199 protein-coding genes, 5 tRNA genes, 1 pseudogene and 1 riboswitch (1 of these 206 cut by a window edge) are annotated in these 229613 nt (G+C 71.5%); of the genes and pseudogenes, 144 read left to right on the top strand and 61 right to left on the bottom strand.

Annotated elements, in window-relative coordinates; genetic code table 11:
• From RIU97_RS12540 to RIU97_RS12520, 5 genes are all read left to right on the top strand, one after another.
• Positions 1-1743, top strand: the 3' portion of a protein-coding gene (locus tag RIU97_RS12540; protein WP_404956202.1) for an MMPL family transporter. The gene continues 507 nt to the left of window position 1, outside the view; 1743 of the gene's 2250 nt are visible here — the last part of the coding sequence; its start codon lies off the left edge, out of view; it ends in the stop codon at positions 1741-1743.
• A gap of 39 nt (positions 1744-1782) precedes the next feature.
• Positions 1783-2337 carry a GNAT family N-acetyltransferase gene (locus RIU97_RS12535; RefSeq protein WP_404956199.1) on the top strand — a complete coding sequence of 185 codons (555 nt, stop codon included), beginning with the start codon at positions 1783-1785 and terminating at the stop codon, positions 2335-2337.
• Positions 2338-2446: 109 nt separating this feature from the next.
• Positions 2447-3028, top strand: coding sequence for a hypothetical protein (locus tag RIU97_RS12530; protein WP_404956197.1), 582 nt, complete (start codon positions 2447-2449; stop codon positions 3026-3028).
• Between the two features lie 167 nt (positions 3029-3195).
• Positions 3196-3387: a hypothetical protein gene (locus RIU97_RS12525; protein WP_404956195.1), complete on the top strand. Its 192-nt coding sequence runs from the start codon at positions 3196-3198 to the stop codon at positions 3385-3387.
• 59 nt (positions 3388-3446) lie between these two features.
• Positions 3447-6515, top strand: a complete 3069-nt coding sequence (locus tag RIU97_RS12520) for an AAA family ATPase (RefSeq protein ID WP_404962822.1) — start codon at positions 3447-3449, stop codon at positions 6513-6515.
• Here RIU97_RS12520 and RIU97_RS12515 read toward each other — a convergent pair.
• The 3 genes from RIU97_RS12515 to RIU97_RS12505 form a co-directional block, all read right to left on the bottom strand.
• Positions 6478-6648 (bottom strand): DUF6191 domain-containing protein, encoded by a 171-nt coding sequence (locus RIU97_RS12515; protein ID WP_361763709.1) that lies wholly within the window; start codon positions 6646-6648, stop codon positions 6478-6480. The two genes, RIU97_RS12520 and RIU97_RS12515, sit on opposite strands and share 38 nt — an antisense overlap.
• Before the next feature lie 51 nt (positions 6649-6699).
• Positions 6700-7935, bottom strand: a complete 1236-nt coding sequence (locus tag RIU97_RS12510) for a PQQ-dependent sugar dehydrogenase (RefSeq protein ID WP_404956193.1) — start codon at positions 7933-7935, stop codon at positions 6700-6702.
• Between the two features lie 105 nt (positions 7936-8040).
• Positions 8041-9048 (bottom strand): aldo/keto reductase, encoded by a 1008-nt coding sequence (locus RIU97_RS12505; protein ID WP_404956191.1) that lies wholly within the window; start codon positions 9046-9048, stop codon positions 8041-8043.
• 73 nt (positions 9049-9121) lie between these two features.
• On the opposite strand from RIU97_RS12505, the gene RIU97_RS12500 reads away from it, so the two are divergent.
• The 6 genes from RIU97_RS12500 to serA all read left to right on the top strand — a co-directional run bounded on the left by RIU97_RS12500 (position 9122) and on the right by serA (position 18849).
• Complete coding sequence (locus RIU97_RS12500) at positions 9122-10069, top strand: 2-hydroxyacid dehydrogenase (protein WP_404956189.1); 948 nt, start codon at positions 9122-9124, stop codon at positions 10067-10069.
• Between the two features lie 282 nt (positions 10070-10351).
• Positions 10352-13240 (top strand): putative bifunctional diguanylate cyclase/phosphodiesterase, encoded by a 2889-nt coding sequence (locus RIU97_RS12495; RefSeq protein WP_404956187.1) that lies wholly within the window; start codon positions 10352-10354, stop codon positions 13238-13240.
• A 204-nt stretch (positions 13241-13444) separates the two neighbouring features.
• Positions 13445-15331 carry an acetolactate synthase large subunit gene (locus tag RIU97_RS12490; RefSeq protein WP_404956185.1) on the top strand — a complete coding sequence of 629 codons (1887 nt, stop codon included), beginning with the start codon at positions 13445-13447 and terminating at the stop codon, positions 15329-15331.
• Between the two features lie 32 nt (positions 15332-15363).
• On the top strand, positions 15364-15888 hold the full coding sequence (gene ilvN / locus RIU97_RS12485; RefSeq protein ID WP_030010002.1) for an acetolactate synthase small subunit: 525 nt from the start codon (positions 15364-15366) through the stop codon (positions 15886-15888).
• A gap of 128 nt (positions 15889-16016) precedes the next feature.
• A complete protein-coding gene (gene ilvC / locus RIU97_RS12480) occupies positions 16017-17018 on the top strand; it encodes a ketol-acid reductoisomerase (RefSeq protein ID WP_404956182.1) in 1002 nt (333 codons plus the stop codon).
• A gap of 241 nt (positions 17019-17259) precedes the next feature.
• Complete coding sequence (serA, locus tag RIU97_RS12475; protein WP_404956180.1) at positions 17260-18849, top strand: phosphoglycerate dehydrogenase; 1590 nt, start codon at positions 17260-17262, stop codon at positions 18847-18849.
• A gap of 69 nt (positions 18850-18918) precedes the next feature.
• Here serA and RIU97_RS12470 read toward each other — a convergent pair whose 3' ends face one another.
• A complete protein-coding gene (locus tag RIU97_RS12470) occupies positions 18919-20475 on the bottom strand; it encodes an MFS transporter (RefSeq protein ID WP_404956178.1) in 1557 nt (518 codons plus the stop codon).
• 89 nt (positions 20476-20564) lie between these two features.
• Between RIU97_RS12470 and RIU97_RS12465 the strand changes: the two genes are divergently transcribed.
• Positions 20565-21158, top strand: coding sequence for a TetR/AcrR family transcriptional regulator (locus tag RIU97_RS12465; protein WP_404956175.1), 594 nt, complete (start codon positions 20565-20567; stop codon positions 21156-21158).
• 350 nt (positions 21159-21508) lie between these two features.
• Complete coding sequence (locus tag RIU97_RS12460) at positions 21509-21751, top strand: hypothetical protein (protein WP_404956173.1); 243 nt, start codon at positions 21509-21511, stop codon at positions 21749-21751.
• A gap of 436 nt (positions 21752-22187) precedes the next feature.
• On the opposite strand, the gene RIU97_RS12455 is transcribed toward RIU97_RS12460, so the two are convergent.
• The gene (locus tag RIU97_RS12455; RefSeq protein WP_404956171.1) at positions 22188-23525 is read right to left on the bottom strand and encodes a PucR family transcriptional regulator; all 1338 of its coding nucleotides are present in this window, start codon (positions 23523-23525) and stop codon (positions 22188-22190) included.
• Positions 23526-23685: 160 nt separating this feature from the next.
• On the opposite strand from RIU97_RS12455, the gene RIU97_RS12450 reads away from it, so the two are divergent.
• The 4 genes from RIU97_RS12450 to RIU97_RS12435 all read left to right on the top strand — a co-directional run bounded on the left by RIU97_RS12450 (position 23686) and on the right by RIU97_RS12435 (position 27647).
• Positions 23686-24612 carry a proline dehydrogenase family protein gene (locus RIU97_RS12450; RefSeq protein WP_383563467.1) on the top strand — a complete coding sequence of 309 codons (927 nt, stop codon included), beginning with the start codon at positions 23686-23688 and terminating at the stop codon, positions 24610-24612.
• A 31-nt stretch (positions 24613-24643) separates the two neighbouring features.
• Complete coding sequence (pruA, locus tag RIU97_RS12445; RefSeq protein WP_404956168.1) at positions 24644-26275, top strand: L-glutamate gamma-semialdehyde dehydrogenase; 1632 nt, start codon at positions 24644-24646, stop codon at positions 26273-26275.
• 254 nt (positions 26276-26529) lie between these two features.
• The gene (locus RIU97_RS12440) at positions 26530-27423 is read left to right on the top strand and encodes a hypothetical protein (protein ID WP_404956166.1); all 894 of its coding nucleotides are present in this window, start codon (positions 26530-26532) and stop codon (positions 27421-27423) included.
• Positions 27423-27647, top strand: coding sequence for a hypothetical protein (locus RIU97_RS12435; protein ID WP_404956163.1), 225 nt, complete (start codon positions 27423-27425; stop codon positions 27645-27647). Before RIU97_RS12440 ends, RIU97_RS12435 begins: the two co-directional genes overlap by 1 nt.
• Here the strand turns inward: RIU97_RS12435 and RIU97_RS12430 are convergent.
• Positions 27631-28332, bottom strand: coding sequence for a nitroreductase family protein (locus tag RIU97_RS12430; protein WP_404956161.1), 702 nt, complete (start codon positions 28330-28332; stop codon positions 27631-27633). The two genes, RIU97_RS12435 and RIU97_RS12430, sit on opposite strands and share 17 nt — an antisense overlap.
• 109 nt (positions 28333-28441) lie before the next feature.
• Here RIU97_RS12430 and RIU97_RS12425 point away from each other — a divergent pair, with 109 nt between their 5' ends.
• Together RIU97_RS12425 and RIU97_RS12420 are read left to right on the top strand one after the other, a co-directional pair.
• Positions 28442-28960: an SMI1/KNR4 family protein gene (locus tag RIU97_RS12425; RefSeq protein ID WP_404956159.1), complete on the top strand. Its 519-nt coding sequence runs from the start codon at positions 28442-28444 to the stop codon at positions 28958-28960.
• Complete coding sequence (locus RIU97_RS12420) at positions 28957-29499, top strand: GNAT family N-acetyltransferase (RefSeq protein ID WP_404956157.1); 543 nt, start codon at positions 28957-28959, stop codon at positions 29497-29499. The genes RIU97_RS12425 and RIU97_RS12420 overlap by 4 nt, the downstream gene beginning before the upstream one ends.
• Before the next feature lie 10 nt (positions 29500-29509).
• Here RIU97_RS12420 and RIU97_RS12415 read toward each other — a convergent pair whose 3' ends face one another.
• Positions 29510-31540, bottom strand: a complete 2031-nt coding sequence (locus tag RIU97_RS12415; protein WP_404956155.1) for a phosphocholine-specific phospholipase C — start codon at positions 31538-31540, stop codon at positions 29510-29512.
• Positions 31541-32259: 719 nt separating this feature from the next.
• Here RIU97_RS12415 and RIU97_RS12410 point away from each other — a divergent pair.
• The 3 genes from RIU97_RS12410 to RIU97_RS12400 all read left to right on the top strand — a co-directional run bounded on the left by RIU97_RS12410 (position 32260) and on the right by RIU97_RS12400 (position 34823).
• A complete protein-coding gene (locus RIU97_RS12410) occupies positions 32260-32388 on the top strand; it encodes a hypothetical protein (RefSeq protein ID WP_327416609.1) in 129 nt (42 codons plus the stop codon).
• Between the two features lie 79 nt (positions 32389-32467).
• Entirely contained in the window at positions 32468-33508 is a 1041-nt protein-coding gene (locus RIU97_RS12405; RefSeq protein WP_319722205.1) for a 3-isopropylmalate dehydrogenase, read from the top strand.
• 229 nt (positions 33509-33737) lie between these two features.
• Positions 33738-34823, top strand: coding sequence for a branched-chain amino acid aminotransferase (locus RIU97_RS12400; RefSeq protein ID WP_404956151.1), 1086 nt, complete (start codon positions 33738-33740; stop codon positions 34821-34823).
• A gap of 90 nt (positions 34824-34913) precedes the next feature.
• Here RIU97_RS12400 and RIU97_RS12395 read toward each other — a convergent pair whose 3' ends face one another.
• Positions 34914-35066, bottom strand: a complete 153-nt coding sequence (locus RIU97_RS12395) for a hypothetical protein (protein WP_404956150.1) — start codon at positions 35064-35066, stop codon at positions 34914-34916.
• A gap of 34 nt (positions 35067-35100) precedes the next feature.
• Entirely contained in the window at positions 35101-36528 is a 1428-nt protein-coding gene (locus RIU97_RS12390; protein WP_404956148.1) for a cytosine permease, read from the bottom strand.
• Positions 36529-36684: 156 nt separating this feature from the next.
• On the opposite strand from RIU97_RS12390, the gene ureA reads away from it, so the two are divergent.
• The 6 genes from ureA to RIU97_RS12360 all read left to right on the top strand — a co-directional run bounded on the left by ureA (position 36685) and on the right by RIU97_RS12360 (position 44386).
• Entirely contained in the window at positions 36685-37467 is a 783-nt protein-coding gene (ureA, locus tag RIU97_RS12385) for an urease subunit gamma (protein WP_404956145.1), read from the top strand.
• A 56-nt stretch (positions 37468-37523) separates the two neighbouring features.
• Positions 37524-39206 carry an urease subunit alpha gene (locus RIU97_RS12380; protein ID WP_404962821.1) on the top strand — a complete coding sequence of 561 codons (1683 nt, stop codon included), beginning with the start codon at positions 37524-37526 and terminating at the stop codon, positions 39204-39206.
• Between the two features lie 34 nt (positions 39207-39240).
• Positions 39241-40287: an agmatine/peptidylarginine deiminase gene (locus RIU97_RS12375; protein WP_404956143.1), complete on the top strand. Its 1047-nt coding sequence runs from the start codon at positions 39241-39243 to the stop codon at positions 40285-40287.
• Between the two features lie 27 nt (positions 40288-40314).
• Complete coding sequence (locus RIU97_RS12370; RefSeq protein ID WP_327416617.1) at positions 40315-40935, top strand: TetR/AcrR family transcriptional regulator; 621 nt, start codon at positions 40315-40317, stop codon at positions 40933-40935.
• 404 nt (positions 40936-41339) lie between these two features.
• Positions 41340-42968 carry a citramalate synthase gene (gene cimA / locus RIU97_RS12365; protein WP_404956141.1) on the top strand — a complete coding sequence of 543 codons (1629 nt, stop codon included), beginning with the start codon at positions 41340-41342 and terminating at the stop codon, positions 42966-42968.
• A 59-nt stretch (positions 42969-43027) separates the two neighbouring features.
• Positions 43028-44386: a hypothetical protein gene (locus RIU97_RS12360; protein WP_404956138.1), complete on the top strand. Its 1359-nt coding sequence runs from the start codon at positions 43028-43030 to the stop codon at positions 44384-44386.
• 32 nt (positions 44387-44418) lie between these two features.
• Here the strand turns inward: RIU97_RS12360 and RIU97_RS12355 are convergent, their stop codons facing one another.
• Entirely contained in the window at positions 44419-45042 is a 624-nt protein-coding gene (locus RIU97_RS12355) for a YceI family protein (protein WP_404956136.1), read from the bottom strand.
• 279 nt (positions 45043-45321) lie between these two features.
• On the opposite strand from RIU97_RS12355, the gene RIU97_RS12350 reads away from it, so the two are divergent.
• Positions 45322-46905, top strand: a complete 1584-nt coding sequence (locus RIU97_RS12350) for an acyl-CoA carboxylase subunit beta (protein WP_319722195.1) — start codon at positions 45322-45324, stop codon at positions 46903-46905.
• A gap of 23 nt (positions 46906-46928) precedes the next feature.
• Positions 46929-47129: an acyl-CoA carboxylase subunit epsilon gene (locus RIU97_RS12345; protein WP_030708431.1), complete on the top strand. Its 201-nt coding sequence runs from the start codon at positions 46929-46931 to the stop codon at positions 47127-47129.
• A gap of 165 nt (positions 47130-47294) precedes the next feature.
• Here RIU97_RS12345 and RIU97_RS12340 read toward each other — a convergent pair whose 3' ends face one another.
• The 8 genes from RIU97_RS12340 to RIU97_RS12305 all read right to left on the bottom strand — a co-directional run bounded on the left by RIU97_RS12340 (position 47295) and on the right by RIU97_RS12305 (position 57646).
• A complete protein-coding gene (locus RIU97_RS12340) occupies positions 47295-47882 on the bottom strand; it encodes an ATP/GTP-binding protein (RefSeq protein WP_073911148.1) in 588 nt (195 codons plus the stop codon).
• Positions 47863-48414 carry a DUF742 domain-containing protein gene (locus RIU97_RS12335; RefSeq protein ID WP_404956133.1) on the bottom strand — a complete coding sequence of 184 codons (552 nt, stop codon included), beginning with the start codon at positions 48412-48414 and terminating at the stop codon, positions 47863-47865. Before RIU97_RS12335 ends, RIU97_RS12340 begins: the two co-directional genes overlap by 20 nt.
• Positions 48415-48507: 93 nt before the next feature.
• Positions 48508-48921 carry a roadblock/LC7 domain-containing protein gene (locus tag RIU97_RS12330; protein ID WP_030037347.1) on the bottom strand — a complete coding sequence of 138 codons (414 nt, stop codon included), beginning with the start codon at positions 48919-48921 and terminating at the stop codon, positions 48508-48510.
• Positions 48922-48931: 10 nt separating this feature from the next.
• A complete protein-coding gene (locus RIU97_RS12325) occupies positions 48932-52114 on the bottom strand; it encodes a nitrate- and nitrite sensing domain-containing protein (protein ID WP_404956130.1) in 3183 nt (1060 codons plus the stop codon).
• A 333-nt stretch (positions 52115-52447) separates the two neighbouring features.
• Entirely contained in the window at positions 52448-53032 is a 585-nt protein-coding gene (locus RIU97_RS12320) for an ATP/GTP-binding protein (protein ID WP_326587834.1), read from the bottom strand.
• Positions 53013-53405: a DUF742 domain-containing protein gene (locus tag RIU97_RS12315; RefSeq protein ID WP_030037344.1), complete on the bottom strand. Its 393-nt coding sequence runs from the start codon at positions 53403-53405 to the stop codon at positions 53013-53015. The genes RIU97_RS12320 and RIU97_RS12315 overlap by 20 nt, the downstream gene beginning before the upstream one ends.
• 152 nt (positions 53406-53557) lie before the next feature.
• On the bottom strand, positions 53558-53971 hold the full coding sequence (locus RIU97_RS12310; protein ID WP_030708442.1) for a roadblock/LC7 domain-containing protein: 414 nt from the start codon (positions 53969-53971) through the stop codon (positions 53558-53560).
• A 9-nt stretch (positions 53972-53980) separates the two neighbouring features.
• Entirely contained in the window at positions 53981-57646 is a 3666-nt protein-coding gene (locus RIU97_RS12305) for a nitrate- and nitrite sensing domain-containing protein (RefSeq protein WP_404956127.1), read from the bottom strand.
• A gap of 578 nt (positions 57647-58224) precedes the next feature.
• Here RIU97_RS12305 and RIU97_RS12300 point away from each other — a divergent pair.
• The 12 genes from RIU97_RS12300 (at position 58225) to RIU97_RS12245 (ending at position 66079) form a co-directional block, all read left to right on the top strand.
• Positions 58225-58413, top strand: a complete 189-nt coding sequence (locus RIU97_RS12300) for a hypothetical protein (protein WP_319722191.1) — start codon at positions 58225-58227, stop codon at positions 58411-58413.
• Positions 58414-58509: 96 nt separating this feature from the next.
• A complete protein-coding gene (locus RIU97_RS12295; protein WP_361768359.1) occupies positions 58510-59316 on the top strand; it encodes a fumarylacetoacetate hydrolase family protein in 807 nt (268 codons plus the stop codon).
• Positions 59309-60784 (top strand): glutamate--tRNA ligase, encoded by a 1476-nt coding sequence (gene gltX / locus RIU97_RS12290; RefSeq protein ID WP_404956124.1) that lies wholly within the window; start codon positions 59309-59311, stop codon positions 60782-60784. The genes RIU97_RS12295 and gltX overlap by 8 nt, the downstream gene beginning before the upstream one ends.
• A 130-nt stretch (positions 60785-60914) precedes the next feature.
• Complete coding sequence (locus RIU97_RS12285) at positions 60915-61586, top strand: DUF4241 domain-containing protein (protein WP_404956122.1); 672 nt, start codon at positions 60915-60917, stop codon at positions 61584-61586.
• 10 nt (positions 61587-61596) lie between these two features.
• On the top strand, positions 61597-62325 hold the full coding sequence (locus RIU97_RS12280; protein ID WP_404956119.1) for an HAD family hydrolase: 729 nt from the start codon (positions 61597-61599) through the stop codon (positions 62323-62325).
• An 86-nt stretch (positions 62326-62411) separates the two neighbouring features.
• Positions 62412-62483, top strand: a tRNA-Gln gene (locus tag RIU97_RS12275).
• A 27-nt stretch (positions 62484-62510) separates the two neighbouring features.
• Positions 62511-62583: transfer RNA gene (locus RIU97_RS12270), tRNA-Glu, on the top strand.
• Positions 62584-62644: 61 nt separating this feature from the next.
• A tRNA-Glu gene (locus RIU97_RS12265) sits at positions 62645-62717 on the top strand.
• 24 nt (positions 62718-62741) lie between these two features.
• A tRNA-Gln gene (locus tag RIU97_RS12260) sits at positions 62742-62813 on the top strand.
• 23 nt (positions 62814-62836) lie between these two features.
• Positions 62837-62909 (top strand) — tRNA-Glu (locus RIU97_RS12255).
• Between the two features lie 90 nt (positions 62910-62999).
• Positions 63000-63437, top strand: coding sequence for a hypothetical protein (locus tag RIU97_RS12250; RefSeq protein WP_404956117.1), 438 nt, complete (start codon positions 63000-63002; stop codon positions 63435-63437).
• A complete protein-coding gene (locus tag RIU97_RS12245; protein ID WP_404956115.1) occupies positions 63434-66079 on the top strand; it encodes a tyrosine-protein kinase family protein in 2646 nt (881 codons plus the stop codon). Before RIU97_RS12250 ends, RIU97_RS12245 begins: the two co-directional genes overlap by 4 nt.
• Positions 66080-66299: 220 nt before the next feature.
• On the opposite strand, the gene ndgR is transcribed toward RIU97_RS12245, so the two are convergent.
• Positions 66300-67016 (bottom strand): IclR family transcriptional regulator NdgR, encoded by a 717-nt coding sequence (gene ndgR / locus RIU97_RS12240; RefSeq protein WP_007266782.1) that lies wholly within the window; start codon positions 67014-67016, stop codon positions 66300-66302.
• 184 nt (positions 67017-67200) lie between these two features.
• Between ndgR and leuC the strand changes: the two genes are divergently transcribed.
• From leuC to RIU97_RS12220, 4 genes are all read left to right on the top strand, one after another.
• A complete protein-coding gene (gene leuC / locus RIU97_RS12235) occupies positions 67201-68625 on the top strand; it encodes a 3-isopropylmalate dehydratase large subunit (protein ID WP_404956112.1) in 1425 nt (474 codons plus the stop codon).
• 3 nt (positions 68626-68628) lie between these two features.
• A complete protein-coding gene (gene leuD / locus RIU97_RS12230) occupies positions 68629-69222 on the top strand; it encodes a 3-isopropylmalate dehydratase small subunit (protein ID WP_404956110.1) in 594 nt (197 codons plus the stop codon).
• A 137-nt stretch (positions 69223-69359) separates the two neighbouring features.
• The gene (locus RIU97_RS12225) at positions 69360-69587 is read left to right on the top strand and encodes a hypothetical protein (RefSeq protein WP_030009267.1); all 228 of its coding nucleotides are present in this window, start codon (positions 69360-69362) and stop codon (positions 69585-69587) included.
• Positions 69588-69731: 144 nt separating this feature from the next.
• Positions 69732-70412, top strand: coding sequence for an HU family DNA-binding protein (locus RIU97_RS12220; RefSeq protein WP_404956107.1), 681 nt, complete (start codon positions 69732-69734; stop codon positions 70410-70412).
• A 296-nt stretch (positions 70413-70708) separates the two neighbouring features.
• Here RIU97_RS12220 and cofC read toward each other — a convergent pair.
• Positions 70709-71314: pseudogene (cofC, locus tag RIU97_RS12215) on the bottom strand (2-phospho-L-lactate guanylyltransferase); the annotation flags it as partial.
• Positions 71315-71606: 292 nt separating this feature from the next.
• Here cofC and RIU97_RS12210 point away from each other — a divergent pair.
• Genes RIU97_RS12210 through RIU97_RS12200 form a run of 3 tightly spaced genes read left to right on the top strand, consistent with a single transcriptional unit; the run spans position 71607 to position 74563 of the window.
• Positions 71607-72359 carry a lysophospholipid acyltransferase family protein gene (locus RIU97_RS12210; protein WP_404956105.1) on the top strand — a complete coding sequence of 251 codons (753 nt, stop codon included), beginning with the start codon at positions 71607-71609 and terminating at the stop codon, positions 72357-72359.
• On the top strand, positions 72356-73366 hold the full coding sequence (locus RIU97_RS12205; protein ID WP_401258513.1) for an NAD(P)H-dependent glycerol-3-phosphate dehydrogenase: 1011 nt from the start codon (positions 72356-72358) through the stop codon (positions 73364-73366). The genes RIU97_RS12210 and RIU97_RS12205 overlap by 4 nt, the downstream gene beginning before the upstream one ends.
• A 39-nt stretch (positions 73367-73405) precedes the next feature.
• On the top strand, positions 73406-74563 hold the full coding sequence (locus RIU97_RS12200; RefSeq protein ID WP_404956103.1) for a D-alanine--D-alanine ligase family protein: 1158 nt from the start codon (positions 73406-73408) through the stop codon (positions 74561-74563).
• 95 nt (positions 74564-74658) lie between these two features.
• Here RIU97_RS12200 and RIU97_RS12195 read toward each other — a convergent pair whose 3' ends face one another.
• Together RIU97_RS12195 and RIU97_RS12190 are read right to left on the bottom strand one after the other, a co-directional pair.
• Positions 74659-75150, bottom strand: coding sequence for a DUF3515 domain-containing protein (locus RIU97_RS12195; protein WP_404956101.1), 492 nt, complete (start codon positions 75148-75150; stop codon positions 74659-74661).
• A 24-nt stretch (positions 75151-75174) separates the two neighbouring features.
• The gene (locus RIU97_RS12190) at positions 75175-75408 is read right to left on the bottom strand and encodes an Lrp/AsnC family transcriptional regulator (protein ID WP_030011290.1); all 234 of its coding nucleotides are present in this window, start codon (positions 75406-75408) and stop codon (positions 75175-75177) included.
• Positions 75409-75653: 245 nt separating this feature from the next.
• Between RIU97_RS12190 and RIU97_RS12185 the strand changes: the two genes are divergently transcribed.
• Positions 75654-76637: a thiamine-phosphate kinase gene (locus RIU97_RS12185; protein WP_404956098.1), complete on the top strand. Its 984-nt coding sequence runs from the start codon at positions 75654-75656 to the stop codon at positions 76635-76637.
• Positions 76634-77434: a bifunctional hydroxymethylpyrimidine kinase/phosphomethylpyrimidine kinase gene (thiD, locus tag RIU97_RS12180; RefSeq protein ID WP_404956096.1), complete on the top strand. Its 801-nt coding sequence runs from the start codon at positions 76634-76636 to the stop codon at positions 77432-77434. The genes RIU97_RS12185 and thiD overlap by 4 nt, the downstream gene beginning before the upstream one ends.
• Positions 77435-77522: 88 nt before the next feature.
• Here thiD and rpmB read toward each other — a convergent pair whose 3' ends face one another.
• Positions 77523-77708 (bottom strand): 50S ribosomal protein L28, encoded by a 186-nt coding sequence (rpmB, locus tag RIU97_RS12175; RefSeq protein ID WP_007266795.1) that lies wholly within the window; start codon positions 77706-77708, stop codon positions 77523-77525.
• A 240-nt stretch (positions 77709-77948) separates the two neighbouring features.
• On the opposite strand from rpmB, the gene RIU97_RS12170 reads away from it, so the two are divergent.
• The 9 genes from RIU97_RS12170 (at position 77949) to mutM (ending at position 86963) form a co-directional block, all read left to right on the top strand.
• Positions 77949-79649, top strand: a complete 1701-nt coding sequence (locus tag RIU97_RS12170; protein ID WP_404956093.1) for a DAK2 domain-containing protein — start codon at positions 77949-77951, stop codon at positions 79647-79649.
• 26 nt (positions 79650-79675) lie between these two features.
• Positions 79676-81871: an ATP-dependent DNA helicase RecG gene (gene recG / locus RIU97_RS12165; protein ID WP_404956091.1), complete on the top strand. Its 2196-nt coding sequence runs from the start codon at positions 79676-79678 to the stop codon at positions 81869-81871.
• A gap of 75 nt (positions 81872-81946) precedes the next feature.
• On the top strand, positions 81947-82525 hold the full coding sequence (rsmD, locus tag RIU97_RS12160) for a 16S rRNA (guanine(966)-N(2))-methyltransferase RsmD (protein WP_404956089.1): 579 nt from the start codon (positions 81947-81949) through the stop codon (positions 82523-82525).
• A 14-nt stretch (positions 82526-82539) separates the two neighbouring features.
• Positions 82540-83019: a pantetheine-phosphate adenylyltransferase gene (gene coaD, locus RIU97_RS12155; RefSeq protein ID WP_404962820.1), complete on the top strand. Its 480-nt coding sequence runs from the start codon at positions 82540-82542 to the stop codon at positions 83017-83019.
• Positions 83020-83122: 103 nt separating this feature from the next.
• A complete protein-coding gene (locus RIU97_RS12150) occupies positions 83123-84142 on the top strand; it encodes a DivIVA domain-containing protein (protein ID WP_404956087.1) in 1020 nt (339 codons plus the stop codon).
• Between the two features lie 129 nt (positions 84143-84271).
• Complete coding sequence (locus tag RIU97_RS12145; protein ID WP_393850813.1) at positions 84272-84922, top strand: YceD family protein; 651 nt, start codon at positions 84272-84274, stop codon at positions 84920-84922.
• A gap of 2 nt (positions 84923-84924) precedes the next feature.
• Positions 84925-85098 (top strand): 50S ribosomal protein L32, encoded by a 174-nt coding sequence (rpmF, locus tag RIU97_RS12140; protein WP_003965982.1) that lies wholly within the window; start codon positions 84925-84927, stop codon positions 85096-85098.
• Positions 85099-85117: 19 nt separating this feature from the next.
• On the top strand, positions 85118-85963 hold the full coding sequence (rnc, locus tag RIU97_RS12135) for a ribonuclease III (RefSeq protein WP_327416644.1): 846 nt from the start codon (positions 85118-85120) through the stop codon (positions 85961-85963).
• 115 nt (positions 85964-86078) lie between these two features.
• Positions 86079-86963: a bifunctional DNA-formamidopyrimidine glycosylase/DNA-(apurinic or apyrimidinic site) lyase gene (gene mutM / locus RIU97_RS12130; protein ID WP_404956084.1), complete on the top strand. Its 885-nt coding sequence runs from the start codon at positions 86079-86081 to the stop codon at positions 86961-86963.
• Here mutM and RIU97_RS12125 read toward each other — a convergent pair.
• Complete coding sequence (locus tag RIU97_RS12125) at positions 86936-87340, bottom strand: winged helix-turn-helix transcriptional regulator (protein WP_404956082.1); 405 nt, start codon at positions 87338-87340, stop codon at positions 86936-86938. The two genes, mutM and RIU97_RS12125, sit on opposite strands and share 28 nt — an antisense overlap.
• Before the next feature lie 140 nt (positions 87341-87480).
• Between RIU97_RS12125 and RIU97_RS12120 the strand changes: the two genes are divergently transcribed.
• Positions 87481-88092 (top strand): flavodoxin family protein, encoded by a 612-nt coding sequence (locus RIU97_RS12120; protein WP_404956080.1) that lies wholly within the window; start codon positions 87481-87483, stop codon positions 88090-88092.
• 30 nt (positions 88093-88122) lie between these two features.
• On the opposite strand, the gene RIU97_RS12115 is transcribed toward RIU97_RS12120, so the two are convergent.
• On the bottom strand, positions 88123-89052 hold the full coding sequence (locus tag RIU97_RS12115; protein ID WP_404956078.1) for a CAP domain-containing protein: 930 nt from the start codon (positions 89050-89052) through the stop codon (positions 88123-88125).
• A gap of 137 nt (positions 89053-89189) precedes the next feature.
• Here RIU97_RS12115 and RIU97_RS12110 point away from each other — a divergent pair, with 137 nt between their 5' ends.
• From RIU97_RS12110 to RIU97_RS12095, 4 genes are all read left to right on the top strand, one after another.
• Entirely contained in the window at positions 89190-89471 is a 282-nt protein-coding gene (locus RIU97_RS12110) for an acylphosphatase (RefSeq protein ID WP_030708499.1), read from the top strand.
• A gap of 348 nt (positions 89472-89819) precedes the next feature.
• Entirely contained in the window at positions 89820-90038 is a 219-nt protein-coding gene (locus RIU97_RS12105; RefSeq protein WP_030708500.1) for a hypothetical protein, read from the top strand.
• A gap of 229 nt (positions 90039-90267) precedes the next feature.
• The gene (locus RIU97_RS12100; RefSeq protein ID WP_404956075.1) at positions 90268-94272 is read left to right on the top strand and encodes an AAA family ATPase; all 4005 of its coding nucleotides are present in this window, start codon (positions 90268-90270) and stop codon (positions 94270-94272) included.
• Positions 94273-94489: 217 nt separating this feature from the next.
• Entirely contained in the window at positions 94490-95920 is a 1431-nt protein-coding gene (locus RIU97_RS12095) for a sugar porter family MFS transporter (RefSeq protein WP_404956073.1), read from the top strand.
• Positions 95921-95960: 40 nt separating this feature from the next.
• Here the strand turns inward: RIU97_RS12095 and RIU97_RS12090 are convergent, their stop codons facing one another.
• Positions 95961-96947, bottom strand: a complete 987-nt coding sequence (locus RIU97_RS12090) for an LLM class flavin-dependent oxidoreductase (RefSeq protein ID WP_404956070.1) — start codon at positions 96945-96947, stop codon at positions 95961-95963.
• 63 nt (positions 96948-97010) lie between these two features.
• Positions 97011-98471, bottom strand: a complete 1461-nt coding sequence (locus RIU97_RS12085; RefSeq protein ID WP_404956068.1) for a cytosine permease — start codon at positions 98469-98471, stop codon at positions 97011-97013.
• A 142-nt stretch (positions 98472-98613) separates the two neighbouring features.
• Between RIU97_RS12085 and ftsY the strand changes: the two genes are divergently transcribed.
• Entirely contained in the window at positions 98614-99837 is a 1224-nt protein-coding gene (gene ftsY / locus RIU97_RS12080; protein ID WP_404956065.1) for a signal recognition particle-docking protein FtsY, read from the top strand.
• 75 nt (positions 99838-99912) lie between these two features.
• Here ftsY and RIU97_RS12075 read toward each other — a convergent pair whose 3' ends face one another.
• A complete protein-coding gene (locus RIU97_RS12075) occupies positions 99913-100581 on the bottom strand; it encodes a bifunctional DNA primase/polymerase (protein WP_404956063.1) in 669 nt (222 codons plus the stop codon).
• Between the two features lie 422 nt (positions 100582-101003).
• Here RIU97_RS12075 and RIU97_RS12070 point away from each other — a divergent pair, with 422 nt between their 5' ends.
• The 6 genes from RIU97_RS12070 (at position 101004) to ftsH (ending at position 110775) form a co-directional block, all read left to right on the top strand.
• Positions 101004-102494, top strand: a complete 1491-nt coding sequence (locus RIU97_RS12070; protein WP_404956061.1) for a hypothetical protein — start codon at positions 101004-101006, stop codon at positions 102492-102494.
• A gap of 292 nt (positions 102495-102786) precedes the next feature.
• Positions 102787-104130, top strand: a complete 1344-nt coding sequence (locus tag RIU97_RS12065; protein ID WP_404956059.1) for an ammonium transporter — start codon at positions 102787-102789, stop codon at positions 104128-104130.
• The gene (locus RIU97_RS12060; protein WP_030708521.1) at positions 104127-104465 is read left to right on the top strand and encodes a P-II family nitrogen regulator; all 339 of its coding nucleotides are present in this window, start codon (positions 104127-104129) and stop codon (positions 104463-104465) included. Before RIU97_RS12065 ends, RIU97_RS12060 begins: the two co-directional genes overlap by 4 nt.
• A 17-nt stretch (positions 104466-104482) precedes the next feature.
• Complete coding sequence (locus RIU97_RS12055) at positions 104483-106909, top strand: [protein-PII] uridylyltransferase (RefSeq protein WP_404956057.1); 2427 nt, start codon at positions 104483-104485, stop codon at positions 106907-106909.
• A 225-nt stretch (positions 106910-107134) separates the two neighbouring features.
• Positions 107135-108709 (top strand): signal recognition particle protein, encoded by a 1575-nt coding sequence (gene ffh, locus RIU97_RS12050; RefSeq protein WP_404956054.1) that lies wholly within the window; start codon positions 107135-107137, stop codon positions 108707-108709.
• 128 nt (positions 108710-108837) lie between these two features.
• Positions 108838-110775, top strand: a complete 1938-nt coding sequence (gene ftsH, locus RIU97_RS12045) for an ATP-dependent zinc metalloprotease FtsH (protein WP_404956052.1) — start codon at positions 108838-108840, stop codon at positions 110773-110775.
• A 28-nt stretch (positions 110776-110803) separates the two neighbouring features.
• On the opposite strand, the gene RIU97_RS12040 is transcribed toward ftsH, so the two are convergent.
• Positions 110804-111481, bottom strand: coding sequence for a methyltransferase type 11 (locus RIU97_RS12040; RefSeq protein WP_404956050.1), 678 nt, complete (start codon positions 111479-111481; stop codon positions 110804-110806).
• Positions 111482-111612: 131 nt separating this feature from the next.
• Between RIU97_RS12040 and proS the strand changes: the two genes are divergently transcribed.
• From proS to RIU97_RS11950, 18 genes are all read left to right on the top strand, one after another.
• Positions 111613-113025 carry a proline--tRNA ligase gene (proS, locus tag RIU97_RS12035; RefSeq protein WP_404956048.1) on the top strand — a complete coding sequence of 471 codons (1413 nt, stop codon included), beginning with the start codon at positions 111613-111615 and terminating at the stop codon, positions 113023-113025.
• A gap of 209 nt (positions 113026-113234) precedes the next feature.
• Positions 113235-113831, top strand: a complete 597-nt coding sequence (locus RIU97_RS12030; RefSeq protein WP_404956046.1) for a hypothetical protein — start codon at positions 113235-113237, stop codon at positions 113829-113831.
• 380 nt (positions 113832-114211) lie between these two features.
• Positions 114212-114658, top strand: a complete 447-nt coding sequence (gene rpsP / locus RIU97_RS12025; protein WP_404956044.1) for a 30S ribosomal protein S16 — start codon at positions 114212-114214, stop codon at positions 114656-114658.
• A gap of 2 nt (positions 114659-114660) precedes the next feature.
• Positions 114661-114900: an RNA-binding protein gene (locus RIU97_RS12020; protein WP_030011889.1), complete on the top strand. Its 240-nt coding sequence runs from the start codon at positions 114661-114663 to the stop codon at positions 114898-114900.
• An 81-nt stretch (positions 114901-114981) separates the two neighbouring features.
• Positions 114982-115560 (top strand): ribosome maturation factor RimM, encoded by a 579-nt coding sequence (gene rimM / locus RIU97_RS12015; RefSeq protein WP_404956041.1) that lies wholly within the window; start codon positions 114982-114984, stop codon positions 115558-115560.
• Positions 115560-116381, top strand: a complete 822-nt coding sequence (gene trmD, locus RIU97_RS12010; RefSeq protein WP_404956039.1) for a tRNA (guanosine(37)-N1)-methyltransferase TrmD — start codon at positions 115560-115562, stop codon at positions 116379-116381. Before rimM ends, trmD begins: the two co-directional genes overlap by 1 nt.
• Before the next feature lie 133 nt (positions 116382-116514).
• Entirely contained in the window at positions 116515-116865 is a 351-nt protein-coding gene (gene rplS / locus RIU97_RS12005; protein WP_030823745.1) for a 50S ribosomal protein L19, read from the top strand.
• 44 nt (positions 116866-116909) lie between these two features.
• Entirely contained in the window at positions 116910-117692 is a 783-nt protein-coding gene (gene lepB / locus RIU97_RS12000) for a signal peptidase I (protein WP_404956036.1), read from the top strand.
• Positions 117685-118542, top strand: coding sequence for a signal peptidase I (lepB, locus tag RIU97_RS11995; RefSeq protein WP_404956034.1), 858 nt, complete (start codon positions 117685-117687; stop codon positions 118540-118542). The genes lepB (RIU97_RS12000) and lepB (RIU97_RS11995) overlap by 8 nt, the downstream gene beginning before the upstream one ends.
• Positions 118543-118653: 111 nt before the next feature.
• A complete protein-coding gene (gene lepB / locus RIU97_RS11990) occupies positions 118654-119550 on the top strand; it encodes a signal peptidase I (RefSeq protein ID WP_404962819.1) in 897 nt (298 codons plus the stop codon).
• Between the two features lie 43 nt (positions 119551-119593).
• On the top strand, positions 119594-120376 hold the full coding sequence (gene lepB / locus RIU97_RS11985; protein WP_404956032.1) for a signal peptidase I: 783 nt from the start codon (positions 119594-119596) through the stop codon (positions 120374-120376).
• Entirely contained in the window at positions 120366-120869 is a 504-nt protein-coding gene (locus RIU97_RS11980) for an NUDIX hydrolase (RefSeq protein ID WP_404956030.1), read from the top strand. The genes lepB (RIU97_RS11985) and RIU97_RS11980 overlap by 11 nt, the downstream gene beginning before the upstream one ends.
• A 55-nt stretch (positions 120870-120924) precedes the next feature.
• Positions 120925-121233, top strand: coding sequence for a DUF2469 domain-containing protein (locus RIU97_RS11975; protein WP_005311352.1), 309 nt, complete (start codon positions 120925-120927; stop codon positions 121231-121233).
• 109 nt (positions 121234-121342) lie between these two features.
• Entirely contained in the window at positions 121343-121714 is a 372-nt protein-coding gene (locus RIU97_RS11970) for a YraN family protein (protein ID WP_404956025.1), read from the top strand.
• Entirely contained in the window at positions 121714-123348 is a 1635-nt protein-coding gene (locus RIU97_RS11965; protein WP_404956023.1) for a YifB family Mg chelatase-like AAA ATPase, read from the top strand. Before RIU97_RS11970 ends, RIU97_RS11965 begins: the two co-directional genes overlap by 1 nt.
• The gene (gene dprA, locus RIU97_RS11960) at positions 123345-124520 is read left to right on the top strand and encodes a DNA-processing protein DprA (protein ID WP_404956021.1); all 1176 of its coding nucleotides are present in this window, start codon (positions 123345-123347) and stop codon (positions 124518-124520) included. Before RIU97_RS11965 ends, dprA begins: the two co-directional genes overlap by 4 nt.
• A gap of 209 nt (positions 124521-124729) precedes the next feature.
• Positions 124730-125566, top strand: coding sequence for an RNA polymerase sigma factor WhiG (gene whiG / locus RIU97_RS11955; RefSeq protein ID WP_404956019.1), 837 nt, complete (start codon positions 124730-124732; stop codon positions 125564-125566).
• Positions 125567-125618: 52 nt separating this feature from the next.
• Entirely contained in the window at positions 125619-126176 is a 558-nt protein-coding gene (locus RIU97_RS11950; protein WP_404962818.1) for a TetR/AcrR family transcriptional regulator, read from the top strand.
• Positions 126177-126185: 9 nt separating this feature from the next.
• On the opposite strand, the gene RIU97_RS11945 is transcribed toward RIU97_RS11950, so the two are convergent.
• On the bottom strand, positions 126186-126692 hold the full coding sequence (locus tag RIU97_RS11945) for a M23 family metallopeptidase (protein WP_404956017.1): 507 nt from the start codon (positions 126690-126692) through the stop codon (positions 126186-126188).
• Between the two features lie 250 nt (positions 126693-126942).
• On the opposite strand from RIU97_RS11945, the gene rpsB reads away from it, so the two are divergent.
• The 9 genes from rpsB (at position 126943) to RIU97_RS11900 (ending at position 136787) form a co-directional block, all read left to right on the top strand.
• Positions 126943-127866, top strand: coding sequence for a 30S ribosomal protein S2 (gene rpsB, locus RIU97_RS11940; RefSeq protein ID WP_404956015.1), 924 nt, complete (start codon positions 126943-126945; stop codon positions 127864-127866).
• A 135-nt stretch (positions 127867-128001) separates the two neighbouring features.
• The gene (gene tsf, locus RIU97_RS11935; RefSeq protein ID WP_030767128.1) at positions 128002-128838 is read left to right on the top strand and encodes a translation elongation factor Ts; all 837 of its coding nucleotides are present in this window, start codon (positions 128002-128004) and stop codon (positions 128836-128838) included.
• A 162-nt stretch (positions 128839-129000) separates the two neighbouring features.
• Positions 129001-129780, top strand: a complete 780-nt coding sequence (gene pyrH / locus RIU97_RS11930) for a UMP kinase (RefSeq protein ID WP_404956012.1) — start codon at positions 129001-129003, stop codon at positions 129778-129780.
• A gap of 85 nt (positions 129781-129865) precedes the next feature.
• A complete protein-coding gene (gene frr, locus RIU97_RS11925; RefSeq protein WP_031144133.1) occupies positions 129866-130423 on the top strand; it encodes a ribosome recycling factor in 558 nt (185 codons plus the stop codon).
• Complete coding sequence (locus RIU97_RS11920) at positions 130423-131499, top strand: phosphatidate cytidylyltransferase (RefSeq protein WP_404956009.1); 1077 nt, start codon at positions 130423-130425, stop codon at positions 131497-131499. The genes frr and RIU97_RS11920 overlap by 1 nt, the downstream gene beginning before the upstream one ends.
• 93 nt (positions 131500-131592) lie before the next feature.
• Positions 131593-132705, top strand: coding sequence for a 23S rRNA (adenine(2503)-C(2))-methyltransferase RlmN (gene rlmN / locus RIU97_RS11915; protein ID WP_073911009.1), 1113 nt, complete (start codon positions 131593-131595; stop codon positions 132703-132705).
• Positions 132706-132763: 58 nt separating this feature from the next.
• Positions 132764-132873, top strand: a riboswitch (TPP riboswitch).
• Between the two features lie 85 nt (positions 132874-132958).
• Complete coding sequence (locus tag RIU97_RS11910; RefSeq protein ID WP_404956006.1) at positions 132959-134041, top strand: thiamine ABC transporter substrate binding subunit; 1083 nt, start codon at positions 132959-132961, stop codon at positions 134039-134041.
• 95 nt (positions 134042-134136) lie between these two features.
• Positions 134137-135753, top strand: a complete 1617-nt coding sequence (locus tag RIU97_RS11905) for an ABC transporter permease (RefSeq protein WP_404962817.1) — start codon at positions 134137-134139, stop codon at positions 135751-135753.
• Positions 135753-136787, top strand: coding sequence for an ABC transporter ATP-binding protein (locus tag RIU97_RS11900; RefSeq protein WP_404956004.1), 1035 nt, complete (start codon positions 135753-135755; stop codon positions 136785-136787). The genes RIU97_RS11905 and RIU97_RS11900 overlap by 1 nt, the downstream gene beginning before the upstream one ends.
• Here the strand turns inward: RIU97_RS11900 and RIU97_RS11895 are convergent.
• The 10 genes from RIU97_RS11895 to RIU97_RS11850 all read right to left on the bottom strand — a co-directional run bounded on the left by RIU97_RS11895 (position 136784) and on the right by RIU97_RS11850 (position 146610).
• On the bottom strand, positions 136784-138034 hold the full coding sequence (locus tag RIU97_RS11895) for a cytochrome P450 (protein ID WP_404956002.1): 1251 nt from the start codon (positions 138032-138034) through the stop codon (positions 136784-136786). The genes RIU97_RS11900 and RIU97_RS11895 overlap by 4 nt on opposite strands.
• 60 nt (positions 138035-138094) lie before the next feature.
• Entirely contained in the window at positions 138095-139501 is a 1407-nt protein-coding gene (locus tag RIU97_RS11890; protein WP_404956000.1) for an NAD(P)/FAD-dependent oxidoreductase, read from the bottom strand.
• The gene (locus tag RIU97_RS11885) at positions 139498-139761 is read right to left on the bottom strand and encodes a ferredoxin (protein ID WP_404955998.1); all 264 of its coding nucleotides are present in this window, start codon (positions 139759-139761) and stop codon (positions 139498-139500) included. Before RIU97_RS11885 ends, RIU97_RS11890 begins: the two co-directional genes overlap by 4 nt.
• A 130-nt stretch (positions 139762-139891) precedes the next feature.
• Entirely contained in the window at positions 139892-140524 is a 633-nt protein-coding gene (locus tag RIU97_RS11880; RefSeq protein WP_404955996.1) for a hypothetical protein, read from the bottom strand.
• A 97-nt stretch (positions 140525-140621) separates the two neighbouring features.
• Positions 140622-141527: a hypothetical protein gene (locus tag RIU97_RS11875; RefSeq protein WP_404955994.1), complete on the bottom strand. Its 906-nt coding sequence runs from the start codon at positions 141525-141527 to the stop codon at positions 140622-140624.
• A gap of 80 nt (positions 141528-141607) precedes the next feature.
• Complete coding sequence (locus RIU97_RS11870; RefSeq protein WP_404955992.1) at positions 141608-142699, bottom strand: LOG family protein; 1092 nt, start codon at positions 142697-142699, stop codon at positions 141608-141610.
• Between the two features lie 26 nt (positions 142700-142725).
• On the bottom strand, positions 142726-143799 hold the full coding sequence (locus RIU97_RS11865; RefSeq protein WP_404955990.1) for a hypothetical protein: 1074 nt from the start codon (positions 143797-143799) through the stop codon (positions 142726-142728).
• On the bottom strand, positions 143781-144539 hold the full coding sequence (locus tag RIU97_RS11860; RefSeq protein WP_404955988.1) for an ABC transporter ATP-binding protein: 759 nt from the start codon (positions 144537-144539) through the stop codon (positions 143781-143783). The genes RIU97_RS11865 and RIU97_RS11860 overlap by 19 nt, the downstream gene beginning before the upstream one ends.
• Positions 144540-144742: 203 nt before the next feature.
• Positions 144743-146122, bottom strand: coding sequence for an aspartate aminotransferase family protein (locus RIU97_RS11855; protein WP_351292904.1), 1380 nt, complete (start codon positions 146120-146122; stop codon positions 144743-144745).
• Positions 146107-146610 carry an Lrp/AsnC family transcriptional regulator gene (locus RIU97_RS11850; protein WP_007266859.1) on the bottom strand — a complete coding sequence of 168 codons (504 nt, stop codon included), beginning with the start codon at positions 146608-146610 and terminating at the stop codon, positions 146107-146109. Before RIU97_RS11850 ends, RIU97_RS11855 begins: the two co-directional genes overlap by 16 nt.
• A gap of 168 nt (positions 146611-146778) precedes the next feature.
• On the opposite strand from RIU97_RS11850, the gene RIU97_RS11845 reads away from it, so the two are divergent.
• From RIU97_RS11845 to RIU97_RS11835, 3 genes are all read left to right on the top strand, one after another.
• A complete protein-coding gene (locus RIU97_RS11845; protein ID WP_404955985.1) occupies positions 146779-148218 on the top strand; it encodes a gamma-aminobutyraldehyde dehydrogenase in 1440 nt (479 codons plus the stop codon).
• Positions 148219-148310: 92 nt separating this feature from the next.
• Positions 148311-149489: a spermidine/putrescine ABC transporter substrate-binding protein gene (locus RIU97_RS11840; protein ID WP_404955983.1), complete on the top strand. Its 1179-nt coding sequence runs from the start codon at positions 148311-148313 to the stop codon at positions 149487-149489.
• A 79-nt stretch (positions 149490-149568) separates the two neighbouring features.
• Complete coding sequence (locus RIU97_RS11835) at positions 149569-150033, top strand: hypothetical protein (protein WP_404955981.1); 465 nt, start codon at positions 149569-149571, stop codon at positions 150031-150033.
• Positions 150034-150036: 3 nt separating this feature from the next.
• On the opposite strand, the gene RIU97_RS11830 is transcribed toward RIU97_RS11835, so the two are convergent.
• The 5 genes from RIU97_RS11830 to RIU97_RS11810 all read right to left on the bottom strand — a co-directional run bounded on the left by RIU97_RS11830 (position 150037) and on the right by RIU97_RS11810 (position 154998).
• Positions 150037-151236 (bottom strand): serine hydrolase, encoded by a 1200-nt coding sequence (locus RIU97_RS11830; protein WP_404955979.1) that lies wholly within the window; start codon positions 151234-151236, stop codon positions 150037-150039.
• Positions 151237-151385: 149 nt separating this feature from the next.
• Positions 151386-152054: a response regulator gene (locus RIU97_RS11825; protein ID WP_404955977.1), complete on the bottom strand. Its 669-nt coding sequence runs from the start codon at positions 152052-152054 to the stop codon at positions 151386-151388.
• On the bottom strand, positions 152051-153193 hold the full coding sequence (locus tag RIU97_RS11820; RefSeq protein ID WP_404955974.1) for a sensor histidine kinase: 1143 nt from the start codon (positions 153191-153193) through the stop codon (positions 152051-152053). The genes RIU97_RS11825 and RIU97_RS11820 overlap by 4 nt, the downstream gene beginning before the upstream one ends.
• Before the next feature lie 53 nt (positions 153194-153246).
• Positions 153247-153936, bottom strand: coding sequence for a glycerophosphodiester phosphodiesterase (locus RIU97_RS11815; protein WP_404955972.1), 690 nt, complete (start codon positions 153934-153936; stop codon positions 153247-153249).
• Between the two features lie 36 nt (positions 153937-153972).
• Entirely contained in the window at positions 153973-154998 is a 1026-nt protein-coding gene (locus RIU97_RS11810) for an adenosine deaminase (RefSeq protein ID WP_404955970.1), read from the bottom strand.
• A 110-nt stretch (positions 154999-155108) separates the two neighbouring features.
• Between RIU97_RS11810 and RIU97_RS11805 the strand changes: the two genes are divergently transcribed.
• The gene (locus tag RIU97_RS11805; protein WP_404955968.1) at positions 155109-155804 is read left to right on the top strand and encodes a DUF4190 domain-containing protein; all 696 of its coding nucleotides are present in this window, start codon (positions 155109-155111) and stop codon (positions 155802-155804) included.
• Positions 155805-155924: 120 nt separating this feature from the next.
• Here RIU97_RS11805 and RIU97_RS11800 read toward each other — a convergent pair whose 3' ends face one another.
• The 3 genes from RIU97_RS11800 to RIU97_RS11790 form a co-directional block, all read right to left on the bottom strand.
• Positions 155925-157514, bottom strand: a complete 1590-nt coding sequence (locus RIU97_RS11800; protein ID WP_404955966.1) for a TROVE domain-containing protein — start codon at positions 157512-157514, stop codon at positions 155925-155927.
• Between the two features lie 443 nt (positions 157515-157957).
• On the bottom strand, positions 157958-158389 hold the full coding sequence (locus RIU97_RS11795; RefSeq protein WP_404955964.1) for an NUDIX domain-containing protein: 432 nt from the start codon (positions 158387-158389) through the stop codon (positions 157958-157960).
• Positions 158386-158940, bottom strand: coding sequence for an NADAR family protein (locus RIU97_RS11790; RefSeq protein ID WP_404955961.1), 555 nt, complete (start codon positions 158938-158940; stop codon positions 158386-158388). The genes RIU97_RS11795 and RIU97_RS11790 overlap by 4 nt, the downstream gene beginning before the upstream one ends.
• A gap of 194 nt (positions 158941-159134) precedes the next feature.
• Here RIU97_RS11790 and RIU97_RS11785 point away from each other — a divergent pair, with 194 nt between their 5' ends.
• From RIU97_RS11785 to RIU97_RS11750, 8 genes are all read left to right on the top strand, one after another.
• Positions 159135-160652 carry a gamma-aminobutyraldehyde dehydrogenase gene (locus RIU97_RS11785; protein WP_404962816.1) on the top strand — a complete coding sequence of 506 codons (1518 nt, stop codon included), beginning with the start codon at positions 159135-159137 and terminating at the stop codon, positions 160650-160652.
• Positions 160653-160722: 70 nt separating this feature from the next.
• On the top strand, positions 160723-161973 hold the full coding sequence (locus tag RIU97_RS11780; protein WP_404955959.1) for a spermidine/putrescine ABC transporter substrate-binding protein: 1251 nt from the start codon (positions 160723-160725) through the stop codon (positions 161971-161973).
• Between the two features lie 63 nt (positions 161974-162036).
• Positions 162037-163185, top strand: coding sequence for an ABC transporter ATP-binding protein (locus tag RIU97_RS11775; protein WP_404955957.1), 1149 nt, complete (start codon positions 162037-162039; stop codon positions 163183-163185).
• Complete coding sequence (locus RIU97_RS11770) at positions 163182-164120, top strand: ABC transporter permease (RefSeq protein ID WP_404955954.1); 939 nt, start codon at positions 163182-163184, stop codon at positions 164118-164120. The genes RIU97_RS11775 and RIU97_RS11770 overlap by 4 nt, the downstream gene beginning before the upstream one ends.
• Positions 164120-164926: an ABC transporter permease gene (locus RIU97_RS11765; RefSeq protein ID WP_327416703.1), complete on the top strand. Its 807-nt coding sequence runs from the start codon at positions 164120-164122 to the stop codon at positions 164924-164926. Before RIU97_RS11770 ends, RIU97_RS11765 begins: the two co-directional genes overlap by 1 nt.
• Positions 164927-164949: 23 nt before the next feature.
• Positions 164950-166368 carry an NAD(P)/FAD-dependent oxidoreductase gene (locus RIU97_RS11760; protein ID WP_404955951.1) on the top strand — a complete coding sequence of 473 codons (1419 nt, stop codon included), beginning with the start codon at positions 164950-164952 and terminating at the stop codon, positions 166366-166368.
• A 148-nt stretch (positions 166369-166516) separates the two neighbouring features.
• Complete coding sequence (locus RIU97_RS11755; protein ID WP_404955949.1) at positions 166517-166981, top strand: hypothetical protein; 465 nt, start codon at positions 166517-166519, stop codon at positions 166979-166981.
• Positions 166982-167069: 88 nt separating this feature from the next.
• Positions 167070-168854, top strand: coding sequence for a chitinase (locus RIU97_RS11750; RefSeq protein WP_404962815.1), 1785 nt, complete (start codon positions 167070-167072; stop codon positions 168852-168854).
• Here RIU97_RS11750 and RIU97_RS11745 read toward each other — a convergent pair.
• Positions 168820-169599 carry a phosphatase PAP2 family protein gene (locus RIU97_RS11745; RefSeq protein ID WP_404955947.1) on the bottom strand — a complete coding sequence of 260 codons (780 nt, stop codon included), beginning with the start codon at positions 169597-169599 and terminating at the stop codon, positions 168820-168822. The genes RIU97_RS11750 and RIU97_RS11745 overlap by 35 nt on opposite strands.
• A gap of 142 nt (positions 169600-169741) precedes the next feature.
• Complete coding sequence (gene gabT, locus RIU97_RS11740; RefSeq protein WP_404955944.1) at positions 169742-171088, bottom strand: 4-aminobutyrate--2-oxoglutarate transaminase; 1347 nt, start codon at positions 171086-171088, stop codon at positions 169742-169744.
• 828 nt (positions 171089-171916) lie between these two features.
• On the opposite strand from gabT, the gene RIU97_RS11735 reads away from it, so the two are divergent.
• From RIU97_RS11735 to RIU97_RS11685, 11 genes are all read left to right on the top strand, one after another.
• Positions 171917-174040 (top strand): ATP-binding protein, encoded by a 2124-nt coding sequence (locus RIU97_RS11735; RefSeq protein WP_404955942.1) that lies wholly within the window; start codon positions 171917-171919, stop codon positions 174038-174040.
• A gap of 179 nt (positions 174041-174219) precedes the next feature.
• A complete protein-coding gene (locus tag RIU97_RS11730) occupies positions 174220-175803 on the top strand; it encodes a PucR family transcriptional regulator (RefSeq protein WP_404955940.1) in 1584 nt (527 codons plus the stop codon).
• A gap of 324 nt (positions 175804-176127) precedes the next feature.
• A complete protein-coding gene (locus RIU97_RS11725) occupies positions 176128-177573 on the top strand; it encodes an aldehyde dehydrogenase family protein (protein ID WP_404955938.1) in 1446 nt (481 codons plus the stop codon).
• Between the two features lie 155 nt (positions 177574-177728).
• Positions 177729-179705 carry an acyl-CoA dehydrogenase family protein gene (locus RIU97_RS11720; RefSeq protein WP_404955936.1) on the top strand — a complete coding sequence of 659 codons (1977 nt, stop codon included), beginning with the start codon at positions 177729-177731 and terminating at the stop codon, positions 179703-179705.
• Between the two features lie 91 nt (positions 179706-179796).
• Entirely contained in the window at positions 179797-181119 is a 1323-nt protein-coding gene (locus RIU97_RS11715; protein ID WP_404955935.1) for a hypothetical protein, read from the top strand.
• A 20-nt stretch (positions 181120-181139) separates the two neighbouring features.
• A complete protein-coding gene (gene dxr, locus RIU97_RS11710; RefSeq protein ID WP_404955933.1) occupies positions 181140-182393 on the top strand; it encodes a 1-deoxy-D-xylulose-5-phosphate reductoisomerase in 1254 nt (417 codons plus the stop codon).
• On the top strand, positions 182390-183691 hold the full coding sequence (locus RIU97_RS11705) for a M50 family metallopeptidase (RefSeq protein ID WP_404955931.1): 1302 nt from the start codon (positions 182390-182392) through the stop codon (positions 183689-183691). The genes dxr and RIU97_RS11705 overlap by 4 nt, the downstream gene beginning before the upstream one ends.
• Before the next feature lie 176 nt (positions 183692-183867).
• Complete coding sequence (gene ispG / locus RIU97_RS11700; protein WP_319726709.1) at positions 183868-185025, top strand: flavodoxin-dependent (E)-4-hydroxy-3-methylbut-2-enyl-diphosphate synthase; 1158 nt, start codon at positions 183868-183870, stop codon at positions 185023-185025.
• A 139-nt stretch (positions 185026-185164) separates the two neighbouring features.
• Entirely contained in the window at positions 185165-186010 is an 846-nt protein-coding gene (locus RIU97_RS11695; RefSeq protein WP_404955928.1) for a GNAT family N-acetyltransferase, read from the top strand.
• A 114-nt stretch (positions 186011-186124) separates the two neighbouring features.
• Positions 186125-186667, top strand: coding sequence for a GNAT family N-acetyltransferase (locus tag RIU97_RS11690; protein ID WP_404955926.1), 543 nt, complete (start codon positions 186125-186127; stop codon positions 186665-186667).
• Between the two features lie 42 nt (positions 186668-186709).
• Complete coding sequence (locus tag RIU97_RS11685) at positions 186710-188407, top strand: proline--tRNA ligase (RefSeq protein ID WP_404955924.1); 1698 nt, start codon at positions 186710-186712, stop codon at positions 188405-188407.
• Between the two features lie 149 nt (positions 188408-188556).
• On the opposite strand, the gene RIU97_RS11680 is transcribed toward RIU97_RS11685, so the two are convergent.
• The 4 genes from RIU97_RS11680 to RIU97_RS11665 are packed head-to-tail and all read right to left on the bottom strand — an operon-like array spanning position 188557 to position 191513.
• Positions 188557-189504, bottom strand: coding sequence for a slipin family protein (locus RIU97_RS11680; RefSeq protein WP_404955922.1), 948 nt, complete (start codon positions 189502-189504; stop codon positions 188557-188559).
• 41 nt (positions 189505-189545) lie between these two features.
• On the bottom strand, positions 189546-190448 hold the full coding sequence (locus tag RIU97_RS11675; protein WP_404955920.1) for an aminoglycoside phosphotransferase family protein: 903 nt from the start codon (positions 190446-190448) through the stop codon (positions 189546-189548).
• A 16-nt stretch (positions 190449-190464) separates the two neighbouring features.
• Entirely contained in the window at positions 190465-190932 is a 468-nt protein-coding gene (locus RIU97_RS11670; RefSeq protein WP_404955917.1) for a ferritin-like domain-containing protein, read from the bottom strand.
• The gene (locus tag RIU97_RS11665) at positions 190929-191513 is read right to left on the bottom strand and encodes a hypothetical protein (RefSeq protein WP_404955915.1); all 585 of its coding nucleotides are present in this window, start codon (positions 191511-191513) and stop codon (positions 190929-190931) included. The genes RIU97_RS11670 and RIU97_RS11665 overlap by 4 nt, the downstream gene beginning before the upstream one ends.
• 114 nt (positions 191514-191627) lie before the next feature.
• Here RIU97_RS11665 and rimP point away from each other — a divergent pair, with 114 nt between their 5' ends.
• The 9 genes from rimP to RIU97_RS11620 all read left to right on the top strand — a co-directional run bounded on the left by rimP (position 191628) and on the right by RIU97_RS11620 (position 203901).
• Positions 191628-192140, top strand: coding sequence for a ribosome maturation factor RimP (gene rimP, locus RIU97_RS11660; RefSeq protein WP_404955913.1), 513 nt, complete (start codon positions 191628-191630; stop codon positions 192138-192140).
• Between the two features lie 2 nt (positions 192141-192142).
• Positions 192143-193153 carry a transcription termination factor NusA gene (gene nusA, locus RIU97_RS11655; protein WP_327737706.1) on the top strand — a complete coding sequence of 337 codons (1011 nt, stop codon included), beginning with the start codon at positions 192143-192145 and terminating at the stop codon, positions 193151-193153.
• Between the two features lie 168 nt (positions 193154-193321).
• Positions 193322-193609, top strand: coding sequence for a YlxR family protein (locus tag RIU97_RS11650; RefSeq protein ID WP_361766190.1), 288 nt, complete (start codon positions 193322-193324; stop codon positions 193607-193609).
• Between the two features lie 148 nt (positions 193610-193757).
• Complete coding sequence (gene infB / locus RIU97_RS11645) at positions 193758-196895, top strand: translation initiation factor IF-2 (protein WP_404955910.1); 3138 nt, start codon at positions 193758-193760, stop codon at positions 196893-196895.
• A gap of 185 nt (positions 196896-197080) precedes the next feature.
• Entirely contained in the window at positions 197081-197374 is a 294-nt protein-coding gene (locus RIU97_RS11640; RefSeq protein ID WP_030030358.1) for a DUF503 domain-containing protein, read from the top strand.
• A gap of 28 nt (positions 197375-197402) precedes the next feature.
• A complete protein-coding gene (gene rbfA / locus RIU97_RS11635) occupies positions 197403-197864 on the top strand; it encodes a 30S ribosome-binding factor RbfA (RefSeq protein WP_404955907.1) in 462 nt (153 codons plus the stop codon).
• Complete coding sequence (truB, locus tag RIU97_RS11630) at positions 197861-198769, top strand: tRNA pseudouridine(55) synthase TruB (RefSeq protein ID WP_404955905.1); 909 nt, start codon at positions 197861-197863, stop codon at positions 198767-198769. Before rbfA ends, truB begins: the two co-directional genes overlap by 4 nt.
• Before the next feature lie 224 nt (positions 198770-198993).
• Positions 198994-202815, top strand: coding sequence for a hypothetical protein (locus RIU97_RS11625; protein ID WP_404955903.1), 3822 nt, complete (start codon positions 198994-198996; stop codon positions 202813-202815).
• 129 nt (positions 202816-202944) lie between these two features.
• Entirely contained in the window at positions 202945-203901 is a 957-nt protein-coding gene (locus RIU97_RS11620) for a bifunctional riboflavin kinase/FAD synthetase (RefSeq protein ID WP_404955901.1), read from the top strand.
• 91 nt (positions 203902-203992) lie between these two features.
• On the opposite strand, the gene RIU97_RS11615 is transcribed toward RIU97_RS11620, so the two are convergent.
• From RIU97_RS11615 to eccE, 3 genes are all read right to left on the bottom strand, one after another.
• Positions 203993-206533, bottom strand: coding sequence for an SCO5717 family growth-regulating ATPase (locus RIU97_RS11615; RefSeq protein WP_404955898.1), 2541 nt, complete (start codon positions 206531-206533; stop codon positions 203993-203995).
• Positions 206534-206641: 108 nt separating this feature from the next.
• A complete protein-coding gene (locus RIU97_RS11610) occupies positions 206642-207340 on the bottom strand; it encodes a hypothetical protein (RefSeq protein WP_351288767.1) in 699 nt (232 codons plus the stop codon).
• The gene (eccE, locus tag RIU97_RS11605) at positions 207337-208617 is read right to left on the bottom strand and encodes a type VII secretion protein EccE (RefSeq protein ID WP_404955896.1); all 1281 of its coding nucleotides are present in this window, start codon (positions 208615-208617) and stop codon (positions 207337-207339) included. Before eccE ends, RIU97_RS11610 begins: the two co-directional genes overlap by 4 nt.
• Before the next feature lie 285 nt (positions 208618-208902).
• Here eccE and eccB point away from each other — a divergent pair, with 285 nt between their 5' ends.
• From eccB to RIU97_RS11585, 4 genes are all read left to right on the top strand, one after another.
• Positions 208903-210486, top strand: coding sequence for a type VII secretion protein EccB (gene eccB / locus RIU97_RS11600; protein ID WP_404955894.1), 1584 nt, complete (start codon positions 208903-208905; stop codon positions 210484-210486).
• Between the two features lie 11 nt (positions 210487-210497).
• Entirely contained in the window at positions 210498-211754 is a 1257-nt protein-coding gene (mycP, locus tag RIU97_RS11595) for a type VII secretion-associated serine protease mycosin (RefSeq protein WP_404955891.1), read from the top strand.
• Between the two features lie 216 nt (positions 211755-211970).
• The gene (locus tag RIU97_RS11590) at positions 211971-212312 is read left to right on the top strand and encodes a WXG100 family type VII secretion target (protein ID WP_404955889.1); all 342 of its coding nucleotides are present in this window, start codon (positions 211971-211973) and stop codon (positions 212310-212312) included.
• Between the two features lie 45 nt (positions 212313-212357).
• On the top strand, positions 212358-212666 hold the full coding sequence (locus tag RIU97_RS11585; protein ID WP_327416739.1) for a WXG100 family type VII secretion target: 309 nt from the start codon (positions 212358-212360) through the stop codon (positions 212664-212666).
• Positions 212667-212748: 82 nt separating this feature from the next.
• On the opposite strand, the gene RIU97_RS11580 is transcribed toward RIU97_RS11585, so the two are convergent.
• Positions 212749-212994, bottom strand: coding sequence for a DUF397 domain-containing protein (locus RIU97_RS11580; protein WP_030708695.1), 246 nt, complete (start codon positions 212992-212994; stop codon positions 212749-212751).
• Between the two features lie 131 nt (positions 212995-213125).
• A complete protein-coding gene (eccCa, locus tag RIU97_RS11575) occupies positions 213126-217082 on the bottom strand; it encodes a type VII secretion protein EccCa (protein WP_404955886.1) in 3957 nt (1318 codons plus the stop codon).
• 195 nt (positions 217083-217277) lie between these two features.
• On the opposite strand from eccCa, the gene eccD reads away from it, so the two are divergent.
• From eccD to RIU97_RS11545, 6 genes are all read left to right on the top strand, one after another.
• Positions 217278-218786, top strand: coding sequence for a type VII secretion integral membrane protein EccD (gene eccD / locus RIU97_RS11570; protein WP_404955883.1), 1509 nt, complete (start codon positions 217278-217280; stop codon positions 218784-218786).
• A gap of 183 nt (positions 218787-218969) precedes the next feature.
• On the top strand, positions 218970-219257 hold the full coding sequence (gene rpsO / locus RIU97_RS11565) for a 30S ribosomal protein S15 (RefSeq protein ID WP_030011220.1): 288 nt from the start codon (positions 218970-218972) through the stop codon (positions 219255-219257).
• A gap of 305 nt (positions 219258-219562) precedes the next feature.
• Complete coding sequence (locus RIU97_RS11560; protein WP_383563917.1) at positions 219563-221794, top strand: polyribonucleotide nucleotidyltransferase; 2232 nt, start codon at positions 219563-219565, stop codon at positions 221792-221794.
• The gene (locus RIU97_RS11555) at positions 221791-223170 is read left to right on the top strand and encodes a M16 family metallopeptidase (protein ID WP_404955880.1); all 1380 of its coding nucleotides are present in this window, start codon (positions 221791-221793) and stop codon (positions 223168-223170) included. The genes RIU97_RS11560 and RIU97_RS11555 overlap by 4 nt, the downstream gene beginning before the upstream one ends.
• 25 nt (positions 223171-223195) lie before the next feature.
• Complete coding sequence (gene dapB, locus RIU97_RS11550; RefSeq protein WP_361766140.1) at positions 223196-223948, top strand: 4-hydroxy-tetrahydrodipicolinate reductase; 753 nt, start codon at positions 223196-223198, stop codon at positions 223946-223948.
• A gap of 16 nt (positions 223949-223964) precedes the next feature.
• Positions 223965-224417 carry a hypothetical protein gene (locus tag RIU97_RS11545; RefSeq protein WP_327416744.1) on the top strand — a complete coding sequence of 151 codons (453 nt, stop codon included), beginning with the start codon at positions 223965-223967 and terminating at the stop codon, positions 224415-224417.
• A 35-nt stretch (positions 224418-224452) separates the two neighbouring features.
• On the opposite strand, the gene RIU97_RS11540 is transcribed toward RIU97_RS11545, so the two are convergent.
• Entirely contained in the window at positions 224453-225016 is a 564-nt protein-coding gene (locus tag RIU97_RS11540; RefSeq protein WP_404955877.1) for a hypothetical protein, read from the bottom strand.
• Between the two features lie 48 nt (positions 225017-225064).
• Positions 225065-225304, bottom strand: coding sequence for a hypothetical protein (locus RIU97_RS11535; RefSeq protein WP_404955875.1), 240 nt, complete (start codon positions 225302-225304; stop codon positions 225065-225067).
• Between the two features lie 213 nt (positions 225305-225517).
• Here RIU97_RS11535 and thyX point away from each other — a divergent pair, with 213 nt between their 5' ends.
• The 3 genes from thyX to RIU97_RS11520 all read left to right on the top strand — a co-directional run bounded on the left by thyX (position 225518) and on the right by RIU97_RS11520 (position 229196).
• Positions 225518-226258 (top strand): FAD-dependent thymidylate synthase, encoded by a 741-nt coding sequence (thyX, locus tag RIU97_RS11530; protein ID WP_362804169.1) that lies wholly within the window; start codon positions 225518-225520, stop codon positions 226256-226258.
• 229 nt (positions 226259-226487) lie between these two features.
• Positions 226488-227387 (top strand): 4-hydroxy-tetrahydrodipicolinate synthase, encoded by a 900-nt coding sequence (dapA, locus tag RIU97_RS11525; protein ID WP_383563832.1) that lies wholly within the window; start codon positions 226488-226490, stop codon positions 227385-227387.
• Positions 227388-227510: 123 nt separating this feature from the next.
• Entirely contained in the window at positions 227511-229196 is a 1686-nt protein-coding gene (locus tag RIU97_RS11520) for a ribonuclease J (RefSeq protein WP_404955872.1), read from the top strand.
• Positions 229197-229613: the final 417 nt, after the last annotated feature.

Here is a 229613-nt window from a genome sequence, read left to right as displayed (position 1 = left end):
CAGCTCACCGAGGCCCCCACCGCACACCTCGCCGAGGTCATCGGCGTGGCCGTCGCGGCCCTGGTCCTCTTCCTGGCCTTCGGCTCGCTCGCCGCGAGCCTGCTGCCCATCGCGACCGCCCTGGTCAGCGTGGGCACCGCCTATTTCGGCATCACCCTCCTCGGGCACGCCATGCCCGTCGCCGACTTCGCACCGATGCTCGGCACCCTCATCGGCCTCGGCGTCGGCATCGACTACGCCCTCTTCATCGTCACCCGGCACCGGAAGGGCCTCGCGCGCGCCCTCCCCGTCGAGGAGGCGGCCGAGAACGCCGTCGCCACCACCGGCCGGGCCGTCGTCTTCGCCGGTGCCACGGTCTGCATCGCCCTGCTCGGCATGCTCGTGCTGAGGCTGAACTTCCTCAACGGCGTCGCGATAGCGGCCTCCGTGACGGTCGTCCTGACGGTCGCCGCCTCGGTCACCCTGCTGCCCGCCCTCCTCTCGTACATAGGCACGCGCGCCCTCTCGGGCCGAGAGCGCCGCCGACTCGCCGCCGAGGGCCCGCGGCCCGCGCAGACCTCCGGCTTCGCGGCCCGCTGGTCCGTCTTCGTGGAGCGCCACCCCAAGCTGCTCGGCCTCCTCGCCACCGCGGTCATGCTGGTGCTGGCCCTGCCCACCCTCTCCCTCCACCTGGGCACCTCCGACCAGGGCAACAACCCGGCCACCTCCACCACCCGCAAGGCCTACGACCTGCTGGCGGACGGGTTCGGGCCCGGCACGAACGGCCCGCTCACCGTCGTCGCCCGGCTGGACGGCGCGGGCGACCGGCTCGCCGTCGACCACCTGGCGCAGGCGCTCCGTACGACGAAGGGCGTCGCCTCCACCGGCCCCGCCGTCCTCAACCGCAGCGGGGACACCGCCGTCCTGACCGTCGTACCGGACTCCGCCCCCCAGTCCCGGGCCACGAGCGACCTCGTCGACACCCTCCGCCAGGACGTCATCCCGCGCGCCGGACACGGCAACTCCATGGAGGTCCACGTCGGCGGAGTGACCGCCGCCTACGACGACTTCGCCGAGGTCATCATCGGCAAGCTGCCGCTCTTCGTCGGCGTGGTCATCGCCCTCGGCTGCGTGCTCCTGCTGCTCGCCTTCCGCTCCATCGGCATCCCGGTGAAGGCGGCGGCCATGAACGTCGCCGCCGTCGCCTCCTCCTTCGGCGTCGTGGTCGCGATCTTCCAGTGGGGCTGGGGGAGCGAACTGCTGGGCCTGGGCAGCGCCGGTCCCATCGAACCCTTCCTCCCCGTGATCATGGTGTCCGTCCTCTTCGGACTGTCGATGGACTACCAGGTCTTCCTCGTCAGCCGGATGTACGAGGAGTGGCTGGAGACCGGCGACAACCGGCGGGCCGTGCGCGTGGGCCTCGCCGAGACCAGCCGGGTCATCAACTCGGCGGCCGTGATCATGATCTCCGTCTTCCTCGCCTTCGTCCTCAGCGGCGACCGGATCATCGCGATGTTCGGCATCGCGCTCGCCGCGGCCGTGGCCCTCGACGCCTTCGTGCTGCGCACCCTCCTCGTCCCGGCCCTCATGCACATGCTCGGCGGCGCCAACTGGTGGCTGCCCGCCTGGCTCGACCGGCGGCTGCCCAGGATCAGCATCGAGCCCCCCGAATGCGGCCCGCGTGCGAAACTTCCGGCACGGCGGACCGCCGCGGTCCCCGCCACGAGCGAGGACGGCGCCGAGCCCGCCACCACCTCCAGGTGATCCGGCCACCCGCCGCCCGAGACCCAAGGAAGACCGAGCATGTTCTCGATAGACCTCGCCGACGACGCCCAGCTGTTCCCGCTGGAGGCCCGGCACGCCGAGGAGTTCTTCGCCCACATCGAACGCGGCCGCGAGTTCATCGGCCAGTACGTCGGCCTCCCGGACCGGTCGCCCGACCTCGACTCCGCCCGGGCCTTCCTGGCCAAGTACGCGGTGAAGGCGGGGGAGGACGGCGCCCGGTTCTTCGGCATCCGGCTCGACGGCACCCTCGTGGGCGGGGTCCTCTTCCCGGCCTTCGACGCGGACGGCGGCAACTGTGAGATCGGCTGCTGGCTGGAGCCCGCCGCGGCCGGCCGGGGCCTGGTGACCAAGGCCTGCCAGGTCCTCATCGACTACGCCTTCGGCGAGCGCGGCATGCACCGCGTCGAGTGGCACGCCGCCACCGGCAACAAGAAGAGCCTCGCCGTGGCCGAGCGCCTCGGCATGACCCGTGAGGGCGTCATGCGGCAGAACTACCTGCACCGCGGCGTCCGCCAGGACACCGAGGTCTGGTCGCTCCTCGCCCACGAGTGGTCCGCGGCCCGCCCGGCCTAGACCGGATCGACCCGGTTTCGCCCCGGGCCCCGCAGACCGCGGGGCCCGTAGCGGCCACAACCAGCGGATTCTCAGAAAACTCTCAGACGGGGCGCCTACGGTGCCCCGCATGGACACCACGAAGACCCCCGCCGCGAACGCCACCGAGGCGGACGCCGCCCCGGTCGACCTCGAAAAGACCGAGGTCACCCAGCCCGCCGAGGCCGAAGCCGACGCCGTACCCACCGACGCGGCCCCGGAGGACGAGACCTTCGCCGACGACGGGGACGACGACGAGGCCGAGGCCGGGCAGCCGGGCCACGTCGGGTCCGCGGCCTTCGCGATCGTCGCAGCGGGGCTCGGCGTCGTCGCCCTCAGCGGCAGCTGGGTCGCCGGCATCGTGTCCGAGCGCGCGAGCATCGCGGCCCGGCTCGAGCTGAGCCAGGCCGCCGACGCCAACGCGCAGATCGCCGCCCAGTTCGTCGACCCGTGGCACACCACCGCGATGGTGAACGGCGTCTTCTCCGCCCTCGCCCTGATCATCGCCACCTTCGTGCTGGCCCTCCCGGCCTTCAGCACCCCCGAGCGCATCCTCCCCACCTGGGTGCGGTCCGTCTCCTGGGCGGGCATCGGACTGGGCGCCCTCGGCGTACTCCTCTTCGTCCTCATGTACTTCGACCTCCTCCTCGCCATCCCGAAGGCGGCGGGCTAGGTACTGCCTTAGGCGAACTCGGCCTGGTCCGGGCAGCTCCGCGCCCGGACTAAGGCCCCCTGCCCCCGGCAGATGCGGCATGCGACCGATGTGCCGGTACCCCCTGGGACGCGAATCTTGGATCACACCGAACGAGGTGCCCGAGAAACGCCACCAAGGAGTACGAGATGTTCGAGTACGAGATCGCCGCCACCGCCCGCACCGCCGACCTCCTCCGCGAGGCCGCCGCGTACCGCACCGTCCGGGACGCCGGGAAGGCGCGCCGCGCCTCCTTGCGAAGCCTTGAACCGCGAGGGTCGGTGAGAGCACTCCGCAGCCGCCTCACCCGCACCGCGGGCCACGCGCCCCGCACCGTGTGAACCGATGCGTGATGAGGAGCGCACCGATATCGAGTGCCGCCGGCCCGGACAGCTGTGCGATGCTCGGCGACGTGGAGACCAGATCTGTCAGCCCGGTGTTCGTCGGCCGCGCCGACGAACTGGCCGTACTCACCGGCGCACTGACCCGCGCCGCCGGCCAGGAGCCGCAGGCGATGCTCATCGGCGGTGAGGCGGGGGTCGGAAAGACCCGCCTCACCGAGGAGTTCATCTGCGCGGCAGAACGCCGCGGCGCCGTCGTCGCCGTCGGAGGCTGTGTGGAGATCGGGGCGGAGGGACTTCCCTTCGCCCCCTTCTCGACGGCCCTGCGTGCACTGCACCGCATGCTCCCCGAGGAACTGGCCGCCGCCACCGCCGGCCAGGAGGACGAACTCGCCCGGATCCTCCCCGAACTCGGCGACACCCCGCGCGGCCCGCACGACGAGGAGAGCACCGCCCGGCTCTTCGAGCTGACCGCCCGGATGCTGGAGCGGCTCGCCGCCGAGCGCACCGTCGTCCTCGTCCTGGAGGACCTGCACTGGGCGGACGCCTCCACCCGGCACCTGCTCTCCTACCTCTTCCGCACCCTCGGCAGCGGCCGGCTCGTCGTCGTCGCCACCTACCGCGCGGACGACGTCCACCGCCGCCACCCGCTGCGCCCCCTCCTCGCCGAACTCGACCGGCTCCGCACCGTCCACCGCATCGAACTGGCCCGCTTCAACCGCGCGGAAGTGCGCCGCCAGCTTGCCGGCATCCTCGCTGCGCAGCCCGACGAGGACTTCGTCGACTCCGTCTTCGACCGGTCCGACGGCAACGCCTTCTTCGTCGAGGAACTCGTCGCCTCCCGGGAGAGCGGCTGCGTCACCGGACTCACCGAATCCCTGCGCGACCTGCTCCTCGTCCGCGTCGAGGTCCTGCCCGACGAGACCCAGCGCCTGGTGCGGATCGTCGCCGAAGGCGGCTCCACCGTGGAGTACCCGCTGCTGCGCGCCGTCGCCGGGCTCACCGAGGACGAGCTGATCGAAGCGCTGAGGGCCGCGGTCGGGGCCAACATCCTGCTCGCCACCCCCGACGGCGACGGCTACCGGTTCCGGCACTCGCTGGTCCGCGAGGCCGTCAGCGACGACCTGCTGCCCGGCGAACGGGCCCGGGTCAACCGCCGCTACGCCGAGGCCATGGAGGCCGACGAGTCCCTGATCCGCTCCGGCGAGCGGGTCATCCGGCTGGCCAGCTACTGGTACCAGGCGAACGACCCCGCCAAGGCACTGCCCGCCGTACTGGCCGCTTCCGTGGCGGCACGCCGCCGGCACGCCTACTCCGAGCAGCTGCGCCTGCTGGAGCGGGCCATGGACCTGTGGGACAGCGCTCCGGAGGAGGTCCGCGAGGCGCTCCGCCCGGCGGACTACACCGAGGTGTACCCGCCGTGCGGCTGCGACGACTCGGCCGCCACCCCGCTCCGGCGGATCGACCTGCTGGCCGAGGCCACCGTCGCGGCACGCTACGGCGGAGAGCGCGAACGCGCCCTGAAGATCACGAAGACGGCGCTGCGCCTGCTGGAGGAGGAGCGCGACTCGCTGCGGGCCGCGTGGTTCTGGACCGAGCGCTCCCGGCTGGTCGCCAGCCTCGGCCGCGGCGACGGCTGGGAGGAGATAGCCAAGGCGCAGGACCTCGTCCGGGGGCTGCCCCCGTCCCAGGTGCACGCCGAGGTCCTGGTCCGGGCCGCGACCTGGGGGATGCTCCACCAGCCGGGCCCCGACAACCTCGCCGCCGCCGAACGCGCCGTCGAGTACGCGCGCATGCTCGGCGCCGAGGACACCGAGCTCAACGCCCGGATCACCGTCGGCTGCCTGCTCACCGACTCCGGCGACGGCTCGGCCGGACTCGCCGAGCTGCACGCGGTCAAGGAACGGGCCGCCAAGCTCGGTCTCGCCAAGCTGGCAGGGCGCGCGCATGTCAATCTCACCTCTCAGTTGGAAAGCATGGGCCGGTCCCGCGAAGCCGTGGAACTGGCCGAACAAGGGGCCGAACTGGTAAAGAAGTCCAGGCTGTTGGACAGCGAGGCCTGGGTCTGCGGAAACATGGCCGAGAGCCTCTGCAGCCTCGGCCGCTGGGACGAGGCCACCGAGGCGGCCCGGCGCGCCCTGCTAGTCGGCCAGAGCGCGGCCCCGCGCGGCTCCGGCTCCGCACGCCTGGCCTACCTGGCCCTGGCCCGTGACGAGTTGGCCGAGGCGGCCCACCAGCTCGCCGCCGCCCACGCCCACTTCGGCACCCACGACGTCCAGCCCCAGCACCGGATACCGCTCTACCGCCTCGCGATCGGGCTCGCCGCGGGGGAGGGCCGGATCACCGACGTGCGCGCCGAGACGGCCGCCGCCATCGCCTACGGGTTCCCGCTCGGCCACCACCGCTACGCCTGGCCGCTGCTGCTCGCCTCCGCCTCCGCCGAGGCGGACGCCCGCGGCCTCCCGGCCGCCGACGCCGGCCGGGACTGCGCCCTGGGCGTACTGCGCGCCGCCGCCCGCTCCCTCGCCACCCCGGTCCCGCTGTGGACCGCCCACGCCGAGTACGTGCGGGCCGAGCTGCTCCGGGCCGAGGCCAGGGACACCCCCGCCGACTGGACCGCCGTCGAGGAGGCCGTCCGTCCGCTGGAGCGCCCGTACCTGCTGGCCCGGGCCCGCCACCGGCTCGCCGAGGCGCTGCTGGCCGCCGGCGGCGAACGGGAGCCCGCGGCCGCCCTGCTCCGCGAGGCCTACGCCACCGCCGAGCGGATCGGTTCACGCCGACTGCGCGAGGACCTGGCCCTGCTCGCCCAGCGCGCCCGGCTCCCGCTGACCGACGCCGACGAGCCCGCCGCTGCGCCCGCACCGCAGACCGATCCGGCCGAGGCCCTCGGCCTGACCAGCCGCGAGCGGGACGTACTGCGCCTGGTGGCGGCCGGCAGCACCAACCGCAAGATCGCCGAGGAGCTCTTCATCTCCCCGAAGACGGCGAGCGTGCACGTCTCGAACATCCTGGCGAAGCTGGGTGTCGCCGGCCGCGGGGAAGCGGCCGCCCTCGCCCACCGGCTGCGGCTCTTCGCCCCGCCGGTCCCGGTCAGCTTCCGTCCGGAGGCTGCTCGGCAGGACGTATGAGCACTCTGCCGGAGTCGAGGTCTATCGGCCCCCGTCCCGGATCGTTGTCATTCACATCGGTCCGGGACAGCTCCAGCCGCTTCTTCTCCTCGTTCGTGTGCTTGCGCCCCGGGTTGAACAGCTCCTCGATCATGTTGAACACCGCGCCCACCGTCCCTGTGGTCCCCTTCCGGGGACGTGCTGGTCACCGCACCGTCAGAGTCAGGATCCTGTCGTCGCCCGCCTCCGGCGATCCACGGCCGTCCGTTTCGCTCGTGACGAGCAGCAACCGGTCCCCGCCGAGTGCCACCACCGTCCGCAACCGGCCGTACTGGCCCTCCAGGAAGGCCTCGGGTTCCGCCACCGGCTCCGTGCCGGCCAGCGGTATGCGCCACAGCCGGTTGCCCTTCAGCCCGGCCATCCACACCGAACCCTGCGCCCAGGCGATCCCGCTCGGCGACGCCTCGTCGGTCTTCCACACGGCCACCGGATCCCGGAAGCCGGGCTTGCCCGCCTTCCCCTCGGCCTCGGGCCAGCCGTAATTCGCTCCGGGCTCGATCAGATTCAGCTCGTCCCAGGTGTTCTGGCCGAACTCGGCCGCCCACAGCCGTTTGTCCTTGTCCCAGGCGAGGCCCTGCACATTGCGGTGCCCGTAGGAGTAGACGACCGAATCCGCCTCCGGGTTGCCGTGCACCGGATCCCCGTCGGGGGTCATCCGCAGGATCTTGCCGCCCAGGGACTTCTTGTCCTGCGCGAGCCCCTTGTCACCGGTCTCGCCCGTCCCCGCGTAGAGCATCTTGTCCGGGCCGAAAGCGATCCGGCCGCCGTTGTGCACGAGGCCCTTGGGGATGCCCCGGAACACGGTGTCCGGTGCGCCCAGTTGCTGTCCGGCGGCTCTGTGCTCGTCGTACCGCAGCCGGGCGATGCGGTTGTCGGACTCGGTCGTGAAGTAGACGTACACCAGCCGGTCCGAAGCGAAGGACGGCGACAGCGCGAGGCCCATCAGCCCGCCCTCGCCGCCCGGGGCCACCCCCGGCACCTCACCGATCTGCGTCACCGCGCCCGAGCCCACCGCGACCCTGCTGATCGTCCCCTTGTCCCGCGAAGCGACCAGCAGGTCCCCGCCCGGCAGCTCGGCCACGCCCCACGGCGACTCCAGACCCTTGGCGACCTCGCCGGTGACCGTCACCGCGCCCTTCGCCGGCGGCCCGGTGGCCTCCGGTGTGGCGGAAGCGCTCCCCGACGGGCCCGCCGACCCGGCGCCGGCCGCGGCCGTGCCCGGTGGAGAGCTCCCCCGCTCCGCCCCGGGGGCGCCGGCCGGCGAGCATCCCGCCGCCAGCAGAGCGCCGCACCCCGCCAGCGCCACCGCCGCCAGCGCGCCCCGGCGCCGCGCGCCCAACGCCTCGTACCCCACCTGCCCGGGAGAACTTCCGTATCGCATCGCCCTGCTCCCTTCCGGTCCTCCGATCGTGCCCTTCACCAGTCTCAACAGCTGCGGCAGTTCCCGAAGTTCCACCACTCGTACACTCGATCGAGTGGTTGTCGGTCAGTCCCAGGCTCCCACCTCGACCGGCAGGGCCGCGATCTCGGCCAGGTCCCCGGCCGAGAGCCGCACCTGCGCCGCCCGCGCGTTCTCCGCCGCCCAGTGCGCCCGGTCGGCCCCCGGCACCGGCACCACCTGCGGCCCCTGCGCCAGCACCCACGCCAGGGCCACCTGCGCCGCCGTGACCTCCGCCCCGTGCCGCCGCGCCACCCGCCGCAGCCCCGCCACCAGCACCTGGTTCGACGCCATCGCCTCCGCCGTGAACCGCGGATGCCGGGCCCGCACGTCCTGAGGCTCGAAACCCTCACCCGGCGTGAGCGTCCCGGTGAGGAACCCGCTGCCCAGCGGCATCGCCGCCAGGAACCCCACCCCGCGCGCCGCACACCACGGCAGCAGCTGCCACGCCGCCTCCGGGGACCACACCGACAGCTCCGCCTGCACCGCGCTCACCGGGAACACCTGCTGCAGCCGCTCCAGGTGCCGCAGCGTCGTCCGGTACCCCCGGTCCCCGCTGCGCCCCGCCCCCGGCCCGGCCCCGGCGCCCAGCGCGCAGAAGCCGAGGGCGCGCACCTTCCCCGCGCCCACCAGCTCCGCCATGGCCCCCCAGGTCTCCTCCACGGGCACCTCCGGGTCCACCCGGTGCAACTGGTAGAGGTCTATGACATCGGTCCGCAGCCGCCGCAGCGAGGCGTCGCAGGCCCGCCGCAGATAGCCGGGCCGCCCGTCCGCGACCACATGCTGGTCGCCCGCCCGCAGACCCACCTTGGCCGAGACGAACGCCTCGGACCGCCGCTCCCGCAGGACGCGCCCTAGCAGCAGCTCATTGGTGAACGGCCCGTACACGTCGGCCGTGTCCAGCAGGTTCGCCCCCAGGTCCAGCGCCGCGTGCACGGCCGCCAGCGACTCCTGTCCCCGCCGCCGCGAAGGCGCGTACGCCCAGCTCATCGGCATACAGCCGAGGCCGACGGCGCCCACGGTCAGCGCCCCCGCCCCGATCGACCTGCGCTCCACCGCTGCGTCCCCCTCCCGCTCCGGCCACCAAACTAACGGCTTGATCAAGACGGCTTGGCATAGCCTCGTGATCATGACTGCTACGCCCCAGGACGTCTGGCTCCCCTTCCCCGCCGAGGAGGTCGCCGGCCTCCCCGATTCCTTCCGGTACCGCGTGTGGGACGGCGAGGACGCCTTCCCGGCCGACCCGGCCGACTGCGTCTTCTACGTGGCCCCCTACATGAAGTCCGCCGAGGTCACCGTGCGCCCCCTCGCCGCGATGACCGCCGTCCGGGTCGTCCAGACCCTGACCGCCGGCATCGACGACGTGCTGGGCCGTCTCGGAGACCTCGGCCCCGGCGTACGGCTGTGCAACGCCGCCGGGGTCCACACGGCCAGCACCGCCGAGCTCGCCCTCGCCCTCACCCTCGCCTCCCTGCGCGGCATCCCCGGCATGGTCCGCGGCCAGGACCGCGAGGAGTGGCGCTCCGGCTTCTACGACGCACTCGCGGACAAGAACGTTCTGATCATCGGCTACGGATCGATCGGCTCGGCCATCGAGGACCGGCTCGTGCCCTTCGAATGCGGGCGGATCGCGCGCGTGGCCCGTACGGCGCGGACCACCGGGCGCGGGCCCGTGCACGCCCTCGCCGACCTGCCCGGCCTCCTGCCGCAGGCCGACGTGGTGATCCTCGTGACGCCGCTGACCGACGCCACCCGGGGCCTGGCCGGCGCCGACTTCCTGAGCCGCATGAAGGACGGCGCCCTGCTGGTGAACGTGTCCCGCGGCCCCGTCGTCGACACCAAGTCCCTCTTGGCGGAGGTCGAGTCGGGCCGCCTGCGCGCGGCGCTCGACGTCACCGATCCCGAGCCGCTGCCCGACGGCCACCCGCTCTGGCACGCGCCGAACGTCCTGATTACGCCTCATGTGGGCGGCAGCAGCACGGCGTTCGAGCCACGCGCCAAGCGTCTGCTGGTACGCCAGCTCGGTCTGTTCGCCGCCGGCGAGCCCCTGGAGCACACGGTGCTGATCACCGAGTGACGCATGTTGCGCACGCTCCGCATTCACCCGGACGCGCACAGTGGACATCCCTCCTCGTTCGGTAACGGAGAGTAGAGGAACTATGTCCCTGAGTGACGAAAGTGGTGTATCGTCCGGAACAAGGGGCTGCGCCACGAACGTCTGGCGCTGGGGAGTGATCGGACACTTTGGGGGGCGACGGGCGATGCACGGCCAATGGACGAAGGATCCGATGCGGCACAGCCGCCGGAGGCGACGCTGTCGAGACTGGGCTGCACCGGAATCAGCCGGCGAGGGGGACCGGTGAGTGCCCCGGGGGCGGCGCTCCTGAACCGCCCGTCCGTCTCGGGCGGAGGCAGGGGCCTGGCGATGCAGCTGCTCCTCGCGGTGATCTGCGGCGGGTACGCCGTCGGCGCCGCCCTCAACTGGGGCTCGGAGGAAGTCGCCGAGATCATGGGCGACTTCGGACTGAGCGCAGCCGGCTTGCTCGCCGCCGTCTCCTGCTTCTCGTACGCGCGCGCCATCGACAGCCGCGAACGCCCCGCCTGGCTGCTCTTCGCCTTCTCCTCCCTCATGGGGGCCGGCGGCAACGCGGTCTGGGGCTGGTACGAGGTGATCCTCGGTGAACCCGTCCCGAAGCCCTCGATCGCCGACTTCGCCTTCCTCTGCTTCGCCCCGCCCGCCATCGTGGGCCTGCTCGTCCTCGCCAAACGGCCCGTCACCCGCGCCGGCTGGGTGTGCCTCGGGCTCGACTCCTGGCTCATCGGCGGCTCCCTGCTCACCCTGTCCTGGAGCCTGGCCCTGGCCCACGCGGCTCGAACCGCACAGTCCGGCGCCCCGGGCAGCGTCCCGCGCGCCGCGCTCTCCCTCGCCTATCCGCTCCTGGACATCGCGCTCGTCTCGATGGTGCTGGTCCTGCACTTCCGGCGGAGCGAGACCAATCGCTCCGCCGTCAACACCGCCATCGCGGCACTGGCCCTGACCGTGCTCAGCGACGCGCTGTTCACCTCGCCCCTGCTGAGCGCCGAGTACCAGTCCGGACAGCTGCTCGACGCCGGCTGGTTCGCCGGCTCGCTGCTGCTCGCGTACGCACCCTGGGGCGCCCGGCGCCTCCACCCGGGCCAGGAGCCGGCCGTGCACGTGCGCGGGGACCGGTCGCACAGCCGCCCGATCACCGGCTCCCTGCCCGCCCTCACCCCGTACCTCGCGGCCGCCGTGTGCACCCTCGGCATCCTCTACAACGTCGTGGACGGCCGGAAGGTCGACCGGATGGTCGTCTTCACCGGCTGCACGGTCGTGCTCGCCCTGGTCATCCGGCAGGGCATCATGCTCCTCGACAACATCGCGCTCACCCAGGAACTGGCCCAGAAGGAGAACCACTTCCGCTCCCTGGTCCAGGGTTCCAGCGACGTCATCATGATCGCCGCGCCCACCGGGACCCTGCGCTACGTCAGCCCCGCCGCCGCCGGGGTCTACGGCCGCGAGGCCGAGGAGCTGGTCGGCACCGAGCTCGCGACCCTCATCCATCCGGACGACCTCGGCCGGGTGGTCCACGAGGTACGCCGCTTCCTCGCCGCACCGCCGACCGAGGAGCCCACCACCCGCATCGAGTGCCGCTTCAAGTCGGGCGGCGGCGAATGGCTCAACGTGGAGTCCACCGTCAACCGCCACCAGGGCGGGCTCATCCTCAACAGCCGGGACGTCACCGAGCGGGTCCGGCTCCAGGCCCAGCTCCAGCACAGCGCCGAGCACGATCCGCTGACCGACCTGCCCAACCGCGCCCTCTTCACCCGGCGGGTGCGCCAGGCCCTGACCGGCCGGCGCGCGGGGGACCACAGCACCGCGGTGCTCTTCATCGACCTCGACGGTTTCAAAGCGGTCAACGACACCATCGGCCACCAGGCCGGCGACGAGCTGCTCATCGAGGCCGCGCGCAGGCTCCAGGACTCGGTCCGGGCCGGGGACACCGCGGCCCGCCTCGGCGGCGACGAGTTCGCCGCGCTGATCCTGGGCGACGGGAACCGCGACCGCAGCGCCCGCGAGTACCAGGTGCGCGAGATCGCCGACCGGCTGCGCACCACCCTCTCCCAGCCGTACCGGATCGGCGGCAGCGAGGTGCGCGTCGCCGCCAGCATCGGCGCGGCCTTCGCCGACCCCGGCATCACCCCTTCGGACCTGATGCGCAACGCGGATCTCGCGATGTACCGGGCCAAGGCCGGCGGCAAGGACCGCGTCGAGATGTACGCCCCCCAGATGCAGGCCGAGGTCGTACGGAAGGCCGAGCTGGCGGGCCGGCTGCGGACCGCACTCCACGAGGGGGAGTTCGCCCTGCTGCACCAGCCCGTGGTCTCGCTGTCCACCGGCGAGGTGGCGGCCGTCGCCGCGCAGGCCCGCTGGCGCTCCGCCCAGGGCATCCTGTTCACGCCGGCCGAGTTCCTCCGGGTCGCCGAGTACAGCGAGGGCGGCGCGGGAGGCCCCGGCGGCCCGGGCCCGGACGCCTCGCGCACCGCCGAGCTGGGGCGCTGGCTGCTGGAGGAGGCCGTTGAGCAGGCCGCCGACCGGCACCGGGCCGGGCGCGGCGTACCGGTGGCGGTGCGGATGACCGCCCAGCGGCTCCTGGACCGCGCCATGCCGCTCGGCTCCGTGGAGGCCCTGCTGACCCGGCACGGCCTGCCCTCCGGATCCCTGGTGCTGGAGCTCGCGGTATCCGACCCCAGGGTGCCCTTCGACGACCTGGAGCGCCGCCTGACGGCCTTGCACCGGCTCGGGGTGGGCATCTCCCTGGACGGCTTCGGCAGCGGCTACGCGGCCATCAGCGCCCTGCGCCGGCTGCCCGTGGACATGCTCAAGCTGGACCGGGGCCTGGTGGAGGGGGTGGTCGAGTCGGCCCGCCTGCACAAGATCACCGCCGGCCTCTTGCGGATCGCAAACGATCTGGGCATGCGCTCGGTGGCCGACGGGGTCGACCTCCCCGAGCAGGTGATGGCCCTGCGTGCGATGGGCTGCACGCACGGCCAGGGAATGGCCTTTTCCGGCCCCCTCGACGAGTACAGGCTGCGCCGTGCGCTGGTGCGCGGTACGTTCCCAGTACCGGGCGGAGCGGCTCAGCCGGCTCTGGCCGGCGGCTCCCCCGGGGGCTCGATGGCCATCCGCAGAGGCTCACATAATGAGACGCCCGTCCCACCTACTTGACATCACCCTCCCGCCGGAGGGAGGGTCAGTGCCATGCGCACCCGAATTCTCGTACTTGGAAAGCGCGTCGGCTGAAGCAGGGACCTGCATGTCCCCGCTCAACACCCCCGACGCGCTCCCCTCGCTTGCCTCCTGGCACGAGGGGTTTTTTGTTGCACTGGCACAGAGTCGAATCCGCGTAAAACCCTCAGCTTCGAGAAGAGAATGCCGATGACCGAGCAGGCCACCGGGGCCCACCATCCGCAGCCGCGGCCCCGTTCCGGCGGACAGCAGTCCGCCGCAGTTGAGCACGTCACGGGTGCGCAGTCCCTCATCCGCTCTCTCGAAGAGGTGGGGTGCGACACCGTCTTCGGGATTCCGGGAGGTGCCATCCTCCCCGCGTACGACCCGATGATGGACTCCAAGAAGGTCCGTCACATCCTGGTCCGCCACGAGCAGGGGGCCGGCCACGCCGCCACCGGCTACGCGCAGGCCACCGGCAAGGTCGGCGTCTGTATGGCCACCTCCGGCCCGGGCGCCACCAACCTGGTCACCCCGATCGCCGACGCGCACATGGACTCCGTCCCGCTCGTCGCGATCACCGGCCAGGTCTCCTCCAAGGCGATCGGCACCGACGCCTTCCAGGAGGCGGACATCGTCGGCATCACCATGCCGATCACCAAGCACAACTTCCTGGTCACCAGGGCCGAGGACATCCCGCGGACGATCGCCGAGGCCTTCCACATCGCCTCCACCGGCCGCCCCGGCCCGGTCCTGGTCGACATCGCCAAGGACGCCCTGCAGGCGAAGACCACCTTTTCGTGGCCGCCCACCCAGGACCTCCCCGGCTACCGGCCGGTCACCAAGCCGCACGCCAAGCAGATCCGCGAGGCCGCCAAGCTCATCTGCCAGGCCAAGCGCCCGGTGCTGTACGTCGGCGGCGGCGTCATGAAGTCCGGCGCGACCGCCGAGCTGAAGGTCCTCGCCGAGCTGACCGGCGTCCCGGTCTGCACCACCCTGATGGCGCTGGGCTCCTTCCCCGACAGCCACCCGCTGCACGTCGGCATGCCGGGCATGCACGGCAGTGTCACCGGCGTCACCGCACTGCAGAAGTCGGACCTGCTGATCGCCCTCGGCACCCGCTTCGACGACCGCGTCACCGGCAAGCTGGACAGCTTCGCCCCCTTCGCCAAGATCATCCACGCGGACATCGACCCGGCCGAGATCGGCAAGAACCGCGCGGTCGACGTCCCGATCGTCGGTGACGCCCGCGAGGTCATCGCCGACCTGATCCAGGCCGTCCAGGCCGAGCACACCGAGGGCAACGCCGGGGACTACACCGCCTGGTGGAACGACCTCAGCCGCTGGCGCGACACCTACCCGCTGGGCTACGACCTGCCCGCGGACGGCAGCCTCTCGCCGCAGCAGGTCATCGAGCGGATCGGCGCGCTCGCACCGAAGAGCACGATCTTCGCGGCCGGTGTCGGCCAGCACCAGATGTGGGCCTCGCACTTCGTCAAGTACGAGGAGCCCCGCACCTGGCTGAACTCCGGCGGCGCCGGAACCATGGGCTACGCGGTCCCGGCCGCGATGGGCGCCAAGGTCGGCATGCCCGAGCGCACGGTCTGGGCGATCGACGGTGACGGCTGCTTCCAGATGACCAACCAGGAACTGGTCACCTGCGCCCTGAACAACATCCCGATCAAGGTCGCGATCATCAACAACGGTGCGCTGGGCATGGTCCGCCAGTGGCAGACCCTGTTCTACAACCAGCGGTACTCCAACACCGTCCTGCACGCCGACGAGACCGGTCACGACACCGTGGGCTCCCAGCTCGGCGAGTCCATCGCGCCCCGCAAGGGCACGCGCGTCCCGGACTTCGTCAAGCTCTCGGAGGCCATGGGCTGCGTGGCGCTGCGCTGCGAGGACCCGGCCGACCTGGACAAGGTCATCGCCGAGGCCAATGCGATCAACGACCGTACCGTCGTGATCGACTTCATCGTCCACGAGGACGCCATGGTGTGGCCGATGGTCGCCGCCGGCACCTCCAACGACGAGGTCATGGCCGCCCGGGGCGTCCGTCCCGACTTCGGCGACAACGAAGACGACTGAGCCGAGAGAGCCTGAGAGAGAGAACGCCTCACATGTCCAAGCACACGCTCTCCGTCCTGGTCGAGAACACGCCCGGCATCCTCGCCCGGATCGCCGCCCTGTTCTCCCGCCGCGGGTTCAACATCGACTCCCTCGCGGTCGGCGTCACCGAGCACCCCGACATCTCCCGCATCACGATCGTCGTGAACGTCGAGGACCTCCCGCTGGAGCAGGTGACCAAGCAGCTGAACAAGCTGGTCAACGTGCTCAAGATCGTCGAGCTGGAGTCCCACAACGCCATCGAGCGTGAACTCGTCCTGGTGAAGGTCCGCGCCGACAACGAGACCCGGTCGCAGATCGTCGAGATCGTCCAGCTGTTCCGCGCCAAGACGGTCGACGTCTCCCCGGAGGCCGTCACCATCGAGGCCACCGGCGGTTCCGACAAGCTCGGCGCGATGCTCAAGATGCTGGAGCCCTTCGGCATCAAGGAGCTCGTGCAGTCCGGCACGATCGCCATAGGGCGTGGCGGACGGTCCATCACGGACCGCAGTCTGCGCGCGCTCGACCGCAGCGCCTGACCCGGCCGGCGCAGCGGCCGCCCAAGCCGCGCCAGACACGCTCGGCTCGCATGGCGAGACCGGCAGACTCAGATTCCGTTCCCCGCCGTACGGTGGGAGCAACACCAGCGCACCAAGGAGATATCCCAGTGGCCGAGCTGTTCTACGAGAACGACGCCGACCTGTCCATCATCCAGGGCCGCAAGGTCGCGGTCATCGGTTACGGCAGCCAGGGCCACGCCCACGCGCTGTCGCTCCGTGACTCCGGCGTCGACGTCGTCGTCGGCCTGAAGGAGGGCTCGAAGTCCAAGGCCAAGGCCGAGGAGCAGGGCCTGAAGGTCGTCCCCGTGGCCGAGGCCGCCGCCTGGGCCGACGTCATCATGATCCTGACCCCGGACCCGCTGCAGGCCGAGATCTACGAGGAGTCCATCAAGGACCACCTCAAGGACGGCGACGCGCTGTTCTTCGGTCACGGCTTCAACGTCCGCTACGGCTTCATCAAGCCCCCGGCCAACGTGGACGTCGCCCTGGTCGCCCCGAAGGGCCCAGGCCACCTGGTCCGCCGCCAGTACGAGGAGGGCCGCGGCGTTCCGTGCATCGCGGCCGTCGAGCAGGACTACTCGGGCAACGCCTTCGCCCTCGCGCTCTCGTACGCGGCCGGCATCGGCGGCACCCGCGCCGGCGTCATCAAGACCACCTTCACCGAGGAGACCGAGACCGACCTGTTCGGTGAGCAGGCCGTCCTCTGCGGTGGCGCGTCCGCTCTGGTCAAGGCCGGTTTCGAGACGCTGACCGAGGCCGGCTACCAGCCGGAGATCGCGTACTTCGAGTGCCTGCACGAGCTGAAGCTCATCGTCGACCTCATGTACGAGGGCGGCCTGGAGAAGATGCGCTGGTCGGTCTCCGAGACCGCCGAGTGGGGCGACTACATCACCGGCCCCCGCATCATCACGGACGCCACCAAGGCCGAGATGAAGAAGGTCCTCGCGGAGATCCAGAGCGGCGAGTTCGCCAACACCTGGATGGCCGAGTACAAGGCCGGTCTGCCGAAGTACAACGAGTACAAGAAGGCCGACGAGGCGCACCTGCTGGAGACCACCGGCAAGAAGCTGCGCAAGCTGATGAGCTGGGTCGACAGCGACGAGAGCTGATCGTGGACGGCGGGGCCGGGGCGGTGTGTCCCGGCCCTGCCGCGCGTCGCTTGTCCAACCCGGCCAACCCCGGAAGGGTGATCCTTCCGTACAGGCGGAAATCCGGTCCGTCAGCGCCACTACACTGCTCAACACATACGCGTCAGGCCCACAGCGTCGTGCGTCTTCCACGCGGCTACCCCCTCCACCGCCTGCGGCCGTCGGGACGGCCGTCCGCACTGGACTTGTGAGGATGACCCACGTGAGCTCGAAACCTGTCGTACTCATCGCCGAAGAGCTGTCGCCCGCCACGGTGGACGCGCTCGGTCCGGACTTCGAGATCCGGCACGTCAACGGAGCCGACCGCGCGGAGCTGCTGCCCGCGATCGTCGACGTCGACGCGATCCTGGTCCGCTCCGCGACCAAGGTCGACGCCGAGGCCGTCGCCGTCGCCAAGAAGCTGAAGGTCGTCGCGCGCGCCGGCGTCGGTCTGGACAACGTCGACGTCTCCGCCGCCACCAAGGCCGGCGTGATGGTCGTCAACGCCCCGACCTCGAACATCGTGACGGCGGCCGAGCTGGCCTGCGGTCTGCTCGTCGCCACCGCCCGCAACATCCCGCAGGCCAACACCGCCCTGAAGAACGGTGAGTGGAAGCGGAACAAGTACACGGGTGTCGAGCTCAGCGAGAAGACCCTCGGTGTCGTCGGCCTCGGCCGCATCGGCGTCCTGGTCGCGCAGCGCATGTCGGCCTTCGGTATGAAGATCGTCGCGTACGACCCCTACGTGCAGCCCGCGCGCGCCGCCCAGATGGGCGTCAAGATGCTGACGCTGGACGAACTCCTCGAAGTCGCCGACTTCATCACCGTGCACCTGCCCAAGACCCCCGAGACCCTCGGTCTCATCGGGGACGAGGCCCTGCACAAGGTGAAGCCCTCCGTCCGCATCGTCAACGCCGCCCGCGGCGGGATCGTGGACGAGGCCGCGCTGTACACGGCCATCAAGGAGGGCCGCGTCGCCGGCGCCGGTCTCGACGTGTACGCGAAGGAGCCCTGCACGGACTCCCCGCTCTTCGAGCTCGACCAGGTCGTCTGCACCCCGCACCTCGGCGCGTCCACGGACGAGGCCCAGGAGAAGGCCGGCGTCTCGGTCGCCAAGTCGGTGCGCCTCGCGCTCGCCGGCGAGCTCGTGCCGGACGCGGTCAACGTCCAGGGCGGCGTCATCGCCGAGGACGTCCGTCCGGGGCTCCCGCTCGCCGAGAAGCTCGGCCGCATCTTCACCGCCCTCGCGGGCGAGGTCGCGGTCCGCCTCGACGTCGAGGTCTGCGGCGAGATCACCCAGCACGACGTCAAGGTGCTCGAACTCTCCGCGCTCAAGGGTGTCTTCGAGGACGTCGTCGACGAGACGGTCTCCTACGTCAACGCCCCGCTGTTCGCACAGGAGCGCGGGGTCGAGGTACGCCTGACCACCAGCTCGGAGTCCCCGGACCACCGCAACGTGGTGACCGTCCGCGGCACCCTGTCGGACGGTCAGGAGGTCTCGGTCTCCGGCACGCTCGCGGGCCCGAAGCACCTGCAGAAGATCGTGGGCATCGGCGAGTACGACGTGGACCTGGCGCTCGCCGACTACATGGTCGTGCTGCGCTACACCGACCGCCCGGGCGTGGTCGGCACCGTCGGCCGCGTTCTCGGCGAGGCCGGTCTGAACATCGCGGGCATGCAGGTCGCCCGTGCGGAGGAGCACGGCGAGGCGCTCGCCGTCCTCACCGTCGACGCCGAGGTGCCGGCGAACGTCCTCGCGGACATCTCCGCCGAGATCGGCGCCGTTTCGGCACGTACGGTCAGCCTCGGCTGACCCGTGTGACACGGCGAAGGGCCCGGGGGATTCCCCCGGGCCCTTTCACGTCGTTCCGCCCTGTCCCGATCAGTTGTACGCCGGCACCGCAGCGCCGTCCGCGGGTGCCTCGGCCTGCTCCGCCGCGGGCGGGGCCGGGGCTTCGATGCCCCGCATCAGAGCCGCGGCGAGCACGGCCGCACCGAGCAGCAGCGCCGCGCCGCCCCAGGCCGCGTACTGCATTCCGTGGACGAAGGCCTCCCGGGCCAGGGTCAGGACCTGCTCGCCCGCCTCCCCGCCGATCCGGTGGGCGGCGGCCACCGCCCCGCCCAGGGTCTCCCGCACGGCGGGCTCGGAGTCCGCCAGGTCGCTGCGGTAGACCGCGGTGCCCAGGCTGCCGAGGACCGCCATGCCCAGGGCGCCGCCGAACTCCGTTCCGGTCTCCAGCAGGGAGGCGGCGGAGCCGGCCTTCTCGGCGGGGGCCGTGGCGAGTGCCATGTCGGAGACCAGGGACATCACGGCGACGACGCCCGAGGAGAGCACCCCGGCGCCGGTCAGGACCAGCCACAGGGAGTCGGTGTCCACGAGGCTGAAGAGGGCGAAGCCGGCGGCGGCGAGGGTGAACCCGCCGGCGATGACGTAGCCCCGGTCCACCTTCTGGGCCAGGGCGGCGGAGACGGGGGCCGCGGCGCCGATGACGACCGAGGGGGCGAGGCTCCACAGGGCCGCTTCCAGGGTGCCCATGCCGAGCACCGACTGGAGGTACTGGGTGGTGAAGTAGGCCGAGCCCATCACGGCGAAGGCGGCGAGGGTGTTGAGGGCGATGCCCGCGCCGAAGCCGCGGCCCCGGAAGAGGGCCCGGGAGATCATGGCGTCGCCGCGGGTGCGCTGACGGCGGACGAAGACGTACGCGAAGGCCAGGCCGACGGCGAGGCTACCCAGGTAGAGCGGCTCGAAGCCCTCGGCGGCGATCTCCTTGAGGCCGTAGACGACCGGCAGCACGGCGGCCGTGGACAGCGGGACGCTCAGCAGGTCGAAGCGGCCGGGAGCCGGGTCCTTGAACTCCGGGACCAGGACCGGGACCAGGAGCAGCAGGAGCAGCATCGCGGGCACGTTGATGAGGAAGACCGAGCCCCACCAGAAGTGGTTCAGCATCACGCCGCTCAGCACCGAACCGAGGGCGATCCCGCCGGTCATGGCCCCGGACCAGATGGCGATGGCCTTGCCGCGCTGCTTGTCGTCCTGGAAGAGGTTCCGTACGAGGGCCAGCGTGGAGGGCATCAGGGTCGCGCCCCCGATGCCGAGCAGGACGCGGGCCGCGATGAGCATCTCTGCGCTGGTGGCGTAGGCGGCGCAGACCGAGGCGATGCCGAAGGCGGTCGCGCCGATCAGCAGCAGCTTGCGGCGGCCGATCCGGTCGCCGAGCGACCCCATCGTGATCAGCAGGCCGGAGAGGGCGAAGGCGTAGCTGTCGAAGATCCAGAGCTGCTGGGTGGCGCTCGGGGCGAGCTGGTCGGTGATGGCCGGGATGGCGAAGTAGAGGACGGAGACGTCCATCGACACCAGGAGCAGGGGCAGCAGGAGGACGGTGAAGGCGGTCCATTCGCGGCGGCCGGCGAGTCGCGCTGTGGCGGCGGGGTTTGTCATGAGCAGGAATATACACATGTCTTAAACGGTCGTCTATGACAACTGTATAGAACTGATGTCTGGGACGGTTGTCTTGCTACCGTGGGGCCATGGGACATCGCGAAGATCTGCTCGAAGGCGCCAAGAAGTGCCTGGTCGAGAAGGGGTTCGTGCGCACGACCGCGCGCGACATCGTCAGCGCCTCGGGAACCAACCTGGCGTCCATCGGCTACCACTACGGCTCGAAGGACGCCCTGCTCACCCAGGCCTTCATCGGCCTGATGGAGGAGTGGGGCGCCGTCTTCCAGGGCGGCCTGGAGGGTGAGGGCGGGTCGCTGGAGCGGTTCCGCGCCTTCTGGGAGGGCGTCCTCGCGGCACACGAGAAGTCGGGTCCGGTCTGGGCGGCCAGCCTGGAGGTGGCGCTCGGCAGGGACCAGCGGCCGGAACTGCGGTCCATGCTCGCCGCCTCGCAGGCCGAGGGGCGCCGCGGCCTGATCTCCATCCTGACCGGCACCCCCGAGGACCAGCTCGACGACCGGGACGTGCGCACGCTCGGCACCTTCTACCAGGCGCTGCTGAACGGCCTGATGATCCAGTGGCTGTTCGATCCGGAGTCGGCGGCCACGGCGGAGGAGTTCACCGAGGGCATGCGCCGGGCGGCCGAGGCGATGACGCGTCCCCGGGGTTGCGGGGACGGGGAGTAAGCGGAAGCGGGAACCACCGCCGACGGCGTCCCGTCCCACCCCCGAATCGGCCCGGGGCGAGGGGGAGTCGACGTGGCGAGAGCCGGTGCGGGAGCGGGGGCGGGAACGGGAACGAGGAGCTGGGCGAGGGACGGTTCCGGGCCCGCGGTGCGCGTGAGCGTACTGGCGGCAGGCCCGGCGGCGGTGGTCCCGACGGCAACGGCGGTGGCGCCACGCTCACGCTGTCGCTCCAGAACGCGGCTCGGGCGTACGGGGAGCTGGACCGGGGCCCGGACGGCGAACCCGCGCTGGCGGTCACGGACGTCCGCTTCGGCGAGACCGCCGTACGCACCAGCCGCGGCCCGGCCCGGGTGCCGGCCCGGCTGTTCACCGTTGCGGGGTACGTCCTGGAGGGCGCCGACACCGTGGTGCTGGCCGGCCGGATCGTGGCCGACGCCCAACCGGGCACGTCCTGCGACGCGGCGACGCGCATGGAGACGGTCCCGGTCACGCCGGCCCGGCCGCTGGGCGCCCGGCTCGTCATAGACGCCGCGACGGGCGCACTCCTCAGGGAGCCGCGGCCGCAGGTGGCGCGCGCGACCGCCACACCGTGACGACCACCTCCGCCCGTGCGTGCTCCACTTCGAGGTATCTGATGGCCTCGGGCACCTCGCGGAGCGCACAGGTACGGTCGAGCACCGGGGGTCGTGGCGCGCGGTCGCCGCGGGTGAAGTCCTCCCGGGAGTGGCCGACGACGCGGTCGGCGCCGAGGGGCCGGACCACGTCCCCGTTCCGCGGACCCGATCCGAACGGCGAAGGCGGCCAACCCGCCTGACGTGCCGTTGACCCGTCCGCGCGCCGGACCTTCACCTTCGGCCCGCCGGGCCCGTACGGGTCGCCCCGCATGAGGTGCGAGTCGCGCGCGTCGACCGCGGCCGCGCGGACCCGCACCGGCACCTGGTGGCCGCCGGGCACCGGCCGTTCGGCCTCCCTCAACTCCGGTACGCCGGGGGAGCCGTACCGGTCCGGTGCCGGCAGGCCGGAGATCCCCTACGTCAGGCGGGCGGCCTTCAGGGCCATGTGGAGCAGCAGGCGGTCCTCGCCCTCGTCCAGATCGAGCCCGGTCAGCTGCTCCACCCGGGCGAGGCGGTAGTAGAGGGTCTGGCGGTGGATGCCCAGGGCGGCCGCCGCGCGGCCCGCCTGGCCGGCGCAGTCCAGGAACACCTCGGCGGTGCGGGCGAGTTCGCGGTGCGCCGGAGCCAGCAGGGCGCGCGCCGCCGGATCGTCCACCGGATCGGCGGCGAGCGTCGCCAACAGCCGGTACGGGCCGATCGCCGACCACTGGGCGACCGGGCCGAGCCGGGGCTGCGCGACGGCCGCCCGGGCCGCGGCGACGGCCTGCTCCCAGGCGGCGGGCAGCTCCGCGAGGCCCCGGACGGGGTCGGCGACACCCGCGGTCATCCGGCGGGCCGGCCCGGCCGGGAGCCTGGCCCCGCCCTTGGCCGCCGCGGTCGCCTTCCCGGCTGCGCCCGCCTTCCCCGCTGGGCCCGCCTTGCCCGCCGCGCCCGCCTTGGCCGTTCCGCCAGGGCCGGCGGCTCCGCCCGGGCCGCCCGCTCCGGCCGTCCCCGCCGGTTCCGCCGCGCGCGGCAGCAGCCGGGCCACCGCCGTCAGGGCCGGGGCCAGCGCGTCCGTCGAGCGCAGCCGGAGCAGGACCGCCAGGGCCAGCTCGCCGGCCGAGCCCGCCTCGTGCTCGCCTGCGCCCCGCCGCGGTACGAGGCACACGGCTGCCGCGCCCGGTACCGACGCGGGAGCCTCCCCGGACCACGGCGCCACGCAGACCGCCGCGTGCAGCCCGTCCCCGCCCGGGCCGAGGGCGGCCCGCAGCGCGGCCACCGCCATGTCCTGCTGCCAGCCCCGCCCGGCCGTGAGCACCGCCTGGAACTCCCGCGACAGGTCGGCCCCCGCCTTCGCCTCCTCGGCGAGCAGCACCCCGATCCGCTGGGCCACCTCCATGGCCGCGGCCAGGGCCGCCGGCTCGGGGCCGGGCTTTCCGGGCTCCTGGTCGAGGAGCCACACGTAGCCCTGCACGATGCCCCGAAACCGCACCGGCAGGCAGATCCGCCCCCGGAACACCCCCGCGTCGGGCGCCGCCGGGATCCGGACGGGACCGGTGGCGCGGGCGATGCCGAAGCCCTCGAACCAGGAACGGACGGCCGCCGTCGACTGCCGCGTCAGGATCGAGCGGGTCCGTACGGGGTCCATCGCGAGATCGTCATCGCTGTCGTGCGCGCCGAAGGCGATGAGGCGGAAGTCCCGGTTCTCCAGGGTCGCCGGGGCGCCGAGCAGCGCCGAGATCTCGTCCACCAGGTCCTGGTAATCGCCCTTCACCCCGACATTCTCCCACCCCGGGACCGACCCTTCAGACAGATGTATGAGATCCGGGACACGGATGCGTGACAGCTGTCGATGGCAGAGGATCAAAGCGATCCTTAGGTTTCACGGTGGTTTTACTTGCGCTTTTCTTCTGCCACCCGCTGGAGGTGCCCCCGTGCTGGGTCCCGTGATCCTCGCCGCTTCGCGCAGCGACAAGATGCGCCGTATCGTCTCTGCCGCCCCGGTGACCAAGCCCGTGGTGAACCGTTTCATCCCCGGCGAGACGGTCGACCAGGTCATCCCGATCGTGGAGGACCTCACGCGTAACGGCCTCGAGGTCACCCTCGACGTCGTCGGCGAGGACATCACCGAGGTGGAGCAGTCCTACGCCGCCCGGGACGCCTACCTCCAGCTCATCGAGCGCCTCGCGGAGCTCGGCCTCGGCGAGAAGGCCGAGATGTCCGTGAAGCTGTCGATGTTCGGCCAGGCGCTGGAGGGCGGCCACGAGCTGGCCCTCGCCAACGTCCGCCCGGTCGTCGAGGCCGCGGCCGCCATCGGCACCACCGTGACGCTCGACGCCGAGGACCACACCACCCTCGACTCGATGTTCGCCATCCACGAGGAGCTGCGCCGGGACTTCCCGCAGACCGGCTGCGTGATCCAGGCGTACCTCTTCCGCACCGAGGCCGACGCCCGCCGCCTGGCCGCCGCCGGCAGCCGCGTCCGGATCGTCAAGGGCGCCTACAAGGAGCCCGCCGAGGTCGCGTACCAGGACAAGGCGGAGATCGACAAGGCGTACGTCCGGATCATGAAGATCCTGATGGAGGGCGAGGGCTACCCGATGATCGGGTCCCACGACCCGCGGCTGATCGCCATCGGCCAGGAACTGGCCCGGCAGGCCGGGCGCAAGCTGGACGAGTACGAGTTCCAGATGCTGTACGGCATCCGCAGCGAAGAGCACCTGCGGCTCGCCGCCGAGGGCCACCGGATGCGGGTGTACACCGCGTACGGGACGGACTGGTACGGCTACTTCATGCGCCGCCTCGCGGAGAAGCCGGCCAACCTGCTGTTCTTCCTCCGCTCGATGATCACCAAGAACTAGCCAAGAACTAGGTCAAGGAGTTACCAGCCCCATGGATGCTGTGACCCAGGTCCCCGCGCCGGTCAACGAGCCGGTCCACTCGTACGCCCCCGGCACCCCGGAGCGCGCGCGGCTCGAAGCACAGCTCAAGCAGCTGTCCGAGAACCCGATCGACCTCCCGATGACGATCAACGGCGTCAAGCGGATGGGCGGCGGCGAGCGCTTCGACGTGGTCCAGCCGCACGACCACAAGTCGGTGCTCGGCACCTTCGCCAACGCCACCCAGGACGACGCGCAGGAGGCCATCGACGCCGCCCTCGCCGCCGCCCCGGCCTGGCGCTCGATGTCCTTCGACGATCGCGCCGCGATCATCCTGCGCGCCGCCGAGCTGCTGTCCGGCCCGTGGCGCGAGAAGCTCGCCGCCTCGACCATGCTGGGCCAGTCCAAGACCGCCCAGCAGGCCGAGATCGACACCCCGTGCGAGCTCGTCGACTTCTGGCGCTTCAACGTCCACTTCGCCCGCCAGATCCTGGCCGAGCAGCCGGTCGCGAACTCCGCCGGCGTGTGGAACCGCAGCGACCACCGCCCGCTCGAGGGCTTCGTCTACGCGATCACGCCGTTCAACTTCACGGCCATCGCGGGCAACCTGCCGACCGCCCCCGCCCTCATGGGCAACGTGGTCCTGTGGAAGCCGTCCCCGACGCAGACCCACTCCGCGGTCCTCCTCATGGAGCTCCTGGAGGAGGCCGGCCTGCCCAAGGGCGTCATCAACCTGGTGACCGGCGACGGCATCGCCGTCTCCGAGGTGGCCCTGAACCACCCCGAGCTGGCCGGCATCCACTTCACCGGCTCGACCAAGACCTTCCAGTACCTGTGGAAGACGGTCGGCAACAACATCGAGAAGTACAAGTCCTACCCGCGCCTCGTCGGCGAGACCGGCGGCAAGGACTTCGTCGTCGCGCACCCGTCCGCGGACCGCGCCGTCCTGAAGACCGCCCTGACCCGCGGTTCCTTCGAGTTCCAGGGCCAGAAGTGCTCGGCGTCCTCGCGCGCCTACGTCCCGGCCTCGATCTGGAACGACGGCTTCAAGGAGGCCTTCGCGGCCGAGGTCGACGGCATCGCCATGGGTGACGTCCGCGACCTGACCAACTTCATCGGCGCCGTCATCGACGAGCGTTCTTTCGCGAAGAACAAGGCCGCGATCGACCGCGCGATCGCCGACCCGACCTGCGAGATCATCGCCGGCGGCACCTACGACGACTCGGAGGGCTACTTCGTCCGCCCGACCGTCATCGCGTGCACCGACCCGGAGAACGAGGTCTTCACGACCGAGTACTTCGGCCCGATCCTCGCCGTGCACGTCTACGAGGACGCCGACTTCGACGCGATGCTGGCGCAGATGGAGTCCGTCTCGGCGTACGCCCTGACCGGCTCGATCATCGCGGCGGACCGTTACGCGGCGGCGGACGCGATGGAGAAGCTCCGCTTCGCGGCGGGCAACTTCTACATCAACGACAAGTCCACGGGCGCCGTGGTCGGCCAGCAGCCGTTCGGCGGCGGCCGTGCCTCGGGCACGAACGACAAGGCGGGCGCGGCGACCAACCTGCAGCGCTGGACCTCGACCCGCTCCATCAAGGAGACCCTGGTCGCGCCGACCGAGTACGGCTACCCCCACATGGGCTGAGCTCCGCCCCGCTGAACCCCGCCCCCGCTCCGGTACCCCCAAGTCCGGAGCGGGGGCGGTATCCATTTCCCGACCGGGCAACTCCTGCTAACCTGGGCCCAGTTGTCGTGTACGGCGACCAGCTCCGCTACCCGGGCCCGGTGACCTGGGGGAGCCAAGGGCTCTGACGAGTTCCCGTACGGGGTGGGACAGACACCGCTGGGAGATACGCAACCTCTACGCGCCCGTACCGGGACCGGCGTCCGGGGAGACGTATGTCCAGGCGTACAGACAACCACCACCGCGCCGCGGCCATCTGCCGCGCAGCCACCGGACTGCCGCACCGCACCTGCCTCGGCTGGGCGGATGCGGGGCTGATCGGCTACCGCCAACCGGTCCCGGACGCCGAGGACGAGGCGCAGCGCCTTCTGGAGTCGCTTCTGTTGGCCGAGCTCGCCGACGGGCTCCGTGAGAGCGAGCGCCGGGACGGGGCCCTCTTCGGCTTCACCTCCGCCCGGCCGGCCCGGACCGGACTGTCCCTCGGACTGCACCCGGCCATGGCGGACCGGGTCCTGTCCACAGTGCTGCCGCGCATCGACGAGCACTACGGCGGACTCCGCGGGGTGCCGGGGCTGCGCATCGTCCCGACGGGGCGGAGCTGGACCTTGACCCACCTACGGGGCCGGGCCGCGGTCCATCTGGTGCACCCCGACCCGGACTGGCGCCCGGTGCTGCCGGAACACGGCGACGGGCTGACGCAGCTGTGGCGGCGCAACCGCCACCGCCTGCACCCAGCCGAGGCGGCGGACCTGCGGGAGCGCGCCGGCGCAGCGGCCGATCCCGGATCGGCCACGGCCCAGGACTGGCTGAACAGCCGGCTCCTGAGGCGCCCACGACTGCTGGGCGAGGCCGGGGCCGCGCACGGGTCGGCGAACGTCTACACCCACGGCGGCGGGGACGTGGTCGTCGAGTGGTGCTGTGCCGTGGAACGGGACGAACTGGAGCGGCGGCTGCGCCGGAGCGGCCTGGCGCAGCGGCCGGGCCGGATCCCCGAGCGGCTGCGGGACCAGCCGTGGTTCCCCGGTGAGATCGCGATGGGCGGAGCCTTCGTCACCCTGCGGCGCGGGCCCTGCTACGCCCCGGACGCCTCGGCGCGGAGGGCGTTCTGATGCTGACCGCGGTGATCGTGACGGCGGCCGTGCTCGGGGTGAGCAAGGTCGTGCGGGACTGGTTGATCCTGCGGCAGGTGAGGGCGGCCATGGAGGCCGGGACCTCGGAGGACCGGGTGCGGATCGGGATGCGGCTCGCGGAGGCGCTCGGCGGCGGTCAGTCCGGGCAGCCCGGGCCGTCCCCGGAGCCGCCCGCCGGGGAGGTCGTCACACCTCCACGATGACCTGGTCGAGGGACTTGCGGATCAGGTCGGGGACCTCGCAGTCGGCCGCGGGGTAGCCGACCGGGATGACCGCGAAGGCCTTCTCGTTCTCCGGGCGCTTCAGGACGTGGCTCAGGAAGCGCATCGGGCTCGGGGTGTGGATCAGCGCGGCGAGGCCCGACAGGTGGAGGGCGGACAGGAGCATGCCGACCGCGATGCCGACCGACTCGTCGACGTAGTAGTGCTTGTGCTTCGTGCCGTCCGGGCCGAGCCAGTAGCGCTGCTGGAAGACCACGATCAGCGCCGGGGCGTCGGTGAGGTGGGTCTTCACGGCGTCGGTGCCGAGCGGGCGCAGGGCGGCCAGCCATTCGTCGCCGAGGCGGCCGTCGTAGGAGATCAGCTCCTCCTGCTCGGCGGCCGCGCGGATCTGCTCCCGTACGGCCGGGTCCTTGACCAGGACGAAGGTCCACGGCTGCTGGTGCGCCCCGGACGGCGCGGTCGCCGCGCACGCGATCGCGTCCCTGACGACCTGTTCGGGCACCGGGTCGGGGGAGAAGTGGCGTACGGTCCGCCGCTCGTCCATGCGGGCCCGCAACTCGGCGGCGCGCGCGAGCGATTCGCCGCTCGCCATCCGCTCGGGCCGGTACGGGGCGGGACGGTACGGCTGGCCGTGGATCGGGGTCCACTGCTGGGTTTCGGGCGACATGGGGCGAGTCTGCCGGGGCAATGGTCCAGACCGCCAGGGTCGCGTCGGCCGATTCCGGCCGGTGGACGGCGTCCGGCGTCCGCAATGCGCTCCTTGGTACGGTCGCGGGATGAGCGACTGGGACGCCGACGCCGTACGGGCGCGGCTGCGCGCGAAGGTCCTCCGGTACGAGCTGCGCGCGCCGCTCCCGGAGGCGGAGGTCCGGGCCTTCGAGGCGGAACACGGCATCCGGCTGCCCGAGGAGTACCGGACGTTCGTCACGACGGTCGGCGACGGCCCCGCGGGCCCCGAATACGGGCTGATGCCGCTGGTCACCCCGCGCCCGGAGGCCGACGACGACTGGGCGGTGGACGGGGAGTGGGAGGACGACCGGCGGCCGGGCCGGCTGGCCGCGCCCTGCCCGATCAGGGAACCCCGTCCGTTCGACGTGAACCGGAGGTTCGACGAGCGCGAGGGGCTGACCCTGGGCACGCTCACGCTGGCCGAGCAGGGGTGCGGCATGTATTCGAGGCTGATCCTCAACGGGCCGCTGGCCGGCCAGGTCTGGCACCTGGACCAGGACTTCGGGACCTGCATGCCCGAGAGCCCGGACTTCCGCACCTGGTACACCGACTGGCTGGAGAAGTGACGGACGTGCGCGTCGCACACACCGCCGGGCTGACCGGCGACGAGCTCCGCGAGGTGCGGGCCCTGCTCGACGAGGCCTTCGAGGGGGACTTCGGAGACGAGGACTTCGAGCACGCCCTCGGCGGGATGCACGTGCTGGTCCGGGACGCGGGCGGCGCGCTCGTCGCGCACGGCAGCGTGGTGCAGCGCCGGGTCGTGCACGGCGGGCGGGCCCTGCGGACCGGGTACGTCGAGGCCGTCGCCGTACGGGCCGGCTCGCGGCGGCGGGGCCTCGGCGGGCAGGTCATGGCCGAGCTCGAACGGATCGTCGCGCGGGCCTACGTGCTGGGCGCCCTGTCGGCGTCGGAGGACGGGGCCGGGCTCTACCTCGGCCGCGGCTGGGCGGTGTGGCCGGGCCGGGTCGGGGCGCTGTCGCCGGACGGGCCGGTGCGCCTCCCCGAGGAGGAGGGGTCCACCTACGTGTGGGTGCCGCCCGGCGGGATCCGGCTGGATCCGGCCGGGCGGCTTGACTTCGACTGGCGGGACGGGGACGTGCTCTAGCGGGCAGGGATCACGAGCCCGAGATGCTCGGCGCCCCCGACTCGACGTGGCCCGTGTAGCGGCGCGACCAGGTGCCGTCGGAGTCGGCCAGGACCGTGAAGTCGTACCAGCCGTTGCTGTAGGCCACGGCGTTGAAGTAGTCCTCGCGCGAGGAGTTCGCCGGGACGGTGTACGTCCAGGGGCCGTCCGTGCGGTAGGCGTTCGGGCGGATCGTGAAGGTGACGGGGGAGGCGGAGGAGTTCGTCATCCTGAAGTAGACCGCCGTCTTGCCGGTCCCCGGCTCGACCGCGAAGCGGGCCGCCACCTCGACGTCCTTGCCCGCCTTCGACGCGTCGCCGATGAAGCGGCGCAGGAAGCGGTTCGGCCCGTGCATCGAGATGTCGTACTTGCCCGAGCCGTGGCCGAGGCCGATGTTGAAGTAGTCGGATCCCGTGGCGCCCGGGTCGACCGTGTACTGCCAGGCCGCCGTGTCCCGGTGCTGGTGCGGGTGGATCGAGAAGTGCGCCGGCCGCTTCGCCTCCGCGCCCTGGTTGGTCATCGAGAACCACGCCAGGATCTTGCCGGCCGCCCCGAACTCGAAGCGGTCCAGGTTGCCGTTGACCTGGTACGGCAGGGCCCGCGCCCGGCGGGTGCCGGGCTCCTGCGCCGGGAGGGCGTTGTCCTGCGGCGCCGGGTTGGGCAGCGGGCCGCAGGTCGACTGGCCGATGACCTTGGCGGTGGAGGGGAGGCCGGCGGGGACCCCGTAGACCGGGTGCGCGAAGTCGAAGACGCCGGTCAGGTCGCCGACCACCTTGCGGCGCCAGGCGCTGATGTTCGGACAGGCGGCCGGGGTGCCGAGGGCGGCCGTCCACTTCTCCATGAACCGCAGGACGGAGGTGTGGTCGAAGACCTCCGAGCTCACCCAGCCGCCGCGGGTCCACGGGGACATCACGATCATCGGGACGCGGAAGCCGAGCCCGATCGGGACGCCGTCCAGGTACTCGCCCGGGGTGCCGGGCGGGGCGATGGGCGGGGGCACGTGGTCGAAGAAGCCGTCGTTCTCGTCGTAGTTGAGGAAGAGGACCGTGGAGTCGAAGACCTCCGGGTCCGCGGCCAGGGCGCGGTAGACGAGGTCGACGAAGCGGGCGCCGTCACCGGGCGGGGCGTAGGGGTGCTCCGAGAAGGCCTCGTTGGCGACGACCCAGGACACCTGGGGGAGGGTGCCCGCGACGACGTCGGCGCGGATCGCGGCCGCGATGTCGTCCGGGGTGGAGCCGGTGACCTTGGGGACCGAGCCCATGCCCCGGTCCCACAGCGGGTTGCCGGGGGCGGCGTCCGTGAACTTCTTGAAGTAGGCCAGGCCGTTGTCCCCGTAGTTGTCCTGGGCGTTCTGGTAGACCTTCCAGCTCATGCCAGCCCGCTGGAGGGCCTCCGCGTACGTCTCCCAGGTCAGCCCGGACTCGTCGCCGCCGTCCTTGCTGGAGGCGTCGATCTTGCCGCTCCACAGGAAGGTGCGGTTGGGGCCGGTCGCGCTGAGGGTGGAGCAGAAGTAGGCGTCGCAGATCGTGTAGTTGTCGGCGAGGCCGTAGTGGAAGGGGATGTCCCCCCGGTCCAGGTACCCGAGGGTGCGGGTGTTGCCGACGCCGGTGACCCAGTTGTCCATCCGGCCCTTGTTCCAGGCCCCGTGCTGCGAGCTCCAGCTGTGCGGGAGGTCGCCGTTGCACTGGGCCAGGGTCTCGCCGTCGACGCCGCCGGCCGGCGGGGTGGAGCTGAGCTTCCAGGGGTACTGGCGGCCGCCCCAGTTGGGCTGGTTGAACATGCCCCAGCCGCCCGGGATGTTGCCCGCGGCGCGGTCGCCGAACCCGCGGACGCCCTTCAGCCTGCCGAAGTAGTGGTCGAAGCTGCGGTTCTCCTGCATGAGGATCACCACGTGCTTCACGTCGGTGATGGTGCCGGTCGCGGCGGCCGCGGCCGCCGTCGTCGGCAGCGCCGCGGGCAGCGCGGCCCCCGCCATGAGCCCGGCGCCGATTCCCACGAACCCTCTGCGGCTGATCGGTGTCACTGGCCCCTCGCCTCCAACTCAAGTGCCCCGCTGGCACATTGACGGCAAGAGTGACGGGGGTCGCGCCAAAGGTCTACATCCGTGCAGTAAGAGTTCGGTGAACTTCCGGGTGGCTGGAATCAGCCGGCGATCCGCGTGGGCCTCTTGTCCGGATCCGTGGCGCGGAGCAGGCGCCGCACGGCCTCCGTGAGGTGGTCGAATCCCTGCGCAACGGTGGTATCGGTACCGATCCGGCCGCTGCGCGGACGAGTGACGGGCCGGCCCTCCGGCGCGCCCTTCGGATTGGTGTGATCGCGAACCAATGCCCCGTCCCGGTGGGGAGGCCGCGCGTCGTGCGGATCACCTGTCCGGCTCCCCGGCGGCCGGTGGGGAGCGTGGCATGCGTCACTCGGGTGGAATGGGGTCGCATCCGCCCCACCTGGGCTCCTACCAGGGGAATTCTGCTCAGTGAGGGGGTGAAGCGGACCCTCGGCGGGAGGCCTTCCGGGGGGTTTGCCGTCTCAGATAGTAGGAAGTCCGAGTAATTGCCGAGACATACAGCGAGACCTGCCCTAGCTTTGTAGGAGCCGAACGTCTCGCCGATCCGGCGAATGGCGGCCGAGAGCGCGCGCCCCTGGCAGGCAACCCCTGCGGCGCACTGCTCCCCGCCTCTTCCGGCGCCTTGAAGGAACCCCTCATCCGTGGCCCCGCCACGCCGTGATCTCAAGGAGTCGATCACCATGAACGCAACCACCGCCGTCCGTCGCGTCCGCCACACCTCCGCCTCGGCCGCCGATCGCAAGAACGCCGCCGCCGCCCTCCAGCGCGCCCTCGACCGCCGTGACAACGGCGGGTCGACCGGCCACTGAGCCACCCCCGGCGGACATATTGCGTCCACATGATGGACGCAATATGTCTGAGGGCTGGGACAGGGAGTACGGTTTCGCCATGTCGACCAGCATCAATCTCGCAGTGATCCCCGGTGATGGCATCGGCCAGGAAGTCGTGGCTCAGGGACTCAAGGTCCTTACCGCGGTCCTGCCCCAGGATGTGAAGCTGGAGACCAAGCAATACGATCTCGGCGCCCAGCGCTGGCACCGCACCGGTGAGACCCTCCCGGACGCGGAACTCGAAGCCCTCAAGCACCACGACGCGATCCTCCTCGGCGCCATCGGCGACCCGTCGGTCCCGTCCGGCGTGCTGGAGCGCGGCCTGCTGCTGAAGCTCCGCTTCGCCTTCGACCACTTCATCAACCTGCGCCCGTCGAAGCTGTTCCCCAACACCGCCACCCCGCTGGCCGGCCGCCCGGACATCGACTTCGTCGTGGTCCGCGAGGGCACCGAGGGCCCGTACACCGGCAACGGCGGCAGCCTGCGCACCGGCACCCCCGCCGAGGTGGCCACCGAGGTCAGCCTCAACACCGCGTACGGCGTGGAGCGCGTGGTCCGCGACGCGTACGAGCGGGCCAACTCCCGCCCCCGCAAGAAGCTGACGCTGGTCCACAAGAACAACGTCCTCGTGTATGCCGGTCACCTGTGGAAGAACATCTTCGACAAGGTCGGCCAGGAGTACCCCGAGGTCACCACCGATTACCTGCACGTCGACGCCGCGACGATCTTCTTCGTCACCCAGCCCGACCGCTTCGACGTCATCGTCACGGACAACCTCTTCGGTGACATCCTCACCGACCTGGCCGCCGCCGTGACCGGCGGAATCGGCCTCGCCGCCTCCGGGAACATCAACCCGACCGGCGCCTTCCCGTCCATGTTCGAGCCCGTCCACGGCTCTGCCCCGGACATCGCCGGCACCGGCAAGGCCGACCCGACCGCGACGATCCTCTCCGTCGCCCTCCTGCTGCGCCACCTCGGCTACGAGGCCCAGGCCGCCCGCATCGAGGACGCGGTCTCCGCCGACCTGGCGGAGCGCGACGGCACCTTCCGCTCCACCGACGCGATCGGCGACGCGCTCGCCGCTCGCGTAGCCGGCTGACCCGGCAGCTCCACCTCAGGAAGGAAGCCGCCGGGTCACAATGGGACCTGGCGGCTTTTCCTGTGCGGCCCCGGGTGCCACCATCTCCCCTGGGCCGCAGTCCCCGCTTCTCCGGAGCCTCCCCGCGCGCGATAATCGAACGCGAGGCCGCGGAATGCGGGGAAGCTCGGACGTCCTAGTACGCCGTGAGCGCGGTCCGCCATACACAACCGGTGAAGGACAAGCACTCATGACGACGCCCACGATCGAGCTCAAGCCCTCCTCGACCCCGCTGTCCGATGCGGAGCGCGAGGCGATCCTGGCCAGCCCCGGCTTCGGCCGCCACTTCACCGACCACATGGTGACGATCAAGTGGACCGAGGGCCGCGGCTGGCACGATGCCGAGCTGGTCCCGTACGCGCCGCTCTCGATCGACCCGGCGAACATGACCCTGCACTACGCGCAGACGATCTTCGAGGGTCTCAAGGCGTACCGCCAGCCCGACGGCACCGTGGCCACCTTCCGTCCCGAGGCCAACGCCGCCCGCTTCCAGGCCTCCGCCCGCCGCATGGCGATGCCGGAACTGCCAGCCGACCTGTTCATCGAGGCCTGTGACGCGCTCATCAAGCAGGACCGCGCCTGGGTGCCGGACTCCGGCGAGGCTTCCCTGTACCTGCGGCCGTTCATGTTCGCCTCCGAGGTCGGCCTCGGCGTCCGCCCGGCCAACGAGTTCCTCTTCATCGTCATCGCCTCTCCCGCCGGCGCGTACTTCCCCGGCGGCGTCAAGCCCGTCTCCGTCTGGCTCTCCGAGGACTACGTCCGCGCGGTCAAGGGCGGCACCGGCGCGGCCAAGACCGGCGGCAACTACGCGGCCTCGCTGGTCGCGCAGGCCCAGGCGGCCTCGCACGGCTGCGACCAGGTGGTCTGGCTCGACGCCGTCGAGCACCGCTGGATCGAGGAGATGGGCGGGATGAACCTGTACTTCGTGTACGGCGACCGCATCGTCACCCCGGAGCTCACCGGCTCGCTCCTTCCCGGAATCACCCGGGACTCCCTCCTCACCATCGCCCGCGACCTCGGCTACACCGCCGAGGAGGGCCGCCTGACCACCGAGGACTGGCAGCGCGACAACGCGAACGGCACCCTCACCGAGGTGTTCGCCTGCGGCACCGCCGCCGTCATCACCCCGGTCGGCTCGGTCAAGTCCGAGCGCGCCAACTGGACCCAGGGCGACGGCGAGCCCGGCGAGGTCACCATGCGGCTGCGCAAGGCGCTCCTGGAGCTCCAGACCGGCCACAGCGCCGACACCCACGGCTGGATGCACCCGCTCGGCTAGTCCGCGGCGCTCCTGAAACGGACCGAAGGCCCCCCGCAGGTGGTGCGGGGGGCCTTCGGCCGTTCCGGTGGGGCGGGGGAGAGGGCGTGGTCAGTGCTTCCCGTCCGCCTCGTCCTCGTCCGGCCGCGGCTTCCGGTTCGCCGCGTCCGGGCCGCCCAGGGCCATCACGGTGTCACCGAAGACGTAGGCCAGGCCCGCGACCCCCTTGACGATCTTCGTTGCCACGTACGCGAGCTCTTCCACGACGCCTCCCCGTGTCGTCCGCGGCGGCCCTTCCCTATTCGGCCGCCACCATGGCCTGCCCCGCCGGCTCGGCGGCCGGTGCCGCCTGCGGCCGGACCGTCAGCGCGGTGTAGACCGCGCCGCCGACCAGCCCCGACAGGATGAAACTGCAGTCCACCCCGCCGGTGAGGGCCAGCAGCGGGCCCTCGTACACCGGGGTCGACACGGCGGCCAGTCCCACGGCCGCGCCGGCCGCCCAGGAGGCGGTGGCGCGGAGGTTCCAGCCACCGCTGTACCAGTAGACGCCGCCGCGGGCGCGACGGTTGAACACCTGGAGGGCATCGGGGTCGTAGACCCCGCGGCAGCGCACGTACCCGATGAGGGTGATGACGGCCCACGGGGTGCCGATCGCGGTCAGCAGCAGCACGAAGGAGGTCATCGCGGACTGCACGTCCCACTCGAAGGAGCCGAAGAACACGAAGGCGGTGGCGACGGCCGCGGCGACCAGGGTGGCGGTGGTGCGGGTGGCCCGGGGCACGATCGCGTCGAGGTCCAGGCCCATGGAGTAGAGCATCAGTCCGGCATTGCCCACCGAACCGGCCGCGGCGGCGACCAGCAGCGGGACCAGGTACCAGAACGGCGCGGTCTCGACGAGCGGGCCGGCGTAGTCCAGCCCCGCCCTGGCGGCCAGCGCGGTGTAGGTACCGAACAGCTGCGGTATCAGCAGGCCGATCAGCAGGCCGAAGGCGGTCGCCCAGAGCACCTTGCGGGAGCCGTGCCGGCGCGGGGAGATGTAGCGGGTGTAGTCGCCGAGCAGGGTGATGAAGGCGACGGGCCCGCTGAGCCCGGCGGCGACGGCGGCCAGCAGCCACGTCGGCCAGAAGGAGCCGAGCAGGTACGAGGTCTCCGGCGGGGCGGCGGTGGTGAAGTCCGGGGCGTAGGCGAGGAAGCCGACGGCCAGCAGGACCACCATGCCGATGGAGAGCACCTTGCTCATGCGCAGCAGCAGCCGGTAGCCGAAGACGGCCCCGACGACGGTACAGGCGGCGAGCGCTCCGTACATCGCCGCCCGCGAGACGCCGGTGTCCGGCAGCCCGGTGAGCCGAGAGAGGGCGCCCACCATCACGTCGCCGCCGATCCACAGGGTGAGCGCCGTGTAGCCGAGCGAGAGCAGCAGACCCACCACCGAGCCGACGAGCCGGCCGCGGACACCGAACTGGGCGCCGCTGGAGGTGGAGAGGTTGGTCGCGGTGCGCAGGGAGACGAGCGCCAGCGGCGCGGTGAAGGCGATGCCGACGAGCGTGCCGGTCACGATGGCGGTGACCGAGGGCCACAGGCCCAGTCCGAAGGACGGGGGCAGCCAGCCGAAGACGATCACACCGAGGCAGAGGTTGGAGCCGAGGAGGATCGAGATCAGGTCACGGGGACCGCTCGTCCGCTCCTCCTCCGGGATGGTGTCGACTCCGCGCTGTTCGATGGGCATGGGGGGACTCCCTTGGCAGGGCGGGGGGTGGTTCGCATTTGTTTGAGCGACACTCAATGTGACTCAAGCCGGTGTCCCAGGTCAATGATTCCCTACAACGAAATGAGGAGTTAGAGTGATGCTCTAACCCATCGACTCAAGAGGTGGTGGATCGGCGTGCGGCTGACCCCTACGGAGCGCGACCGGCTGCTGCTCCGCAGCGCAGCGGAACTGGCCAGGGCCCGGCGGGCCCGTGGCCTGAAACTCAACGTCCCGGAGGCCACCGCGCTGATCGCGGACACGGTCTGCGAGGCCGCGCGCGACGGCAAGCGGCTCGCGGACGCCATCGAGGAGGCCCGCAGCGCGCTGGGCCCCGGCGACGTCCTGCCGGGCGTCGCCGACGTGGTCACCGAGGTGCACGTGGAGGCCGTCTTCGACGACGGATCCCGCCTCGCGGTGGTCTCATCGCCCATCCGGGGCGCGCAGCCGCTCGGCGACGACGCCCCGGGCGCGGTCGTCCCCGGTCCCGGCGTCCCCCAGCCGGAGCCGGTGGTGCACCTGCGCGTGCGCAACACCGCCGCCGTGCCGGTGAGCGTCACCTCCCACTTCCACTTCTTCGAGGCCAACCCGCGGCTCGACTTCGACCGCGCCGCGGCCTACGGGATGCGGCTGTGCGTGCCGGCGGGCTCCTCCGTACGGTTCGACCCGCACGGCGAGGGCGAGGTGGGCCTCGTCCCCATCGGCGGCGACCGCATCGCGATCGGCTTCGCCGGCCTGGTGGACGGCCCGCTGGACGCCCCCGGAGCGAAGGCGCTCGCGCTGGCTCGGGCCGAGGCGTGCGGCTACCTGGGCGCGTCCGCCGAGGAGCCGGCCCCCGCTTCCCCCACCCCTCAAGCCGGACGGGCCGGACAGGCCGGACAGGCCGACGGCACCGACCGAGCGGACGGAGCGCAGACGTGAGCAGGCAGACCCCGCACAGCGATCACAGCGCACACTGCGCGCCCGGCAGCCGGCACATCGACCCGCACGAGTACGCCTCCGTCTTCGGCCCCCGCGCCGGGGACCGGGTCCGGCTCGGCGACTCCGGGCTGACCGTCCGGGTGGAGTCGGACGCGCAGAAGCCCGGTGACGAGTTCCTGGCCGGTTTCGGGAAGACCGCCCGTGACGGCCTTCATCTGAAGGCGGCGGCGGTCCGCGAGACCTGCGACGTGGTGATCAGCAACGTGCTGGTCATCGACGCCGTCCTGGGCATCCGCAAGGTGTCCATCGGCATCCGCGAGGGCCGGATCCACGCGATCGGCCGGGCCGGCAATCCCGACACCCTCGACGGCGTGGACGTCGTCGTCGGCACCGGCACGTCGATCGTCTCGGGCGAGGGCCTGATCGCCACCGCCGGCGCCGTGGACACCCACGTCCACCTGCTCTCCCCGCGGATCATGGAGGCCTCCCTCGCCGCGGGCGTCACCACGATCATCGGCCAGGAGTTCGGCCCGGTCTGGGGCGTCGGCGTCAACTCCCCGTGGGCGCTGAAGCACGCCTTCAACGCCTTCGACGCCTGGCCCGTCAACATCGGTTTCCTGGCCCGGGGTTCTTCTTCGGACGCGGCTCCGCTGGTGGAGGCCCTGGCCGAGGGCGGGGCGTCGGGTTTCAAGGTCCATGAGGACATGGGTGCGCACACCCGCGCGCTGGACACCGCGCTGCGGGTGGCCGAGGAGCACGACGTGCAGGTCGCCCTGCACTCGGACGGTCTCAACGAGTGCCTTTCCGTCGAGGACACCCTGCGCGTGCTGGACGGCCGGACCATCCACGCCTTCCACATCGAGGGCTGCGGCGGCGGGCACGTGCCCAACGTGCTGAAGATGGCGGGCGTGGCGAACGTCATCGGCTCCTCCACCAACCCCACCCTGCCCTTCGGCCGGGACGCGGTGGCCGAGCACTACGGCATGATCGTCTCCGTCCACGACCTCAAGCCGGACCTGCCGGGCGACGCCGCCATGGCCCGTGACCGGATCCGGGCCGGCACGATGGGCGCCGAGGACGTGCTCCACGACCTCGGGGCGATCGGCATCACCTCCTCCGACGCCCAGGGCATGGGCCGGGCGGGGGAGACCATCCGCCGCACCTTCGCCATGGCCGCCAAGATGAAGGGCGAACTCGGACCGCTCGCCGGTGACGGCGAGGGCGATGACAACGCCCGCGTGCTGCGCTACATGGCCAAGCTGACGATCAACCCGGCCATCGCCCACGGCCTGGCCCACGAGATCGGCTCCATCGAGGTCGGCAAGCTCGCCGACATCGTGCTGTGGCGCCCCCAGTTCTTCGGCGCCAAACCCCAGCTCGTCCTCAAGTCGGGCTTCCCCGCGTACGGGGTCACCGGCGACCCCAACGCCGCCACCGACACCTGCGAACCGCTGGTGCTCGGCCCGCAGTTCGGCTCGTACGGGGCCACTGCGGCCGACATCTCCGTGGCCTTCGTCTCCGCCGCGGCCGCCGCGCTCGGCTCCGACGAGATGCCGACCCGCCGGCGCCGGGTCGCCGTCCGCGGCACCCGCGGCATCGGCCCCAAGGACCTGCTCCTCAACTCCCGGGTGGGCGCGGTCGATGTGGACGCGCGCAGCGGACTCGTCTCCCTCGACGGGGAACCGCTGCGCTCCGAAGCCGCCGAGTCGGTCTCCCTCAACCGCCTGTACTTCTTGTAAGTGCACAGTCCGTAAGCCCGTTAGGACCCCTGCCATGACTGCACAGCCCGCCAAGCCCGTGAACGACGGCTTCCGGATGCCCGCCGAGTGGACTCCCCACGAGCGCACCTGGATGGCCTGGCCCAGCCCCAACCCGACCTTCACCAACGAGCAGGAGCTCGCCGAGGCCCGCGAGGCCTGGGGCGCCGTCGCCCGCGCGGTCCTTTCGTACGAGCCCGTGACCCTGGTCGTCTCGCCCGGCGACGCCGAGGGCGCCCGCGCGATCGTCGGCGACGGCGTACAGCTGGTCGAGCAGGAGCTCGACGACGCGTGGATGCGCGACATCGGCCCGACCTTCGTCACCAACGACGCCGGCGAGATCGCGGCCGTCGACTGGACCTTCAACGGCTGGGGCGCCCAGGAGTGGGCCCGCTGGGACCACGACTCGAAGATCGCGCGGCACGTATCGGACGTGGCCGGCACCCGTACGTACAGCACCGCGCTCGTCAACGAGGGCGGCGCCATCCACGTCGACGGCGAGGGCACCGTGCTCGTCACCGACACCGTGCAGCTGGGCGAGGGCCGCAACCCCGGCTGGACCCGCCAGCAGGTCGAGGCCGAGATCCACGCGCACCTCGGCACCACCAAGGCGATCTGGCTGCCGTACGGCCTGGCCGGCGACTACGGCACCTACGGCACCCAGGGCCACGTCGACATCGTCGCGGCCTTCGCCCGCCCCGGCGTCGTCATGGTGCACACCCAGCCCGACCCGGCCCACCCGGACCACGAGCGCTGCAAGACCATCGCCGCCATCCTGCGCGCCTCCACCGACGCGCGGGGGCGGCAACTGGAGGTCGTGGAGATCCCCGCGCCGACCGTGCTGGAGGAGGACGGCGAGTGGGTGGACTACTCCTACATCAACCACTACCTGTGCAACGGCGGCGTGGTCCTGTGCTCCTTCGACGACCCGCGCGACGAGGAGGCGGCGGAGATCTTCCGCGGACTGTTCCCCGAGCGGACCGTGACACTCGTTGACGCACGTACGATTTTCGCCGGGGGTGGCGGTATCCACTGCATCACCCAGCAGCAGCCGAAGGTCTGACCTTCGGGAACGGACAAGGAGTGGGCCATGGTGGCGGGTGGAGTACCGGTACGGGCGGCGCGCAAGAACGCGCCCCCGCGCGAGGACGTACTCGTCGCCGCCATGGCCACGATCGCCGAGCGCGGCCTGGAAGGCCTGACCATGGCCGGTCTGGGCCGCGAGGTCGGAATGAGCAGCGGCCACCTCCTCTACTACTTCCGCAGCAAGGACGAGCTCCTGCTGCAGACCCTGGAGTGGAGCGAGGCGGCACTGGGCAGCGAGCGGCGGGCCCTGCTCTCCCGGCGCGGTCCGGTCGCCGAGCGCCTGCGGGCGTACGTCGACCTGTACGTGCCCACGCAGGCCCGCGACCCGCACTGGACGCTGTGGCTGGAGGTCTGGAACCGCTCCCAGAACGCCGGCCCCCAGGAGCGCGAGCGACAGGCGGCCATCGAGGGCGCCTGGCACCGCGACCTGGTGGCACTGCTCGCCGAGGGAATCTCCCGCGGGGAGTTCCGCCCGGTGGACGCCGAGCGCGTGGCGACCCGCATCAGGGCCCTGCTCGACGGATTCAGCATCCAGCTGGCGGTGGGGCTGCCGACGGTGGACCGGCAGGAGATCCTCGACCACGTCCGTGAGTTCCTCACGGAGGCCCTCACCCCGCAGAACTAGCCCCGCCGGCGTTTGAGGCGCGGGGCCCGGAGCAGAGCCCCGCAACGGCGCCGCGGTCGCCCGTGGTGCCCCGCTCGAACACCGGCGCGGCCCGCTGCCCGCATGCTGAGATCCCCGTCCATCCGCGGCGAGCGTTGTGGCACACTGCCTGCGTGCCTGCTCAGCTCATGATTATCGCCAGCAGCGCGCCGGTCCCCAGTGGCCGCTGAACCGCGGAAGAACTTCGCGGAAGCGGCCACCGTGCCTCGGACCCGCGCGCAGACCTCTCGCTACCCGCGAGGGGTTTTTTCGTTTCCCGGACCATCCAGCCGGGACCGGACCGCGCGCGATGATGGGGGCAGTGACGGCGGCCTGCCCCTTTGGCGGGCATCCGGAACCACTCATCCGACAGGAGTCAGATCAGCATGACGACGACACCAGAGGCGGCACCTGTGCGCTCAGGGGGCCTGGACGACGGCTTCCACGTCTTCGACACCACCCTGCGCGACGGCGCGCAGCGCGAGGGCATCAACCTCACGGTCGCCGACAAGCTGACGATCGCCCGGCATCTGGACGACTTCGGAGTGGGCTTCATCGAGGGCGGCTGGCCCGGCGCCAACCCCCGTGACACCGAGTTCTTCGCCCGCGCACGCGCCGAGATCGACTTCAGGAACGCCCAGCTGGTCGCCTTCGGCGCGACCCGGCGGGCGGGCGGCACGGCCGCCGCGGACCCGCAGGTGCGGGCCCTGCTGGAGTCCGGCGCCCCCGTGATCACGCTCGTCGCCAAGTCCCACGACCGCCACGTGGAACTCGCCCTGCGCACCACCCTGGACGAGAACCTGGAGATGGTCCGCGACACCGTCTCCCACCTGGTCGAGCAGGGCCGCCGCGTCTTCGTCGACTGCGAGCACTTCTTCGACGGCTACCGGGCCAACGCCGAGTACGCGAAGGCCGTCGTCCGCACCGCCCACGAGGCCGGCGCCGACGTGGTCATCCTCTGCGACACAAACGGCGGCATGCTGCCCGCCCAGGTGACGGCCACCGTCGCCACCGTCCTCGCCGACACCGGCGCACGCCTGGGCATCCACGCCCAGGACGACACCGGCTGCGCCGTCGCCAACACCCTGGCCGCCGTGGACGCGGGCGCCACGCACGTCCAGTGCACGGCCAACGGCTACGGCGAGCGCGTCGGCAACGCGAACCTGTTCCCCGTCGTCGCCGCCCTGGAGATCAAGTACGGGCGCAAGGTGCTCCCCGAGGGCGCGCTCGCCGAGATGACCCGCATCTCGCACGCCATCGCCGAGGTCGTGAACCTCACCCCGTCCACGCACCAGCCGTACGTCGGCGTCTCCGCCTTCGCGCACAAGGCGGGCCTGCACGCCTCGGCGATCAAGGTCGACCCCGACCTCTACCAGCACATCGACCCCGAGCGGGTCGGCAACACCATGCGGATGCTGGTCTCCGACATGGCCGGCCGCGCCTCCATCGAGCTCAAGGGCAAGGAGCTCGGCGTCGAGCTCGGCGGGGACCGCGCGCTGATCTCCCGGGTCGTGGAGCGGGTCAAGGAGCGGGAGCTCAAGGGCTACACGTACGAGGCCGCCGACGCCTCCTTCGAGCTGCTGCTGCGCGCCGAGGCCGAGGGCCGGGCCCGCAAGTACTTCCGCATCGAGTCCTGGCGGGCGATCGTCGAGGACCGGCCGGACGGCACCCACGCCAACGAGGCCACGGTCAAGCTGTGGGCGAAGGGCGAGCGGATCGTCGCGACGGCCGAGGGCAACGGCCCGGTCAACGCGCTGGACCGGGCGCTGCGGGTGGCGCTGGAGCGGTTCTACCCGCAGCTGGCCAAGTTCGAGCTGGTCGACTACAAGGTCCGCATCCTGGAGGGCACGTACGGCACGGAGTCCACGACCCGCGTGCTGATCGCCACGACGGACGGCGTCCGCGAGTGGTCCACGGTCGGTGTCGCCCCGAACGTGATCGCCGCTTCCTGGCAGGCCCTGGAGGACGCGTTCACGTACGGCCTCCTGCACGCGGGCGTCGAACCGGCCGAATGATCACAGGCCCTTATGTCCTACTCACACAGGAAAGGTCCGGTTCGGGTAGCGTCATTCGTATGAGGACCAGGCTTATATCCGTACGTTTTGGATCAGTGCTGGCCGGTCTGCTGCTGGCCCTGTCGGGGACCGCGCTCGCGGTCGCCCCGCAGGCGTCGGCGGCGACCGGGGTCGCCGCCGTGGGGGAGGCCCTCAAGGATGGGCCCGTCTACGTGGACCCCCGGATGCAGGCGCAGCTGCCGCAGGCCGAGGCCGACGCGCTCGCGAAGAAGATCAAGGACGCGGGGAAGCCGGTGTTCGTCGCCGTGCTGCCCGCGACGGACGAGTTCCCCGCCGACAAGGTGTTCGGTGCCGTCAGGTCCGAGACCGGTATCACCGGGCTCTACGCGATCCGGCTCGGCGACGGCTTCAGCGCCCGCGCCGACCGGGCGGTCATGCCGGCCAACGCCGTAAGCAACCTCACCGACGCGGTGAAGGTGGGGACGCCCGACGCGGCGACCCAGCTCGACAACTTCGTCGACCAGGCCCTGAGCCAGGCCAAGGGCACTGCCCCGGCCTCCTGGGGCACCACGGGCAGTGACGCCGGCGCCCCCGTCGGCGGGCTGATCACCCTCGGCGCGGTGGCCGCCATCGGCGGCGGTGGCGCGTACGCGCTGGTCCGCCGCAACCGGAAGAAGAAGGAAGAGGCCAGGCGCGCGGCCCTGGAGCGCCTCAGCGTGGTCGTCGACGAGGACATCACGGCCTTCGGCGAGGAGCTCGACCGGCTCGACTTCCACCCCGGCGAGCCCGGCGCCGACGACGCCATGCGCAAGGACTTCGAGCAGGGGCTCGACTCGTACGACAAGGCCAAGCAGATCATGGGCTCGGTGCGGTACCCCGAAGAGGTCAAGGGCGTCACCCAGGCCCTGGAGGACGGCCGGTACGCCCTGGCCTGCCTGGACGCGCGCCGGCAGGGGAAGCCGGTGCCCGAGCGCCGGTCGCCCTGCTTCTTCGACCCGCGTCACGGGCCGAGCGCCGAGGACGCCACCTGGGCTCCGGCCGGCGGGGCGGCCCGTACCGTGCCCGTCTGCACGGCGGACGCCGTGCGGCTGCGCGACGGCCTGGACCCGGCGGTCCGAACGGTCGACACCGACCACGGTCCGCGGCCGTACTACGACGCCGGCCCGGCGTACGGTCCCTGGGCCGGCGGCTACTTCGGCGGCGGCATCCTGCCCGGTCTGCTCGTGGGCACGATGCTCGGTTCGATGATGTCCAGCCCCGCTTACGCCTCGGACCTCGGGGGCGGCATGGGCGGAGGCTTCGACGGCGGGGACGTCTCGGGGGCCGACTTCAACCCGTCCGACTTCGGCGGCGGGGACTTCGGCGGCGGTGGCGGTTTCGACGGGGGCGGCGGCTTCGACGGCGGGGGCGGCTTCTAGCCGCCCCCCGGAGGTTCGCCGGATCCAGCCGGTCAGCCCTGCTTGATGGCCGAGATGTCGAAGGTCAGCTTCACCTTGTCGCTGACCATGACACCGCCGGCCTCCAGCGCGGCGTTCCAGGTCAGGCCCCAGTCGGAGCGCAGGATCTCGGCGGAGCCCTCGAAGCCGACGCGCTCGTTGCCGTAGACGTCCTTGGCCGAGCCCGTGAACTCCAGGTCGATGGCGAGCGGCCGCGTGACGTCCTTGATCGTCAGCTCGCCGGTGATGCGGTAGGCGTCCCCGCCCAGCTGGCGCGCCTCGGTGGAGCGGAAGGTCATCAGCGGGAAGAGCTCGGCGTCGAAGAAGTCGCTGCCCAGCAGGTGCGCGTCGCGGTCGGCGATGCCGGTGCTGACCGACGGGATCTTGACGTCGATGGCGGCCGTGGAGCGGGCCGGGTCGGCGCCGTCCAGGTGCAGGGTGCCCTCGTGCTCCGCGAAGGAGCCGCGGACGTTGGTGACCATGGCGTGGCGGACGGTGAAGCCGATGCTGCTGTGGGCGGCGTCGATGACGTAGTCGCCGGTGAGGGTGGCGAGCGCCGGGTCCACGTCCAGCGTGGTGACGGCGGCGCCGGCGTTCTGGTGGTCGGCGGTCTGGCTGCGGCGGGTGAAGAGACCCATGGCCTGCTCCTCGGTAGTGTCTGGGCGTTCTGCTGGTCGGAAGAGTCTGTTGAATCTTCAACAACTTCGACAAGAACGACGCTAGACCCATTTCGTTCAAATTTCAACATCTAGGCGGGGTGTCAGGTCATTTTGTGAAAGTCCCACAATGGACGAAGGTCCCGTCTGGCGGAGTCCCTACATCCTCCGGTCGTACTGTGCGGGCCACACAGCGGAAGACTCCCGAGACTGTGCGGAATGAACGGAGGTTTTTCATCGCGATCTTCGTAAGGTCGGTACATGACCGTTGTGGACCAGACCCCGAGCGAGCCGACGGACGCCCGTGGGCGCGTGGCCGAGCTGCACTCCCTGCGCGAGCAGGCGCGGCGCGGCCCCAGTGACCGCGCGACCGAGACCCAGCACGCCAAGGGCAAGCTGACCGCCCGTGAGCGCATCGCGCTGCTCCTCGACGAAGGTTCCTTCAAGGAGGTCGAACAGCTCCGCCGCCACCGGGCGACCGGGTTCGGCCTGGAGGCCAAGAAGCCCTACACCGACGGTGTCATCACCGGCTGGGGCACGGTCGAGGGCCGCACGGTCTTCGTCTACGCGCACGACTTCCGCATCTTCGGCGGCGCCCTGGGCGAGGCCCACGCCACGAAGATCCACAAGATCATGGACATGGCCATCGCGGCCGGTGCCCCGCTGGTCTCCCTGAACGACGGCGCAGGCGCCCGTATCCAGGAGGGCGTCTCCGCCCTCGCCGGCTACGGCGGCATCTTCCAGCGCAACACCAAGGCCTCGGGCGTCATCCCGCAGATCTCGGTCATGCTGGGCCCGTGCGCCGGCGGCGCCGCGTACTCCCCGGCCCTGACGGACTTCGTCTTCATGGTCCGCGACACCTCGCAGATGTTCATCACCGGCCCGGACGTGGTCCGCGCGGTGACCGGCGAGGAGATCACCCAGAACGGCCTCGGCGGCGCCGACGTGCACGCCGAGACCTCGGGCGTCGCGCACTTCGCGTACGACGACGAGGAGACCTGCATCTCCGAGGTCCGCTACCTCATCTCGATGCTTCCCTCCAACAACCGGGAGAACCCGCCCGTCCACGAGACGAGCGACCCCGCGGACCGCCGCAGCGAGGTCCTGCTGGACCTGGTGCCCGCCGACGGCAACCGCCCGTACGACATGCTCAAGGTCATCGAGGAGATCGTCGACGAGGGCGACGTCCTGGAGATCCACGAGCGCTGGGCCCGCAACATCATCTGCGCCCTGGCCCGGATGAACGGCCAGGTCGTCGGCATCGTCGCCAACCAGCCCGGCCACCTCGCCGGAGTCCTGGACATCGAGGCCTCCGAGAAGGCCGCGCGCTTCGTCCAGATGTGCGACGCCTTCAACATCCCGATCGTCACCCTGCTGGACGTCCCCGGCTTCCTGCCGGGCGTCGACCAGGAGCACGGCGGCATCATCCGCCACGGCGCCAAGCTGCTGTACGCGTACTGCAACGCCACCGTCCCGCGGATCTCGCTGATCCTGCGCAAGGCCTACGGCGGCGCGTACATCGTCATGGACTCCCAGTCCATCGGCGCCGACCTCACCTACGCCTGGCCCACCAACGAGATCGCCGTCATGGGCGCCGAGGGTGCCGCCAACGTCATCTTCCGCAAGCAGATCGCGGACGCCGAGGACCCCGAGGCCATGCGCGTCCGCATGGTCAAGGAGTACAAGGCCGAGCTGATGCACCCGTACTACGCGGCCGAGCGCGGCCTCGTCGACGACGTCATCGACCCCGCCGAGACCCGCGAGGTGCTCGTCAGCGCCCTCGCGATGCTCCGCAACAAGCACGCCGATCTGCCGTCCCGCAAGCACGGCAACCCGCCGCAGTAACCGCGAAGGAGACCTGCCACCACATGACCACCGCCACTGACACCCTGCTGCGCGTCGAGAAGGGCAACGCCGAGCCGGAGGAGCTGGCCGCGATCACCGCGATCCTGCTCGCCCGCGCCGCCGCCACCCCCGAGGAGACCGCGGTCCGCACGCCCCGCCAGGCCGGCTGGCGCCGTCTGGAGCGCACCCCGGGCTTCCGCGCCCCGCACAGCTGGCAGGGCTGAGTCCCCGAGCCCGGCGCAAGGCCCCGCACCCCGGACAGGGTGCGGGGCCTTGCGCGTACCCGGTCCCGGGCATCCGGGCCCGTCCCGTACGGACGGGCCCGGACACGCCGAAGGCCCCCGCGTCGTACGACACGGGGGCCTTTCGGATGCTGCGGACCGCTACCGCTACCGCAGGCGCGCCATGAGGGCGTGCTCGACGAGCGTGATGAGTGCGCTCTTGGCGTCCGCGCGGTGGCGGGCGTCGGTGGTGATGATGGGGGCGTCCGGGCCGATCTGCAGGGCCTCGCGGACTTCCTCCGGCGTGTAGGGCTGGTGCCCGTCGAAGCCGTTGAGGGCGATGACGAAGGGCAGGCCGCTGTTCTCGAAGTAGTCGACGGCGGGGAAGCAGTCGGCGAGACGGCGCGTGTCGACGAGCACGACGGCGCCGATGGCGCCGCGGACCAGGTCGTCCCACATGAACCAGAAGCGGTCCTGGCCGGGGGTACCGAAGAGGTACAGGATCAGGTCCTGGTCCAGGGTGATGCGGCCGAAGTCCATGGCGACCGTGGTGGTCGTCTTGTCACCGGTGTGGGTGAGGTCGTCGATGCCGGCGGAGGCGCTGGTCATGACGGCTTCGGTGCGCAGCGGGTTGATCTCGGACACGGCTCCGACGAACGTGGTCTTGCCCACGCCGAAGCCGCCCGCCACCACGATCTTCGCGGAGGTGGTGGAGCGAGCAGGAGCCGCTCCGCCGTTAGAGCTTGCGAAGTCCACTGAGCACCCTTTCGAGCAGTGTCACGTCTGGCTGGCCACCGGCAGACTCGTCGCCGCCGGGCTGGTGAATGGCGACAAGGCCCGCCTCCGCCAGGTCGGCGACGAGGATGCGGGCGACACCAAGAGGAATGGAGAGAAGTGCGGAGATCTCCGCGACGGATTTGATCTCCTGGCACAGGCGGCAGATGCGCTGGTGCTCGGGCAACTGCCCTTGCAGGCGCGCGGGATCGGCCGTGGTACTGACCAGCGCCTCGATGGCGAGCTGGTAGCGCGGCCGAGTACGGCCGCCGGTCATCGCGTACGGGCGCACCAGCGGATTGTGGGCCTTCGGCGCCGGCTGCCGTGCGGCGCGCGGAGGCTGCTGCGGCATCTGGTGCTGGGGCTGCTGGGGCTGTCCGTACGGCTGCTGTTGGTACGGGTTCTGCTCCGGCACGGGCCGGCTGGGAGCGGAAGGGAAGTTGAAGCGGTTCTGGTCGTGCCCACCCTGCGGCTGCTGCGCGCCGCCATAAGGATGTCCTCCGGGTGTTGTCACGTTTCCTCCTCCGACTCCAAGTACGCAGTACTCCCTGTGGAACCGCGCCACCGCACCCTATGGTGCGATGGCGCGAAACGCACTGCCTGTCTGCTAGTTGAGAAGACTTCCCTGCAGTTCGGCGCGCAGGTCCGGGGTCAGGACACTGCCCGCACGATCCACCAGAAGGGCCATCTCGTAGCCCACGAGGCCGATGTCGCACTCGGGGTGCGCGAGCACCGCGAGCGACGATCCGTCCGAGACGGACATGAGGAAAAGGAATCCCCGGTCCATCTCGACCACGGTCTGGTTGACGGCGCCACCCTCGAAGATGCGGGAGGCCCCGGCGGTCAGCGAGGTCAGACCGGAGGCCACGGCCGCCAGCTGATCGGCGCGGTCGCGCGGAAACCCGTCGGACATCGCCAGAAGAAGGCCGTCGGCGGAGACCACCACCGTGTGGGACACCCCTGGGGTGTTGTCCACGAAGTTGGTGATCAACCAGTTCAGGTTCTGTGCCGCCTGGCTCATCGGGCTCACACTAACGCTCCTGGTCATAGCTGTTACTTGACTGCTCAGAACCCGCGCTGCGTCCCTGCTGGACACCTCGCCGCAGGTTGCTCAACCTGCCGCGGACGTCCTCCGGAGCGCGGGAGACCTGGGGGCCGCCCTGCGGGGTCGTCTCCGCTGCGCCCTCGACCAGGTTGGCCTTGGGCACGCGCCGAGGGAGACCGGACGGGGTGACCCCGCCAGCCTTCGGCTCACGGAGTTTGGCGGCCTGCTGCCAGCGCTCGTCGTTACCCGAGCGCCAGTCGGTGCCGCCTTCCTTCCCCTGCTCCGGAGCGGCGGGCTGCTGCTGACGCGGCGACCGCTGTTCGAAGAGGGATCCGGTGGACTCCGCTTCCTGCTGTGCCGGCTGCCACTGCTGCTGGCTGCCGCGGCGCGGCAGGCCCGCTCCGGTCATCACATGACCGGTGTCAGCAGCGGCGCCCGGACGGTCGAAGCCTACGCGTTCCGCGGCCGGTTCGGGGACGGCCTGGGATTCCGATTCGGTCCCGTAATCCTGCTGGTAGGCAGCCGGATACGTGTTCTGATCGGGCCACTCGGCCTGCTCCGACCGGGCTTCGTAGCCATTGTCGTAGCCCTGGGCGGCCGACTGCTGGTCGGGGTAGCCGTCTTCCGTATAACCGTAGTCCTGCTGCGGGTACGCCTCGTAGCCCTGCTGTGCCTGCTGAGCCTCGTAGGAGGGGTCGTAGGCCTGTCCGGACTGCTGTTCGTAGCCCTGGTACTCCTGGTACCCGTGCTCCGGCTGTGGTTCCGGATACTCCTGGGCGGGCTGGTCGGCGTACTGCTGCTGGTCCTGCGGGTAGCCCACCTGGGCGGCCAGCGCGGCCCGGCGCTCCTGCTGTCCCAGGGACCGGCCGACCGGGTCGGCCGGGAGGCCGTCGGCGCCCTGCTGGTCGTACCGCGAGTCGTCGAAACCGAGTTCGGCGGCGGTGCGCAGCGGGGCGGCCTGCTGGGCCTTCTGCTCCGGGATGATCTGGGAGACCGTGAAGTCGTCGTCCGGCAGGCCCTCGCCACCGCCACCGTGGGTGATGGCGTCGGGGAGCATGACCAGCGAGGTGGTGCCGGCCGCCTCGCCCGAGGGGCGCAGCTGGACGCGGATGCTGTGGCGGTCCGCCAGCCGGCCGACCACGAACAGACCCATGCGCTGCGAGATCGCGGCGTCCACGGTCGGCGGGTTGGCCAGCTTGTGGTTGATGTCCGCGAAGTCCTCGGCGGTGAGGCCGATGCCCTTGTCGTGGATCTCGACCATCACGCGGCCGTCGGGAAGACGGGTCGCGTTGACGCGGACCTTGGTCTGCGGGGAGGAGAACGTGGTGGCGTTCTCCAGCAGCTCGGCGAGCAGGTGCACGAGGTCGGTCACGGCCTGGCCGTGGATCTCGGCCTCGGAGACGCCCGAGAGCTCGATGCGCTCGTACTGCTCCACCTCGGAGGAGGCGGCGCGCAGCACGTCGACGAGGGGCACCGGCTGGTCCCAGCGGCGGCCCGGCTCCTCCCCCGCGAGGATGAGGAGGTTCTCGCCGTTGCGGCGCATACGGGTGGCCAGGTGGTCCAGGCGGAAGAGGTTCTCCAGCTGGTCCGGGTCGGCCTCGTTGTTCTCCAGGTTGGTGATGAGGGTCAGCTGGCCCTCGATCAGCGACTGGTTGCGCATGGAGAGGTTCGTGAAGATCGCGTTGACGTTCCCTCGCAGGAGCGCCTGCTCGGCGGCGAGCCGGACGGCTTCCCGGTGGACCTGGTCGAAGGCGCGGGCGACCTCGCCGATCTCGTCCTGGGAGTCGATCGGGATCGGGAGGACACGGGTGTCGACCTTGCCCGGATCGGTGCGCGAGAGCTGGTCGACGAGCATCGGCAGGCGCTGCTCGGCGATGTCGAAGGCCGAGCTGCGCAGGCGGCGCATCGCGCGGCCCATCTGGCGGGCCATGAGGCCGGCCATGATGAAGGCGGCGAGCAGGGCCACGACCACGATGGCACCGTTGACGATCGCGTCGGTGCGGGCCTCGTCGGAGACCGCGACGGCGTCCTTGACGGCCTTGTCGAGGAGCTCCTTCTCGATCTCGTCGTAGCCGTCGAACTTGGCGGTGGCGGCGGCCTGCCAGAACAGGGGGTTCGTCCCGTTCTCGGCGAGCTTCTTCTTGCTCTCGCCGCTGGCGATCGCCTCGGTCATGCCGACGAGCGGGTTGCCGTTGGGGGCGGGCGGCGGTACGAAGCGGGTACCGGCCTGCTCGGCCTGGTGCTTGGCGTCGGCGAGCTTGGCCTTGCCCTCGTCCGACTTCTTGCCCATGACCTCCTTGAGGCGGTTCACGTCGTCCTCGGTGCCGGCCGCGACGTACTCGCCGATGGCGATTTCCTCGAGGTAGGCGTAGGAGGAGAAGGCGACGAGCTGGGCCTTGCGCACGTTCTCGTCCGTGCTGGGACGGACCAGCAGGTGGGTGCCGACGGAGCGCTGCAGCGAGTTCGCCGCCTTGGCCAGCTGGACCGCGTAGACCATGCGGCCGTACGAGGTCACGTTGCCGGTGCCGAGACCGAGCTCGTTGGCGAACTGCATGAGGTAGTGCTCGACCCCGACGTAACCCTCTTCGGTCGGGATGGGGCCCGCCGCGGAGGGGAGGTTCTTCTTGGGGGTCTCGAAGGCGGCCTGGTAGGCCTTCTCGCGGACTTCCTTGAGTTTGGGCTCTTCCGCACGGAAGAGGTCCAGACGCCGCTCCATGCCCTGGTTCTTGGGCATGTCCTGGACGGCCTTGTCGAACTTCTCCTTGGCCCCGGTGGTGACCGCGTAGGCCTTGGAGACCTGTTCGGAGTTGGTCTGGCCGTTCAGGAGGGGCTCGGCCGTGAGGTCACGCTCGTTGAGCAGTGCCTGGCTGTATTCCGAGGCCGCCTGGACGACCCGGGCTATCTGCTCGGCGTCCTTGGCTTCGTTCCACTGGTCGACTGAGCCCTTCACCTGGAAGCCGCCCATGACCAGGCCCACGAGGGCCGGCACGAGCAGGATGGCGTTCAGGCGGGTCGGCACGCGCCAGTTGCGGGGCGAGAACTTGCTGGTGCTCCCGGGGCGCGCCGGTGGCTCCACGGGCACGTCGACGGGCGACGCGGCCGCTCGCGGCGGCGGGGTGAAGTTGCCGCGCGCGGGTTCAACCGCGGGGCTTGCGTTGCTTCGCCTCACTCGACCAACAACCTTCCGGCGGTGCTACTAGCTAGTTCGTTGAATTCCAGCACGGTTAACGGCCGTGTTCCAAACAGTTGGAATCAGCCATTCCAAGATCCTTATGCCCCACGTAAATCGGACATAAAGAGCTTCCTGCGCCAAAAATAGGGGGAGTTGTGCGCGCAGCGGAACCAAGCGAACGCACCCCGTGGCCAACTGGCGGCAATTGTCTGTCGAAACGTTATGAACCGAGAGGGCGGGCCGTGTCCTATGACACAGCCCGCCCTCTCACGTTGTGAAGAACCCGTGGGACTTGAGTGGTGCCGCTTGAGCCGGGCTGCCTGCGTGGTGTTACTTGAGACGCGCCATGAGGGCGTGCTCGACGAGCGTGATGAGTGCGCTCTTGGCGTCCGCGCGGTGGCGGGCGTCGGTGGTGATGATGGGGGCGCCGGGGCCGATCTGCAGGGCCTCGCGGACTTCCTCCGGGGTGTACGGCTGGTGTCCCTCGAAGCCGTTGAGGGCCACGACGAAGGGCAGGCCGCTGTTCTCGAAGTAGTCGACGGCGGGGAAGCAGTCGGCGAGACGGCGCGTGTCGACGAGCACGACGGCGCCGATGGCGCCGCGGACCAGGTCGTCCCACATGAACCAGAAGCGGTCCTGGCCGGGGGTACCGAAGAGGTACAGGATCAGGTCCTGGTCCAGGGTGATGCGGCCGAAGTCCATGGCGACCGTGGTGGTCGTCTTGTCACCGGTGTGGGTGAGGTCGTCGATGCCGGCGGAGGCGCTGGTCATGACGGCTTCGGTGCGCAGCGGGTTGATCTCGGACACGGCTCCGACGAACGTGGTCTTGCCCACGCCGAAGCCGCCCGCCACCACGATCTTCGCGGAGGTGGTGGAGCGAGCAGGAGCCGCTCCGCTAGATGTTCCGAAGGCCACTGAGCACCCTTTCGAGCAGCGTTACGTCCGGCGTGCCGCCGGCCTCTCCATTGCCCGGCTGGTGGATGGCCACCATCCCGGCCTCCGCCAGGTCGGCGACGAGGATCCGGGCCACACCGAGCGGCATCGACAGCAGTGCGGAGACCTCGGCGACCGACTTGACCTCGCGGCACAGCGTGCAGATGCGCTGGTGCTCCGGGAGCAGGCCGGACAGGTGCATCGGATCGGCGGTGGTGCTGACCAGCGCCTCGATGGCGAGCTGGTAGCGCGGCCGAGTACGGCCGCCGGTCATCGCGTACGGACGCACCAGCGGCTGATCGCCTTCCGAGTACGAATCTCCGTACGCATCGGGGTAGGCGGGGGGCGGGGTCATGGATCCTCCGGGCTGGACAGCAGTGGTCAGCGTGCCGTCTGACGGGGCGGCCGGTGGGGGGGACTGTATGACGGCCTGGCGGGGGTACTGGATTTCGGGGCGGGGCCCCGGTCTCCCGGCCGGTAGTACCGTCCGGCCGGGAGATTGGGAAGTCAGCCGAGCAGGCTTCCCTGCAGTTCGGCGCGCAGGTCCGGAGTGAGGACACTGCCGGCGCGATCCACCAGAAGGGCCATCTCGTAGCCCACGAGGCCGATGTCGCACTCGGGGTGCGCCAGTACGGCCAGCGAGGATCCGTCCGAGACGGACATGAGGAAGAGGAATCCCCGGTCCATCTCGACCACGGTCTGGTTGACGGCGCCACCCTCGAAGATGCGGGAGGCCCCGGCGGTCAGCGAGGTCAGTCCGGAGGCCACGGCCGCCAGCTGATCGGCGCGGTCGCGGGGGAATCCTTCGGACATCGCCAGAAGGAGTCCGTCGGCGGAGACCACCACCGTGTGGGACACCCCTGGGGTGTTGTCCACGAAGTTGGTGATCAACCAGTTCAGGTTCTGTGCCGCCTGGCTCATCGAACTCAACTAACGCTCCTGCTGGTAAGTGGGGTCGATGTGGTAACTGCCGGTCGCCGGTCCGTTGTTGCCGGCCTGACGGCCCTGCTGGATACCGCGTCGGAGGTTGGTCAGACGGCCGCGGACGTCGTCCGGCGCCCGCGAGACCTGGGGACCCGCCTGCGCCTCGGCCTGCTGCTGCGCGGTGCCGGCCACGAGGTTCGCCCGCGGGACCCGGCGGGGCAGCCCCGAGGTCGTGATCCCGCCGGCGGCGGGCTGGCGCACGCGCTCGGCCTGGCGCATCAGCTCGTCGTTCGGCGAGGACTTCCAGCTGACGGTCGGCATGCTGCCGGTCGCCGCCGCGGCGGACTCGGCCGCCTGCTCCTGGCCGCGCTGCGGCAGCCGCTGCGGCGGCGCGGGGGCCGCAGCAGCGGACTGCTGCGGCTGCTGGCCCTGCTGGGGCGTCGCCGTGCCCGGTCCCTGCGCGGGGGGCTGCTGCCCCTCCTCACGGAACCAGTTCGACTCCAGCGTGTCGAATATCGGGCTGCGGCCGTCGCCGGAGCTCTGGGCCGGCGGCAGGGCCTCCGGCCGGTGAGCCTGCGGCAGGCGCGGGGTCTCCGGCCGTGCGGGCGGTACGGGTGCGTACGCGCCGCCGGGCTGCGGAGCCTGCGGCTGCACGTGCTGCGGCTGGGGCTGCTGCTGCGGGGCCTGGGGCTGCTGACGGGCGAATCCGCCGACACCGGGGCCGCCGGGCCGCTGGGGCTGGTAGCCCGGGCGCTCGAACTGTCCGGTGGTGGACGGGTCCACGGGGCCACGCACGTCCGGACGTTCGAACTGTCCCGTCGTGCTGCCCGGGGCGTCGCCCTGCGGCATCGGGGCGTTGAAGTCCGGGCGGGCGAACTCCGCCGTCGAACCGGGGCCCGAGAGCTCGTCGTGGCCGCGGGCCTGGTCGGCGCCCCAGCTGGTGGTCTGCGGGCCGGGAAGCTCCGGACGCGGGGCACCGCCGCGCGGCGGCAGCTGCGGGCGGGCACCGTTCGGAGCCTGAGCGCCCGACTGCTGCTGGGGCTGCGGCTGCTGCTGGGCCTGCTGCGGCTGCTGCGGTCGCTCGAAGCCGTTGCCCTGCGGGAAGGCGGCAGGACCGGACGCCGAGGGCGAGGACACCGGACGGGCCTGCGGGCCGCCGCCGAATCCGCCGTTGGCGACCGGACCGCGGGCCGGCAGCGGCCCGCCGGCGCCGAAGGCACCCTGGCCCTGCCCCGCGGTGGTCGGACCCTGCTGCGGACGGCCACCGGGAGCACCCGGGCCGCCCTGCTGCGGAGGCCGCCCGCCCTGCGGGCCCTGCGGACGCTGACCGGCGCCGTCGCGGCCCGGGAGGGCGGCGCGCTGGCCGCCCGCACCGACCTGGCCGCGCTGCGGACCCGCGCCCACGGGCGGCCGTGCGGCCGCACCGGGCACGGAAGCCTGCCCGCCGGGGGCACCCTGGGCGCCACCGGGGCCGCCCTGGCCCGGCATTGGACCCGGCTTCTTGCCGCCCTGGGCGACGTCCACCGGCAGCATGACGAGGGCCGTCGTACCGCCCGAGTCGGAGGGGCGCAGCTGGATGCGGATGCCGTGTCGCAGGGACAGGCGGCCGACCACGAACAGGCCCATGCGTCGGGAGACGGAGACGTCCACGGTCGGCGGCGACGCGAGCCGCTCGTTGATCGCGGCGAGGTCCTCGGGGGAGAGGCCGATACCGGTGTCGTGGATCTCGACGAGCACACGGCCGTCGGGCAGCGCGTGACCGGTGACCTTGACCTTGGTCTGCGGGGAGGAGAACGACGTGGCGTTCTCCAGCAGCTCGGCGAGGACGTGCACGAGGTCGTTGACGACGCGGCCGGCGACGTCGGTGCCGGGCACCGAGGCCAGCTCGACGCGCTCGTACTGCTCCACCTCGGAGGCGGCGGCACGGAGCACGTCGACGAGCGGGACGGGCCGCGTCCACCGGCGGCCCGGCTCCTCGCCCGCGAGGACGAGGAGGTTTTCGCCGTTACGGCGCATGCGGGTCGCGAGGTGGTCGAGCTTGAAGAGCGAGGAGAGCTGGTCCGGGTCGGCCTCGCGCGACTCCAGTTCGGAGATGAGCGACAGCTGACGCTGGATGAGGCCCTGCGAGCGGCGCGAGAGGTTGGTGAACATCGCGTTGACGTTGCCTCGCAGGAGGGCCTGCTCGGCGGCGAGGCGGACGGCCTCGCGGTGCACGTCGTCGAACGCCGCGGCCACCTGGCCGATCTCGTCGCGGGTGTGCACGCCGACCGACTCCACGGACGTGTCCACGTCCTGCGGGTCGGACTCGGACAGCTGCTTGACGAGCTCGGGCAGCCGGTCCTGGGCGACGCGCGTCGCGGTGTCCTGCAGGCGGCGCAGCGAGCGGATCATCGAGCGGGCCATGATGAAGGCGCCGACGAGGGAGACGCCGAGGACGAGGAGGATCAGGGCACCGTTGATGATGGCGTCCTGCTGGGCCTCGTTCTTCAGCTCGCGGGCCTTCTGCTCCATCTCCTCGAGCAGGGTCAGCTCGATGACCTTCATGGCCTGGAGCTTGGTGCCGTCGGCGTCGTACCAGTCCAGCCAGGACCGGTTCTTCTCGCGGAGGAAGGCGTCCTGGCTGGTCAGCACGCGGCGCGCGTAGTGGTCGGCGGTGGAGATCTCCGAGTTGCTGTCGCCGAGGCCCGCGAGGAGTTCCTCGGTCCGGCCCTGGTAAACGAGCTCGAAGGTGGTCTTCGCCTGCTGCTCGCCCTTCTGCGCGGAGAGGGCGTAGAGCCGGTCGTTCTCCTCCAGCTTGCCCTGGCGCTCGTTGGTGTCCGGGAGCGAGGCGGCGATGATCGCGCGCTGGATGGAGGCGTACTCCTTGGCGGCGGAGAATGCCGCCAGGGCGCGCGTGCGCTTGATCATCTCGGGGTTGGAGGTGGCCTGGGCCATGTCCTGGGAGAGCGAGAGCAGCGAGACGATCATCGCGTTGTACTCGCTGACGGTCTGCTGGGCGCCGTTGATGTACGCCTTGTCGCGGACCGTCTGGATGTTCGTGAGCTGACGGCCGATCTGCAGGACGTTGTTGCGGATCGACTTGAGGGTGTCGTCCTTCGCGCCCGTGCTGTCGACCTTGTCGGTCGCCGCGGCGAAGGACTTGGCGGCGGTGTCGGTCTGCTGGCGGACGACGTCGACCTGGCTGGTGCTCTTGCCCTTGGAGAGGGAGAGGGGACCCGCGGAGAGGTCGCGCTCCTCCTGGAGCATGGCGGCCAGGTTGGTGGCCTGCCGGGTCATCGTCGTCAGCAGCTGCATGTGCTCCAGCTGCGCGATGTCGTTGAGCGAGTCGTTGATGCGGAAGCCACCGAGCGTGGTGGCGGCGACGACCGGCAGGGTCAGCAGCGACACGAGTCGCGTGCTGATGCGCCAGTTCTGCATGGCGAGACGAGAGCCGGGCCCACTGGGGGCCTTCGGTATCGCCACGTCCTGCTCAGCCGGCCCGGCCTTGGCCTTGCCTGCCTTGGCGGTCTTCCCACGGCCCTTCGCCTTCACCGCGGCGGAGGAGTCGGGGCCTGCGCCCTCGACAGCCGGCCCGCGGTTCTGGGCGTGCTGGGGCGAGGAGCCACGGTCGGTCCCGCCGCGCGGCTCCTGCTCCGCCGCAGCGCTGCCATCCCTCTTGAATCGGCCCTGCACTAGCGTCGCAACCTCTGGACCAGGCGTCCCGCCGGGCGACCGGTGGGACGGTGTCGAGTCGTGGGGCACGTGCGGCCCCATGGTGGTCGTCGGTGACCGGCGCGTCTCCCTCTCCTTGCCGCCGCGCTCGGCGCTGAGTCGCGCCACCTGCGCGCCGGCTGTTTCCCGCGGCGGTCCCGCGAATTCCAGCACAGTGGAGGATCTCCAACAAGGTGCGCGTGTCGGCCCGGAGAGTTGGTCACGGCTTGTGACAGACGCGCTACGCGATGTGTGACCGCATTCGGTAGAAACCGGACTTACGTCATCCAAACAACATGGCTGGCAAGGTGTCCCAGTCGCGATGATCAGGAGCGGAATGGCGCATTCAGTGGCGCAATGTCCGTTTCGCCGGGTGAAGTTGACTGTCCATTATGCCTTGAATGTCCGGTCACGGGTGAGCAAACTCACACAGCCATGGCCATTACTTCCTGGTTCGGCGGGGGATTCAGATGTTTAGCCTTGCCCCTTAAAGGGTTGGCGCCAGGGTTGGTGCATCGACAGCCGACACTCACAGATCGAACCGAGGACCCCGAACTCCCATGAAGACGACGATGATGTTCCGCAACATAGCCAACCCCCGCCGCACCACCCTCGCGCACCTCAAGGACGCCGAGGAGCTGCAGGCGGCGCCGGCCACCCCGGAACACTCCGTCGAGCTGCCGACGCAGACCGCCAACCCGCGCCGCACGGTCCTGATGGACGCACCGGTCGCCGTCGCCGCGCAGTAGCCGTACGGCTGCGGAACGCGAAGCGTTCCTGCCCGCCGCGTTAGCCTGGGTCCGCAGACTCCAGCCAGCGGACATACAGAGGGGCAGACGCAACACGTGCGCATCGCCAGGTTCTCGATCGACGGCAATGTCGCGTTCGGCGCGGTCGAGGGCAGCACCGCCCCCGGCGACGAAGCGACGCTCGTGCTCGACATCATCAAGGGCATCCCGTTCGCGGACTTCGAGCTCTCGGGCACGAAGGTCCCGCTGAGCAAGGTCCGGCTGCTGCCGCCCGTGCTCCCGAACAAGGTCGTGGCCATCGGCCGCAACTACGCGGAGCACGCGGCGGAGCTCGGCAACGCCATCTTTGACGATCAGGGCCGTCCGGACGCCCCCATCACCTTCTTCAAGCCCTCCACCTCGGTGGTCGGCCCGGGCGACCCCATCACGTACCCCTCCTTCTCCCAGGACGTCCACCACGAGGCGGAGCTCGCCGTGGTCATCGGACGCATGTGCCGCGAGGTCCCCAGGGAGCGCGTCAAGGACGTGATCCTCGGCTACACCTGCGCCAACGACGTCACCGCGCGCGACGTACAGCAGCGGGAGAAGCAGTGGGCCCGGGCCAAGGGCTTCGACAGCGCCTGCCCCCTCGGCCCCTGGATCGAGACCGACCTGGACCCGGGCGACCTGACCATCCAGTGCACCGTCAACGGCGAACAGCGCCAGCTCGGCCGCACCAGCGACATGGTCCGCTCCATCGAAGACCTCGTCGTCCACATCACCGAGGCCATGACGCTGCTCCCGGGCGACGTCATCCTCACGGGGACCCCGGCCGGAGTCGGCCCCCTGAACGTCGGCGACGAGGTCGCCGTCACCATCGAAGGCATCGGCACTCTCACCAACAAGGTGATCAAGCGTGGTTAACGGACCTGTCCGCGTACGTTTCTGTCCCTCCCCGACCGGCAACCCCCACGTGGGCCTGGTCCGCACCGCCCTGTTCAACTGGGCGTTCGCCCGCCACCACGGCGGCACGTTCGTCTTCCGCATCGAGGACACCGACGCGGCCCGCGACTCCGAGGAGTCCTACGACCAGCTGCTCGCCTCGCTGCGCTGGCTCGGCTTCACCTGGGACGAGGGCCCCGAGGTCGGCGGCCCGCACGCCCCGTACCGCCAGTCCGAGCGCATGGACATCTACAAGGACGTCGCGAAGAGGCTGCTCGACGGCGGCTACGCGTACCACTGCTACTGCACCACCGAGGAGCTCGACGCGCGCCGCGCGGCCGCCCGCGCGGCCGGCAAGCCCTCCGGCTACGACGGCCACTGCCGCGAGCTCACCACCGTGCAGGTCGAGGCGTACCAGGGCGAGCACCGCCCGGCGATCGTCCGCTTCCGGATGCCCGACGAGCCGATCACCTTCACCGACCTGGTCCGCGGCGAGCTGACCTTCACCCCGGAGAACGTGCCGGACTTCGGCATCGTCCGGGCCAACGGCGCCCCGCTCTACACGCTGGTCAACCCCGTCGACGACGCGCTGATGGAGATCACGCACGTCCTGCGCGGCGAGGACCTCCTCTCCTCGACCCCCCGCCAGATCGCCCTCTACAAGGCGCTGATCGAGCTGGGCGTCGCCAAGTCCACCCCCGCGTTCGGCCACCTGCCGTACGTGATGGGCGAGGGCAACAAGAAGCTCTCCAAGCGCGACCCCGAGGCCTCGCTCAACCTGTACCGCGAGCGCGGCTTCCTCCCCGAGGGCCTGCTGAACTACCTCTCGCTCCTCGGCTGGTCCTTCTCCAAGGACCAGGACGTCTTCTCGATCGAGGAGATGGTCCAGAAGTTCGACATCGACGGCGTGAACGCCAACCCGGCGCGCTTCGACCTGAAGAAGGCCGAGTCGATCAACGGCGACCACATCCGCCTGCTCGACCCGAAGGCCTTCGCGGACGCCTGCGCCCCGTGGCTGCAGGCCCCGCACGCCAACTGGGCGCCCGAGGACTTCGACGCCGAGGCCTGGGAGCGCATCGCCCCGTACGCCCAGACCCGCGTCACCGTCCTGTCGGACATCACGGCCAACGTCGACTTCCTCTTCCTGAAGGAGCCGGTCGAGGACCAGGCCTCGTGGGACAAGGCGATGAAGGGCGAGCCGGCGGCCCTCCTGACGACGGCGCGCGAGAACCTGGCGAACGCCGACTGGTCGGACCCCGAGTCCCTCAAGCAGGCCGTCCTGACCGCCGGCGAGGCCCACGGCCTCAAGCTCGGCAAGGCCCAGGCCCCGGTCCGCGTGGCCGTCACCGGCCGCACGGTCGGCCTGCCGCTCTTCGAGTCCCTGGAGATCCTGGGCAAGGACCGCTCCCTGGCCCGGATCGACGCGACGCTGGCCAAGCTGGCCGCGTAGCTCTCGATGTACGTCCCGCAGGGGGCGGTGACCGGAAGCCCGGTCACCGCCCCCTGCGGCGTTGTCGGAGGCGGGCCCTAGGCTCTCGGGGAGAACGATCACCGCTCGCTCCCGCACTCCGGAGGCCCCCGTGCCGATGACCCCGCCCGACTACGCCTGGCACTTCACTCCGGGCGCCGCCTTCGCCTACGAGGACGGCATGACGGGGACCCTCGCCCCGGTCGTCATCGGCGACGTGACCCTGCCCACGGGCCGGGTCGTCGCCTGCGACCCCTTCGTCTGCCTCGGGCAGGACGAAGTCGAGCCGTTCAGCGTCGTGGTGGAACCGGGCCGGTACCGGGCGGAAGCCGCGATCGCCACGCTGGTGCGCCCCGGCGTCCCGCAGGGACCCCGCCCGCACACCCGGGTCGCCGCCGCGCGCCTGGTGATCCGCGACACCCCGACCGCGAGCTGGGAGATGGCCGTCGACGAGGGCCAGGACCCCGCCGCCCTCGGCGAGGACGAGTTCTACGGCTACGGCGTGGACGCCGGCACCGGTTGTTTCTACGACGCCGCCGCCGACGGCTCCTTCCCCGGCACCGAGGACGAGGAGGGGGCGGTGTGGGCCGCCATGGAGACGGTCGGCGACGGCCCGGCCGTCTTCCTGGCCGAGGGAGAGGACGGTCACACCCTCGCCGGCTTCACCTCCGGGTGGGGCGACGGCTGCTACCCGACCTGGATCGGGCGCGACACCGAGGGCCGGGTCACCTGTTTCGTGACGGACTTCCTGGTCGTGCCCACGGCGCTGGTGCCCGCGGCGTAGGCTCGGCCCCATGCCGATCCGCGCCGTGCTGTGGGACATCGACGACACCCTCTTCGACTACACGGGGGCCGATGCCGCCGGGCTCGCGCGGCAGCTGGAGACCGAGGGGCTCGCGGACCGGTACGGGACCCCCGCGCAGGCGCTCGCGCTGTGGCGGGAGATCACCGACCGGCACTGGGCCCGGTTCGCCGCGGGTGAGGGAACGTTCCAGGGGCAGCGGCAGGACCGGGTGCGGGAGTTCCTGGAGCGGCCCGAGATGACGGCGGACGAGGCCGACGCCTGGTTCGACCGGTACGTGGAGCACTACAAGACCGCCTGGGCCGTCTTCCCCGACGTGGTGCCCGCCCTCGACGCCCTCGCGGCCGACTACCGGCACGGGGTGCTCTCCAACTCCTCCACCGTCAACCAGGACCCCAAGCTGCGCCACCTCGGACTGCGCGACCGCTTCGAGGTGCTGGTCTGCGCCGTCGAACTCGGGGTCAGCAAGCCCGATGCGGAGGCCTTCCTGGCCGCGTGCGAGGCCCTCGGGCTGCCGCCGGGCGAGGTTGCGTACGTGGGTGACCAGCCGGAGATCGACGCCCGGGGAGCCCGTGACGCGGGAATGCTGCCCATCTGGCTGGACCGTACCGGCGGCCGTGGCCCCGGTCCCGACGGCGCGCACCGCATCGAAGGCCTTGACCAGCTCCCGGAGCTGCTGGCAGGGGATACCCGTTTTGGAGCACGGTCAGGCATCCGGTAATGTTCTTTCTGCGCCGCCGGAGCGGGCCGAAAGGCCGGACGGAGGCGCCACCCAAAGAAAAAGCCCCGCAAGGGGTTGACTTTTGGTGGGGTATAGTGTAATTGGCAACACGAGGGTTTCTGGTTCCCTTATTCTAGGTTCGAGTCCTGGTACCCCAGCGCAGTGCAGCAGTAACGCAGTGCTTTGCCCCCGTTGTGTAGCGGCCTAGCACGCCGCCCTCTCAAGGCGGTAGCGCCGGTTCGAATCCGGTCGGGGGTACAGATCCTTCCCGCGAGATCTCCTGGGTCGCACCCGGACGTCTCGAAGCAGGATCGCTAGGGCCCCCGTTGTGTAGCGGCCTAGCACGCCGCCCTCTCAAGGCGGTAGCGCCGGTTCGAATCCGGTCGGGGGTACTGTTGGTCTGGTCTAGACCACTTTGGGCTATAGTGTAATTGGCAACACGAGGGTTTCTGGTTCCCTTATTCTAGGTTCGAGTCCTGGTAGCCCAGCGCAGTAACAGCAACACCAGCTAGCCCCCGTTGTGTAGCGGCCTAGCACGCCGCCCTCTCAAGGCGGTAGCGCCGGTTCGAATCCGGTCGGGGGTACGCATCGAAGAGGCCCTCCGCGTTCATCGCGGAGGGCCTCTTCTTTTTTGGCTTTGGTGGAACGCCTGCCGTAACCCGACCCTGGTTGAGATGATCAGCGGAGCGGCGGACTCCGAGAGTGCGGGGCGGGGATTGAGTAACTTCCATGAGGTCGCCAGGTTGCGTGCCAATGAGACACAAGTGCTGACGCAGGGCGGCCTGCTGCTCGGCGCGGTGTATTTGGCGGGATATGTCGTGGAGTGCAAGCTGAAGCACCTGCTTCACCTCAAGGGCATCAGATTCCCGCGGGGCGGCAGCGAAGGGCACAACCTCCGCGGGCTGTGGTTGGCGGCGGGGTTCCCCGCCGCCCGAGGTCATGCAGCGCTCTTCCTGGACCACTGGGGTACGGAGCTGCGCTACGAGACCGAGCTACCCAAAGGAGTCGACCCCCACGACCTGCTGGCCGGCGGGCGTGAGCTGGCACAGTGGGTCACGACACGCATCCGGCAGGCAGGGTCGAACCGGTTCAGGAGCCGAGGCGTCCGATGACGAAGGAGAAAGCAGCCCGTATGTCCGACAGGGAAGTGATCGAGGAACTCCGGGAAGCGATCCTGTCCGTCCTTCCTTCTGCTGAGGTCGCCATTGTGGTCGACCCCGGCGGGATGGTGGTCCGGGCAGTCTCGGAGGACTTCGGCCCTGCGGATGAGGCGGCCCGTCGCCAACTGATCCTCCCCGCAGTTTCATCCGACGTTGCCGGGCGGGTCCACACCTGGGAACTGCTGACACCGTCCGAGGCTCAGTGGTTCGGGGACCTGTCCGACAATCAGAGCGGGGTGCCGGGCTGGCAGGAAGCGTTCGACCGGGCTATGAGCGGGGAGCCTGCCGAGATCACCTTCGCCAGCGATCTCGACGAGGAGCTCGAGTCCGCGCCAGTCGTCACGTTCTACAGTTTGAAGGGCGGGGTCGGGCGCAGCACGGCCCTCGCTTCTGTGGCGAGGAGGCTGAGCAGCGAGCACAGCCTGAAGGTCGTCTGCATCGACATGGATCTGGAGGCCCCAGGTCTTGATTCGCTGTTCGGTATCGAGAGCCGAGTCGAGTCGGACCAAGGCGCGGTGTCCGCCCTGCTGCAGTACGAGTTCGAAGCCGACTGCCAGGTTCTGGACCACATCATCCCGGTGGATGACTCAGGCCGTCTCTACTGCATGCCGGCAGGGCGGCTCGACGGTCACTACGCGGCACAGCTCCGGTCTCTGGAGCCGGAGATTTGGTATCGAGAGCGGGTCAACGCGCTCCACAGACTGATCGATGACGTGCGTGCTTCGAACTTGCGTCCCGACGTCATCCTCATTGACTCCCGCACCGGCGTCAGCCCGGTGGCGGCACCTCTGCTGTTCGATGCCTCCGACATGGCGATCGTCTGCTTCCATCCCCACGGCCAAGCGCGAACGGGGACCGAACTACTCACTCGTGCCCTCCTGCGGGCGACCACGAGGCGTCGGTCACCCCGCGCGCTCACGCCTGAACCGCGCTTCGTCGTCTCGCCGATGCCTCCCGGCATCAGCGCCACGCGACTGGCGGAGCGGGCAAAGACGTGGGTGGAAGGCTGGCTTGAGCCGCTCGTGTCGGTGCGGGGTGAGGCGCCGGCCCTGAGTCCTGAAGAGATCACCCACGTCGTGCCGTACAACCCCGACGTCGCCTTCTCGGACACAGTGGCCACGACCAAGGGTCAGCTGGCCCCATATGCCCGGATCGCCGACTGGATCCTTCAAATCATCCCTGAGCCGGCGACAGATCGCGCACAGCACCGCCAGCCGTCCGGACGGAAGGCCCTGGCGCTGCAGCAGCTGTCATTCTCGACGGGAACGGCGGAATCACTCGACAGCGAAGAGTTCCTGCAGGACTACGTCGTCACGCGGCAGGTGAACGAGACGGCAGACCCGGAGATCCCCCTCATCCTGGGCCGAAAGGGGACCGGGAAAACCGCTCTCTTCCGATGGCTCGCCGCCGGTCGGGTCGATGGCTGGACGCCCGTCCTGGTAACGACGCCGCAGCTGAGGGAGCGGCCGGACTGGTCGTTCAGTCCCGAGAGCTACAAAGCGGTCGACACCGTCCTGCAGGCCGAGGGGCTCGACTGGGGCAGCTTCTGGCAGGTCCTCGTCGCCCTCGCGATTCATCGCACCGAACCGCAGCCCGGGCTCGGAGTGCCGCACGCGGCGATGGAGAAGATCGACGACGGAGAGCTTGCGGCTGTGAAGGCCGTCTCGGAGGTCCTGAAGGACCCGATGGGGCCGTTGGAATGCGCCGAATGGCTACGCAAGATCGAATCCGTGGAAGGCCCCGGTCTGCTGCTTCTGTTCGACGGCCTGGATACGGCCTTCGGCCATTCCGTCGATGCGCGGAGCCGGCGCGCGTCGGCGATCTCGGGGTTGCTGACCAAGCAGGCTGATCTCGCTCCACGTCTCCAGCGGGTGCGTTTCAAGATCCTCGTCCGGCAGGACATCTGGCAGGCGCTGCGGTTCGAGAACAAGAGTCACTTCTTCGGCCTTTCGAAGCGACTCCAGTGGGAGGAGCGCGAGGAGTACTTCAAGGTGGTACTCAAGCGCGCCATCAGGGCAGCCCCCTTCAAGGAGGGCCTCGCGGACATCGATGCCGGTCTCGTGGCCGTGGACGTCGCGTCTTGGAGCCCGAAGCAGGTGACGGTTGCTTGGAACGCTCTCGTCGGAGAGCGCATGCGTGGCGAACGAACGGCGTTCACGGCCAACTGGGTTTGGAACCGGTTGGCGGACGGCAACGGAGACCACTCCCCGCGTGCCCTGCTGCAGCTGTTCGCGGCTGCCCTGGACTGGGAACGGGACGAAGAGAAGCGCAGCGGGTACGAAAGGTCGATTCTGCGGCCGAGGAGTCTTGCCCTTAGCCTCGAGCAGGTGAGTGACCGCGCCTTGTCCGCTCTGCTGGACGAGGAGTTCCAAGAGCTGCAGGCGGTGGCTTCGGTCCTGAGGGATTACGGGCGCACACCCGTCGGGGAGGAACACTTGGAGGGGAACCTGCCTGACACTCAGGAGGATCTCATCGGTTTGGCGCAGGAAGTGGGTCTGATCGCTCCCATGGAGAGCGACGGATCGTCGCGGTTGTTCAAAGTGCCCGACCTCTACCGCTGGGCGCTCAGCGTGACGAGGCGAGGACCGATCTGATCGTTTCGGAAGCCTTCCGCGTGCTCGCGGAAGGCTTTTCTGCATCCTCGGGGAGCGCCGGCGAGGTCTGGGGCCGCAGGGGCGCTGTACAAGGGCGGCCAAGCGGCCGCACAGAACTCTGTAAATGCGAGAGGGCCGGAGCACCACTGTGGACGGTTGCGGCGTCGTGGTGCCCCGGCCCCGGTGGGCGGGTGAGGTCGGGGAAGTGTGAGGGTCAGGCTCAGCCGGAGCGGCGCAGGGCCTCCGTGAGGCGGGCGGCCGCGTCGATGACGGCCTGGGCGTGCATCCGGCCCGGGTGGCGGGTCAGCCGCTCGATCGGCCCGGAGACCGACACGGAGGCCACCACGCGGTTCGACGGCCCGCGCACCGGCGCCGAGACGGAGGCCACGCCGGGCTCCCGCTCGCCGATCGACTGCGCCCAGCCCCGGCGCCGTACGCCCGAGAGGGCCGTCGCCGTGAAGCGCGCGCCCTGAAGCCCGCGGTGGAGCCGCTCGGGCTCCTCCCAGGCCATCAGGATCTGCGCCGCCGAGCCGGCCTTCATCGGGAGCGTCGAGCCCACCGGGACGGTGTCCCGGAGGCCCGACAGCCGCTCCGCGGCCGCCACGCAGATGCGCATGTCTCCCTGACGGCGGTAGAGCTGCGCGCTCTCGCCCGTCACGTCACGGAGGTGGGTGAGTACCGGTCCCGCCGTGGCCAGCAGGCGGTCCTCGCCGGCCGCGGCGGCGAGCTCCGCCAGCCGCGGACCGAGGATGAACCGGCCCTGCATGTCCCTCGCCACCATCCGGTGGTGTTCCAGTGCCACGGCAAGGCGATGTGCCGTGGGTCGTGCGAGCCCTGTCGCCGCGACCAGCCCGGCGAGGGTGGCCGGACCGGACTCCAGTGCGCTCAGTACCAGAGCTGCCTTGTCGAGAACGCCGACGCCGCTAGAGTTGTCCATGAAACGATATTCGCGTCTCACACTGTGAAACGCAAGTTCAATTTTTCCAAGAACCAGCGAGTCTGTATGTGCGGGTCCACGAACCACTGGGTCCGAGCCGTCGTCCAGGACGTGGGGTACGGACGATGCGGCGCACAAGATCTCTATGAAGCGCCGGCACAACCGGCCGGCCGGAGGGAAAGCGATGGGTAGGACACTCGCGGAGAAGGTCTGGGACGACCATGTCGTCCGGCGCGCCGAAGGCGAGCCCGACCTCCTCTTCATTGATCTGCACCTGCTGCACGAGGTGACCAGCCCGCAGGCCTTCGAGGGCCTGCGTCAGGCCGGCCGCAAGGTCCGACGCCTCGACCTCACCATCGCGACCGAGGACCACAACACCCCCACCCTCGACATCGACAAGCCGATCGCGGACCCGGTCTCCCGGGCCCAGCTGGAGACGCTGCGCAATAACTGCGCCGAGTTCGGCGTCCGCCTGCACTCGCTGGGCGACGTCGAGCAGGGAGTCGTCCACGTGGTGGGACCGCAGCTGGGTCTGACCCAGCCCGGCACCACCGTGGTCTGCGGCGACTCGCACACCTCCACGCACGGCGCCTTCGGCGCGCTGGCCTTCGGCATCGGCACGAGCCAGGTCGAGCACGTGCTGGCGACGCAGACGCTGCCGCTGGCCCGCCCGAAGACGATGGCGATCACCGTCACCGGCGCGCTGGCCGAGGGTGTCACCGCGAAGGACCTGATCCTGGCGATCATCGCCAAGATCGGCACCGGCGGCGGCCAAGGCTACATCCTGGAGTACCGCGGCGAGGCCGTCGAGCAGCTCTCGATGGAAGCCCGCATGACCATCTGCAACATGTCGATCGAGGCCGGCGCCCGCGCGGGCATGATCGCCCCCGACCAGACCACCTTCGACTACCTGCAGGGCCGCGACCACGCCCCCGAGGGCGAGGACTGGGACGCGGCCGTCGCGTACTGGAAGACGCTGCGCACCGACGACGACGCGGTCTTCGACGCGGAGGTCGTCATCGACGGCACCACGCTGTCCCCGTTCGTCACCTGGGGCACCAACCCGGGCCAGGGCGCGCCGCTGTCGGCCGACGTCCCCGACCCGGCTTCGTACGAGGACGCTTCGGAGCGCCACGCCGCCGAAAAGGCCCTGGAGTACATGGGGTTGACCGCCGGACAGCCGCTGCGCGACATCAAGGTCGACACCGTCTTCGTAGGTTCCTGCACCAACGGCCGCATCGAGGACCTGCGCGCCGTGGCCGGGATCATCGAGGGCCGCAAAGTCGCCGACGGCGTACGGATGCTGGTCGTCCCGGGCTCGGTCCGCGTCGCCCTGCAGGCCGTGGAAGAGGGCCTGGACAAGGTCTTCAAGGAGGCCGGCGCCGAATGGCGGCACGCGGGCTGTTCGATGTGTCTGGGCATGAACCCCGACCAACTGGCGCCCGGTGAGCGCTCCGCGTCCACCTCCAACCGCAACTTCGAGGGCCGGCAGGGCAAGGGCGGGCGCACCCACCTGGTCTCCCCGCAGGTGGCCGCCGCCACCGCGGTGCTGGGCCATCTGGCCTCGCCCGCCGACCTGTCCGCCGCCGACGCGACCGCCGGAGTCTGAACCATGGAAGCCTTCACCACCCACACCGGCCGGGCCGTCCCGCTGCGCCGCAGCAATGTCGACACCGACCAGATCATCCCGGCCCACTGGCTGAAGAAGATCACCCGTGACGGGTTCGAGGACGGGCTCTTCGAGGCCTGGCGCAAGGACCCGGAGTTCGTCACGAACCGCCCGGAGCGCGCCGGCGCGACCGTGCTGGTCGCCGGCCCCGACTTCGGTACCGGTTCCTCGCGCGAGCACGCCGTCTGGGCCCTGCAGAACTTCGGCTTCAAGACGGTCATCTCCTCCCGCTTCGCCGACATCTTCCGCGGGAACTCGCTGAAGAACGGTCTGCTGACGGTCGTGCTCCCGCAGGAGACCGTCGAGCGGCTGTGGAAGCTGACCGAGGCCGACCCCACCGCCGAGATCACGGTCGACCTGGTCGACCGCCAGGTGCGAGCGGAAGGCGTCGTCGCGGAGTTCGAACTCGACGACAACGCCCGCTGGCGTCTGCTGGAGGGTCTGGACGACATCTCGCTCACCCTTCAGAACGAAGGGGACATCGCTTCGTACGAAAGCGCCCGCCCGGCCTTCAAGCCGCGCACGATTCGGGCCTGATTCCTGCCTGATCAGCGCTTATTCACCCCCGGGTGATCACATCGGCAACACTGTGCCCCCCGCCTTCCGGCGGGGGGCACAGCCGTTTGTTGAGGCCCCGTGAGGCGACAACTCGCCCCAGATGGCACAATCTGTGCATGGAACGCGACAGTCAACTCGAGCTCTACGAACTCGTCGCGGACCGGCTGAAAGAAGCACACACACGGGTGCGCTCACTGCAAGTCCCGGAGGGCGTAAGGATGGCGCTGTCCCGGAAGCTGTTGGTCGTCACGGCCGCGGCGAAGCACGATCTCGCCGATGCGGCAAGGCGCCTGGACAGGTTGATGAAGGACCTCGACGAGGGTCGATTCCCTGAAGGCGACTGATGCGAAGGAACTCCGTAACGGCCTCCAGCGTTGCGGCACTAGGGTGATTAGCCCGTTTCGTGTTTGATTTGCGGTATATATCCGCCTAACGTGCGAAATAAGCTTGAACACATTCGTTCTGGCGAAGTCTCCGAAGGGGAAGACGTGAACAAGGCGCAGCTCGTAGAAGCGATTGCCGACAAGCTGGGCGGCCGCCAGCAGGCCGCGGATGCTGTCGACGCGGTACTGGACGCGATCGTCCGCGCTACCGTCGCGGGCGACCGGGTCTCGGTCACGGGCTTCGGCTCGTTCGAGAAGGTCGACCGTCCGGCCCGTTACGCCCGCAACCCGCAGACGGGAGAGCGCGTCCGGGTCAAGAAGACCTCCGTGCCCCGATTCCGCGCCGGCCAGGGCTTCAAGGACCTGGTCAGCGGCACCAAGAAGCTGCCCAAGGGCGGCGAGGTGTCGGTGAAGAAGGCGCCCAAGGGCAGCCTCACCGGTGGCGCCTCCGCGACGGTGAAGAAGGCCGCCGCGAAGAAGGCCACCACCGCCAAGAAGGCCGCGGCGAAGACCGCGGTCGCGAAGAAGGTCGCCGCCAAGAAGACCACCGCGACCGCCAAGAAGGCGGCGGTGAAGAGCACGGCCACGACGAAGAAGGCCACGGCCACCGCCAAGAAGGCGACCGCCACCGCCAAGAAGACCACGGCCACGGCGAAGAAGACCACCGCCGCCGCGAAGAAGACCGCCCCGGCGGCCAAGAAGGTCACCGCCGCGACGAAGGCGCCCGCCAAGAAGACGGCGACGCGCAAGGCCACCGCGAAGAAGACCACGGCCCGCAAGAAGTAGGGATACGGGTCACACACGCCGGGCCGGCTTCCCCCTGCTGGGGAAGCCGGCCCGCGGTGCGTTCAGTCGCAGGTCAGAGGGTCAGAGGGGCAGGGTCAGAAGGTCTGCAGCGTCACCAGGGTGATCCGCAGGCCGGCGCCCTCGCCGTCCGTCTCGATCCGGACCCTCTGCCCGGGCCGCAGCAGCCGCAGGCCGCCCGCGTCGAAGGCCGGGGCCTCGAAGGGCACCGGAGTGCCGTCGTCCAGCAGCACACTGCCGCTGCGGGTCTGGGAGTCGTACGTGTACGCGGTGGCCTGCATACCGGCACTGTATCGGGCCGTGTGACGCCCCACACCGAGGGCGAGCGCGGTCCGCAGATCCGCCGCGGTGTCCACGTCCCGGCGCACGCTGTCCACGCCCGCCAGGGCGATTTCCACCGCCCCCGAGGCCGAATGCCTGGCCCGTGACGGCCCGCCGAAGGAGGGGGCCAATTCCACGTCCGGCGCAGCGGAAAGCAAGGTCGTCCCGATTCCGGCCGCATCCGCCAGAAATGCCCGTGGAAATGCCGAGGCTTTTTCGAGCACGCGTAGCAATTCGGGCGGCCGCAGCGCCGGCAGGTCGGCGTTCATCGCGGCCACCGCGGCACCGGGCCGCCCCCCCCGCACCGCCCGCGCCCCGTGGGCCAGCGCCGCGTTGAGTCCGGCCGCCGGGGCGTCCGGCACGATCCGCGCGCCCAGCCGGGACAGTTCCGCACCGGCCGCCGCGTCGTCCGTGACGACCACCACATCCGCGACCGCCGCGCAGGCCAGGGCCCCCGCGACGGTGTCCTGGGCGAAGGCCAGCGCGAGCCCCGGACGGGAGGCGCCCACGGCCGCCGCGAGACGGCTCTTGGCCACCGCCAGAGGCTTCAGCGGGACCACCAGACTCCAGACGGCGTTCGTGACGGACCCCTTCCCTCCGGTGCGCTCCGGCCCCTCCCCGGACCATGGTCGGGTCATGGCCGGGTCATGTGTCGGCTCATTGTCACCTCCGCCCGGGCGACCCGGGAGCCCGGTGGCGTGAGCGGGGCGTACGGTGTTCTCGACAGAGACCGGGCCCGGGGCGACACTTGTCCGGCCGACGAGGTGCCCAAGCTCCCCCAGCCACCGCTGGGAGGCACCCCCAGCCACCGCTGGGAGGCACCCCCGCCCACCGGTCCAGAGGAAAGGTGTCCGAGTGTCCCGCCGCAGAATCGGCTTCTGGTACCGCCTGGCGGCGGTCATCGCAAAACCGCCGCTGGTAGTGCTCTTCAAGCGGGACTGGCGGGGAATCGAGCACATTCCGGCCGAGGGCGGATTTATCACCGCCGTCAATCACAACTCGTATCTGGACCCGCTCTCCTACGCGCACTTCCAGTACAACACCGGCCGCGTACCCCGATTGCTCGCGAAGGCCGCCCTCTTCAAGGTCCCTATTGTCGGGTCGATCCTGCGCGGCTCCGGCCAGATCCCCGTCTACCGGGAGAGCACCAACGCCCTGGACGCATTCCGGGCCGCGGTGGACGCGATCGAGCGCGGCGAATGCGTGGCCTTTTACCCGGAAGGCACCCTCACCCGGGACCCCGACATGTGGCCCATGGCCGGCAAGACCGGCGCCGCCCGCGTCGCCCTGATCACCAAGGCGCCCGTCATCCCGGTGGCCCAGTGGGGTGCGAACCTCGCGATGCCGCCGTACGCCAAGGAGAACAAGGTCCGGCTCTTCCCCCGCAAGACCCTCCAGGTGCTCGCCGGACCGCCGGTGGACCTCTCCGCCTTCTACGACCGGGATCCCACTCCGGACGTGCTCAAGCAGGCCACCGAGGTCATCATGGCCGCCATCACCGGGCTGCTGGAGGAGGTGCGGGGAGAGACCGCGCCCGAGCAGCCGTACGACCATCGCAACGCCAGGGCGGAACAGCGGCACAAGGCCGCAGGGGAGGGCAAGAAGTGACACGTCCCGTGAAGGCGACCGTCTTCGGAACAGGCTCCTGGGGCACGGCCTTCGCCATCGTGCTGGCCGACGCCGGATGCGAGGTGACCCTCTGGGGCCGCCGCCAGGAGGTGGTCGACGCCATCAACACCGGCCGGACCAACCCGGACTACTTCCCCGACGTCGAACTCCCCGCGAACCTCCGGGCCACCACCGACCCGGCCGAGGCCGCGGCCGGCGCCGACTTCACCGTCCTCGCCATCCCCTCCCAGACCCTGCGCGACAACCTCGCCGCGTGGGCCCCGCTGCTGGCCCCCGACACGGTGCTCGTCTCCCTCATGAAGGGCATCGAACTCGGCACCGCCAAGCGGATGAGCGAGGTCATCGAGGAGGTGGCCAAGGTCCCCGCCGAGCGCATCGCCGTGGTCACCGGCCCCAACCTGGCCGCCGAGATCGCCGCCCGCCAGCCCGCCGCCTCCGTCGTCGCCTGCGTGGACGAGACCGTGGCGCAGCGCCTCCAGGCCGCCTGCCACACCGCGTACTTCCGCCCGTACACGAGCACCGACGTCACCGGCTGCGAGCTCGGCGGCGCCGTCAAGAACGTCATCGGCCTCGCCGTCGGCATCGCGGACGGCATGGGCCTGGGCGACAACACCAAGGGCTCGCTCATCACCCGCGGACTCGCCGAAGCCACCCGGCTGGGCGTCGCGATGGGCGCCGACCCGCTCACCTTCTCCGGCCTCGCGGGCCTCGGCGACCTGGTCGCCACCTGCTCCTCGCCGCTCTCCCGGAACCACACCTTCGGCACCAACCTCGGCCGCGGGATGACCCTGGAGGAGACCATCGCGGTCACCAAGCAGACCGCGGAGGGCGTCAAGTCCTGCCAGTCGGTGGCCGATCTGGCCCGACGGCACGGGGTCGACATGCCCATCACCGACACCGTGGTGGACATCGTCCACCACGGCAAGCCGACCCTGGTCGCGCTGAAGGAACTGATGGGCCGCAGCGCCAAACCGGAACGTCGCTGACTCCATTCCGGACGCATGAGCGGGTACTCTCGTGGCGATATGAGCAGCGAGAACCTCCCCCAGACCCCTGAGCAGCAGGGCCGCAAGCCCCGCGTGGCCGTCGTGTTCGGCGGCCGCAGCTCGGAACACGCCATCTCGGTCGTCACGGCGGGCGCCGTGCTGCGCTCCATCGACCGGTCCAAGTACGAGGTGCTGCCCATCGGCATCACCACGGACGGCCGATGGGCGCTGACCGCCGACGAGCCCGAGCGGATGGCCATCGCCGACCGCCGGCTCCCGAGCGTCGAGGAGCTCGCCGACTCCGAGGACGGCGCCGTCGTGCTCTCGGTCGACCCCGCGAGCCGCCAGGTCGTCTACACCGAGCCGGGCGCCGTCCCGAAGGCCCTCGGCGAGGTCGACGTCGTCTTCCCCGTCCTGCACGGCCCGTACGGCGAGGACGGCACCCTCCAGGGCCTCCTGGAGCTGTCCGGCATCCCGTACGTCGGTTCGGGCGTCCTCGCCTCGGCCGTCGGCCAGGACAAGGACTACATGAAGCGGGTGTTCACCTCCTTCGGGCTGAGCGTCGGCCCGTACGTGACCATCCGCCCGCGCGAGTGGGAAGGCGACCGGGAGGCCGCCAGGACGAAGATCCTCGACTTCGCCGCCGAGCACGGCTGGCCGCTGTTCGTCAAGCCCGCCCGGGCCGGCTCCTCCATCGGCATCACCAAGGTCGACGACGTCTCCGGCCTGGACGCCGCGGTCAAGGAGGCCCGGCGCCACGACCCGAAGATCATCGTGGAGGCGCTGCTGCGCGGCCGCGAGATCGAGTGCGGGGTCCTGGAGTTCGAGGACGGGCCGCGCGCCAGCGTGCCCGCCGAGATCCCGCCGGTCTCCAGCCACGACTTCTACGACTTCGAGGCGAAGTACATCGACTCCGCCTCCGGGATCGTGCCCGCCCCGCTCACCCCGGAGCAGACCGCCGAGGTGCAGCGGCTCGCGATCGAGGCCTTCGAGGCCGCGTCCTGCGAGGGCCTGGTGCGCGCCGACTTCTTCCTCACCGAGGACGGCACCTTCGTCATCAACGAGATCAACACGATGCCGGGCTTCACGCCGATCTCCATGTACCCGCTGATGTGGCAGAAGACGGGCGTCGCGTACCCGGAGCTGGTCGACCGCCTGATCCAGGCCGCCCTGAGCCGCTCCACCGGACTGCGCTAGACCGGACCGCGACAGAGCAGCGACCGCCCGCCGGGATGCCCGGCGGGCGGTCGCTGTGAGTCGGAGCGGTCCTCCCGCCGGGGGCGGGGGAGCGATCAGTACGAGGAGAAGCCCACGGGCACCGTCTTGGCGATCGCCGCGGACAGCCCGACCAGCATCCCCGCGTCCGTGGCATGCTCCTTGTCGACCAGGACCTCCGTGTACGCCTTCCTCATCCCGGAGACGAAACGGAACCCCCCGTCGGATCGCTTGTCCAGCAGCCAGGCGACGTCGTTGACGTGGACGCCCTCCTGCTTCTCGTCCAGCATCTCGGGGGGCTTGGGGACACCGCACCGCAGTACGATCGCCGAGCCGCCCCACGCGGCCGTCAGAGCGGACTCCGGTTCGACCCGGGTCCGCTCCAGGCCGGCCACCGTCTCCGGAAGCTCCTCGTGCAGTGCTGCACAGAGCTCACCGATGGCGGCGGGCGGCGTGGGCGGCGGATCCACCCGGGCCTGGGAACCGCCCGGTGAGCACGCCGCGAGGCCCAGCAGGGCCAGCGCGGCGGGCAGGGCCAGGACACGGAGGGGCCGGCGGTGAGAGGTCATCACCGGCTCAAGAGTAGACGGGGGCTACAGATGGACCACCGGGCAGGTCAAGGTGCGGGTGATCCCCTCCACCTGCTGGACCTTGGCCACGACCATGCGGCCGAGGTCGTCCACGGTGTCGGCCTGGGCGCGCACGATCACGTCGTACGGGCCCGTCACGTCCTCGGCCTGGATCACCCCCGGGATCTGGCCGATGGACTCGGCGACGAACGACGCCTTGCCCACCTCGGTCTGGATAAGGATGTACGCCTGTACCACGGAACCTCCAGGGCGGCCACGAGGATCATTTCCCCTAACCTTCGGGTGGGCCCCACACGAACGACGGGGCCGGGGGAAGAAGGGACGCCACGGTACCGCGTCGCCGTGCGCCGCGGGGAGACCTGCGGGCCCGGCGCCACGCACAGCGGGGCGTACGGAGAGCAGAAGTTGACGTATCTGTTGACGGTACCCAGAGCTGTGACGGCTCGCGACCGCAAGCGGACTGGGCAAGAAGGGGCACAGCGATGAAGGGCACTGTGGGCGAGCTGGGGGAGTTCGGGCTGATCAGGGAGCTCACCTCACGGCTCACCACCACCCCGGCGGTCCGGCTCGGACCGGGTGACGACGCCGCGGTGGTGTCGGCCCCCGACCGGAGGGTCGTGGCGAGCACCGACATCCTGCTCGAAGGCCGGCACTTCCGGCGCGACTGGTCCACGGCCTACGACGTCGGCCGCAAGGCCGCCGCGCAGAACCTCGCCGACATCGCCGCCATGGGCGCGGTGCCGACCGCACTGCTGCTCGGCCTCGTCGTGCCCGCCGAACTCCCGGTCACCTGGCCCACCGAGCTGATGGACGGCATCCGCGACGAGTGCCAGGTGGCCGGCGCGGCCGTGGTCGGCGGGGACGTGGTCCGTGGCGACGTCATCACCGTCGCCATCACCGCCCTCGGCGACCTGCGCAACCACGAGCCCGTGCTGCGCTCCGGAGCCCAGCCCGGCGACGTCGTCGCCGTCACCGGCTGGCTGGGCTGGTCCGCCGCCGGCTTCGCCGTGCTCTCGCGCGGCTTCCGTTCCCCCCGGGCGTTCGTGGAGGCGCACCGGCGCCCCGAGCCGCCGTACCACGCGGGCCCCGCGGCCGCCGGACTCGGCGCCACCGCCATGACCGACGTCAGCGACGGCCTGATCGCCGACCTCGGGCACATCGCCGAGGCCAGCAAGGTGCGGATCGACCTGCGCTCGGGGGCCGTCGACATTCCGACCCAGATGCACGACATCGGGCAGGCCGTCGGCGTGGACCCGCTGCAGTGGGTGCTCACCGGGGGAGAGGACCACGCGATCGTGGCGACCTTCCCGCCCGACGTGAAGCTCCCCGCCCGCTGGAAGGTCATCGGCGAGGTGCTGAACCGCTCCGCACTGCCCCAGGTGACCGTGGACGGGGCGCCCTGGACCAGCACCGGCGGCTGGGACCACTTCGGGGCCGACCCGGCCGCCCAGGACGGCGCGCTGTGAGCACCGCCCCGCCGCGGTGCCTGACCGTCGCCGGATCCGACTCCGGCGGCGGCGCGGGCATCCAGGCCGACCTCAAGACGATGCTCGCCCTCGGCGTGCACGGCATGAGCGTCGTGACCGCCGTGACCGCGCAGAACTCCCTCGGGGTGCGGGGGGCCTGGGAGCTGCCCGCCGAGGCCGTCACGGCCCAGTACCGGGCCGTGGTCGACGACATCGGCGTCCAGGCCGTGAAGACCGGGATGCTCTCCTCCGCCGTGCTGGTGGAGACGGTGGCGGCGCTGCTCGCCGGCACCCCCGCCCCGGCCGTCGTGGACCCGGTGGGCGTCTCCAAGCACGGGGACCGGCTGCTCGCCGCCTCCGCGCTGGACGCCGTACGCAAGGAGCTGCTGCCGCGGGCCACCGTGGCCACGCCCAACCTGGACGAGGTGGCGCAGCTCACGGGCGTGGTGGTGGAGACCGAGGACGACATGCGGCGGGCCGCCGACGCGATCCTCGGCCACGGGCCGCGGTGGGCGCTGATCAAGGGCGGACACCTCGCGGCGCACGGCGACGAGGCGGTGGACCTGCTCAGCGACGGGACGGAGGAGCGGTGGCTGCGCGCCCCCCGCCACGACAACCGGCACACCCACGGCACGGGCTGCACCCTCGCCAGCGCGATCGCGGCGGGCCTGGCCAGGGGCCTGGCCGTCCCGGAGGCCGTCACGGCCGCCAAGGGGTACGTCACGGGCGCCATCGCCGCCGGCTTCCCGCTCGGCGGGGGCATCGGCCCGGTGGATCACGCCTGGCAGTGGCGCTGAGCCCCGCCGGACAAGGCAAAAGGCCGGTTCACCAGAGGTGAACCGGCCTTTTTGGCAACCGGAAAGGGCTGCGCTACGACGGGAGGCGTCAGCGCGAGACCTTGCCGGCCTTGATGCACGAGGTGCAGGCGTTGAGGCGCTTCGGCGTCCCATTGACCACGGCACGGACGCGCTGGATGTTCGGGTTCCAGCGACGCGAGGTGCGGCGGTGCGAGTGGGAGATGTTGTTGCCGAAGCTCGGCCCCTTGGCGCAAACGTCGCAGTTGGCAGCCACAGGTCACTCCAAGACTTCAGATGCAATTACAGTGAAACCGGCGCACCGGATTCAGAGGTCTGAAGTGGTTTGCCGGGGGAATGGCCCGACTCTCATCGGGCAACCGGAGCAGCATACAACGACTGCGTCCGTCCAAGAAAACTACCATGGCCGCCGCTGCCCCCGCCCCGCGGTCCGGACGCCCGGGCCGACCTTGGCTACCCTGCGGTGAACCCTGGCCCGCACGAGGAGGAACGCCCGGTGCCGCACGAGCCGCAGCCGCAGTCCCCTGACGAGCTCGACGCCGAAGCGGTGCGCACCTGGAGCTCGCTGGCCCTGGCCGCACTGGGCCGGGCCCGCGAGGACATCGACGCGATCAACGTCTATCCGGTCGCCGACGCGGACACCGGCACCAACCTCTACCTCACCGCCGAATCGGCCGACCGCGCGCTGGACGACGCCTTCGCGGAGGTGACCGAGGGCACAGCGCCGGCCTCCCTGGCCCACGCCGTACGGGCCTGGGCGCACGGCGCGCTCGTCGGGGCCCGGGGGAACTCCGGGACGATCCTGGCGCAGCTGCTGCGCGGAGTGGCCGACGTACTCGGCGGCGAACCCGGGGGGGCCACCGGGACCGGAGCGGGCGGGACCAAGGCGGGCGGGACCGAGGAGCGCGGCGCCGGTGTGCTGCTGGCGCAGGCGCTCACCCGGGCCGCGGAGGAGGCGTACGCGGCCGTCTCGCACCCGGTGGAGGGCACCATGCTCACCGTCGCCGGCGCCGCGGCGCGGGCCGGCGAGGCCGCCGGAGCCGCCGCCGGGACCGCCGCGGACGTGGCCCGCGCCGCCTACGACGGGGCCCGCGCCGCCCTGGCCGAGACCCCCGGGCAGCTCGCCGCACTCGGCCGGGCCGGAGTGGTCGACGCCGGGGGCTGCGGGCTGGTCGCCGTACTCGGAGCCCTGTGGCAGGCGCTGTCCGGCCAGGAACCGGCCGCCGAACCCGTGCGAGGCCGCGCGGTGCCCGTGCCACAGACCTCTGACCCCTGCGAGCAGGAGGAGGACGGGCCCGCGTACGAGGTGATCTATCTGCTGGAGGCCTCCGAGGCGGCGGTCGGGGAGCTGCGCGAACGGCTGGACGGGCTCGGCGACTCCCTGGTCGTGGTCGGCGGCGACGGGCTGTGGAACGTCCACGTGCACGTCGACGACCCCGGCGCGGCCGTGGAGGCCGGGGTCGTCGCCGGGCGGCCGTACCGGATACGGATCACGCACTTCGGGGACGAGCGGCGCCGGGCCCGGGGCGAGCGCGCCCAGCGGGCCGTGGTCGCCGTGGTCCCCGGCGAGGGACTGGCCGGGCTGTGCGGGGAGGCGGGAGCCACCGCCGTGCTCGTGCGCTCCGGAGAGGTCCCCGCCGCCCCCGAACTGCTCGACGCCATCCGCCGCGCCCACGCCCGCGAGGTGGTCCTGCTGCCGGGCGGCGCCGAGCTGCGCGCCGCAGCGGCCGCGGCGGCCGAACAGGCCCGCGCCGAAGGCGTACGGGTGGCCGTGATCCCCACCCGCTCCGCGGTCCAGGGGCTGGCCGCCCTCGCCGTGCACGACCCGGACGGCAGCTTCGACGAGGACGTGGTCGCCATGACGGCGGCGGCCGGCGCCACCCGGTACGGGGAACTGGCCGTCGCCGAACGGCAGTCCTTCACCTCCGCCGGCATCTGCCAGGCCGGCGACGTGCTCGGCCTCATCGACGGGGACGTCGCCGTGATCGGCTCGGGCTTGGCCGAGACCGCCGAGGCGGTCCTGGAACGGATGCTCGGCTCCGGCGGCGAACTCGTCACCCTGGTCCTCGGACCCGAGGTGCCGGACGCGGTCGCCGAGCGCCTGGAGGCGTACGTCCAGCACGGCCACCTGGCCGTGGACACCGTGACCTACCGGGGCGGCCGGTACTCGGCGCCGCTCCTCATCGGGGTGGAATAGCGGGCTTGTCAGCGCCATGGTGTGCAATGGAACACGTGCCCGCGCTCGACGAAGACCTCAAGAAGACGCTCGGACCCGCCACCGCCAAGGTGCTGGCCGAGCAGCTCGGCCTGCACACGGCCCTGGACCTGCTCCACCACTACCCGCGGCGGTACGCCGAGCGCGGTGAGCTGACCTCGCTGGCCGAGCTCGCCGACCAGATCGACGAGCACGTGACCGTCGTCGCGCAGGTCGCCGACGCCCGGATCCTGACCTTCAACGGGGGCCGGGGCAAGCGCCTGGAGGTGACCATCACCGACGGCAGCGGCCGGCTCCAGCTGGTCTTCTTCGGAGCCGGCGTCCACAAGCCGCACAAGGAGCTGCTGCCCGGCAGCCGCGCGATGTTCGCCGGCAAGGTCTCCAAGTTCAACCACAAGCTCCAGCTCGCCCACCCCGCGTACGAGCCGCTCGGCGCGGACGCCTCCGACCGGGACGCCGCCACCGCCTTCGCCAACCAGCTCATCCCGATCTACCCGGCCTGCGCGAAGCTGGAGTCCTGGAAGATCGCCAAGTGCGTGGACGCGGTGCTGCCCAGCGCCCGGGAGGCCGTGGACCCGCTGCCGCCCGCCCTGCGCGAGGGCCGCGGTCTGGTCCCGCTCACCGAGGCCCTGCTGAAGATCCACCGGCCGGCCACCAAGGCCGACATCGACGACGCCCGCCAGCGCCTCAAGTGGGACGAGGCCTTCGTCCTCCAGGTCGCCCTGGCCCGCCGCCGCCACGCCGACTCCCAGCTCCCGGCCGTCCCCCGCCGCCCGGCCCCCGGCGGCCTCCTCGACTCCTTCGACGCGAAGCTCCCCTTCACCCTCACCGACGGCCAGGTGGCCGTCTCGAAGGAGATCTTCGACGACCTGGCCACCAGCCACCCCATGCACCGCCTCCTCCAGGGCGAGGTCGGAAGCGGGAAGACGATGGTGGCCCTGCGGGCGATGCTCGCCGTCGTGGATTCCGGCGGGCAGGCTGCCATGCTCGCGCCCACCGAGGTGCTCGCGCAGCAGCACCACCGGTCCATCGTCGAGATGATGGGCGAACTGGCCGAGGGAGGCATGCTCGGCGGCTCCGACCAGGGGACCAAGGTGGTGCTCCTCACCGGGTCGATGGGGATGCCCGCGCGCCGGCAGGCCCTGCTCGACCTGGTCACCGGCGAGGCCGGGATCGTGATCGGCACGCACGCGCTGATCGAGGACAAGGTGCAGTTCCACGACCTCGGGCTGGTGGTCGTGGACGAACAGCACCGCTTCGGCGTCGAGCAGCGCGACGCCCTCAGGTCCAAGGGGAAGCAGCCCCCGCACCTGCTGGTGATGACCGCCACCCCGATCCCGCGCACGGTCGCCATGACCGTCTTCGGCGACCTCGAGACCTCCGTCCTCGACCAGCTGCCCGCCGGGCGCTCGCCGATCGCCACCCACGTGGTGCCCGCCAAGGACAAGCCGCACTTCCTCGCCCGGGCCTGGGAACGGGTCCGCGAGGAAGTGGAGAACGGCCACCAGGCGTACGTGGTGTGCCCGCGCATCGGTGACGGCGAGGACGAGCCCAAGAAGAAGAAGGCGGCCGAGGAGGACGGGGACAAGCGGCCCCCGCTGGCGGTGCTGGAGATCGCCGAGCAGCTGACGCGCGGCCCGCTCGCCGGGCTGTCCGTGGAGGTGCTCCACGGCCGGATGGACCCGGCCGACAAGGACGACGTCATGCGGCGCTTCGCCGCGGGCGAGGTCAAGGTGCTCGTCGCCACCACCGTCATCGAGGTCGGTGTGAACGTCCCGAACTCCACCGTCATGGTGATCATGGACGCGGACCGGTTCGGCGTCTCCCAGCTCCACCAGCTGCGCGGCCGCGTCGGCCGCGGCTCCGCCCCCGGCCTGTGCCTGCTGGTCAGCGAGATGCACGAGGCCAGCCCCGCCCGGGCCCGGCTGGCCGCCGTCGCCGCCACCCTCGACGGCTTCGAGCTCTCCCGGATCGACCTCGAGCAGCGCCGCGAGGGCGACGTACTGGGCCAGGCCCAGTCGGGCGTGCGCTCCTCGCTGCGCATGCTCGCCGTCATCGAGGACGAGGAGGTCATCGCCCAGGCCCGGGAGGAGGCCACCCGCGTCGTCGCCGAGGACCCCGCCCTGGAGGGCCTGCCGGGCCTGCGGACCGCGCTGGACGCCCTGCTCGACACCGAGCGCGAGCAGTACCTGGAGAAGGGCTGAGCGGCACGACCTATCGTTGGAGTGCCGCGGCAGCGCCGGGGCACTCCACCTACCGCCCGTACCGAAGGACCCCAGATGACCCGCGTGATCGCCGGCAGTGCCCGCGGGCGACGGCTGGCCGTGCCCCCCGGCACCGGCACCCGGCCCACCTCGGACCGGATGCGCGAAGGCCTCTTCTCCACCTGGGAGTCGCTGCACGGCGTCGAAGGCGCCCGGGTGCTCGACCTGTACGGCGGCTCCGGCGCCGTCGGCCTGGAATCGCTCTCCCGCGGCGCGGCCCACACCCTGCTCGTCGAGGCCGACGCCAAGGCCGCCAAGGCGATCCGGGACAACATCAGGACGCTGGGCCTGCCCGGCGCGGAGTTCCGCGCCGGCAAGGCCGAACAGATCGTGGCGGCCAAGGCCGCCGGGGACCCGTACGACATCGTCTTCCTGGACCCGCCGTACGTCGTGGACAGCGCGGACCTGCGGGAGATCCTCCTCACACTCCGGTCCAACGGCTGGATCACCGGCGATGCGCTCGTCACCGTGGAGCGCAGCACCAGGAGCGGTGCCTTCCCGTGGCCCGAGGGCTTCGAGCCGCTCCGGTCGCGCAAGTACGGCGAGGGCACCCTGTGGTACGGCCGCGCCGGCTTCACCCGCGAAGACTCATGAACGAGGGAGTTCAGTTGCGCCGCGCCGTCTGTCCGGGGTCCTTCGATCCCATTCACAACGGACACCTCGACATCATCGGACGGGCCTCCAGGCTGTACGACGTCGTCTACGTCGCCGTGGGGATCAACGAGTCGAAGAAGGGCCTGTTCACCGTCGAGGAGCGGATGGAGCTGATCCGCGAGGCGACGGCCGACTACGGAAACATCCAGGTCGAGTCCTTCCACGGCCTGCTCGTCGACTTCTGCAAGCAGCGGGACATCCCCGCCATCGTCAAGGGCCTGCGCGCGGTCAGCGACTTCGACTACGAGCTCCAGATGGCCCAGATGAACTTGGGTCTGTCGGGCGTCGAGACGCTGTTCGTCCCGACCATCCCCAGCTACAGCTTCCTGTCCTCCTCGCTGGTCAAGGAGGTCGCCACCTGGGGTGGCGACGTCGCCCACCTGCTGCCGGCGCACGTCCACGCGGCGCTCCTGGAGCGGCTGCGCAACCGCTGAGTTCCTGACGGTCTGTCAGGCAGTGTCGGGGGCCCGCCCGGTGGCCTTACAGTCGTCCCGTCCGTCTCAGGAACCGCCTGAGGCCGAGAGAGTGCGAGCCCCCATGGACGTGCAGAAGAAGCTCGACGAGATCGTCGCGGCCGTCGGCGGCGCCCGGTCCATGCCCATGTCGGCCTCCTGCGTGATCAACCGCGCCGAGCTGCTCGCCCAGCTCGAAGAGGTGCGCCAGGCGCTCCCCGGCTCGCTCGCGCAGGCTCAGGAGCTCATCGGCGGCCGGGAGCAGATGGTCGAGGAGGCCCGCCGGGAGGCGGAGCGGATCATCGACGCGGCCCACAACCAGCGCGGTTCGCTGATCTCCGACACCGAGATCGCGCGGCGCTCCCATGCCGAGGCGGACCGGATCCTGGAGGAGGCCCGCCGGGAGGCGAAGGAGATCCGGGCCGAGGCCGACGACTACGTCGACAGCAAGCTCGCGAACTTCGAGGTCGTGCTGACCAAGACCATCGGCTCGGTGGACCGGGGCCGGGAGAAGCTGCTGGGCCGCGGCCCGGGTCTGGACGAGCAGGGCTACCCGGACATGGACGCGCCCGAGCGCAGCCACGATCCCGAGACGCAGCGGCAGCAGGCGGACGCGTACGTGGACACCAAGCTGGCGACCTTCGAGGCGGTGCTCTCCAAGACCCTGGAGGCCGTGGGCCGCGGCCGCCAGAAGCTGCTGGGCCGGGTCCCTTCGGACGACCTGGGCGTGCACATGGCCGCCCAGGACGCGGCGGGCGGCCAGCAGTCCCGCTCCTCGAGCGACGCCGACTTCCTGGCGGGCCTGGCGGAACCGGAGCCCCTCCACGCGCAGGCGCCGATCCCGGCGCAGGCGGAGCCCGTGTACGACTCGTACTCCTACCAGCAGCCCGCCGCGCAGCAGCAGGACGCGTACGGCTACCAGGATCCGTACGGCGGCTACCAGCAGCAGCCGGACCCGTACGCGGCCTACCAGCAGCAGCCCGACCCCTACGCCGCGTACCAGCAGCAGCCGCAGGCCCAGCAGCCCTCGCTCGACGAGACCAGCCTCTTCGACACGAGCATGATCAACCTGGACCAGCTGCGCCAGTACGAACAGGGGCGCTAGGACCGGATTGGGCGCTGGGCGCCGCTCCGGGTATCCTGGCTCTTCGGTCGCGCGTATGCACCGCGATCCATGCTGCCCTAGAGCGGCGGAATCTTTGATCTTCAGCGATCTGTGAAAGCAGGAACGGCCCTGAATACCCGCCTCGACCACCACAACCCCCTCGTGTTCGACACGCACGAGCTGGGCCGGCGTCCTGGTGCCATGCAGCGGCTGTCCCGTGAGATCGCGGCGCCGGCGGACTTCGGTCTCGCCGGCGTCATCGGAGTGCCGGAGGGCACCCCGGTGAAGCTCAAGCTCCGCCTGGAGTCGGTCATGGAAGGGGTGCTTGTCACAGGCACCGCCCGTGCGTCGGCCGTGGGGGAGTGCGTAAGGTGTCTGGAGTCCGTCGAGCGCGAGCTCAAGGCGGACTTCCAGGAGATGTTCTCGTACCCTGACGCCGACGACCGGAGCCGCTCCAAGGCGGAACCGGCCGACGACGCCGAGGACGACGAGGACACGCTCTTCCTCGAGGACGGTTTGTTCGACCTCGAACCCGTGCTGCGGGATGTGGTGGTGCTCGCACTGCCCATGCAGCCGGTGTGCCGGGAGGACTGTCTCGGACTGTGCCCCGATTGCGGGCTCAGCCTGAACGACGACCCGGACCACCACCATGACGCCGTCGACATCCGTTGGGCGGCATTGCAGGGACTCGTCGTGACCGATCAGGACGACGAGAAGGACAACATGAGCGGCACTGCCTCTGACGGAGTTCAGGGCGCCGCCGAGAAGCAGGAGAAGTAGCCGTGGCTGTTCCGAAGCGGAAGATGTCGCGCAGCAACACGCGCCACCGCCGGTCGCAGTGGAAGGCTGCGGTCCCCACCCTGGTTTCGTGTGAGCGTTGCCAGGAGCCGAAGCTCCAGCACATTGCGTGCCCGAGCTGCGGCACCTACAACAAGCGCCAGGTCCTCGAGGTCTGAGCGGCTGGTGAGAGGCGCAATGTCTGAGCTGTCCAACGCTGAGAAGCAGGCAGACAGTAACAACGCGGCCTCGTCCCACACGCTTCTGGAAGGGCGGCTCGGGTATCAACTCGAGTCCGCCCTTCTGGTGCGTGCACTGACCCACCGCTCGTACGCGTACGAGAACGGCGGTCTGCCCACCAACGAACGGCTGGAGTTCCTCGGGGACTCCGTGCTGGGCCTGGTGGTCACGGACACGCTGTACACGACCCACCCCGATCTCCCCGAAGGCCAGCTGGCCAAGCTTCGGGCCGCGGTGGTCAACTCGCGCGCACTGGCGGAGGTCGGGCGCGGCCTCGAACTCGGCTCCTTCATCCGGCTCGGCCGGGGCGAAGAGGGCACGGGCGGCCGGGACAAGGCCTCCATCCTCGCCGACACCCTTGAAGCGGTGATCGGCGCGGTCTACCTCGATCAGGGCCTCGACGCGGCCTCGGAGCTGGTCCACCGGCTCTTCGACCCGCTCATCGAGAAGTCCTCGAACCTCGGGGCCGGCCTGGACTGGAAGACCAGTCTCCAGGAGCTCACGGCGGCCGAAGGTCTTGGCGTACCGGAATATCTGGTCACCGAGACCGGTCCGGACCACGAGAAGACCTTCACTGCTGCCGCCCGCGTCGGTGGTGTCTCGTACGGCACCGGCACCGGCCGCAGCAAGAAGGAAGCGGAACAGCAGGCTGCGGAGTCCGCATGGCGCGGAATCCGCACCGCGGCGGACGAGCGGATCGCGGCTGCCGCCGTGGCCGCCGCCGCTCCGGCCGAGGTCCCGGCTTCGGCCGGGTCCGAGGACGGCGGGGTGCCGACTCCCGCCGAACCGGCGCCGGACGCCTGACCCTTCCTTTCGGATTTGCCCGCCCGCCCCTGCCTCGCAGGGGCGGGCGATTCCGTTTCCGGGGGGCCGGTACGCTCGCCGGGAGCGCCCAGATCCGCATCCCCGGAGGTATCCCGTGCCCGAGCTGCCCGAAGTCGAAGTCGTGCGGCGGGGGCTGGAGCGCTGGGTGGCCGGGCGGACCGTCGAGGCCGTCGAGGTCCTGCACCCGCGGGCGGTACGGCGCCATCCGGGCGGCGGGGCCGACTTCGCGGCGCGGCTGCGCGGCGAGACCGTCGGAGTGCCGCAGCGGCGCGGGAAGTACCTGTGGCTGCCGCTGGAGGGACGGGACCTGTCCGTGCTCGGGCACCTGGGGATGAGCGGGCAGCTGCTCGTCCAGCCGCAGGACGCCCCCGACGAGAAGCACCTGCGGATCCGGGTGCGGTTCACTGATTCCGACAGCGGCTCCGCCGCGGGCGCCGCCGGGACCGAGCTGCGCTTCGTGGACCAGCGGACCTTCGGTGGGCTCTCGCTGCACGACAACACGGCCGACGGTCTGCCGGACGTCATCGCGCACATCGCCCGGGACCCGCTCGACCCCCTCTTCGACGAGGGGGCGTACCACCTCGCACTGCGCGCCAAGCGGACCACCGTCAAGCGGGCGCTGCTGGACCAGTCCCTGGTCAGCGGGGTCGGCAACATCTACGCCGACGAGGCGCTGTGGCGCGCCAGGCTGCACTACGAGCGCCCCACCGCGAACCTCACGCGCCCCCGGAGCGCGGAACTCCTCGGCCATGTCCGGGACGTCATGAACGCGGCGCTCGCCGTCGGCGGCACCAGCTTCGACAGCCTGTACGTGAACGTGAACGGCGAGTCGGGGTACTTCGACCGCTCGCTCGACGCCTACGGGCGCGAGGACGAGCCCTGCCGCCGCTGCGGTACGCCGATGCGCCGGCGCCCCTGGATGAACAGGTCGAGCTACTTCTGCCCGCGCTGTCAGCGGCCGCCGCGCGTGGCGTCGTAGGACGTCCGGGCGGTGAGCACCGCCGGCATGTTGCCCTCCAGGCAGTGGATGAGCGAGAGCAGCCGGTCCGCGACCTCGATGCCGAGCGGGGTCAGCTCGTAGTCGACGCGCGGCGGATTCGTCGGCTGGGCCTCGCGGTGGACTATGCCGTCGCGCTCCAGCGCGTGCAGGGTCTGGGAGAGCATCTTCTCGCTCACGCCCTCCACCCGGCGGCGCAGTTCGTTGAAACGGCACGGGCCTTCGCGCAGGGCGCCCACGGTGAGGCTGCCCCAGCGGCCGGTGACGTGTTCCAGGGTCTCGCGGGACGGGCAGGCGCGCGCGAACACGTCGAACGGTTGCTCGGTGTCGGCGGCTTCGGTGCGGACAGGGGTCTCCATAGGAAGAGCGTACTCCCCTGCAGCGCTAACTCGAGGGTTGCGCTTTCCAAAAGTTAGTGCTTCTCTTGGTGTCGACACAGTCCTGCTCCCCCGCACCACGCCCGTGCGGCGGAGGGAGTCTTCCGAGGGAGAGAACCACCTTGTCCGGTATCGCGCACACCCCCGTCGTCTCGATCGCCTACCACTCCGGCTACGGCCACACCGCCGTGGTCGCCGAGGCGGTCCGCAGTGGCGCCGCCGACGCCGGGGCGACCGTCCACCTGATCAAGGTCGACGAGATCGACGACGCGCAGTGGGAGCTGCTCGACGCGTCCGACGCGATCGTCTTCGGCTCCCCGACCTACATGGGCACCGCCTCCGGCGCCTTCCACGTCTTCGCGGAGGCCACCTCGAAGCGCTGGTTCGGCGACGTCTGGCAGAACAAGGTGGCCGCCGGCTTCACGAACTCCGCGTCCAAGAGCGGCGACAAGCTGCACACCCTGCAGTTCTTTCAGATCCTCGCGGCCCAGCACGGCATGAGCTGGGTCAACCTGGGTCTGAAGCCGGGCTGGAACAGCAGCACCGCCTCCGAGAACGACCTCAACCGCCTCGGCGTCTTCGCCGGCGCCGCCGCCCAGAGTAACTCCGACGAGGGTGCGGACGCCGTCCACAAGGCCGACATCGCGACCGCCGAGCACCTGGGCCGCCGCGTCGCCGAGCAGACCCGCATCGTCATCGCGGGCCGCGCGGCCCTGGCCGCGGCCGGAGCCTGAGCCCCGAGCGGCCGACGGTCGCCGTCTGCGTCAGAAGCCGAAGTCCTGGGTCCACCAGGGGCCGCCGGCGGCGAAGTGGGCGCCGACGCCCAGGGTGCGGAACTCGCAGTTGAGGATGTTCGCCTTGTGGCCCGGGCTGTTCATCCAGGCCTTCATCACGGCCTCGGCGTCGCCCTGGCCGCGCGCGATGTTCTCGCCGCCGAGGCTGGTGAGGCCGGCCTTGGCGGCGCGGTCCCACGGGCTGTTGCCGTCGGGGTCGTCGTGGCTGAAGAAGCCCCGGGCGGCCATGTCCTTGCTGAAGGCTCCGGCCAGCGCCGCGAGCGGCGGATTGGCCCGGACGGGACCGCACCCGGCCATCGCGCGCTCCTGGTTCACCAGGGCGACCACGGCGTCCTCCTCGGCGGAGTGGCCGTCCAGGTCCGGCCGGGCCGTGGGGGCGGCCGGCGTCGAGGGAGCCGCGGCCGGCTTCGACGGCGCCGGAGCCGGCTTCGAGGGCACCGGAACCGGCTTCTTCTCGGGTGCCTTGCGGGCGGGAGCGGGCGTGGCCGAGGGCGAGGGTGCGGCGCTCGGCGGGGCGCTCGGCGACGCTGACACGGAGGGGCTCGGCGGAGCCGAGGGGGAGGGCGAGGCCGACGGGGACGGCGAGGTGGAGGGGCTCTTCGAGGGGGAGGCGGAGCCGGCGCCCGTGGCGGCGCGGCCCGACAGGCTGGCGAGGCCGCCCTGCTGTTCCAGCGCGGGGTCCGGGGTGGGCGAGGCCTTGCCCCTGGCCTCCGGCGTGCCGGCGGAACCCGTACCGCTGACGCCCACATAGGGGAACGAGCTGCCGACCGGCACCATGCCGGTGGTGACGGCCGCCGTGCCGAGGGCCACGGCCACCGAGACGCCGAGCAGACCGGTGCGCAGGACGGTGCCGCGCTTGCCGCCGCTGTGCGGCGCGGCGGGGAGTCGGTGACGTCCCATCGCTGTCGTGCCCTTCCTTGCCGGATCAAGATCATCCCTTACACACCCAAATGGGTGAGTTCGTTGCTGCGCGACTGTACGCCATGGGGCCTGGGGGCGATGTGTCCGGAAAGTCATCGCCCGGTTAGCGTTCACGCATGAATGAAGACGTCCGTCTGACCGCCTGGGTGCGCGGCCGTGTGCAGGGAGTCGGCTTCCGCTGGTTCACCAGGGAGAACGCCCTGGAGATCGGCGGCGTAGTCGGCTTCGCGCTCAACCTCGACGACGGGCGAGTACAGGTGGTCGCCGAAGGTCAACGTGAGAATTGCCACCGGCTGCTGGACTGGCTGCGCTCCGCCGACACGCCCGGCCGGGTGGACGGGGTGACAGAGATCTGGGGCACACCGCGCGGTGGCTACGACGGATTCGGGATGCGATGACCGATCGACTGATCATGTACTCATCACACCTCTGATCGTCCGCACATGGTCGGAACTGCGCATTCGTCGCCGACGCGTTGCCGACCGGAGCGAACCGTGGAAGGCTCGGAGATGAGGATGATCTCCACGCGCCCTGCCGGGGCCGGGGCTCCCGCCGATACGGGGTGTGATCGTGTTGACCGTCAAACTTTTTGGTGAGACGCTGGAAGCCCCGCGCACCTGAGCTGTTTGGCAGTGTTGGCAGTAGTAAGCGCAGTGACTGTCAGTTGCTGCCGGACATCCGCGGGTGCGTTTCCCTCACGACCCACACCGCTTCGGTCGGTCACTCAGTGTGGAGGACCATCCATCATGGCAAAGGCGCTTCTCGGTTACGTCGGCGGTTCCGATCCGCGACTCCTCGCCGAGATGCGACGGCTTCAGCAGCGCGTCCAGGACCTCGAGTCCGAGCTCGTACGGATTCAGTCTGAAAATGACGCGCTGAACGCGGCCGCCGCTCAGCACGACGGAGACTCGCTGCTGGACCGCATCGACATCGACGTACCCCAGGCGGAGCCTGCGCTCACCTGATCCGCGCTCATTCGTCGCTCGACTCCAGCCCCGTTTGATCTGCAAGGGACGCTTCGGCGTCCCTTCTTTCTTTGATCTTTCTTGGACCGCCCCCTCCGCTCCCTCTGCCCTCCGTGGCCCTCCGCGCCATGGTCCCAGAGGGCCAGGTGGGGGGCGTGATGCCTTTAGCGTCAGTGGTGCCCTGCACCTTCATGGGTGAAACCGAACGTGAAAGGTAGAGTCCGGCGGCGTGCACCTCAAGTCCCTGACCCTGCGTGGCTTCAAATCCTTCGCCTCCGCCACCACCCTGCGCTTCGAACCCGGCATCACCTGTGTCGTGGGTCCGAATGGCTCGGGCAAGTCCAATGTGGTGGACGCGCTGTCCTGGGTCATGGGCGAACAAGGGGCCAAGTCCCTGCGCGGCGGGAAGATGGAAGACGTCATCTTCGCCGGGACCACCGGACGGCCGCCGCTCGGACGCGCCGAGGTGTCGCTGACGATCGACAACTCCGACGGCGCGCTCCCCATCGACTACGCCGAAGTCACCATCACCCGGATCATGTTCCGCGGCGGCAGCAGCGAGTACCAGATCAACGGTGACACCTGCCGGCTGCTGGACATCCAGGAGCTGCTGTCCGACTCCGGCATCGGCCGCGAGATGCACGTCATCGTCGGCCAGGGCCAGCTGGACTCCGTCCTGCACGCCGACCCCATGGGCCGCCGCGCCTTCATCGAGGAGGCGGCGGGCGTACTGAAGCACCGCAAGCGCAAGGAGAAGGCGCTGCGGAAGCTCGACGCGATGCAGGCCAACCTCGCGCGCGTGCAGGACCTCAACGACGAGCTGCGCCGCCAGCTCAAACCCCTGGGACGGCAGGCCGCGGTCGCCCGGCGGGCGGCCGTGATCCAGGCGGACCTGCGCGACGCGCGGCTGCGGCTGCTCGCCGACGACCTGGTCACGCTGCGGCGGGCGCTCGACGCGGAGATCGCGGACGAGGCGGCACTCAAGGAGCGCAAGGAAGCGGCCGAGGCCCAGCTGGCGCTGGCGCTGCGGCGCGAGGCCGAGCTGGAGGAGGCCGTACGGGAGCTCGCGCCGCGGCTGCAGCGGGCGCAGCAGACCTGGTACGAGCTCTCGCAGCTCGCCGAACGGGTACGGGGCACCGCGTCCCTGGCGGACGCGCGGGTGAAGAGCGCGACGGCCCCGGTGGAGGACGAACGGCGGGGCCGCGACCCCGAGGACATGGAGCGGGAGGCGGCGCGGATCCGCGAGCAGGAGGCGGAACTGACGGCGGCTCTGGAGGCGGCCTCGCGGGCGCTGGAGGACACTGCCGAGCACCGGGCCGAGCTGGAGCGCGCGCTGGCCGAGGAGGAGCGGCGGCTGCGGGACGCGGCGCGGGCGATCGCCGACCGGCGCGAGGGGCTGGCCCGGCTGACGGGGCGGCTCGGCGCGGCCCGCTCCCGCGCGGGGGCGGCGCAGGCCGAGATCGACCGGCTCGTCGCGGCGCGGGACGCGGCGCAGTCGCGGGCCGCCGCCGCGCAGGCGGAGTACGAGGCGCTGGCGGAGGAGGTCGGCGGGCTGGACGAGCCGTCGGCGGACGCGGACCACGAGGACGCGCGCGCCGAGCTGGCGGCGGCCGAGGCGGCACTGTCCGCCGCGCGCGACGCGCTGTCCGGGGCGGAGCGCTCGCGGGCGGCGGTGTCGGCGCGGCGGGACGCGCTCGCGCTCGGGCTGCGCCGCAAGGACGGTACGGGGGCGCTGCTCGCGGCGCGGGAGAAGCTGGCCGGCCTGCTCGGGCCGGCGGCGGAGCGGCTGACGGTGACCCCGGGCTACGAAGCCGCCGTGGCCGCTGCGCTGGGCTCGGCGGCCGACGCCCTGGCGGTGTCCTCCCCGAACGCGGCGGCCGCCGCCCTCCGCCACCTCCGCGACACAGACGCAGGCCGCGCCACCCTCCTGATCACCCCAACCCCACCCACCGTCCCGGACCAGCCCCACCCGCCGGCGGCCCCACCCGCGGGTCGGCCGGCCGTTCCGGGCCAGGCGTCCGTCCCCGCCGGCCGGCCCTGCGACCCTGCGGGTCTGCCGGTAGGTCCGGGCCGGCTCTCCGATCCTGCGGATCCGCCCGCCGTCCTGGAAGAGGCTTTCGCCCCTGAGGGCCCGTCCGCCGTCGCGGGCCGGGGCATCGACCCTGCGGGTCTTCCGGCCGTTCCGGGCCAGGTCACTGATGCTGCGGGGCTGCCCGGGGCTCCGGGCCCGGCATCGGCTGCCGCCGCGGAGCCGGGTGCCCAGCTGCCCGGGTCGGCTTCGGACGGGGGAGTCTTCCCCCACCCCGCCCCTTCCCGAGACCGGGCGCTGCCCGGACCCGCGCCTCAAACGCCGGCGAGGCTGGAGCTTTCAGCCGCGTCGGCGATTGAGGCGCGGGGTGCGGGGCGGAGCCCCGGCGACGGGCCCGCGGGCGAGGCCGTTCCCGCGGCCCGGTTGGTCGGCGGGGACGACGAGGCGTGGCGGGCGGCCGCCTGGGTGCTGCGCGACCACGTCGTCGTCGGCACGCTCGACGAGGCCGAGGCGCTCGTCGCGGCCCGGCCCGACGCGGTGGCCGTGACCCTCGACGGGGACGTGCTCGGGACGCACCTCGCGCACGGCGGCTCCGCCGGGGCGCCCAGCCTGATCGAGGTGCAGGCCGCCGTGGACGAGGCGGCGGCGGAGCTGACCGAGCTGGGCGTGCGGTGCGCCGAGCTCGGCGAGGCCCAGGCGGCCGCCCAGTCCCGGCGGCAGGACGCGGCCGCCCTGGTCGAGGAGCTCGCCGAGCGCCGCCGTGCCGTGGAGCAGGCCCGCGCCGGGGTCGCGCAGCAGCTCGGGCGGCTCGCCGGGCAGGCGAAGGGGGCCGCCGGCGAAGCCGAGCGCAGCGCCGCGGCCGCGGCCAAGGCCCAGGACGCGCTGGAGCAGGCGCTGGCCGACGTGGAGGAGTGCGCGGAACGGCTCGCGACGGCCGAGGAACTGCCGGTGGAGGAGGAGCCCGACAGCTCCCGGCGGGACCGGCTCGCGGCCGACGGGGCCAACGCGCGGCAGACCGAGATGGAGGCGCGGCTGCAGCTGCGCACCCATGAGGAGCGGGTCAAGGGGCTGGCCGGACGCGCCGATTCCCTCGACCGCGCGGCCCGGGCGGAACGCGACGCCCGGGCCCGCGCCGACCGGCGCCGGGCACGGCTGCGCCACGAGGCGGAGGTGGCCCGCGCGGTGGCCGACGGCTCCCGGCAGCTGCTCGCGCACGTGGAGGTCTCGCTGCTGCGGGCCGACGAGGAGCGCCTCGCGGCCGAACGGGCCAAGGGCCTGCGCGAGCAGGAGCTCGGCGAGGCGCGCAACCGCGGGCGCGCACTGAAGGGGGAGCTCGACAAGCTCACCGACTCCGTCCACCGCGGCGAGGTGCTCGGCGCCGAGCAGCGGCTGCGCATCGAGGCGGTGGAGGCCAGGGCGCTGGAGGAGTTCGGCATGGAGTCCGCCGGGCTCGTCGCCGAGTACGGCCCCGACCAGCCGGTGCCGCCGTCGCCGCCCGCCGAGGGGGAGGAACTCCCCGAGGATCCCGAGCACCCGCGCAACCGGCCCGGCCCCTTCGTCCGCGCGCAGCAGGAGAAGCGGCTCAAGGCGGCCGAACGCGCCTACCAGCAGCTCGGCAAGGTCAATCCGCTCGCGCTGGAGGAGTTCGCGGCGCTGGAGGAGCGCCACCAGTTCCTCAGCGAGCAGCTGGAGGACCTGCGCAAGACGCGAGCCGATCTCCTTCAAGTGGTGAAGGAGGTCGACGAGCGCGTCGAACAGGTCTTCACCGAGGCCTACCGGGACACGGCCCGGGAGTTCGAGGGGGTGTTCTCGCGGCTGTTCCCCGGCGGCGAAGGCCGGCTGATCCTGACCGACCCCGACAACATGCTGACCACCGGCGTCGACGTCGAGGCCCGCCCGCCGGGCAAGAAGGTCAAGCGGCTGTCGCTGCTCTCCGGCGGCGAGCGCTCACTGACCGCCGTGGCCCTGCTGGTGTCCATCTTCAAGGCGCGCCCCAGCCCGTTCTACGTGATGGACGAGGTCGAGGCCGCGCTCGACGACACCAACCTGCAGCGGCTGATCCGGATCATGGAGGAGCTCCAGGAGAGCTCGCAGCTGATCGTGATCACGCACCAGAAGCGGACGATGGAGGTCGCGGACGCGCTCTACGGCGTCTCGATGCAGGGCGACGGGGTCTCCAAGGTCATCAGTCAGCGTCTGCGCTGACCAGTTCACTTCAGAAAGTGAACGCTGTGGCTCTCTTCACTCCAGCTTGATGGTTCTTCATCGGCTCTTGACTTCAGAAAGTGAAGCCATAAGCTCTGCTTGCCGTGTCCGACGTTCAGGTGGTGGTGAGCAGTTTGCTGTGCGCCACTGGAGGAACACGCGTACAGACGAACACCCCCACACCGCCCGCCGTCGGCGCCGGGCCCAGGAGCACACCTTGACCAGCACAGCGAACGCACCCGCGTCCGGCAGTGGCCGGGAGGCACGCCCCGACCACCTCGGGCACGTCATCTTCATCGCCGCGGCCGCGGCGATGGGCGGTTTCCTCTTCGGCTACGACAGCTCCGTCATCAACGGCGCCGTCGTCGCCATCCGCGAACGGTTCGACGTCGGGTCCGCGGCGCTCGCCCAGGTGATCGCCGCCGCACTCATCGGCTGCGCTTTCGGCGCCGCCACCGCCGGCCGCATCGCTGACCGGATCGGCCGAATCCGCTGTATGCAGATCGCCGCGGTCCTCTTCACCGCGAGCGCCATCGGCTCGGCCCTTCCGTTCGCCCTGTGGGACCTGGCCATGTGGCGCGTCATCGGCGGCTTCGGCATCGGCATGGCCTCCGTCATCGGCCCCGCCTACATCGCCGAGGTGTCCCCGGCCGCCTACCGCGGCCGTCTCGCCTCCTTCCAGCAGGCCGCCATCGTCATCGGCATCGCCGTCTCCCAGCTCGTCAACTGGGCCATCCTCAACCTCGCCGACGGCGACCAGCGCGGCGAGATCGCCGGCCTGGAGGCCTGGCAGTGGATGCTCGGCATCATGGTCATCCCGGCCGTGATCTACGGGCTGATGTCCTTCGTCATCCCGGAGTCCCCCCGCTACCTGATCTCCGTCGGCCGCACCGAGCAGGCCAAGAAGGTGCTCCGCGAGGTCGAGGGCTCGAAGATCGACATCGACGCGCGCGCCGCCGAGATCGACCGGGCCATGCGCTCCGAGCACAAGTCCACCTTCAAGGACCTGCTCGGCGGCCGCTTCGGCTTCCTGCCGATCGTCTGGATCGGCATCGGCCTCTCCGTCTTCCAGCAGCTCGTCGGCATCAACGTGATCTTCTACTACAGCTCCTCGCTGTGGCAGTCCGTCGGCATCGACCCGAGCAGCTCGTTCTTCTACTCCTTCACCACGTCGATCATCAACATCATCGGCACGGTGATCGCGATGGTGTTCGTCGACCGGATCGGCCGCAAGCCGCTGGCCCTCATCGGCTCGGCCGGCATGGCCGTCTCCCTCGGCCTCTGCGCGTGGGCGTTCTCGTACAAGCAGGGCAGCGGCGACAACATCACCATTCCCGACACCCAGGGCACGATCGCACTCGTCGCCGCCCACTCCTTCGTGCTCTTCTTCGCCCTCTCCTGGGGCGTGGTCGTCTGGGTGCTGCTCGGCGAGATGTTCCCGAACCGCATCCGGGCCGCGGCGCTCGGTGTCGCCGCCGCGGCCCAGTGGATCGCCAACTGGGTCATCACCGTCACGTTCCCGACGCTGTCGGACTGGAACCTCGCCGGCGCGTACGTGATCTACACGTTCTTCGCCCTGCTCTCGATCCCGTTCATCCTCAAGTGGGTGCCGGAGACCAAGGGCAAGGCGCTGGAGGAGATGGGGTAACCATCCCCGCCACCACCCCTCTCCTCGATACTGCCCCGGCTCAGTCCTTGAGCCGGGGCAGTACCTGTTCGCACAGCAGGTGCAGGCTGCGCCAGCCCTCGTCCAGCGGCATCCCGCCGCACAGCGGGTGCAGGACCAGGTTCCCCGCCTCGCCCGCGCCCCGGGCGTACGCGACCGCCTCGTCCGGGGTGAGGATCCGGTACACACCCTCCGCGCGCAGCTCCGCCACCGAGCGCGCGGCCGACCGTACGGCGCTGCGGATGTCCTTGGACTGCCAGGACGCGTACATTCCGGCCTCGTGCAGGAAGCGGTCGCCGTGCTCCGCCCAGACCCGGTCCGGGTCCTCCGCGATGTGCAGCAGCGGGGTCTCGGCCGCCGGCATCATGCAGAAGCCCTCCGTGCCGTACTCCGCGAGCTTCGCGTTGTAGTACGCCTCCAGCTCCGGCAGGTGCGCGCTGGGGAAGAACGGCAGCCCCAGCCGGGCCGCGCGGCGGGCCGCCGCCTCGGAGCTGCCGCCGACCAGCAGCAGTGGGTGCGGCCGCGTGAACGGCGCCGGGGTGACCCGTACCGAGCGGCCGCGGAACTCGAAGGGCTCGCCGGTCCACGCCTTCAGCAGGGTCTCCAGCAGCTCGTCCTGGAGCCGGCCGCGCCGGCCCCACTCCACACCGTGCTGCTCGTACTCCTCGGGCCGGTAGCCGATGCCCGCGACGGTCACGAGGCGGCCGCCGCTCAGCAGGTCCAGGACGGCGATGTCCTCGGCCACCTTCAGCGGGTCGTACAGCGGGCCGATGATCGCCGAGACGGTGACGGCGATCCGGCGGGTGGCGCCGAAGACCGCGCCCGCGAAGGCGAAGGGGGAGGGCAGCCAGTTGTTGCCGGTGCCGTGGTGCTCCTCGGTCTGGATGGTGTCGATCCCGCGGTCGTCCGCGTACCGGGCCATCTCCAGCGCCGCCTTGTAGCGGGCGGAGAGGGACTCGGGGGTGCCGTTCGGGTCGACGAGATTGAACCGGGCCACGGTGATGGGCATGGAGGAGTCCCCCTTCGCCGGATGTGGGTGGGCGGGCGAAGGGGGACGTTAGCTGACGCAGCGTCAGTTTGACAGGGATCCGGCGAGCGCGGGCTCCTCCGCCGCGGCCGGGGCCGGCTCCGCGGGGGCCGTGCGCGGCAGGACGGCGTACAGCACGCCCGAGGTCACGATGCCGGCCACCCAGCCGAGGCCGTTGCGCCCGGTCCAGGTGGTGGCGAGCGGCCCGCTGAACCAGTCCACCGAGGTGAACAGCAGCCCGACCACCAGGGCGAGGGCCCACGCGGTCATGGCCTGCCAGGCGAACCCGCCCTGGTACCAGTAGGCGCTGGTCCGCGTGGTGTCCAGCAGCGCGGCCCCGTCGTAGGTCCGTCGGCGCAGCATGTCCACGCCGAAGACGCCGATCCACGCCGAGAAGGCCACGGCCAGCAGCGTCAGGAAGGAGATGAAGGAGCCGAAGAAGCTCGTCGCGACCACCATCAGCAGGAAGCCGAAGACCAGGCTGATGGCCGCGTTGACGCTGACCGCCCACGCGCGCGGGACCTTGATGCCGAGGGTCTGCGCGGTGAAGCCGGCCGAGTACATGGACATCGAGTTGATCAGCAGCATCCCGACGAGCGCGACGAGCAGGTACGGGACCGCGATCCAGGTCGGGAGCAGCTCGCCGATGAAGGACACGGGGTCCTGGGCGGTGGCCAGGTCCGGGGTGCCGACGGCCATGACCGCGCCCATCAGGACCATCGGGAGCACGACGACGCCGGCGCCGCCGATCGTCGCGCCGACCAGCCCCTTGGAGGAGGCGGTGCGCGGCAGGTAGCGGGTGAAGTCGGGGCCCGAGGGCACCCAGCTGATGCCGCCGGCCGCGATGGTGCCGATGCCCGCGATCATCATCGCGGTGGAGCCGGCCGGCTTGCCGAGGACGGCGGACCAGTCCGTCGTGACGAGCAGGTACCCGAGGACGAGCACGCTGAAGGCGCCGAAGAGGTACGTCGACCACGTGGAGCAGACGCGCAGCGCCTTGATGCCGAGGCCGGAGACCACGAAGGTGCAGCCCACGAAGAACAGCAGGGTGACCACGATGAGCGGGGTGTTGCTCTTGATCCCGAAGAGCAGGTCGAGCACGGTCAGCACGGCGTAGGCGCCGCTCACCGCGTTGATCGTCTCCCAGCCCCAGCGGGCCACCCAGATCAGCGAGCCCGGGAAGAGGTTGCCGCGCTGGCCGAACACGGCCCGCGAGAGGGCCATGCCGGGAGCGCCGCCGCGCTTGCCGGCGATCGATATCAGGCCGACGATCCCGTACGAGACGACCGGCGCGGCCACCGCGACGACGAGCACCTGCCAGATGTTGAGCTTGTTGAAGATCACCAGACCCGCGCCCATGGTCAGCAGCAGCACGCTGATGTTGGCGGCGACCCACGTGGGCACCAGGTCGCGGACCCGGCCGCCGCGTTCGCCGTCCGGGACGGGCTCCAATCCGCGGGTCTCGATCGCGGTTTCGGTTCCGCCGTCGGCGGGCTCGGCAGGCATGCGGCTGCTCCGTGGGGGAGGGACGAGGGGAAGTCGTCCATCATCGTAGATTTGCCGCTAAAACCACAAACAGAGGCTTACGTCCCGGTTGAACGCCCGGGGTCCGAGCTCCGGGCCGCCCGTGGCCGATACTGGTGAGGTTATGGACATCCTCATCCTTGCTGTAGTCATCGCCCTGGTCGCGGTCGGCGCGATCAGCGGGCTCGTGGTCAGCAGCCGCAAGAAGAAGCAGCTGCCGCCCCCGGCACCGCCCAGCACGCCGACCATCACTGCCCCGCCTGCCGAACCGCAGGTGGGGGAGGACGCCGTAGAGACGGCGGAAGAGCCGCGCCGCACGATCGAGGAGGTCGGACTCCCGGAGGCGGAGGCCGCCCTCGCCACGCCGGCCGCCGTCGAGGACCCGGTCGTGGAGGCTCCGCCCGCCCCCGAGATCGAGGTGCCCGAGCCCACCGCCGGCCGCCTGGTCCGGCTGCGCGCCCGCCTCGCCCGGTCGCAGAACTCCCTCGGCAAGGGGCTGCTCACGCTGCTCTCGCGGGAGCACCTCGACGAGGACACCTGGGAGGAGATCGAGGAGACCCTCCTCATCGCCGACGTCGGTGTCGTGCCCACCCAGGAGCTCGTCGACCGGCTCCGCGGCCGGGTCAAGGTGCTCGGCACCCGCACCCCCGCGGACCTGCGCGCCCTGCTCAAGGAGGAGCTGCTGACCCTGGTCGGCACCGACTTCGACCGCGCCGTGAAGACGGAGAGCGGCGAGGACACGCCCGGCGTGATCATGGTCGTCGGTGTCAACGGCACCGGCAAGACCACCACCACCGGCAAGCTGGCCCGCGTGCTCGTCGCCGACGGCCGCAGCGTGGTGCTCGGCGCGGCCGACACCTTCCGTGCCGCCGCCGCCGACCAGCTCCAGACCTGGGGCGACCGGGTCGGCGCCCGTACCGTGCGCGGCCCGGAGGGCGGCGACCCGGCCTCGATCGCCTACGACGCGGTCAAGGAGGGCATCGCCGAGGGCGCCGACGTGGTGCTCATCGACACCGCCGGCCGCCTGCACACCAAGACCGGCCTCATGGACGAGCTCGGCAAGGTCAAGCGCGTCGTCGAGAAGCACGGTCCGCTGGACGAGATCCTGCTGGTCCTCGACGCCACCACCGGCCAGAACGGCCTGACCCAGGCCCGCGTCTTCGCCGAGGTCGTGGACATCACCGGCATCGTGCTGACCAAGCTCGACGGCACGGCCAAGGGCGGCATCGTCGTCGCCGTCCAGCGCGAGCTGGGCGTCCCCGTGAAGCTCGTCGGGCTCGGCGAGGGTCCGGACGACCTGGCCCCCTTCGAGCCGGAGGCGTTCGTCGACGCCCTCATCGGCGACTGAGCGCCGTCTGCACGCACCACGGGTGCCCCCGAGTTCCGACCGGAACGCGGGGGCACCGTTGCGTGCGGGGCGCGCCTACCGGCGCGAGCGGTGGCAGATGTAGGCGAGGGTGCCCAGCAGCAGCCGGGCCTGCGGCGGGCCCCCGGCCGAGTCCAGCGCGGGCGGCCGCAGCCAGCCGACCTGGCCGAGGCCGGCCCGGTCCGAGGGCGGCGCCGTCACGTAGGCCCCGTGGCCCAGGGCCAGCAGGTCGAGGTCGGCGTCGTCCCAGCCCATCCGGTACAGCAGCTGCGGCAGCTCGGCCGCCGCGCCCGGGGCCACGAAGAACTGCGCCCGGCCGTCCGCGGTCACGATGACCGGGCCGAGCGGCAGCCCCATCCGCTCCAGCCGCACCAGCGCCCGGCGCCCGGCCTCCTCGGAGACCTCGATGACGTCGAAGGCACGGCCCACCGCAAGCAGTACCGCGGCGCCCGGGTAATCGCCCCAGGCCTCGGTGACCTCGTCCAGGGTGGCCCCGGCCTTGACGGTGGGTGCGAAGGGCAGCGGATGCGCCCCGGGGGAGACGCACTCCGCGTCCCCGCAGGAACAGTCGCGGGCGGGCGCCGCGGCGCGGGCGCCGGGGACCACGTCCCAGCCCCACAGCCCGGTGTACTCCGCCACCGCCGTGCACTCCGAGGTCCGGCCGCGGCGCCGGGTGCCGGAACGGAACTCCTTGGTGCCGCGGCTGCCGCCGATCGTGAAGCCCATGCCCATGCCCCCTCCAACGGGTCGGACGCGCCGGTGGTTACGACGCCCGTGGTGACGACGTCGGCCGAACGTGCGGACAGCGGTCCGCCGCGAGGTGCCCGCCAGGACTGCCCGGCGCACTCCTCGCCGCGCGCGCCCCGAGCGCACTCCAGTCCAACCGATCCGTTTCACCTCGGTGTCAAGTGAATCGCGCCTGGCCGGTGGCGAGTTCATTCGAAGGGGTGGCGAATGGTGGCGTTTCTGGAATCGACCTCGCCGCAGGGGTGATCGTAGGATTACTTTCGGTACACGAACCCCCAAGGCATGCTCGTCCGTGGGTATGCCGGAGGCAATGTGTGAAGGATCTGTGAAGGTCCGTGGCGGCGCCCTGCGCCCCGGCCAGGGTTTCGTGTGGAAGAGGCTGAGCGGATGGGGGCGTTCCAGTGAGCGGCAACGGCGCAAGCGGAACGATCGAGGACGCTGCTGCGCGCAACGACCAGCTGACCTCGTGGTTCGTCCGCAGCGGCTGGTCCAAGGGCGAACTCGCCCGGCAGGTCAACCGCCGGGCCCGTCAGATGGGCGCCCACCACATCAGCACGGACACCTCTCGGGTGCGCCGCTGGCTGGACGGCGAACAGCCCCGCGAGCCCGTCCCGCGCATCCTGTCCGAGCTGTTCTCCGAGCGCTTCGGCTCCGTCGTCGCCATCGAGCAGCTCGGCCTGCGCACCGCCCACCAGACCCCGTCCGTCTCCGGGGTCGACCTGCCCTGGGCCGGCCCGCAGACCGTCGAACTGCTCGGCGAGTTCTCCCGCAGCGACCTGATGCTGGCCCGCCGCGGCTTCCTCGGGACCTCGCTCGCCCTCTCCGCCGGCCCCGCCCTCATCGAGCCCATGCAGCGCTGGCTCGTCCCGGTACCGGCCGCCGACCCGGGACCGCGCGGGGCGGGGCCGACGGGGGCCCTCGGCGGCCACCGCCCGCCCCGGCTCTCCGAACCGGAACTCGACCTCCTCGACGCCACCACCGTCATGTTCCGCCAGTGGGACGCCCAGTGCGGGGGCGGGCTGCGCCGCAAGGCCGTCGTGGGCCAGCTGCACGAGGTCACCGACCTGCTCCAGGAGAACCACCCCGCCCCGGTCATGAAGCGGCTCTTCAAGGTCGCCGCCGAACTGGCCGAGCTGGCCGGCTGGATGAGCTACGACATCGGCCTGCACCCCACCGCGCAGAAGTACTTCGTCCTCGCCCTGCACGCCGCGAAGGAGGCCGGCGACAAGCCCCTCGGCTCGTACATCCTCTCCGGCATGAGCCGGCAGATGATCCACCTGGGCCGCCCCGAGGACGCCCTCGAACTCGTCCACCTCGCGCAGTACGGCAGCCGCGACTGCGCCGGCCCGCGCACCCAGGCCATGCTGTATGCGATGGAGGCCCGCGCGTACGCCAACATGGGACAGCCGAGCCGCTGCAAGCGGGCCGTGCGGATGGCCGAGGACACCTTCTCCGACGTGGCCTTCGGCGGCGAGCCCGAGCCCGACTGGATCCGCTTCTTCTCCGAGGCCGAGCTGAACGGCGAGAACTCCCACTCGTACCGGGACCTGGCCTACGTGGCCGGGCGCAGCCCCATGTACGCCTCCCTCGCGGAACCCGTCATGGAGCGGGCCGTCGAGCTCTTCGAGAAGGACGAGGAGCACCAGCGCTCCTACGCCCTCAACCTCATCGGCATGGCCACCGTCCACATGCTCCAGCGCGAGCCCGAGCAGGCCGCGGCGCTCGTCGACCGGGCCCTCGACGTGGCGGGAAAGGTGCGGTCCGAACGGGTGAACACCCGGCTGCGCAAGACCGTCGACAGCGCCGCCCGTGAGTACGGCGACGTCGCCGAAGTGGTCCGGCTCACCGACCACCTCGCCTCCCGGCTCCCCGAAGCCGCGGAGGCCGTCTGACGGCCCCGGCGGCCGCCCCTCGAACCCCGGCCGCGGCAGTCACCCCGTGAAGCCCGATCAGGCTCCCCCAGCCAGGACGTCCGGGTCACCGCCGCGGCCGGTTGCACCACCCGCCCAGTTCATTGACGCGTAACACGCCCGACCTCTTCGTCATCGGCGCGAAACACCCAGCGGCGCCGCCGGAAACCGGCCTGCGCGAATCTCATGGTCAATAACCGGCCAGTTCCCAATGCCGCCGCTCAGGTTTTCACGATCGCCCGCACGCGAACGTACCGACGACGAGGAGACGCCGATGGCATCAGCCATCACGACCCTCGCGGCAGACGCCCCGACGCTGTCTGCCGCGAACACCGGGTTCATGCTCATCTGCTCCGCCCTGGTCATGCTGATGACCCCGGGACTCGCCTTCTTCTACGGAGGCATGGTCCGCGTCAAGAGCAGCCTCAACATGCTGATGATGAGCTTCATCAGCCTGGGGATCGTCACGATCCTCTGGGTCCTCTACGGCTTCAGCCTCGCCTTCGGCACCGACTCCGGCTCCCTCATCGGCTGGAACTCCGACTACGTGGGCCTCAGCGGCATCGGGATCACCGAGCTGTGGGACGGCTACACCATCCCGGTCTACGTCTTCGCCGTCTTCCAGCTGATGTTCGCCGTCATCACCCCGGCCCTGATCAGCGGCGCCCTCGCCGACCGCGTGAAGTTCAGCGCCTGGGCCCTGTTCACCGTCCTGTGGGTCACCGTCGTCTACTTCCCCGTCGCCCACTGGGTCTGGGGAGCCGGCGGCTGGCTCTTCGAGCTCGGCGTCATCGACTTCGCGGGCGGCACCGCCGTCCACATCAACGCCGGCGCCGCCGCCCTCGGCGTGATCCTGGTCATCGGCAAGCGCGTCGGCTTCAAGAAGGACCCGATGCGCCCGCACAGCCTGCCCCTCGTGATGCTCGGCGCCGGTCTCCTCTGGTTCGGCTGGTTCGGCTTCAACGCGGGCTCCTGGCTCGGCAACGACGACGGCGTCGGCGCGGTCATGTTCGTCAACACCCAGGTCGCCACCGCCGCCGCGATGCTCGCCTGGCTCGCCTACGAGAAGCTGCGCCACGGCTCCTTCACCACCCTCGGCGCCGCCTCCGGCGCGGTCGCCGGCCTCGTCGCCATCACCCCCGCCGGCGGTGCGGTCAGCCCGCTCGGGGCCATCGCGGTCGGCGTCATCGCCGGTGTGCTCTGCGCCATGGCGGTCGGCCTCAAGTACAAGTTCGGCTACGACGACTCCCTCGACGTGGTCGGCGTCCACCTCGTCGGCGGTGTCGCCGGCTCCCTCCTCGTCGGCCTCTTCGCCACCGGCGGGGTCCAGTCCGACGTGGCCGGCCTCTTCTACGGCGGCGGCCTCGAACAGCTCGGCAAGCAGGCCATCGGAGTCTTCTCCGTCCTCGCCTACTCTCTGGTGGCGTCCGCGCTGCTCGCCTTCCTCCTCGACAAGACGATCGGGATGCGGGTCAGCGAGGACGTCGAGGTCGCCGGCATCGACCAGGTCGAACACGCCGAGACCGCCTACGACTTCAGCGGAGCCGGTGGCGGAGCAGCCTCGCGCAGCACCGCCGCACCCGCCCCCTCCGCCGCGAGCAAGAAGGTTGACGCATGAAGCTGATCACCGCGATCGTCAAGCCGCACAAGCTGGACGAGATCAAGGAAGCCCTCCAGACCTTCGGAGTGCAGGGCCTCACGGTCACCGAGGCCAGCGGCTACGGCCGCCAGCGCGGTCACACCGAGGTTTACCGCGGTGCCGAGTACCAGGTGGACCTCGTGCCCAAGATCCGTATCGAGGTGCTGGTCGACGACTCTGACGCCGAGGAACTGATCCGCGTCATCGTGAGCGCGGCGGCCACCGGCAAGATCGGTGACGGCAAGGTGTGGAGCGTCCCCGTGGACTCGGTCGTACGGGTCCGCACCGGCGAGCGCGGCGCTGACGCGCTCTAGGTGACGGGAGCTTCTGGGTGACGAGCGTCGAAGAGACCACGGACAACACGGCCGACTCGGGACCCAGCGGATACGCCGCGGCCCGGCTGCGACTCCTCCAGGAGGAGTCGCGGTCCGGGCCTTCGCGGCGTTCCGCCCTGTCCGGGCTGACCGACGAATGGCTGAACGCCCTGTTCACGAGCGCCGTACGGGAGACGGGCGTCCGCGGCGCCACCCTGGTGGCCGTCGGCGGCTACGGGCGGGGCGAACTCTCCCCGCGCAGCGACCTCGACCTGGTGCTGCTGCACGACGGCAAGGCGGAGCCGCGGGCGCTGAGCGCGCTGGCCGACCGCGTCTGGTACCCGGTGTGGGACCTCGGCCTCGCCCTCGACCACTCGGTACGGACCCCCGGCGAGGCCCGCAAGACCGCCGCCGAGGACCTGAAGGTGCAGCTGGGCCTGCTCGACGCCCGGACCGTCGCCGGTGACGCCGGACTCCTCGCCGGCCTGCGCACCTCCGTCCTGGCCGACTGGCGCAACCAGGCCGCCAAGCGGCTCCCGCAACTGCACTCCCTGTGCCGCGAGCGGGCCGAGCGCGCCGGAGAGCTCCGCTTCCTGCTCGAACCCGACCTCAAGGAGGCCCGCGGCGGGCTTCGCGACATCACCGCGCTGCGGGCCGTCGCGGCCTCCTGGCTGGCCGACGCCCCGCGCGACGGCCTCGCCGAGGCCCGGCGGCGGCTCCTCGACGCGCGCGACGCCCTGCACCTGGTGACCGGCCGGGCCACCGACCGGCTCTCGCTCCAGGAACAGGACCAGGTCGCGGCGCAGCTCGGGCTGCTCGACGCGGACGCCCTGCTCCGCGAGGTGTACGAGGCCGCGCGCGTCGTCGCGTACGCCGGTGACGTGACCTGGCGGGAGGTCGGGCGGGTGCTGCGGGCCCGCGCCGCCCGGCCCAGGCTGCGCGGCCTGCTGGGCGCCCGGGGCGCCGCGGCCGCCGCGCGGGCACCGCTGGCCGAGGGCGTGGTGGAGTCCGACGGAGAGGCCGTACTGGCCCTGGCCGCGCGCCCCGACCGCGATCCCGTCCTGCCCCTGCGGTTCGCCGCGGCCGCCGCGCAGGCGGGTCTTCCCGTGTCGCTGCACGCCGTACGCAGGCTCGCCGCGCAGGGCAAACCGCTCCCCGTGCCCTGGCCGGCCGAGGCGCGCGAGCAGCTGGTGACCCTGCTCGGCGCGGGGGAGCCCACCGTGGCCGTGTGGGAGGCCCTGGAAGCGGAAGGCCTGATCACGCAGCTGCTTCCCGACTGGGAGCGGGTGCGGTGCCGTCCGCAGCGCAACCCCGTCCACACCTGGACGGTGGACCGCCACCTCATCGAGACGGCGGTCCGCGCCGCGGCCCTCACCCGCCGGGTCGGCCGCCCCGACCTGCTGCTGATGGCGGCCCTCCTGCACGACATCGGCAAGGGCTGGCCGGGCGACCACTCGGTGGCCGGCGAGACGATCGCCCGCGACGTCGCCGCCCGCGTCGGCTTCGACGCGCAGGACGCCGCCGTGCTGGGGGCGCTCGTACGGCACCACCTGCTGCTGATCGACACCGCGACCCGGCGCGACCTGGACGACCCGGCCACGGTCCGTTCGGTCGCCGACGCCGTGGGGTCGGTGGGCACGCTGGAGATACTGCACGCCCTGACGGAGGCGGACGCCCTGGCCACCGGGCCCGCCGCGTGGAGCGCCTGGCGGGGATCGCTGGTGGCGGACCTCGTCGCCCGGGTCGCCGCCGTGCTGCGCGGCACGGCCCCGGCGGTGCGGGAGGCGGAGATCCCGACCACGGAACAGGAACGCCTGGCGGTGGAGGCCCTGCGCACCCGGGAGCCGGTGCTCGCGCTCCACGGCCGCCAGGAGGAGGACGCGGTCGGCGGGGAACTCGTCGTGGCCGTTCCCGACCAGCCGGGGGTCCTCCCGGCGGTGGCCGGGGTGCTGGCCCTGCACCGGCTGACCGTCCGGGCGGCGGACCTGCGCTCCATGGAACTGCCGGACCAGCTGGGCGAGGTCCTGGTGCTGCGGTGGCGGGTGGCGGCGGAGTACGGGGCGCTGCCCCAGGCCGCGCGGCTGCGCAGCGACCTGGTCCGGGCCCTGGACGGCTCGCTGGACGTCCCGGCGAAGCTGGCGGACCGCGAGGCGGCGTACCCGCGCCGGCGCGGGGTGACTCCGCCGCCGCCCCGGGTCACGGTCGTCCCGGACGTCTCCTCCCTGGCCACGGTCCTGGAGGTGCGCGCGCCCGACGCCGTCGGCCTGCTGCACCGGATCGGGCGGGCGCTGGAGTCGGCGGGCGTCAGGGTGCGGAGCGCGCACGTCTCGACGCTGGGCGCGAATGCGGTGGACACGCTGTACGTGACCACTGCGGACGGCAAGCCCCTGGATCCGCAGGAGGCGGCCGGCCTGGCCGGCTCGGTGCAGGCGGCCCTGTCGTAGCCCTGCGGCGCCGTCTTCGGGGGCGCCGCCCCGGGCCTCCGCTCCTCAAACGCCGGCGGGGCTGGATCCTTCAGCCCCTCCGGCGACCGAGGCGCGGGTCCGGGCGGAGCCCGGTTCCGGGAAGGGGCGGGGAGGGGAAAGCCGCCCGCAGGGCCATGCAGGCGGCGCGGCCCGATACCCTGGGGGACGACCACCACGCCCCCGACCCGAGGAATCGCGACCACCGTGTTCGATACGCTCTCCGACCGCTTGGCGAATACCTTCAAGGGCCTGCGCGGCAAAGGCCGGCTGTCCGAGGCTGACATCGACTCCGCGGCCCGGGAAATCCGTATCGCCCTCCTCGAGGCCGACGTCGCCCTCCCGGTCGTCCGCTCCTTCATCGCGAACGTCAAGGAGAGGGCCCGCGGCGAGGAGGTCAGCAAGGCGCTGAACCCCGGCCAGCAGGTCCTGAAGATCGTCAACGACGAGCTCGTCACGATCCTCGGCGGCGAGACCCGGCGGCTGCGCTTCGCCAAGACCGCCCCCACCGTGATCATGCTGGCCGGCCTCCAGGGTGCCGGTAAGACCACCCTCGCCGGAAAGCTCGGCCTCTGGCTCAAGGGGCAGGGCCACACCCCGCTCCTCGTCGCCTGCGACCTCCAGCGCCCCAACGCCGTCAACCAGCTCTCCGTCGTCGCCGACCGCGCGGGCGTGGCCTTCTACGGCCCCCAGCCGGGCAACGGTGTCGGTGACCCGGTCCAGGTCGCCAAGGACTCCCTCGAGTACGCGCGGACCAAGCAGCACGACATCGTCATCGTCGACACCGCCGGCCGCCTCGGCATCGACCAGGAGCTGATGCAGCAGGCCGCGGACATCCGCGACGCCGTCAGCCCCGACGAGATCCTCTTCGTCGTCGACGCCATGATCGGTCAGGACGCGGTCAACACCGCCGAGGCCTTCCGCGACGGCGTCGGCTTCGACGGCGTCGTGCTCTCGAAGCTCGACGGCGACGCCCGCGGTGGTGCCGCGCTCTCCATCGCGCACGTCACCGGCAAGCAGATCATGTTCGCCTCGAACGGCGAGAAGCTCGACGAGTTCGACGCCTTCCACCCCGACCGCATGGCGGGCCGGATCCTCGACATGGGTGACATGCTCACCCTCATCGAGCAGGCCGAGAAGACCTTCTCGCAGGCCGAGGCCGAGAAGATGGCGGCCAAGCTCGCCAAGGGTCCCAAGGAGTTCACGCTCGACGACTTCCTGGCCCAGATGGAGCAGGTCCGGAAGATGGGCTCCATCTCCAAGCTGCTCGGCATGCTCCCCGGCATGGGGCAGATCAAGGAACAGATCAACAACATCGACGAGCGCGACGTCGACCGCATGGCCGCGATCATCAAGTCGATGACCCCGGCCGAGCGCCAGGACCCGCACGTCATCAACGGCTCGCGCCGTGCCCGCATCGCCAAGGGTTCCGGCACCGAGGTCAGTGCCGTCAAGGGCCTCGTCGAGCGGTTCTTCGAAGCCCGCAAGATGATGTCCCGCATGGCCCAGGGCGGCGGCATGCCGGGCATGCCCGGCATCCCCGGGATGGGCGGCGGCCCGGGCCGGCAGAAGAAGCAGGTCAAGCAGGCCAAGGGCAAGCGCAAGAGCGGCAACCCGATGAAGCGCAAGGAAGAGGAGGCCGCAGCAGCGGCCCGCCGCGAGCAGGGTCCGCAGGAGATCGAGCCCGCGGCCGGCGGCAGCCCCTTCGGCCTTCCCGCCGGCGGTGGCCAGCCGGGCCAGGACTTCGACCTTCCGGACGAGTTCAAGAAGTTCATGAAGTAGTACCTGCGCAGGCAGGCAGCGGAGGGCCCCGGTCGTGATCTCACGGCTGGGGCCCTCCGCCTTCTGCGGGGCAACGGGTCGATTTGTCGCTTATCGTCGGCCGGGAGGATGGCAGAAGGAGGCGCCCCGTGCCCAGCCCCACCCCCGTACCTCCCCGCGACCGGGCCGACACGCCCTGGCGCTCGGAAGGCGCCCCGCCCACGCCTCCGCCGAAGAAGAGGATGCCGGGCGGCTGGAGGGGGCTGATCCTCGCCGCCCTGATCGTCTACCTGGTGACCAACCTGGTGCTGTCCTTCTTCAACGAGGGGGACGAGCCGACCATCTCGTACACCGAGTTCAGCAAGCAGGTGGCCGGCGGCAACGTCTCGAAGATCTACTCCAAGGGCGACGCGATCCAGGGCGAGCTGAAGGCCAAGCAACCGCTGCCCGACGGGGACAAGGGGGACTACACCAAATTCGTCACCCAGCGCCCGGCCTTCGCCGACGACGACCTGTGGGCCGACCTCACCAAGCAGAACGTGACCGTGACGGCCTCCCCGGTCGTCGTGCAGCGCAGCTTCCTCGTCAATCTGCTCCTCTCCCTCGCCCCGATGCTCCTGCTGGTCCTGCTGTGGGTGGTCATCGCCCGCCGGATGGGCGGCGGTATGGGCGCCATGGGCGCCCTCGGCCGCAAGGCCCCGCCCAAGCCGGTGGAGCTGGAGACGGGCGGCAAGCGCACCACCTTCGAGGACGTGGCCGGCATCGACGAGGTCGAGGGCGAGCTCAACGACGTCGTCGACTTCCTCAAGAACCCGCAGGCCTACCGGAAGCTGGGCGCCCGGATGCCCGGCGGGGTCCTCCTGGCCGGGCCGCCCGGCACCGGCAAGACCCTGCTCGCGCGGGCGGTCGCGGGCGAGGCCGGGGTGCCGTTCTTCTCCGCGTCCGCCTCCGAGTTCATCGAGATGATCGTCGGCGTCGGCGCCTCCCGGGTCCGCGAACTCTTCACCGAGGCGCGCAAGGTGGCCCCCGCGATCATCTTCATCGACGAGATCGACACCATCGGCCGGGTGCGCGCCGGCGGCGCGGCCATGGGCGGCCACGACGAACGCGAACAGACCCTGAACCAGATCCTCACCGAGATGGACGGCTTCTCCGGCTCGGAGGGGGTGGTCGTCCTCGCCGCCACCAACCGGGCCGACGTCCTGGACCCCGCCCTGACCCGCCCCGGCCGCTTCGACCGCACGGTGGCCGTCTCCCCGCCCGACCGGGCCGGCCGCGAGGCCATCCTGCGCATCCACACCCGGGACATCCCGCTCGGCCCGGGCGTCGACCTCGCGCAGGTGGCCCGTACCACCCCTGGAATGACCGGCGCCGAACTGGCCAACCTCGCCAACGAGGCCGCGCTGCTGGCCGTCAAGCGCCGGCAGGACCAGGTCACCCAGTCCGATCTGTCCGACGCCCTGGAGAAGGTCCAGCTCGGCGCGGAGCGGTCCCTGGTAATGCCGCTGGAGGAGCGCCGCCGCACCGCCTACCACGAGAGCGGCCACGCCCTCCTGGGCATGCTGCAGCCGGGCGCCGACCCGGTCCGCAAGATCACGATCGTGCCCCGGGGCCGCGCCCTCGGCGTCACCCTCTCGACCCCGGACGCCGACCGCTACGCCTACACCGAGCCCTACCTGCGCGGCCGCGTCATCGGGGCGCTCGGCGGCATGGCGGCCGAGCACGTCGTCTACGACGTCATCACCACGGGCGCGGAGAACGACCTCGAACAGGTCACCAACATCGTCCGGGGGATGGTCGGCCGCTGGGGCATGAGCGACCGCGTCGGCAAGCTCACCGCCATCCCGCCCGACGGCGGCGGCCCGTACGGCCTGTCCGCCGCCCCCGCCACCCTCGACGCGGTGGACCACGAGATGCGGCGGATCGTCGACGAGTGCTACGCGGAGGCCTGCCGCCTCCTGCGCGAACACCGCCCGCAGCTCGACGCCCTGGCCGAGGCCCTGCTCGCCAACGAGACCCTCGACGAGACGGCCGCCTACGCCGCCGCCGGGATCACCCGCCTGACGAAGGCCCACGACGCCGACTGACGGGACCGGCCGCACAGTCGCACGGCCGTTAGTCCGTCCGGGCGATCACATACCGGAAGATGTTCGGCAGCCACACGGCGCCGTCGGACCGCTCGAACGGGTGAAGCGCCTCGGCCAGCTCCTTCTCCGCCAGCGCGGGGTCGGCCGCGCTGTCGTAGAGGCCGGTCGACAGCAGCCCGCGCACCGCGCTGTCCACGTCCGCGTACCCGAACGGGCAGAACACCCGCCCCGATCCGTCCGGTCTGAGCCCGGCCCGCTCCACCAGCGCGTCCAGGTCCCTCGGCGAGGGCCCGCCGCCCAGGACCGCGGGCACCGTGCAGCGCTCCGCCGGGCCCCAGTCGGCCAGCACCACCGCCCCGCCGCGGCGTACCGCGGGCAGGGCCGCGGCCAGGGCCGCCGGGGACGGAGAGAAGGCCAGCAGGGCGTCGTACGGGCGGGGCGCCGACGGCGGGGCCGCCAGTACCTCCAGCAGCCGCTCACGGGCCAGGGCCCGCCGGGCCGGATCCGCCTCCACGCCCGTGGCCACGGCTCCCCGCCCGGCCGCGAGCAGCAGGGCCAGGCCGGCCCCGCAGTCGAGGCCCAGCAGCCGGTCACCCGGCCCGACCTCCAGTCGGTCGTAGACCGCCTCGTACAGCGGTACCAGCATCCGTTCCTGGATCTCCGCCCAGTCCCGGGCGACGAGCGTCGCCGTCGGCGTCGGTGTCATCGAAAGAGCGCTCCTGATTCCGTCTCGCCCCCTTGCCCCCGTTGCCAGAGAACTCCCCATTCGCCCCCGCGTCCAGAGGAGCGAGGCACCCGATTCACGTATCGCGTGCCGGGCGCCGTACGATTCGCGGCATGGCAAAGGCACCCGTTCTCACCCCGCAGGCGGAGGATTTCCCCCGCTGGTACCAGGATCTGATCAACAAGGCCGAGCTGGCCGACAACGGTCCGGTCCGCGGCACCATGGTCATCCGACCGTACGGCTACGGCCTGTGGGAGCGGATGCAGCAGGAGATGGACGCGCGCATCAAGGACGCGGGCGCCCAGAACGCGTACTTCCCGCTCTTCATCCCGCAGTCGTACCTGACGAAGGAAGCCGAGCACGTCGAGGGCTTCGCCCCCGAGCTCGCGGTCGTCACGCACGGCGGCGGCAAGGAGCTGGAAGAGCCGGTCGTCGTCCGGCCCACGTCCGAGACGATCATCAACGACTACTTCTCCAAGTGGGTCCAGAGCTACCGCGACCTGCCCCTGCTGATCAACCAGTGGGCCAACGTGGTCCGCTGGGAGATGCGCCCGCGCGTGTTCCTCCGTACGAGCGAGTTCCTCTGGCAGGAGGGCCACACCGCCCACGCCACCTACGAGGACGCCCGCGACTACGCCGCCCGCATCCACACGGACGTCTACGGCGACTTCATGACGAACGTGCTCGGCATCGACGTCGTGCTCGGCCGCAAGACCGCCAAGGAGCGCTTCGCCGGCGCCATCAACACCCTCACCCTCGAGGGCATGATGGGCGACGGCAAGGCCCTGCAGCTGGGCACGAGCCACGAGCTCGGCACCAACTTCGCCAAGGCCTTCAACACCCAGTACCTGTCGAAGGAAGGCAAGCAGGAGCTCGTCTGGCAGACCTCGTGGGGCGTCTCGACCCGCATGGTCGGCGGCCTGATCATGTCCCACGGCGACGACAACGGCCTCCGGGTCCCGCCGCGCCTCGCGCACGTCCAGGTCGTCGTCATGGCGATCAAGGGCGACGAGGCCGTCGCCAAGGTCCGCGAGCTCGGCGCCCAGCTGAAGGCCGCCGGACTCCGCGTCCAGGTCGACGACCGGGTGGACACCCCCTTCGGCCGCCGCGCCGTGGACTGGGAGCTCAAGGGCGTACCGGTGCGCATCGAGATCGGCCCCCGCGACCTGGAGGCCGGCACCGCGATGCTGGCCCGCCGGATCCCCGGCGGGAAGACCCCGGTGCAGATCGACGCGCTCGCCGACCTGCTGCCCAAGGTGCTCGACGAGGACCAGGCGCAGCTGCTGCGCGAGTCCCGCGAGCGCCGAGTGTCCCGCACCTCCGACGTCTCGACCATCGAGGAGGCCGCCGAGGCCGCCATCGCCGGCGGCTGGGCGCGGATCCCGTGGGCGGACCTCGGTCCGGAGGGCGAGGCCAAGCTGGCCGAGCAGGCCGTCTCCGTGCGCTGCCTGATCGCCGAGGACGGGTCGGTCCCCGAGGCGGACGACGCCCCCGGTACCCTCGCGATCGTCGCGCGCTCGTACTGACCGGGCCCGAAGGCTCTTCTGCCCCGGCGTGCGGCTCGTGCCGCGCGCCGGGGCAGCTTCGTCGTTGGTCCTCGTTAAGTACCGACTCCTCCTGAGATCGGCGCACCCGTCCTCGTCAGCACGCATGAGACTGAACTGACTGGTACGTGCAAAAAATTTGGAATGGCCCGGAATCGGAACACCCGGGCACCTCGGCTCGTTGTCACGACGTGAGCACGACACCACCTGTTCTCGCCGCAGAGCTGGCGCAGGCGTGGGCCGATATTCAGCGGCACCACTCCGAGCTGCCTGACCTTGCCGCGCCCGAGTCCCTGATCGGAGAGTCCTCGTCCGCCTGCGGCGCCGAGCTCTCCTTCGAGCGACTGCTGCACGAGGCAGTCCACGGCATCGCCGCCGCCCGCGGAGTCCGAGACACCTCGCGCGCCGGCCGCTACCACAACCGCAGATTCCTCGCGATCGCCGAGGAACTGGGCCTGGACCACTCCGAGGAGCCGCACGCCAGCAGCGGCTTCTCGCTCGTCACGCTCAATCCGGAGGCGAAGCGGCGCTACCGCCCCACCATCGAACGGCTGCAGCGCGCCCTGAAGGCGCACACCGCGGCCACGGCCGCCGACACCAAGCGCAGCTTCCGCGGACCGGCCGCCCGGCACGGGTCCTCCGGCGGCGGCGTGCGCGTCAAGGCGGTCTGCGACTGCGGGCGCAACGTACGGGTGGTCCCCTCCGTGCTGGCCCAGGCGCCGATCGTGTGCGGCGGGTGCATGAAGCCCTTCCGCATCCCCGAAGTCGCCATCGCGGCGGCCTCCTGACCGCCCTCACCGCCGCCACCGGGGCCACCGCCCCACGGCGAACCGGCCGCCGGGCCCTCGCCCCCACCGGGGCGACCGCCGGCGCACACGCGGGCAGCCCGCACCGCCGCACCACCGGCGGGCCGCGCCCCGCGCCCCGCTCCGCCGTCCTTGCGGTACCCCGTGCCCGCAGGGAGACGGGAGCGGGCCGCCCGCGGGAGACGGACCCGACCGCCCGGCGGAGCGCGCCGCGGGCGTATGGCACAATGGCTAGCTGTACTCGACAGTCGCATAGGACCCCTCTCTCCTCCGGCTGACGCGTCCATCGGGCACCCGAGTACCGCAACCCCACGTGGCATCTCATGTGCCCAACCACGTCAAGTTCAGGAGACACCACTCCAGTGGCAGTCAAGATCAAGCTCAAGCGCCTCGGCAAGATTCGCCAGCCGCACTACCGCATCGTCGTCGCCGACGCCCGCACCCGCCGGGATGGTCGCGCGATCGAGGAGATCGGTATCTACCACCCGACCTACAACCCGTCGCGCATCGAGGTCAACGCCGAGCGTGCGCAGTACTGGCTGTCCGTCGGCGCCCAGCCCACCGAGGCTGTGCTCGCCATCCTGAAGCTGACCGGTGACTGGCAGGCCCACAAGGGTCTCCCCGCCCCCGCGCCGCTCCTGCAGCCGGAGACGAAGGAGAGCAAGCGTCGCTCCTTCGACGAGTTCGCCAAGGCCCTCGAGGGCATCGGTGAGGGCAAGGGCGAGGCCATCACGCAGAAGGCGAAGAAGGCCGACAAGAAGGCGGACGAGGCTGAGGCTGAGGCCACCGCCGAGTCGACCGAGGCCTGAGCATGCTCGAGGAGGCTCTTGAGCACCTCGTAAAGGGCATTGTGGACAACCCCGACGAAGTGCAGGTCGCCTCGCGCAACCTGCGCCGTGGACAGGTGCTCGAGGTCCGGGTTCACCCCGACGACCTCGGCAAGGTGATCGGCCGCAACGGCCGCACCGCACGTGCTCTGCGTACCGTCGTGGGCGCCATCGGCGGCCGGGGGATCCGCGTCGACCTCGTCGACGTGGACCAGGTCCGCTGAGCATTTGAATCACCGGCACGGGCCGGGGAGGGCATTCGTGCCCGCCCCGGCCCGTCGTCGTCTGAACAGGAGAGACACACAGTGGAGCTGGTAGTCGCGCGGATCGGCCGCGCCCACGGCATCAAGGGTGAGGTCACCGTCGAGGTGCGCACGGACGAGCCGGAGCTGCGGCTCAGCCCCGGTGCCGTGCTCAAGACGGAGCCCGCCACGGCGGGACCGCTGACCATCGAGACGGGCCGGGTGCACAGCGGCCGGCTGATGCTCCGCTTCGCCGGTGTCAAGGACCGCACCGGGGCCGAGGCGCTGCGCAACATCCTGCTGATCGCCGAGGTGGACCCGGCGGAGCTGCCGGAGGAGGAGGACGAGTACTACGACCACCAGCTGATGGACCTGGACGTGGTACTGGAGGACGGCACCGAGATCGGCCGGATCACCGAGATCTCCCACCTGCCCTCGCAGGACCTCTTCATCGTCGAGCGGCCGGACGGCTCCGAGGTGATGATCCCCTTCGTCGAGGAGATCGTCGCCGAGATCGACCTGGAGGAGCAGCGCTGCGTCATCACCCCGCCGCCCGGGCTGATCGACGAGCGCGAAGCGGTCATCGTCTCGACCCGTGACGAGGCCCCGGCCCGTGACGAGGACTCCGGGGACAGCGCCTGATGCGTCTCGACGTCGTCACGATCTTCCCCGAGTACCTGGAGCCGCTGAACGTCTCCCTCGTCGGCAAGGCCCGTGCCCGCGGGCAGCTCGACGTACACGTCCACGACCTGCGGGACTGGACGTACGACCGGCACAACACGGTCGACGACACCCCGTACGGCGGCGGTCCCGGCATGGTCATGAAGACCGAGCCGTGGGGCGAGGCCCTGGACGCGGCGCTGGCCGACGGCTACGAGGCGGGCGCGCACGGGCCCGTCATGGTCGTCCCCACGCCCAGCGGCCGCCCCTTCACCCAGGAACTGGCCGTCGAGCTCTCCGAGCGGCCGTGGCTGATCTTCACCCCGGCCCGGTACGAGGGCATCGACCGCCGGGTCATGGACGAGTACGCCACCCGCATGCCGGTGTACGAGGTCTCCATCGGCGACTACGTCCTGGCGGGCGGCGAGGCCGCCGTCCTGGTCGTCACCGAGGCCGTGGCCCGGCTGCTGCCCGGGGTGCTCGGCAACGCCGAATCGCACCGCGACGACTCCTTCGCGCCGGGCGAGATGGCCAACCTGCTGGAAGGGCCCGTCTACACCAAGCCCCCGCAGTGGCGCGGCCGGGACATTCCCGAGGTGCTGCTCAGCGGCCACCACGGGAAGATCGCCCGCTGGCGCCGGGACGAGGCCTTCCGCCGGACCGCGCAGAACCGCCCGGACCTGATCGAGCGCTGCGAGGCTTCCGCCTTCGACAAGAAGGACCGGGAGATCCTCTCCATCCTGGGCTGGACGCCGTCTCCGGACGGCCGATTTTGGCTCAGGCCCGAGGCCGTGGAAGAATAGGCGGCTGCTGTGTGCTCGCGGGCGCCCCTGCCACAGGGGGACCGTCGTCCGCCGAGTCTCGCGGCTCCCGAATTCTCTACGGAAACCCGCACCGGCGACCTGTGGCGTCGTGCGAAGAAAGCAGACGAAGAACATGTCTCACCTGCTCGATGGCGTCAACGCCGCCGCGCTCCGCTCGGACGTCCCGGCCTTCCGCCCGGGTGACACGATCAACGTGCACGTCCGCGTGATCGAGGGCAACCGCTCCCGTATCCAGCAGTTCAAGGGCGTCGTCATCCGTCGCCAGGGCGCCGGGGTCTCCGAGACCTTCACCGTCCGCAAGGTCTCCTTCAGCGTCGGCGTGGAGCGTACCTTCCCGGTCCACTCCCCGATCTTCGAGAAGATCGAGCTCGTCACCCGCGGTGACGTGCGCCGTGCGAAGCTGTACTACCTCCGTGAGCTCCGCGGCAAGGCCGCGAAGATCAAGGAGAAGCGCGACAAGTAAGGTCGCCTCCGGTGTTCGGGGGCGGCCGGATAGGCTCGCCCCCGATGGACACCGAAGCACCTCACACGCAGCGCGGCCACTCTTCCCCCGGCGAGGGGGAAGAGCGGCCGCGTTTTGCGTTCTCCACGGCCGGGAAACCGGAGGTGGGGAGGCGGGCGTCCGGGCGGCCCGCGAACGGGCGGGCGCCGGCCCGGGGACCCCTGACCTGGCGGCGGGCCGGCGTGCTCGGTGTGATCTGCACCGTCTTCCTGCTGCTGTTCAGCAACTTCGTGGTCCAGCCCTTCCTGATCCCGAGCCGCTCCATGGAGCCGACGCTGCAGGTCGGGGACCGGGTGCTGGTCAACAAGCTGGCGTACCGTTTCGGTGACCGGCCCGCTCGCGGGGACCTGGTGGTCTTCGACGGCACGGGCTCCTTCGTACGGGAACGCCCGGACGGCAATCCGGTCGGCGTGCTGCTGCACGGCGCGGCCTCGGCGCTCGGGCTCGCGGAGCCGTCCGACACCGACTTCGTGAAGCGGGTCGTCGGCGTCGGCGGTGACGACGTGGTGTGCTGCGACGCCGGCGGGCGGGTCCAGGTCAACGGCGTGCCGCTGGACGAGCCGTACCTGTATCCCGGTGACGCCCCCTCGAGGGTGCCGTTCCGGATCGTCGTACCCCTCGGGACCCTGTGGGTGATGGGTGACCATCGGTCCCAGTCCCGGGACTCGCGGGACCACCTGGGGGAACCGGGCGGGGGGATGGTGCCGGTGGAGAAGGTGATCGGGCGGGCCGACTGGATCGGCTGGCCGGTTTCGCGCTGGAGTACGGTCGGCGGCGGTCATGGGTAGCCGCGGACGGCCGCGCGGCGGACGGGAATGGGAGCCCGAACCGGAGCCGGAACCGACACCCGCACCGGTGGTCGAGGGCGGCCGGGCCGAACGGCGCCGGACGGCCCGCAAGGTGCGCCGGCGCCGCCGCACGCGCCGCGCGGGCGAGCTGCCGCTGCTGGTCGTGGTGGCCCTGTGCATAGCCCTGCTGCTCAAGACCTTCCTGGTCCAGGCCTTCTTCATCCCGTCGGGCTCGATGGAGCAGACCATCCGCATCGGCGACCGCGTCCTCGTGGACAAACTGACGCCGTGGTTCGGCTCCAAGGTCGAGCGCGGCGACGTCGTCGTGTTCAAGGACCCCGGCGGCTGGCTCAGGGGCGAGGCGGCCCGGCCCGCCCAGGATCCGGTCGGCGTCAAACAGATCAAGCAGGGCCTGACCTTCATCGGCCTGCTGCCCTCGGCCGACGAGCAGGACCTCATCAAGCGCGTCATCGGCGTGGGCGGGGACACCGTCAAGTGCTGTGACAGCAGGGGCCGGGTCACCGTCAACGGCTCGCCGCTGGACGAGCCGTACGTGAATCCGGGCAACGCCCCCTCGGACATCACCTTCGAGGTCGATGTACCGGCCGGCCGGCTCTTCGTGATGGGCGACCACCGGGCGAATTCCTCGGACTCACGCTTCCACCTCGACGAGGCCTTCGAAGGCACCATCGACGAGAACGGGGTCGTGGGCGAAGCCGTGGTGATCGCCTGGCCGTTCGGGCACTGGAAGCGACTGGAACAGCCCGCGACGTTCCGCATGGTGCCCGATCAGGCACGGAGTGAAGGACGCGGACGGCGCAGGCGCCGTCGGGGCGTGCCGTTCGCATAGTGTGTCTTCGGTCTCCCGCGCCTTAGGGAACTCCCGCTCGTTAAGGGAGGGGAGGGCCCGTGCCTGTTCCGGCCGGGCGGCGATCGCGAGTGAGGAGTGGATGTGGGGGATGTGGCGGTAGGCGCACGTTCCGGACGCGACGAGGGCGAGGAGCGGCCGGACGATGCAGTCGAGCGCGAGGCCGACGAGGACGGTACCGCGGCGCCCGCGCACCGCTCGTTCTGGAAGGAGCTTCCGCTCCTCATCGGCATCGCCCTGCTGCTGGCCCTGCTGATCAAGACCTTCCTGGTCCAGGCGTTCTCGATCCCGTCCGACTCGATGCAGGACACCTTGCAGCGCGGGGACCGGGTGCTGGTGGACAAGCTGACCCCGTGGTTCGGCTCCGAGCCGGAGCGCGGTGAGGTCGTGGTCTTCCACGACCCCGCGAACTGGCTCTCGGGGGAGCCCACTCCGGAGCCGAACATCGTGCAGAAGGCCCTCAGCTGGATCGGCCTGATGCCGTCCGCCGAGGAGAAGGACCTGATCAAGCGGACGATCGCCATCGGCGGTGACACGGTCGAGTGCAAGAAGGGGGGACCGGTCGTCGTCAACGGCAAGGCGCTCGACGAGCCGTACATCTTCCCCGGCAACACCCCGTGCGACGACGCCCCCTTCGGCCCGATCACCGTGCCCAAGGGCAAGATCTGGGTGATGGGCGACCACCGGCAGAACTCCCAGGACTCCCGCTACCACATGCAGGACTCCACCCAGGGCTTCGTGCCGGTCGACAAGGTCGTCGGCCGGGCCGTCGTGATCGCGTGGCCGGTCACCCGCTGGTCGACCCTGCCGATCCCGGACACCTTCGACCAGCCGGGCATCGGCAACCAGGCCGCCGCGACCGCGCTCGGTCTCGGGGCCGCCGGGCTGGCGCCGGTCGGGCTGGGCCCGGCCGCGCTGGGGCTCGTGGGGGCGGTTCCGCTCGTCATGTGGCGCAGGCAGAAGCTGACCACCGGTCGTACCGCCCGGTAGGGTGCCGCCCAGGTCGACGATCCCGGAGTGTGGGGGCGCTGCAATGGGCGGAACACAAGCAATACGCAGTGGCAAGGATGGCCGCGGCGGTCTCGGCAACGTGCTGTCGGGACTCGCCGTGGCCATCGGCTTTGCGCTCTTCCTCGGCGGCTTCGTGTGGGGGGCGGTCCTCTACCAGCCCTACACGGTGCCGACCGACTCGATGATGCCGACCGTACGGCCCGGGGACCGGGTGCTCGCGCAGCGCATCGACGGCGGGGAGGTGCGCCGCGGGGACGTGGTCATCTTCACTGATTCCCTGTGGAGCGATTCGCCCATGGTCAAGCGGGTCGTCGGCATCGGCGGCGACACCGTGAAGTGCTGCGGCGCGGGCGGCGGGCTGACGGTGAACGGCACGCCGCTGGACGAGCCGTACGCCGACACCACCCGGCCGGACACAGGTCTCGCCATGCCGCCGGGGCAGGCCCCGCCGCCGGGGACCCCCTTCGAGGTGACGGTCCCCGAGGGGAACCTCTTCCTGCTGGGCGACCGGCGGGCCGCCTCACTGGACTCCCGGGCCCACCTGCAGGAGGCCGGCCAGGGGACCGTGCCGAGGTCGGCCGTCAGCGCCCGTGTCGACGCCCTGGCCTGGCCCTCCGTGAAGATGCTGGAGCGCCCGGACACGTACGCCGCCCTGCCCGGCGGGATCTCGCGGCCCGGGCCGCTGCGGCTCCAGCTGGTGGCGGTGGTGGCCGGCGCCGCCCTGGTCCTGCTGGGGGCCGCCTACGGGCCCGTGGCGCGGGTCCTGGGGCGCGGGCGGCGGCAGGAGCGGGCCGGTGTCAGCTGACCCGGCCGGGACCGGCCGCCGGAAGGTGTCGCGGGTGATCCTCCTGGACCCGGACGACCGGATCCTGCTGCTGCACGGCTTCGAGCCGGCGGACCCCTCGGACGACTGGTGGTTCACCCCGGGCGGCGGGCTGGAGGGCTCCGAGAGCCGGGAGCAGGCCGCGTTGCGCGAGCTGGCGGAGGAGACGGGGATCACAGAGGTGGAGCTGGGGCCGGTGCTGTGGCACCGCTACTGCTCGTTCCCCTTCGACGGGCGCCGCTGGGAGCAGGACGAGTGGTACTTCCTGGCACGTACCAGCCAGACGTCGACCGAGATGGGCGGGCTCACCGAGCTGGAGCGGCGCAGCGTCACCGGAGCCAGGTGGTGGACCTCCGAGGAACTTCTCTCGGCCCATGAGACGGTGTACCCGACCAGACTCGCCGAGCTGCTCCGTACGCTGCTCGACGACGGTCCTCCGGGTGCGCCGGTGGTCCTGGCCCCGGAAATCGTTTAGGGGCGCATGGGCCTGGCGCACAATAGGGGGACGCACGGCTGAAGGGGAACATGCCATGAGTGCCGAGGACCTCGAAAAGTACGAGACCGAGATGGAGCTGAAGCTCTATCGGGAGTACCGCGACGTCGTCGGGCTGTTCAAGTATGTGATCGAGACCGAACGCCGTTTCTACCTGACCAACGACTACGAGATGCAGGTGCACTCGGTCCAGGGTGAGGTGTTCTTCGAGGTCTCGATGGCCGACGCGTGGGTCTGGGACATGTACCGGCCGGCCCGCTTCGTGAAGCAGGTCCGGGTGCTGACCTTCAAGGACGTGAACATCGAGGAGCTCAACAAGAGCGACCTCGAACTGCCCGGCAGCTGAGCTTCCTCACCCGGGAGGGTGAGGAGGTTTTCCACAACGGCCGGCTCGTCCACCAAGATCCACAAGGTGGGCGGGGACGCGGGACCGTCGGTGCCGGAGGTGGTGCCGGATGAACGCGAAGGGCGTGGCACAGCAGGCATTGGGGCGGTACGGCGAGGAGCTCGCCGTGCGGCGGCTGACCGAGGCCGGCATGACGGTGATCGCACGGAACTGGCGGTGCCGCGGCGGGGAGATCGACATCGTCGCGCGGGACGGGGACGCCCTCGTCGTGTGCGAGGTCAAGACCCGCCGGGCGGGCGACTTCGAGCATCCCATGGCCGCCGTGCGGCCCGCCAAGGCCGAGCGCTTACGGGGGCTCGCCGGGCGGTGGCTCGCCGACCACGGCGGACCGCCCCCGGGCGGCGTGCGCATCGACCTCGTCGGAGTCCTGCTGCCACGGCGCGGTGCGCCCCTGGTGGAACACGTCAGGGGGGTGGCCTGATGGGGTTCGCGCGAGCCTGCTCGGTGGCCCTGGTCGGCGTCGACGGGGTGGTGGTCGAGGTCCAGGCCGATCTGGAGCCCGGCGTCGCGGCCTTCACCCTGGTGGGGCTGCCGGACAAGACCCTGGTCGAGAGCCGGGACCGGGTGCGTGCGGCCGTGGTCAACTCGGGGGCGGCCTGGCCGCAGAAGAAGCTCACGGTCGGGCTCAGCCCGGCCTCCGTGCCGAAGTCCGGTGCCGGATTCGACCTGGCCGTCGCCGCGGCGGTGCTCGGGGCGGCCGAGGTGGTCGACCCGGGGGCCATCGCCGATCTGGTCCTCATCGGGGAGCTCGGCCTGGACGGCCGGGTCCGTCCGGTCCGCGGGATCCTGCCTGCGGTCCTCGCCGCGATGGAGGCCGGATACCGGCAGGTGGTGGTGCCGCAGCAGTGTGCCGCCGAGGCCGCGCTCGTGCCGGACGTCTCGGTGCTCGGCGTGCGCAGCCTGCGCCAGCTGATCGCGGTCCTGACCGGCGGGGCGGTCCCCGAGGAGGATCCGCCCGACCCGCCGGGGCGCCCCGATCCGATACTGGCCGGCCTGCTGGTCCCGGGCGCGGGGCTGGGCACGGGGCTCGCCCCCGTACGCTCCGGCCGGGGGGAGGCCGCGGACTTCCCCGACCTCGCCGACGTGGCCGGGCAGCAGACAGCGCGCCGCGCCCTGGAGGTGGCGGCCGCCGGAGGACACCACCTCTTCCTCAGCGGACCCCCGGGGGCGGGCAAGACGATGCTGGCCGAGCGGCTGCCCTGGATCCTGCCGCCGCTGACCCGGCAGGACTCCGTGGAGGTCACCGCCGTCCACTCGGTCGCGGGGATCCTCCCGCCCGGCGAACCGCTGGTCGCCCGGCCGCCGTACTGCGCACCGCACCATTCGGCGACCATGCAGTCCCTGGTGGGCGGCGGGAACGGAATCCCCAGGCCCGGAGCGGTCTCCTTGGCGCACCGCGGCGTGCTCTTTCTGGACGAGGCCGCGGAGTTCCACAGCCGGGCCCTGGACGCGCTGCGCCAGCCCCTCGAATCGGGACACGTGGTCATCGCCCGGGCCGCGGGCGTGGTGAGGCTGCCGGCCCGGTTCCTGATGGTGCTCGCCGCGAACCCCTGCCCGTGCGGGCGTCACACCCTGCTGGGAGCCGGGTGCGAATGCCCGCCCTCGGTGATCCGGCGCTACCAGGCGCGGTTGTCCGGGCCGCTGCTCGACCGGGTGGACCTGAGAGTGGAGGTGGAGCCCGTCACCCGGTCCGATCTGCTGGGGCAGGGCGGGCGGGGGGAGGCCACCGCCGCGGTCGCCGAGCGAGTGCGGGAGGCCCGGGAGCGCGCCGGGGCCCGGCTCGCCGACACGCCGTGGCGGCTCAACTCCGAAGTGCCCGGACAGCAATTGCGGACCCGGTGGCAGGCGGGTCCCGGGGCACTCGCGCAGGCCGAGCGCGATCTGGAGCGGGGGCTGCTCACCGCGCGCGGGCTGGACCGGGTCCTGCGGGTCGCCTGGACCGTGGCCGACCTGCGGGGACGGGACCGGCCCGACGTGCTGGACGTGGCCGTGGCGCTGGAGTTGCGGACCGGGATCGCGCGCGGGGCCATCCCGGTGACGGGAGGCGGGACGTGACCGGCGCAGGGGACGGGGAACTGCTGGCGCGGGCGGCGCTGACGCGGGTGTTCGAGCCCGGGGACGAGCACGGCGGGCGCTGGCTGCGGGAGCACGGTGCGGTGGGACTGATGGGTCTGCTGACCGGCCCCGAGACGGGATCGGAGGCTCCGGCGGGGGTGGGGCCGGAGCGGCTCGCCGGGTACCGCAGACGGGCGGCGCTGGCCGATCCGCGGCGCGACCTCGAACGGGCCGCCGCATCGGGAGGCCGGTTCGTGTACCCGGGATCGGCGCAGTGGCCGACCCAGCTCGACGACCTCGGCGACGCCCGCCCCGTCGGGCTGTGGCTGCGGGGCCGGCCGAACCTGCGGACCTGGGCGCTGCGTTCGGTGTCCGTGGTCGGGGCCCGGGCCTGCACCCCGTACGGCGCGCACATGGCTCAGACCCTGGCCGCCGGGCTCGCCGAGCGGGGCTGGGTCGTGGTCTCCGGCGCCGCGTTCGGGATCGACGGCGCCGCCCACCGCGGGGCCCTCGCCCCGGGCGGCGCGACCGCGGCGGTGCTGGCCTGCGGGATGGACGTCGCCTACCCCCGCGGACACTCCGGGCTGCTGGACCGGATCGCCGCCCAGGGGCTGATCCTGAGCGAGCTGCCGCCCGGCAGCCATCCGACCCCCAGCAGGTTCGTCCTGCGCAACAGGGTCATCGCGGCCCTCACGCGCGGCACGGTCGTCGTGGAGGCCGCCCACCGCAGCGGGTCCCTGGTCACGGCCCGGCGGGCCCAGCAGCTCGGGCGGATCACGATGGGCGTCCCGGGGGCCGCCACCAGTGCGCTCTCGGCCGGGGTGCACGAGCTGCTGCGCGGCGAGGCCGTGCTCGTCACCGACGCGGCGGAAGTGGTCGAACTGGTGGGCTCCATGGGCGAGCTGGCTCCCGAGCGGCGCGGCCCGGTGCTCGCCAGGGACCTGCTGGACCGGGACACGGCCCGGGTGCTGGAAGCGCTGCCGGGCGGACGCCCGGCTGACGTGGCGGAGCTGGCACTTGCCTGCGGCACCGGCGTCGATGAAGTCATCGGCAGACTGTACGAACTTCACTCTCTGGGGTTCGTCGAACGGCAGGGCGACGGCTGGCAGTTGAGCAGACGAACGGCTGGAGGGGACATACAAACCCGGTCCACCCGGCGAGGCGGTCGTTGACCTGGGCAGTTCCGGTGAAAGAGTGAAACCGATGAGAGACGCGGTCTTCCCGGTGGCAGCTGCCGGGACCGTGCGCGCTGCGCCGGTCCCGGACGGCCCGTGCGAGTCGGGACGCCCATGCGCCCCCGCGCCATCCCGTACTCTTCGCGCACCGCGACACTTCCGTCACGCTACGCTCCCAAGGAATCCGGCTCCGGCAAAGGCGAAGCATGCCCCAGCACACCTCAGGGTCCGACCGCGCTGCGGTGCCCCCCGCTGCCCGCGGCAGCGTGCGGTCCACCGCGCCCTCGTCCCTGGAGGTGCTGTGGCGCTCGTACAAGGAAACGGGTGACGAGCGGCTGCGGGAGCAGTTGATCCTGCACTACTCGCCCCTGGTGAAGTACGTCGCCGGCCGCGTCAGCGTGGGCCTGCCGCCCAATGTGGAGCAGGCCGACTTCGTTTCCTCCGGGGTCTTCGGGCTGATCGACGCCATCGAGAAGTTCGACATCGACCGGTCGATCAAGTTCGAGACGTACGCGATCACCCGGATCCGCGGCGCGATGATCGACGAACTGCGGGCACTGGACTGGATCCCCCGCTCGGTCCGGCAGAAGGCACGGGCCGTGGAGCGGGCCTACGCCACGCTGGAGGCCCAGCTGCGGCGCACCCCGACGGAGAGCGAGGTCGCCGGGGAGATGGGCATCGGTGTGGAGGATCTCCACACCGTCTTCAGCCAGTTGTCCCTGGCGAACGTGGTCGCCCTGGAGGAGCTGCTGCACGTCGGCGGGGAGGGCGGCGACCGCCTCTCGCTGATGGACACCCTGGAGGACACCGCCGCCGACAACCCGGTGGAGGTGGCGGAGGACCGCGAACTGCGGCGCCTGCTGGCGCGGGCCATCAACACACTGCCCGAGCGGGAGAAGACGGTGGTGACCCTCTACTACTACGAGGGCCTCACCCTCGCCGAGATCGGCAACGTGCTGGGCGTCACCGAGAGCCGGGTCAGTCAGATCCACACCAAGTCCGTCCTGCAACTGCGCGCGAAGTTGGCAGATGTAGGACGGTGAGCTTGCGCCACCTCCGTAGAGTGGATGCGTGCCCAGGATTCGAGCGGCCTCCGTGGCCGAGCACCGGTCGATGCAGCGCGGCGCCCTCTTGGACGCCGCGCGTTCCCTGCTGTCCGAAGGCGGGACGGAGGCGCTGACCTTTCCCGCCCTCGCGGAGCGGACCGGCCTCGCCCGGTCCTCCGTGTACGAATACTTCCGCTCCCGCGCTGCCGTCGTCGAAGAGCTGTGCGCGGTGGACTTCCCCGTGTGGGCCGCCGAGATCGAGGCGGCGATGGAGCAGGCGCAGTCGCCGGAGGCGAAGATCGAGGCCTACGTGCGGAGCCAGCTGGGGCTGGTGGGGGACCGGCGGCACCGGGCGGTGGTGGCCATCTCGGCGAGCGAGCTGGACGCAGGGGCGCGGGAGAAGATCCGTGCGGCGCACGGCGGGCTCGTCGCGATGATCGTCGAGGCGCTGGCCGGCCTCGGGCAGTCGGAGCCGCGCCTCGCGGCGATGCTGCTGCAGGGGGTCGTGGATGCGGCCGTGCGACGCATCGAGCTCGGCGCGGCGGAGGATCCCGCCGTCGTGACGGAGGCGGCCGTGGCCATGGCCCTGCGGGGCGTGCGCGGCTGAGGGATCGCCTCAATCGCCGGCGGGGCCCAGAGTGCCGGGGCTGGCGGCCGGCAGTAGGCGGGGTGTCGGGCGGGGGACGAGTGTCAGGGGGTTGAGGTAGGTCTCGCCTGACAGGAGGCCCCAGTGGAGGCACGGGGCCGGACAGTGGGAGCCCTCTGCCAGGACCGCGACCACCTGGCCCGCCATGACCTGCTCGCCCTCCGCGACCAGCGGGCGGACCGGTTCGTAGGTCGTGCGCAGTCCGTTCGGGAGGGTCAGGGAGAGGACCCCGCGGCCCGCGACCTGCCCGGCGTAGTGGACCCGGCCCGGGCCGACCGCGCGGAGCTCCGCGCCCACCGGGGCGGACAGGTCCACGCCGCGGTGCCCGGCCGCGTACGGGGTCGGCGGCGGGTCCCACCAGCGGGCCACCGTCAGCGGTGCGGGCAGCGGGCGGGCCCCGGGAGGGGGTCCGGGAACGGGCCCGGGCAGGGCCGCCTGGGCCAGGGCGAGGAGCAGGCTGAGCAGCAGAGTCGTCATGGGACGTAGCGTCCCGCGCCCGTCCGCGGCCGCGAGCGGGCCTGTGGACGGTCCGGGCGCTGTGGACAACGGCGTCACCCGGCATACCGCCGGGTCCCGTACACTTCTTGTGGCGATCCGGGTCACCGGGTCGACTTCGCACGCCCCGGCACCAGCCCGAAACGGCCAGGTGACAGCGTCTCTCGGTCCCTCATGGGGGCAGGGCGCGGTGGGGCGTCAGGAACCAAACCGAGAAACCAAGGAGATGGCCATGGCCGTCGTCACGATGCGGGAGCTGCTGGAAAGCGGCGTCCACTTCGGTCACCAGACCCGCCGTTGGAACCCGAAGATGAAGCGCTTCATCTTCACGGAGCGCAACGGCATCTACATCATCGACCTGCTGCAGTCGCTGTCGTACATCGACCGCGCCTACGAGTTCGTGAAGGAGACCGTCGCGCACGGTGGCTCCATCATGTTCGTCGGTACCAAGAAGCAGGCCCAGGAGGCCATCGCCGAGCAGGCGACGCGCGTTGGTATGCCGTACGTCAACCAGCGGTGGCTGGGTGGCATGCTCACCAACTTCTCCACCGTCTACAAGCGCCTTCAGCGTCTGAAGGAGCTTGAGGCGATCGACTTCGAGGACGTCGCCGCCTCGGGTCTCACCAAGAAGGAGCTCCTGGTCCTCTCCCGCGAGAAGATCAAGCTGGAGAAGACCCTCGGTGGTATCCGCGAGATGTCGAAGGTTCCCAGCGCCGTCTGGATCGTCGACACCAAGAAGGAGCACATCGCCGTCGGTGAGGCGCGCAAGCTGCACATCCCGGTCGTCGCGATCCTCGACACCAACTGCGACCCCGACGAGGTCGACTACAAGATCCCGGGTAACGACGACGCGATCCGTTCCGTCACCCTGCTCACCCGCGTGATCGCCGACGCCGTCGCCGAGGGTCTCATCGCCCGCTCCGGCGCTGCGACCGGCGACTCGAAGCCGGGCGAGAAGGCCGCCGCCGAGCCGCTCGCCGAGTGGGAGCGCGACCTGCTCGAGGGTGACAAGAAGGCCGACGAGACCGAGGCCGCCCCGGCTGCCGAGGCCGTCGTCGAGGCTCCGGCCGCCGAGGCCACCGAGGCCACCGAGGCTGTCGAGGCCACCGAGGCTGTCGAGGCCCCGGCCGCCGACGCCGACGCCGAGCAGGCCTGACCCACTGAGAGCGCCCGGCGTTCACGCGCCGGGCACTCGCAGCACGGACGATGACGGCGGGGGAGCCGCGCCAAAAGCGCGGCGCCTCCGCCGTTCACCCGTAGATCTACGACTTCGAGAGAGAATCCCAGACTCATGGCGAACTACACCGCCGCTGACGTCAAGAAGCTCCGCGAGCTCACCGGCGTCGGCATGATGGACTGCAAGAACGCGCTGGTCGAGTCCGACGGCGACGTCGACAAGGCCATCGAGGCCCTCCGTATCAAGGGTCAGAAGGGCGTCGCCAAGCGCGAGGGCCGTTCTGCCGAGAACGGTGCCGTTGCCTCCCTCATCTCCGACGACAACACCTCCGGTGTTCTCGTCGAGCTGAAGTGCGAGACGGACTTCGTCGCCAAGGGTGACAAGTTCCAGGCGGTCACCAACGAGATCGCCGCGCACATCGCCGCGACCTCCCCGGCCGACATCGAGGCGCTGCTGGCGTCCGAGATCGAGCCCGGCAAGACCGTCCAGGCGTTCGTGGACGAGGCCAACGCCAACCTCGGCGAGAAGATCGTCCTGGACCGCTTCGCGCAGTTCACCGGCGGTTACGTTTCGGCGTACATGCACCGCACCATGCCCGACCTGCCGTTCCAGATCGGCGTCCTGGTCGAGCTGGACAAGGAGAACGCCGAGGTCGCCCGCGGCATCGCGCAGCACATCGCCGCGTTCTCCCCGCAGTGGCTGTCCGCCGAGGACGTTCCGGCCGAGAAGGTCGAGTCCGAGCGTCGTGTGGCCGAAGAGGTCACCCGCGCCGAGGGCAAGCCCGAGGCTGCCATCGCGAAGATCGTCGAGGGCCGTGTCAACGGCTTCTTCAAGGAGAACACCCTCCTTGGCCAGGCGTACGCGCTGGACAACAAGAAGTCCGTCCAGAAGGTCCTGGACGAGGCCGGTGTCACCCTGGTGCGCTTCTCGCGCATCAAGGTCGGCATCTGAGTCCGTCCGTACGCGACGGACACCGGACCCCGGTAGGGTCTGAGGCAGTCGTCCGCGCTCGCGCGAGGCGACCGCAGATCTGACGAGGAGGCCATTGCCGTAGAGGGAACCGCAAGGACCCACCGGCAATGGCCTTCTTCGTATGTGCACGAGGAGATCTCCATGAATCAGGGCGTGGACCCCCACACCGCATCCGACGACAAGAGCGACCGGGACAAGAAGGGCCGCCGCTTCATGCTGAAGCTGTCGGGCGAGGCCTTCTCAGGTGGCGGAGGACTGGGCGTCGACCCCGACGTCGTCCACGCCATCGCGCGTGAGATCGCCGCGGTGGTCCGCGACGGCGCGGAGATCGCCGTCGTGATCGGCGGCGGCAACTTCTTCCGCGGCGCCGAACTCCAGCAGCGTGGCATGGACCGGGCACGGTCCGACTACATGGGCATGCTCGGCACCGTCATGAACTGCCTCGCACTCCAGGACTTCCTGGAGAAGGAGGGCATCGACTCCCGCGTGCAGACCGCCATCACCATGGGCCAGGTCGCGGAGCCTTACATCCCGCTCCGTGCCGTGCGGCACCTGGAGAAGGGCCGCGTCGTCATCTTCGGCGCGGGCATGGGCATGCCCTACTTCTCCACCGACACCACGGCCGCCCAGCGGGCCCTGGAGATCGACGCCGAGGCCCTGCTCATGGGCAAGAACGGCGTCGACGGGGTCTACGACTCCGACCCGAAGAAGAACCCGGACGCGGTCAAGTTCGACGCGCTGGAGTACAGCGAGGTCCTCTCCCGCGACCTCAAGGTCGCCGACGCCACCGCGATCACGCTCTGCCGCGACAACAAGCTGCCGATCCTCGTGTTCGAGCTGCTCGCCGAGGGCAATATCGCCCGCGCCGTCAAGGGTGAGAAGATCGGCACGCTCGTCAGCGACCAGGAAACCCGGGCCTGAGCGGTCCGCTGCCGGACCGAGCCCGGACCGGCCCCGCCGGCCCCGCCCGCCTGAACCATCCATTCAAGACATGCAGGAGCACGTGGTGACCGAAGAGATCCTCCTCGAGGCCGAGGAGAAGATGGAAAAGGCCGTCGTCGTCGCCAAGGAAGACTTCGCCGCGATTCGCACCGGCCGTGCGCACCCGGCGATGTTCAACAAGATCGTGGCGGACTACTACGGTGCCATCACGCCCATCAACCAGCTCGCGTCCTTCTCGGTGCCCGAGCCGCGCATGGCGATCGTGACCCCGTTCGACAAGAGCGCCCTGCGCAACATCGAGCAGGCCATCCGCGACTCCGACCTCGGTGTCAACCCGAGCAACGACGGCAGCATCATCCGGGTGACCTTCCCCGAGCTGACGCAGGACCGCCGCAAGGAGTACATCAAGGTCGCCCGCACCAAGGCCGAGGACTCGAAGGTCTCCATCCGCGCCGTGCGCCGCAAGGCCAAGGACGCCCTCGACAAGCTCGTCAAGGACAAGGAAGCCGGCGAGGACGAGGTCCGTCGCGCGGAGAAGGAGCTCGACGACACCACCGCGAAGTACGTCGCGCAGGTGGACGAGCTCCTCAAGCACAAGGAAGCCGAGCTCCTCGAAGTCTGATGAACGACACTTCCTGGCAGCCGGAGCCGGTTCCGGCGGGTCCCGCATACGATGCGCAGGTGGGCCCGCACACTCGGCCCATGCCCATCGTGCCCGATGCCGCCGGCCGTGACTTCGACGACCGGGAAGCACGCGATCGGGGGGCCGCCCTGGACGGCGGCCCCCTCTTCCGCGCCGATACGCCGCCGCAGGAGCCCATGCCCAGCCCCCCGCCTCCGCATGCCCCGCAGCCGCAGGACGCCTCGCCCCCGCCGCCGAAGAAGCGCGCGGGCCGGGACCTGCGTGCCGCCATAGGGGTCGGTGTCGGTCTCGGCGCGGTGATCTTCGCCTCGCTGCTGATCGTCAAGGCGGTCTTCGTCGGCGTCATCGTCGTCGCGGTCGTCGTGGGCCTGTGGGAGCTCACCTCCCGGATGCAGGAGAAGAAGGGCATCAAGGCCCCCCTGGTCCCGCTCGCGGTCGGCGGCGCGGCCATGGTCATCGCCGGCTACGTCCGGGGGGCCGAGGGTGCCTGGGTCGCCATGGCCCTGACCGTGCTGGCGGTCCTGGTGTGGCGGATGACCGAACCGCCCGAGGACTACCTCAAGGACGTCACCGCGGGTGCCTTCGCGGCGTTCTACGTGCCCTTCCTGGCCACCTTCGTCGCGATGCTGCTCACGGCTGACGACGGCTCCCGGCGGGTGATCACGTTCCTGCTCCTGACCGTGGTCAGCGACACCGGGGCCTATGCGGTGGGCTGGCGCTTCGGGAAGAACAAGCTCGCGCCGCGCATCAGCCCCGGAAAGACCCGCGAGGGGCTCTTCGGCGCGGTGGCCTTCGCGATGGCGGCCGGCGCGCTGTGCATGGAGTTCCTGATCGACGGCGGCGCCTGGTGGCAGGGCCTGCTGCTCGGCCTCGCGGTCGCGGTCAGTGCCACCTTGGGCGACCTCGGCGAATCGATGATCAAGCGCGACCTGGGGATCAAGGACATGGGCACCCTGCTGCCCGGCCATGGCGGCATCATGGACCGGCTCGATTCCCTGCTGCCGACGGCGCCGGTGGTCTGGCTGCTCCTGGCGGCCTTCGTGGGCACGGACTGACCTGCGCAAAGGCGGCGTGTGACGCCGGGCGGTTACTCTTGAAAGGCGCGCTGCTTCTGCGGCGCGCCTTTCGTCTTACAAGGAGTACCTGCCATGGCCCGCCCCGTTCCGGGAGAGCTCACCTTCGTCGCCCCTCGCGGGGCCAAGAAGCCGCCCCGGCACCTCGCCGACATGACCCCGGCCGAGCGCCGTGAGGCGGTCGCCGCGATCGGCGAGAAGCCGTTCCGGGCCAAGCAGCTCTCTCAGCACTACTTCGCGCGCTACGCGCACGACCCGGCCGAGTGGACCGACATCCCGGCGGGCTCGCGGGAGAAGCTCCAGCAGGAGCTGCTCCCCGACCTGATGAACGTCATCCGCCACATCAGCTGTGACGACGACACCACGCGCAAGACCCTGTGGAAGCTGCACGACGGCACGCTCGTCGAGTCCGTGCTGATGCGCTACCCCGACCGGGTCACCATGTGCATCTCCTCGCAGGCCGGCTGCGGCATGAACTGTCCGTTCTGCGCCACCGGCCAGGCGGGCCTCGACCGCAACCTCTCCACCGCCGAGATCGTGCACCAGATCGTCGACGGCATGCGCGCGCTGCGCGACGGCGAGGTCCCCGGCGGCCCGGCGCGGCTGTCGAACATCGTCTTCATGGGCATGGGCGAGCCGCTGGCCAACTACAACCGCGTGGTCGGCGCCATCCGCCGGCTCACCGACCCCGAGCCCGACGGCCTGGGCCTGTCGCAGCGCGGCATCACCGTCTCCACCGTCGGCCTGGTCCCGGCCATGCTGCGGTTCGCCGACGAGGGCTTCAAGTGCCGTCTCGCCGTCTCGCTGCACGCGCCCGACGACGAGCTGCGCGACACCCTGGTCCCCGTGAACACCCGCTGGAACGTCCGCGAGGTGCTCGGCGCGGCCTGGGAGTACGCGGAGAAGTCCGGCCGCCGGATCTCCATCGAGTACGCCCTGATCCGCGACATCAACGACCAGGCCTGGCGTGGTGACCTGCTGGGCAAGCTGCTCAAGGGCAAGCGCGTCCACGTCAACCTGATCCCGCTGAACCCCACGCCCGGCTCGAAGTGGACCGCCTCGCGGCCCGAGGACGAGAAGGCCTTCGTGGAGGCCATCGCCCGCCACGGCGTGCCCGTGACCGTACGCGACACCCGCGGTCAGGAGATCGACGGCGCATGCGGCCAGCTCGCGGCCTCGGAGCGCTAGGTTCCGGTCAGCGGAGGTCATATTCGGCCACGGGGTACCCTGTGGCCGAACCAATTTCATATTCCGACAGGGGAGCGCCACAGCGCTGAGAGTGCGGTATCCGTCATCCGCAGACCCTCTGAACCTCGCCCCGGTCATTCGGGGTAGGAAGTTCGGTCACCACTCAAGCTGTTGCGCCCTGCCCGGCGTCCGCTCCCACAGAGCGCCGGGCAGGGCCGCGTCTTCTCCTGGACATCCCAGGAGGAATTCACCAGTGAGCACCACCAAGAAGATCGCGGGCGCCGCGCTCGCGGCCGCGCTGGGCGTCACCACGCTCAGCGCCTGCGGCGACTCCGACGACAAGTCCGCGGGCACGTCCGACAAGACCGTCACGCTCGTCTCCCACGACTCCTTCAACGTGACCGACACGGTCCTCAAGGAGTTCGAGCAGCAGAGCGGCTACACCGTCAAGGTGCTGAAGTCCGGAGACGCGGGCGCGGCGCTGAACCAGGAGATCCTCACCAAGGGCTCCCCGCGCGGCGACGTGTTCTTCGGCGTGGACAACACCCTGCTCTCGCGCGCCCTCGACAACGGCATCTTCACGGCGTACGAGGCCAAGGGCCTGGACGCGGTCAAGCCCGAGTACGTGCTCGACAAGGAGCACCGGGTCACCCCGATCGACTCCGGCGACATCTGCGTCAACTACGACAAGGCGTACTTCGCCGACAAGAAGATCGCCCCGCCGCAGACGCTGGACGACCTGATCAAGCCGGAGTACAAGAACCTCCTGGTCACCGAGAACGCCGCGACCTCCTCGCCCGGCCTCGGCTTCCTCCTCGCCTCCGTCGGCAAGTACGGCGAGGACGGCTGGAAGGACTACTGGAGCAAGCTCAAGGCCAACGGCGTCGAGGTCGTCGACGGCTGGGAACAGGCCTACAACGAGCGCTTCTCCGGCTCCGCGGGCGGCAAGAAGGCCAAGGGCGACCGCCCGCTGGTCGTCTCCTACGCCTCCAGCCCGCCGGTCGAGGTGCTGTACGGCGAGCCCCAGCCGGCCGAGGCCCCGACCGGCGTCTCCACCAGTACCTGCTTCCGCCAGATCGAGTTCGCGGGCCTGCTGAAGGGCGCGAAGAACGAGGAGGGCGGCAAGGCCCTGCTGGACTTCCTGGTCAGCAAGAAGTTCCAGGAGGACATGCCGCTCCAGATGTTCGTGAACCCCGTGACGAAGGACGCGGCCCTGCCGGAGCTGTTCACCAAGCACGGAGCGGTGGTCGAGAAGCCGGAGAACGTGGCTCCCGAGACCATCGCCAAGAACCGTGAGCAGTGGGTCAAGGCATGGACCTCGCTCGTCGTGAAGTAGGCGGCACCAAGGGGCCGGGCGCGGCGTCGGGGGGCGCCGCGCCCGGCCCCGGCCCCCACCGGGGCGGCCGGGCGACCGCCGCACGGCTCGCCCTGATGGCCTTGCCCCTGGCCTTCTTCGGGCTGTTCTTCGCCTACCCCGTCGCCTCGATCGTCGGGCGTGGCCTCAAGACCGACGAGGGCTGGCAGTTCGGCCGGATCGGCGAGGTGCTGACCCGGCCCGACATCGCCGGCGTGCTGTGGTTCACCACCTGGCAGGCGCTCGCCTCCACCGTCCTCACGCTGCTGATCGCGCTCCCCGGCGCGTACGTCTTCGCGCGCTTCGAGTTCCCCGGCAAGCAATTGCTGCGGGCCGTGGTGACCGTTCCCTTCGTGCTGCCGACCGTGGTCGTCGGCACCGCCTTCCTCGCGCTGCTGGGACGCGGCGGGCTGATGGACGAGACGATGGGGGTCCGGCTCGACACCACCGTCTGGGCGATCCTCCTCGCCCACGTCTTCTTCAACTACGCGGTCATCGTCCGCACCGTCGGCGGGCTGTGGGCGCAGCTCGATCCGCGCCAGGAGGAAGCCGCCCGGGTGCTGGGCGCCGGCCGGTTCGCCGCCTGGCGGCGCGTGACGCTGCCCGCGCTGGCCCCGTCGGTGGCCGCGGCCTCGCTGATGGTCTTCCTGTTCACCTTCAGCTCCTTCGGCGTCGTCCTGATCCTGGGCGGGCCCGCGTACTCCACCCTGGAGGTGGAGGTCTACCGGCAGACCGCGCAGCTCCTGGACCTGTCGACGGCCGCCGTGCTGACGATGGTGCAGTTCGCCGCGGTCGGCGCGATCCTCGCCGTGCACGCCTGGACCGTGCGCCGGCGCGAGACCGCGCTGCGGCTGGTGGACCCGGGCCGCGCCACGCACCGGCCGCGCGGCTGGGCGCAGCGCTCTCTGCTGGGCGGGGTCCTGTCGACCATCGCGCTGCTGATCGTGGCGCCGCTGGCCGTGCTGGTCGAGCGGTCCTTCGATGCTCCCGGCGGATACGGCTTCGGCTTCTACCGGGCGCTGCAGGACGCGGGCGCCGGCGGCGGAACCTTCCTGGTGCCGCCGCTGGAAGCGATCTGGAACTCCCTCCAGTACGCCCTCGCCGCCACCGCGATCGCCCTGTTCATCGGGGGACTGGCGGCCGCGGCACTGACCCGGCGCGCGGGCACCTTCGTACGCGGCTTCGACGCGCTGCTGATGCTGCCGCTCGGGGTGTCCGCCGTGACGGTGGGCTTCGGCTTCCTGATCACCCTGGACGAGCCGCCGCTGGACCTGCGGACCTCGTGGATCCTGGTGCCGCTCGCGCAGGCGCTGGTGGGCGTGCCCTTCGTCGTACGGACCATGCTGCCGGTGCTGCGCGCGGTGGACGGGCGGCTGCGGGAGGCGGCCGCCGTGCTCGGCGCGTCGCCGCTGCGGGCCTGGCGGGAGGTGGACCTGCCGCTGGTGCGGCGGGCGCTGCTGATCGCGGCCGGATTCGCCTTCGCCGTGTCGCTGGGGGAGTTCGGCGCGACCGTCTTCATCGCGCGGCCGGACCAGCCGACGCTGCCGGTGGCCGTGGCACGGCTGCTGGGGCGGGCCGGCGAGATGAACTACGGGCAGGCGATGGCCCTGAGCACGATTCTGATGCTGGTGTGCGCGGTGTCCCTGCTGGTGCTGGAGCGACTGCGGCCCGACAAGACCTCCGGAGAGTTCTGATGACACTGCTTCAGCTGGAAGGGGTGTCGGTCCGGTTCGGTGAGCGCGCGGTCGTCGACTCCGTGGACCTCGCGGTCGCCGAGCACGAGATCGTGTGCGTACTGGGCCCGAGCGGGAGCGGGAAGTCCACGCTGCTGCGGGTCGTCGCCGGGCTCCAGCAGGTGTCCGCGGGCCGGGTGCTGCTGGGCGGGGACGACCAGGCCGGCGTACCCGTGCACCGGCGGGGCGTGGGCCTGATGTTCCAGGACCACCAGCTCTTCCCGCACCGCGACGTCGGCGCGAACGTCTCCTTCGGCCTGCGGATGCGCGGTGGCGGGCGGGCCTCGTACGCGTCCCGGGTCGCGGAACTGCTGGAACTGGTCGGGCTCCCCGGCGCCCAGGGCCGGGCGGTGGCCTCCCTGTCGGGCGGCGAGCAGCAGCGGGTGGCACTGGCCCGGGCACTGGCGCCGTCGCCGCGGCTGCTGATGCTGGACGAACCGCTGGGACAGCTGGACCGCGGGCTGCGGGAGCGCCTCGTGGTGGAGCTCCGGCAGCTGTTCGCCCGGCTGGGCACGACGGTGCTCGCCGTCACGCACGACCAGGGGGAGGCCTTCGCACTGGCCGACCGGGTGGTGGTGATGCGGGACGGCCGGATCGCGCAGGCCGGGACCCCGCTGCAGGTGTGGCAGCGGCCCGCGTCGGAGTTCGTGGCGCGGTTCCTCGGCTTCGAGAACGTGGTCCCGGCCGTGGTCTCGGGCACGGCGGCCGGGACCCCGTGGGGCAAGGTCCCGGTGCCGGAGGGATCCCCCGACGGGGAGCAGCGGCTGCTGATCCGCCCGGCCGGGGTGGTGCTCTGCGCGGCGGGCCTGCGGTGCGAGGTGGTGTCCCGCACCTTCCGCGGCACGCACGTCGCGCTGCTGCTGCGGCCGGAGGCGGGGCCGGTCCTGGAGGCGGAGTGCGGGCTGGAGGGGGCGCCGGCCGCGGGGGACCGGGTCGCGGTGACCTTCACCCCGTCCGAGGTCGTCGTCCTCCCGGCGGACCCGGGGCAGCCCTAGGGGCGGATGCCGTCGCAGGCGATCGGCAGGTGGCGCGGGCCGCGCAGGACCGCGTTCTGACGGTACGGCGGCGGGTCCTCCAGCAGCCGGGGGTTCTCCAGCCGGCGGGCGAGTTCGCTCAGCGCGAGCTGGGCCTCCTGGCGGGCGAGCGGTGCCCCGAAGCAGCTGTGGATGCCGCTGCCGAGGCCGAGGTGCTGGATGTCCTTGCGGTCGGGGTCGAAGCGGTCCGGGTTCTCGAACCGCTTCGGGTCACGGTTCCCGGAGGCCAGGATCAGCCACAGGGAGGCGCCCTTGGGGATGGTGACGCCGGCGACCTCGATGTCGCAGAGGGTGCTGCGCTGGGGGAGCAGCTGCACGGGCGGCTCGTACCGCAGCAGCTCCTCGACGATGGGGACGGACAGGCCGGGGTCCTCGCGGAGCCTCTCGAGGACGTCCGGGTGGCGCAGCAGGGTCAGCATGCCGTTGGTGATGAGGTTGACCGTGGTCTCGTGGCCCGCGATCAGCAGCAGCGCGGAGGTGCTGAGCGCCTCCATGGTGGTCATCGATCCGTCCGGGCCGTCATCGGTCGCCAGCTGGGACAGCATGTCGTCGCCCGGGTTCTTGCGGCGCTCCTCGATCAGCCCGGCCAGGTACATGCCCAGTTCCATCCGGGCGTCCATCGCGCCCTTGCCGTGCTGGGTGGGGTCCGCGTCCGGGTCCGGGTCCAGGCTCGCGGCGAGGGTCTCCGCCCAGACGTGGAACTGGGGCTCGTCCTCGCGGGGCACGCCGAGCAGCCGGCAGATGACCGTGACCGGGAAGGGGTACGCGAACTGGTCCACCAGATCGACCCGGTCCAGGTTCCCGGTGGTGGCGACGGAGTCGATGAGCCCGGAGACGAGCCCGCCGAGTTCGTCGCGCATGTCGTGCACCCGGTGGGGGGAGTGCGGCGGCCCGAACGGCCGGTTCGTCATCCGCCGCAGGCGGTCGTGGTCCGGCGGGTCGAGCTTGAGGAAGGACGGCGGCAGGGCCGTCCCCGACCCCTCGTCCTCGGCTTGGCCCAGCGGGTCGTCCCCGGTCGACTTCAGGTTCTTGGCGTCGGAACTGATCCGCGGGTCGTGCAGGAGGCTCTGGATCTCGTAGTACGTGCTGACCACGTACGGGCCGTCCCCGTCGTGGGACACCGGGGTCTTGCGGAGCTCCTCGTACAGCGGATACGGATTCGCGCGGTTCGCGTAGTCGATGATCTCCCGCAGGAGGGCTTGTGTCATGACGGGGCCTCGTGATCCTCGTGATCCTCGGGGGAGGGCGCGGTGCGGTCTCGGACGCGGTCAGGGGCGCGCTGGGACGAAGGTCATCTTCCGGTCGGCCGGCGAGTAGCCGCTGAGGGTGATGGTCGGTCCGTGCGTCGGCACCGAGGGGTCCGGGAAGTCCGCCGGTACCGCCTTGTTCCCCTCCGGCCTGCGGTCCACCGTGGAGTACTCCGGGGGGAACGGCGCGGTGCTCTCGATCTGGTGCTCGTAGAACGGGAGCCAACGGCAGTTGTCGAAGGTCACGGCGGCGATCACGCGCCCCTGGTACCCGTACACGGCCGCGAACCGGCGCTCCGCGAGCGAGCCCTGCGTGACGAGGAGTTCGGTCCCCATCGGCGGTACCCCCACCGACTTGATGTTCACCCCGAACTGGGAGGACCAGAACGCCGGCACCCACAGGTGGGGGCGGCGGTCCGCGCTCTCGCTGAGCATGTTGTGCGCGGCGGTGTCGGCCTGTGCGACGGCGTTGCCCCAGTGCTCCAGGGACAGGAACTGGTAGCCGAACAGCGCGTGCGGGGAACGTGCCACGTCACCCGCCACGTAGATGTCATCGGTGACGATGCCGCGGATGTCGAAGGCCCGGCAGCCCGCGTCGCAGGCGATGCCGCGGGGGCCCGCACCCAGTCCGGACCCGGCGAGCCACTCGGTGTTGCGCTGCGCACCGAGCCCGACGACCACCACATCGGCCTCGACGGTGGACCCGTCGGAGAAATGGGCGGCGCGGACGCGTCCGGCGGGGTCGCCCTCCAGCCCGGTCACCATGACCCCGGTGCGCAGGTCCACCCCGTTCTCGCGGTGCATCTCGGCCGCGACCTCGCCGATCACCCCGCCGAGCGCGCCGACCAGCGGCGCCGCGCCCCGTTCCGCGACGGTGACGTCCAGGCCGCGTTCCCGGCAGGCGGAGGCGATCTCGGAACCGGTGAAGCCGGCTCCGATGACGAGCACCCGGCGGGGGCCGGCGGCGAGGGCCTGTTGCAGTCCTTCGCCGTCGTCGCGGGTGCGCAGGACGAATACTCCCCTGAGGGCGCCCTCCTCCTCGTTGGGCCAGGGCCGCGCCCGGACACCCGTGGCGATCAGCAGACGGTCGTACTCCACCTCGTCGCCGTTGCCGAGCCGGACCCGGCGGGCTGCCATGTCCAGGCCCGTGGCGGGGACCCCGAGGCGCCAGTCGGCGTCGATCGCCCGGCGGCGGGGGAGCGCCGTGTGGTCCGCCACCGCGTTGCCCAGCAGGACCTGCTTGGACAGCGGGGGCCGGTCGTAGGGCTCGTACGGTTCGTCGCCGATCATCGTGAGCGAACCGGCGAAGCCCTTCTCCCGCATGGTCTCGGCCGCACGCAGACCCGCCAGCGAGGCGCCTACGACGACGATGCGGCCCTCGCGCTTGAGCCGCTCCAGGGCCCCGTCGCGCGTTCCCTCACCAGTCACCGCGCGCCTCCGGAACCGGAGCCGGCTCCGGCCACCGCATCCGGGGCCGGCACGTTCGCCATGTCCTCGTCGGTCAGTTCGAGGAGGATCGCACCGACCGGACAGGCGGCCACGGCGCGTTCGACGTTCTCGCGCTGCTCGGCAGCCGCCTCCGGGTTGTAGAGCAGCGACTCGTCGCCGTGCATGGCGAACACGTCGGGTGCGAGGAATGCGCACTGGGCGTATCCCTGGCATCGGTTGAGGTCGACGACAAGCCTCATGACGGTTCTGCCTTTCCCTCGGCTGGGTACCCCGTCACCCCCCAAACCCCCGGTCCTCCCTCTTCACCTCAGGATGCATGCGGGGCCCCGAGACTGCCTGCCGGAGTACGGATCCCCAGGTCAGCAGCGGTCAGGGCGGCCCGGAGCGGGTCGTGGGGGCGGTACCGCGCCGGGCGCGCAGGATGTGCACGCTGATGATCAGAGCCCAGGCCGGGAAGAGCAGCTCGGACCAGGGCACGCCGGAACCCACCACGATCAGGACCAGGCCGACGACGGTGCCCAGCAGGGCCAGAGACCGCGGGAAGACGCCGAGCAGCCGCCCGATGGTCGAGGTCGCGAGGACGAAGACGGCCGCCATCCGCATGGCGTACGTCGCGAGGAGCGTGTAGGCGTAGTGGCGGCCGAAGTCGGAGGGCGTGGCCTCGTTCAGCACGGTGCCCGCGGCCGCGGCCGCGGCGAACAGCGTGGCCACGAAGACGAATCCGCTGCCGAGGAACACGGTGGCGACGAACCGGTCCTCGGCCTCACCCGTGTGCGCGCGCAGGGCGCCCATGAACCAGAGGAAGAAGATGCCCGCGAAGGGCACGATCTCCAGGGCCACCCGGACCGCCCAGCGCTTGTCCGGGTCGACGGCCGCGTCGGCGGCGTCGCCGGGAACGGCGATCCGCATCAGGACGATCGCCACCCCGAGCAGCAGGGCGAAGCCGACTCCGGCCATTCCGGCGGCGCGCGGTGTCTTCAGCCGATCGGTCGTGGGCTCCATACCGCCCTCGCTCTCTCCCCTGGTCCAGCAAGCGGCAGCCACCGCCGCGCCACCACCAGGAGACGGCCGACCGGGTGACGCCCGGCCGGCCGACGGGTCAGCCGACCGGCTCCGGCACCGGGGTCCCGGACTCCTCCTCGGCGCCCTCGTGCTTGCCGTACCAGGCGACGGCCACCGCGCCCGCGACGGCCAGGACGAAGCCGAGGACCGCGAGCCAGGCCAGGCCCGGGCGGGAGGCGTCACCGAGCCAGAGCACGCCGATCGCGCCCGGGAGCACCGTCTCGCCGACGACCAGGGCCGCCGTGGCGCCGTTCACCGAGCCGATCTGGAGGGCGATCGTGTGCAGGTACATGCCACCGATGCCCGCCACCAGAATGGCGTAGAGGGCCGGGTCGGAGAGGAAGGTGCTGAGGTCGAACGGGTCCACGCCGTCCAGGATCCGGACGCCGACGCCGAGCGCGCCGAAGCCCAGGCCCGACAGCAGGCCTGCCAGGATCGCGGCCCCGCCGCCGAGGAGGCGTACCGCGACCGTGCCGCCCACCATCAGCAGCAGGGTGATCCCCAGCAGCCACCAGTGCGTGGACATCGGCGCGTGGTGGCCGCCCTCGTGGCCCGCCGCCGTCGCCAGCAGCACCAGCGCCGTGCAGACGACGCCGATCGAGGTCCACTCCTTGCGGGTCAGCCGGATGCCCAGCATCTTCACGCTCAGCACGGCCGTGATCACCAGGTTGGCGCTGATGACCGTCTGCGAGAGGAATAGGGGAAGGAGTCGGGCGGCCAGGGCGCCGAGCCCGAAGCCCACGAAGTCCAGAATCGTGCCGACGATGAATTCCCAGGTCATCGCCGCCTTCGCGGTGGAAGACAGGTTGGGGCCGCCGTGGGCGGTCACCCCGGCGGCGGTCGGGGACATCCGGGCGGCGCGGCGCGATCCGACGGCTTGCAGCACGGATCCCGTGCCGTAGCAGATGGATGCCGCGACGGCGGTCAGCAGGCCTATGAGCACCAAGGGCTCCGTTCACGTCTGGCAGGTTTTGCGGTACCTCTGCCAGACGTGCGAACGGGCCGCGAAGTTGCTTCCGGAGCTCAGCTCATTGACGCGAGTACGCCGGGGACCTCGTCCACCGAGTCGACCAGCGCGATCCGGGACTCCATGGCGCGGCCCCGGGCCAGTGCCTGGAGCAGGGGCCAGGCCGGGAGGTGCTCGGTCCAGTGGGTGCGGTCGACCAGGATCATCGGTGCCGGCTCGCCCCGGGACCCGTAGTAGTTCGGGGTGCCGTTGTCGAAGATCTCCTGGACCGTGCCCGCGGCGCCGGGCAGGAAGACCACGCCCGCGGTGGACCGGGCCAGTAGGCCGTCCTCCCGGGTGGCGTTCGCGAAGTACTTCGCGATGTGCCCCGCGAAGGCGTTCGGCGGTTCGTGCCCGTAGAACCAGGTCGGGATGCCCACCGAGTCGCCGCCTGCGGGCCAGCGCTCCCGTACGGCGAAGGCCGCGCGCGCCCAGTCGGACACCGACGGCGTGAAGGACGGGGCCTTGGCGAGCAGCTCCAGGGCCTCCTCGAGCGCCTCGTCCGGGGCAGGGGCCAGGAAGGCGCCGAGGTTGGCGGCCTCCATCGCGCCGGGGCCGCCGCCGGTCGCCACGGTCAGCCCGGACCGGGCCAGGGCCCGGCCCAGCTCCGCCGCGCCGCGGTAGTCCGTGCCGCCGCGGGACATGGCGTGGCCGCCCATCACGCCGACGACCCGGGCGCCGACGAGGTGTTCGTCGAGGGCGTCCGATACGGCGTCGTCGTGGACGGACCGGAGCATGGAGGAGAAGACGTCACCGTCGGCCTTGGTCTCCTGGAACCAGGCGTAGGCCAGGGCGTCGGGGGTGGCCTCGTACCCGTCGGGCAGCCCGGCGAAGAGCTCCTCGGGCGTGTAGAGCAGGCCCCGGTACGGGTTGAACGGCAGGTCCGGGACGGGCGGGAAGACCAGCGCGCCGTCGGCGCGGACCTTCACCGCGGCGTCGGGCTCCATCGCGCAGCCCAGGAACACGGCTGCCGAGGTGTCGGCGGAGAGCAGGGCGAAGGTCCGCTCCAGCAGGTTGACCGACTGGATCCGGTAGCCGCTGAGGGAGCCGCGTGCCACGACCTGGTCGAATTCGGCGAGCGTCTCGATCTCGATGTCTGCGTTGACCATTCGGCCCACCCTAAGGGCTGCCCGCGTCAGCGGGTCAGTGCCAGCGACGTCAGCTGCGCCACACCCCAGCTGAGCGGAACGCACACCGCCACGAGCGCGCCGGCCCGCAGACTCGCCGCCGTACGCAGGACCTTGGCGGGAGCGCCCAGGTCGAGCAGGGCCTCGCGCGCGGCGCTCCGGACGCGGCGGGCCTCCACCGCGGATGTGAGAAGGGTCGCGGTCGCGCACAGGGCCACGAGCGCGGCGGCCGGACCGGTCAGCGGGCCCAGCGGAACGAGCGGCCCGCCCCCGTCGCGCAGGGCCAGGGCGGTGAGGGCGCCGACGCCGACCGAGCACAGCACCCCGAGCGGCGGGCCGATCCGGGGCGCCTCCTCCTGGAGGACCCGCCCGGCCAGCAGCCGCAGCGCGCCCGGGCGCACGGCCTGGATCAGGCTCCCGGAGGCGTAGGCGAGGCCCGGCCCGGCGAGGGCGAGCCCGATCGCGGTCAGCACCCAGCCGGCGAGCGCCCCCGGGCCGCTCCGGCCCGCGTAGGCCTCGACGGCGAGCCCGCAGGCGGTCAGCGTGATCCCCCAGGGCAGGCCGGTCTGCGGGGCCAGCGGCCGGTGCGGGCGCAGGGCGAGGACGGTGGCGGCCGAGGCGGTCAGCGGGACCAGGGTCAGCAGGGTGAGGGCGGCCGCCACGGGCAGCGGCTGGTCCGCGTGGAGCAGCCCGGCCCCGGCTCCGTCGAACGGCAGCCCGGCCAGGTCCCCGCGCAGGTGGAGGAAGGCCGCCAGGGCCACGGCGCTGCCCAGGGCGCAGGCGACGGCGGTGGAGATCGCGGCGACCAGGGCGAGCCGTACGGGTCCCAGCCCGGCGGCGTCCATTCCCTCGCGGGGCCGGTTCGCGGGGTCGGCCCGGGCCACGGTCACGGCGAAGTGGACGGTGACGGCCAGCGGGATCAGGGCCCACAGCAGGCGAGGGAACGATCCGGCGGGCCGGGCCACGGCCCCGGCGAGTACGGAGAGCAGCAGGAACCCGGTCCCGGCCGAGGCGGCGGCGACGAGGAGCCGCCGCAGCTGGACGAGCGGCCGGGAACCGCGGGCTAGGCGGAGAGCGAGCACGCGGCCTGGCCCTCCGGGGTGTCGGGGACGGGGGAGGAGGCGGCCGCGGTCCCCGCGAGCCGGCCGTCGAGCAGCGCCAGGCGGCGGTCCGCGACGGCCGCGGTGGCCTCGTCGTGGGTGGCCAGCAGGACGGTGATCTCGTGGGACCGGGCCGCGGTGGTGAGCGTCCGGAGCAGCAGGGCCCGCTCGGCCCGGTGCAGCGGGGCCGTGGGATCGTCGGCGAAGATCACCGCGGGCTCGTTGACCAGGGCCCGGGCCAGCGCGACCCGCTGGGACTCGGCGCGGGTCAGGGCGCCGGGGCGCTTGCGGGCGAATCCGCCGATGTCGAGGCGGTCCAGCCATTCGCAGGCGGCGCTCTTGGCGGCGCGGTGGGGGGCTCCGGCGAGGAGCAGCGGCAGGGCGGCGTTCTCCCAGACCTTGAGCTCGGGCAGCAGCTGCGGCTCCGGGCCGATCCAGCCGAACCGGTCGCGGCGCAGCCGTTCGCGGGCCAGCGCGCCCATGGTGTGCACGGGGACGCTGTTGAACCAGACCTCGCCCTGCTCGGGGCGCAGCTGCCCGGACAGGCAGCGGAGCAGGGTGGTCTTGCCGCTGCCGCGGGGACCGGTCAGGGCCAGGATCTCGCCCTGGCGGACTCCCACGGAGACCCCGACGAGAGCGGGGGATCCGTCGTGGGAGTACTGCAGGGACCGCGCCCACAGGACGTCATTGTCAGGCGGGGCATTGTCCGGTGGAGCCACCATGGCGTACACCTCCGTCCGGGGGAACGAAGCGGAGCCGGTTCGGTCACTGGCGCCGCAATGAGATGTAAAGAGATGAACGTCTTGGATGGTGACAGCACACGGCCCGGACCCCCGCGTTCTCACTCGAACGGAGGATCCGGGCCGTGTGACCGGACTATTGCAGCCTCGGAGGATTTACATCCCGGCCGGTCCGGTGGACCTGCTTACAGCTTCGTCCAGGCCTCGGTGAGCACCGAGCGCAGGATGCCTTCGATCTCGTCGAAGGTGCCCTGGTCCGCGATCAGCGGCGGCGCCAGCTGGATGACCGGGTCACCGCGGTCGTCGGCCCGGCAGTACAGGCCGTTCTCGAAGAGCGCCTTGGAGAGGAAGCCGTAGAGCACGCGCTCCGTCTCCTCGTCCGTGAAGGACTCCTTGGTGTCCTTGTCCTTGACGAGCTCGATGCCGTAGAAGTAGCCGTTGCCGCGGACGTCGCCGACGATCGGCAGGTCGTGCAGCTTCTTCAGCGTCGAGAAGAAGGCGTCCTCGTTGTCCAGCACGTGCTGGTTGAGGCCTTCCTTGTCGAAGATGTCGAGGTTGGCCAGCGCGACGGCCGAGGAGACCGGGTGGCCGCCGAAGGTGTAGCCGTGCAGGAAGGTGTTGTCGCCCTTGTAGAAGGGCTCCGCGAGGCGGTCGGAGATGATGCAGGCGCCGATCGGGGAGTAGCCCGAGGTCATGCCCTTGGCGCAGGTGATCATGTCCGGCACGTAGTCGAACTTGTCACAGGCGAACATCGTGCCCAGACGGCCGAACGCGCAGATCGTCTCGTCGGAGACGAGCAGGACGTCGTACTCGTCGCAGATCTCGCGGACCCGCTGGAAGTACCCGGGCGGCGGCGGGAAGCAGCCGCCGGCGTTCTGCACCGGCTCCAGGAAGACGGCGGCGACGGTGTCGGCGCCCTCGAAGAGGATCTCCTGCTCGATCTGGTCGGCGCACCAGCGGCCGTAGGCCTCCGGGTCGTCGCCGAAGATCGGGGCGCGGTAGATGTTGGTGTTCGGCACCTTGTGCGCGCCGGGGACCAGCGGCTCGAAGGGGGCCTTGAGGGCCGGCAGGCCGGTGATGGACAGGGCGCCCTGCGGGGTGCCGTGGTAGGCGACCGCACGCGAGATGACCTTGTACTTGGTGTGCTTGCCCTGCAGCTTGAAGTACTGCTTGGCGAGCTTCCAGGCGGTCTCGACGGCCTCACCGCCACCGGTGGTGAAGAAGACCTTGTTCAGGTCGCCCGGGGCGTAGTGCGCGAGGCGCTCGGCGAGCTCGACGGCCTTGGGGTGCGCGTACGACCAGATGGGGAAGAACGCGAGTTCCTGCGCCTGCTTGTAGGCGACCTCGGCCAGTTCCTTGCGGCCGTGACCGGCGTTGACCACGAACAGTCCGGCGAGACCGTCGAGATAGCGCTTGCCCTTGTCGTCCCAGATGTAAGTGCCCTCGCCCCGGACGATGGTGGGGACGGGGGAGTTCTCGTAGGACGACATGCGGGTGAAGTGCATCCACAAGTGGTCGTACGCGGTCTTGGAGAGGTCCTGGCTCACGGTTATCGGGTTCCCCACATGTAGGTCTGCTTCTTCAGCTTCAGGTAAACGAAGCTTTCGGTTGATCGCACGCCGGGGAGCGTGCGGATCTTCTTGTTGATCGTTTCGAGCAGGTGGTCGTCGTCCTCGCAGACGATCTCCACCATCAGGTCGAACGACCCTGCGGTCATCACGACGTACTCGCACTCGGCCATGGCGGTCAGCGCGTCGGCCACCGGGTCGAGGTCGCCCTCGACGTTGATGCCGACCATGGCCTGGCGCCGCAGGCCCACGGTGAGCGGGTCGGTGACGGCGACGATCTGCATGACGCCCTGGTCGAGCAGCTTCTGTACGCGTTGGCGCACTGCCGCTTCGGAGAGGCCGACGGCCTTGCCGATCGATGCGTAGGGACGGCGTCCGTCCTCCTGCAGTTGCTCGATGATCGCCAGGGACACAGCATCGACCGAAGGGGACGGTTGTCTGTTCCTGGAATCTGCGCTTCGACTGACCACGACCTCACTGTGCACGAGGGTCGTCTGTTCCGCAAGGCCGAATCGATGAAATCCGTTGTTTGGGGACTCTGATCTCACTGATTTCGTAGTTGGTGGCCTCCGGGTCTGTCGAAAGCCTCCGCCGAGGGGCTAGGCTTGGTAATCGTCTCAATCGTTGGACATGTGATCAGGAGTGTGGCTGTAGTGACCACCGAACTGCGTCGTCTGCGCAACTACATCGGCGGGGAGTTCAAGGACGCCGCCGACGGGCGGACCACCGAGGTGGTCAACCCGGCCACCGGCGAGGTGTACGCCACGGCCCCGCTGTCGGGCCAGGCCGACGTCGACGCCGCCATGGCCGCCGCCGCGGCGGCCTTCCCGGGCTGGCGCGACACCACCCCCGCCGAGCGCCAGAAGGCGCTGCTGAAGATCGCGGACGCCTTCGAGGCGCGCGCGGACGAGCTCGTCGCCGCGGAGTCGGAGAACACCGGCAAGCCGCTGGGCCTCACGGCCAGCGAGGAGCTGCCGCCGATGGTGGACCAGATCCGCTTCTTCGCGGGCGCCGCCCGTCTGCTGGAGGGCCGCTCGGCCGGCGAGTACATGGAGGGGATGACCTCGATCATCCGCCGTGAGCCGGTCGGCGTCTGCGCCCAGGTCGCGCCGTGGAACTACCCGATGATGATGGCCGTGTGGAAGTTCGCCCCGGCCATCGCGGCGGGCAACACCGTCGTGCTCAAGCCCTCGGACACCACCCCGGCCTCCACCGTCCTGATGGCGGAGATCATCGACTCGGTCCTGCCCAAGGGCGTCTTCAACGTCGTCTGCGGCGACCGCGAGACCGGCAAGGCCATGGTCGAGCACTCCACCCCGGCGATGGCCTCCATCACCGGCTCGGTGCGCGCGGGCATGCAGGTCGCCGAGAGCGCCTCCAAGGACGTCAAGCGCGTCCACCTGGAGCTCGGCGGCAAGGCCCCGGTCGTGGTCTTCGAGGACGCCGACATCCCCAAGGCCGTCGAGGACATCGCGGTCGCGGGTTACTTCAACGCCGGCCAGGACTGCACCGCCGCCACCCGCGTGCTCGTGCACGAGTCGATCCACGACGAGTTCGTGGCCGCGCTCGCCAAGGCCGCCGCCGACACGAAGACCGGCCAGCCGGACGACGAGGACGTGCTGTACGGCCCGCTGAACAACCCGAACCAGCTCAAGCAGGTCGCGGGCTTCATCGAGCGCCTCCCCGCCCACGCCAAGGTCGAGGCGGGTGGCCACCAAGTCGGCGAGAAGGGCTTCTTCTACGCCCCGACCGTGGTCTCCGGCCTCAAGCAGGACGACGAGATCATCCAGAACGAGGTCTTCGGCCCCGTCATCACCGTCCAGTCCTTCACGGACGAGGCCCAGGCCCTGGAGTACGCGAACGGCGTCGAGTTCGCCCTCGCCTCCTCCGTGTGGACCAAGAACCACGGCCGCGCGATGCGGATGTCCAAGAACCTCGACTTCGGCTGCGTGTGGATCAACACCCACATCCCGCTCGTCGCCGAGATGCCCCACGGCGGCTTCAAGAAGTCCGGCTACGGCAAGGACCTCTCCGCCTACGGCTTCGAGGACTACACGCGCATCAAGCACGTGATGACCTCGCTCGACGGCTGACCGGTCGCATCGATCACAGCACAGCGTTGATGGGGCGGGCAGTAGACAACATGTCTATTGCTCGCCCTTCCGCGTTCCCCGAGGCTGTGCCCATGCCTGAACTCGCCTTCTCCCGCCGTGCGGCGCTGTACGGCCTCGGTGCCGCGGGCCTGTCGGCCGCCCTCGCCGGCTGCGGTGTGCCCGCCGCCTACGTTCCCGAGGAACGGCGTACGGGACCGGACCGGTCCGAGCGGGACCGGAGCGTCGCCTTCTCCAACTGGCCGCTCTACATCGACACCGACGAGGAGGACGAGGAGCGCCGCCCGACGCTGGAGGCCTTCTCGGAGCAGACCGGCATCGAGGTCCGGTACACCGAGGAGATCAACGACAACGACGAGTTCTTCGGCAAGGTCAGCCCGGCCCTGATGAACCGCCAGGAGACCGGCCACGACCTGGTCGTGGTCAGCGACTGGATGGCCGCCCGCTTCGTCCACCTGGGCTGGGCCCAGAAGCTGGACCGCTCGGCGCAGCCCAACGTGGCCAGGCACCTCGACCCGCAACTGCGATCCCCCGCCTTCGACGAGGGCCGGCTGCACACCGTCCCCTGGCAGTCGGGGATCACCGGCATCGCCTACAACCGCAAGGCCCTGGGCCGGGAGATCAAGTCGGTCGAGGACCTGTGGCACCCGGACCTGGCGGGCCGGGTCACCCTCTTCTCCGGCCTCGACGAGTCCTTCTCCCTGCTGATGCAGGGCAACGGCGTGGACGTCACCCGCTGGACCGAGTCCGACTTCCACCGGATGTGCGACCAGGTCGAGAGCATGGTGAAGAAGAAGCACATCCGCCGCTTCACCGGAAACGACTACACCTCCGATCTGAGCAAGGGCGATGTCCTCGCCTGCCAGGCCTACTCCGGTGACGCCATCCAACTGCAGGCCGACAACCCGGACATCGAGTTCGTGGTCCCCGAGGAGGGGGCCGAACTCTGGGCCGAGAGCCTGCTCGTTCCCAACCTGGCCCGGCACAAGGAGAATGCCGAGGCCCTCATCGACTACTACTACGCGCCCGAGGTGGCCGCCGCGCTCGCCGCCTCCGTCAACTACGTCTGCCCCGTCCCGGCCGCCCGTGAGGTCCTGGCCGCCTCCGACGACCAGGAGACCGCCGAACTGGCCGAGAACCCGCTGATCTTCCCGGACGACGAGATGCGCAAGCGGCTGGTCGTGGCCCGGGACATCTCCTCGGCCGAGCGCCGCTCCCTCGCCAAGCGCTGGAACGCGATCGTCGGACTCTGACCGCGCACCCGGCAGCGAATATTGAACGCGTTCAGCAACTTGGCTGAACGTGTTCAGAAATAGGCGTAGGCTTCCTTCCATGAGCGAGAGAAGCGCCCTTGAGCGGCGGATCCGTGCCTGGTTGACCCTGTTCCTGATCTGCCTGGTACTCAGCGGCCTTACGGCGTTCCCCCTGGTCAGTGAGCTTCGTTGGGCCAATGCGCTGATCGACAACGAGTGGCTGCGACGTGTGGGCGACGGGCTGGACCAGGCCGATGCCGACTACCCCTTCCTCCTCTACGGAACCGACTGGCTCGCCTTCGCCCACCTCGTCATCGCGGTCTTCTTCTACGGAGTCCACCGCGACCCGGTCCGCAACATCTGGATCGTCGAAGCCGGCATGATCGCCTGTGCCGGCGTGATACCCCTGGCCCTGATCTGCGGCCCGATCCGGGGCATCCCCATCTGGTGGAGCGTCATCGACATGTCGTTCGGAGTCTTCGGGGTGATCCCCTTGCTGGTGCTCCGCCGTATGATCAAGCGCCTTGAAGCGATGCCCGCCTGATGCCTACTTGGCGAAGGCCGCCATCACGACGCCCAAGACCACCGGGTTCATGTCCTCGCCCTTGGCGTTCGTGGAATTGACCGAGTAGACCAAGGTGCGGGACAGGTCCCGGGTCGCGCCCATGCCGGTGTTGTACCCGTGCCGGCCACCGGACTTGCCCCACAGCACCGTGCCGTCCGGCAGGGTGATCCTGGACATTCCCGCAGTCATCTCGGCGGCCTCCCCTTTGCCGAAGGTCTTCACCGCGGGCACCGTGAACATCTCTTCCAGCTGGGCCGCCGGCACGACCCGCCCGCTGAACAGGGCCTTGGTGAACCGCTCCAGGTCGGCCGTGGTCGAGATGATGTCCCCCGCCGCCCAGCGGTCCGAGGAGTTCCACTCGGTCACGTCCCGCAGCTCCCGGGAGCCGTCCGCCCCGGTTATCGCCTGGTACCCCCGGTTGTGCGGACCGTGGATCCTCGTCTGCGTCCGGGACGGAAACGAGGTCTGGTGCAGACCGAGCGGCCTCAGGATCCGCCGGCCGACCGCCTCCTCGTACGAGGTGCCCGTCACCTTCTCGACGAGCACGCCCAGCAAGGTGTAGTTGATGTTCAGGTAGTGCTGGGCCGAGCCCGGGGCGAACTCCCGCTTCTTCGCGAGGGCATTGACCAGCTGGTCGTGCGGGTCGGTCACATCGAAGCGGTGCTCCCACTGCGCCTCGAACGAGTCGCCCGGGCCGTCCGCCGCCGGTATGCCGCTCGTGTGGTTGAGCAACTGCCGGACGGTGACCGCGCCGTAGCCATCGGGGACGGTCCCGCGCAGGTACTGCCGGACCGGCCGGTCGAGGTCCACCCGGCCCTCGGCCGCCAGCTGGAGGACCACCGCCGCGGTGAAGGTCTTGGTCACCGACCCCGCCCGGAACCTCCCCTGGCCGACGGCCGCCCGCCCGGTGACGATGTCCGCGACCCCGGAACTGCCCCGCCAGCTGCCGCTCGTACCCCCGACGCGGACCAGCGCGGCGGTCGCGTCCTTGTGTTCCGCCCCGAGACCGGCAATCGCCCGCTCCAGGACCGCCGCATTCGGCGGGGTCGGAGCGAGGGGCGCCGAGACGCCCGCCGTGCCCCTCGCCGGCGCGGGAACCGAAGCGGCGTGGGCGACGGCCGGACCGGAAGCGATCCCCAGGACCAGAGCGGCCGCGATCAGCGTGCGCCTACGTGCGTTCATGGTGGTGTGCTCCCCCTGTGAGGCATCGGGGCCGTCTGCCCCGATGACCTCAATGCTCCAGGTCAGAGGGGTAGTTGCGGATCACCATCAAGAGGGGTCTTCACCGGTACGACAACTACCCGGCGCGGGGGAGGCGACACGCCGTCCACTCACTCCCCAGAGGGAGTACCCGCCGCGATCAGGCCCGTCTCGTACGCGCAGATCACCGCCTGGATCCGGTCCCGCAGCCCCAGCTTCGCCAGCACGTTCCCCACGTGCGACTTCACCGTGTGCTCGCTCACCACCAGCGACGCCGCGATCTCCGCGTTCGACAGGCCCCGCCCCAGGTGCAGCAGCGTCTCCCGCTCCCGCGCCGTCAGCACCTCCAGCCGGTCCGCCGGAAGGGAAGGCCGCACCGTCGCCGCCGTGTACTCCTCGATCAGCCGCCGCGCCACCGAAGGCGCCAGCAGCGACTCGCCCGCCGCCACCACCCGTACCGCGTGCACCAGATCGTCCCGCCGCACGTCCTTCAGCAGGAACCCGCTCGCCCCCGCGTGCAGCGCCTCGTACACGTACTCGTCCGAATCGAAGGTCGTCAGCATCACCGTCCGGCACGCGCTCCGCGCCGAGATCGCCCGGCACGCCTCGATCCCGTCCAGCACCGGCATCCGGATGTCCAGCAGCGCCACGTCCGGAGCGAGCCGGGCCACCGCCGCCACCGCCGCCGCGCCGTCCCCCACCTCCGCCACGACCTCGATGTCCTCCTGGACGTCCAGGATCATCGCGAACCCGCTGCGCACCAGCTCCTGGTCGTCGGCCACCACCACACGGATCGTCAATTCCCCACCTCCAGCGGTGAGGTTACAAGGACGGCCCGCACCTCGAACCCGGAGCCGTCGCGCCGCGGCCCGCACTCCGCCGTGCCTCCGTGGGCCGCCGCCCGCTCCCTGATCCCGATCAATCCGTGCCCGCCGCTTCCGCTTCCGCCTCCGCTTCCGGCGCCCGCCGGCCCCCGTCCGTCGTCCGCCACCGTGACCGCCAGCTCCCGCGCCCCGTGGTGCAGCCGTACGCTCACCTGCCGGGCCCGCGCGTGCTTCACCACGTTCGTCAGCGCCTCCTGCACGATCCGGTACACGGCCGTGTCCACCGCCGGGGGCAGCCCCTGGACCTCGCCCGTCGCCTCGTACGCGATCTCCGGCCCGCCCCGGCGCACCCGGTCCAGCAGCGCCGGGAGCGACGCCACCCCCGGCTGCGGCTCGCGCGGCGCCGGGCCGTCCGCCTCGCGGAGCACCCCCAGCATCGTGCGCAGCTGCGCCATGGCCTCCCGGCCCGTCTCCGAGATCGCCTCGAAGGCCGCTTCGGCCCGCTCCGGCGCCCGCCGCACCGCCACCGGCCCGGCCTCCGCCTGCACGATCATGATGCTGACGGCGTGCGAGAGGATGTCGTGCATCTCCCGCGCGATACGGGCCCGCTCCCGGGCCACGGCCTGCTCCGCCTCGATCCGGTTCGCCCGCTCCAGCTGCGCCGCCCGGTCCTCCACGGCCGCGGTATAGGCCTGCCGGGTGTACTGGAGGCGGCCCAGCGCGTAGGCGGCGCCCGCGCAGAACAGAGTGAAGGACAGCTCCCTGGCCGAGCCCGCCTCCAGCCCCACGGACGCGGCGACGGCCACCACCGAGCCCGCCCCGACCGCCGCCCGCACCCGGCCGGGACACTGCAGGGCGACCGTGAAGAAGGCCATCAGTCCGGCGTACGGAAGCGGCTGGCCGGGCCCGTCCATCGTCACCTTGTAGACGCCGCCGATCAGCAGGATCGCCACCAGGACGAGCACGGGCCGGCGCCGCCGCCACACCAGCGGCACCACCCCCAGCGTGGTGACCGCGTACGAGGCCCAGGTCGTCGGAGGAAGCCCGGGCTCCCGCGGCAGCACGAACGGCATCGTGACGGCCAGCTGCACCAGCACGGTCAGGCCCAGGTCCACGACCCATGGACGGGCTCCGCGTAGCCGCCGGACCCGCCGCCCCAGCGCGGGTATCACCGTCCGGACTCGGCCCGAACGCGCGCCAGCACGTCCACCCGGTTCGTGGTGACCGCGTCGACCCCCGCCTTGACGAGCGACTTCATCGTCCACCGGGTGTCCGCGGTCCAGGCCGAGACCAGCAGGCCGTCCCGGTGGAGCGCGTCCGTCAGCTCCCGGCTCACCAGCCCGAAGCGGTAGTTGAGCCAGCGCGGGGCCACGGCGTCGATCAGCACCCGGCGCGGGGGCGACAACGTGGTCCAGGTCAGCGCGATCTCCGCGCCCGGATCGGCCGCGCGGACCGCCAGCATCGAGTTCGGGCCCGCGCAGTAGTACGTCCGCTCGCGGGCCCCGCACTCGCGGACGAGGCCCACCACCGTGCGCACCGACTCGGAGGTGGCACCCGGGAGGTCCAGCATCAGCCGCCCCGCCCCGGCGGCCATCAGGGCGTCGCGCAGCGTGGGAACGCCGCCCTCCGTCAGCTCCTTGAGCTGCGGGGCCGTGACGTCGTCGAGGCGTACGTCATGGCCCCACAGCCGTTGGAGCGTCTCGTCGTGGAGCAGGACCGGCACCCCGTCGCGGGTCAGCCGCACGTCGATCTCGACCGCGTCCGCCCCGTGCGCGAACGCGGAGCGGATCGAGGGCAGGGTGTTCTCGCGGAAACGGTAGGGATCGCCGCGGTGGCCGACGGCAGTCAGGGTAGGCATGGCCCCATTCTCCGTGCCGCGGACGTCAATTGGACGTCAGCGCGCCAGCCATTCGGCGGTGTACGCGTCGATCTCCGCGGTGATCTCCGCCTTGCCGGCCGGGTCCAGGAAGGAGGCCTCGACGGCGTTCTTGGCGAGCTGGGCGAGCCCGCGCTCGTCGAGGTCGAGGAGGCGGGCGGCCACCGCGTACTCGTTGTTGAGGTCGGAGCCGAACATCGGCGGGTCGTCGCTGTTGATGGTGACGAGAACGCCCGCCGCGACCATCTCCTTGACGGGGTGCCGGTCGAGGTCGGTGACCGCGCGGGTGGCGATGTTGGAGGTCGGGCAGACCTCCAGCGCGATCCGGTGCTCGGCGAGGTACGCGAGGAGCTCCGGGTCCTGGGTGGAGCTGGTGCCGTGGCCGATGCGTTCGGCGCCGAGCTCGCGGATGGCGTCCCAGATCGTCTCCGGGCCGGTGGTCTCGCCGGCGTGCGGCACGCTGTGCAGGCCGGCGGCGCGGGCCGCGTCGAAGTACGGCTTGAACTGCGGGCGCGGGACGCCGATCTCGGGCCCGCCCAGACCGAAGGAGACCAGGCCCTCGGGACGCAGGTCGACGGCGAGCCGGGCGGTCTCGGCGGCGGCCTCCAGGCCGGCCTCGCCGGGAATGTCGAAGCACCAGCGCAGGATGACGCCGAGTTCGGCCTCGGCGGCCTTGCGGGCGTCCTCGATGGCCTCCATGAAGGCCCGCTCGTCGATGCCGCGGCGGGTGGAGGAGTACGGGGTGATGGTCAGCTCGGCGTAGCGGATGTTCTGCCGGGCCATGTCGCGGGCGACTTCGAAGGTGAGGGTGCGCACGTCGTCCGGGGTGCGGACGAGGTCGACGACCGACAGGTAGACCTCGATGAAGTGGGCGAAGTCGGTGAAGGTGAAGTAGTCGGCGAGGGCCTCGGGGTCGGTGGGGACCTTGGAGTCGGGGTGCCGGGAGGCGAGCTCGGCCACGATGCGCGGGGATGCCGAGCCGACGTGGTGGACGTGGAGTTCGGCCTTGGGCAGCCCCGCGATGAAGGGGTGCAGGTCGGTCATGGGGTTGCCTCCGGGAGGACGCGGGTGCGGGCAGGTCGGGATTCATCGTAGGCAGGCCCGTGACTGTCGGTGCCAGCGCTTAGCATGGCTGTACGAGAGGGGGGCGCCGCATGACTGACAGCAGTCCCGAGCCGCGAGACCCGTGGGCACCGCCGGAGCGGCCCGCGGTGGAGCTGGGCAAGTCGCAAGGCACACCGGGCGCGCACGGTCCGCCGGGCGCGTCGGGTCCGCCGTCCGTGCACGACCAGCCGACGCTCGCGGGGATGCCGGGAGACCAGCTGCCCCCGACCGCCCCGACACCGGCGCCCGCCCCGGCCGCGCCGCAGGCCGGCCCCGCGTCCGCGGCGTACGGATACCCGGTCCAGCCCGGCTACGGATACCCCGGCGACGCGGGGTACCCCGGTCCCGCCGGATACCAGGGGTACCCGGGCCCGCAGGGGTACCCGGGCCACGGCTCGTACGCCCCGTACGCGCCGTACGGTGCGCAGCCGAGCAACGGCTTCGGCATCACCGCGCTCGTCCTCGGCATCATCTCGGTCGTCGGCTGCTTCCTGAGCTTCATAGGCGTGGCGCTCGGGATCGGGGCGGTCGTCTTCGGCGCCCTGGGCAAGGGCAAGGCGAACCGCGGCGAGGCCGACAACGGCGGGGTGGCGCTCGCGGGCATCATCCTGGGCGTCATCGGCATCGTGCTGGGCGGGCTGATGCTCGCGGCCGTGTTCGCCAGTTTCATGGACCTGGGGCCGCTCGAAGAGTCGCCGTCGTACGACAGCCCCTACGACAACTCCCAGGTTCACGAGAAGGTCTGACCCCAGGTCACCGGAGCCCGGGGCGCCGCCCGCCCGGTGCCCCGCCTGCCCGGTGCCCCGGCGACCCCGGGGCGCGACGCCCCCGAGTCCGGACCCCCCGACCCCGGGCCCCGGGCCGCCTCAGGAGGCCCAGGGCCAGTCCGCGTTCCGGCCGTCCTCGATCAGGGACACCATCCGGAAGGCGCCGTCGGTGAGCCCGCCGAAGGTGTGCCGGTTCCCCCCGCCGGAGGGCGCGTGCCCGACCCGGTAGCCCGCCAGGTTCCAGGTGTAGACCGGCACCTCGGACGGCACCTCCACCGTCGGATCGCCGCCGTAGCCGTAGGAGCCCGCCTGTTCGTCGGTGATGATCAACACCCGGTCGTGGTTCCGGTAGTGCTGCTTCACGGCCTGGGCCGTATAGGTGCCGCCGAGGTTCTCGAAGCGCTCCAGCACCTTCAGCACGGACTCGCCCCGCGTGTTCGGGACCGCCCTGCTGGTCGAGCCGAACTGCACCAGGTCGGCCTGCTCGGCCCGCAGCGCCACCGCCGACCCGAACACGGCCGCCGCATCCGCCCGGTTGAGCTTCGAGCGGTCCGACAGCGGGGACCACATCGACCCGGACCGGTCGACGAGCACCAGCGTCCGGCCCGGCAGCGCCGGTACGTTGGCGAGCGAGTGGCCGAGCGCCTGCTCCAGCGGGTACGCCCAGCGCAGCGAGGGGGCGTGCTGATAGGCGGCCAGGTAGCGGAAGGGGAACTGCCGGGACCGGGCGACGGCCTCCGGGTCGGAGATCCTCGCCGCGACCTGTGCGGCCACCGCGTCCGAGACCCCGGCCTGGTCGAAGTTGCGCAGGTTGCGCAGCAGTGCCATCGCACCCATGGACGGGATGACCGCCTCCCAGGCGGTCGCGTCCATCGGCCCCTGCAGCCAGCCGGCCAGCGCCTCCCAGGTCATGCCCGCCGCCGCGAGCCGCTCCGCGCCGTCTGCGGCGAGGACCACCGCACGCCGCTCGGAGACCGGAAGCTCCATCAGCGCCCGGTGGGCGGCGAGGGTGCGGTTGCCGGCCGGGACCTGCGCGTCGTCCGGGTTGTGGCGGCGGTCGAGGGCGTAGCGGAACAGCTCGCCCTGCCAGGGCTTGGCCGGGTCGGGGGAGGCGTGCGCGAGGTTGAGGACGTCACCGAAGCGGTAGGCCTTGGAGTCGGTGTCGTACTTCAGCAGCGAGGTGCCCGAGTAGAGCCGACGTACGGCGTCGGCGATGCCGCGCTTGACGGGCTTGGGCACGCCCCGCCCGTACGTGGCCGTCCAGTAGCCCAGCAGCTCACCGGGCTCGTCCGCGCGCCGGAGTACGGAATCCACGACCTGGCGGTTCGAAGGCCCGTCGGTGGCGCCCGCGTCGAGCCGGGCCTTGACGTACTCGGCGGCGCCGACGAGCGAGGCGGTGCGCATGTTCGCGTCCCCGCGGAGCCAGCCCAGCAGGCCGGCCGTCCACGCGGGGTCCTCGACGGCGAGGGTGCGCACGAGCGCGGCGAAGCGGTCGTCGCGGGCCTCACCGCTCTCGTACGCGGTGCGCTGCGTCACGAAGTTGGCGACGGCGAGCAGGAACAGCTCCGAGCGCGGATCGCGCAGGAGGCCGGGGCCGCCCTCAGCGGTGCGGGCGCGGCCGGTGGAACGCACCGGCGACGTGGGCGCGGCGGGCGCCGACTTGGACGCGCGCAGGTTGAAGCGGGCCATGAGAATCCCCCCGAATTCGATGGAAGCGGAGAGGCGTTGCGTGAGGGATGCCCGAGATCAGAAGTCGGCGGCGGACTTTATGCCCGACGAGCTGCCTGACTGCTCCACCGGCCCGTTCCCTTGCGGGTGACGAGCCGGGTGGGATTCGAACCCACGACCTCCGGGTCCCCAGAAGTAGCCGTCGCCTGCGCACCGGGCATCCCCCACGCGGGCCTCCCGAGATCAAGGTGGCGGCGGCCTGGGTTTCTTTGCAAAAGAAGGAGCCGCTGCCTGCGCACCGGGAGGTGCGTGACGTAGGTGTCCAGAGAACAAGGCCGGCGAAACCACGTGGTGCTCTGCCAACTGAGCTACACCGGCATGACACCGGTGACGGGACTCGAACCCGTGACCGCCCGATTTGGAGTCGAAGTAGGTCTCGCCTTCGCACCTGGACGAGGATCACGTTAGGCGGCGGGGCCGGGATCCACCACGCAATTACTGAGCAGGGTGGGCACCATGACCGACTCGCCGTCCGTACCGCGCGAGAGCGGGACCCAGATGAGCCCGACCATCCGCGGGCAGTCGCACTCCAGGTCCGCGTCGACGCCCAGGACCGGCTCCCCGGGCGCCACGTCCACGCGGAAGCAGGAGGTCCAGCCCGAGGGGTAGGGCGCGTCGTACGCGTACCGCACGCCCAGGGCGTGCAGGCCGGTCTCCTCGGCCACCTCCCGCCGGACCCCCTCCTCGGGCTCCTCGCCCTCCTCCAGACCGCCGCCGGGCAGGGTCCAGTACTCCGGCCCGTCGTGCCGGCCCGTGGCCCCCCTGCCGCGCTCGCGCACCATCAGTACGCAGCCGTCGCGGACTATGACCGCGGCGACCCGGCGCCGCTCCGTCACGCGCCGTCCTCGCGCAGCCGCTGCCGGGCCTCCATCAGCGCGAAGCCCAGCAGGTTCAGCCCGCGCCAGCGTGCCGGGTCCAGGGCGCGCTCGTCGTCGGCCGCGAGCCCGATGCCCCAGATCCGGTCCATCGGGCTCGCCTCCACCAGCACCCGGTTCCCGGTGCCCAGCAGGTACGAGCGCAGCGCCGGGTCGGAGCCGAACTTGTGCACGCTGCCCTCCACGACCAGGGCGAAGCGCTCCCGCTCCCATATCGCGTTGTCGAAGCCGCGCACGAGCCGTCCGGCCTTCTTCGCGGCCGCCGGACTCTTCGCCTCCAGAGCGGCCCGCTCACCCTCGGCGTCCCCGAACAGCCTGGCCTTGCCGGCCATCATCCAGTGCTCGGCCGTGGCGTAGCGGACGTCACCGACAGTGAAAGCCGACGGCCACCACTGGCTCAGGCAGCTCGGGCCGAGCCTCCCGTCCGGCAGCGGCCGGTGCCCCCAGAACGGCAGGTACTTCACCCGTTCACCGCGGCTGACCTGCTTGATCAGGTCCTCGATCATCTCCATGCACGCGAGTCTGGCAGTTGCCACTGACACTTCGTACGGGATTTCCGGTGTGCCTCGACACATGGTCGACCGATTCCGTCGCGTAATCAAAAGGCAACAACGGAATCACTTGGCCGAGGGCACCACCTCTGTCAGGATCGGCACTCAATTCGAGCTGTAGCTCGAACTGTAGCTACGGAGAGCGTGAGAGCGTGATGGGCAACCGCTTCCAGGTCAAGGACCGCTTCGCAGACGGCGCGCAGTACATCGACGGGCAGCTCAGGCCCGGCACCTCCGGACAGTCACACACAGTGGTCGATCCGGCGACCGGCGACGAGGTCCTCACCTACGAACTGGCGAGTACCGCGGACGTCGACGAGGCGGTCGCCGCTGCCAAGCGTGCCTTCCCGGCATGGTCCGGCGCCACCCCCGGCGAGCGTTCGGACGCCCTGCACCGGCTGGCCGCCGTGCTGGCCGAGCAGGCGGAGGACTTCGCCTACGCCGAGTCCCTGCAGTGCGGCAAGCCGATCAAGCTGTCCACGGAGTTCGACGTGCCGGGGACCGTCGACAACACCGCCTTCTTCGCGGGAGCCGCCCGCCACCTGCAGGGGCAGGCCGCCGGCGAGTACTCCGGCGACCACACCTCCTACGTGCGCCGCGAGGCCATCGGAGTCGTCGGCTCCATCGCGCCCTGGAACTATCCGCTCCAGATGGCCGCCTGGAAGATCCTCCCGGCGATCGCCGCGGGCAACACGATCGTCCTCAAGCCCGCCGAGCTCACCCCGCTGACCTCCCTGATGTTCGCGCAGGCGGCCAAGGAGGCGGGCCTGCCCGACGGCGTGATCAACATCGTCACCGGCGCCGGCCGCGTGGCCGGAGAGCACCTGGTCGGCCACCCCGACGTGGTGATGACCTCCTTCACCGGCTCCACCGCCGTCGGCAAGCGCGTCGCGGAGATCGCCACCGCCACCGTCAAGCGCCTCCACCTGGAGCTCGGCGGCAAGGCCCCCTTCCTCGTCTTCGACGACGCCGACCTGGAGGCCGCCGCGCACGGCGCCGTAGCCGCCTCCCTCATCAACACCGGCCAGGACTGCACGGCCGCCACCCGCGCCTACGTCCAGCGCCCCCTGCACGACGCCTTCGTCGCCCGGGTGGCCGAGCTGATGGAGACCGTGCGCCTCGGCGACCCCTTCGCGCCCACCACCGACCTCGGCCCGCTGGTCTCGCACGCCCAGCGCGACCGGGTCGCCGGCTTCGTCGAGCGGGCCCGCGCCTACGCCACCGTCGTCACCGGCGGGGAGATCCCGGCGGGCGAGCTGGCCGACGGCGCGTACTACCGGCCCACCCTCATCTCCGGCGCCGCCCAGGACAGCGAGGTGGTCCAGTCCGAGATCTTCGGTCCAGTCCTCGTGGTCCTGCCCTTCGACACCGACGACGAGGGGATCGCGCTGGCCAACGACACCCCGTACGGACTCGCGGCCTCCGCCTGGAGCCGCGACCTCTACCGGGCGAACCGCGCCACCCGTGAGATCCAGGCGGGCTGCGTCTGGGTCAACGACCACATCCCGATCATCAGCGAGATGCCCCACGGGGGCTACAAGGCCAGCGGCTTCGGAAAGGACATGTCCGCGTACTCCTTCGAGGAGTACACGCAGGTCAAGCACGTGATGTACGACAACACGGCGGTGGCCGCGAAGGACTGGCACCGCACCATCTTCGGGGACCGTCCGTAAACCATCTGCGGCTACCGCCGCGTGGCACCACCGCCCGACCAGCGGTACACCTCCCGAAAGGGCACAGCGCATGGAGCAGTTCGAGCCCGACCGCCTCTCGGCGGCGCAACTCGCCGCGATGCGGCGCAGCCTCACCAGTGGGCGCGGCGCCCTCACCCGCCGCTCGCTGCTGCGCGCCTCCGGAGTCGGAGCGCTCACCCTAGGCGGCCTGGCCGCCCTCGCCGGGTGCGGCATCCCGCCCGCCAAGCGCGAGGGCGACACGGCGGTGGCCTCCGACGACCACTCGGCCGGGGAGAAGGAGATCAACTTCTCCAACTGGACCGAGTACATGGACACCAGCGAGGACGAGAAGAGCCGTCCGACCCTGGAGGAGTTCACCAAGCGGACCGGGATCAAGGTCAAGTACACCGAGGACATCAACGACAACGTCGAGTTCTTCGGCAAGATCAGGCCGCAGCTCGCGGCCGGCCAGGACACCGGCCGCGACCTGATCGTCGTCACCGACTGGCTCGCCGCCCGCATCATCCGGCTCGGCTGGGCGCAGCGGCTGGACCCCTCGCACCTCCCGCACGCCTACGCCAACCTGATCCCGCAGTTCCGCACCCCGGACTGGGATCCGGGACGGGCGTACAGCTACCCGTGGACCGGCATCGACACCGTCATCGCCTACAACGAGAAGGCGACGGGCGGCAAGAAGGTCGACTCGGTCACCCAGATGCTCGACGACCCCACCCTCAAGGGCCGCGTCGGCTTCCTCACCGAGATGCGCGACAGCGTCGGCATGACCCTGCTCGACCAGGGCAAGGACCCGGCCAACTTCACCACCGCGGACTTCGACGGGGCGATAGGCCGGCTCCAGAAGGGCGTGGACACCAACCAGATCCGCCGCTTCACCGGCAACGACTACACGGCGGACCTCGACAAGGGCGACCTCGCCGCCTGTCTCGCCTGGGCCGGCGACATCATCCAGCTGCAGGCCGGCAACCCGGACATCAAGTACGCCATCCCCGCACCGGGATACATCACCTCCAGCGACAACCTCCTGGTCCCCGCCAAGGCCCGGCACAAGGCCAACGCGGAGAAGCTCATCGACTTCTACTACGAGCCCCCGATCGCCGCCCAGCTGGCCGCCTTCATCAGCTACGTCTGCCCGGTCGAGGGCGTCAAGGACGAGCTGGCCAAGATCGATCCCGAACTCGCGGACAACCCCCTGATCGTCCCGGACAAGGCGATGGCCGCCAAGGCCCACGCCTTCCGCTCCCTCTCCAGCGAGGAAGAGACCGCGTACGAAGAGAAGTTCGCCAAGCTCATCGGCGCGTAGCCGTACGCGCCCGCCGCGAACCCTCCCTTGCCCGCTCCGCCCACCCACCCCCGGGACCCATTCATGACTGACAAGACCGCGGGCGGCGACGTCCGCCTCTCCGGGATCAGCAAGCACTACGGCACCTTCACCGCCGTGCACCCGCTGGATCTCACCATCCCCCAGGGCTCCTTCTTCGCCCTGCTCGGCGCCTCGGGCTGCGGGAAGACCACCACCCTGCGCATGATCGCCGGCCTGGAGGAGCCCTCCACCGGCACGGTCCACCTCGGCGACCGGGAGGTCACCGACCTGCCGCCGTACAAGCGCCCGGTCAACACGGTCTTCCAGAGCTACGCACTGTTCCCGCACCTGAACATCTACGAGAACATCGCCTTCGGGCTGCGCCGCCGCGGCATCAAGTCGGTCAAGAAGCAGGTCGACGAGATGCTGGAGCTCGTCCAGCTCGGTCAGTTCGCCCAGCGCAAGCCGCACCAGCTCTCCGGCGGCCAGCAGCAGCGCGTAGCCGTCGCCCGCGCCCTGATCAACCACCCGCAGGTGCTGCTCCTCGACGAGCCGCTCGGCGCCCTCGACCTCAAGCTGCGCCGCCAGATGCAGCTGGAGCTCAAGCGGATCCAGACCGAGGTCGGCATCACCTTCGTGCACGTCACGCACGACCAGGAGGAGGCCATGACCATGGCCGACACGGTCGCCGTGATGAACGGCGGCCGCGTCGAGCAGCTGGGCGCCCCCGCCGAGCTGTACGAGAACCCGGGCACCACCTTCGTCGCCAACTTCCTCGGCACCTCGAACCTCATCGAGGCGAACGTGGAGTCCGCCGGATCCGACGTCGTCGTCTCGGCCTCCGGCACCACCCTCCGGCTGCCCGCCGCCCGATGTTCGACCACGCCCCGCGCCGGCGGAAAGCTGCTGGTCGGCGTGCGCCCGGAGAAGATCTCCCTGGTCCACGCCGACGAGGAGCACACCATCGCGGCCGGCCGCAACAAGGTCCCGGGCCGAATAGCGAACTCCTCCTTCATCGGCGTCTCCACCCAGTACGTGATCGACAGCCAGGTCTGCCCCGAGCTGGAGGTGTACGCCCAGAACATCGAGCGCGACGCCCGTCTGGTCCCGGGCGCCGAGGTGATCCTGCACTGGAACCCGGAGCACACCTTCGGCCTCGACGCCGCCCAGGACATCGACGCGGGCATCGAGACGGTGGAGGAGAGCGCGTGACCAGCCCCGCTACAGACACAGCGCCGCCCCAGGCGCCCGCCTCCGCCGAACCCCCCGTGCACAAGCCGTCCGTGCGCAAGCGGCTGATCCCGTACTGGCTGCTGCTCCCGGGCATCCTGTGGCTGCTGGTCTTCTTCGTGCTGCCGATGATCTACCAGGCCTCCACCTCGGTGCAGACCGGCTCCCTCGAAGAGGGCTTCCAGGTCACCTGGCACTTCCAGACGTACTGGGACGCGCTCACCGAGTACTACCCGCAGTTCCTGCGCTCCCTGCTGTACGCCGGCACCGCGACCGCGCTGTGCCTGCTGCTCGGGTACCCGCTGGCCTACCTGATCGCCTTCAAGGCGGGCCGCTGGCGCAACCTCCTGCTGGTCCTGGTCATCGCCCCCTTCTTCACCAGCTTCCTGATCCGCACGCTGGCCTGGAAGACGATCCTGGCCGACGGCGGCCCGGTGGTCGAGGTGCTCAACACCGTCGGCTTCCTCGACGTCACCAGCTGGCTCGGCATGACCGAGGGGGACCGGGTACTGGCCACGCCGCTCGCGGTCGTCTGCGGTCTGACGTACAACTTCCTCCCCTTCATGATCCTGCCGCTGTACTCCTCGCTGGAGCGCATCGACACCCGCCTCCACGAGGCGGCCGGGGACCTGTACGCCCACCCCGCCACGGTCTTCCGGAAGGTGACCTTCCCGCTCTCCATGCCGGGCGTGGTCTCCGGGACCCTGCTCACCTTCATCCCGGCGAGCGGCGACTACGTCAACGCCGAACTGCTCGGCTCCACGGACACCCGGATGATCGGCAACGTCATCCAGTCGCAGTACCTGCGGATCCTCGACTACCCGACGGCGGCCGCGCTGTCCTTCATCCTCATGGCCATCGTGCTGATCATGGTCACCATCTACATCCGCCGAGCGGGGACGGAGGACCTGGTCTGATGCGCACTCCCCTCACCTGGCTCCGGCGCAATCTGGTCGTCATCGCGGGCCTCGGCACGCTCGCGTACATGATCCTGCCGAACGTCGTCGTCACCGTCTTCTCCTTCAACAACCCCACCGGGCGGTTCAACTACGCCTGGCAGGAGTTCTCGCTCGACGCGTGGAAGGACCCCTGCGGCGTCGCCGACATGTGCGGCTCGCTCTCGCTGTCGCTCCAGATCGCCCTGTGGTCCACCCTCGCCGCGACCGCCCTGGGCACCGCCATAGCCTTCGCGATGGTCCGTTACCGCTTCCGGGGACGCAGCGCGGTCAACTCGCTGATCTTCCTGCCCATGGCCATGCCGGAGATCGTGATGGCGGCCTCGCTGCTCGCGCTCTTCCTGAACATGGGCATCCAGCTGGGCTTCTGGACGATCCTGATCGCCCACATCATGTTCTGCCTCAGCTTCGTCGTGGCCGCCGTCAAGGCGCGGGTCCTGTCCATGGACCCGCGGCTGGAGGAGGCCGCCCGGGACCTCTACGCGGGCCCGGTGCAGACCTTCGTACGGGTCACCCTGCCGATCGCGGCCCCCGGCATCGCGGCGGGCGCGCTGCTCTCCTTCGCGCTCTCGTTCGACGACTTCATCATCACCAACTTCAACTCGGGCAACACCGTCACCTTCCCCATGTTCGTGTGGGGATCGGCCCAGCGCGGTACGCCTGTGCAGATCAACGTCATCGGCACGGCGATGTTCGTCATCGCGGTGCTGGTGGTCCTCGTCGGCCAGATGGTCGGCAACCGCCGCAAGAAGGCACAACCGAAGTAGACCCCTGTAGGGAGTTGGAAGACATGGCCCCAGTCGCCATGCGTAGTGTTGCGAAATCCCTTTCCGAAGCGAAGCCGGTCTCGTACTGGCTGGACGACCCCGGCAAGCCCGCGCCGCAGCCGGCTCTGACCTCGGACGAGCGCTGTGACCTGCTGGTCGTCGGCGGCGGATACAGCGGGTTGTGGACCGCGCTGCTCGCCAAGGAGCGCGACCCGGGGCGGGACGTCGTACTCATCGAGAGCAAGGAGGCGGGCTGGGCCGCCTCCGGGCGCAACGGCGGTTTCTGCGCCGCCTCCCTGACCCACGGGCTCGCCAACGGGGTGGCCCGCTGGCCGGACGAGCTCGCCCGGCTGGAGGAACTCGGCGCCCGCAACCTCGACGCCATCGAGGAGGCCGTCACCCGCTACGGCATCGACTGCGACTTCGAGCGGACCGGCGAGATCGACGTCGCCACCGAACCCCACCAGGTGGAGGAGCTGCGCGAACTCCACGAGGAGGCGCAGCGCCTCGGCCTGGCCGGCGGCTCCGAATGGCTGGACGCCGACGCCCTGCGCGCCGAGGTCGACTCGCCGACCTTCCTCGCGGGCCTCTGGGACCGCGACGGCGTCGCCATGCTCAATCCGGCGAAACTGGCCTGGGGCCTCAAGCAGGCCTGCCTCGACCTCGGGGTGCGGATCTACGAGAACACCCGCGGCCTGAAGATGTCCGCGGTCGGCACCGGAATGGCCGTCCAGACCCCGTACGGCACGATCCTCGCCCGCCGGGTCGCCCTGGGCACCAACATCTTCCCCTCGCTGGTCAGGCGGATCCGTCCCTTCACGGTTCCGGTCTACGACTACGCGCTGATGAGCGAGCCGCTGGACGAGGCCCAGCTCGCCGCCATCGGCTGGAAGAACCGGCAGGGGCTCGGCGACAGCGCCAACCAGTTCCACTACTTCCGGATCACCAAGGACCACCGGATCCTGTGGGGCGGCTACGACGCGATCTATCCCTACCGGGGGAAGCTCGACTCCGAGTACGACCACCGCCCCGAGACGTACCTCAAGCTCGCGGAGCACTTCTTCACCGCCTTCCCGCAGCTGGAGGGGCTGAAGTTCAGCCACGCCTGGGGCGGCGCCATCGACACCTGCTCGCGCTTCTCCGCCTTCTTCGGCACGGCGCACTCCGGGAAGGTGGCCTACGCGGCCGGCTACACCGGGCTCGGGGTGGGCGCCACCCGGTTCGGCGCCGACGTGATGCTGGACCTGCTCGACGGCCTCGACACCGAGCGCACCCGGCTGGAGATGGTGAAGTCCAAGCCGATGCCGTTCCCGCCCGAGCCCTTCGCCTGGACCGGGATCACCCTCACGAAGTGGTCGCTGGCCCGCGCCGACCGCCGCGGCGGGCACCGCAACCTGTGGCTCCGCACGCTGGACCGCTTCGGCCTCGGTTTCGACAGCTGAACGCACGCGCCCCCGGCGCACACCGCCGGTCACCGTGTGACCCGATTCACTACCATGGAGTAACGAAACCCGCGTCATAGTCGCGCCCGGCCCCGCTCTCTCCCGGTGAGAACCCTTCACCGCGCACGAGACGAACGGAGGCCGGGCGATGACGTTCCCGGGGGCCAAGACGGCAGTGGAATGGCTGGTATCGGTGGCGCCGGACCCCGATGCCTGCCGGTGGGAGTGGGAGCGCAACCCCCTCGGGGTCGTCCTGCTGCCCGCCGGCCGGCGGTGGGACGTGCTCATCCTGCCCGGGGACCTGGGGCAGGCCACCCTCGACGTACTGCGGCTCATCACCGACCGGCCCGGCCCGGTGCTCGCCGACTTCGGCGACTCCCGGATGGGCTTCTTCGTGCCCGCGGGCACCGCGTCCCGCTGGCTCGGCACGGGCGTACGGGGCGCCGGGCGCGGGACCTGGATCGTCGTCCCGTATCCCGGCCGGGCCACCGGCGGGGTGCGCTGGGCGGTGCTCCCGGACGGGGAAGGGACCCTCACCGACCCGGCCGTGCTGGAGCTCGCGATGCACGAGGCGGCCGCGAGCGTGCTCGCAGGGGAGGGCCGGACCTCTTGACAAGGGTATTGGTCTGGACCATCTTGGGCGCCGCTGACCCCCTCCATCCCCCCATGCCCCGGAGGCAGTTGTGCGCAGAACCTGGTCCATCCTTACGGCCTTCGCCCTGGCGGCGGCCGGCTTCCTCGCCGCGGGACCGCCCGCCGCGGCGGCGGACGCCGACCTCGTACGCAACGGCGGCTTCGAGGCCGGCCTCGACGGCTGGAGCTGCTCGGCGGGCAGCGGAGCCGTCGTCACCACACCCGTCCACAGCGGAAGTTCCGCGCTCAGGGCCACCCCGGCCGGACAGGACAACGCACGCTGTTCCCAGAGCGTCACCGTCAAACCCGACTCCTCGTACACGCTGGCCGCCTGGGTGCAGGGCGCGTACGTCTACCTCGGCGCGAGCGGCACCGGCACCACCGACGTGTCGGCCTGGACGCAGACCCCTGGCGCGTGGAAACAGCTCACGACCACCTTCCGCACCGGCCCGTCGACGACCTCGGTAACGGTCTACACGCACGGCTGGTACGGACAGCCCTCCCACCTCACCGACGACCTCACCCTGGTCGGCCCCGACCCCGGCGGCCCCGGCCAGCCCCAGCCCCCGGCCGCCCCCACCGGCCTGACGGCCTCCGCCACCTCGTCCAGCTCGGTCTCCCTGAACTGGTCGGCGGTGCCCGGAGCCACCTCGTACACCGTCCACCGGGACGGCGCCGCGCCGTTTTCCGTCACCTCCGCACCGGCGCCGGTGACCGGCCTCGCCGCGTCCACCACGTACACCTTCCGGGTCAGCGCGGTGAACGCGGCCGGCGAGTCCCCGAAGAGCGCTCCCGCCTCCGCGACCACGACCGGCGGCGGTGGCGGCGGGGGAGGCCTGCCCGCGCACGCGCTGGTCGGCTACCTGCACGCGAGCTTCGCCAACGGCTCCGGCTACGTCCGCATGGCCGACGTGCCCGCCTCCTGGGACGTCGTCAACCTCGCCTTCGGCGAACCGACTTCGGTGACCTCCGGCGACATCCGCTTCCGGCTCTGCCCGGTCGCCGAATGCCCGAACGCGGAGTCGGAGGCCGAGTTCAAGGCCGCGATCAAGGCCAAGCAGGCCGCCGGCAAGAAGGTCCTCATCTCCATCGGGGGCCAGAACGGCCAGGTGCAGCTGGCGACCACCACCGCCCGGGACGCCTTCGTCTCCTCCGTCAGCAAGATCATCGACGATTACGGCCTCGACGGCCTGGACATCGACTTCGAGGGCCACTCCCTCTCCCTCGCCACCGGCGACACCGACTTCCGGGCCCCCACCACGCCGGTGATCGTGAACCTGATCTCGGCGGTCAGGACCCTGAAGGCCAGGTACGGCCCGGACTTCGTCCTGACCATGGCCCCGGAGACCTTCTTCGTCCAGCTGGGCTACCAGTACTACGGCTCAGGCCCCTGGGGCGGCCAGGACCCGCGCGCCGGCGCGTACCTCCCGGTCATCCACGCCCTGCGCGACGACCTCACCCTGCTCCACGTCCAGGACTACAACTCGGGCTCGATCATGGGCCTCGACGACCAGTACCACTCCATGGGCGGCGCGGACTTCCACATCGCCATGACCGACATGCTGCTCACCGGCTTCCCGGTCGCCGGCAACACCGCCCGCGTCTTCCCGGCCCTGCGTCCGGAACAGGTAGCGATCGGCCTCCCGGCCACCACCAACGCGGGTAACGGCCACACCCCGCCGGCCGAGGTGAACAAGGCCCTGGACTGCCTCACGAAGAAGCAGAACTGCGGGAGCTACCAGACCCACGGCACCTGGCCCGGCCTGCGCGGCCTGATGACCTGGTCGATCAACTGGGACCGCTTCGGCGGCTGGGAGTTCAGCCGGAACTTCGACGGTTACTTCGGCGGCTGACCCAGCCCACCGCGAGCAGCAGGGGCGTGCACATCAGGAGGCTGGCCAGCACGTCCAGCGGCCAGTGCCACCCCCGCAGGATCAGCCCGACGGCCGTCGCCGCCGTGAGCACGAGGGCGGCGGCCGTCGGCCAGGGGCGGCGGGTGTACGGGCGGACCAGCAGGGCCGCGCCGAGGTACGCGACGGCCGCGGTGGCCGTGTGGCCCGAGGGGAAGTAGCCGGCGGCCCAGGGCTCCAGGGGGCCGGGCCGGGCGGTCCACACCTTGAACGGGATGACCAGGGCCGGCACCAGGGCCATGGCCAGGCCCGCGGCCCCGGCGGCGAGGCGCCGGCCGCGCCACGCGGCGTAGGCCATGGCGAGCGCGAGGACGGGCACGGCGACCGGGATGTTCCCGAGGTCCGAGAGGCGTTCGGTGACGGAGTCCGGGACCGTGCGCACCAGGGCGCGGCTCAGCGCGTGATCCGGCTCCAGCAGCGGGCCGGAGACCAGCACCTGCCAGGTAACCAGGAAGAAGAGCAGGCCGCAGACGGCGGCGATCAGGAGAGGAATGGCCGGCCGTCCCGGAACAGGGGGGATGGTTCCGGGACGGCCGCCCGGATCGGGTTGCCGCACGCCCCGGGGGGTTTGGGGCGAACGGCTGTCCGATCGGTGAGGAGTGTGCGCGAACGCATGCCCAATACGGTGCTGGGGAAGCCCGGTACTGGTGTCGCCCTCGGTTTCCCGTGAGCGGGGTGTCTCACTCATCTGCAGAAACCGTACGGCAGCAGAAGGGGGACCGACAGCAGGATCGCGCTCCCGCCATCGGCCCCCCACAGCTTCTTCACAGTGCCCGCCCGTTACCGCCGGTAGGGAGGGGGCGCTGCGTTCGGACGTTCTAGGCGTCCGCTCAGACGTCCGTGCCGATGGCGGCGAACGCGGCCTCGATGAGGTCCAGGCCCTCGTTCAGCAGGTCCTCGCCGATGACGATCGGCGGGAGGAAGCGGAGCACGTTGCCGTAGGTGCCACAGGTGAGGACGAGCAGGCCCTCCGCGTGGCAGGCCTTGGCGAGCGCGCCGGCCGCCTCCGGGAACGGGGTCTTGGAGACCGGGTCCTTGACGAGCTCGATCGCGATCATGGCGCCGCGGCCGCGGATGTCGCCGATGATCTCGTACTTCTCCTGCATGGCCGTCAGGCGGGCCTTCATGACCGACTCGATCCTCTTCGCCTTGGCGTTGAGGTCGAGCTTCTTCATGGTCTCGATGGAACCGAGCGCACCGGCGCACGCCACCGGGTTGCCGCCGTAGGTGCCGCCCAGGCCACCCGCGTGGGCGGAGTCCATGATCTCGGCGCGGCCGGTCACGGCGGCGAGCGGCAGACCGCCCGCGATGCCCTTGGCGGTGGTGATCAGGTCCGGGACGATGCCCTCGTCCTCGCACGCGAACCACTGGCCGGTGCGGCAGAAGCCGGACTGGATCTCGTCGGCGACGAAGACGATGCCGTTCTCGTTGGCGAACTTCACGATCGCGGGCAGGAAGCCCTTGGCCGGCTCGATGAAGCCGCCCTCGCCGAGCACCGGCTCGATGATGATCGCGGCGACGTTCTCGGCGCCGATCTGCTTGGTGATCTGGTCGATCGCCTGGGCGGCGGCCTCGGGGCCGCAGTTCTCGGCGCCGGTGAGCCAGCGGTAGCCGTAGGCGACCGGGACGCGGTAGACCTCGGGGGCGAACGGACCGAAGCCCTGCTTGTACGGCATGTTCTTCGCCGTCAGCGCCATCGTCAAGTTGGTGCGGCCGTGGTAGCCGTGGTCGAAGACGACGACGGCCTGGCGCTTGGTGTACGAACGGGCGATCTTGACGGCGTTCTCGACGGCCTCGGCGCCGGAGTTGAACAGGGCCGACTTCTTCGCGTGGTCACCGGGGGTCAGCTCGGCGAGCGCCTCGCAGACCTCGACGTAGCCCTCGTACGGGGTGACCATGAAACAGGTGTGGGTGAAGTCGGCGAGCTGCGCGGAGGCGCGGCGCACGACGGCCTCGGCGGAGGCGCCGACCGAGGTCACGGCGATGCCGGAGCCGAAGTCGATCAGGCGGTTGCCGTCGACGTCCTCGATGATGCCGCCGCCGGCGCGGGCCGTGAAGACGGGCAGCACGGAGCCCACGCCACCGGCCACCGTCTGGAGGCGGCGGGCCTGCAGCTCCTGCGACTTGGGGCCGGGGATCGCGGTGACGATCTTGCGCTCCTGCGGGACAGCGGTCATAGAGGGCTCCTGGGGGTGTTTTCGGACGCACGTGTGTCTTTGTCCGCAGGCTAGGCCCGGGGGCCGGGGTCCTGCATGCTCCGTTCGGTAGTGATCTCAGCGTGTCCTTGTCCGCGACGGCCATAGAGCTCCGTCATTCACCCCCCGTGGGTGCTGGCCTCCACGACGCGCTCAAGGTCGCGGACCAGGGCCAGCAGCTCCTGATCGAGTGCCGGTCGTGGGGCGGAGCCGGTTCCCGCCGGCGGTCTCGCGGCCCCACTGCCGAAGGGCGTCTGCGATAAGGCCCTCGCGGAGCCCTGCGAGCGGGGTTTCGAACGCATGGGCGTTGCGTACGGTCACCTGGGTGACGATCCCAGCCTCCACCAGCCACCGGGCGAGGCTCCAGCGGGCGTCCGCGTCCTCCAGGGTGGAGGGGCGGCTATTGGTGCGCGGCGGACGGGGTCCTCGTCGCCCCCGGCGCCGGCCCCGCCCGGGACCTCCGGTCCGGCCCGCCGCAGCGAAGCCCCGTTCCAGGCCAGGGGAGGGGTCCCCGCCCCATCACGGACCGAGGACCGTGCTGGGCTCGGCGTCGCATCCCGTCGCCGGAAGCAGGTGCCGGGCGGAACAGCGCCTCCAGCACCACGCGACGCTGCTCGAAAGCTTCCCTGTCCCTGTTCTCGATGCCATGCACGTGCACCAGCGAGATCGCCCACCCCTCGTGCTCGCTGCGGTCTCAATTGTGCGTCATGACCACTGAGGCGAACACGACTTGGGTACACCCGCCGGGCGCCGACGACCACTACATTGAGCGACGCAGCAGCGCAGGCACGGTCAGGGGGCAGGGGTTTCATGGACACCGACGGCACGCACGAGACGCGTCCGGGCCACACCGGGCACATCCCGAGACCGGCCGCCCCGCCACCCCCCGGCCTCCCTCCGAAGCCGTCCCACGCGCCGTCGGCCGGGCCGACGCTGGGGGACTGGCTACGCTTCCCGCGCTCTTCGGACGGGCCGGGCGTGTGGACGTACGGACATGTGCCGCGGGCCGCCGAGGAGCCCGAGGAGACACCCACCCGGCAGCTGATCAGCGGGGCCCTGATCTCCCTGCTGGCCGGGCTGCTGCTCTGGTCCCTGCTGTGGAACGGCTACCTCGGCGGGTTCTGGCTCTGGCCGCTCTACATGTTCACTCCCGACTCCTGGGCCGGGACGCTGCCGTCCGTCGTGGCCTCCTACATCTGGTACGCCGTGGTCGCCACCGTCCTGGTGATCGGCTTCGGGCGCCTCGGCCGCTGGCCCGAACTGGGCCGCCGTGCGCTCCGCAGCCGCGCCGCGGGGCCCCTGCACTCCGCCGGACCGGCAGGCCCCGTGGCGGGCGGCCCGGACGATCCCGCGCGGTGGCCCCAGTTGAGGGCCGTTGGGATGGGGGAGGCGGCTGATCGGCTGGAGGGGGAGGCCGGGGGCGGGAAGATGAACGACGTGGACTACGCGCGCATCCGGCGGGCCTGGGACTCCGTACGCGTCGACCCCTCCCGGATGCGGGCCTTCGGCGACGCCGTGCGCGACAAGGGGGCCGGGGCCTGCGTGCACCCGTCCGGTGCGCGGGACCTGCCCGTGCGGGCCGCCCGGCACGACCTGCTCGCCCGGCAGGTGCTGCTCGGCACCGTCGAGGACGGCGTGCGCAACCCGTACGCCCGCCGCGGTACCGGATTCGCCCTCGACCCCGACGTGCTCGGCACCTCGCTCCTCGCCGTCGGACCCTCCGGCAGCGGCAAGACCCGGCGCCTGGTGAGGCCCGTCGTCGAGTCCCTCGCGCTCCAGGCGCTCGCCGGCCAGGCCGCCGTCGTCGCCGTCGGCGCGGCCGGGGCCGAGCTCGGGCCGGACGACGCCTACGACGTCGTGGTCCGCATCGGCGACCCCGCCTCCGTCTACGACCTCGACCTCTACGGCGGCGCCACCGACCCCGACGAGGCCGCCACCCTGCTCGCCGAGGCCTTCGTCGGGGACGCCCCCGGGATCGACGTGCGCCGGGCCGCGACCGCCCTCGCCCAGCTCCTCGGCCCGTTCCGGGCGGCGTACGGCCGCTTCCCGGCCGTGCCCGAGCTGCGCGAACTGCTCGACCAGGTGCCCGCCGCCTTCGAGGCGCTGCGCCGCGACCTCGGGCCGGCCGGCGGGGGGCAGCAGGCGATGCTGCGCGAGCTCGACGCCCGGACCCGTCAGCACGGGGCCCACGGCGACCCCGGACCGGCCCTCGCCGACCGGGTGGCCCTGCTGGACCGGCCCACCTTCGCCGGGTTCTTCGACACCACCGGGCAGGGGCGGCCGTTCTCGCTGCGCGCCCTCGAACACCCGTTGCGCGTCCGCATCGACCTGCCCGAACGGGGGCACGCCGACGCCTCCCGGATCCTGGCCCGGCTGCTGCTCGCCCAGTTCAACGCCTCGGTCGCCGCCCGCACCGACCGTTCCCTCTTCGCCTTCCTCGCCCTCGACGACGCTTCGCGGACCCTGACCGCGGAGACCGTGCGGGGTGTCCAGCGGCTGCGCTCGGCGCACGCGGGCGTCCTGCTCACGCTGCGCACGCTGGACGACGTACCCGAGGCGCTGCGGACGCCGCTGCTCGGGGCGGTCGGCTGCCGCATGGCCTTCTCCGGGGTCACCACCTGGGACGGCAAGCGGTTCGCCGAGGCCTGGGGCACCGAGTGGGTGGAGACCCGCGACGTCACCCACCGCACCGTCTTCGCCGACCAGCCGCTGACCCGCGCGATGCACGCCTTCCGCAAGCTCGTCACCGGCAAGGCGGTCACCACCGACGCGGTGACCGTGCGGCAGGTGGAGCGGGAGCGGTGGTCCGCCTCGGACCTGGCGCACGCCGTGCCGCCCGGGCACGCGGTGCTCTCGCTGACCTCGGTCCGTGGGGAACGGGCGGCTCCGCTGCTGGTCCGACTGGCTGAGGGCGGGTCCGGGCCGGCGGCCTGACCCGCGCCCCACCCGTACGGGGTGGCAGAATCGAGGGGAGTCGTTCATACGTTAAGGCGAAAAGCGCCCGCGGCTGCTCTGCTCCTCTTCTTCCGGCGCGCACCCGCGCCGGAAGACGTGCCCGCAGACCGCCGTAGCCCCTCCGCCGCCGCCCCTCCCGCGAAGGCCCCTGGTAACCGATGCCGCTCACCCTCGCCTCACTCGTCCAGCACTCGGCGCTCAAGCTCGGCGTCCGGGCGGGGGAGGGCCGCCTGGACACCCCCGTGCGCTGGGCCCACGTCAGCGAGCTCGCCGACCCCGTCCCGTACATGGAGGGCGGCGAGCTGCTCCTGATCACCGCGATGAAGCTCGACGCGGAGGACCCGGAGGAGATGCGCCGCTACGTACGCCGGCTCGCCGCGGCCGGGGTCGTCGGCATCGGCTTCGCGATCGGCGTGAACTACGAGGCGATCCCCGAGGCGCTCGTCGAGGCCGCCCGCACCGAGGACATGCCGCTGCTGGAGGTGCCGCGCCGGACCCCCTTCCTGGCGATCAGCAAGGCCGTCTCCGCGGCCCTCGCGGCCGACCAGTACCGGGCCGTGACCGCCGGTTTCGAGGCGCAGCGGGAGCTGACGCGCGCCGCGCTCTCCGCCGACGGGCCCACCGACCTGCTGGCGAAGCTGGCGGCGCACGTGCACGGGTGGGCCGCGCTGTACGACACCTCGGGCGCGGTCGTCGCGGCCGCCCCCGACTGGGCCGCGCGGCGCGCCGCCCGGCTGACCCCCGACGTGGAGCGGCTGCGGGAGCGGCCGGCGCCCGCCAGCGCCGTGGTCGGCGGCTCGGAGGACCGGGTCGAACTCCAGTCCCTGGGCACGGGCCGGCGGGCGCGGGGCGCGCTCGCCGTCGGCACCGGGGCCCCACTGGGCACGGCCGAGCGGTACGCCGTCCACTCCGCGGTCGCCCTGCTGACCCTCACCACCGAGCGGTCGCGCTCGCTGCACGACGCCGAGTCCCGGCTGGGGGCGGCGGTGCTGCGGATGCTGCTGGCGGGCGAGGCGGAGCACGCCCGGTCGGTCGCCGGTGACCTGTACGGGTCCCTGCTGGAGGCGCCGTTCCGGCTGATCGTGGCCGAGCCGGCGCTGCCGGGCACCGCGCAGCCCGAGGGCCTGGCGCTGCTCGCCGACGCGGTGGAGTCGGCGGCCGCCCGCACCGGGGAGGCGCTGCTGGTGGTCCCGGAGCCGGGGCGGCTGGTTGTCCTGGCCTCCGACGCGGGCCCGGCCGTACAGGCGTGCGTGGACCACGCGGAGGCGCTGGAGTCGCGGCGCGGCCGGGACGCGGCCGGGCCCGAGCCGGACGAACTGGTGGTCGGCCTGTCCGCCCCGGCCGGCCCGGACGGCGTGGCGGCGGCGCTCAAGCAGGCCGACCAGGCGCTCGCCGTGGCCCGCCGGCGGGGGCGGCCGATGGTCGAGCACGAGGACATGGCGGCGGGCTCGGTCCTGCCGCTGCTGGCCGACGACGCGGTACGGGCCTTCGCGGACGGCACGCTGCGGGCGCTGCGCGAGCACGATGCGACCGGGCGCGGCGACCTGGTGGCCTCGCTGCAGGCGTGGCTCTCGCGCCACGGGCAGTGGGACGCGGCCGCCGCCGACCTCGGTGTGCACCGGCACACCCTGCGCTACCGGATGAAGCGGGTCGAGGAGATCCTCGGCCGATCCCTGGAGGACCCGGACGTCCGCATGGAGCTGTGGCTCGCCCTCAAAGCCACCTCCGCCGCCCCGTCGTAGCCGCCCGCCCGCCCGTTCCGGCACGGCCGAGGGTCCTCCTTCCCGGGCTCCGCCCCGGACCCCGCGCCTCAAACGCCGGCGGGGCTGGACGACCCGGGGCTCCGCCCCGGACCCCGCGCCCCATACGCCGGTGGGCTCCGCCCCCGACCCCGCGCCTCAAGCGCCGGCGGGGTGAAAGAAGGCTCGGTTTCGGGCTGGCGACAGTGACAAAGCGGCGAAGGGCGGCGACCCGCCGCTCCATCAGGGACAAACGCCGAAACGCCGACGGAGTCCTACGGTGGAGGGGACAAGCCCACCGCACACATCCGAAGGGCCGGGATTCGCATGACTTCCACCCACGCCTTCTGGCTCGCCGGCCGCCAGGCCACCGGCGAGGACAGCTTCGACGTCCACTCCCCGTGGGACGGCCGGCTGGTCGCCGCCGTCAGCGTGCCCACCGACGAGCAGGTCGAAGAGGCCGTGGCCGCGGCGTACGCCGTGACGGCGGAGTTCTCCGCGACGCCCGCCCACGTACGGGCCGCCGCCCTGGACCACGTGTCCAAGCGGCTCGCCGAGCGCACCGAGGAGATCGCCCAGCTGATCTCCGCCGAGAACGGCAAGCCCGTCAAGTGGGCCCGCGGCGAGGTCGGCCGTGCGGTGTCCGTGTTCCGCTTCGCCGCCGAAGAGGCCCGCCGCTTCAACGGCGGAGAGGCCCAGCGCCTCGACACCGACGCCGGCGGCGTCGGCCGTCTCGCGCTGACCCGCCGCTTCGTCAAGGGCCCGGTCCTCGGCATCGCGCCGTTCAACTTCCCGCTGAACCTGTGCGCCCACAAGGTGGCCCCGGCCATCGCCGTCGGCGCGCCGATCATCCTCAAGCCCGCCCCGGCCACGCCCCTCTCCGGGCTGATCCTGGGCGAGCTGCTCGCCGAGACCGACCTCCCGGCCGGCTCCTGGTCGGTCCTGCCGGTCGCGAACGACAAGATGCCGGCCCTGGTCAAGGACGAGCGTCTGCCCGTCATCTCCTTCACCGGCTCCGACACCGTCGGCTACGCCATCCAGCAGTCCGTGCCCCACAAGCACTGCACGCTGGAGCTCGGCGGCAACGCCGCGGCCGTGGTCCTGGACGACTGGTCCTCCGAGGCCGACCTCGACTGGGCCGCGACCCGCATCGCGACCTTCTCGAACTACCAGGCCGGCCAGTCCTGCATCTCCGTGCAGCGCGTGATCGCCGACGCCTCCGTCTACGACCGCCTCGTCGAGAAGGTCGTCGCGAAGGTCCAGGCGCAGGTCACCGGCGACCCCTCCGACTCCGCCACCGACGTCGGCCCCCTCGTCTCCGAGGCCGCCGCCCAGCGTGTCGAGTCCTGGGTCGACGAGGCCGTTTCCGCCGGCGCGAAGCTGCTCACCGGCGGCAAGCGCGAGGGTGCCTCGTACGAGCCCACCGTCGTCGCGAACGTGCCCGAGGGCGTCAAGCTGGCCACCGAGGAGGTCTTCGGCCCGGTCCTGACCCTGCAGCGGGTCGAGAACACGGACGAGGCCTTCGCCGCGGTGAACGACTCGAAGTTCGGTCTGCAGACCGGCGTCTTCACCCGGAACATCCAGACCGCGTTCCGCGCCCACCGCGAGCTCGAGGTCGGCGGCGTGGTCGTCGGCGACGCGCCGTCCTACCGCGCCGACCAGATGCCGTACGGCGGCGTCAAGCAGTCCGGTGTGGGCCGCGAGGGCGTCCGCTACGCGATGGACGACTACACGTACGAGCGAGTCCTGGTCCTGACCGGCCTCGACATCTGATCTCGTACGGCCAAAAAGCCGACGGCCGGAGCCCACTGTGCGGGGGCTCCGGCCGTCCCCCTTTTCCATCCCGCTCACATTGGGTACGACTCACAGGTAGCACCGGCTGGCAATCCGGTGAACCCCCCGACTCCGGCGGCGAGGTGAGTCCCCTCATGTCCGCAACACAGCCCGCACAGCCCGTACAGCCCAGCGGCACGCAGCCCAAGGTGACCGAGCGCGAGGCACGTCAGGTCGCGGAAGCGGCCCGGGAACAGGACTGGCGCAAACCCAGTTTCGCCAAGGAACTCTTCCTCGGGCGGTTCCGGCTCGACCTGATCCATCCCCACCCCCAGCCCGCCGACGAGGACGTCCGGCGCGGCGAGGCCTTCCTGGCCCGGCTGCGGGCCTTCTGTGAGGCCCAGCTCACCGAAGGCATCGCCGCCCGCATCGAGCGCGAGGCGAGGATCCCCGACGAGACCGTGCGCGGGCTCAAGGAGCTCGGCGCGCTCGGCATGAAGATCGACCCCAAGTACGGGGGGCTGGGCCTCACCCAGGTCTACTACAACAAGGCGCTCGCCCTCGTCGGCTCGGTCAGCCCGGCCATCGGCGCCCTGCTCTCCGCCCACCAGTCGATCGGCGTACCGCAGCCGCTGAAGATGTTCGGCACGCAGGAGCAGAAGGACGCCTACCTGCCGCGCTGCGCCACCACCGCCATCAGCGCCTTCCTGCTCACCGAGCCGGACGTCGGCTCCGACCCGGCGCGGCTGGCCACCACGGCGGTCCCGGACGGGGAAGACGCGTACGTCCTCGACGGGGTGAAGCTGTGGACCACCAACGGGGTCGTCGCGGACCTCCTCGTGGTCATGGCCCGCGTCCCGAAGTCGGAGAACCACCGCGGCGGGATCACCGCCTTCGTCGTGGAGGCCGACTCGCCGGGCATCACCGTCGAGCACCGCAACGCCTTCATGGGCCTGCGCGGCCTGGAGAACGGCGTCACCCGCTTCCACCGGGTACGGGTCCCGGCCGCCCAGCGCATCGGCGCCGAGGGCGCCGGCCTCAAGATCGCCCTCACCACCCTCAACACCGGACGGCTGTCGCTGCCCGCCATGTGCGTCGGCGCCGGGAAGTGGTGCCTGAAGATCGCCCGCGAATGGTCCGGCGTGCGCGAGCAGTGGGGCCGGCCCGTAGCGAAGCACGAGGCGGTCGGCGCCAAGATCTCCTTCATCGCCGCCACCACCTTCGCCCTCGAAGCGGTCGTGGACCTCGCCTCCCAGATGGCCGACGAGGACCGCAACGACATCCGCATCGAGGCCGCCCTCGCCAAGCTCTACGGCTCCGAGATGGCCTGCCTGATGGCCGACGAGCTGGTCCAGATCCGCGGCGGGCGCGGCTTCGAGACCGCCGAGTCGCTGGCCGCCCGCGGCGAGCGCGCCGTCCCGGCCGAGCAGATGCTCCGCGACCTGCGCATCAACCGGATCTTCGAGGGCTCGACGGAGATCATGCACCTGCTGATCGCCCGTGAGGCCGTGGACGCCCACCTCTCGGTGGCCGGAGACCTCATCGACCCCGACAAGGCACTCGGCGACAAGGCGAAGGCGGGCGCCCGCGCAGCCGGGTTCTACGCCCGCTGGCTGCCCAAGCTGGCCACCGGCCCCGGCCAGGTCCCCGGCACCTACCGGGCCTTCCACCCGAGCGGCCACCCCGACCTCGCCACCCACCTGCGCTACGTGGAACGCAGCGCCCGCAAACTCGCCCGGTCCACCTTCTACGCCATGTCCCGCTGGCAGGGCCGCATGGAGACCAAGCAGGGCTTCCTCGGCCGGATCGTCGACATCGGTGCCGAGCTCTTCGCCATGAGCGCGGCCTGCGTGCGCGCCGAGCACCTGCGCGCCTCGGGCGAGCACGGCCGCGAGGCGTACCAGCTGGCCGACGCCTTCTGCGAGCAGTCCCGGCTGCGCGTCGAGGAACTCTTCGGCCGGCTCTGGGCCAACACCGACGACCTCGACCGCAAGGTCGTCGCGGGGGTGCTGTCCGGCACCTACGCCTGGCTCGAGGAGGGAGTCCTCGACTCCTCCGGGGACGGCCCCTGGATCGCGGACGCCGGCCCCGGACCCTCCACTCAGAAAAACGTGCACCGCCCCATCCGCTGACCTGCGATCATCGCCGAACGTCGGACAGACGTACGAGGATGAGTACGAGTACTGGTACGCGTACGAGCACAGCGCGAGGCGGACGAGAACGATGCCGACGGCCGAGGAAGACCGCACCAGCCGACGGCTGGCCTGGTGCGTGGCGCACCTGCTGCGCCACGCACCGGACCACGTCGTCACCGACATGATCGGCAGGCTCGACGAGCCCGCCCTCAAGTACCTGTGCCGGGACGAATGGCTGGCGGCCTCGACCGTCACGCTGCTGCTGCGCCACGGAGGCGCGGCCGACCGGACCTACATCGCCCGCAACCCCCGCGTCGTGGGCCGGCCGCTGCCCGGCCTGCCCGGGCCCGCCCGGTACGCCCGCCGCCGGACCCCGCCGGAACTCCTGCCGGTGCTCCGCGCGGAACTCGGCCGGGACCCCGGCGGGGAGCCGCTCACCGCGCCCGAGCTGATCGGCCTGTTGCGCCGGCACGGCCGGCGCGGGCCCCGGGTCCCGCTGGACGTCCTGGCGCTCCGCCACAGGCCGGACCCGGAACTGCTGCTCGCCGAGCACCTCCGCCGGCCGCTGCCCACCGGCTCCGTCGAGGCCCTGCTGCTCGTCGAGGACCTGCCCCGGGAGACCGTCCGCGGGCTGCTCGCCACCGGGGCGGCGGACGAGCGCTCCTGGCACCGGCCCGCCGTCCGCGCCGTGCGGATGGGACGGGTCACGCACGAGGAACTCGTCGCCCACGTCGCCCCCGCACGCCACACCCTGCTCCTCGGCCACCTCCCCGCCCTCCGCTCCCTGCGCTGGACCCTGCCCGAACAGGCCGGCATGCAGACGGCCGTGACGCGGGCCCTGCGCCCGCTGGGGGACGACCCGCGCCTGTGGGCGGAGCTGCTCCGGCACGCCGTCGGCCACCCGGGCACGCTGCCCGAACTGGTGGCCGGCGTGGCCGACGGAACCCTGCCCGACCCGGCCGGCGGCCGGGAGCCGGGCCCCGACCTCACCCGGGCGGTGCGCCACCTGGCCTCGACGGCCGCCGAGCCCTACGGGGACGTGGAGCGCGAGCTGGCGCTGGCGAGCCTCGCCGTGCCGATGGAGAGCGTCGAGGAGGACATCCGCTGGGTGCGCGACTGCCTCGACCGCGGCCTGCTCACCGGCATCGACGTGATCCGGCACAAGCTGCCGGCCTGCTGGGCCCTCGACGAGGACCACTGGCTCGGCGACGTGGACCATCCCGACCGGCACGACCACCCGGAGGCCGTCCTCGCCGCCCACGCCGAGGCGGACCGGCTGTTCGCCGCGGCCCTCGGCGAGGACCCGGACGCCTGGTGGCGCGTGGCCCGCACCCTCCCGGACTTCGCCGGAACCCTCCCGCACCTGCTGCTCCGGGTCACTGAAGGGGGCTCCGTGTCGGGCCGCTCCTGACTTGCGGCAACAATGGGGGCATGAGCGACCGCCCAGCCCCCCTCGCCGATCCGCACCTCCTCTTCGATCCCGCGGCCGGCCTCCGGGACATCGTCATCCTCGGGTCGACCGGGTCCATCGGCACCCAGGCCATCGACCTCGCCCTGCGCAACCCGGACCGGTTCCGGGTCACCGCACTGTCCGCCGCCGGCGGACGGGTCGGCCTGCTGGCCGAGCAGGCCCGGCTGCTGCGCGTCCAGAAGGTGGCCGTCGCGCGCGAGGGCGTCGTACCGGCCCTGAAAGAGGCGCTGAGCGCCCAGTACGGCCCGGCCGAGGCGCTGCCGGAGATCCTGGCCGGTCCGGACGCCGCGACCGAGCTCGCCGCCTCCGAGTGCCACACCGTCCTCAACGGCATCACCGGTTCCATCGGCCTCGCGCCGACCCTCGCGGCCCTGCGCGCCGGCCGCACCCTGGCCCTGGCCAACAAGGAGTCGCTGATCGTCGGCGGCCCGCTGGTCAAGGCCCTCGCGAAGCCCGGCCAGATCATCCCGGTGGACTCCGAGCACGCGGCGCTCTTCCAGGCGCTCGCCGCGGGCACCCGGGCCGACGTCCGCAAGCTCGTGGTCACCGCCTCCGGCGGGCCCTTCCGCAGCCGCACCCGCGCCGAGCTGGGACACGTCACCGTCAAGGACGCCCTCGCGCACCCCACCTGGGCCATGGGTCCGGTGATCACGGTCAACAGCGCCACCCTGGTCAACAAGGGGCTGGAGGTCATCGAGGCGCACCTGCTCTACGACATCCCCTTCGACCGCATCGAGGTCGTGGTCCATCCGCAGTCCTACGTGCACTCGATGGTGGAGTTCACGGACGGCTCCACCCTCGCCCAGGCCACCCCGCCGGACATGCGCGGCCCCATCGCGATCGGCCTCGGCTGGCCGCAGCGGATCCCGGACGCGGCTCCCGCCTTCGACTGGACCAAGGCCTCCACCTGGGAGTTCTTCCCCCTGGACACCGAGGCCTTCCCCGCGGTGGGCCTGGCCCGGCACGTGGGCGCCCTCGGCGGCACCGCCCCGGCCGTGTTCAACGCGGCCAACGAGGAGTGCGTGGAGGCGTTCCTGGCCGGCCGGCTGCCGTTCACAGCAATCATGGATACCGTCTCTGCCGTGGTCGATGAGCACGGGACACCGGAGTCGGGAACTTCCCTGACCGTCCAGGACGTCCTTGAAGCGGAGGCCTGGGCGAGGGCCCGGGCGCGGGAGATGGCGGCTCGGGCCGCCGTGGAGGCGCGCGCATGACACTACTGATGACGGTGCTCGGGGTCGTGGTCTTCGCGGTCGGCCTGCTGGTCTCGATCGCCTGGCACGAGCTGGGGCACCTCTCCACGGCCAAGCTGTTCGGCATCCGCGTGCCGCAGTACATGGTGGGCTTCGGCCCGACCATCTGGTCGCGGCGGAAGGGCGAGACCGAGTACGGGATCAAGGCCATCCCCATGGGCGGCTACATCCGCATGATCGGGATGTTCCCGCCCGGCGAGGACGGCAAGGTCACCGCCCGCTCCACCTCGCCGTTCCGGTCGATGATCGAGGACGCGCGCTCCGCCGCGTACGAGGAGCTCCAGCCCGGGGACGAGAGCCGGCTCTTCTACACGCGCAAGCCGTGGAAGCGCGTGATCGTGATGTTCGCCGGCCCGTTCATGAACCTGGTCCTGGCCGTGGCGATCTTCCTCACCACGCTGATGACCTTCGGGCTGAACACCCAGACCACCTCGGTCGCCACCGTCTCGGACTGCGTCATCCAGCAGAGCGAGAAGCGCGACAAGTGCGCCCCCGGGGACCCGGCCGCCCCCGCCAAGGCCGCGGGCCTGAAGGCGGGCGACAAGATCGTCGCCTTCAACGGCCGCCCGGTCCACGACTGGTCCGCCCTGCAGAAGGACATCCGCGCCACCGTCGGCCCCGCCACGATCACGGTGGAGCGGGCCGGCGCGCGCACCGACCTCACGGCGAACCTGATCGAGAACAAGGTGGCCAAGACCGACGGCAACGGCCGGTACGTCAAGGACCAGTACGTCACCGCCGGCTTCCTCGGCTTCGCCCCCGCCTCCGGCTACGTCCCGCAGTCCTTCGGCCAGTCCGTCGACCGCATGGGCGAGATGATGGAGGCCGGCGTGCAGTCGCTGGTCCAGCTGCCGTCCAAGGTCCCGGACCTGTGGAACGCGGCCTTCAACGGGGCCGAGCGCAAGCAGGACAGCCCGATGGGCGTCGTCGGCGCGGCGCGGGTCAGCGGTGAGATCTTCACCCTCGACATCCCCGCCCAGCACCAGCTGGTGTTCTTCCTCAACCTGCTGGCTGGCTTCAACCTCTCGCTGTTCCTCTTCAACATGCTGCCGCTGCTCCCGCTCGACGGCGGGCACATCGCCGGCGCCCTGTGGGAGTCGGTCCGACGGGGCGTGGCGCGGGTCTTCCGGCGCCCCGACCCCGGCCCCTTCGACGTGGCGAAGCTGATGCCCGTCGCGTACGTGGTCGCGGGCCTGTTCATCTGTTTCACCCTGCTGGTGATGGTCGCGGACGTGGTGAACCCCATCAAGATCACCTAGTCCCCGCGGGGCTTTGCCCCGGATCGTGAGGAGCCGGGCACGCATCGTGCCCGGCTCCCTACGTTCGGGTGGCGCACCCCCTCGGATGCACGGGGCGCGCCGTGGTTGGCGTAATCTCGAAGGCTGGAGCCCGCCGAATTCGGGACCTTGATCCACACCTTGGGGTTGCACAGCAGATGACTGCCATCTCTCTCGGAATGCCGGCCGTGCCGACGAAGCTTGCCGACCGCAGGGTCAGCCGCAAGATCCAGGTCGGTTCCGTGGCCGTCGGTGGCGACGCGCCCGTGTCGGTGCAGTCGATGACCACCACCCGTACCTCCGACATCGGCGCGACGCTCCAGCAGATCGCCGAGCTGACCGCTTCCGGCTGCAACATCGTCCGGGTGGCCTGCCCGACCCAGGACGACGCCGACGCGCTCGCGGTGATCGCGAAGAAGTCGCAGATCCCGGTGATCGCCGACATCCACTTCCAGCCCAAGTACGTGTTCGCCGCGATCGACGCCGGCTGCGCCGCCGTCCGCGTGAACCCGGGCAACATCAAGCAGTTCGACGACAAGGTCAAGGAGATCGCGCGGGCCGCGAAGGACGCGGGCACCCCGATCCGGATCGGCGTCAACGCTGGCTCCCTCGACGCCCGGCTGCTGAAGAAGTACGGCAAGGCCACCCCCGAGGCGCTGGTCGAGTCCGCGCTCTGGGAGGCGTCCCTCTTCGAGGAGCACGGCTTCAGCGACATCAAGATCTCGGTCAAGCACAACGACCCGGTCGTCATGGTCAACGCCTACCGGCAGCTGGCCGCGGCCTGCGACTACCCGCTGCACCTGGGCGTCACCGAGGCCGGTCCCGCCTTCCAGGGCACCATCAAGTCCGCCGTCGCCTTCGGCGCGCTGCTCTCCGAGGGCATCGGCGACACCATCCGCGTCTCCCTCTCCGCCCCGCCGGTCGAGGAGATCAAGGTCGGCATCCAGATCCTGGAGTCCCTCAACCTCAAGCCCCGCCGCCTGGAGATCGTCTCCTGCCCGTCCTGCGGACGCGCCCAGGTCGACGTCTACAAGCTCGCCGAAGAGGTCACCGCGGGCCTGGAGGGCATGGAGGTTCCGCTGCGCGTCGCCGTCATGGGCTGCGTCGTCAACGGCCCCGGCGAGGCCCGCGAGGCCGACCTCGGTGTCGCCTCCGGCAACGGCAAGGGACAGATCTTCGTCAAGGGCGAGGTCATCAAGACCGTCCCCGAGTCCAAGATCGTGGAGACCCTCATCGAAGAGGCGATGAAGATCGCCGAGCAGATGGAGAAGGACGGCGTGGCGAGCGGCGAGCCCACCGTCGCGATCGGAGTCTGAGCACCCCCGAGGTGCCGCCCCGGCCCCGTTCCCGCAGTTCGCGGGCGGGGCCGGGGCTTTTTCGTGACCTGCGACGCGGCATCGCCAGGCATCGCCGGGTACAGTGCGGAGATCAGCAGACTTGCATGGTGAGGCCCCAGTGTTGACGCAGACCACCACCCGGGTCCTTGAGCCCAGTGATCTCGACGCCGCGCTCGACATCCTCGGACGCGAGCCGGTCGATAACGCCTTCGTCACTTCCCGGGTCCAGGTCGCCGGGCTCGACCCGTGGCGCCTGGGCGGCGAGATGTGGGGCTGGTACGCCGACGGCGAGCTCCGGTCGCTCTGTTACGCGGGCGCCAACCTCGTCCCCGTCTGCGCCGAGCCCGACGCCGTACGCGCCTTCGCCGACCGCGCCCGCCGCACCGGCCGCCGCTGCTCCTCCATCGTCGGCCCCGCCGAGGCCACCCGGCTGCTGTGGCAGCTCCTGGAGCCCAGCTGGGGTCCGGCCCGCGAGGTCCGCTCCCACCAGCCGCTCATGGTCATCGAGCGCCCGTCCACCACGGTCGAGGCCGACCCTCAGGTCCGCCGGATCCGCAAGGACGAGATGGACCTGATCATGCCCGCCTGCGTGGCCATGTTCACCGAGGAGGTCGGCGTCTCGCCGATGGCCGGGGACGGCGGGCTGCTCTACCAGGCCCGCGTCGCCGAGCTCGTCGCCGGCGGCCGCTCCTTCGCCCACGTCGAGGACGGCAAGGTCGTCTTCAAGGCGGAGATCGGCGCCGCCACCCCGCGCGCCTGCCAGATCCAGGGCGTGTGGGTGGCCCCCGAGTTCCGCGGCCGCGGGCACTCGGAGACCGGAATGGCCGCCGTCGTCGCCTACGCGCTGCGGGACGTCGCCCCCGTCGTCAGCCTCTACGTGAACGACTTCAACACCGCCGCACGCGCGTCCTACCGGCGCGTGGGCTTCCGCGAGGTCGGCGCCTTCATGAGCGTGCTCTTCTGAAAGCGCGCCGTTGCGAAGGCGGCGCCGGGTCCAGGCCGTCCTGATCCCAAAGGCGGGCACCGGACCCCGCCAGTGGCATTCCGGCACGCCCCTACCGCGAAGTAAGGTCGCCGCATGCTGCCTTCCGGACTCCGCATCGGCCCCCTCGACCTCGCCGCCCGCGTGGACGAGGCCCTGCGCGTGCAGGCCGTCGCCTTCGGCCTCAGCGAGGAGGAGGTCGGCATCCGGCGCTACATCGTCCAGCGCCACATGACCTGCCGCGGCGCCCGCGCCCTCGGGGCGTTCGCCGAGGACGGGGCCCTCACCGGGTTCGTGTACGGGATGCCCAACGACCGCTCCCACTGGTGGTCCACGATCGTCGAGCCCTACCTGCGGGCCGGCGGGCTCGAGGGCTGGCTCGACGACTCCTTCGTGATCACCGAACTGCACGTCCACCCCGGCTTCCAGGGCCACGGAGTGGGCCGCGAGCTGATCACCCGGATCACCGACGGCGCCGCCGAGCCCCGGTCGATCCTCTCCGCCATCGACACCGAGAGCCCCGCCCGCGGGCTCTACCGGGCCCTCGGCTACACCGACCTCGCCCGCCAGGTCCACTTCCCGAGCGCGAGCCTCCCGTACGCCGTCATGGGCGCCACACTGCCGCTGAGCAGGCACTGAATTGATTACCGGGGCCCGCTCGGGCCCCGGTAACCTCCCGGCATGTCTACGCAACACGTGCAGCGCATGTCCCGCCTCATGGCCAAGACCCTCCGCGAGGACCCGGCCGACGCCGAAACCCTCAGCCACCGGCTCCTGGTCCGCGCCGGATACGTCCGGCGCAGCTCGGCCGGGGTGTGGACATGGCTGCCGCTCGGCAAGCGGGTCCTCGACAACGTCTCGCGCATCGTCCGCGAGGAGATGGACGCCATCGGGGCCCAGGAGGTGCTGCTCCCGGCCCTGCTGCCGAAGGAGCCGTACGAGGTCAGCGGGCGCTGGTCGGAGTACGGCGACCTGCTCTTCCGGCTCAAGGACCGCAAGGGCGCGGACTATCTGCTCGGCCCGACGCACGAGGAGATCTTCACCCTGGTCGTGAAGGACCAGTGCACCTCGTACAAGGACCTGCCGGTCATGCTTTACCAGATCCAGACCAAGTACCGAGACGAGGCGCGGCCCCGGTCCGGCGTGCTGCGCGGGCGCGAGTTCCAGATGAAGGACTCGTACTCCTTCGACGTGTCCGACGAGGGGCTGGAGGAGTCCTACCGGCTCCACCGCGAGGCGTACGTCCGCATCTTCGAGCGGCTCGGCCTCGACCACCGGATCGTGTCGGCGGTGTCGGGTGCGATGGGCGGCTCGGCGTCGGAGGAGTTCCTGGCCCCGGCCGGGGCCGGCGAGGACACCTTCGTGGACTGCCCCTCCTGCGACTACGCGGCGAACACGGAGGCCGTGACCTTCGCCCTGACCCCCGTGTCCGCCGAGCACCCGGCACCGGAGGAGGTGGACACCCCGGACACCCCGACCATCGAGACCCTCGCGGCGCACCTGGGCGTCCCCGCCTCCGCGACGCTGAAGAACCTCCTCGTCAAGGTGGACGGCGAGATCGTGGCCGTGGGCGTGCCGGGGGACCGCGAGGTGGACCTCGGCAAGCTGGGCGAGCACCTGGCCCCGGCGGTGGTCGAACTGGTCACGGCCGAGGACTTCACGGACCGGCCCGACCTCGTGCGCGGCTACGTGGGCCCGCAGGGCCTGGACAAGGTCCGCTACCTGGCCGACCCGCGGGTCGCGCCCGGCACGGCCTGGGTGACCGGGGCCAACCGGGCGGACACCCACGCCCGGAACGTGGTGTGCGGCCGCGACTTCGAGGTGGACCAGTACCTCGACGTGGTGGTCGTGGAACCCGGCGACCCCTGCCCGAACTGCGGCGCCGGACTGCGACTTGACCGGGCCATCGAGATCGGCCACATCTTCCAGCTGGGCCGCAAGTACGCGGACGCCTTCGGCCTCGACGTCCTCGGCAAGGAGGGCAAGCCGGTCCGCGTCACCATGGGCTCCTACGGCATCGGCGTCTCGCGGGCGGTGGCGGCGCTGGCCGAGCAGACGGCGGACGAGCGGGGGCTGTGCTGGCCGGCGGCGGTGGCCCCGGCCGACGTCCACGTGGTGGCGGCGGGCAAGGCGGTGCCGCTGGCCCTGGCGGAGGAGGCGGCGACGGCCCTGGCGGGCTCCGGCCTCCGGGTCCTGCTGGACGACCGGCCCGGGCTGTCCCCGGGGGTGAAGCTGACGGACGCGGAACTGATCGGCGTGCCGTGGATCCTCGTGGCGGGCCGGCGCTCCGCGGAGTCGGTGGTCGAACTCCAGGACCGCGCCTCGGGCACCCGCGAGGAACTCCCCCTGGCCGAAGCCCTGTCCCGCCTGACGCGCTGACCGCGCGGACGCCGGCGAAGCCGAAAGACCGGGGCTCCGCCCCGCACCCCGCGCCTCAAACGCCGGCGGGCCTGAATTTTGGCCGAGGCCGAGCAATTCATCCCGTCCGGCGTTTGAGGACCGGGGTGCGGGCGGAGCCCTGGGGGCGGCTAGTCGCGCGGCCCGTCAGGCTCGTGCTCCGGCGGTGGCGCGTCCAGGATCAGACCGTCCGCCGGGCCGCCGAGCGCCTCCGGAGCCTCGGCTTCGTCGAGCGCGTCGGCGACCCCGACCGGCCCGGGGCCTTCGGAAGCCGGGCCGGCCGGGGCCGGTTCTCGGGGCGCGGCCGACGCCGGAGGCGAAGGGGCCGCGCGTTCCAGGAAGCGGAGCAGCTCCACCGGAAACGGCAGGACCAGCGTCGAGTTCTTCTCGGCGGCGACGGCCACGACCGTCTGCAGCAGGCGCAGCTGAAGCGCTGCCGGCTGCTCCGACATGACCTCCGCCGCCTGGGCGAGCTTGTGCGAGGCCTGGAGTTCCGCGTCGGCGTTGATCACACGGGCGCGCCGCTCACGGTCCGCCTCCGCCTGCCGGGCCATCGACCGCTTCATCGTCTCCGGCAGGGAGACGTCCTTGATCTCGACCCGGTCGATCTGCACGCCCCAGCCCACCGCCGGGCTGTCGATCATCAGCTCCAGGCCCTGGTTCAGCATCTCCCGGTTGGACAGCAGATCGTCCAGGTCCGACTTTCCGATGATCGACCTGAGCGAGGTCTGCGCCATCTGCGAGACCGCGAACCGGTAGTCCTCCACCGCCACGATCGCGTTCGCCGGGTCGACGACCTTGAAGTACACGACCGCGTCCACCCGCACGGTCACGTTGTCCCGGGTGATGCCCTCCTGCGCGGGCACCGGCAGCGTCACGATCTGCATGTTCACCTTGTGGAGCCGGTCGATCACCGGAACGACCATCGCGAAGCCGGGCGGCCGTATCTCCTCGCGCAGCCTGCCGAAGCGGAACACCAAGCCCCGCTCGTACTGCTTCACGACCCGGGCCGCGGCGCCCACGTAGACCATGACGCCCACACCCGCGGCGATCGCCGCTGTCAGCAGTTCTTCGACCATGACGGCCCCCTGCCGGACGCACCTTCTACCTACGGTATGCCCTACAGCCAGGCCGCGAACTCCAGCAGCAGCTCCGCGTCCCGGCGCCGTCCGGCGGCCAGGGCCCGGTTCCCCGACTCCACCGCCCGGAACAGCGTCCAGCCCCGCAGCCGGTCCCGGTCCACCTCCAGTGCGTCGGCCAGCTTGTTCACCCGGCGCCGCGCGCCCGCCGCCCCCGCCGAGGAGGCCACCTGGTCCTCCAGCCGGTCCCGCACCAGCCGCGCCAGGTCGTACGCTCGCTCGCCGACCAGCGGGTCGGGGCCCACCGTCAGCCACGGCGCCCGCTCGCCCGCGAGGACCTTGCCCTGGCGGAAGTTGCCGTGCAGCAGCAGCTCCTCCGGCGGGGCCGCGACCAGTTCCTCACGCATCGCCAGAGCCGTGCCGGCCAGGGCCCGGACCTCGGCCGGGGCCGCCCGCAGCGCCGCCGACTGCTGCCCGGTGCGCTCCGCCACCGTCTCCCAGACGTGCCCGGCCGGCGGGGCCACCCACAGCCTGCGCAGGGTGCCGCCGGCCTCCAGCAGCGCCTTCGCCTCCGGCAGCGACCGCAGCGACACCTCGGGGTGCAGCCGCTCCAGGAGCAGCGCCCCGTCGTCCTCGTGATGCCGGGTGTCGAGGATCCGTACGGCCCCGAAGCCGCCCCAGTGCGCCAGCGCGGCCAGTTCCCGGTCGGGGCGGGCGTGCGGCGGCGCCAGCTTCAGCGCGGCCGGGGTCCCGTCCGCGTACGTGACGAGGACCACCAGGCTGCTGCGGCCGCCCGGGGCCTGCACGCGCTGCGCGCGTACCCCGCGCCGGGACAGCGCGGCCTCGGTGAGTCGGGGCAACTGCCCCAGCCAGTCCTCGTCCTGCGCCGTTTCCGGCATCTCGCCGAGCGCCCGTACAAGCCGCTGCGGCGGTTCGAAAGCCATGCGTGCGTGGTCCCTTTCAGCTGTGCTGGGCCCGTTGCGCCTCGTCAGCGCGTTCCGCGAGCCCAGGGAAGGCTACGCCGACACCGCGCCAGCGTGCCGCGCGCACGGCCGCGGCGCTCAGCGCGTCGGCCGCCTCGCGGCGCAGCGGACCCTCCGCCGCGCGCACCAGATCGGAGTACGCGCCCGACACCCGGTCCTCGACCACCGCGGCCAGCCGCTCGGCCTCCGCCTGGGTGCGCACCTCGAACGGCAGGGCGTACGCCGCCTCCGCGGGCCGGGGCGCGCCGCCCAGTTCCCGTACGGTCCGGGCGAGCGCGTCACGGCGCGCGAGGTGGGCGCCGTACGCCTCCCGGGCCTCGTTCGCGCGGGCGCCGGTGCTGCGGGCGCCGATCACCCCGTAGCCGTAGGCGGCCGCGTGCTCGGCGGCGAGTGCGGCCTGGGCGGCCTCCAGGGCCCGGCCGGCGGCGGGGGGTTCGGGCTTCACGACGTGGCTCCGGGGGTCGAGGTCAGCAGGTACGCGTGGACGGCGCCGCAGGCGGCCACCGAGGCCAGCATCCGGGCGAGTTCCCCCGGGGCCCCGGCCAGGTCGATGGTCCGGGCCTCCGACAGGCTCCGCTCGGCGTCCGCGAGGGCGGTCAGGGCGTCGGCGGGCTTCGGGGGCACGGGCTCGCCGCTCGCCGCGGGCGCGCCGGCCCCCGTACCACCCGAGGGGGACGCGGAGGGCGACGGCGAGCCCGCCGGGGTCAGGGCCAGGGCCGCGGAGTGCGCGGCGACGGCGGCGCGCAGCGGCGCCAGCCGTGCGGCCAGGGCCGGATGGGCGGCGGCGGTGGCGTCGTAACGTTCCAGCAGGCGCGTACTGTCACGAACGGCCGTCTCCCGCATCCGCCGTTCGAGTGGAATCCCGGGTTCGCCGCCGGCCGGGCGGTCGTCGGAGCACCCCGTCAGGAGCGCGGCTCCGGCCGCGCCGGCGGCTCCGGCGAGCAGGCTCCGGCGCGAGGGTCTCGAAGGCAGAGTCCAGGGCACGGCGACGTCCTCGGTGGTGATGGCGGGGCAGGGTGTGATCACGGTACCCGGGGCCCCGTCCACAGGGCGGACGGCAACACCCTCCGACACCGGATACCCTTTGACCTGACACACGACGGAAATCACAACAGCACACGCGGCCGAGGAGTCACCCGGATGAGCACCACCCAGAGCGACAGGCTGCGCGGACTGCTGGAGCCGCTCGTCGCCGCCAGGGGCCTGGACCTCGAAGAGATCGAGATGTCGCGGGCGGGCAAGCGCCGGATGCTGCGGATCATCGTGGACTCCGACGAGGGCGTGGAACTGGACGCGTGTGCCGAGCTGAGTCGCGAGGTCTCCGACAAGCTCGACGAAACCGATGTGATGGGTGAGGACGAGTACGTCCTCGAAGTGAGCTCGCCGGGCGCCGACCGCCCGCTGACCGAGCACCGTCACTACGTACGGGCCATCGGCCGTCTCGTGAAGTTCCAGCTGTCCGCCGAGGGGGACAAGGCTGCCGGGGAACTGGTCGCCCGCATCCTCGACGTCGACGACGAGGGCATGGACCTCGAAGTACCGGGCGTGAAGGGCCGCAAGGCGACCGCCCGCCGCATTGCTTTCACCGACATCGCCAAGGCGCGTGTCGAGATCGAGTTCAACCGCAAGGACAAGAAGGAAGAGGAGGCGTAGCCGTGGACATCGACATGAGTGCCCTGCGGGGTCTGGTCCGGGAGAAGGAGATCTCCTTCGACCTGCTCGTCGAGGCGATCGAGTCGGCCCTCCTCATCGCGTACCACCGGACCGAGGGGAGCTTCCGCCGCGCTCGCGTCGTGCTGGACCGCACCAACGGTCACGTGGTCGTGTGGGCGACGGAAGACCCGAGGGATCTCGAAGAGGGCCAGGAGCCCAAGGAGTTCGACGACACCCCGTCGGACTTCGGCCGGATCGCCGCGACGACCGCCAAGCAGGTGATCCTGCAGCGTCTGCGCGACGCCGAGGACGACCTGACCTTCGGCGAGTTCGCCGGCCGTGAGGGCGACGTCATCACCGGCGTGGTCCAGCAGGGCAAGGACCCGAAGAACGTCCTCGTCGACATCGGCAAGCTGGAGGCCATCCTGCCGGTGCAGGAGCAGGTCCCCGGTGAGGAGTACACGCACGGCCTGCGCCTGAAGGCGTACGTCGTGCGGGTGGCGAAGGGTGTCCGCGGCCCGTCCGTGACCCTCTCCCGCACCCACCCCAACCTGGTGAAGAAGCTCTTCTCGCTGGAGGTCCCGGAGATCGCCGACGGCAGCGTCGAGATCTCGGCGATCGCACGTGAGGCCGGTCACCGCACCAAGATCGCCGTGCGGTCCACCCGCTCGGGCCTGAACCCTAAGGGCGCCTGCATCGGCCCGATGGGCAGCCGGGTGCGCAACGTGATGGCCGAGCTGCACGGCGAGAAGATCGACATCGTCGACTGGTCGGACGACCCGGCGGAGATGGTCGCGAACGCGCTGTCACCCGCCCGGGTGAGCAAGGTCGAGGTCGTCGACTGGGACTCCCGCTCCGCCCGGGTGACCGTGCCCGACTACCAGCTGTCGCTGGCCATCGGCAAGGAGGGCCAGAACGCCCGCCTCGCCGCGCGTCTCACCGGCTGGCGCATCGACATCCGTCCCGACACCGAGGCGTCCCCGGACGCGGACCGGGACCGGGACGGGGAATAAACCGGTACCGGCCGGGGCTACCCGGACGGTAGACAGGCTTACGGCTGCCGCCCAGGCGGTGCCGTACGGCCGCTGCGCAGGCAGCGGATCAAGACAACACGACAGCCGTTCGATTACTCGCCCGCCATTTGTCGGGGGAGAGGTCGGTGCGGGGAGGTAGACTTAGGCGTGTCTGGCCGGACGCAAGCCCGCGCATGCCCCGAACGCACCTGTGTGGGGTGTCGGGAGCGAGCGGCCAAGAGCGATCTGCTGCGCATCGTGGCGATCGAGGACGAATGCGTCCCCGATCCTCGCGGTACGCTGCCCGGCCGGGGTGCCTACGTGCACCCTGCCGTGGTCTGCCTCGACCAGGCGGTCCGCCGCCGAGCGTTTCCCCGGGCCCTTCGGTCCGCCGGAGCACTCGACACGGCGGAACTGCGCAAAGCCGTGGTCATTGAGGCCGGGGCCACACCGTAAGACGTAGAACGGCACGGATACCCCGTGCGGTCAGGTACCTCGCGAGTTGGAAGTAGGTCGAGATTGCGATGAGCACTCGATGAGTACGCGATGAGTACGCCCATGAAGTAGCAACGGTCCGGCGTAACCCGGACCTAAAAGGAGCGAAGTGGCTAAGGTCCGGGTATACGAACTCGCCAAGGAGTTCGGAGTTGAGAGCAAGGTCGTCATGGCCAAGCTCCAGGAACTCGGTGAGTTCGTCCGTTCGGCGTCCTCGACCATCGAGGCGCCGGTTGTACGCAAGTTGACCGACGCACTGCAGGGCCCCGGCGGCAACGCCGGCAAGTCCGCTGCGAAGCCGGGTGCGCCCCGCAAGGCCGCACCCGCCAAGCCCGGGGCCCCGACCCCGGGTGCCGTTGCACGTCCCGCTGCGCCGAAGCCCGGCGCACCGGCCCCCAAGCCGGTCGTCGCGGAGGCTCCGGCCGCCGCAGCGCCCGCACCGGTGACTCCGGCCGCCTCCGGCCCGCGTCCCGGCCCGAAGGCTCCGGCCGCCCCGAAGCCCGCTCCGGCGGCGCCCGTGGCGACCGAGTTCTCCGCGCCTCCGGCGGCTCCGGCCGCCCCGGCGCGCACCGAGCGTCCCGCCGCCGCGGCCCCGGGTCCCCGTCCGGCGCAGCAGCGTCCGGCTCAGGGTCAGGGCGGCCAGGCCGGCGCCCGTCCCGGCGCCCCGCGCCCGGCCGGTGCCACCCCCGGTGGCCAGGCCCAGCGGCCCGCCGGTGCACCCGGCTCCTCGGCCCCGCGTCCCCAGGGCGCCCGTCCGGCCGGTCCCCGTCCGGGCAACAACCCGTTCACCTCTGGTGGCTCCACCGGCATGGCGCGCCCGCAGGCGCCCCGTCCGGCCGGCGCTCCCCGTCCCGGTGCCCCCGGCGCCGGCGGCGGCCAGGGTGCTCCCCGCCCGCAGGGCGGCCCCGGCGGCGCTCCGCGTCCGCAGGGTCCCGGCGGCGCCCGTCCGACCCCGGGCGGCATGCCGCGCCCGCAGGCCGGCGCCCCGCGTCCGGGTGGTGCCCCCGGTGGTAACCGTCCGAACCCGGGCATGATGCCGCAGCGTCCCGCTGCCGGTGGTCCCGGTCCCCGTCCCGGTGGCGGCCCCGGTGGCCGTGGTCCCGGTGCGGGTGGCGCAGGCCGTCCCGGCGGTGCCGGTCGTCCCGCGGGCGGCGGCTTCGCCGGTCGTCCGGCCGGTCCGGGCTCGCGTCCCGGCGGCGGTGGCGGCTTCGGCGGCCCGCGTCCCGGTGGCGGCGGCTTCGGCGGCGGTCCGGCCGGTGCCGGTGGCGGCGGTCGTCCCGGCTTCGGTGGTCGTCCCGGTGGTCCCGGTGCCCGTGGTGGCACGCAGGGCGCCTTCGGCCGTCCCGGTGGTCCGGCCCGTCGTGGTCGCAAGTCCAAGCGCCAGAGGCGCCAGGAGTACGAGGCCATGCAGGCCCCGTCCGTCGGCGGCGTGATGCTGCCGCGCGGTGGCGGCGAGACCGTGCGCCTGTCGCGCGGTGCCTCCCTCACCGACTTCGCGGAGAAGATCAACGCCAACCCGGCGTCGCTCGTCGCCGTGATGATGAACCTCGGCGAGATGGTCACTGCCACGCAGTCCGTCTCCGACGAGACGCTCGAGATGCTGGCCGGCGAGATGAACTACGTCGTCCAGATCGTCAGCCCGGAGGAAGAGGACCGCGAGCTCCTCGAGGGCTTCGACATCGAGTTCGGCGAGGACGAGGGCGGCGAGGAATACCTCATGCCGCGTCCGCCGGTCGTGACCGTCATGGGTCACGTCGACCACGGTAAGACCCGACTGCTCGACGCCATCCGCAAGACGAACGTCGTTGCGGGCGAGGCCGGCGGCATCACGCAGCACATCGGTGCGTACCAGGTCTCCACCGAGGTCAACGACGAAGAGCGTCGCATCACCTTCATCGACACCCCGGGTCACGAGGCGTTCACCGCCATGCGTGCCCGTGGTGCGAAGTCGACCGACATCGCGATCCTCGTGGTCGCGGCCAACGACGGCGTCATGCCGCAGACGATCGAGGCGCTCAACCACGCCAAGGCCGCCGGCGTCCCGATCGTCGTCGCGGTCAACAAGATCGACGTCGAGGGTGCCGACCCGGTCAAGGTGCGCGGTCAGCTCACCGAGTTCGGTCTGGTCGCCGAGGAGTACGGCGGCGACACGATGTTCGTCGACATCTCCGCCAAGCAGGGTCTGCACATCGACTCCCTGCTCGAGGCCGTCGTCCTCACCGCCGACGCCTCGCTCGACCTCCGCGCCAACCCGGAGCAGGACGCTCAGGGTATTGCGATCGAGTCCCACCTCGACCGCGGCCGCGGTGCCGTCGCCACCGTCCTCGTCCAGCGCGGTACCCTCCGCGTCGGTGACACGATGGTCGTGGGCGACGCCTACGGCCGAGTGCGCGCCATGCTCGACGACAAGGGCAACAACGTCGAGGAAGCGGGTCCGTCGACCCCCGTCCTGGTCCTGGGTCTCACCAACGTCCCCGGCGCCGGCGACAACTTCCTCGTCGTCGACGAGGACCGTACGGCCCGTCAGATCGCCGAGAAGCGTGCTGCGCGTGAGCGCAACGCCAACTTCGCCAAGCGCGTCCGTCGCGTGTCCCTCGAGGACCTCGACTCCGTGCTCAAGGCCGGTCTGGTCCAGGAACTCAACCTCATCATCAAGGGCGACGCGTCCGGTGCGGTCGAGGCTCTCGAGTCCTCGCTGCTCCAGCTCGACGTCGGTGAAGAGGTCGACATCCGGGTCCTGCACCGCGGTGTGGGTGCGGTCACCGAGTCCGACATCTCGCTGGCGATGGGCTCCGACGCCATCGTCATCGGTTACAACGTCCGTGCGGCCGGCCGTGCCGCGCAGATGGCGGACCGCGAGGGCGTCGACGTTCGCTACTACTCGGTGATCTACCAGGCCATCGAGGAGATCGAGGCGGCCCTGAAGGGTCTCCTCAAGCCGGAGTACGAAGAGGTCGAGCTCGGTACGGCGGAGGTCCGCGAGATCTTCCGCTCGTCCAAGCTGGGCAACATCGCCGGTGTCCTCATCCGGTCCGGCGAGGTCAAGCGCAACACCAAGGCGCGGCTTCTGCGCGATGGCAAGGTCATCGCCGAGAGCCTCACCATCTCCGGTCTGCGCCGCTTCAAGGACGACGTCACCGAGATTCGCGAAGGCTTCGAGGGCGGTATCAACCTCGGCAGCTACAACGACATCAAGATCGACGACGTCATCGCGACGTACGAGATGCGCGAGAAGCCCCGCGCGTAAGCGCGAGGCGGTTCGCACCGTGTCGTAACTCGTAACACCGGGGCCGGTCGGCGGAATATCCGTCGATCGGCCCCGGCCGTTGCGTGTACGGTTCTGGTGACCCGGCCGCGCGAGCGCCGGGTGATCCTGCCGGGCGACGGCCCGGCAGGCCACCGAACCCGCACCGGCGGGATATCCGGAACTGCATGTACGTGGGGACTCTGTCCTTCGACCTGCTCCTCGGCGACGTCCACTCGCTGAAGGAGAAACGCTCCGTCGTCCGGCCCATCGTCGCCGAGCTCCAACGAAAGTTTTCCGTGAGCGCGGCTGAAGTGGGTGACCAGGACCTGCACCGCAGGGCCCGTATAGGGGTCGCTCTGGTGAGCGGGGACGCGGGGTTCCTCTCGGATGTACTGGACCGCTGCGAGCGGCTGGTCGCGGCACGTCCGGAAGTGGAGCTGCTGTCCGTACGACGGCGCTTCCACGGTGATGAAGACTGATAGCAAGACATAAGAAGGAGACGGACCAGTGGCCGACAATGCGCGGGCGAAGAAGCTGGCGGACCTCATCCGGGAGGTGGTGGCGGAGAAGCTGCAGCGTGGTGTCAAGGACCCCCGCCTCGGTACGCACGTGACCATCACGGACACCAGGGTCACCGGCGACCTGCGGGAGGCCACGGTCTTCTACACGGTCTACGGGGACGACGAGGACCGCGCCAGCGCGGCAGCGGGCTTGGAGAGCGCGAAGGGCGTCCTGCGCTCCGCGGTCGGCCGGGCGGCGGGCACCAAGTTCACGCCCACCCTGACCTTCGTCGCGGACGCCCTCCCGGAGAACGCCAAGACCATCGAGGACCTCCTCGAAAAGGCGCGGACCTCCGACGCCCAGGTGCGTGAGGTCTCCTCCGGCGCCCAGTACGCCGGCGATGCCGACCCGTACAAGAAGCCGGATGAGGACGCCGACGACTCCGACGAGGACGCAGCCGCGGAATGAGCACCAACGCAGGGAAGACTCCGGACGGCCTTGTCATCGTCGACAAGCCGTCCGGCTTCACTTCGCACGACGTGGTCGCCAAGATGCGCGGGATCGCCAAGACCCGCCGCGTCGGCCACGCCGGCACGCTCGACCCGATGGCGACGGGCGTGCTGGTCCTGGGCGTCGAGAAGGCCACCAAGCTCCTCGGCCACCTCGCGCTCACGGAGAAGGAGTACCTCGGCACGATCCGGCTGGGCCAGAACACCCTGACGGACGACGCCGAAGGCGAGATCACCTCCTCCACGGACGCCACCGGGGTCACCCGGGAGGCCGTGGACGAGGGCGTCGCCAAGCTGTCCGGCGAGATCATGCAGGTCCCGTCCAAGGTCAGCGCCATCAAGATCAAGGGCGTGCGCTCCTACAAGCGCGCGCGGGACGGCGAGGACTTCGAGATCCCGGCCCGGCCGGTGACCGTCTCGTCCTTCCAGGTGTACGACATGCGGGAGGCGGAGGCCGAGGACGGCACCAAGGTCGTCGACCTCGTCGTCTCCGTCGTCTGCTCCAGCGGTACGTACATCCGCGCCCTCGCCCGCGACCTCGGCGCCGACCTCGGCGTCGGCGGGCACCTGACCGCGCTGCGGCGCACCCGGGTGGGCCCGTACAAGCTCGACCGGGCGCGGACCCTGGACCAGCTCCAGGAGGAGCTGACCGTCATGCCCATCGGCGAGGCCGCCGCCGCTGCCTTCCCGCGCTGGGACCTGGACGCACGGCGGGCCTCGCTGCTCGCCAACGGCGTGCGGATCGACATGCCGGAGGAGTACGAGTCCGGCCGCACGGTCGCCGTCTTCGGGCCGCAGGGCCAGCTGCTCGGGCTCGTCGAGAGCAAGAACGGGAAGGCGAAGTCCCTCGCGGTCTTCGTCTGATCGTTGACGTGGAGCGGTGAGCGCACTTGGACTGCTGCTCACCGCTCCACGACCCCCCTCGGGTAGGTCTCTATCCACCCGGACGCCCGTATTCACCCGTCCGAGCAGGCGCTCGGAGTGAATGGAGGGAGCGTAAGGGGGCGCGTTCGCTTCGCGTGCTTTCCGTGCTGATCTTCACCTGCCTACCGTCGTGAACACGGGAGTTGCGGGGGAGTGGTGCGGCCATGGCGGAGCTCGTCAAGATCTGCGATCCCGCCGGGCGGGTGCGCGGCAGCGGATTCGTCGCCGACGACCGCGGCACGGTGGTCACCAGCCACGAGGCCGTCGACGGCCTGAGCCGAGTGCTCCTGCACGGTCCCGGGCGGACCTGGCTGGCCGAGGCGGCGGACGTGACCGCGCTGCCGGGGCTGGCCCTGGCGCTCGTACGGAGCGACGGACTCGGCATGAGGCCGCTGCCGGTCGCGATGCGCGAGGTGATCGATCCGGGGACCTACGTACGGCTGCCCGCGCGCGGCTGGCGCCAGGCGCGGGTACTGGGGGGCGCGCAGGTCACGTACCCGGCGGTGGAGCTGGCGATCGGCACGGACGGCCGGGACGCCCTGCTGCTGGGCGGGGAGGCCTGCGGGGGCCCGGTGCGCGACGCCCGAACCGGAGCGGTGCTCGCGGTCCTGGGCACCGCTCTGCAGGCGGAACACCGCTCGGCGCCCTTCGCGGTGGCCCTGCGCACCGCCGCCGCGGCCGACCCGGGCGGCCCCCTGGCCGCCCTGCTGGAACGCAACGCCGCCACCGTGCCGGGCCACGGCCCCGACCTGAACCTCGCCGGGGCACTGGAACTCACCGCGACCACCCTGGGAACGGCCTTCCCCGCCGACGCCTCCGAGCCGGTGGAACGGCCGGGAACCACCGCCGAACTGGCGGCCTTCACGGAGGGCGACCGCCCGGTCCTGGGCCTGGTCGGAGAACCCGGCACGGGCCGCACCACCACCCTCGCGGCCCTGGCCGTACGCCGTGCCCACGGACCCCGCCCCGCCCCGACCCTCTGGCTCCGCGGCGCAGACCTGCACGCCGACGACACCTCCCTCTCCGACGCGGTGACCCGCGCACTGACGAGGGCCGCCCGGAACACAGCGGCCACGGAGGCGTCGACGCCCGACACCGCCCCGCGCACCGCGGACTCCGCCGGGGACGGGTGTGTGCCGGGGCGCTCCCCGCAGGGCGCCAGTGGCCTCGCCGGCCGGGACACTGCGGCCACGGAGGCGGCGACGCCCGACTCCGCCCCGCGCACCGCGGACTCCGCCGGGGACGGGTGTGTGCCGGGGCGCTCCCCGCAGGGCGTCGAACGCAAGGTGCCCCGGCCCTCCGACCCCCCGCCACGTTCGGCGCCCGAGGAGACGCCCCGGCGCGCGCCCGGCCCCACCCCTCCGACCCCGCCGGGGACGCCCCTCGACCAAGCCGCCCCGGGCAAGCGGCGCAGCCAACCCGCGCCCGGCCCCACCCCTCCGACCCCGCCGGGGACGCCCCTCGACCAAGCCGCCCCGGGCAAGCGGCGCAGCCAACCCGCGCCCGGCCCCACCCCTCCGACCCCGCCGGGGACGCCCCCCGACGAAGCCGCCCCGGGCAAGCGGCTCTCCTCCCCCGCCAGGGAAACCGCGGCCCCGGCGGGAGCCCCCGGCATCGCGGAGCACCTCGCGCACGTCGTCGCCCGCGCCGGCCGCCCCCTGCTCGTGGTGCTCGACGCCCCCGAGGAGATGCCGCCGGAGCTCGCCCACCGGTTGGGTGTCTGGACGGAAGCCACCGCCGGGTGGCTCCGCGGGACCGGGGCCCGGCTGGTCGTCGCCGCCCGGCCCGAGTACTGGGAGCGGGCCGGCGCCCTCTACCCGCCCGAGGCACTGCACACCCCGGCCCGTCCCGCCCGGCGGCTGCCGCCCGCGCTCCCGCTCGGCGACCTCACCGCCGCCGAGGCCGAGACCGTCCGGGCCCGTCTCGGCATCCCCGCCGACGCCGTCCGCGCGGCCGACGCCCGCCATCCGCTCACCCTGAGCCTGCTGGCCGGGATCCGCGCCGCCGGGGTCACCGCCGGCCGCCCAGGCCGTGACGAGGTCTTCGCCGCCCACCTGGACCTGTTGTGCCTGCGCACCGCCGTCCGCACCGCCGCGGCCTGCGCCGACGCCGGCGGAGCCAGGGTGCACGGCCCCGGGGTCCGGCGGCTCGCGGCGCGCGTGGCCGGCAGCGTGCACGAGGCCGCGCGCCGCTGCCTGGGGCCCGGACAGGGACAGCTGGACCGGGCCTCCTTCGAGGAGCTGTTCCCGTGGCGCACCGGCTGGGCCTCCGCCGTGCTCACCGAGGGTCTGCTGGTGCCCGCCGGGACCGGCTACCGCTTCGCCCACGAGGAGCTGTCCGACTGGATCCAGGCCGTCCACCTCGACGTCCCGACGGCCCTCGCCTTCCTCGTCCACGGCCCCGCCGGGCCGGGTCTGCCCGTGCCCCGGCACCGGATTGGCCCCGTCCTGGAGGCCCTGCGCAGGCTGCCCCCGGAGCACCTGCAGGGCGAGCTCACCGCCCTGGTCCACCGCCTCAACCATTTCGCCGAGGCGCCGGCGCAGGCCGACCCGGACCGCGCCTGGTGGGCCGCCCGGCTGCTGCGCGAGAGCCTGCTCCGGGCCCCCGACGCGCACCCCCACCTGCCCGTCCTGCACGCCCTCGCCGAGCACGTGACCCGCGCCGGCCCGGGGGAGTTCGGCGGCTGGTTCTGGAACCGGCTCCGGCTGCCCGAGCCCGACCGCCTCGACCTGCTGCGCCGCCTGCTGCCCGCCGACCCCGCCGAGGCGGTCCCCGGCGACCGCTACCTCGACGCCGCGGCCCGCCGCCTGGCCCGGGACCCGCAGCGCGCGCAGCCGCTGCTCTGCGCCTGGTTCGCCGACGGCCGCCGGCTGCGCGGCCGGCCCGGGGCCACCGTCGCCACCGCGGCGCAGGCCCTGCTGCACACCCACCGCCGACTCGCCGTGGACGACCTCACCGAGGCGCTCGTCACCACCGCGCACCCCCGCGCCGACGAGCTGCTGGCCGTACTCGCCGAGGAGGAGCCGTCCGCGATGTGCCGGGCCGTGGACCGCTGGGCGCACGACGAACGGCCCGGGCGGCGGGTCGCGGCCGCCGCCTACGGGCTCGCCACCGCCCCGCACGCGCGCACCCCCGCCGACCGCGAGCTGCTGCGCTGCGCCGCCCGGGCGCTGCTCGCCCGCCCCGCGGACGCGACCCTGCACGGCAGCGCTCTGGCCGTGCTGCTCCGCGACCCGCAGGTGCGCGGCCGCTACCTGCCCGAGGCCCTCGCCTGCTTCCGCGACCCCGAGCTCGGCTCCCGCCTGCCCGCGGCGGCCCTGGTCGCGGCCCTGCCCGTACTGCCCCACCCGGACGCCGTGTTCGCCGCCCTGCGGGCCCGGGCCGACGGGGAGGTGGTGCGCGCCCTGGCCGCGCTGACCACCCCGGGGCTGGCCCGCCGCGCGGGTGACCTCGTACGGGAACACCTCGCGCACCGGCCCGCGGACGCACCGCACGCCGCCGTCTTCGTGGAACGGCGGCTCGAACAGGGCCCGGCCGCCGCCCCCGTGCTGCGCCCGCTGGTCCTGGACCTGCTGCGCAACGCCCCGGCGGGGGTCAGGGCGGAGCTCGCCGCCGTACTGGCCGCGCCGGGCGGGGAGTGCTCGTACCCGCTGCGCGGCGAGCTGGCCGGCGTCCTGCTGCGCGAGGAGGCCGATCCGCAGGTCCTCGGCGCGTTCCTCGGGGGCCTCGCGGCCGGGACCTCCCGGCGCCCGGAGGCCCGTACGCGGGAACTGCTGCGGCGCACCGGGAGGCAGCTGCTGCGGGCCCCCGGCGGGCCGGAGGTCTTCGAGCGGCGGACGGTGGAGCTGGCCCGGGCCGAACCGGCCTTCGGGGCGCTCGTCGCCCGCTGGCTGGCGGAGGCGGCCGCGGAGGCCGCGGCCCTGCTGGGGCCGAGCGCGCGGCGGACGGTGGAGACCCTCGGCAGGACGGCGCCGGACGTGACGTGAGGCGATATCCCGCGGCAGCGGTCCGACCCAGACGCCGATGCGGGGCAGCGGCCACCGGCATGGCAGTCTTAGACCTGCAATCGGCAATCAGTTCAAGGACCAAGCGGGTTCGGGCGAGGAGCGGTCACAGTGCAGCGCTGGCGTGGCTTGGAGGACATCCCCCAGGACTGGGGACGCAGCGTCGTCACCATCGGCTCCTACGACGGCGTGCACCGGGGACATCAGCTGATCATCGGGCGGGCCGTGGCCACGGCGCGCGCGCTCGGCGTCCCGTCCGTCGTGGTCACCTTCGACCCGCACCCGAGCGAGGTCGTCCGCCCCGGCAGCCACCCGCCGATCCTGGCCCCCTACGACCGGCGTGCCGAGCTGATGGCCGGGCTGGGCGTGGACGCGCTCCTGATCCTGCCGTTCACGGCGGAGTTCTCGCAGCTGTCCCCGGCCGACTTCATCGTGAAGGTGCTCGTCGACAAGCTGCACGCGCGGGCCGTCATCGAGGGCCCGAACTTCCGCTTCGGCCACCGGGCCGCCGGGAACGTCGACTTCCTGCGCGAGCTGGGCTCCACCTACGACTACGAGGTCGAGGTGGTGGACCTGGTCGAGCGGGGCGAGGCGGGCGGCGGAGTGCCGTTCTCCTCGACGCTGGCGCGCCGGCTCGTCGCCGAGGGCGACATGGACGGCGCGGCCGAGATCCTGGGACGCCCGCACCGGGTCGAGGGCGTGGTGGTGCGCGGTGCGCAGCGCGGGCGCGAGCTCGGCTACCCGACGGCGAACGTCGAGACGGCGCCGCACACCGCGATCCCGGCGGACGGGGTCTACGCGGGCTGGCTGACGGCGGACGGCGAGCGGATGCCGGCGGCGATCTCGGTGGGGACGAACGTGCAGTTCGACGCCACCGAGCGGACCGTGGAGGCGTACGCGATCGACCGGGTCGGGCTGGACCTGTACGGGAAGCACGTGGCCGTCGACTTCCTCGCGTACGTGCGGGGGATGGCGAGGTTCGAGTCGCTGGACGGGCTGCTGGAGGCGATCGCGGACGATGTGAAGCGGGCGCGGGTGCTCACGGACACGTACGACCTGCAGCGCTGACGGACGAACGGGCGAGGGCCCGTACCGCGCCGGAACCGGATCCTCCTCGATCCGGTTCCGGGGGCGGTACGGGCCCTTCCTGTTGTGCGGGTCAGCCGAGGCGCGGGTCGCGCGGGGGCTGCTGGGGCTGCGGCGGCTGCTGCTGCGGGGCCGGGGGCTGCTGCCAGGGCTGGCCGGGCTGCGGGTAGGGCTGGCCGTAGGGCTGCGGCTGCTGCTGCGGCGGCTGCTGGTACGGGGGCTGGCCCTGGGGCTGGCCGTACGGCTGCGGCTGCTGGTGGGGCTGCGGCTGCTGGGGATGGGGCTGGTGGGGCTGCTGCGGAGTTCCCCAGTGACCCTGTGGGGCCTGCTGCTGGGCCCGCAGGAAGTCCTCGGCCACCAGCGCGGAGAGGTTGAAGTACGCCTCGCGCGTCTTGGGCCGCATCATGTCGAGATCGACCTCGGCGCCGGCCGCGAGGTGTTCGTCGAACGGCACCACGACGACACCGCGGCAGCGGGTCTCGAAGTGCTGCACGATGTCCTCGATCTTGATCATCTTGCTCGTCTCGCGGACCCCCGAGATGACGGTGAGGGAGCGGGAGACGAGGTCGGCGTACCCGTGCGCGGAGAGCCAGTCGAGGGTGGTGCTCGCGCTGCTGGCACCGTCCACGGACGGGGTCGAGATGATGATCAGCTGATCGGCCAGGTCCAGGACTCCGCGCATGGCGGAGTAGAGGAGGCCGGTGCCCGAGTCGGTGAGGATGATCGGATACTGGCGGCCCAGCGTCTCTATGACGCGGCGGTAGTCCTCGTCGTTGAAGGTCGTGGAGACGGCCGGGTCCACGTCGTTGGCGATGATCTCCAGACCGGAGGGCGCCTGCGAGGTGAACCGGCGGATGTCCATGTACGAGTTCAGGTACGGGATCGCCTGGACCAGGTCGCGGATGGTGGCCCCGGTCTCGCGACGCACGCGGCGGCCGAGGGTGCCGGCGTCGGGGTTCGCGTCGATGGCCAGGATCTTGTCCTGGCGCTCGGTGGCGAGGGTGGCGCCGAGCGCGGTGGTGGTCGTGGTCTTGCCGACGCCGCCCTTGAGGCTGATGACGGCGATGCGGTAGCAGGACATGACCGGGGTGCGGATCAGCTCCAGCTTGCGCTGGCGCTCCGCTTCGGCCGCCTTGCCGCCGAAGCGGAAGCGGCCGCCGGCGCCGTTGTTGTTGTTCTTGGGCTTCTGCTTGTTGCGCAGCAGGCGGTCGGAGGACAGCTCGACCGCGGCGGTGTAGCCGAGCGGCGCCCCGCCGCCGGTCGGGCCGGCGGAGTAGCGCGGGTCGTGGGGCCGGGGCTGCGGCGGCTGTTGCTGCTGCCCCGGTCCCACGGGCCACTGCCCGGCGGACCGGGGGTCGTACGGCTGCGGCTGGGGCTGCTGCTGCTGCTGCGGGGCGGGTGCCGGTGCCGGCGGCGGGAACGGATAGGCGTCCTGCGTCGCGAACGCGGGCGGCAGCGGAGGCAGTTCACCGCCGGGCGCCCCGAACGGGGACTCCCCGCCGGCCTGCGCCTGCGCCGGTGCCTGCTCGGCGGGAGGCAGCACGGGCACCCCGTCGGCGGGGGTGTCCTGCGGACCGGCCCAGCCGCCGGAGGAACTCTGCACTGCGGGGGCCGCGTCGGTGACCGGCTCGTCGGCGACCGGCGCCGAGAACGGCGCCGGGAGCTCGGCCGGGGCCGGCTCCAGGGCGGGAGCCGAGAACGGCGCCGGGGCGTCGAGCGCGGGCCGAGCGTCCTCGACCGGGGCCGGGTAGGCCGGGAGGGCGTCCGCCGGAGCAGGAGCCTCGACCGGGGCCGGGCCCGGGGTGGGAGCCGCGTACGACGGAGCCGGTTCGTCGGGAGCGCCGAACGGCGCGACGGGGGCCGGGGCGTCGGCAGCGGGCAGCCCGTTCTCGACCGGTGCCGGTGCCGGTGCCGGTGCCGAGTACGAGGGCACGGAGGGCGGATACGCCGGAGCGGCGTCGGCCGGAGCCGGAACGGGCCCCTCGAGCGCTGCCGGGGCCGGGTGGGCCGGGCGGGCGTCCGCCGGAGCAGGAGCCTCGACAGGGGCCGGGTCCAAGGCCGGAGCCGTGTACGGCGGAACGGGAGCAGGCGCCTCGATCGGTGCCGGAGCCGGAGCCGGATACGGGGGGAGGGCGTCGGCCCGCACCGGCGCCAGGGCCTCGATCGGGGCCGGGGCGGGCGCCGGGTACGCGGGGGCGGCCTCGGCCGGAGCCGGAACAGGCGTCTCGGCCGGGGTCGGCGTCGCCGGGTACGCGGGGGCGGCGTCGGCCGGAGCCGGAACAGGCGTCTCGGCCGGGGCCGGGAGCGGCGACTCGGCCGGTGTGGGTGCCGGGAACGGGACGGGCAGGCCCGCCCCGTCGGACGGGGTCCGCTGGGCCGGCGGCGCGATCCGCATCGTCGAGGGCGACTCCACGTCCGACGGGCGGTGCGGTTCGAAGCCGCTGCCCTCGGGAAGCCCCGGCACCTGCGCGGCCGGGGCCGCACCCTGCGTGTACCAGGCCGGCGGGGTGTAGTCGATGGTGAACTCGCCCGTCAGCTCGGGCTCCGCGTCGGACTGATCGTCCGTCGGGACGTCCCACGCCCCGCCGCGCCTCTCGTTCCGATCGCCGCTCACTGGTCCTCCTGGTCTGTTGAACACCGGTCCGGCGCCCACCTCGCCGCGCCCGGACCCACCCTAATCGCGCCCCGACACCACTGTCCGCCCCCCTCAGGGGGCCTGCGGTCAGTCGATGCGCCGGGCTCCGCCGAGCAGGCCCGTCTCCGCTTCCGTCCCCTGGGTCATCACGAACTGCCGGTCCCGTGGCGTGCACCACAGCGTCACTCCGTCGCCCAGCGTCGGCAGGGAAGCCACCGCCTGCCGAGGCAGCTGCATCAGGCGGCCGATCTGCTCCGCCTCGTCCGGGGACACCCGCTGCACGCCCACCAGCGACGACTGCTGCAGCAACCGCGGCGCCGTCGGACTCAGGTACGGCAGCAGGGTCAGCACCGACTGCCACGGCCCGGCCACCACGCGCCCGCGCGGCGGCCGCATCCCGCAGTCGCGGACCACCAGCACCGGGCTGCCCGCCGAGGCGCCCTGCGGCGGGACCCGGCCCACCTCGTGCAGGGTCACGCACTGCTGCCCGCCGCCCGCCGCCTGGGCCAGACCGGACCACACCTGGCCGCGCCCGGTCTCCACGGCCACCCGCGCACCCGTGGCCGCCGCGCGCAGCGCCAGCACCTGCGCCGTCCACAGGCCGCCGATCAGCGTCACCTCGTACGGAGTCGGCCGGTTGATGCCGAGCACCGCGGGCCGCCCCTCGGCGTCCACGCCGATGACGACCCCGTCGTCCCCGACGGGCAGCGCCAGTGCGTCCAGGTCCGCCGAGGGCACCACGTGCCGTTCCCGTCGCGGGCCGACCAGCCCGAAACCGCCCCTCATCGCGCCCCTCCCAGCGGCAGCGAGGCCAGCAGCCCCGGCACCTGTTCACGGTCGAGCCGGACCAGCCCGGCCTTCACGCCCCGCGCCGTCCGCTCCAACTCCCGGCGGGCCGCGACGAGTTCCTCGTCACTGCGGCCCGTCACCCGTACGTGTCCGGTCAGGGTCACGCCCTGTCGCTCCGCCGGGGCCATCGTCAGGCTGAAGTTCGTGGCGAGCGCGGGCAGCGAGGTCAGCAGCGCCACGAACTGCGGCAGTGCCGCCGCTCCCGAGCCGCCCAGCTGCGGCCAGCGGCCTATCCAGTACGTCGTGTGCCGCCGGTCGTCGCAGCGCCAGGTCCGCGGGGTCTCCTCCGTGCGCCGCCCGGTGCTGGCCGACCGCCCGGCCTGGGTGATCGCCATCGGGTTCGCGCACGAGGACGTGGCCAGCGCCGCCGTCAGCTCCTGCTCGGTCAGCACGGTGGCCGTGAACCCGGCCCCTGCCAGCCGGCTCGCCAACTGGTCGGCCGCGCGCACCACGCACCGCTGCGCCCCCGCCAGCCCGCCGCCGCGCGCGGTGACGGCCTCGGGGCACAGCTCCGGGTCGAGCTTGAGGGCGATCCAGGTCAGGCGCACCGCGGGAGTTCCGGTCCGGGCCTGCAGCGGCGCGTAGTTGCGCGTGGCCATCGACTGGGCCGGCAGGTGCGGGGCCGGCGCCGGCTGGGTGTGCTGCACCAGCTGCGCGGACTCCAGCCGGATGCCGTCCACTTCGAGGATGTCCCGTACGAGGCCGAGCGGCAGCGGGCGCGCCGCCCGGTCGGGCCGCAGCGCGGTGGCGTCCGTGTCCACCTGGACGACCGCGGTCAGGAAGGTTCCGTCGCCGATCATCCCGACCGGACGCCGCTCGCGGTCGCTGAACGTGAGCGTGCGCAGCGCCGGATCGGCCTCGACCAGCGGGGCCAGCCCGGGCTCGGTGCCCGTCGGCACGGCGAAGGAGGCGGCACGGCCGCGCCGCGAACGCAGCGCGAGCGCGCCGCCGATCCACTCCGGCAGGGAGCGCTGGTGCCGGCGTACGAGCGCGAGCACCACCAGCACGAGCGCCAGTACGCCCACGGGAACCAGCAGCATCGGTTCGACCACCCAGGCCACCAGCAGCGCGGCCGCCGCGACCTGGAGCAGTACGAGCTGTTGCAGTCGGAACGGACCGAAGCGGCCGGGGCTCGACTTCGGCTGCGGCGTCACCCCGCCGCGGGCGGGTGCGGGCGCGGGTGCGCCGGTCTGCGGCTCCGTCGCGGTTGCCATCACTCGCGCACTTCCCCTCTCTCCCCCGGCCACGCTGGGTGGTGCCCCCAGGGCCAGAACCCATGAGTCCGGGCGCTGTGCGTCACTTGCCGCACGACCCCGGAATCTCCCCAATCCACCTCAACAAGCCCTGATTACCCCGGTGCGGGAGGCGCTGAGCGGCTGCCTCACCCTACCCGGCCCGTGCATACCGTCCGTCAAGAGGCATAGTAGGTGCCCGGTCCGACAATCGAGGCCCGGGGACCGTACTCACCGGCCGGGCCGTGCGGGGAGAAACAGGCGGTCATGGCATCACGACGTGATGAGCTCAACGCGTACACCTTTGCGAAGCGGCGCACGGTGGCCGCGTTCCTCCAGCCATCTGCCACGGGCACCGAGGAGGGCGCGCCGCGCCCGCTGCGCGCGGTCCTGCCGGGTCTGATCGTCGGCGCGCTCGTGCTCGCCGGCTTCGGCGCCTGGGGCATGTTCAAGCCCACCGCCCCCAAGGGCTGGGCGGAGCCCGGGACCAGGGTCATCGTCGGCAAGGACTCGACGACCCGGTACGTGGTCCTGACCACGAAGGTCAACGGCAAGGACCAGACCCGGCTGCACCCGGTGCTGAACCTCGCCTCCGCCCGACTCCTGCTGGATCCGCAGAAGTTCAAGGTGATCCAGGTCGAGGACAAGGTCCTCGACGCGGGCAAGCCGCCGCGCGGTCCCATCATCGGCATCCAGTACGCCCCCGACCGGCTCCCCTCCAAGGAGGACGCCGGCAAGGCCAAGCGCTGGGCCGTCTGCCAGCAGCCGGGCGGCAACGGCCGCGGCGTGCAGACCGCCACCTTCGTCCTCGCCGACCGCGAGGCGGCCAAGACGGACGACGCCCGCAGGCTCACCGAGACCCAGTCGCTGTACGTGCAGAGCACCGGTCCGGGCAAGGAGCGCTACCTGGTCGACTGGACGGGGACGAAGTACAAGTTCCCGGAGGGCACGCCCGCCGCCGGGACCATGACCAACGCCCTGGTCGGCACCGGCGCCACCCCGCAGCAGGTCACCCCGGAATGGCTGGGGACCCTCAACTCCGGCGACGACCTGGCCTTCCCGCCGATCCCCGGCAAGGCCGGCGCCAACGCCGACGTGAAGGGCCTGACCACCGCCGACAACAAGGTCGGCATGGTGCTCAAGGCCCAGACCGGCTCCGGCGCCCAGCACTACGTGGTGCTGCCGGGGAAGGTCGCACCGGTCTCCGACTTCGTGGCCTGGCTGCTGATCTCGGCGCCCGCGACCGACGGCCTCAACATGCACGGCAAGCCCCGGGAGGTCGACCTCCAGTCGCTCAACCCGGACGCCGCCCCCTTCGCCGGCGACGTCAAGTGGCCGCAGGAGAAGTCCGACCGGATCAACCAGACGGCACCGGCCGCCGGCACCCAGACCGGCGGCGGCTCCAACAACCGGGACACCGTCTGCAACGTCCTGCGCTCGGTCGACGGCCAGGGCAACCAGACCCTGAGCACCTGGGCGGGCACCGGCTTCCCCATCGACATCACCGCCAGCGGCACCAGCGCGTACGTCACCCCGGGCTCGGGGCTGCTCTACACGCAGGTCCAGGGCAAGCAGACCACGGCCGGCGGCTCCCTCTTCCTGGTCACCGACACCGGCCTGCGGTACGCCGTCCAGGCCAACGGCGACAGCGACGCCGAGAAGTCGAAGATCGGCGCGCCCGACCCGCAGGCGAAGGGGGGCACCGACGGCCGCCCCGAGGCCAGCCAGGCGCAGGTCAGGCTCGGCTACGGAGGCATCACCCCGGCCATGGTGCCCATCGCCTGGTCGGAGTTCCTCTCCAAGGGCCCGCGCCTGGACACCAACTCCGCCCGTCAGCCCCAGGGTTCGTGAGGAAGCCGCCGATGCCCCAGTCCCAGACGCCCCGGACCGCGCTCCTCGCCGCCGCGTTCGCCCTCACCCTGGTCTCCGGCGGCGCGGGCGCGGCCGCCGCGGCCGAAGCTCCCGCGCCGCACGCCCCGTACGCCCTGCGCCCCGACGGCGCGGGGGAGTGCACCTTTCCCATGAAGAAGCAGATCGAGGACCGCCCCTGGGCCCTGCAGCGGCTGCTGCTCGACGAGCTCTGGGCGCAGACCAAGGGCAAGGACAAGAACGGCGCCAGCGTCCGCGTCGCCGTCATCGACACCGGCGTGGACCGGGTGAACCCGCAGCTCAGCGGCGCCCTCGACACGGGCGCCGGCAAGGACTTCGTCGACCCCAAGGGCGGCGACGGCACGAGCGACACCGTCGGCCACGGAACGAAGGTCGCCGGGCTGATCGCGGCCCGCCCCCAGGAGGGCACCGGTTTCGTCGGCCTGGCCCCGGACGCCACGATCATCCCGATCCGGCAGAACGACGGGCAGGGCAAGGGCAACGCCCTGTCCCTGAGCCAGGCGATCGACCACGCGGTGTCCAAGGGCGCCCAAGTGATCAACATCTCCCAGGACACCGACGCGCAGCTGTCCGCGGACTCCGAGCTCGGCAAGTCGGTCCAGAAGGCCGTCGCCGCCAACGTCGTCGTCGTGGCCTCGGCCGGCAACGACGGCATGAGCGGGGAGAAGCGCAAGACCTACCCGGCGGCCTTCCCCGGAGTGCTCGCCGTCGGCGCCTCGGACCGCAACAACGAGCGCGCCCCGTTCTCCCAGCCCGGCGACTTCATCGGGGTGGCGGCGCCCGGCGTCGACATGGTGTCCACCGTCCCGGGCTTCGGCCAGTGCATCGACAACGGCACCAGCTTCTCCGCCCCGTACGTCGCCGGGGTCGCCGCCCTGCTGCGCGCCGAGCACGGGGACTGGTCGGCCGAGCAGATCGTCTGGCAGATCCAGAACACCGCCGAGCGTTCGGTCAACGGCCACGACGACTACGTCGGTTGGGGCATCGTCGACCCGGTGCGCGCGCTCAGCCAGGACCAGGAGGTCCCCAAGGCTCCGGTCCCGGACCCCGGCCCGCCCCCGGCGGCGGCCCCCGAGGCGGCGGCGCTCCAGCTCACCGAGACGGCCCAGGAGCGTGAGGAGCGGTTCGGGACGTACGCTCTCGGCATCGGCGCCGTCCTGATCGCCGTCATCGCGGGTACCGCGACGGTGATCCGGGATGCACGCGGCCGCCGACGCCGTTTGCAGTGAACGGTCACAGTTCATCAACGGAAGCGCCCTACCGGTGTTGGGACTGGGCGCTGAACTGGCTAGAGTGACACCAGGCTTCACGAGTGTGATCGGGGGATCGCGTGGAGCGGAGGGGGATGCCCGAGGGCGCGTGGCTCAAAGCCGCGCCGGGGCGGTGTCCGCTCCGCCACGCAATCCGCCGGTTCCGCCGGCGAATTGAGAAGTGAGGAGCTTCGTATGAGCACGAACACTTTCGGACTTGCAGACACTCCGGTTGTCAAGGCGAAGACCAAGATCGAAGAGACGGCCACTGCCGTCTCCAGGCAGGCCCGCGAGATGGCCGACATCCTCGAAACTGTGAGTGCCGGCTGGACCGGTGTCGGTGCCGACGGGTTCAAGCGAGCCCAGGTGTTGCTGAACGCTGACCACGACGAGATCCGTCGTCTCCTCCGCGTCCTGCACAACGCGGTGTCCCAGACCAAGAACCTGACCAACGCCCAGGACGACGAGGTGCAAGCGGCGTTCAGGCAGGGGATCCAGGCTCACGGTACAAGCAGCTCCGGCCTCAACAACCTCTGACCCACGTCGTTTTCAGGTAACCCGCTCAGCGAGAAGGAGAAGCACATGGCTGCCGACGACGGCCACACTAAGGTCCGGTATGACAGCGTCCAGCAGATGGCCAACCGCCTCCGCCAGGTCTCGAAGCACATCATCGAGGACCTGGACGCGATGGAGCGGGCAGTGGCGGTCGTCACGGACACCTGGGACGGCGAGGCGCACGGCCAGTACGTCGATCTCCAGAAGAAGTACCGTGACAAGGCCGACCACATGAAGAACATGCTGGAGAAGGTCGCCCAGCTCATCGAGCGCGGCAAGGACGACTACCGCGCCACCGACAAGCGGGCGTCGAGCCTGTTCACCGAGGCCTTCTGAGCCCGGTCGCCGACAGGTCCGCACACGCCGAAGGGGCGCGCCCACACCGGGCGCGCCCCTTCGGCGTTGTCCTGCGGTCCTGTCAGGGACGGTGCCGGTCGAGGTCGAACTCGCCGTCCCTGGCCCCGAGTACGAACGCCTCCCACTCGGCGGCGGTGTAGCGCAGCACCGTGTCACGGTCCAGCGAGGACCGCATGGCGACCGCGCCCTCGGGAAGCCGGGCGATCTCGACCCGCTCCTCGTCCGGGCTGGTGCCGGGCGGCCCTTCCCACTCCACACCGCTGATGTCCAGCGCGTACAGCTCGTCCTTCTCCTGCTGGGTGCCCATAGGAGGCCTTTCCCTCGGTGGCGCGGTCTTCACCGCCGATTATCGGGGCTGCGCCGCCGACCGGGATGAGTTTCCACCCGATCCTTCCCGGTGGCCGGCCCCTGACAGATGTCCGGCCACCGGGAAGACGATCACATATGGCCCGGCATCCGCCCGAGCTGCACCAGCGACGTCCCCCGCCTGCGCGAGGCGAAGTACGCCCGGCCCGGCGGCATCGGACGCGGCCGCACGGTGCCGACCAGGTCGCCCTCGGACGGGTCGCCGGACAGGACGATGCCCTGCGCGCCCAGCTCCTTGATCCGCTGCATGAACGGCTCGTACATCGAACGCGAGGCACCCGCCGAGTTGCGGGCGATGATGAAGCGGACGCCCGTGTCCCGCGCGAACGGCAGGAACTCCACCAGCGGCGCGAGCGGATTGCCCTGACTGGTGGCCACCAGGTCGAAGTCGTCGATCACGATGTACACGTCCGGGCCCGTCCACCAGCTGCGGTCGCGCAGCTGCTGCGGGGTGACGTCGGTCGGCGGCTGCCGGCGCGAGAACACCCCGCCCAGCGCCTCCATGTGCATCTGCAGGGAGCTCGCCATCGGCGCGTACTCCAGCAGGTGCTCCTCCGGCAGCGCCCCGAGCAGGCTGCGCCGGTAGTCGCCCACGACCAGCCGCGCCTGGTCCGGCGTGTAGCGCTCGGCAATCTGCTTCGCGATGAGCCGCAGCAGGTTCGTCTTGCCCGACTCGCTCTCGCCGAACACGAGGAGGAAGGGGTCGGACTCGAAGTCGACGAAGACCGGCTCCAGGTCGTTCTCGTCGATGCCGATCGCGATCCCGCGGCCGGGGAACTCCCCGCCCTTGGGCAGCTGGTCCGAGTGGAGCAGCCGCGGCAGCAGCCGTACGCCGGGAGCCGACTGGCCCGACCAGTTCTGCTTCACCGCCTCCACGAAGGCCGTCGTGGCCTCGGACAGGTCCCCGGCCTCGTGCGAGCCGTCGATCCGCGGGAGCGCGCCGAGGAAGTGCAGCTTCTCCGCCACCTGGCCGCGGCCCGGCATTCCGGGCGGGACGTTCGCCGCGACCTTCCGGTCGAACTCGGAGTCCATGGTGTCGCCGAGCCGCAGCTCCAGCCGGCTGAGCATCTGGTCCTTGAGCGCGGCCCGCACCTCCATGTAGCGCGCCGCCGTGATCACCACGTGGATGCCGTAGCCCAGACCGCGGGACGCGATGTCCGTGACGATCTGCTCCAGGCCCTCGTACTCGCCCTTGAAGTTGCCCCAGCCGTCGACGATCAGGAACACGTCGCCCCACGGCTCACCGGGCAGGTCGCCCGCTGCCCGGCGCCGCCGGTAGGTGCCGATCGAGTCGATGTTGTTCGCGCGGAAGAACTCCTCGCGGCGGTTGAGGATGCCCCCGACCTCCGCGACCGTACGCCGTACCCGCTCCGGGTCCAGGCGCGAGGCGATCCCGCCCACGTGCGGCAGCTCGGCCACCGCCGACAGGCTGCCGCCACCGAAGTCCAGCCCGTAGAACTGCACTTCGCGCGGGGTGTGGGTGAGCGCGAAGGAGGCGATCAGCGTCCGCATCAGCGTCGACTTGCCCGACTGCGGACCGCCGACGACCATCATGTGGCCCGCCGCACCCGAGAAGTCCCGGTACAGCACCTCGCGCCGCTGCTCGAAGGGCTTGTCGATGAGGCCGAGCGGCACCACGAGCCCGCCGGGCCGCGTGTACCCGTCCGCGTGCAGCCCCCGCTCCGCGCTCGGCGCCAGCGCCGGCAGCAACTGGTCCAGCGGCGGAGCCTGGTCGAGCGGCGGCAGCCACACCTGGTGCGCCGGCACCCCCTGCCCCTCCAGCCGGCTCACGATCACGTCGAGCACCGTGTCCGCGAGCGCGTCGTCCTCCCGCGGAGCCTGCGCCGCCAGGTACGCCGGGTCCGGAGCCGCGTACACCACCGGCACCGGAGCCGCCGTGAACAGTGCGGGGCGCCGCTCCACCGGGAACAGCCCCACCGACAGATCCGGCCCGCCCGAGCGGTAGGTGCCCGACACGTACGCCGCCTTGAAGCGGGTCATCTCGTCCGTACCGAACTTCAGGTACCCCGAACCGGGCACCGACGGCAGGTGGTAGGCGTCCGGCACGCCGATCGCCGTCCGCGACTCCGCCGCCGAGAAGGTCCGCAGACCGATCCGGTACGACAGGTACGTGTCGAGGCCGCGCAGCTTGCCCTCCTCCAGGCGCTGCGAGGCCAGCAGCAGGTGCACGCCCAGCGACCGGCCGATGCGGCCGATCTGGATGAACATGTCGATGAAGTCCGGCTTCGCCGTCAGCAGCTCGCTGAACTCGTCGATGACCAGCACCAGCGAGGCCAGCGGCTCCAGCGGGGCACCGGCCGCGCGGGCCTTCTCGTAGTCGTGGATGTTGGCGTAGTTGCCCGCCGAGCGCAGCAGCTCCTGACGGCGCTGCAGCTCGCCGCGGATCGAGTCGCCCATGCGGTCCACGAGCGTCAGGTCGTCCGCCAGGTTGGTGATGACGGCCGCGACGTGCGGCATCTGCCCCATGCCGGTGAAGGTCGCACCGCCCTTGAAGTCGGCGAGCACGAAGTTCAGCGTCTCCGAGGTGTGCGTGACCGCCAGACCCAGCACCAGCGTGCGCAGCAGCTCCGACTTGCCGGAACCGGTCGCGCCCACGCACAGACCGTGCGGGCCCATGCCCTCCTGCGCGGCCTCCTTCAGGTCCAGCATGACCGGGGCGCCGCCCTCGCCGACACCGATCGGCACGCGCAGCCGCTCACCGGCCGACCTCGGCCGCCAGGTCCGCGCCACGTCCACCGCGGCCGCGTCGCCCAGGTTCAGCAGGTCCGTGAAGTCGAGGTTGGCGAGCAGCGGCTCGTCGTCGTCCCCGCCGCCCGTGCGCATCGGCGCCAACTGCCGGGCCAGCGCCTCAGCCGCGGGCAGCGACAGCGTGTCCGGGACGCCCTCGTACGCGACCCCGCCGCCGGACTCCAGGCGCAGCCGGCCCGGCCGCACCACGACCGACAGCCCGCCGCGCGGCTCGTCCAGCTCGCCCGCGACCACCTCGACGATGGTGACGCCCTGCAGCCCCTCGGCCGCCGCGAACACCGAGTCCGGCGGCACCATGCCGCCGTCCAGCACGACCACCAGGTGCGGCTGGTCCAGGACCGGGGAAACGTCCCGGCTGAACCGCGGCCGGCCCTCCAGCCGGGCCCCCAGCAGCCCCTCCAGCTCGGCGAGGTCGTCGCCGAACAGCCGCTTCGTACCGGCTCCGTCGACCTGGCCCGGGACCTGCGTGTGCGGCAGCCACTTCGTCCAGTCCCACGAGGGCACCGCACCCGGCGCGGCCACCACGGCCACCATCAGGTCCTCGGGGGAGTGCAGCGTCGCCAGCTGCGCGACCATCGCCCGCGCCGTACTGCGCGCCGAGTCCGGCTCCCCGGAGACCGTCACGTGGTAGAACGCCCGGATCGACAGCGCCACCGGCAGCCCGTCCAGCGACGAGTGCACCTTCAGGAAGCGCTGCATCGCGCCCGCCGTCAGCGGCTCCAGCTCGTCCACCGGCGCCGTCTCCGGCGCCACCAGCGTGGTCGCCAGCCGCTGCGCGCCCAGCCCGAGCCGGGCCTGCCCGAAGTCCTGGTCGCCGACCCGCCGCTCCCACAGCCGCGAACCCTCCGCCACCACCGACCACAACTGCTCCGGGGCCGGGTGCAGATAGAGCTGCGCGTCGCGCTGCGCCCGCGCGGTCCTGCGTACCTGACGGCGCGTCTGCGCAAGGTATTTGAGGTAGTCCCGGCGCACATCGGCCATTTGCCCCTGCGTACCGCGCCGGTGGCGCACCAGCTGGGCGATGACCATGCCGACGGTCGACACGAGCATCAGCACACCCATGATGCGCATGAACGGTGCCGCGCCCGGCATGAAGAAGAAGACGACGGAAGAGCCCATGCCGAGCATCGGCAGGAGCTGCATCAGCATGCCTTCCTGCTGCCCGCGCGGAAGTTCGGGCGGAGCTTCCAGCCTCAGCTCTTCCGAGGGAACCTCGGGCGGCAGGGACCGCGGCGGGCGTTTGACGACGATCTGGCTCACCGGAGCATCAATCCCTCGAAAACGGACGGGACGTCATAACCGGCGCCCCCAAGTCCCGGGCGCGAAGGGGGTTCCCCCACGCGACGGTGATCCTACTTGCCGACAGTAGGGCAGACGCCCGGTAGGGTGGCGCGCGCAGCATGCGCATCCGCGAATCGTCCGCCGGTGCGGGCACCAACCAGGGGGGTCACACAGGTGAGTACGGCCGCAACGACGGGGTTCTGCAGGGTCACCGTCGTGGCTCCTGACAGCCGGATCGACGTCGCCCTCCCCGAGGACATCGCCGTCGCCGACGTCTATCCCGAGCTGCTGCGCCTCACCGGCCAGACCCAGCCCGTGGGCGCCCCGACCGGCTTCCACCTCGTACGCCGCTCCGGCACCGTCCTCGACGGCGCCCGCACACTCGCCGCCCAGCAGATCCTCGACGGCGAGGTGCTGAGCCTGCGCCCCTTCGCCGAGTCCCTGCCGCCCGCGGTGTTCGACGACGTGTCCGACGCCGTCGCCTCCGCCGTCGTCCGCGACCGGCACCGCTGGAGCGACGACATGCTGCGCGGCGCGGGCCTGGCCGGCGCCGCCCTGCTGCTCGTCATGCTCGGCTTCGTCCTCTGGTACGCCGACCCGGTCCGCCACGACATGCACGGCCTGCCCGGGATCATCGCCGGGGCCGTCGGCGTCCTGCTCACCGCCGTGGCCGGCGTCCGGGCCCGCGTCTACCGCGACCGCCTCTCCGCCGTGGCGCTCGGCCTCGGCGCCCTCCCGCACCTGCTGATCGCCGGCTCCGGGATCATCGCCCCCGCCGTCGCCGAGGGCCCCGGCCGGCTCCAGTTCCTCCTGGGCTGCGTCTGCGTCCTGGTCGCCTCCGTCGCGCTGGTCGCGCTCACCCCCAGCGGTGACGCCCCCTTCGTCGCGGCCACCTTCGTCGCCGCCACCGGAACGCTCGCCACTTTCGTCGCCATCGCCACCGAGGCGTCCGCGACCCACACCGCCGCCGCCTGCGCCCCCGTCGCCATCGGGCTCGTCGCCTTCCTCCCCGGCCTCTCCGCCCGCTTCGCCCGGCTGCCGATCGGCTACGCCGCCCCGCAGAGCGCCACGGAGGACTACGAGACCCCGGACCGCTACGAGACCGAGCCGTACGGTGACCAGTCCGGCTCCGACCAGCACGAGGCGGCCGGCACCCCGCTCGACGCCGAGGCGATCGCCGCCCAGGCCCGCCGCGGCCACGAGATGCTCCTCGGCCTGGTCGGCGGCTGCGCCGCCGTCGCCGTCGCGTCCGCCGCCGTCCTCGGCTTCTCCGACAACACCTGGGGCCGCCTGCTGGCCCTCGCCACCGGCCTCGCCATGCTGCTGCGCGCCCGCCTCTTCCGCTACACCTCCCAGGTGGTGTGCGCCCTGGCCGCCGGTCTCGCCGCCGTCGCCCTGCTGATCCTGGGCATGGCCCTGCACCCGCCGGTCGACCTGATCGAGGCCCTGGTCCTCGAGCAGGACCGCAGCGGCCTGGACCTCCGTACGATCTGGCTGACCGCCGCCGTCGCGGCCGGCGCGGCCCTCCTCGCGGGAATTGCGCTTGTCATCCCGAGCAAGGGTCTGTCACCCTTCTGGGGAAGGCTGCTCGACCTCACCGAGGCGGCGGTCCTGCTCAGCCTGGTGCCCCTGACCCTGGCCGTGCTGGTCGTTTACTCCCGGGCCCGCGCTCTCACCAGCTGAGACGCCGCGTCCCGGCAGCCTGGTACGCTGTGTGACGGCCGTTTGTGTACGCGTCCCCCGGATCCTGTTCCAAGGGTCTGTGGACTGCGCTCAGCGGACCCCGCCTCCCGAGTAACGGAAGCTCCCCAGAGACTCAGACCTGGGGCACTCGGTGGCAACGAAGACCTAAAACGAGGAGTACGCGTGCCGCTCGACGCCGCTACGAAGAAGCAGATCATCACCGAGTTCGGTGCCAAGGAGGGCGACACCGGCTCCCCCGAGGTCCAGGTTGCGATGCTCTCCCGCCGCATCTCGGACCTGACCGAGCACCTCAAGACGCACAAGCACGACCACCACTCCCGTCGTGGTCTGCTGATCCTGGTCGGCCAGCGTCGCCGCCTGCTGCAGTACCTGGCCAAGAAGGACATCCAGCGCTTCCGTACGCTGGTCGAGCGCCTCGGCATCCGCCGCGGTGCGGCCGGCGCCAAGTAACACGCCGTGAAGGGAGCGGTTCCCACATCAGGGGGCCGCTCCCTTTGCTGTACGTGCGCACCGGACCGGACCCTTTGTAGTCTGGAACGGACGCACGTGCGCGTCTGAGGAAGACGCGCACAACTGAAGAGGAGGAGCGCCCTCCCACGCCGCCGGTCCTCGGTAGTGGCACCCGGAATGCCCCAGGGGGGCAACGAACCGGATGCTTCGATCGAAGACCGGCCCGCACGCCAGGAGCGCTTCTCCGCAACCGTCCACCGCCACACGGGCGGCGGACGGAGACGACGAAAATGGAGAAAACGCTAGTGGAGAACGAGACCCACTACGCCGAGGCCGTCATTGACAACGGTTCCTTCGGCACCCGCACCATCCGCTTCGAGACGGGCCGTCTGGCCCGCCAGGCCGCCGGCTCCGCCGTTGCCTACCTGGACGACGACACGATGGTGCTGTCCGCCACCACCGCGTCGAAGAAGCCCAAGGACCAGCTCGACTTCTTCCCCCTGACGGTGGACGTCGAGGAGCGGCAGTACGCGGCCGGCAAGATCCCCGGCTCCTTCTTCCGTCGTGAGGGCCGGCCCTCCGAGGACGCGATCCTCACCTGCCGCCTGATCGACCGCCCGCTGCGCCCGTCCTTCAAGAAGGGCCTGCGCAACGAGATCCAGGTCGTCGCGACGATCATGGCGCTCAACCCCGACCACCTGTACGACGTCGTGGCGATCAACGCCGCCTCCGCGTCCACCCAGCTGGCCGGCCTGCCCTTCTCCGGCCCGATCGGCGGCGTCCGCGTCGCGCTGATCCGCGGCCAGTGGGTGGCCTTCCCGACGCACACCGAGCTCGAGGACGCCGTCTTCGACATGGTGGTCGCGGGCCGCGTCCTGGAGGACGGCGACGTCGCGATCATGATGGTCGAGGCCGAGGCCACCGAGAAGACCATCGCCCTCGTCAAGGGCGGCGCCCAGGCGCCGACCGAGGAGATCGTGGCCTCCGGCCTCGACGCCGCGAAGCCGTTCATCAAGGTCCTCTGCAAGGCCCAGGCCGACCTGGCCGCCAAGGCCGCGAAGCCCGAGGGCGAGTTCCCGGTCTTCCTGGACTACCAGGACGACGTGTACGAGGCCCTCGCGGCCGCCGTCAAGGGTGACCTCTCCCAGGCGCTGACCATCGCGGGCAAGCAGGACCGCGAGGCCGAGCTGGACCGCGTCAAGGAGATCGCCGCCGAGAAGCTCCTCCCGGCCTTCGAGGGCCGCGAGAAGGAGATCTCCGCCGCCTACCGCAGCCTGACCAAGGCCCTGGTCCGCGAGCGCGTCATCAAGGACAAGGTCCGCATCGACGGCCGCGGGCTCACGGACATCCGTACCCTCGCCGCCGAGGTCGAGGCCATCCCGCGCGTGCACGGCTCGGCGCTGTTCGAGCGTGGCGAGACCCAGATCCTGGGCGTCACCACCCTCAACATGCTCCGCATGGAGCAGCAGCTGGACACCCTCTCCCCGGTGACCCGCAAGCGCTACATGCACAACTACAACTTCCCGCCGTACTCCGTCGGTGAGACCGGCCGCGTCGGTTCGCCGAAGCGCCGCGAGATCGGCCACGGCGCGCTCGCCGAGCGCGCGATCGTGCCGGTCCTCCCGACCCGCGAGGAGTTCCCGTACGCGATCCGTCAGGTGTCCGAGGCCCTCGGCTCCAACGGTTCGACGTCCATGGGCTCGGTCTGCGCCTCCACCATGTCGCTGCTGAACGCCGGTGTGCCCCTCAAGGCCCCCGTCGCCGGTATCGCCATGGGCCTGATCTCCCAGGAGATCGACGGCAAGACCCACTACGTCGCCCTCACCGACATCCTCGGTGCGGAGGACGCCTTCGGCGACATGGACTTCAAGGTCGCCGGCACCAAGGAGTTCGTCACCGCGCTCCAGCTGGACACCAAGCTCGACGGCATCCCGGCCTCCGTCCTGGCCGCCGCCCTCAAGCAGGCCCGCGACGCCCGCCTCCACATCCTCGACGTGATGATGGAAGCGATCGACACGCCGGACGCCATGTCCCCGTTCGCTCCGCGGATCATCACCGTCAAGATCCCGGTGGACAAGATCGGTGAGGTCATCGGCCCCAAGGGCAAGATGATCAACCAGATCCAGGAGGACACCGGCGCCGAGATCACGATCGAGGACGACGGCACCATCTACATCGGTGCCTCCGACGGCCCGGCCGCCGAAGCCGCCCGCGCCACGATCAACAGCATCGCCAACCCGACCATGCCGGAGGTCGGCGAGCGCTACCTGGGTACGGTCGTCAAGACCACCACCTTCGGTGCCTTCGTCTCCCTGATGCCCGGCAAGGACGGCCTCCTGCACATCTCGCAGATCCGCAAGCTCGCCGGTGGCAAGCGCGTGGAGAACGTCGAGGACGTGCTCGCGGTCGGCACCAAGGTCCAGGTGGAGATCGCCGAGATCGACCAGCGCGGCAAGCTCTCCCTGATCCCCGTGATCGACGGCGAATCTGCAGGTGACGCCGACAATGACGCTGACAAGGACGACTCCGACAAGTGATGTCGCGTAGTTCCCGTGTGACGGCCCGCCCCTCTTCGGAGGGGCGGGCCGTCGCCCGTACCCAAACCCTCCTCAAGGGCCAGAACGGCATCGGCACCGTCCGGCGCACGGTCCTGCCCGGCGGACTGCGCATCGTCACCGAGACGCTGCCCTCCGTCCGCTCCGCCACCTTCGGCATCTGGGCGCACGTCGGCTCCCGTGACGAGACGCCCACGCTCAACGGGGCCACGCACTACCTGGAGCACCTCCTCTTCAAGGGCACGCACCAGCGCAGCGCCCTCGACATCTCTTCCGCGATCGACGCGGTCGGCGGCGAGATGAACGCCTTCACGGCGAAGGAGTACACCTGCTACTACGCCCGGGTGCTCGACACCGACCTGCCGCTCGCCATCGACGTGGTCTGCGACATGCTCACCGGCTCGCTGATCCGCGAGGAGGACGTCGACGCCGAGCGCGGAGTCATCCTCGAAGAGATCGCGATGACCGAGGACGACCCGGGGGACATGGTCCACGACCTGTTCGCGCAGACCATGTACGGGGACACCCCCCTGGGCCGCCCCGTCCTCGGCACCGTCGACACGATCAACGCCCTGGGCGCCGACCGGATCCGCCGCTTCTACAAGAAGCACTACGACCCGACCCACCTCGTCGTGGCCGCCGCCGGCAACGTCGACCACAACAAGGTCGTACGCCAGGTCCGCGCCGCCTTCGAGGAGGCCGGAGCCCTCGGCCGCACCGACGCCGAGCCGATCGGCCCGCGCGGCGGCGCCAAGCGCATCCGCACCGCCGGCCGCGTCGAGCTGGTGAACCGCAAGACCGAGCAGGCCCACGTGGTCCTCGGCATGCCGGGCATCGCCCGCACCGACGAGCGCCGCTGGGCGCTGGGCGTGCTGAACACCGCCCTCGGCGGCGGCATGTCCTCCCGGCTCTTCCAGGAGGTCCGGGAGAAGCGCGGCCTGGCCTACAGCGTGTACTCGTACACCTCGGCCTTCGCCGACACCGGCCTCTTCGGCGTGTACGCGGGCTGCCGGCCCAACCAGGTCCACGACGTGCTCCGGATCTGCCGCGAGGAGCTCGACAAGGTCGCGACCGAAGGACTGGCCGACGAGGAGATCAAGCGGGCCATCGGCCAGCTGTCCGGCTCCACCGTCCTCGGTCTGGAGGACACCGGCGCGATCATGAACCGCATCGGCAAGAGCGAGCTGTGCTGGGGCGACCAGATGTCGGTCGACGACATGCTGGCCCGGATCGCCGCGGTGACCCCGGACGACGTCCGCTCGGTCGCACAGGATGTACTGGCCCAGCGGCCCTCGCTCGCGGTGATCGGCCCGCTGAAGGAGAAGCAGGCCGCGCGTCTCGACGAAGCGGTCGCCTAGTTCCGTACGTGAGTAAGGAAGCAACATGAGCAAGCTGCGCGTGGCAGTCCTGGGCGCCAAGGGCCGCATCGGCGCCGAGGCGGTCAAGGCGGTCGAGGCCGCCGACGACATGGAGCTGGTGGCCGCCCTCGGCCGCGGCGACAAGCTGGAGACGCTGGCCGAGGCCGGCGCCCAGGTCGCGGTCGAGCTGACCACCCCGGCCTCGGTGATGGGGAACCTGGACTTCCTCATCCGCCACGGCATCCACGGAGTGGTCGGCACCACCGGCTGGACCGAGGACCGCCTCGCCCAGCTGAACACCTGGCTCGCCGGCTCCCCGGAGACCGGTGTGCTCATCGCCCCGAACTTCTCCATCGGCGCCGTCCTCACCATGAAGTTCGCCGCCCAGGCCGCCCGCTACTTCGAGTCCGTCGAGGTCGTCGAGCTGCACCACCCCAACAAGGTGGACGCCCCCTCCGGTACGGCGACCCGTACGGCGCAGCTCATCGCGGCCGCCCGCGCCGAGGCCGGCCTCGGCGCGCAGCCCGACGCCACCGCCACGGCCCTCGACGGGGCCCGCGGCGCGGACGTCGACGGCGTCCCGGTGCACGCCGTCCGCCTGCGCGGGCTGCTGGCCCACCAGGAGGTGCTCCTCGGCGGCGAGGGCGAGACCCTGACCATCCGTCACGACTCCCTGCACCACAGCAGCTTCATGCCGGGCATCCTGCTCGGTGCGCGCCGCGTGACGCAGACCCCGGGCCTCACGTTCGGCCTGGAACACTTCCTCGACCTGGGCTGACCGGACTGATTTCACGATGCGCGCGAAGATCACGTACTTCCTCACGGCCGCCGTCCTGGTCGTCTACTTCGTCCTGGTCGGCAGCCGGGGCCTGATGCTGATCCAGCACGGCACCTGGCTCACCGTCACCTTCGGTGTGGCCGTGCTGATCCTGCCGGTCATCGGCGTCTGGTTCCTCTGGAAGAACACGCAGTTCGTCACCAGGGCCAACCACCTCGCGACCGAGCTGGAGGCCGAGGGCGGACTGCCCGTCGACGAGCTGGAGCGCGACACGTACGGGCGGATCCTGCGGGACTCCGCCGACGAGGTCTTCGCGCGCCGCAAGGCCGAGACCGAGGACGCGCCGGGGGACTGGCGCAGCTGGTTCCGGCTCGCGGTCGCCTACCACGACGCCCGGGACACCCCGCGGGCGCGCAAGGCCATGCAGCGGGCGATCGCCCTGCACGACAAGAAGCCCGTACAGGTCTGACACCTGTACGGGCTTCCCGGGCGCGCCGGGGCGGATCAGGCGGGCACGGGACGGTACTCGTCGGCCCAGGCACCCACCGTGTCGGCCGCCCGGTCGAAGGCCTCGGCCCGCGACAGGAAATCGGCGTTGTGGTCGGTCAGCAGCACCGGCGCGGCCAGCTCCGCGCCGTCGCGCCCGGACATCGTCAGCGCCTGCCCCTGTACGGTCCTCGGCAGCCCGAGCCAGCGCACCGGCTGCTGCACCGTACGGACCTCGGCGATCTCGCTCCACTTGACCGTGCGGGTCACGAGGAAGCCGACCCGGCGCAGTCCCGTACGGCTCACCCACACGCCCACGCGCAGCGTCTGCACGGCCGACCCGACGACCGAGAGGGCGGCCGCCAGGCAGACGCCGGCCCCGCCCCACGCACCCGCGAAGGCGATGATCATCGTGGCCAGCAGCATGAAGGCGGACAGCAGGAGCAGCAGCGCGGCGATCGCCACGCGCCAGGGGCCGGGCCGGTAGGGACGGCGCCAGCGGTCGTGGTCGGCATGGGCCAGGACCTCGTCGTCGTCATCCGCATCGGATGCGCCGTCGGCCGTCAGGAAGGGCAGGGGCACGGCTGGACCTCACTCACATGCACGTTCGGTTGGACTGTGCCCGTGAGGCTACCGCCCCTCGGACGCCTCCGACTGCTGCGACTTCTCCGGTGCCTTGTTCGGCTGCAGCGCGGGCATGCCGAAGAGCAGTGAGCTGGCGAGCCCCGCAACCACGGTCAGTCCGACCAGACTACGGGCGGCCATCTGGGTCCGGCTCGGACGCTCGCGCGGCGGCGGAGTGACGTTGCTTCGGAAACGGTCGGCCTCGGAGACGAAAGCGAACGGGACGGCTTCGCGCCGGAGGAACATCAGAGCGAATCTCCTCGGGGTGGTGGGGTGGGGGTTCTGTCATGTAGGACGAACGAACCGGTCAATCGGTGCCGGATTTCGGGACATTCACCAGATTTCATGGCTGTGCGTCAGCTGTGCGGGGTCCGCCGTGCGCGTGCGATTGCGCGAGGACCCGCGAGGGGCGCCGTAGAGTGGGCGCGCCCCAGGAACGCACGTTTGGAAGGACCCCCGGTGAGCGAGACCGCCGCTTCAGATCTGAAACCCAGCTTCCGCAGTGACGTGACGGTGGAGCTGGTGAAGCACTCCGCCGCCGACTCCGACGTGCTGTGGGCCGCGCGCGTCTCCACGGCCGGCGAGCAGTCCCTGGAGGAGCTGCAGAAGGACCCGGAGCGTTCCAAGGGCCTGATCAACTACCTGATGCGCGACCGCCACGGCAGCCCCTTCGAGCACAACTCGATGACCTTCTTCATCAGCGCCCCGATCTTCGTCTTCCGCGAGTTCATGCGCCACCGCGTGGGCTGGTCGTACAACGAGGAATCGGGCCGCTACAGGGAGCTGGAGCCGGTCTTCTACGTTCCGGACGCCGAGCGCAAGCTGGTCCAGGAGGGCCGCCCGGGCAAGTACGTCTTCGTCGAGGGCACCCAGGCGCAGCAGGAGCTGACCGGCCGCGTCATGGAGGACTCCTACGTGCGGGCCTACGAGGCCTACCAGGAGATGCTCGCCGCGGGCGTGGCCCGGGAAGTTGCCCGTTCGGTCCTGCCGGTCGGTCTTTTCTCCTCGATGTACGCCACCTGCAACGCGCGCTCGCTGATGCACTTCCTCGGCCTGCGCACCCAGCACGAGCTCGCGGCCGTGCCGTCCTTCCCGCAGCGGGAGATCGAGATGGTCGGCGAGAAGATGGAGCAGCACTGGGCGAAGCTCATGCCGCTCACGTACGCGGCCTACAACGGCAACGGGCGCGTTGCCCCGTAAGGCCCGTTGCTCCCGCAGCGTACAGATGTGCTGCGTCAAGTCCCAAGTGTCCGTATTGCGACGTTTCGTAAACTTCATCTAGGCTGATCAAACGGACCCGGCACTGCTTGAACCCCCGAGCAGGCAGTGCCGGCGTCCAACACCTCCCCCCGGCCGCCGCCGGGCGGCACACCCCGTTGACGTCCCCCGAGGGGACCGCGCGAGCATGGCAGCGAGTAGCGTGTTACCCATGGCTCCGATCTCGACTCCGCAGACCCCCTTCGGGCGGGTCCTCACCGCCATGATCACGCCGTTTACGGCGGATGGCGCACTCGACCTCGACGGCGCGCAGCAGCTCGCCGTCCACCTGGTGGACGCAGGCAACGACGGCCTGATCATCAACGGCACCACCGGTGAGTCGCCGACCACCACCGACGCGGAGAAAAACGACCTCGTACGAGCCGTGCTCGAAGCCGTCGGAGACCGCGCCCACGTGGTCGCCGGCATCGGTACCAACGACACCCGCCACACGCTGGAACTGGCCCGCCAGGCCGAGCGCACCGGCGCCCACGGCCTGCTCGCCGTCACCCCGTACTACAGCAAGCCGCCGCAGGAAGGCCTCTACCGGCACTTCTCGGCCATCGCGGACGCCACCGAGCTGCCGGTCATGCTCTACGACATCCCCGGCCGCAGTGGTGTCCCGATCGAGACGGAAACTCTCGTACGGCTCGCCGAGCACCCCCGTATCGTGGCCAACAAGGACGCCAAGGGCGACCTCGGCCGCGCCAGCTGGGCCATCGCGCAGAGCGGCCTGGCCTGGTACTCGGGCGACGACATGCTGAACCTGCCGCTCCTCTCGGTCGGCGCGGTCGGCTTCGTCTCCGTGGTCGGCCACGTGGTCACCCCCGAGCTGCGCGCCATGCTGGAGGCCCACCTGGGCGGAGACGTCCAGAAGGCCGCCGAGATCCACCAGAAGCTGCTCCCGGTCTTCACCGGCATGTTCCGCACCCAGGGCGTGATGACCACCAAGGGCGCGCTGAACCTGCAGGGGCTGCCCGCGGGCCCGCTCCGGCTGCCGCTGATCGAACTGACCGCCGAAGAGACGGCGCAGCTCAAGATCGATCTTGCCGCCGGCGGGGTACAGCTCTGAACAACAGACTTCACAACTGAATAAGCACGACGAACAAATACGGAACAGACAACAGCAAGTGCACGAATGACATGCGCGCCACGTGCCTTCCGGGTACGTGGCGTGCGTGGTGAGGAGACACTTTTGAGCCATCCGCATCCGGAACTCGGTCCGCCGCCGAAGCTGCCCAAGGGCGGCCTCAGAGTCACCCCCCTGGGTGGTCTCGGCGAGATCGGCCGCAACATGACCGTCTTCGAGTTCGACGGCCGCCTGCTGATCGTCGACTGCGGCGTCCTCTTCCCCGAGGAGGAGCAGCCGGGCATCGACCTGATCCTGCCGGACTTCACGTCCATCCGGGACCGCCTCGACGACATCGAGGGCATCGTGCTCACGCACGGTCACGAGGACCACATCGGCGCCGTCCCCTACCTCCTCCGGGAGAAGCCGGACATCCCGCTGATCGGCTCCAAGCTGACGCTGGCCCTCATCGAGGCGAAGCTCCAGGAGCACCGCATCCGCCCCTACACCCTCGAGGTGAAGGAAGGCGAGCGCGAGAGCCTGGGTCCCTTCGACTGCGAGTTCATCGCGGTCAACCACTCCATCCCCGACGCCCTGGCCGTCGCGATCCGGACCCCCGCGGGCCTGGTCGTCGCCACCGGCGACTTCAAGATGGACCAGCTCCCGCTGGACAAGCGCCTCACCGACCTGCACGCCTTCGCGCGTCTGAGCGAAGAGGGCATCGACCTCCTCCTCTCGGACTCGACGAACGCCGAGGTCCCGGGCTTCGTCCCGCCCGAGCGCGAGATCTCCAACGTCCTGCGCACGGTGTTCGCGAACGCCCACAACCGGATCATCGTGGCCAGCTTCGCCAGCCACGTGCACCGGATCCAGCAGATCCTGGACGCCGCGCACGAGTACGGCCGCCGGGTCGCCTTCGTGGGCCGCTCGATGGTCCGCAACATGGGCATCGCCCGTGACCTGGGCTACCTGAAGGTCCCGGCCGGTCTCGTCGTGGACGTCAAGACCCTCGACGACCTGCCGGCCCACGAGGTCGTCCTGGTCTGCACGGGTTCGCAGGGCGAGCCGATGGCGGCCCTGTCCCGCATGGCCAACCGCGACCACCAGATCCGGATCGTCCCCGGCGACACCGTGATCCTGGCGTCGTCCCTGATCCCGGGCAACGAGAACGCGGTCTACCGCGTGATCAACGGCCTCACCCGCTGGGGCGCCAACGTCGTGCACAAGGGCAACGCCAAGGTGCACGTCTCGGGCCACGCCTCGGCCGGCGAGCTGCTGTACTTCTACAACATCTGCAAGCCGCGGAACCTGATGCCGGTCCACGGCGAATGGCGCCACCTGCGCGCCAACGCCGAGCTCGGTGCCATGACGGGCGTCCCGAAGGACCGCATCGTCATCGCGGAGGACGGCGTCGTCGTCGACCTCATCGACGGCAAGGCGCGCATCTCGGGCAAGGTCCAGGCCGGGTACGTCTACGTGGACGGTCTCTCGGTCGGCGATGTCACGGAGGTCCACCTCAAGGACCGCAAGATCCTCGGCGACGAGGGCATCATCTCGGTCTACGTCGTGGTGGACAGCACAACGGGCAAGGTCGTCAGCGGCCCGAACATCCAGGCCCGCGGCTCCGGCATCGAGGACTCGGCCTTCGGAACGGTCATCCCGAAGATCGAGGAGGCCATCGCCCGCGCAGCGGCCGACGGCGTCGCCGAGCCGCACCAGATCCAGCAGCTGATCCGCCGCACGATGGGCAAGTGGGTCTCGGACGGCTACCGCCGCCGTCCGATGATCCTCCCGGTCGTCGTCGAGGTCTGAGCCTCGCCGTAACGGCCGAACGGGAGCGGGGCAACCGGATTTGCATCCGGGGGCCCCGCTCCAGTACGTTTACGTCTCCACCTCGCACGGCACCCGGGCACACATGTGTGTCCGGACGGCTCGCGTGAGCGGGTGTGAATCCAGACCAGGGAGACCTGATAAAGTCTGATCCACCCGAAAGGGAAAGGCCCTCCGAAGGCCATCGGAATTCGAATCCAGCCGGAAACGGCCCGGAAAGAATCTGATAGAGTCGGAATCGCCGGAAAGGGAAAGCGCGAAAGCGCAGGAACTGGGAAGCGCCGAGGAAGTCGGGCCCGAAAGAGTCTGATAGAGTCGGAAACGCAAGAATACAGAACGAAAAGCCCGGAGGAAAGCCCGAGAGGGTGAGTACGAAGGAAGCGTCCGTTCCTTGAGAAC

Origin of the sequence: Streptomyces sp. 147326 (genome assembly GCF_045000215.1) — a bacterium.
Lineage (GTDB): Bacteria > Actinomycetota > Actinomycetes > Streptomycetales > Streptomycetaceae > Streptomyces.
This window is presented reverse-complemented; position numbering and strand designations above follow the sequence as displayed.

What these genes read in the sequence shown, in the direction of transcription:
- RIU97_RS12535 (WP_404956199.1), top strand. Translation starts at nt 1,783, where the DNA reads ATGTTCTCGATAGACCTCGCCGACGACGCCCAGCTGTTCCCGCTGGAG.
- RIU97_RS12530 (WP_404956197.1), top strand. Translation starts at nt 2,447, where the DNA reads ATGGACACCACGAAGACCCCCGCCGCGAACGCCACCGAGGCGGACGCC.
- RIU97_RS12525 (WP_404956195.1), top strand. Translation starts at nt 3,196, where the DNA reads ATGTTCGAGTACGAGATCGCCGCCACCGCCCGCACCGCCGACCTCCTC.
- RIU97_RS12520 (WP_404962822.1), top strand. Translation starts at nt 3,447, where the DNA reads ATGCTCGGCGACGTGGAGACCAGATCTGTCAGCCCGGTGTTCGTCGGC.
- RIU97_RS12515 (WP_361763709.1), bottom strand. Translation starts at nt 6,648, where the DNA reads ATGATCGAGGAGCTGTTCAACCCGGGGCGCAAGCACACGAACGAGGAG.
- RIU97_RS12510 (WP_404956193.1), bottom strand. Translation starts at nt 7,935, where the DNA reads ATGCGATACGGAAGTTCTCCCGGGCAGGTGGGGTACGAGGCGTTGGGC.
- RIU97_RS12500 (WP_404956189.1), top strand. Translation starts at nt 9,122, where the DNA reads ATGACTGCTACGCCCCAGGACGTCTGGCTCCCCTTCCCCGCCGAGGAG.
- RIU97_RS12490 (WP_404956185.1), top strand. Translation starts at nt 13,445, where the DNA reads ATGCCGATGACCGAGCAGGCCACCGGGGCCCACCATCCGCAGCCGCGG.
- ilvN (WP_030010002.1), top strand. Translation starts at nt 15,364, where the DNA reads ATGTCCAAGCACACGCTCTCCGTCCTGGTCGAGAACACGCCCGGCATC.
- RIU97_RS12470 (WP_404956178.1), bottom strand. Translation starts at nt 20,475, where the DNA reads ATGACAAACCCCGCCGCCACAGCGCGACTCGCCGGCCGCCGCGAATGG.
- RIU97_RS12465 (WP_404956175.1), top strand. Translation starts at nt 20,565, where the DNA reads ATGGGACATCGCGAAGATCTGCTCGAAGGCGCCAAGAAGTGCCTGGTC.
- pruA (WP_404956168.1), top strand. Translation starts at nt 24,644, where the DNA reads ATGGATGCTGTGACCCAGGTCCCCGCGCCGGTCAACGAGCCGGTCCAC.
- RIU97_RS12440 (WP_404956166.1), top strand. Translation starts at nt 26,530, where the DNA reads ATGTCCAGGCGTACAGACAACCACCACCGCGCCGCGGCCATCTGCCGC.
- RIU97_RS12435 (WP_404956163.1), top strand. Translation starts at nt 27,423, where the DNA reads ATGCTGACCGCGGTGATCGTGACGGCGGCCGTGCTCGGGGTGAGCAAG.
- RIU97_RS12430 (WP_404956161.1), bottom strand. Translation starts at nt 28,332, where the DNA reads ATGTCGCCCGAAACCCAGCAGTGGACCCCGATCCACGGCCAGCCGTAC.
- RIU97_RS12425 (WP_404956159.1), top strand. Translation starts at nt 28,442, where the DNA reads ATGAGCGACTGGGACGCCGACGCCGTACGGGCGCGGCTGCGCGCGAAG.
- RIU97_RS12410 (WP_327416609.1), top strand. Translation starts at nt 32,260, where the DNA reads ATGAACGCAACCACCGCCGTCCGTCGCGTCCGCCACACCTCCGCCTCG.
- RIU97_RS12405 (WP_319722205.1), top strand. Translation starts at nt 32,468, where the DNA reads ATGTCGACCAGCATCAATCTCGCAGTGATCCCCGGTGATGGCATCGGC.
- RIU97_RS12400 (WP_404956151.1), top strand. Translation starts at nt 33,738, where the DNA reads ATGACGACGCCCACGATCGAGCTCAAGCCCTCCTCGACCCCGCTGTCC.
- RIU97_RS12390 (WP_404956148.1), bottom strand. Translation starts at nt 36,528, where the DNA reads ATGCCCATCGAACAGCGCGGAGTCGACACCATCCCGGAGGAGGAGCGG.
- RIU97_RS12375 (WP_404956143.1), top strand. Translation starts at nt 39,241, where the DNA reads ATGACTGCACAGCCCGCCAAGCCCGTGAACGACGGCTTCCGGATGCCC.
- RIU97_RS12370 (WP_327416617.1), top strand. Translation starts at nt 40,315, where the DNA reads ATGGTGGCGGGTGGAGTACCGGTACGGGCGGCGCGCAAGAACGCGCCC.
- cimA (WP_404956141.1), top strand. Translation starts at nt 41,340, where the DNA reads ATGACGACGACACCAGAGGCGGCACCTGTGCGCTCAGGGGGCCTGGAC.
- RIU97_RS12360 (WP_404956138.1), top strand. Translation starts at nt 43,028, where the DNA reads ATGAGGACCAGGCTTATATCCGTACGTTTTGGATCAGTGCTGGCCGGT.
- RIU97_RS12355 (WP_404956136.1), bottom strand. Translation starts at nt 45,042, where the DNA reads ATGGGTCTCTTCACCCGCCGCAGCCAGACCGCCGACCACCAGAACGCC.
- RIU97_RS12350 (WP_319722195.1), top strand. Translation starts at nt 45,322, where the DNA reads ATGACCGTTGTGGACCAGACCCCGAGCGAGCCGACGGACGCCCGTGGG.
- RIU97_RS12345 (WP_030708431.1), top strand. Translation starts at nt 46,929, where the DNA reads ATGACCACCGCCACTGACACCCTGCTGCGCGTCGAGAAGGGCAACGCC.
- RIU97_RS12330 (WP_030037347.1), bottom strand. Translation starts at nt 48,921, where the DNA reads ATGAGCCAGGCGGCACAGAACCTGAACTGGTTGATCACCAACTTCGTG.
- RIU97_RS12315 (WP_030037344.1), bottom strand. Translation starts at nt 53,405, where the DNA reads ATGACCCCGCCCCCCGCCTACCCCGATGCGTACGGAGATTCGTACTCG.
- RIU97_RS12310 (WP_030708442.1), bottom strand. Translation starts at nt 53,971, where the DNA reads ATGAGCCAGGCGGCACAGAACCTGAACTGGTTGATCACCAACTTCGTG.
- RIU97_RS12300 (WP_319722191.1), top strand. Translation starts at nt 58,225, where the DNA reads ATGAAGACGACGATGATGTTCCGCAACATAGCCAACCCCCGCCGCACC.
- RIU97_RS12280 (WP_404956119.1), top strand. Translation starts at nt 61,597, where the DNA reads ATGCCGATCCGCGCCGTGCTGTGGGACATCGACGACACCCTCTTCGAC.
- RIU97_RS12250 (WP_404956117.1), top strand. Translation starts at nt 63,000, where the DNA reads ATGATCAGCGGAGCGGCGGACTCCGAGAGTGCGGGGCGGGGATTGAGT.
- RIU97_RS12245 (WP_404956115.1), top strand. Translation starts at nt 63,434, where the DNA reads ATGACGAAGGAGAAAGCAGCCCGTATGTCCGACAGGGAAGTGATCGAG.
- ndgR (WP_007266782.1), bottom strand. Translation starts at nt 67,016, where the DNA reads ATGGACAACTCTAGCGGCGTCGGCGTTCTCGACAAGGCAGCTCTGGTA.
- leuC (WP_404956112.1), top strand. Translation starts at nt 67,201, where the DNA reads ATGGGTAGGACACTCGCGGAGAAGGTCTGGGACGACCATGTCGTCCGG.
- leuD (WP_404956110.1), top strand. Translation starts at nt 68,629, where the DNA reads ATGGAAGCCTTCACCACCCACACCGGCCGGGCCGTCCCGCTGCGCCGC.
- RIU97_RS12225 (WP_030009267.1), top strand. Translation starts at nt 69,360, where the DNA reads ATGGAACGCGACAGTCAACTCGAGCTCTACGAACTCGTCGCGGACCGG.
- RIU97_RS12200 (WP_404956103.1), top strand. Translation starts at nt 73,406, where the DNA reads ATGAGCAGCGAGAACCTCCCCCAGACCCCTGAGCAGCAGGGCCGCAAG.
- RIU97_RS12195 (WP_404956101.1), bottom strand. Translation starts at nt 75,150, where the DNA reads ATGACCTCTCACCGCCGGCCCCTCCGTGTCCTGGCCCTGCCCGCCGCG.
- RIU97_RS12185 (WP_404956098.1), top strand. Translation starts at nt 75,654, where the DNA reads ATGAAGGGCACTGTGGGCGAGCTGGGGGAGTTCGGGCTGATCAGGGAG.
- recG (WP_404956091.1), top strand. Translation starts at nt 79,676, where the DNA reads ATGGAACACGTGCCCGCGCTCGACGAAGACCTCAAGAAGACGCTCGGA.
- rsmD (WP_404956089.1), top strand. Translation starts at nt 81,947, where the DNA reads ATGACCCGCGTGATCGCCGGCAGTGCCCGCGGGCGACGGCTGGCCGTG.
- RIU97_RS12150 (WP_404956087.1), top strand. Translation starts at nt 83,123, where the DNA reads ATGGACGTGCAGAAGAAGCTCGACGAGATCGTCGCGGCCGTCGGCGGC.
- rnc (WP_327416644.1), top strand. Translation starts at nt 85,118, where the DNA reads ATGTCTGAGCTGTCCAACGCTGAGAAGCAGGCAGACAGTAACAACGCG.
- RIU97_RS12125 (WP_404956082.1), bottom strand. Translation starts at nt 87,340, where the DNA reads ATGGAGACCCCTGTCCGCACCGAAGCCGCCGACACCGAGCAACCGTTC.
- RIU97_RS12115 (WP_404956078.1), bottom strand. Translation starts at nt 89,052, where the DNA reads ATGGGACGTCACCGACTCCCCGCCGCGCCGCACAGCGGCGGCAAGCGC.
- RIU97_RS12110 (WP_030708499.1), top strand. Translation starts at nt 89,190, where the DNA reads ATGAATGAAGACGTCCGTCTGACCGCCTGGGTGCGCGGCCGTGTGCAG.
- RIU97_RS12105 (WP_030708500.1), top strand. Translation starts at nt 89,820, where the DNA reads ATGGCAAAGGCGCTTCTCGGTTACGTCGGCGGTTCCGATCCGCGACTC.
- RIU97_RS12090 (WP_404956070.1), bottom strand. Translation starts at nt 96,947, where the DNA reads ATGCCCATCACCGTGGCCCGGTTCAATCTCGTCGACCCGAACGGCACC.
- RIU97_RS12085 (WP_404956068.1), bottom strand. Translation starts at nt 98,471, where the DNA reads ATGCCTGCCGAGCCCGCCGACGGCGGAACCGAAACCGCGATCGAGACC.
- ftsY (WP_404956065.1), top strand. Translation starts at nt 98,614, where the DNA reads ATGGACATCCTCATCCTTGCTGTAGTCATCGCCCTGGTCGCGGTCGGC.
- RIU97_RS12075 (WP_404956063.1), bottom strand. Translation starts at nt 100,581, where the DNA reads ATGGGCTTCACGATCGGCGGCAGCCGCGGCACCAAGGAGTTCCGTTCC.
- RIU97_RS12065 (WP_404956059.1), top strand. Translation starts at nt 102,787, where the DNA reads ATGGCATCAGCCATCACGACCCTCGCGGCAGACGCCCCGACGCTGTCT.
- RIU97_RS12060 (WP_030708521.1), top strand. Translation starts at nt 104,127, where the DNA reads ATGAAGCTGATCACCGCGATCGTCAAGCCGCACAAGCTGGACGAGATC.
- RIU97_RS12040 (WP_404956050.1), bottom strand. Translation starts at nt 111,481, where the DNA reads ATGACACCGACGCCGACGGCGACGCTCGTCGCCCGGGACTGGGCGGAG.
- proS (WP_404956048.1), top strand. Translation starts at nt 111,613, where the DNA reads ATGGCAAAGGCACCCGTTCTCACCCCGCAGGCGGAGGATTTCCCCCGC.
- RIU97_RS12020 (WP_030011889.1), top strand. Translation starts at nt 114,661, where the DNA reads ATGCTCGAGGAGGCTCTTGAGCACCTCGTAAAGGGCATTGTGGACAAC.
- trmD (WP_404956039.1), top strand. Translation starts at nt 115,560, where the DNA reads ATGCGTCTCGACGTCGTCACGATCTTCCCCGAGTACCTGGAGCCGCTG.
- rplS (WP_030823745.1), top strand. Translation starts at nt 116,515, where the DNA reads ATGTCTCACCTGCTCGATGGCGTCAACGCCGCCGCGCTCCGCTCGGAC.
- lepB (WP_404956036.1), top strand. Translation starts at nt 116,910, where the DNA reads ATGGACACCGAAGCACCTCACACGCAGCGCGGCCACTCTTCCCCCGGC.
- lepB (WP_404956034.1), top strand. Translation starts at nt 117,685, where the DNA reads ATGGGTAGCCGCGGACGGCCGCGCGGCGGACGGGAATGGGAGCCCGAA.
- lepB (WP_404956032.1), top strand. Translation starts at nt 119,594, where the DNA reads ATGGGCGGAACACAAGCAATACGCAGTGGCAAGGATGGCCGCGGCGGT.
- RIU97_RS11975 (WP_005311352.1), top strand. Translation starts at nt 120,925, where the DNA reads ATGAGTGCCGAGGACCTCGAAAAGTACGAGACCGAGATGGAGCTGAAG.
- RIU97_RS11970 (WP_404956025.1), top strand. Translation starts at nt 121,343, where the DNA reads ATGAACGCGAAGGGCGTGGCACAGCAGGCATTGGGGCGGTACGGCGAG.
- RIU97_RS11965 (WP_404956023.1), top strand. Translation starts at nt 121,714, where the DNA reads ATGGGGTTCGCGCGAGCCTGCTCGGTGGCCCTGGTCGGCGTCGACGGG.
- whiG (WP_404956019.1), top strand. Translation starts at nt 124,730, where the DNA reads ATGCCCCAGCACACCTCAGGGTCCGACCGCGCTGCGGTGCCCCCCGCT.
- RIU97_RS11945 (WP_404956017.1), bottom strand. Translation starts at nt 126,692, where the DNA reads ATGACGACTCTGCTGCTCAGCCTGCTCCTCGCCCTGGCCCAGGCGGCC.
- rpsB (WP_404956015.1), top strand. Translation starts at nt 126,943, where the DNA reads ATGGCCGTCGTCACGATGCGGGAGCTGCTGGAAAGCGGCGTCCACTTC.
- tsf (WP_030767128.1), top strand. Translation starts at nt 128,002, where the DNA reads ATGGCGAACTACACCGCCGCTGACGTCAAGAAGCTCCGCGAGCTCACC.
- pyrH (WP_404956012.1), top strand. Translation starts at nt 129,001, where the DNA reads ATGAATCAGGGCGTGGACCCCCACACCGCATCCGACGACAAGAGCGAC.
- RIU97_RS11920 (WP_404956009.1), top strand. Translation starts at nt 130,423, where the DNA reads ATGAACGACACTTCCTGGCAGCCGGAGCCGGTTCCGGCGGGTCCCGCA.
- rlmN (WP_073911009.1), top strand. Translation starts at nt 131,593, where the DNA reads ATGGCCCGCCCCGTTCCGGGAGAGCTCACCTTCGTCGCCCCTCGCGGG.
- RIU97_RS11905 (WP_404962817.1), top strand. Translation starts at nt 134,137, where the DNA reads ATGGCCTTGCCCCTGGCCTTCTTCGGGCTGTTCTTCGCCTACCCCGTC.
- RIU97_RS11900 (WP_404956004.1), top strand. Translation starts at nt 135,753, where the DNA reads ATGACACTGCTTCAGCTGGAAGGGGTGTCGGTCCGGTTCGGTGAGCGC.
- RIU97_RS11895 (WP_404956002.1), bottom strand. Translation starts at nt 138,034, where the DNA reads ATGACACAAGCCCTCCTGCGGGAGATCATCGACTACGCGAACCGCGCG.
- RIU97_RS11885 (WP_404955998.1), bottom strand. Translation starts at nt 139,761, where the DNA reads ATGAGGCTTGTCGTCGACCTCAACCGATGCCAGGGATACGCCCAGTGC.
- RIU97_RS11880 (WP_404955996.1), bottom strand. Translation starts at nt 140,524, where the DNA reads ATGGAGCCCACGACCGATCGGCTGAAGACACCGCGCGCCGCCGGAATG.
- RIU97_RS11870 (WP_404955992.1), bottom strand. Translation starts at nt 142,699, where the DNA reads ATGGTCAACGCAGACATCGAGATCGAGACGCTCGCCGAATTCGACCAG.
- RIU97_RS11860 (WP_404955988.1), bottom strand. Translation starts at nt 144,539, where the DNA reads ATGGTGGCTCCACCGGACAATGCCCCGCCTGACAATGACGTCCTGTGG.
- RIU97_RS11840 (WP_404955983.1), top strand. Translation starts at nt 148,311, where the DNA reads ATGCCTGAACTCGCCTTCTCCCGCCGTGCGGCGCTGTACGGCCTCGGT.
- RIU97_RS11835 (WP_404955981.1), top strand. Translation starts at nt 149,569, where the DNA reads ATGAGCGAGAGAAGCGCCCTTGAGCGGCGGATCCGTGCCTGGTTGACC.
- RIU97_RS11830 (WP_404955979.1), bottom strand. Translation starts at nt 151,236, where the DNA reads ATGAACGCACGTAGGCGCACGCTGATCGCGGCCGCTCTGGTCCTGGGG.
- RIU97_RS11815 (WP_404955972.1), bottom strand. Translation starts at nt 153,936, where the DNA reads ATGCCTACCCTGACTGCCGTCGGCCACCGCGGCGATCCCTACCGTTTC.
- RIU97_RS11810 (WP_404955970.1), bottom strand. Translation starts at nt 154,998, where the DNA reads ATGACCGACCTGCACCCCTTCATCGCGGGGCTGCCCAAGGCCGAACTC.
- RIU97_RS11805 (WP_404955968.1), top strand. Translation starts at nt 155,109, where the DNA reads ATGACTGACAGCAGTCCCGAGCCGCGAGACCCGTGGGCACCGCCGGAG.
- RIU97_RS11800 (WP_404955966.1), bottom strand. Translation starts at nt 157,514, where the DNA reads ATGGCCCGCTTCAACCTGCGCGCGTCCAAGTCGGCGCCCGCCGCGCCC.
- RIU97_RS11790 (WP_404955961.1), bottom strand. Translation starts at nt 158,940, where the DNA reads ATGGAGATGATCGAGGACCTGATCAAGCAGGTCAGCCGCGGTGAACGG.
- RIU97_RS11785 (WP_404962816.1), top strand. Translation starts at nt 159,135, where the DNA reads ATGGGCAACCGCTTCCAGGTCAAGGACCGCTTCGCAGACGGCGCGCAG.
- RIU97_RS11780 (WP_404955959.1), top strand. Translation starts at nt 160,723, where the DNA reads ATGGAGCAGTTCGAGCCCGACCGCCTCTCGGCGGCGCAACTCGCCGCG.
- RIU97_RS11775 (WP_404955957.1), top strand. Translation starts at nt 162,037, where the DNA reads ATGACTGACAAGACCGCGGGCGGCGACGTCCGCCTCTCCGGGATCAGC.
- RIU97_RS11765 (WP_327416703.1), top strand. Translation starts at nt 164,120, where the DNA reads ATGCGCACTCCCCTCACCTGGCTCCGGCGCAATCTGGTCGTCATCGCG.
- RIU97_RS11760 (WP_404955951.1), top strand. Translation starts at nt 164,950, where the DNA reads ATGGCCCCAGTCGCCATGCGTAGTGTTGCGAAATCCCTTTCCGAAGCG.
- RIU97_RS11755 (WP_404955949.1), top strand. Translation starts at nt 166,517, where the DNA reads ATGACGTTCCCGGGGGCCAAGACGGCAGTGGAATGGCTGGTATCGGTG.
- RIU97_RS11745 (WP_404955947.1), bottom strand. Translation starts at nt 169,599, where the DNA reads ATGAGTGAGACACCCCGCTCACGGGAAACCGAGGGCGACACCAGTACC.
- gabT (WP_404955944.1), bottom strand. Translation starts at nt 171,088, where the DNA reads ATGACCGCTGTCCCGCAGGAGCGCAAGATCGTCACCGCGATCCCCGGC.
- RIU97_RS11735 (WP_404955942.1), top strand. Translation starts at nt 171,917, where the DNA reads ATGGACACCGACGGCACGCACGAGACGCGTCCGGGCCACACCGGGCAC.
- RIU97_RS11730 (WP_404955940.1), top strand. Translation starts at nt 174,220, where the DNA reads ATGCCGCTCACCCTCGCCTCACTCGTCCAGCACTCGGCGCTCAAGCTC.
- RIU97_RS11725 (WP_404955938.1), top strand. Translation starts at nt 176,128, where the DNA reads ATGACTTCCACCCACGCCTTCTGGCTCGCCGGCCGCCAGGCCACCGGC.
- RIU97_RS11720 (WP_404955936.1), top strand. Translation starts at nt 177,729, where the DNA reads ATGTCCGCAACACAGCCCGCACAGCCCGTACAGCCCAGCGGCACGCAG.
- RIU97_RS11715 (WP_404955935.1), top strand. Translation starts at nt 179,797, where the DNA reads ATGCCGACGGCCGAGGAAGACCGCACCAGCCGACGGCTGGCCTGGTGC.
- dxr (WP_404955933.1), top strand. Translation starts at nt 181,140, where the DNA reads ATGAGCGACCGCCCAGCCCCCCTCGCCGATCCGCACCTCCTCTTCGAT.
- RIU97_RS11705 (WP_404955931.1), top strand. Translation starts at nt 182,390, where the DNA reads ATGACACTACTGATGACGGTGCTCGGGGTCGTGGTCTTCGCGGTCGGC.
- ispG (WP_319726709.1), top strand. Translation starts at nt 183,868, where the DNA reads ATGACTGCCATCTCTCTCGGAATGCCGGCCGTGCCGACGAAGCTTGCC.
- RIU97_RS11690 (WP_404955926.1), top strand. Translation starts at nt 186,125, where the DNA reads ATGCTGCCTTCCGGACTCCGCATCGGCCCCCTCGACCTCGCCGCCCGC.
- RIU97_RS11685 (WP_404955924.1), top strand. Translation starts at nt 186,710, where the DNA reads ATGTCTACGCAACACGTGCAGCGCATGTCCCGCCTCATGGCCAAGACC.
- RIU97_RS11680 (WP_404955922.1), bottom strand. Translation starts at nt 189,504, where the DNA reads ATGGTCGAAGAACTGCTGACAGCGGCGATCGCCGCGGGTGTGGGCGTC.
- RIU97_RS11675 (WP_404955920.1), bottom strand. Translation starts at nt 190,448, where the DNA reads ATGGCTTTCGAACCGCCGCAGCGGCTTGTACGGGCGCTCGGCGAGATG.
- rimP (WP_404955913.1), top strand. Translation starts at nt 191,628, where the DNA reads ATGAGCACCACCCAGAGCGACAGGCTGCGCGGACTGCTGGAGCCGCTC.
- RIU97_RS11640 (WP_030030358.1), top strand. Translation starts at nt 197,081, where the DNA reads ATGTACGTGGGGACTCTGTCCTTCGACCTGCTCCTCGGCGACGTCCAC.
- truB (WP_404955905.1), top strand. Translation starts at nt 197,861, where the DNA reads ATGAGCACCAACGCAGGGAAGACTCCGGACGGCCTTGTCATCGTCGAC.
- RIU97_RS11625 (WP_404955903.1), top strand. Translation starts at nt 198,994, where the DNA reads ATGGCGGAGCTCGTCAAGATCTGCGATCCCGCCGGGCGGGTGCGCGGC.
- RIU97_RS11610 (WP_351288767.1), bottom strand. Translation starts at nt 207,340, where the DNA reads ATGAGGGGCGGTTTCGGGCTGGTCGGCCCGCGACGGGAACGGCACGTG.
- eccE (WP_404955896.1), bottom strand. Translation starts at nt 208,617, where the DNA reads ATGGCAACCGCGACGGAGCCGCAGACCGGCGCACCCGCGCCCGCACCC.
- eccB (WP_404955894.1), top strand. Translation starts at nt 208,903, where the DNA reads ATGGCATCACGACGTGATGAGCTCAACGCGTACACCTTTGCGAAGCGG.
- mycP (WP_404955891.1), top strand. Translation starts at nt 210,498, where the DNA reads ATGCCCCAGTCCCAGACGCCCCGGACCGCGCTCCTCGCCGCCGCGTTC.
- RIU97_RS11590 (WP_404955889.1), top strand. Translation starts at nt 211,971, where the DNA reads ATGAGCACGAACACTTTCGGACTTGCAGACACTCCGGTTGTCAAGGCG.
- RIU97_RS11585 (WP_327416739.1), top strand. Translation starts at nt 212,358, where the DNA reads ATGGCTGCCGACGACGGCCACACTAAGGTCCGGTATGACAGCGTCCAG.
- RIU97_RS11580 (WP_030708695.1), bottom strand. Translation starts at nt 212,994, where the DNA reads ATGGGCACCCAGCAGGAGAAGGACGAGCTGTACGCGCTGGACATCAGC.
- dapB (WP_361766140.1), top strand. Translation starts at nt 223,196, where the DNA reads ATGAGCAAGCTGCGCGTGGCAGTCCTGGGCGCCAAGGGCCGCATCGGC.
- RIU97_RS11545 (WP_327416744.1), top strand. Translation starts at nt 223,965, where the DNA reads ATGCGCGCGAAGATCACGTACTTCCTCACGGCCGCCGTCCTGGTCGTC.
- RIU97_RS11535 (WP_404955875.1), bottom strand. Translation starts at nt 225,304, where the DNA reads ATGTTCCTCCGGCGCGAAGCCGTCCCGTTCGCTTTCGTCTCCGAGGCC.
- dapA (WP_383563832.1), top strand. Translation starts at nt 226,488, where the DNA reads ATGGCTCCGATCTCGACTCCGCAGACCCCCTTCGGGCGGGTCCTCACC.